The organism is Pseudomonas sp. PSB18, from assembly GCF_014596565.1.
Classification (GTDB): domain Bacteria; phylum Pseudomonadota; class Gammaproteobacteria; order Pseudomonadales; family Pseudomonadaceae; genus Aquipseudomonas.
This window is the reverse complement of the sequence record NZ_NOIN01000007.1, coordinates 56,784-287,469: the sequence shown is the minus strand read 5'-3', so window position 1 is coordinate 287,469 and position 230,686 is coordinate 56,784. Positions and strand designations below refer to the sequence as shown.

Genomic DNA, 230,686 nt, shown 5'->3' with positions numbered 1-230,686 from the left:
CTCTACGACAGCCACAAGCAGGGCGACACGCTGCACGAAGACTTTTTCGTCGAGGAGTATGCCCTCGACCTGACGATTCACCATTACCGCAAACCCATTCTCGCCCTGATGGACGGTTTCGTCCTGGGCGGCGGCATGGGGCTGGCCCAGGGCGCGGACCTGCGAGTGGTGACCGAACGCAGCCGCCTGGGCATGCCCGAGGTCGGCATCGGCTACTTTCCGGATGTCGGTGGCAGTTATTTCCTGCCGCGCATCCCCGGCGAGCTGGGCATCTACCTGGGGGTCAGCGGTACCCAGATAAAGGCGGCCGACGCGTTGTACTGCGGGCTGGCCGACTGGTACCTGGAAAGCCGCAAGCTCTCTCAACTCGACGAGCGTCTCGACCGGTTGGAATGGAGCGACATGCCGCTCAAGGACCTGCAAAGCCTGCTGGCGAAACTCGCCGTGCAGCAACTGCCATCCCCGCCCCTCGACGACTTGCGCCCGGCCATCGATCACTTCTTCGCCCTGCCCGATGTACCAAGCATGGTCGAGCAATTGCGTCAGGTCACGGTTGCCAACAGCCACGAATGGGCGCTGCAAACTGCGGAGCTGCTGGAAACCCGCTCGCCCCTGGCCATGGCGGTTACCCTGGAGATGCTGCGACGTGGCCGCCACCTGAGCCTGGAAGACTGTTTTGCCCTGGAGCTGCACCTGGACCGGCAATGGTTCGAGCGCGGCGACCTGATCGAAGGCGTGCGCGCCCTGCTGATCGACAAAGACAAGAAGCCACGCTGGAACCCGCCAACCCTGGACGCGCTGGACGCGAACCGGGTGGCGAGTTTCTTCGACGGCCTCGATCACCTCGGGAACTGAGTCCATGCACGACCTCGAACTGACTGAAGAACAAGTAATGATCCGCGACATGGCCCGGGACTTTGCCCGCGGCGAGATCGCGCCCCATGCCCAGGCGTGGGAAAAGGCCGGGTGGATCGACGATGGCCTGGTGGCGAAGATGGGTGAACTGGGCCTGCTGGGCATGGTGGTGCCCGAGGAATGGGGTGGCACCTATGTCGATTACGTCGCCTACGCCCTGGCGGTGGAGGAAATCTCCGCCGGTGATGGCGCCACCGGGGCTCTGATGAGCATCCACAACTCGGTGGGTTGCGGGCCAGTCCTCAATTTCGGCACCGATGAACAGAAACAGACCTGGCTGGCGGACCTGGCGAGCGGACAGGCCATTGGCTGCTTCTGCCTGACTGAGCCCCAGGCCGGCTCCGAGGCCCACAACCTGCGCACCCGCGCCGAACTGCGAGACGGCCACTGGGTCATCAATGGCGCCAAGCAGTTCGTCAGCAACGGCAAGCGGGCAAAACTGGCGATCGTGTTCGCGGTGACAGACCCGGACCTGGGCAAGAAAGGCATCTCGGCCTTCCTGGTGCCGACCGATACGCCGGGCTTCATCGTCGATCGCACCGAGCACAAGATGGGCATCCGCGCTTCGGACACTTGCGCCGTCACCTTGAACAACTGCAGCGTTCCCGAGGCCAACCTGCTGGGTGCCCGTGGCAAAGGCCTGGCGATCGCCCTCTCCAACCTTGAAGGCGGCCGGATCGGCATCGCCGCCCAGGCCCTGGGCATTGCCCGGGCGGCATTCGAGGCGGCCCTGGCCTACTCGCGGGATCGGGTGCAGTTCGACAAACCGATCATCGAGCACCAGAGCATCGCCAACCTGCTGGCCGACATGCACACCCGCCTGAATGCCGCTCGCCTGCTCATCCTCCACGCCGCCCGCTTGCGCAGCGCAGGCAAACCGTGCCTTTCAGAAGCCTCCCAGGCGAAGCTGTTCGCCTCGGAAATGGCCGAAAAGGTCTGCTCCTCGGCGATGCAGATTCATGGCGGCTACGGCTATCTGGAAGACTATCCGGTGGAGCGCTACTACCGCGATGCGCGGATTACCCAGATCTATGAAGGGTCGAGCGAGATCCAGCGGATGGTCATCGCCCGGGAATTGAAGAACTACCTGGTGTAAAAGCATCGCGAGCAGGCTCGCTCCCACATTGGATCTATGGAGTACGCAATATTTGCGTACACCACGGACCTTGTGGGAGCGAGCCTGCTCCGGGCGGCGATCCGACGATAGCGGTGTATCTTTACAGCGCGATCAATCGTAGAACGGCTCGACCAACGTCCGGCTGCCGACAAAAAAGCTGTCCGCCACCAGCCGCAACGGTTGCAAGTCCAGATCGCTGGCCTTGTCGGCGATCAGCTGCTGGAAGTGTCGATACACCGCCGCGTACTCGCCCTCCTCCGAAACCGCCTGGCGCACGCCATCGATGCTCAACAGGGCGCCGCCGTTGTCCAGCCGCAAGGTGCCTTCGGCGCAACGGATCTCGATGCTCCAGAGTTCATCATGGCCATGATCGAAATCGAACTCCGCGCGGATGTCCAGGTGGCGGGCGTCCGACATTTTGATGCTCGCGGCGATAGGCGACTGGCAGTTATCAGGAACCCGCAGCTGCGCCGACTCGACAAACAGTGGTCGTGGCAACAGATGGGTCGCGATCGACAAGGCATTGATGCCGGGATCGAACACCCCCAGGCCACCCGGTTGCCAGATCCACGCCTGGCCGGGATGCCATTTGCGCACGTCTTCCTTCCAATCGATCCGCACGCTCTGCAAGGTGCGGCTGGCCAGCCAGTCCCGGGCCGCTTCGATCCCGGGTGCATAGCGCGAGTGCCAGGCAAACAAGGCACTGACGCCCTGCTCTTCAGCCTGGCCGACCAACGCCATTGCTTCGCCGAGGGTGGCGCAGGGTGGTTTTTCCACCAGCACGTGTTTGCCGGCGGCCAAGGCTTGCTCCACCAGCGCGAATCGACCCTGCGGCGGCGTGCAAAACGCTATTGCATCGACCTGGGGACCGCTGGCGAGCAGCTCGCCCAGGGACTCGAAATTCTCTACCCCGGCACAGGGCTGCCCCTGCGTGGCAACCGCCACCAATTGGAACGCAGGATTGGCGTGGATGGCGGGTACATGTTGATCCTGGGCAATCTTGCCGTAGCCCACCAGACCGAGACGAATCGGTTGCATCTAGGACTCCTGATTTTTTTGTATTTGTGATCGGCCAGCAAACTAGACGTAAATCGCCTGGCAGACAATGGGGCAGCCGAATTTCCTGCCTGTCAGCGCGCCATCGCGGCCGTACTCGCAGTGATAGTGATGCGCGTCACAGATCAAATGGGCGCTTGAGTCGCCGAAGGGGCTTTTTCCTCCATAAACGCTTATAAAGCGCTCAGGAATTCGCGGAAGAAAGTTTTACCACTACATGGACCATCAGGAGCCGTAAAAATGAGCACCACCGAACAAGTGCAAGGTACTGGCAAATACAGCGCCAAATGGCAGGAACGCTTTAACTTCTTTGATACCTATGGCGCGCCGAACGACCCGCGCCACAAGGAAGCCTTCAAGGCGCTGCCAGGCTTCAAGAAGAAGATCCTGATCAACGCCAACGTGATTGCCTTCTTCTTCGGCCCGATCTACCTGTTCGTCCTGGGGCTCTGGAAGAAGAACCTGGCCATGATCGGCATTATGATCGGGCTCAGTATCGCCGTGAGCGTGATTTTCGGACTGATGGGCATGGAATCTCCGAGGGCGCTGGATACGGGCATGAGCGCCGCTTTTTCGGTGATGTACGCGATCATGACCAACTACGCGTACTACCTGAAAGAAGTCAAAGGCGAGCAAAGCTGGAACCCGTTCGAAGGCATGCGTTTCTGATCGCAGCTTCCGGCCGTTAAAGAGCCCGCACCTCGTCATGAGTGTGCGGGCTTTTTGTTTCCGGGCCAAAGCGTCGCGGATGAATCCACGTCGAACTTCCGCGACGAGCGCTTGTTCAAAAGGATAGACCGCTGAAGATCAGGCGAGCTCATCGTCCTTGCTTTTCCAGGCTGATAACCCTGATGACTAGGTGGTCTTTGTAAGCCTATGGCATGATGCCCTAGTACTTTCCCTGATGAGAGGCTGGTTGTGTCAGAGATTCCCCTAGTGGTGTGTGATGACTCCAACATGGCCCGTAAGCAAGTGTTACGGGCATTGCCGGCGGACTGGTCGGTTTCCATTACCGAGGCCAGTAACGGTCGCCAGGCCATGGAGGCCATACGCAAGGGGCTGGGCCAAGTGGTGTTGCTCGACCTGACCATGCCGGAGATGGATGGTTATCAGGTATTGAGCGCCCTGCGCACTGAAGGCTTGAAATCTCAAGTCATCGTGATTTCCGGTGACGTCCAGGAGGAAGCAGTACGCCGCGTCAGCGAACTGGGCGCCCTGGCGTTCCTGAAGAAGCCTTTCGACGAAAGCGAACTGCGCCAGACCCTCAGCCGCCTCGGCCTGCTGACGAAAGCCACGCAGGCGCCCCTGCAGCATCGTCCGACAAGCAACACCGCCATCCATTTTCACGACGCATTCCGCGAAACGGTCAACGTCGCCATCGGCCGGGCCGCCGCGCTGATCGCCAAGGTCCTGGGCGTCTTCGTGCAGTTGCCGGTCCCCAACGTGAACGTCCTCGAAGTCGGCGAATTGCACATGGCGCTCACCGATGCCGGCAGCTCCCAGCAGCTCACCGCCATCTGCCAGGGCTTCATCGGCAGTGGCATCGCCGGTGAAGCCCTGCTGATGTTCCATGACTCGGAAGTTTCCGATATCGCGCAATTGATGCAGCGCCAGAGCGCTGATTATTCGGACCTGGAAATGGTACTCGATCTTTCCAGCGTGCTGATCGGCGCGTGCCTGAGCAGTATTGCCGAGCAGATCGACGTGGTGTTTTCCCAGGGGCATCCGCAGGTGCTCGGCCAGCATGCGGCGATCGACGAGCTGATCCGGGTCAACCAGACCCGCTGGAAAAAGACCCTCGCCGTGGAAATCAGCTACAGCCTGGAGGGCCACGACATTCGCTTCGACCTGTTATTGCTGTTCACGGAAGACTCAATCGAGCGGTTGACCCACAAACTCGCCTACTTGATGAGCTGAGCCATGAACAATCCTGTTGATCTGAACGAATTCCACTGGTTGCTGGCGATTGTCCAGAGCATCGACGTCGGTGTGGTGGTGCTTGACCGCGACTATCGGGTGCAGGTCTGGAACACGTTCATGGAGAACCGTTCCGGGGTCCAGCCGAAGGACGCCCATAACCAGCACTTTTTCAGTCTGTTTCCCGAAGTCGACCACCAGTGGTTCAGCCGCAAGGTGGAAAGCGTCGCCGCCCTGGGCACGCCCGCCTTCACGGTCTGGGAGCAGCGTCCCTACCTGGTGCGCTTCAAGAACTATCAGCCGATCACCGGCCACGAAGAATTCATGTTTCAGAACACCACCCTGCTGCCCCTGCGCTCCCCTGACAGCAAGATCAACCATATCTGTCTGGTGATCTATGACGTCACCGACGTCGCCACCAACCGGCATCAACTGCAGGCCGCCAACGCACAGTTGCAGCAGTTGTCCAGCACCGATCGGCTGACCGGTCTGTATAACCGTGGGCATTGGGAAGAGAACCTCAAGGCCACCTACGCCCGGCACCAGCGCTATGGCAATAACTCCAGCCTGGTCATGTTCGACATCGACCACTTCAAGCGAGTCAATGACACCTATGGTCACCAGGCAGGCGACAAGGTCATCGAGCAGGTCGCTCACTTGGTCCGCGAGCATGTGCGTGACTCCGACGTGGCCGGACGCTATGGCGGTGAAGAGTTCGGCGTGGTGCTTTCGGATACCGACAAGGCCGGTGCACGGATGTTTGCCGAGCGCCTGCGCAAGGCCGTCGAAGAAATGGACGTGCCGTACGGCGACGTGGTCATCCGTTTCACCATCAGCCTGGGGGTGGCCGACCTGAGCCAGCCGTCCAATAGCCACGCCGACCTGATCGCCTGGGCGGACGAGGCGCTGTACACCTCCAAGAAAACCGGGCGCAATCGGGTGACGGTGCACGAGTAGGACCCTATGTAGCCTGCTGGCTCCTCAACGCACCGATGATGAAGGCGTGAAGGCTGTTAACAGCCTTCGAACCGCGAGAAGCCCGACTGCGAAAAACCGACACCTCCATTGGTTCTATGCCGCCCAGATCATGTTCGTTGCCGAGCACTTGCAATGAGGCTGGGACACTGCATCGGGTAATGGCGGCGATGGCAATCCCACCTTCCACCGCCGCGACTTGGCCTGCGAGGCTGGAACTGTTGTAGACCACTTTATACCGACGGCCCTGCAGCGTTAACGAATTGACCGCGTTGCGCCGGGCCAGGCTGGCACTTTCGTAGACCGCGATCGGGATGGGGTCGCGCCGCCAAAGCTCGAACTGAGGCGAACCCACCCACACCATGGGCTCCTTGAACAGAAATGTACCCCGCTGGGGGGAGTCCCTGGAAACCAGCGCCAGGTCCAGGTCGCCATTCACCACCCGTGGAATCAGAGTCGTCGATTGCTCGCAATCCAGTTCTATTTCAACGCCCCCATAGCGGGGGGCGAAGCGCTTGAGCACGGGTGTCAGGTACTTCGCCGCATAATCCTCGGCAACGCCCAGCCGTATGCGCCCGGTCAACTCCTCGCCATGGAAAGCCGCCTGCGTTTCAGCATGCAGCGCCACCATGCGCCGCGCATAACCCAGAAGGGTCTGGCCATCGAGGGTCAGTTGCAGGTGCCGCGGGCCGCGACTCAACAACTGCCGCCCAAGCGCCGTTTCCAGTTTTTTCATCTGCATGCTCACAGCGGACTGTGACCGATGCACCTCAAGAGCCGCGCCGGAAAGCGAACCGGCGTCCACCACCGCGACAAAGCACTTGAGCCAGTCCATTTGCAAATCGCCGGAAGGCATGTCCACGACCCCTATTCGATAATCGAATGTCTAAGCCATGAATTATGCGCTTCTGTTGAGCGGGTTTCACCAGCAGGATGCTGGAGAGGACGTTGCTTTTCACTGGAGAACATCATGCCCTTCGAGACCTGGCTGCTCTATCTGGTTACCTGTTGCGGCATCGCAGTGGTGCCTGGGCCCAATGCATTGCTGGTGCTGACCCACGGCGCGATCCATGGCAACCGCAAGACGCTTTTCACCATCAGTGGCGGTGTGTCGGGCTTCGTCGTGATGCTCTCGTTGTGTGCCCTCGGGCTGGGTGCATTGATCCAGGCCTCCGTGACCGGGTTCATGGTGTTGAAGATAGCCGGCGGGCTTTATCTCATCTGGCTGGGACTGGGATTGTGGCGGTCGGCGCCGGTTTCCCTGGACGTGGAGGCCGTGTCAGGGGCCGGCCCCTGGTCACTTTTCCGGCAGGGCCTGTTGTCGGCGGTCTCGAATCCCAAGGCACTGTTGCTGTTCACCGCGTTTATTCCGCCCTTTCTTGACCCGCACAGGAACCTGTTCGCCCAGACCGCCGCCATCGCGCTGACCTACGCGGTCGTGGAGTTCATCGTCGAGTACATCGTGGCCACGGCGGCGTATCGGGTCCGGCCGTGGCTGGCCCGTACTGGGCGTCGGTTCAACAAGGTCTGCGGCGGTTTTTTCGTGGCGTTTGGTCTGGTGCTGCCCATCCATTCCTGATCCAGGGCACAACCTCAGGCTGGACGGGCTGCACGACACATCAAAGACGCCGACTTCATGGCTGCGATTACTGCTCAGTAATCCCAGAAAGCCGCCACCCAGCGAAACGCATCCCCCTCCACCGCCACCCTTCCCACTGACGGAAACGGCAAATGCGTGGCGACCAGCAGCTCACCGCTCGCCGCCGCTTCCTGCATGAGCCGGACCCGAACGCGAACGGCTTCCTCGGGATCATGTTCAAAACCGTTGTGCCAGTCGGGATGGTCGAAGGCGACCGGGAACAGTGCGTCACCGGCAAAGGTCAGCCGCTCACCGGCGGACGCCACATGAACCACGCTGTGCCCCGGAGTGTGTCCCCCCGTTAGCCTGGCGACCACACCCGGTGCTACCTCATGCTCATGTTCGAACGTGCGCAGCTTGTCGCCGTACACCTTCATGAACTCATCGGCAGTGGCCCGCAGGACATCCGGCACCGGCGACGGCATGGCCGTATGGGAAAAATCGGGGGCCGCCCAGAATTCAACCTCGGTGGCCGCGACGTGGATCCGCACGTCCGGGCGCAGCCGGTTCTTTACCTCGTCGACCAGCAGCCCGCCGATATGGTCCATATGCATATGAGTGATGACCACGTCGGTCACCGATCCCAGGTCGATACCGGCGGCGGCCAGTCGCTTTGGGAACTGCCCCGCGCGCGGAAAGCCGGGGAACTGCCCGCCCAACCCGGCATCGACGAGTATGGTTTGCCCGCCACTGCGCACCACCAGCACGTTCAATGCCCAGTCGAACGCATCCGGGCCCAGGAACATCTCCTTGAACCAGGCTGCGCGAGCCGCCGGATCAGCGTTGGTGGACATTGTCGTGGTCGGCAACGGCAGTACGCCATCGCTGACCACCAGCACGTCAATCTCACCGACCCGCAGGGCATAGCGTGAAGGAACCAACTCTTCGACGTTCAATCCTGTTGGGGCCGGATGCATGCCCGACGCCAATTGACCGTTGCTTTTCTCTTCCTCGCGAGTGCGGTAGTCCAGATGCGTTGTCATGGTCACTCTCCATAAGTTCAGGGGGCAGGAATCCGCTGTTCCCGGCGCGAGAACGGCGAAATGCCTGGGGAGTGAGTGTGTGATGCGGCGTGCAGTGTCCGATACCGTACATGGGTATGGCTCCCCTGTACCTTAGGGTGATCGATCCAAACAGAAAGATAGGAGGACAGGGCCAATTCGCAGGATCGGGCAATCATCAGCCTGAATTGTGCAATGTGCCTTGCAGATTCCTTCCTATAGTTGATCGGAGCCAAACCTTGCGGAGCAGGTCCTACCATGAGCGCCCTCAACATCAATGGCCGTGAATACACGGTCGACGTCGATCCTGGCACCCCGATTCTCTGGACATTGCGTGATACGTTGGGCATGACCGGCACCAAGTTCGGCTGCGGCGCAGCCCTGTGTGGCGCGTGCACGGTTCACTTGGACGGCCAGGCCATCCGCTCCTGCGTGACGCCGATCGCAGCCGCCGAAGGCAAGAAGATCACCACCATCGAAGCCGCCACCGACGGCAGCGATCCAGTCGGCACGGCGGTGCATGAGGCCTGGGTCAAGCATGACGTCGCGCAGTGTGGCTACTGCCAGAGCGGCCAGATCATGAGCGCGACCGCTTTCCTCAAGGCCCAACCCAAGGGCAAGCAACCCACCGCCGCCGAAATCGACTCGGCCATGGCCGGCAATATCTGCCGCTGCGGTACCTACGTCCGTATCCGTGCTGCCGTGGCCGATGCCGCCAAAGCCCTCGCCTGACCGGAGTGCGCCATGCTGAACGACATTTTCCCTGACGAACTCCCCCGCGCCCTGCAATCGATCTTCACCGACGACGACCTGGGCAGCCTCACCACACTCCCCCGGCGCAGTTTTCTCAAGATCGTCGGCATCGGCGGGCTGGCCTTGGGTGCATTCCCGCACCTGGCCCTGGCACAACAAGCCGGCGACAACGGGCAAGCGCTCAAGCCGACCCAGCAGCCGTCGGCGTTCGTGCAGATCGCGCCCAACGGCGAGGTAACGGTCACCCTCAACCGTCTTGAGTTTGGCCAGGGTGTACAGACCGGGTTGCCCATGATTCTGGCCGAAGAACTCGACGCCGACTGGAGCCTGGTGCGTACCCGCAATGGCAGCAACGACGCGGCTTATCAGGACCCGAGTTTCGGCATGCACATCACCGGCGGCTCCAACTCGATCAAGAACAGCTACACCCAATACCGCGAACTGGGCGCCCGCGCTCGCGCCATGTTGCTCGCGGCGGCGGCCGCGCGCTGGAACGTGGATGCGGCGAGCCTGAGCACCCAGGCGGGCATGGTGCTAGGCCCGGGAGGCCGAAAAGCGAGTTACGGGGAGCTCGCCGAAGCGGCGATGGCAATGCCCGTGCCCGAAGCTATCACCCTCAAGGATCCCAAGGACTTTCGCATCATCGGCCAGGCCACGACGCGTATCGATGCCAAGGCCAAGAGCAGCGGCCGACAGGATTTCGGCATCGACATGCACCTGCCCGGGCAGCTCACCGCCGTGGTGGCGCGCCCTCCTGTATTTGGGGCCCGTATCGCTTCGCTGGATGACAGCGCAGCCCGTGCCACCCAAGGGGTAAAAGCCGTCCTGCGAGTGCCGCTGGACGGAGGGGCCGAAGGTGTGGCGGTGGTCGCGGACGGCTATTGGCAGGCAAAAACCGGCCGCGATGCGCTCAAGCTGCAATGGGATACCTCCGCGGTCGAGAAGGTCGACAGCGAAAAACAACTGGCCCAGTACCGGGACCTGGCCAGCCAGCCCGGCCCCCTTCATTTCGATGCCGACATGACGCCGCTTGCCAGCGCCCCACATCAATTGGAAGCCGAGTTCCTGTTCCCCTACCTCGCCCACGCGCCCATGGAACCGTTGAACTGCACCGTCCAGGTTACCGGCGACCGCGCCCAGCTATGGGTCGGTACGCAGTTCCCCGGTGGCGACGGTGTCGCGGCGGCACGGGTGTTGAATCTCAAGCCTGAACAAGTCCAGGTCAATGTGCAGACGGCAGGCGGCGGCTTTGGCCGCCGTGGTGTACCTTCCGGCGACTTCGTCGTGCTCGCCTGCGAAGTCGCCAAGGCCGCGCGCACCGCCGGGCTCGATGCGCCTGTTCGTACCCTGTGGAGCCGTGAAGACGACATCAAGGGCGGTTACTACCGCCCCATGCACCTGCACCGTGCGCGGATCGGTTTCGATGACAACGGCAACGTCCTGGCCTGGGATCACGTCCTGGTCGGGCAATCGATCCTCGCCGACACGATGTTCGACGCCCGCGTGAAGAACGGCATCGACCCCACGGCCACGGAAGGTTTGCGCAATCCTTATCCGCTACCGATGCGTCTGACGGTACATCACCCCAAGTTCAACGTGCCGGTGTTGTGGTGGCGCAGCGTGGGCTCCACGCATACGGCGTTTGTGATGGAGACGTTGATCGATGAAATCGCCCGGACAACCCGGCAGGACCCTGTGGCCTATCGGATGAAGCTGTTTGCCGATCAAAGCCCACGCCATCGCGCCGCACTGCAACTGGCGGTGGACAAGAGTGGCTACGGCAAGGCTCAACTGCCCGAAGGGCGAGCCTGGGGCGTGGCGGTGCACGAGTCGTTCAGCTCGGTGGTGGCCTACGTGGTTCAGGCCTCGGTACAGAATGGCCGTCCGGTGCTGCATCAGGTGACCGCGGGCGTCCACTGCAACCTGGCCGTCAACCCGCGCAGCGTCGAGGCGCAGGTACAGGGTGCGGCGCTCATGGGTTTGTCCATGTGCCTGCCGGGCGGCGCTGTCACGTTGAAGGACGGCGTCGTGCAGCAAAGCAACTTCGCCGATTTCAGCGTGCCACGCATCACCGATACGCCGGAATTCTCGATTCACATCGTGCCCAGCGCCGACCCACCCACAGGCATGGGTGAACCCGGCCTGCCGGCGCTGGCACCGGCCTTTGCGAATGCGGTGGCGAGCCTGACGGGCAAGCCGCTGCGTCAGTTGCCGTTCAAGCTGGCGTGAACGGGTTATCATGGCCGTCATCTCAATTCTCTGACCTGATGGAACCGCCATGACTTTCGATTTCGACCCAGTGTTCGAGCGCCACGGTACCGGCAGCACCAAGTGGAGTCGCTACCCGGCCGAGGTGTTGCCGATGTGGGTGGCTGATATGGACTTCGCTGCCCCGCCCGTGGTCATCGATGCGCTGCGCAAGCGTCTTGAGCATCCGATGCTTGGCTACAGCGTGGCCCAGGACACCCTGCGTGCGGCCATCGTGGCTGACCTCTGGAACAAATACGCCTGGCGCGTCGAGCCCCAGCAGATCGTGTTCCTGCCGGGTGTGGAGCCAGGTTTCAACATGGCCCTGCATGGGCTGGTGGAGCCGCAGCAGACTGTTGTGGTGCAGGTGCCCAACTACCCGCCGCTGCGCAATGCGCCGGGCCACTGGCAGTTGAACAAGGTGGAGTTGCCTTTCAATCCGGTCAATGGTGAATTCCACACACCCCTCGCATCGTTGCGCGAAGCACTACACGGTGGTGGCGCCCTGTTGTTGAGCAATCCCCACAACCCCCTGGGCAAGGTATTCGGCCGGGAAGAGCTCAAGGCCGTGGCGGACATCTGCCTGGAGCAGGATGCCTGGATCATCTCCGACGAGATCCATGCCGAGCTGTGCTTCGACGGCCGGGTGCACATTCCCACCGCCACCCTGAGCCTGGAAATCGCCGAGCGCACCATCACCCTGATGTCCGCCAGCAAGGCCTACAACATCGCTGGGCTGAAGACTTCGTTCGCCATCATCCAGAACGCCAAGGTGCGCGAACGGGTCAACAACGCCCGGGCCGGTATGGTCGACAGCGTCAATGCCCTGGGCCTCGAAGCGACCCGGGCGGCCTACAGCGAGGCCGGTCCGTGGCTCGAAGCGTTGAAGGCGTATCTGCAAGCCAATCGCGACTATCTGGTGAATGCGGTGCAGACCCGTCTGCCCGGCATCAGCATGACCGTGCCTCAAGGTACCTACCTGGCGTGGCTGGATTGCTCGGGATTGGGCTTGGACGACCCGCAGGCCTTCTTCCTCCATGAAGCCAAGGTCGGGCTCAGCGCCGGGCTGGACTTTGGCGACGACGCCCAACAGTTTGTGCGCCTGAACTTCGGCTGCCCGCGGGCGCTGCTGGAGGAAGGGATTGCGCGGATGGAGAAGAGCTTGAAGGCTCGGCGCTGACTGTTGGAATAAGGTGGTATGGGATTTATCTGTGGCAGAAGGATTTATCTGTGGCGAGGGGATTTATCCCCGCTCGAGTGCGAAGCGCTCGCCCAGGGATTCTCAGTGCTGGAAAATCGGGGGTTGCTACGCAACCCAACGGGGATAAATCCCCTCGCCACAATAAGTCCGTTAGCCACAATCACCCCAAAGCAGCGATCCCTCTTGCCACAGTCGGATCAGTGGTTATTCATGCAGATCCGGCGCATACACAAAACACAGCTTGTTCCCTTCCGGATCCCGGCAATAGGCTCCGAAGTAACCTTCCGAGTACTGTGGCCTCGGGCCCGGCGGGCCTTCGTCGTAGCCACCCATGGCAATGGCCAGGTCCCAGGCAGCGCGCACGGTTTGCGGCGAATCGGCGGCGAAGCTGACCTGCATGCCATTGCCCCACGTCGCGGGCAAACCGTTAAAGGGTTGTTGCACGAATACCAGGGGCCAGCGCTTGCCGGGTTGATGCCAGCCTTCCCCGGGCGGTCCCGAATCGTTTTCGCTGTCCATGCGTACCAGTCCCAGGCAACCCAGGACGGCATCATAAAAAGCGATCATCCTCGGCAAGTCTCGTGCGCCAATCTGTATATGACTGAACAATCTCATCTCCTTGATGAATGACCTGTAGCTATTGGAGAAGTCCTGTTCTCCAACGTTCGCTACGGGTTGACTATTGACCGACGAAACGCCCCGCACAACGCTCATCGACTGGCTGAATGATCCAACCGAACTCTGCGGAAAAAGCCGGGGTCCACCCTCCATTGCATTCACACCTGCCTGGAGAACGACATGGTCGACTACCCAACCCCACCTTTCCCGAAACAGAGCCAACCGGTGCCCGGCACCCAGCGGAAAATGGACCCATATCCCGATTGCGGCGAACAGAGTTACACCGGTTCCGGGCGTCTGGCGGGCAAAGTCGCCTTGATCACCGGTGCCGACAGTGGCATTGGTCGCGCCGTGGCGATCGCGTTTGCCCGTGAAGGCGCGGACGTGGCCATCTCTTATCTGGATGAACACGAAGACGCCCGGGAAACCGCCCGCTGGGTCGAACAGGCCGGCCGCCAGTGCCTCTTGTTGCCGGGCGACCTGGCGGACAAGGCCCAGTGCCGCAAGATCGTCGACGAGACCGTCGCCCGCTTCGGACGCATCGATGTCCTGGTCAACAATGCCGCGTTCCAGATGACCCACGAGCGTCTGGAGGACATTCCAGACGAAGAATGGGTGCGCACGTTCGATATCAACATCACGTCGATGTTCAGGATCTGCCAGGCCGCCGTGCCACACATGAAGGCCGGCGGCTCGATCATCAACACCAGTTCGGTCAACTCCGACATGCCCAAGCCGACCCTGCTGGCCTATGCCACCACCAAGGGCGCCATCGCCAACTTCACCGGCGGCCTCGCGCAGATGCTCGGGCCCAAGGGGATCCGGGTGAACAGCGTGGCACCGGGGCCGATCTGGACACCGCTGATTGTCGCGACCATGCCTGAGGAAGAGGTCCAGAACTTCGGTTCCCAGACGCCCCTGGGACGCCCGGGCCAACCGGTGGAAGTGGCGCCGATCTACGTGCTGCTGGCGTCGGATGAGTCGAGCTATATCTCGGGATCAAGGTATGGGATCACGGGGGGCAAGCCGATCCTCTAGACCCTGGGGAGTTCTTTTGTGGCGAGGGGATTTATCCCCGCTGGGCTGCGCAGCAGGCCCAAGATCTTGGGGCCGCTTCGCGCCCCAGCGGGGATAAATCCCCTCGCCACAAAAAGCTCCGCGCATTATGGTTGCTGCTCAGGACGACTCCTTGGCAATCACCGAAATCTTCCCATTACGCTCGATAATCGCAAACTTGATCTGCTCCAGGGTCTCGATGCCCTGACTCGAGCGCGCCGCCTCCATGATGTCGGCTTCCACGAGCCGGGCAAGGCGCATGCGGCCCCTGAGGATCCGGCCGTCCTCGACAATGACGGTCGGACCGCCGTCGATCAATCGTGAAACCCACTGCGAGCGCTGTTTGAGCAGGGACAGGCCGACATCGATGGCAATCAAGGTCACGATCACCATCAGCGCATTGGTCAGCGAAAAATCGTCTCCCAACAGGGCCTGCTGGGTGGCCTCGCCGATGATCATCAGCAGCACGAAGTCAAACGTGGTCAGGTCCGCCAGGGAGCGGCGGCCGGCGATCTTGAACAGCACCATCAATGCCAGGTACATCGCGGCGGCGCGCAGTACGGAGTCCATAGGTCACCTAAGGGAAAATGAATTGATCGAAACTGACCGCACTGCCGGACATGGCGATACGGCTGTGATAAATCCCCAGGCCCGCACTGACCAATGAGAGGTACAAGCTCGCCTTGCCCTCGGCGTCCGCCTGAACCCACACCGTCATCCCCTGCCCCACGCTGGCCGAACGCACGGGCTGGGGCTGCAGCGCCTGCACGTCGAAGCCCTCCAGCCAGTCGCCACCCAACTCCACCTCCAGTACCGCGCCGGGCTGGCCCTTGAGATGAATGATCATGGCGTTATTGGAGCCATTGCGATGGAACAACTCGTACTTGACTCCCAGGCGACCATCGAGGCTCTGTACGTCACGGGAGCTCAAGGGGCCACGGGAAAACAGCCCCAGCAAGGTCAGGATCACCAACAGCACCAACCCATACCAGCCGACTCGCTCGAACCGCCAGACCTTGAGCTGATACGCCATGTCTTCGCGGACTGGAAACTCACGACTGCGAAAATCTTCCGGTTCGGTGTGGTTGCCCATGAGGATGCCCTATCGGTACTCACCCGTCAGGGCACGCTGATGAAAGTGGCGCAGTTGCAGGAGCGCGTGTTCGGCGGCCCACAACTGCACCTGCCCGCGCGTGCCGAAAAAGCGTTCCTGGCGGCTGAACAGCGCCCGCTTGCCATGGAGCTGGAAGGCCCAGGCGAAGCACACAGTGCCGGCGGGAATGCCATCCATGTCGTCGGGGCCGAGGATTCCGGTGGTGGCCACCGCCACGTTGGCATCGGCATCGTGCAACGCGCCGAGGGCCATTTCTTGTGCCACTTCGCGACTGGTGAGGTTGAAGGTTTCGATGGTGCGCGGGCTCACACCCAGCAACCGTTGTTTCGCTTCGGGGGAATACACCACGTAACCGCTTTCGATCAGTGAACCGCTGCCCGGCACTTCGGCCAGCAGCGTGACGATCTGGCCGGCGGTACAGGATTCGGCCGTGGTCAGGCGCAAGTCATGGTCTCGCAGGTAATCAACCAGGGTATGGGCGACAGTCATGGTGCGAAAGTCCTTCTGGGATGCTGATGGGTTGACCCCTGCCGCTTGGATTCATTCCCTCTGACCGCCTCCCGGCGCACCGCGACAAATAAATGAAACCGTCCTCCAATCCTACGCCTCAAATCCATAAGGGCCTCACGCTGAGGCTGACTCGATCAGGAGGTCGTCATGTCCGCACCTTTCGTCAAACTGTTCACCCATCCCGAATTCGCCTGGCAGGACATCCGCGAAGAAGAACAGGCCCATCCACGCCATTACCTCGGCCACTTGCTGTTGCTGGCCCTGATCCCGGCGGCATGCCTGTTCATCGGCACCACCTGGACCGGTTGGAGCCTGGCCGAGAACGAAACGGTACGGCTCACGGCCCCCAGCGCGCTGCAACTGTGCGTGCTGCTGTACCTGACCATCGTCGCCGGCGTGGCACTCATGGGCCTGTTCATTCGCTGGATGTCACGCACCTTCGAGGCGCGTCCGACCGTCAACCAGTGCATCGGCTTTGCCGCCTATACCGCCACACCGTACTTCCTGGCCGGGCTTTCCGGGCTGTACCCCAGCCGTTGGCTGGCGGTGGCCGTGCTGCTAATGGCCTCTGCCTATTCGACCTACCTGCTGTTTATCGGCCTGCCCAGGTTCATGAGTCTCAAGAAGGAACAGGGGCTGTTGTACTCGGCGAGTGTCTGGGGTGTCGGGTTGCTGGTCCTGGTGACCATGCTGGTGGAGATGATCCTGCTGTGGTTCAACGTGTTGCAGCCGGAATACCTGCGGTTTCCGGTGGGTTGATCAGCCGATGGGATCCTGCGCCGGACGCTTCTGTGGCGAGGGGATTTATCCCCGCTGGGGCGCGAAGCGGCCCTAAGATTCTAGGGCCGCTGCGCAGCCCAGCGGGGATAAATCCCCTCGCCACAGAAGCCCGATCCCCTATCCCCAGTTCATTTATCGGTTTTCTTCATCCCGATCCGCCGACGCATGTCGGCCGTGATGCTCTGGCGGGTTTTCTTCAGGTCGGCCCAAGGCTCGTGACCCACTTCCGCCAGACGCTCGTGAACGTTGTGTACATTCCACAGGTTCGCCCCCTTGAGCTCCGCCACTTCCTCCCGAAAGATCGGCACCGACACCGGCAGTCCTTCACGGGTCCGGACGGCGTAGGCGCAGATGGTGGTAGCGCCAAGGCCGTTGCGCAGGTAGTCGATGAAAATGCGCCCTACCCGGTTCTTCGGCCCGGACACCGCAGAGAAGCGATCCGGCAGCAGCTTCGCCATATGGCTGACAATGGCGTGGCTGAACCCCTTGACCTCGTCCCAGCCGAGTTTGCGCGTCAACGGCACCACCACATGGATGCCTTTGCCACCGCTGGTCTTGAGAAATGCCTTCAGACCCAGCTCATCCAGCACCGACAAGGTCAGTTGGGTGGCTTCCACCATGCTTTTCCAGGGCAGTGCCGGGTCCGGGTCGAGGTCGAGGACGAAACGATCCGGCTTGTCCAGGTCCACGGCAGTGGCATTCCAGGTGTGCAGTTCCACCGTACTCATCTGCACCGCGCCGATCAGGGCCTCGGCGTTGTTGATGATCATCACCGGCTGCCCGGTCAGTGCCTTGTCCAGGCTGGTAATCCCGGGAATCGCCAGGCGCTCGGGGTTCTTCTGGAAGAACAGCTCGCCGGCGATCCCGTCCGGCGCCCGCACCAGCGCCACCGGACGGTCGGCCAGTTCCGGCAGAATGAACTCGGCGACGCTGGCGTAATATTCGGCCAGCTGCAGTTTGGTGGTGCCGCTGTTGGCGTCGATGACCCGCTCGGGGTGGGTGATCCGGACCTTGCCGTCCATCGCCGGAGCCTGGGTGGCCTTGCCCCTGGTCTTGGTCGCGGATCTGGCCGGTTTTTTTGCGGTTTCTGCCGGTTTGTCCACGGTTTTCGCGCGCTCCTGGGTAATCTCCTTGGCCGGTTTGTCGCTGCGCAAGCCATGGAACACCGCGTGGCGCACCGAACCTTCCTTGGTCATTTCGGCATACGCCACTTCGGCCAATAACGTCGGCTTGAGCCAGTGCACGCCCTTGGCCTCGTAGCCGGTGGGCGGATTGACCACTGCCGCTTTTTTCGTCTCCAGGGGCAGCAATTGCTGATAGATGCTTTTAAGGGTGGTTTCGTTGAAACCGGTGCCGACCTTGCCGGCATAGCGCAGTTCGCCGCTGTCGGCATCATGCAACCCTAACAACAACGCGCCGAAAGCACTCCGAGCGCCCTTGGGCTCGCTGAAGCCGACCACCACGAACTCCTGGCGGTTCTTGCATTTGAGCTTGATCCAGTCGCTGCTGCGCCGGGACACATAGGCACTGCCCGCGCGCTTGCCGATCAGCCCTTCCATCTGCATCTGGCAGGCGCTGTTGAGCAACGCATCCGGGGTTTCTTCGAAGGTATCGGAGAAACGCAGCAACGGATCCTCGTTACGCTCCAACACTGCCGCCAGTGCCGCCCGACGCTGCTCCACCGGCACTTTGCGCAAGTCCATGCCATTGAGATAAGGCAGGTCGAACAGGTAATAAGCGATCTTGCCGCTGCTGCCGGCGTCGAAAGCGTTTTGCAGGGCCTGGAAATCCGGCACGCCCTGTTCGTTGGCCACCACCATTTCGCCATCGAGCCAAGCCGACTCAAGCCCGAGCCCGGCCAGGGCCTCGGCCTGCCTGGGCAACTTGTGGGTCCAGTCGTGGCCGTTGCGGGTGATCAGGCGTACATCGCCATTTTCGATACGGGCCATGACCCGATAACCGTCGAATTTGATTTCATAGAGCCATTCGCCATCGGGGGCGCTTTCCACCAAGGTCGCCAGCTCCGGCTTGAGGGTTTCGGGAATCGGCGCGGCTTCGGCGCCGCTCAGGGTGGTTGTCGAGGTTTTCTTCGATGACCTGGGTTTGGCGGCTTTATCCGGCTGCTTCACCGCTTTGGCAGCAGCGGCTTTGCCCCGGCGCTTGGGCACGATGGTGCGGTCGCTGAGCACGCTGTCCGGCTCGGCCTGCACCACGTCGTATTCACTTTCAGGCCGGGCAGCGTCGTCCTGGTGCTTGATCAGGAACCACTGCTCCTGCTTGCCCGGCATATGCGTGCGCACCAGGTTCCACAGGCCGGCCAGCTTCTCGCCTTGCAGCTCGAACTTGAGCCGGCCCTTCTCGTAGGCCTCATGGGGATCGCCCTGGGGAATCCACACACCCCGATCCCAGACAATCACATCGCCGGCGCCGTAATGACCTTCGGGGATGCTGCCTTCGAAGGTCGCGTAATCCAGCGGGTGGTCTTCGACATGCACGGCTAGACGCTTGGACTTGGGGTCCAGGCTCGGTCCCTTGGGCACCGCCCAGCTCTTCAGCGCGCCGTCCAATTCCAGGCGAAAGTCGTAGTGCAGGCGCGAGGCATCGTGTTTCTGGATGCAGAACTGCAAGGCGTGGGCGGTTTTCTTCGATTTACGCGAGCGCTTCGCCGCCGGCTCCGGAGTGGCGGCGAAATCACGCATGCGGTTGTAGTCATCGAGGTTCTTGCTGCTCATCGGCCACCTGCGACTTGCTGTAGCGTGGGACCGGTCACCGGCAGCCCGGCGGTTTCCGATACCAGTTGATCGACGACCCGGCCCAGGGCCTGCACAGGCGTATCCCCCAGCAGCAACCCTTGCTCGTAGAGGACCACTTGCCGGTCGGCACTGGTGCCTTCCTGCACAATCCGTCGCGCCTGCTTGAACACGTCGTTAACGCCAAGGGCGGCGGCCGTTTCCCCAAAGGTCTGTTCGGCCAGGTTCAGCCATTCACCGATGAGCATCGGCTGCTCCTGCCCCTCGATGATGAACTCCGCCAGGATCCCGTGGCGTTTGGCCCGCCAGCGGTTTTCCTTGAGAATCCACTGGGACGTCTGGCTGTAGCGTGCCCCGGGCGCGGGTTGAGCAATCGCATGGGCCACCATCAGGCGAAACAGCGAGACGAGACAAAGGACATCATCGATCCGTGGACAGGCATCGCAGATGCGCATTTCCAGAGTAGGAAAATGCGAAGAAGGTCGAATCACCCACCAGCAATCGCTGGCCTGGCGAATCGAGCCGGTGCGCATGAGCAAGTCGACGTAGCTGGCAAACGCCGATTCGTCTTCGAAGAACTCCGGGACGCCCATGCGTGGCCACTCATCGCAGGCGACCTGCCGGTAGCTGCTGAAGCCGCTGTACGCGCCATTCCAGAACGGTGACGAAGCACTCAGTGCGAGAAACATCGGCAGCCAGGGCAAGACCTCGTTCATCACCCGCACCCGATCCCGGTCGGCCGGGACCTCGACGTGCACATGCAGGCCCGACAGCACACTGCGCCGGGCCACCCGCTGGTAATCATCGAACAGTTGCTGGAAATGCAATTCATCGGTGGGCTGCAATCCCTGGGCAGCCATGGGGTGAGAGCCGGCGCTGAGCAGTCCCAGACCATGGGGGGCCAGACGTCGCGTCAGTCCCGCGCGCACCTCGGCCAGGTAGTCGGCGGCTTCGGGCAGGCTGCGAAAGATGGGCGACGCCACCTCGACCTGGCTTTGGAACATTTCATGGGCGAAATGCTTGCCCAGCTCGATCCGGCATTCGGCCACCGCGGCCTCAGACGGTTGACCGGGCATGCAGCGGGTTTGCAGATCGGTGATGAAATATTCTTCTTCAATGCCGAACTTCAGACGCCTGTTCATCGATAATCCCTCCGATTCCCGCGCCGATGCGGGTTACCACCAACGCCACCACGGCGATCCTTTCCACGTTCTGATAACCCGGCGTCAGCAACTCTTCACCAAAGACGTCCGGGTCCAGTTCCTTGTAGGTCCAGCCAAATTCCGGCGAATCGCGCCAAGCCCCCAGCGCTTCCAGGAACGGGTCACGGCCATCGACCATCGCCACACCGGTATAGAGCACCAACGAGCCGCCCGGCGTAAGGCGGGGCAACGCCTGCTCGACAATGCGCAACGACAGCCCGGCACCGAGGACGCCACCACCGTCGCGATAGGCACGCTCTGCCGGATCGGCCATGTACGGCGGATTGGCGACGATCAGATCGAATTGGCCGTCCACGTTCTGCAGCAGGTCGCTGTGGACGATCTCGAGGTTGCCCACTTCGGCCAACGCGGCGTTGACCGCACTCAGGCGCAAGGCCAGCGGGTTGATGTCCAGGGCCAGCACCTGGGCTTCGCGACGGGCCCGGGCAATCACAATCGCCCCGACACCGGCGCCACAGCCGATGTCCACGGCCCGATGCACCGCCGTAAAGTTCTGTTGCAGGTGGGTGTGGATCAGTTGCGCGAAGCGGTAGCTGTCCGGGCCGAAAAACACTGCATCAGTGGACTGGGTAGGGAATGCCGAATGGGCAAACAGCAACCCGTCCAGGCTCGACCAGCGCACCCGGCTGTGAAGCAGACCCTGGCGTTCTTCCAGCACCTCGGCTTCTTGCAGTTGACGCTGTTCATCGGCGGAGATCAGTCCCGGTGCGAATGGCCGCGACCAGCCGAACACATCGCGCAACGTTCTGGAACGCTCGTTTCCGGGCCGCTGATTGACCCGTTCGTGGGTCAGCGGCGTTGGCGTGGTGAAGCGATAACCGTCGGCTTGCAGGCGACGGCCCAGCTGCAACAGCGCCAGGTCGGGTTCGGACAGGCGTTCTTCCTGATTCATGCAGGGCTCCTAGCGAAGTACGGATTTGAGTTCGATGAATCGACGGGTCGCCAGCAACCCGGCCGGATGGCTATGGCAACGGGGCGAGAGCCAGGGCATCAAGGTCTGCATCTGCTGGTCGGGCGTCTGGCCATGCAGCGCCTGCCGCAGACTTTGCACATCGGGATCTTCCGCCGGCGCTGGCAACTCGCTGGCGGCGCCGTGGGTGCGCCGTGGCGCCGCACGAGTACCCTCGCTCAGCCAGTCGCCGGCGATCCAATCGTGCAATAGCTGTTTTTCGTAGGGGCTGAACACCCCGAACATTGCTGCGCCAGCCCCTTCGATCAGGGTCCAGAACCGGCTGTTCTGCGGGTCCTCATGACGCCGGATCCAACCTTTGCCTTGCAGCGCGTCGAGGAAGCCTTCCAGTTGGCCCGGCGCCGCCAGCCACTGATTGACAGTCTTGCCCTCGAACTTGCAGTAGTCGGAATGCATATGTTGGCCGAACGGACGCTTGCGTTCGAGCATGTCCAGGACTTCGCGATACAGGTCGAACGACTCGATGATCGCCCGGCTGCCCTGCCCCAGGTCATTGAGGCGATAACCCAGAGTGACCCGGCGCCAGAAAGCGTCGCGGTCGGCTTCCATCGGCATCAGTTGCAACAGCGACTGCACGGCTTTGTGGGCGTGGCCGGTACTGGCGTTGTCGATGGTCACGTGGAGGGTGAAGTAATACGGATCGATGTGCAGCTCGCTCAGCTCATAGGCGCTGATCAACAGATGCAAGGGCAGTTGCTCGTAGCCCAGGTTGTAGCCGATGACTTCAGGCAGGTATTCATCGCCGGCATACCCCAGGGCCAGTTGCACCGCGCCTTGCAAGTAGCGCTCATCGTCGATGTCCGGAGCGTCTGCCAGGCCGTGTTCGGCGAGCAGCTTGCGGTAGATCACCACATGGTTCTGCGCCGGGACGCCATCGCCCAACTCTTCCAGGTAAGTACACAGCAGTCCTTCGAAGCGGTGGTCGTGCCAGTGCTTGAGTACGCCATACAGCCAGGCACCGTCCACCAGTTTGGTCGGTGCGACCGCCTGGAGGAAGTACAAGGCGTGGGCCTTGCTGGTGAAAAACTCCCGCGCCCCTCCGTGCTTGCGCCGCTCCAGATAATCACCGTATTGCCGAGCCACGCCGGCACTGTGTTGTTCGACCCAGGCCTGCAGGGCCATCGGATCGTCGGGCATCTCCTGGGGCAGCGCCGCGGCCTTATCCAGGCATGACTGGAGAAAGGCCTGGGCCACGGCTTGCCTGTCGGCATCGTCAGGGCCCTGGAGCAGCCGCTCGTAGCATTGGCGCACGTTTCCGGCAGCGGTAAACGGATCTGTAAACGGTCGCTCGGTGGCGGGCCGGTGAAGGGTCAGCGCAGTCATAAGGGCCTCGTAGATGCTTGGCAGGACGCTGAATCAGCACGTCTCTTCCAGTGCAGAGCCTTGGACGCGGCGAAAAATTCCCTCGGAGTGAAAGGCAGCCGGATAAACGGGGCGCGCCGTTGTAATGGGAACCCTCGCTTCGTTCGAGCTCTCGAATGAAAGAACCAGGGGTGACAGCTCTGTGAAAACCAAGGGTGTGGCAATTCTGTGGCGAGGGAGCTTGCTCCCGCTGGGTCGCGAAGCGGTCCCAAAAGCTCGCGAGCGCTGCGCACTCGAACGGGAGCAAGCTCCCTCGCCACAGTAGCGCTCTGCGCCACAAGGGGTGGCATCCAAATGAGTGATACAAGGAGCACCAATGATTTTCACAGCGTGGGTTGCGGTGCTCGGTACCGTATTGCTGACCCTGGCCCTGACTTCTTCCTACCTGCGCTGGATGCCGGTGACCACTTCGGCGATGTGCCTGGCGTTGGGCGTCGCCATCGGTCCGGCGGGGCTAGGGTTGTTGAAGCTGGACGTTCGCGACTCCACGACCTGGATGGAGCACCTCACTGAAATCGCCGTGGTGTTTTCGCTGTTCGTCAGCGGCCTCAAGTTGCGCCTGCCCTTCAAGGACCGCACGTGGCGCGTGGCCTACGGACTGGCCGGGCCGGTGATGATCCTGAGTATCGCCGGCCTGTGCCTGGCGCTGCACTATCTGTTCGGCCTCGGTTGGGGGGTGTCGCTGTTGATCGGCGCGATGCTTGCCCCGACCGACCCGGTATTGGCGGCGCTGGTGCAGGTCAACGATGCCCGGGATGATGATCGGGTGCGTTTCGGGCTGTCCGGCGAGGCCGGGTTGAACGACGGTACGGCGTTTCCATTCGTGATCCTTGGCCTGTTGATGCTGCGCGACGGCGATGGCGGCTTTCTCACCGAATGGGCCTTGCGCAACGTCTTGTGGGCCGTACCGGCAGGTCTGCTGATTGGCTATGCGATGGGGCGCGGCATCGGCCGCCTGACCTTGTCGATGCGCATCAAGAATGCCGACAGCACCCTCTCGCCCAACGACTACCTGGCCCTGGCATTGATCGCACTGGCCTATGTCGCCGCCGAATCGGTCCAGGGCTACGGCTTTCTCTCGGTGTTCGCCGCCGGGTTGGGGTTGCGCCAGGCCGAGGTGGCCTCCACCGACAAGGACTCACCGCCAGCCGAACATCTGGTGCAACCGGTGGTGGGCCACGAAACCGTCGCCCCTCGGCAAGCCGTGCTGGGCGACACCGAGTCCCTGGATGACGGCCAGGTGGCCGCCGGCGTGATGATGGGCGACATGCTTGCCTTTGGCAGCCTGGTGGAACGCGCCATGGAAGTGTTCCTGGTGACCCTGCTCGGGGTGGTGCTGGCCACCCATTGGGATTACCGCGCCCTGGCCATCGGCGCCCTGCTGTTCGCTGTCATTCGTCCATTGTGTGTGCTGGCGATGCCCTGGGGGCGGTTGCTGGACCGCTCGCAACGGTTGCTGATCGGCTGGTTCGGCATACGCGGTATCGGCAGTCTGTTTTACCTGTTCTTCGCCTTGAATCATCACTTGCCAGCCGACGTGGCGAACCTGTGCATCAACCTCACCCTGTCGGTGGTCGCCCTGAGTATCCTGGTCCACGGCTTGAGCACCCAGCCGACCCTGGCCTGGTATGAACGCCACAAGCGATCCGATTAGGCCAGTGGCTTCAACCCCCCGGGTCGGTCACCTGGATGTAGACCGAATACACCCCCAGCAACACCCAGAACACCGCGAAGATCCACGGCGTACGCACTGAAAACAACAGCGACTTGCGGTAACCCTTGTGGGTCGATTCCCGCTCGCTGAACAGCGGCGACTCATCATAGACCAGGCCCATCATCGGTTCGGAGCGCAGCAACTCACTTTGTTTGAAGTGCCAATGGTCGATGATCTCGTAGGCGGCACGAATGCCCGGCCAGGCATTGAGGGAACTCAGGAAACCCAGCAGCGCGAGGAACGGTGGCACGAGCAAGGTAAACAACTTGCCCCATTCCGGGTTCAGGTTGGCCATGCAGGAGGCGAAGGCGATCACCAGGAACGACTGGGCGGCCAGGTACGCATCGGTTCGATTGGCCAGGATAGTGGTTTCGTACTGGATCTCCCGGCGATAGAAATCCAGCCGCTCCTTGGGCGAGCCGAACAGCTTGGCCTGGTGTTCCGTCAGTTCTTCTTCCGGGGTCTGGCTGGTCAGGATTCGGGGCATTGCGCGGGCTATTCCTCGGTGATGATTCGAACCTGTTAGAAGACCGTACCGTCAGGCAAGTTCAAGCCAATGGACCGCAGGTTCAACGAAACGTCGTCCCGCTGCGAGGGTCTTTAGATCATCGACGGCTTCGAGGAAAGTGGTGTGGATTATCTTGGATGGGTGCAGTGGCCGGCGATGGTGGTGACGGTGCTCGCCGCCTGGCTGATCGGCTCACGCCAGCCCCGGCGACGGGTAATGGGCTTCAGTTGCTTCATGGCAAGCAACATACTGTGGGTCGTCTGGGGGCTGCATTCGGATGCGTATGCGTTGATTGTGTTGCAGTTCTGCTTGTGTGCGATGAACCTGCGGGGGTTCAGGAAAAACACCACTGGATAGTCAAGAGACGCGCCCCTGTGGCGAGGGGATTTATCCCCTCGCCACAGGAGATCACCACAAGTCTGGTCACTTCATCGTCTGCCCAATCGCCTGCACCAGGTCAATCTGCTTGAACGGCTTGGTCAGCCGTGGCAGTTGCGTGGCGAAGCCTTCCAGGCGCTCGGCGTAACCGGTGGCAAGAATGACGGGCAAGGTGGGCTGTCGGTCTCGCAACAACTTTGCCAGTTGCGCCCCGTCCATCTGCGGCATGGCCATGTCGGTGATCACCAGGTCGATGTCCGGATTGCGCTCGTATAATTCCAGCGCCTGCACCCCCGACGGGGCGCAGAGCACCCGGTGCCCCAGGTCTTCGATCAGCAGGCGGGTGCTGGTCAGCACCAGGGTGTCGTCATCGACCACCAGCACCAGCAACTCCTGGGTCGACAACGGCACCGGTTCCTGGGCCGGTACCGTCTCCGGCGCCGAGTGATCAGCCACCGGTAACCACAACTCGGCGGTGGTGCCGACCCCCTTCTGACTCTTGAGGATCAACCGTCCCCCCAACTGTTCGGCCAGGCCATGCACCATGGACAAGCCCAGGCCCGTGCCCTTGCCGACCCCCTTGGTGGTGAAGAACGGATCCACGGCCGAGGCCAGTGTCGCTTCATCCATGCCCTCGCCTTCATCGGTGATCGACAGACAAACGTACCGCCCGGGCTTCATGGGCCTGTCCGGTGTCGCGGTCACCTGCCGCTCATCGGCCGCAATCAGGATGCGCCCCCCGTGGGGCATGGCATCCCGGGCGTTGGTCGCCAGGTTGAGGATGGCCAGTTCCAGCTGGTTGACGTCCGCCAGGACCGGCGACAGCGCTTCGGCGAAACCGGTCTGGATGTGGATCGATGGGCCCATGGAGCTTTGCAGCAAGCCGCTGATGCCCTGCACCAAGGCCGCCAATTCGACCGATTCGGACGTCAGCTTCTGGCGGCGGGCAAAGGCCAGCATCCGTTGGGTCAGCGACACACCGCGCAGCGCGCCCTGGGTCGCGTTGTCCAGCAGTTGGGTGAGTTTCGGGTCGCCGGGCATGCGCTTGCGCACGATCTCCAGGTTGCCGAGGATCACCGTGAGCAAATTGTTGAAATCATGGGCGATGCCGCCCGTGAGCTGACCGATGGCCTGCAGCTTCTGGGACTGGAACAACGCCTCACGGGCCTGCTCAAGGGCCAGCTGCGCCTGGGTGGCATCGGTGATGTCGCGGGTAATCTTGGCAAACCCCAGCAACGTGCCGGTGTCGCTACGGATCGCATCAATGACCACGTGGGCCATGAACCGGGTACCGTCCTTGCGCACCCGCCACCCCTTCTTCTCGAAGCGCCCATCGCTGGCGGCAATGCTCAGCGCCCGCTGTGGCTCGCCGTTTTCACGGTCTTCAGGGGTGTAGAACATCGAAAAATGCTGGCCAATGGCTTCTGCCGGCAGGTAGCCCTTGATCCGCTGTGCCCCCTGGTTCCAGTTGGTCACCTGCCCCTCAGGATCAAGCATGTAGATGGCGTAGTCGGTGACGCTCTGCACCAGCAGACGGAACTGCTGCTCGCTTTGCTTGAGGGTTTCCTCGGCCATTTTGCGATCGGTCAGATCGCGGGTGATCTTGGCAAAACCGAGCAAGGCGCCGCTCTGGCTGTCGATGATCGGGTCGATGACCACGTGGGACCAGAACAGCGTACCGTCCTTGCGCACCCGCCAGCCCTCGCCTTCGAAACGGCCCTCGCGCAAGGCAGTGTCCAGTGCCCGTTGCGGCAAGCCGGCGGCGCGGTCCTGGTCGGTGTAGAAACGGGAAAAATGCTGGCCGAGGATCTCGGACTCCTCATAGCCCTTGAAGCGCCGGGCACCGGAGTTCCAACTGGTGATGATGCCCGTGGGGTCGGTCATGTAGATGGCATAGTCGACCACGGCGTCGATCAGCAGCCGAAAACGCTGTTCCTCGTTGATGCGGGCAGTCTTCTGATTGTTCTCAAGCATTTTTGGCCGGGGCGTCCGTGTAGATTCTTCGCGAAGTATGGTGCAGGTCCTGCCTCGGGAAAATTATTAACCGACAGGAGAAAAAAGGGAAATCGACGCAAATCCCCTTGTGGGAGCGAGCCTGCTCGCGATTGCGGTCGTTCAGTCAGCCCTAAGTGACTGAAACGCCGCAATCGCGAGCAGGCTCGCTCCCACAGGATTTAGCAGGATGTTCTCGACTGACAGACCACCAACTCGGCAATAAGTGCTGCACCCGGGCTTCGCCGAATCGGTCGTCGATCAGCATCACCACCCCTTGGTCCTGTTGGGTACGGATGACGCGCCCCGCGGCTTGAACGACTTTCTGCAGCCCGGGATACAGGTAGGTGTAGTCGTAGCCGTCGCCGAAAATCGCGGCCATGCGCTGCTTGATCTGTTCATTGACCGGATTGAGCTGCGCCAGGCCCAGGGTGGCGATAAACGCACCGATCAGCCGCGCGCCCGGCAAGTCGATGCCCTCGCCGAATGCACCGCCCAGCACCGCGAAGCCGATGCCCTGGCTGTGTTCCATGAAGCGTTCGAGAAAGTCCTGTCGGGACGCTTCGCCCATGCCCCGGGACTGTGTCCAGATGGCAATGTCCGGGTGCCGTTCGGCGAACAGCCCGGCCACCTGTTGCAAGTAATCGAAGCTGCTGAAAAAGGCCAGGTAGTTGCCGGGACGCTCGCCGAACTGGCGCGCCATCAACCCGACAATCGGTTCCAGCGAAGCCTGGCGGTGGGCAAAACGGGTGGAAATCCGACTGACGACCTGAACGTCCAGTTGCCCGGCATGGAACGGTGACTCCACATCGATCCATACCGTGTCCGCCGGCGTGCCCAACAGATCGGCGTAATAGTGCCGCGGGCTCAAGGTGGCGGAGAACAGCACGCTGCTGCGGGCCGCGGTGAGTCTTGGCCGCAAGAAACCGGCCGGCACCACATTGCGCAGGCACAAGGTGGAAAGGCTGCGTTGGCGGCCGAGTTCACGCTTATGGATGTCGAACAGGAAATGCTCATTGAACGATTCGGCCACCCGACCGAACTGCAAGGCCTCGAAATAGAACGCCTGCAAGTCGCTGTCCAGGCCCTGGGGATGGTCATTGAGGTAATCGCCGATGGCCGTGGTGCACAGGGAGAGTGCTTGGAGCAGTTTTTCCGGCGGTTTTTCATAGGCCTGGTAGGCGGCCACCTGGGGAGCGTGCAAGGCGTTCCATTGTCGATTGACCCGCTGCAAGGCTTTCTTCAGATCTTCGGGAGCGGTTTTGCCCACGGCGGCCAGCGTGGACTGGTCGAGGGTCGCGCTGTACATCTGCCGCCCCCGTTCCACCAGGTTATGCGCCTCGTCCACCAGGGTCGCGACGTTCAAGCCATCGGCCTGGGCCAAGGCGAACAGCAACGCGCTGAAGTCGAAATAATAGTTGTAGTCGGCGACGACCACGTCGGCCCAACGGGCCATTTCCTGGCTGAGGTAGTACGGGCACACCTCATGGGCCAGCGCAATCTCGCGCAACGCGGCCTGATCGAGCAAGGTGAGCCTGCTGGCGGCCTCGCGGGCGCCGGGCAGGCGATCATAGAAGCCACGGGCCAGCGGACAGGATTCGCCGTGGCAGGCCTTGTCCGGATGCTCGCAGGCTTTGTCCCGGGCGATCATCTCCAGGACCCGCAACGGCATCGACGGTGCGCTTCGGGTAATCACTCGGGCGGCGTCCAGCGCCAACTTGCGTCCCGGCGTCTTGGCCGTGAGAAAGAACACCTTGTCCAGCTGCTGGGGCGCCAGGGCCTTGAGCATCGGAAACAACGTGCCGACGGTCTTACCGATGCCGGTGGGCGCCTGGGCCATCAGGCAGCGCCCGGTACTGACTGCCTTGAACACCGACTCGGCCAGGTGTCTTTGCCCTGGCCTGAAGCCGGCATGGGGGAAGGCCAGCGCTTGTGCGCCGGCGTTGCGCGCCTGGCGGTGAGCCATTTCCTGTTCGGCCCAGGCCAGGAACAACGCACACTGCTGTTCGAAGAAGGCCTCGAGCTGCGTCGCCTCGAAACCTTGCGTCAGGCAGGTTTCCTTCTCACTGACGATGTCGAAATACACCAGCGCCACGTCGATGCGCGACAGTTGCAGCTTCTGGCACATCAGCCAGCCGTAGATCTTCGCCTGGGCCCAGTGCAACTGGCGATGATTGCCCGGTTGCCTGGACAGGTCGCCACGATAGGTCTTCACCTCCTCGACGCAGTTGCGGACCGGGTCGTAGCCGTCGGCCCGCCCCTTGACCCGCATGCTTCGGTAGCGGCCTTCGAGGCCGATTTCGGCCTGGTACGTCTCGTTGCGCCGGGACGCCACGGTGCGGTGGCCAACGATGCCTTCCAATGCCGTGGGGGACGGGGTAAAGCGCAGGTCCAGGTCACCGGTCTTCGCAGTGAACTCACATAGCGCCCGCACGGCGATGCTGTAGGTCGGCTCCGGGGTCATGCGCCCTGCTCCATCCATTGCACATGGCAAACCGCGACGGGCATCCGGTGCTCGTGACAGAACGCCAACCAGCGCAATTGATTGTCTTGCAGGCGATCGCCGGGCCCTTTGACTTCGATCATGCGATAAGTCTTGTCCTGCGGCCAGAACTGGATCAGGTCCGGCATGCCGGCACGGTTGGCCTTGATGTCCAGCAGCAGGCGATTGAACCAGTGCTTGAGGTGTTCGGCCGGCAGGCAATCGAGTGCCTGATGCAACAACTCTTCGGACATCGCGCCCCAGAACACGAAAGGCGACTGGACGCCCCATTTCTCCGCATAGCGCCCGACAATGGTGTCCCGATAGCGCCCGTCGTCGAGTTCCGCGAAGCAGGCCGCGAACAGCTTGGCGCGACGGACAGGAAAATCTTCGTTGAGCAGGTCCACCGGACCGCGCTGGAACGGATGGAAAAACGCTCCCGGCAACGGTGCGAAAATCGCCGGCCAGCACAACAGACCGAACAATGAGTTGATCAGGCTGTTCTCGACGTAATGCACCGGGGCGGTCACGTCGTGCAAATGCGCCTGGACGTGATACTCCACCGACAAAGCCGGGTCGACACGGGGCAGGTGCAGGTCCAGCCGCTCCACCTCCCGGACCATGGCACGGGGTACCGGTGGCCCGCCCAGTTTGCGCTGCAAACGCGGTACGACCCTGAGCAATGCCTGGGTTTCCGCGGCATTTTCCGGCGCTCGGGCAGCCAATTCCCCCAGTTCCAGGGCCAAAGCGTACTCGCCGATGCGCTCCAGCACGCGGATCATCCGCAACCGTGCGCCGGGGTAGGTGCAATCGCGATAGATGCACAGGGCCTGGGCAAAATCGGCGCTGCGCTCGGCGTGCTGGCCGATCTGGAACAGCAACTTGCCCCGGCGCCGCTCCAGCCAGGGGTTGTCCAGGGTCAGCCCGTTGACTTGAGCGACGACGTCCTCCGGCGGCTCGCCTGCTTCGAAGCGCTGCTGGCACTCGTGCAGGAACAGGCAGGCATCGACGTCGCCGCGATTGCGCAAACCGCGGGATTCGGCGCTGAACGCCACGGTTTCGTAGGTGAAGATGCCCAGATCCGCCAGCACGAATTCCGACCAGTCCTGATAGAGGTTGCCAAAGAACATCAACCGCAGCCGGTCGCAGGTGTCCATGATCGTCAGGCTGTACAACCGGTCCTCGAGTTGCGGGCACCATTGATTGAATGGCCGTGTTTCGCCCAAGCGATCCTCCAAGGCCTGGAGCCATTCGGTCTTTTTCGCCTTGGGGCGTTCGATCAGATGACCCAGGCACAGGATGATTTCCGGCTTGAGCAGCACCTCGAACAGTTCGGCAAGGTTCAGGGGCCATTGGTCCTGCACCCAGCCCAGGGCCAGCAGTGGCTCGGCCGCCGCGCCAATGTCGCCGATTTCCGGGTAATGCAATTTGCTGTGCCGAAAGCGCAACCCCTTGCGCATCACCATGCGTACCAGCAAACCCTGGGATGAGCGAGGCAGCGACGCGAAATCGTCGATGAACCGCTGCTCCTCGATGCTGAGCACGTCGGCATAGCGTTGCGTCAGCCAGGCAAGCACCTGCTGGAAATTGTTCAGATAATAAAAGGGATCGTCGAGAGGGTTGGCTGTCACGGGAAGAAGCGCCACGGGTGCTGGAGTACTGGTTATGCGTACAGATACCAGCTACGGACGGCTCGGGCAACTGCAAAGGATGAGTGGTCCCTTCAATTATTAAGGTGAAATCCTGTGGTCGGCGATGAACTTTCCTACAGTAAGCGGGACCAATGGCGGTTGATTACAGTGATGGCGCGGTCGGATGAGCCGCGTCCTTGATCGAGAGGTATGGATATGAACATCAGATTTCTGGGCCTGCCTTTGGCAGCTGCAGCGTTCCTGGCGCTGGCCGGTTGCTCGACGCCGACCGTCGTGACCTTGCAGAACGGTACCCAGTATTTGACCAAGGACACCCCTAACACCCGCACGTCCGACGGTTTCTACGAGTTCGAAGACATTGCCGGCAAGAAAGTCCGGGTGCGTGCCGACGACGTGGCGACGATTCGCAAGGAAGACTGAACCCTCTGTGGGGCAAGTGTTAGCCGACACCCTTTTGCGACCGCACGGCCGCCATCGCGAGCAGGCTCGCTCCCACAGGGGATCTGTGGTGTACGTCGAATCTGTATAAACCGGGGAAACTGTGGGAGCTGAGCTTGCTCGCGATGGCGACTTCGCAGTCAACATCACTTCAAGCTGATCCACCGCTATCGCGAGCAAGCTCGGTTCCCACAGAAGCAGGGTTCAGTACAGGAATCAGGCGAACACGATGTGTTCTCCAACCTGCCCCAGCCCTACCCCCACCAACGTCACAGAGCTGTCGCCAACCGTGAGCAACGTATCGGCGCCCACCTGCGACAAGTGCTGGCTGTAGTCATAACCCGTCCCGGCCCCCTGTACGCCAATGAACACCAACTTGTCTCCCCCGTCATAGCCGCTGATCCGGTCCTGGCCAAACACACCGTTGAAGATGAAGGTGTCGTTGCCGCCACCCGATTGCATCACGTCATTGCCTGAACCGCCGACGAAGGTGTCATTCCCCGCACCGCCCGCCAGCTTGTCGTTACCGTCCAGGCCGAACAGCCAGTCACCCGTCGCCCGCGCCACCAGGGCATCGTCAGCCGCGCTGCCGTTGGCCGATGACGCATACGCCGTCAGATTGCCCCCGGCGACCAGACCGTTGGCGGTGACGCTGTGGCTTACCTCATTCTTGAGCATTCCCCAGAGCGAGCCGGGCTCCTGGCTGACCAGCGTACCGATGTCGCGGGTGATGCTGATCGCGCCGTGAGCATCACGCACATACAGCGTTCCGGCCCCGTCATGGGCGAAACTGAAATCCTTCACCGATTGCTGCAGGTGCAGGCTGTTGTTGCCCTGCCCGCCCAGGATCACGTTATAGCCACCGCCGTCGCGGAACGTATCGTTGCCAGCGCGGCCTTCCAGGTAATCGTTGCCCTGGCCACCCTGGATCAGATCGGCCTGGTCGCTGCCAATGATGAAAGTGCTGCCGGTGTGGGCCTCGGCATTGCGATTGAGGTCTTGCACCCAGGTACTGCCCCGTGCCGGGTCCGACAGGTTGGCAACGATGACAGTGGAGTCCTTTTCGGTCAGGTCGTAGAACGCCGAACCCATGATCCGCCCCATGCCATCGCCGTAACCGGTGGGCAGGTGGGAAATCCACGTGGGGATGTTGAGGATAGAAAACGGCAATACGTTCCAGGCCGTCGAAGCGTAGTGGTCGTTGAAGCTGACGATGTTGTTGGTGGCCGTTTCCTGTTGCGCATCGTGCACACCTACCGACGACAGGTTGAACGTCGTGCCATCCAGCGCCCGGAAGACCGGGTCGTTTTCATAGCCGATGTTCAGCACTTTGTCGGTGCCACTCTGGGTCGGTGAGGCATAGGCGATGTAGTTGGCGTCGTTGTAGAAACCCGACCACTTGCCCGCGCTCAAGTCCGCCATGCTATTGACCGCCAACCCGCCCAGGCTGTGGCCGCTGACCAGTACGTCCTTACCAGTCAAACCGTGGGCCTGGGCAAACTTCGCGACATCCCCGAGCAGGTTGCCGAAAGCTTCACCGGCGTAGTTTTTCGCATAGTCCTTGGGGCCCAGGGCGGCCATCAGGTCGTTGATCACATCACCGATGGAGTCGCCTATCAGGTTTTCCCGGGGGCCGCTGGTGCCACGAAACGACACGCCGATTTCCTGCAAGAGACCCTCGGCGTCGTACTTGCCGAGGATCTCCACTTGCGCGGTGGTATAGCCGGCCTTCTCGCCAAAGAACGTTCCGCGACCATCCACCTTGCCGGCATAGCCCAGTTGCGAGGCGCTGATAGGGGTCCATCCGGCCTTCTGCACCGCTTCGAGCGCAAGCTTTTCCGAGTCGGGGTTCCACGGCACGCCGGGAATTACCCCTTGGGAATCGGTGCCACCCAGCAACGCCGTGACCAGGGTTGCCGGTAGCCCGGCACCGAAGCCATTGTGCTGATAGCCGACGGCAAAGCCGTTGTCGAGGTTATGGTAGGAATACAGCATGATCGCCATCGCATCGCTGACCAATGCCTTGGACTCGGTGGTGCCGAGATTCTTGTAGTCGTAGATACCCATGTGTTGCTGCCTCTCTTTTTGTTGTTGGAATAGGTGCAAAGTGAAGGGTCCAGCCGGTCGTTTCTCCCCGGCTCAGAACTGCCAGTCCAGGGTCAGCCCGACGCCATGGCTTTTATCCCGGGCACCGAGCAGGCCGTTGTAGTCCAGGTTGACGCGTACGTCCTTGGCCACCGCGAGGCCGGCCCGAGCGCCGATCACTGCGGCATTGCGGTCCATCGACACGCTCTGCACGGCGAAGGTGTTCGTACTGCCGGTAAACGCCAGGTCCTGTTCGGAACGGGTGTTGCTCAAGTTGTGCTGCCAGCCGAGGGAGCCGGAGAGTTGCAGTTGCTGGGTCCGCGACAGCGCCAGGGTGTGGCTGGCCCGCATGCCCAGCGTCGACAGCAGCGCATCGCGACGGTCATCGCCACCGTGCAGGGCTGCGTTGTCGCCTTTCTCATGGAAGCTGTCGTTGTCCAGGTGCACGTAAGCCAGGTTGGCGAACGGTTCCAAGGCCACGGGTTGCAGGTCGAGGCGATACGCCGCTTCGGTGAAGAGCTGGCCGGTACGGGCATCGCGCTTGGTTTTCTCCCGGCCACTGACCTCGGCCCACTGCAGATCGCGTTTGACGTCGATACGATGCCAGCTGTAGGCGCCACCGACGGTCAGGCGCAGCGCGTCGATCTCATGCCCCAGGTAGGCCCCAAGGTGATAGCTGTCCGCCTTGGCCGACGAATGCGTGCCATCCCCCATGCTCAATGAGCTGTCGCTGTAGCCGGTGACGAAGCCCAGTCGTGTCCGTTCGCTGATCAGGCCGTCGCCCCCGATCAGCAGCCCGCCGATGGAACTGTTGGAACTGGCATTGTCATGGCCCCCATCGCTTTTGCCCCAGGCGCCGAGCACCTTGACCCAGAGGTTGCTGTCGACATCGGTTGGCGTATTGGCGTCGTACAGCGCGTCCTGGCGCAGGCGATCACCCACGGCGTCTCGCAGGTAGCGGCTGTGGTTGATCAACAGCGTGCCGACGGCCGGATGGATCTCGCCGGACAATTGCTGGAACGCCTGTTGGGCCACGGCGGTACTGGGTGACAGCAACAAGGTTTCGTAGAGGCCGTTGCCAGCGCCCAATTGCTCCGCCGCGGATGCTACGGAACGCTGGTTGGGGGTCAGGCCAAGGCTGCTGAACGATGCCGCGTTGCGCGCCACCGTCAGTTGAACAGCGCTGGCGGAGTACGCCAGGTTTCCTCCCAGAAACGCGTAATTGGGCAGTACCTGGCCAAAACGCCCTTCGATACCGTCGGCCGCCTGCAGGATGTCGAGCTGGCGCCCCAACAAACTAGTCACTCCGCTGGCGGCCAGCAGCGTCGGGCTGTTTTCCAAGGATAACGACACTGTCGCGCCGTCGACCGTGGCCTTGCCGCCGGCAATGATCAGGTCGCTGGAGGTCGGCGATACCTCCACCGCGTAGGTCGAGCCCGGTTGGAAGGTCACATCCCCGGCCACCTGCAACGTGCCAATGGAATTGCCCGGCGTCACGCTGCCGCCCTGGTTGGCCATCAGGCTGGCGATACGTCCGGTCCCGCCCAGTACCCCGCCGTCATTTACAGTCACGGCCGACGCCAGCGAACCGTTGATTGCCAGGCGCCCCTCGTTGACCAGGGTCGGCCCGCTGTAGGTATTGTCACCGGTGAGTACCAGGGTGCCGATACCTTCCTTGGTCAGGCCACCGTGACCGGCTATGTCGTTGCGCCACACATCCAGCCCGCACTGGATTCCGCTGCACACCCGTTGCGTGGGTTTGCCGGCATCGACGATCGCACCGACGCCCGGCAGGTCCGCCACGAATTGCCCGCTGCCGTAGGCGCCGTCCACGCGGAACTCCACGGGAATGTCCTGCTCGGTCACCAGCATCGATGGACCGTCGATGGCCTTGCCCAGGTTGATCATGCCCCAGCCGTACAGCGAATCGACGCCAGGGGCGCCCATGTCGGTGGCCGTGGTACGCAGCACGCTGGCGACCTGGGCGCCGGTCATGTAGGGGAAGCGCTCCATCAATACCGCTACACTGCCGGCGACATGGGGTGCCGCCATGGAGGTACCGCTCTTGTTGCCGTAGCCCACCGTCAGGTTATCGGCGCCGGTGCCGCCGATCACGGCGCTGTAGACCCGGGTGCCTGGCGCCGATACGCAGAAACTGGCGGTATAGCCGCAACGCGACGAGAAGGTGCTGATGGTGTAGGGATCCGGGCTGCTGGTGTCGGGATTGACCTGCAGGGCGGCGACCGTGAGCCAGTTCGGCGCGATGTCCGGCACGAAATACGCCAGGCCCGCGATGGCATCGGGGTTGTTGAGGTTGTAGTCGTTGCCGGCGGCGAAAATGGTCACGATTCCACTGCGGGCAGCCGCGATGGCACCTTCGTATGCGCCGCCCGGCCGGGTCCCCAGCAGTGGCTGGATCTGGTCGAACTGCAGTTGTGCGTCCTGCACGGTGAAGTGCGGGAATGCCGGGTCCCGGCCGCCCTGGTCGAAGCGGTCGGTGATGCCGATGCCCCAACTGTTGTTGATGATCCGTGCGCCACTGGCGATCAGCGCATCCCAACCGGCCTTGTACACCGCACCGTCGTTGCCGAGGATGATGCCGTCCTCGGGGCCGGGGTCGCCGTTGTCGGCGCTGATGATCTGCGCATCGAACGCCACGCCGTGCATCGGGCTGCCATCACGACTGCCGGCGGCGATCCCGCCGACGTGGGTGCCGTGGGAGCCCAACTTGCCATCGGAGCCCACCGTGGGTGAACCGTCGTAGCGGAATGGGTCACCGGCCCTCACCGGAATGTACGGGTCGGTGTATTCACGGATGCCGCTGGTGATCAGGGTCACGACTTTGTCGGTACCGGAAAACTCCGGATGTGCGGCATAGACCGGTTGGTCGAAGATCCCCAGCTTGACGCCCTTGCCGGTGTAGCCGGCAGCATAGGCCTGCTGTGCATTGATCGCGCCCAATCCCCATTCAGCGTTGAATTCGGCGCTGCGCCAACTGTCCGGGTCCCCGGACCTGCCGCCCTCGACATAAGGCGCCGCCTGGGCCGTGCCCAGGGTTGCCACCGCGCAGAGTACGGCGTGATTCAAGCTCTTGAGCAGGAACAGACCGCGTGTTTTTTCGGGTTGCTTGTTGTTATCGATTGTCATGAACCATCCTTAGTTGTTGCAAAAGTCCTGTGGCTATCCCGTCCCTTGGGGCTTGCCCGACCAATGGATCAGCGGCTTACAAACGCCTCATCCACCTTCGCCAGGTCCTGTTCCCCCAACGTGCCGGCGTAGTAATGCAATTTGACCCAGGCCATGAGGTAGTCGTAGCGGGCCTGGGCGAGGTCGCGGCGGGTGGTGTAGAGCTGTTGCTCGGCGTTGAGTGCGTCGAGGTTGACCCGCTCACCCCCCAGAATGTTTTGCCGGGTCGACACCACCAGCGCTTCAGCGGAGGCCAGGGCTTTCTGGTAGGCCCGCAGCTTGTTCACCCCCGACACGCAGGCGCTGAACTGCCGGCGCAGTTCGATCAGGGTTTCCCGGGTCTTGGCGTCCAGCTCGTATTCGGCCTGTTCCATGGTGCGGCTGGCCTGGCGGGTCGAAGCCGACACCCCGCCGCCGGCATACAAGGGCACGCTGACTTCCAGGCCAATGGTGTTGGTGTCGTAGCGCTGGTTGTAGGTGTTACCGCTTTCCGACTCGTTCTGGCGCATCGTCGCGTAGGCGCTGACCTTGGGCAGATGCCCGGCGCGGTTGCGCTCTACCTCGTAGCGCGCCACGTCCACGGCCTGGCGCTGGGAGGCCAGGTTGGGGTTGTTGCTCACGGCCAGTTCGTGCCAGGTATCGAACCCGGCGGGTTGCAAGGCGAAGGTCTGAAAGGTTTCGTTCAACGGCGCCAGGTCGCCGATAGCCAGGGTGGGCACGCCGATCAGCGAACCCAGCTCACGCAGGGAGGCATCCTGTTCGTTGTGCGCTTCGATTTCTTCGGCGGTGGCCAGCTCGTAGCGCGACTCGGCCTCGAGGATATCGGTGCGGGTGCCTTCGCCTTGGCGAAACAGATGCTCGTTCTGGCGGAACTGCTGTTCGAAAGCCTTCTTCTTGGCCTGGGCAATGTCGATCTGGTCCTGGGCGAACAGCGCCTGGGTGTAATGGCTCAGCACCCGCACCAGCAACTCCTGGCTCTTGCCGCGGAAGTTTTCATCGGCGAACAGCGCCTGCGCCACGCCTTTGCGATAGGCCGCGTAGGCCTCGTAGTCCAGCAGTGGCTGTTGCAGGGTCAGGCTGGAGCCGTAACTGCTGTAGTTGCGATCGTCATGCTGGCTGGCGCCACGGTCATTGAGGTAAGTGACCTTGGACTGGTTGCGGCCCTTGTTGTAGCTGTAGCCCAGGTGCGGCAGCAGCCCGGCGCGGCCGATGGCGCGGTTTTCCAGGCCCGCGTCGCGCTCCTTGATCGCCCCGAGATAGACCGGATCGTTGCGCAGGGCCTGTTCGTAGAATTCGAACGGGCCCATGGCCCAGGCAGAGTTGCAGGTAGAAACGGCCAGCAGTGCCAACCCGTAGAAACACTTCATACACCGGACATCCTTATTCCTCGGTCAACGCAGAGCCGGCCCGGTCGAGCAGCGGTTTGAACAGGTAGTTGAGCAGCGAGCGCTCGCCAGTGCGCACGAACATTTCCGCCGGCATCCCGGGCTTGATCACCAGGCCATTGAGTTTTTCCAGTGCCGCATCGCCCACGCTGCTGCGCAGCACGTAGTACGGCGTACCGGTTTTTTCATCGATCATCTGGTCGGCGGACACCAGGCTGACCTCCCCCGCCACCCTCGGCGTGCGGCTCTGGTTGAAGGCGGTAAACAGAATGTCCACCGGCAGATGGATACCGACCTTGTCGATCAGGTTCACCGGCAGGCGCCCTTCCACCTCCAGCCGCGTGCCTTGGGGCACGATCTCCAGCAAGGTGTCGCCCTGGCGTACCACTGCGCCTTCGGTGTGCACCCCCAGGTTGACGGCGATGCCATCGGCGGTGGCGAGGATCTCGCTGTGTTGCAGTTCGAACCCAGCCGACGCGAGCTGCTGTTGCAGGGTTTCGCTCTTGAGCTGGGCCTCGGCCAATTGGCTGCGGACCTCCTTCTGATACTCCTCGCTGTGTTGCTGCAGCTTCAGCCGGGATTCGATGATCCCCTGTTCTACCCGGCCGCTTTCGCCGCTGTTCTGCGCCAGTTCCTGCTGCACCTGGGATAATTGCCGTTGGTAGTCCAGCAGGCGGTTGCGCGGGATATAGCCGTTATCCGCCAAGGGTTGCAGGTCGCTCAGTTGCAGGCGCAGGGACTCGGCCTGGGCGGTCAGGTCGCCGCGGGCCCGGCGCATCCCCGCCAATTGCGCGGTGGCGCCGTCGATGCTGGCGCGCAACGCGGCTTGCTCCCGGGCAAAGGCTTCGCGGCGGCTGCTGAACAGTTGTCGCTGGCCTTCGAGCACCAATGCCAGGCGTGGGTCCGGGTCCTGGCTCAACGCGCTCGGAAAACTCACTTGTGCCAGGTTGTCCCGCTCGCTTTGCCAGCGCGCCAGGCTGGCCCAGGCCATCCGGTACTGGGCTTGCAGCGATTGCACATCCGCCGCGGCCTGGGTCTGGTCCAGGCGAAACAACGGTTGCCCTTGCTTGACCGCTTCGCCTTCACGCACCAGGATCCGACTGACCATGCCGCTGCTCATCGATTGCACGGCCTTGCGCTTGCCGGAAACCACCACCGTGCCCTGCACGGGAATGCCCTGATCCAACGGCGCCAGACTGGCCCAGGTGAAAAAGCTGCCAGCGCCAAGGATCGCCAGGGCCCAACCCATGCGCATGAAGAAACGAGCGTCACGTTCGGGGCGCTCGGGGTTTCCAGTGTGTTCGAGGTTCATGTCGCGATCCTTGCTCATGCGTTGCCGGGTTTGCCGGCGGCCTAGTACTGACGACTCATGCTCAATCCGTTGGGCGTCGCCTGGGGCTTGTCCCGCGGGGGTTCAGATTGGCCGGACAGCGCCCGCAGCACTTCCTGGCTCGGTCCGAACGCTTGCAACCGACCGTCGTTGAGCACCAGCAATTTATCGGCCTGGGCCAGTGCCGAGGAGCGATGAGTCACCAGCACGACGCTGGTGCCTTGTGCCTTCAACTGCGCGATGGCACTGGCCAGCGCCGCTTCGCCGACGGTGTCCAGGTTGGAGTTGGGCTCGTCGAGCACCACCAGGCTCGGCCGGTCGTACAGGGCCCGGGCCAGGGCCACCCGCTGTTTCTGCCCACCGGACAGACCGCAACCGTCCTCCCCCAGTACGGTGTCGTAGCCCTGGGGCATGCGCAGGATCAGCTCATGCACGCCGGCCTGCTGGGCGGCGGCGACGACTTTCTGTGGGTCGGCCTCGCGGAAGCGGGCGATGTTCTCGGCGATGCTGCCGCTGAACAGCTCGATATCCTGGGGCAAATAGCCGATGTACGGGCCGAGTTGGTCACGGTTCCAGCGATGGATATCGGCGCCGTCCAGGCGCACCGCGCCACCGAGGATCGGCCACACGCCCACCAGCACACGGGCCAGGGTGGACTTGCCGGAACCCGAAGCTCCCAGGACGCCAAGCACCTCGCCGGCAGCGAGACTGAAACTGACTTGATGCAAGGTCGCCTGGCGCTGCCCCGGCGGTCCGGCGCTGACCTGCTCGAAGCTCACCTGGCCCTTGGGCGGTGGCAACGGCATCGCATCGTCCTGGGGTGGATAGGCCTGCAACAGGGCATCGAGACGGCGGTAGGCCAGCTTCGCGCCGCTCCACTGCTTCCACACGGCAATCAATTGATCGATAGGGCTTAATACCCGGCCCATCAGGATCGAACCGGCAATCATCATCCCGGCAGTCATGTCGCCCTTGATCACCAGCAACGCCCCCAGCCCCAGCACGAGCGATTGCAGGCACAGGCGCAAGGTCTTGCTGAACGCGCCGATGACCGCGCCAGTGTCGCTGGCCTGGTTCTGCAGGCCGAGAAAGCGCGAGTGCACGCTAAACCAGCGGTTACGCAGCGCATCGAGCATGCCCATGGCCTGGATCGATTCGGCGTTGTGCAAGTGGCTGGTAGCCAGTTGACTGGACTGTTGCGAGTAGCCGCTGGCCTGTGCCAATGGTTTGCGGGTCATGGCCTCGTTCAGGCATGCCAGCCCAATGAGCAACAGCGTGCCGACGCTGGCGAACACCCCCAGCCAGACGTTGAACAGATAGATCACCAGCAGATAGACCGGGAACCAGGGGGCATCGAAAAAGGCGAACAGCGCCGGTCCGGTGACGAACTGGCGCAGATGGGTCAAATCGCCCAGGGACTGCCCGGCGTTGCCTTCGCCCTGGAGCAGGTTGCGCTCGAATGCGGCTTTATAGACCTGAAGGTTGAAACGCTTTTCCAATTGGCTGCCAATGCGGATGACGATGAAGCTGCGCACCATTTCCAAAAGCCCGATGAAGACAAAGAACCCCACCACCATCAACGACAGCATCACCAGGGTGGTTTCGTTTTGCGAGGACAATCCCCGGTCATAGACCTGGAGCATGTAAATTGAAGGCGCAAGCATCAGGACATTAATCAGCGCGGTAAAACAACCGACACTGAGCAGGATATTTTTATAATCGCCCAATGCCTTGAACAGCGACATCGCGGCGGCGGTCTTTGCCCTCTTCATCATTCTTCCCTGCTATTGGCTTCGCCACAGAATTGGCAAACATCTGAACTTGCCAATCTTTTTAATAATTGAGCCTGACCACACCAAAGTGCACGCTTGATCGAACAAGCGCGCTTGGTTATTGGTAAACAGGTTCAGGCCGTGCAAATACGTTAACGAGCGTTCTCCTGGATATTACGCTCGAGCGTAACGCTCAATCCTGACTTCAAATTGACTTGATAAACGTAGCCCTGGCGTAGCCCCAGATGAACTCTGGCCTCTTGCTTGCCAAGCAGCGAAAGACCATCGGGTTCCGGAAACCAATGAACCGGTTCATCCCCGAGCCAGTGGCCCAGGCAATCGGTTTGCCCACCCACGGTCTGGTCCGCCTTGAGTTCGATGACACAGATATTGGACGGTTTGTCCTGCATCGCCTGGGTTTGTGCGTTGTCCTGGGGACCTGCCAAAACGGCCCGCCATTGACCGGCCAACTGCGAGGGTTCTGCTAATAACAGGCTGCGCGCCATGGCGACTTCTCCAGAAAACAGCATCAACGTAGCGAGTAACCAGACGGTTGCCGGAAAACTGCGGGGCATGATCTTTACTCGCTGAAAAAGGGTTGGAATACGTCTGTGGCGAGGGAGCTTGCTCCCGCTGGGCTGCGAAGCAGTCCCCTTGTCGATGGGAACAACCCCCTCACCTCAGTGAGTCATACGGACATCAAGCCACGATGTCCGAAACCGCTGCCTGGCCGACGGTACTGACCAGGAAATCGGCCACGCCATGCCCGGAGAAGTCCACCGACAGCAGGCTGTTACCACCGGATGTCGACAGCACCGCATCGCCCGCCGCACCGGTGAACGCATTCACGAAGTGCAGGCCCGCGCCCTTGGTGATACCGGTCAGGTCGATCTTGTCCAGGCCGCTGACGAAATCGAGGATCTGGTCCGTGGCGCCCGGCCGCGAGTCGGAGCTTGCGGCGAACACAAACGTGTCGGCACCCGAACCGCCCGACAATTTGTCCGCGCCACCGCCGCCCCAGAGGATGTCATTACCGGCGCCGCCCTTGAGCTCGTTGGCTACTTCGTTGCCGATCAGCAAGTCGCTGCCCGACCCGCCGATGGCATTTTCGATGGTAGCCCCCTGGGCAATGGACACGTTGCCCACCATGCCGCCAACGTCTGAGAACGAGGCGTCATTGAGGTTTATCTTCTGGTTCTGGGTGAAACCGGAGAAGTCCAGGGTATCGCGACCGCCCGCGTCCCATACCGAGAACACCACCTTGTCCGACGAGGAAGAGGCACCTAGGAAGTCGCGGCCGGCGTTGGAATTGAAGCCGTAGGTGGTGTCACCGGTACGGGTGCTCATGTTGGCACCGTAGAGCTTCTGGATCGCCGCGATGTCATCCATCAACGGGCCCGAGGAATAGGCTTCCACCCCGCCCTTGCTGAAGTTCTGGTTGGTGTTGCTTTCACTCCAGTAGCTCATCACGCTGTAGCCACGGGTGTCCTGGCCGTACGTGGCGTCATCGTAGGTCGGGCTGCCTTCGCCGGCGTTGTAGTCGCCAGGGTGCGCCAGGCCCAGAGTGTGGCCGATTTCGTGGGTCAGGGTCTGCCGGCCATAATTGTTCAGGTCCGGGTTCTTGTTCTGGGTGTAGCTGCTGTTGATCAGGTACCAGGATGTCCCGTCATATCCGGCGCCGGTCCCCGGCAGGTAGGCGAATGCCGCCGCGCCATCCTGGCCGCCGCTGTAGTTGCCGAAGGTCATGTGCCCGTCGCCACCGCTGCTCTTCTCGGCAAAGGTGACATTGGCCACGTCCGCCCACGACTGCATGGCCAGCACTGCCTGCCCCTTCTGCTGGGCGTTGAACTGACTGAAACCGCTGATCCCGTGCTTGTTCATGGTGCTCGAGGACGCAGAGGTGAGGAAGGTATAGGTCAGCTCGATCTTGCCGCTGCCGTCCCTGTCCTGATAGGCCGCGCCGTCGCGCAGCAATTGAGTCGCCGCTTCGTCCACCGAATACGATGGTTTGCCATTGACGGTGAGATTGCCGCCACGGTCGTATTGATGGCTGAAACTGTTGATCTGGTTGAACGCATTACTCGGCGCGGCCAATGCTTGCGGTGCCCAGAGGAGTTGTTCGGCAGAATCAATAGTGCTGGTTTTGACTTTCGACATAAACACACTTCCTTGTTTGCAATGGAACAGTTTTTGTCAGATAGACAATCTCTGGCGAGATCGTCCTATCACTCGCCCAATTGAGGACGCAGGAAAACTGACACAATTCGAAATCAAACGTCTAGCAATTTTTTCGGCTCATATGAACAGCAACTCCGATGACACGCATAGCACTAGGCGCTCGCCCCGTTAATGCAGGCAGCACAGCGCCACAGACAAAAATTGTCGGACAAAATCCTATTTAAATATTAAATAGCGCCGTATGTCGACCCGGACACTTTCAGAAACTAAGTGCCAGTGAAGTGCTATTAATTAATATGAACTAGTGGCCTCTTCGCTCTCCGTTTTACGCGCGCAAACCTCCCGCAAACATCCTCGCAGCCAGCGATGCACCGGATCGGCATCCATTCTTGGATGCCAGAGCATGGCAATCGTGAATACCGGCACCGGGAACGGCAACGCAAAGCTGTGCAGCCCGGTGCGCAGGCGGGTGGTGTAACGTTCGGGCACACTGGCGATCAGGTCACTGGACCGCGCGAGCCCCAGCGCCGTGGAAAACCCCGGGACCGTGGTGATGATCTCTCGCGTCAGGTTCAAGGGCTCCAATGCCCGGTCGATGGGGCCGTGGTCGAGGTCGCGCAAGACCACTTCGATGTGCCCGCCCGCAGCATAAGCGGCGGCGCTCATCTCGGCCTGGCCCAGCGGATGCCCCAGGCGTACCACGCCGATGAAACGATCGACGAACAACGCCTGGGTGCGCAGCTCCGGCCGGGTGTCCTTGTCCACGACAGCGGTTTCCAAGTCCACGCTCCCATCGCGCAGTGCCGTATTGCTCTTGTCAGTCTTGTCCACGAAACGCATCCGGATACCCGGGGCCTGTTCACCGACGCGGGCAATCAGGTCGACCCCGAAGTTTTCCACGAACCCTTCGCGGGTGCGTAGCGTAAAGGTCCGGCTCAACCGCCGCAGGTCCGGGGCCTGGACCGGGCGTAGCACTGCCTGGGCGTCCTGCACCAGTTGACTGACCTGTTCGCGCAATTCAAGGGCGCGGGGAGTGGGAACCAGCCCTCGCCCGGCCCGAACCAACAGCGGATCACCGATGGTGTCGCGCAATCGTGCCAACGCCCGGCTCATCGCTGAAGGACTTAGCCGCAGCCGTTGAGCCGCCCGGGCGACGCTGCCTTCCGCCAACAGCACGTCAAGGGTGATCAACAGGTTGAGATCGGGAATCGACATACTCAGGCCTCAGGCTAATAGGTGGCGTCAGATGCAGCTATAAAGTGCAAATGCTGCGTCTTCCGCCATGTTAAGCCTGAGCGTACTGTTCTGACAGCCCAGTTTTTGCGAGCTGTAAAACGGAGAACAGAATGAAACCAGCCAATACGCAACCCTGCTCGCCGGAGATGACCGGCGCTTCCCAAACCTCGACACGCTGGGCGTTGACCAGTCTTGCCCTGGCAACCTTGCTGGCCTCGCTGGGCACCAGCGTCGCCACAGTTGGCCTGCCCGCCTTGGCCGAAGCGTTCGGCGCTTCCTTCCAGGCGGTCCAATGGGTGGTGCTGGCTTATCTGCTGGCGATCTCCACGCTGATTGTCAGCGTCGGGCGCCTGGGTGATCTGCTGGGACGTCGGCAACTACTGCTGGCCGGGATTCTGCTGTTCACCCTGGCGTCCGTCCTCTGCGGACTCGCCCCTTCCCTTGGGCTATTGATCGCAGGCCGGACGCTGCAAGGCCTCGGAGCCGCCGTCATGATGACCCTGACCCTGGCCCTGGTCGGTGAAACGGTTGGCAAGGACCGAACCGGTCGCGCCATGGGCTTGCTGGCCACGCTGTCAGCGGTGGGCACTGCCCTTGGGCCCTCGCTCGGCGGTACGCTGGTCAGCGTCTTTGGCTGGCAGGCCATCTTCCTTATCAATGTGCCTCTCGGGCTCCTGACGTGGCTGCTGGCCTGGCGCTCCTTGCCCACCCATCGCCCGCAGACGAATGCCGAACGAACGGGCTTCGATATCATCGGCACGGTGCTGCTGGCAATGGCACTGGGCGCTTATGCGCTGGCCATGACCTTGGGACGCGGTCATTTTGACGGGCTCAATATCGCCTTGCTGCTGGTGGCGATCCTAGGCGGTGGGCTGTTTGTCCTGACCCAGCGCCGGGTGAAGTCGCCGCTGATCCCTCTGGCATTGTTCCGCGACCGGCTGCTGGTTTCAGGCCTGGCAACAAGTGCATTGGTCGCGACAGTCATGATGGCGACGCTGCTGGTAGGGCCTTTCTACCTGTCCATCACCCTGGGACTGCCGACCGCACTGGTGGGGTTGGTGTTGGCCGTCGGCCCCTGCGTCGCTGCGTTGACCGGCGTGCCTGCCGGGCGCCTCACGGATCGATTCGGCGTGCGGCCCATGCGGCTTGTCGGGTTGGCGACCATGGGGCTGGGCTGCTTGATGTTGACGCTGGTGCCTCCCGCGTTGGGCATGAGCGGCTATGTCATGGCCATCGTGGTCACCACCTTGGGCTACGCCCTGTTCCAGCCTGCCAACAACACGGCAGTAATGACGGATATTCCTGCGCAAAAGCGCGGCGTCATTGCCGGGTTGCTCAACCTGTCGCGCAACCTGGGCTTCTTCACCGGCGCCTCGGTGCTCGGCGCGGTATTCGCCTCAGCGTTACCGACAAACGGCGTCTCCGCTGCCAGCCCTGAGGAGGTTGCAAACGGCCTGCATATTACCTTCGCCGCCGCTTTATCGATGGTGGTTCTGGCACTGCTCATCGCCCTGCAATACCGTGCGCCAGAGCCGCTGAGCGCCCCTCAACCTTCGCCGGACAAAGGGTGATGGCATTCTGGGCCCTGACCTTTAATTCATGATGCAGATCAAAAAAAGTGAACCAATCGCAAAACGGACTGAAAAAAGACACATGGATTTCATTATCAAGTGCTATTTTTAGCTCTCACTGGTAGGGCCATGATGGCTCTTCCTTCCTGACAAGAGCAAACGGAAGCGCTTGATGAAGAAGGTGGGCAACAGATGAATAAAGGATCGTTCAGCAAGGTTACGTTTCCCAACGCTTGCCAGCTGATGCGCTGGCATTTCCATCCCATGGGCTTCGAAGCCAGTATGGATGCACCGGGCAGCATGGTCGCTCGGCTGTTCGATCGCGCCAGCGGTGAAACCATGATCGCGATTGCAGGCATCCCCTGCGCGACCGTGATGAACGCTCCTGACGTGGAACGAATTATCGAAGCGGTGGAAGCCGAGCTGGAAGCCTTCGTACCACCGGTTGGTTTGAGGCGGTTCGCGTCCTGAGTAAAAAAGCCCACATTGGTGGGCTTTTTTGTGGGCGCTGTTTGGGGTATTTGGGTGGTCGTCGCGCCGCCATCGCGAGCAGGCTCGCTCCCACAGGAGTTTGGGTGAACACACTTGCTGAGCCACCCCGGGACCTTGTGGGAGCGAGCCTGCTCGCGATGGCGATCTTCCAGGCAACTACCAGTCCAGCGCCTTCAACTGCGAGCGCGGCGATGGTCAACGAAGAACGGTTTGCCCTTGTCGATACGGTCCGAAGCCCTGGGCGCGTTGGCGGCCTGGCTGTCCGGTTCATCGACGTACCAGTAGCAATGCCGTACCGCACGGGTGATGCCCACGTAGGCCAGGCGCAGGATCTCGTCCCTTTGCGCCGTATCGTACGGCTCGGCGTCACCGTCCTGACCCAGTCCGGCCATTCGATAGACCTGATTCTTGTAGGGTGAGCGGGTCAGGTGCTGGCAGTCGCCCAACAGGAACACAGCATCGGCCTGGAGCCCCTTGGCGCTGTGATAGGTCATCTGCCTCAGGCGCCTCGCCTCATAAGGCAAGCTAGAATCCACATTAACTGTCGGCTGAATATACTTTTCTATCAAGGACTTATCGCTACTTTTTCGATACAACATTAATATCGAGTCGCCCTTGCGATAGTGCTCATCCAGCCGCCGGGCCAAGCCTTCATCGTCCCGATCCAGCACATTGACCGGGCTCAACAATGTGGACTGGCCGCTGGCCTTGGCCTTTTTACCGGGGATGGCAGCCGCCGCGCGGACGATATGCTCCGCTGCGTCGATGATGTGCTGATGACTGCGATAGTTGTCAGTGAGCATTACCCGGGTATTGGCCGGCGACGGAAATTGCTGGGTGAACCCCATGAAATAGCTCGGTGAGCTGCCGCGCCAGCCATAGATCGACTGCCAATCGTCGCCGACACACAACAAGGAGGAATGCTGGGCGCCGCGCCCCACGTGCATCGCGGGGCCCCGGCGGCGCACTTCTCGAAGGCTTGCGCGAAGCCAGGAGACAATCTGCGGGGAAACGTCCTGGAACTCATCGATCATCAGGTGCGACATAGGCCTGAGAAGCGCATCGCCCAGCAACTTGAAGTTTTCCGGCGAGTGCTCGCTGAACAGCGCAAACATCCGGTTGTAGGTCATGACGGGAGGCGACTGGTCGAGCAGATGGTCCTCGAACGCCCGCCAATAGCGGCTCAGCGCCTCGAAAAAATACCGATCAGGGTCATCCTGGGCGAAACTCATCCGGCCTACGGCATCCGGGACATCCAGGCCCAGGTTCTCGATAAAACCGGCTGCCGCGACGAAACAATCCAGCAGCGGCGCCGACCCCAGCTCTCCCTTGACCTTGTAATCGAATCCCGGTCCGGCGCTGGCGTCTCCGGCCAGTGAGGCGAGCAAACGTTTCGATCCTTCGTAGCTTTCTATCCATATCAATGGTTTACGGCAGAAAGCTTGAAACAGAGTGCGCTTGACCGCCCATTCCGCGCGCAGACTCAGTCGTGCGCCTGGACGACTGAGCCGGGCATCCTCCCGCGAATCGAACCCCAGCATCACCCAAGCGTCCAGGGAGGGGATGTAGCCATGACAATGAAATTTCGAGCCATTGATCTCGAATGCCTGACGCTTGGGCTCGACGCCCTTGATGGGCCACGCACCGGCGCGAAACCACAGATCCTCGATGGCGTCGCACAGTTCTTCGTCGCGCTGGGCGGCCAGCTCGGTCACGGCTATGCGCTTTTGTACGTCAGGGTGATCGCGCTCCAGCTCCTTGAGCTGGAAAGCGTGCCGGGACAGCGGCTTGATCAGCTCGCGGAAACGCTCGTCGCGCTGATAAAGACGGTGATAACAGGCGTTGAGTTGCTGGCGTTGGGCGTCGTTGATGCGCAAGTCGAAGGGATTTCCGTCGGCATCGTCATCGCCGGCCCCCGTGCGATGGCTCAGGGTTTCGAAGGCCTGGAGGCGCTCGAATCCCGGCAAACTGCGCACCATGGGCAAGATGCGCGAATGGAAGGTCCGCACCAGGTCGCGAGCTTCCTTGGCGCTGACCGCTCGTCCCCACAGGGCAAAGACCTCGATCAACTTCTGGATGAAGTCCTTGCGTGACTCCCGGGTAAACGTCACCACGGTCATCGAGTCCAGCTCGAAGCCCAGGTATTGGGACAGCAGCACGATGCGCAGCACCAGGGTCGTGGACTTACCTGCGCCCGCTCCGGCAACCACCGAGGTAGACGGTGTATCGCTGAAAATCATCTTCCATTGCGCAGCACTGGGCTGTGCATGGGCCGGCAGCAAACGGGCAACATCCGCCTTTACGCGCTTCTTCAGCTCGGAGGTCAGGGGCAAGCGCCAATCGTCGAACAGCAAGTCATCGACCTTGGGAGCCGGATGTTCCGTATTGCGGTAATCGCGGATCAACAAGACCTGGCGTCCCTCTTCCAAGCCCTCGGCCTTCCCCTCTTTAAAGCCGTAATCGAACCCGGCGGTATGGCCGCTGCGGAATCCATCGGCCTGGCCATGCAACCAGGAAGCCCTGTGCTGAGCGCGCAGGCGTGTCAGGCCATGGCCGAAAAAACGGGCAGCCAGACGTTTGAGCAGCGGCATTTGCGCCAAGGGAAGCAGTTCGGGAGGCAGATCGGGAGAGTGTTGCGGCACGCTTTGGGACTCCGGTGTTCAGAACCATGCCCTATGGTGTCTGTATTTGCCGAGGAGTGCCACCCAAAAGCTTTTAAGTCATGGGGTTAGGCGATGAACTGAAAGTGGTGTCGCATCGACATGATTGTGGTCTGAACCACCACTATCGCGAGCAGGCTCGCTCCCACAGGTGTGTATTGTGGGAGCCGAGCTTGCTCGCGATGACGTCGGCACATCCAACATCGATGCAACCTGACCCACTGCTATCGCGAGCAAGCTCACTCCCACACACACACATCACTTGCCGCTGATAGCGCCATCCACCAGCGTCTGCGCCTCGCTCACCAACTTCTTGAGGTGCTCGTCGCCAATGAAGCTTTCAGCGTAGATCTTGTAGATGTCCTCGGTGCCGGATGGACGCGCCGCGAACCAGCCGTTTTCGGTCATCACCTTCAGGCCACCGATGGCCTGATCGTTCCCCGGTGCGTGGCTGAGAATGCTTTGGATCGCCTCGCCGGCCAACTGGGTAGACGCGACCTGATCCGGCGAGAGCTTGCTCAACAGGGCCTTCTGCTGGGGCGTAGCCTTGGCATCGACGCGTACCGAGAACGGCTCGCCCAGTTCGTCCGTCAGGGCACGGTAGGCCTGGCTTGGGTCGCGACCGGTGCGAGCGGTCATTTCAGCCGCCAGCAACGCCGGGATCAGGCCATCCTTGTCGGTACTCCATACTCCACCGTCCTTGCGCAGGAACGAAGCACCGGCGCTTTCCTCGCCGCCGAAGCCCAGAGAACCGTCGAACAGCCCATCGGCGAACCACTTGAAACCTACCGGTACTTCATAAAGACGACGTCCCAGGCGCTTGGCCACGCGGTCGATCAGCCCGCTGCTCACCACCGTCTTGCCGACGCCGGCATCGGCGCGCCATTGCGGACGGTTCTGGAACAGGTAATCGATGGAGACCGCCAGGTAGTTGTTCGGTGCCAGCAGACCGCCGGAGGGTGTCACGATGCCGTGGCGGTCGTGATCCGGGTCACAGGCGAAGGCCACGTCGAAACGCTCCTTCAGGCCGATCAGCCCCTGCATGGCATGGCTGGAAGAAGGATCCATGCGGATCTGCCCGTCCCAGTCGACCGTCATGAAGCGGAACGTCGAATCCACCTGGGTATTCACCACGTCCAGGTCGAGACGGTAATGTTCGGCAATGGCCGGCCAGTAGCGCACCCCTGCTCCACCCAGCGGGTCGACACCCAGACGCAACCCGGCGGCGCGGATGGCATCGAAATCGATGACATTGACCAGGTCCGCCACGTAGGTGTTGAGGTAGTCGTGACGGTGCGTGGTCTCGGCCTTCAGGGCCTGCTCGTAACTGATGCGCTTGACGCCGGCCAGCTGGTTGACCAGCAGTTCGTTGGCCTTGGCCTCGATCCACTTGGTGATATGGGTATCGGCCGGGCCACCGTTGGTGGGGTTGTACTTGTAGCCGCCACTCTGCGGCGGGTTATGGGACGGCGTGATGACAATACCGTCCGCCAGGCCCGTGGTGCGCCCCCGGTTGTAACAGATGATCGCGTGGGAAACCGCCGGCGTCGGGGTGTACTCATCGCCTTCGGCAATCATCACGGTCACGCCGTTGGCGGCCAGCACCTCCAGTGCACTGGCACCGGCAGGGGTAGACAGCGCATGGGTGTCGATGCCGACGAACAAGGGGCCATCGATGCCCTGGGCTTCACGGTACAGGCAGATGGCCTGACTGATAGCCAGCACGTGCCATTCGTTGAACCCCAGGTCGAAGGAACTGCCACGGTGACCCGAGGTGCCGAAAGCCACACGCTGGGTCGCGATCGAGGCATCGGGCCGGCCGGTGTAATAGGCCGTCACCAGTCGCGGGATATCGATCAACAACTCTGCCGGTGCCGGCTTGCCCGCAAATGGACTGACTGTCATGCAAAACCTCTGGGTGGAGTGGCTTGGGAAATGGGATGCAGTTTACTGACAGTTCGACCGTGGCGCGATGGGTTCGATCCCTTGCCCCTCTCACGATTGCTCAAGCCGCAACGCATCGGCCAACGCGCAGAGCGTCGTATCCAGGTCGATTGCACCACTCAAGGCATGCGTCAGGCGCAAATGCTGGGTATAGAGCCCCTGGATACTGAACAGTTCGCCAGGGGCGATAACGATGCGCTGGGCCAGCAAACGCTGGAAAACCTGCCGCAGGTCCACCCGGCGCGACGATCGAATCCAGATTGTCGCGCCGCCCTGGGCTTCAACCCACTGCAAACTGTCCCCTAGCCGCTCCCGCAGCAATTGCATCGTCGAGATCGCGCTTTCACGCAACAACCGCCGCAACACCAGCAGATGCTGGTCGATCCGACCGTTGCTGTACAAGCGGGCGATGGCCTTCTGCCGAATGGGCGACAGGCGAAACGCGCGCAGCAGGAAATGCCGCTGCAGTTGCAGGGTCAATTGACGCGACAGCACATAACCATACGGCGCCTCCGGGCCGATGGTTTTCTCGAAAGTGGAATAGACGATCAGCCGGTCAGGGTCGAGCAGGTCGCGAAAAGGCACGACCCCGGCTTCGAATATCAGGTCCGTGTAGCTGTCGTTCTCCAGCACCCAGGTACCGTGCTCCTCCAGCAAACCCGCCACAGCCCGGCGGTTGTCCTCAGGAACAGGCGTCCCTCTCGGCATGCTCAACACCGAAGACAGCACCACCAGGCGCACGGTTTCATTCTGCAGGAGTTGCTCCAGTTGCTCGAGACTGATGCCGCCGTCCGCCAACAACGGCAGCTCGATCACCTTGACGTCGGCCGCCTGCAGCAAGCGCAGGATCGTCCAGTCGCAGGGCGATTCGACCAGCACCGTGGCGCCCCTGAGCGCCAGCACGGCGATCAGGATCTCCAGCACGCCACGCAGATCGGCACCGATATACACATCATCGGCCTTCCAACAGCGCGCCGGCGAGGAGGTGTAACGGGCCGCCAAGGCAGCGCGCAGTTCCAGCTCGCCCCAGGGTTGCGAAGGCATCTGGGAGGCGCGCGGGTACTGGCGCAGCAGCTCGCGTTCGAGTAGCAACAGCGGGCTGTCCAGGGGTTGCATCGACGCCGGTTCGTCCGCGCTGAGCACCAGCATGCCCGGTCGCCGCGCATTGACATAGAGCGTCTCGAGCAGATCGTCACCGCCGCCCAGGGCGACCACACTGGGCACTGGCAGCGCGTAGTAGCCGGACTTGGCTATCGAGTAGACCCGCCCTTCCTTTTCCAATAGCGAATAGGCGTACTGGATAGTAGAGATCGACACGTTCAACCGGTCGGCCAGTTGCCGTAACGACGGCAATCGAACCCGGGCCTCGCTACCCAGCTCGCTGATCAGGGCCGTCAGGTAGCGATAGACCGCCTGGTAGGCAAAATCCGTTTCCCGCGAGCCCTTCATGGCTTCGGACCCATTGGAGGGGCCGCGACCGGCCGCGGCGGAACCCCAGCAGCGGTGGCCGGATACGAGGTGGGTGAAGCCGTCAAACCGCCCCCCTCAATATCTGCCCGAGCCTTCGCGCAGGCCATCGCTGTCCAACCCGGGCGCTTCGGTATCGGCGTTGTCGACAGCCTGTTGCGGGTCGGTTCCCAAGGTGTTTTCGTATTCCGGTAACGCTACGCTCGCCCCATAGAGCCTGCCGAGCATGTCGATCGACAGGCCGCTGACATCCACCATCCATTGCGCCACCTGATCGGCGACTGTCGCGCCCTGCATGGCCTTGTGCAGGTCCGGCATCGCCACCAGCATGCCGGGGTGACAACAACGCAGGAAATGCTCCAGCCCCGCGCCCCTCTCGACAAAGGGGGCGAACAGCATGCACACCAATTGCGCCTCGTTGAGTCCCAGGGTCGTTTGCGCTTCGGCGGCGGCCTGGGCTCGGCGCTCCGCAATGGCCGAAGGCGGGCCGAACAGCTCCCGGGCCTGTTCGCAGACGTGTTCCGGCAGTTGCTTGCGATGCATGATCATGATTGCCCGCTGCACATAGTCACCGTAGCCCGCTTCGTAACTGCGTCCCTGCAGGCAAGCCGCCTGCAGGCCATGCAAATGGGCCGACAGCAACGGACTGAGGTATTCGTTTTCCGGTGCCGAAGCGATGAGGTCGTCGGTCCGTACCCTCAGGAACTCACTGAACAGCAGCCAGTTCATTTCTTCGCAGCGATCGACGATCAGGTCATCGATGCCGATGTGCCCTACCCGCCGGCATGCTTCGAAATGGCCCTCGGGTTTCCACGTGCCGAAGCGGTGCGGCCCATAGAAATGCCGATAGAGATCGTCGCCCAGGGTATCGAGCTGCGTAAAGAGGTTGTCGAAGGTGGTGGTCGTTTCGATACCCAAGCCGATCTTGCGGGTCGCACGTCGCAGGCCCGCCATGAACTGTCTCTGCTGGCGCGGCGTATCGCTGCTGACCAGGGAGTCCACCCCCGACTCCCAGCGAGCCATGTGACGGTAGAACTCCGCCATGGCCAGGTAGCCGTCATCACCAATCTCCAAAGGGCTGTCGACCGAGCGAAGGTGACCCAGGACCAACATGTCCATGCGGTTGGACTCGTGTCCGGCCACCGACAATGGTTGCCTGTGGTTGAACGGCACCACTTCGCGGTTATCCGCCATCAGCAGCTCTACCCGGGGATCGTCATAGACGAACAGCGCGCTATAGCAACGATGGATGTTTTCCAGGGTCGCCTGGGTGGTCTCGCTCAGCCGTGGCGTGGCGACCCGCAGGTCGAAGGTCACGGGATTCCTGCCGGCGATGCTCAGTTGCGCGGCCCGCAGGGCCGTCAGCACGTAAAAGCTGTCCCGGCTCCCGTTCAGGACCGTCAGTACACGGTAATCACCGATCCGCTCAATGCCACCAGCGGCGACGATCAGACGCTGGATCAAAAGCTGCAACGCCGTACGCTCCGCACGGGAATAAAAACCCAACAGCCGCTGCAGTATCTGTTGATACACGTGAATCATTGCCTGCTCATGAATTGCGCTCATAACCATTTACCTGGAAGTTCAAATATCAGTGCCGCACCCACCCACGTGATCGCGCGACGTGTTCGGATGAAAGACTTATTTCACTACTGCGAAGAGTATTAGCAATACGCTCGAGCTTTGCTCGTCGTAATTATTTGATACATACATAGGAGATCGGCCGCCGACTTTTTCGATCAAGCCTGAAAGCCGCGAAATCACTGGGCCTTGTGAATCCTACGATGCGTCCTAGGAGAATTCCGACAGCGTCCCACAGACAATGAGCACGAGAAATAACGAACTTGCCGAACTTTAATTGGCCGCTTACCTCGCACTGTTTTTCCGATAATCGATAAAAGGCCCTGCCTCCATTAACGTCCGAAGCTTCTTGAACAGACAATGGAGGATCAAGCCTTTCCGGAAACATGTATTGAGCCATGACTTCTTCCTTGAGCTGAAAACCAGCATTCAATTATCAGGACTTCAATAATGATTAGAAGATACAGATTGAGGGCAAAAACCAGTTCAGTTGCCCGCCAGGTAAACGGGCTCGTTGTGGACGGACAGCCGGACACCCACGCATTGTCGTTGGGAGGGGCTGAAGCAGGAAGGAAGAAAGGCGGCCCGATCGGGCCAGAGGCAGCGCAAGAGCCAGGGACAATGACTCTTGCGCGAGACGGGAATCAGGCGGGATCGACAACCTGAAGGGCAACGCGCTCACGGCAAGGACATTCGTCCATGTAACGATGAGCCTCGACAAACTCGGCGAACGGAAAGACCCGGGTCTTGAGTGGCAACAGGACGCGGTCGGCAGTCAATTGATTGATATCGCGCAGTGCCCGCTGCACCGCCGCCTGGTCCTGGATGATGCCCAGTTCCGGCTTGCCGGTGAAATTGCCGATACAATGCACGAAGAACTGAATGTTCTTCTGGAACGCCGCGCAGGCCGGGAACGGTGTCTGGTTTCCTCCTTGCAGGCCATACAACACCAGGCTGCCTCGTGGGGCCAGGACATCGCCGAGCAGCGACATCTGCGGCCCGCCCAGGCCGTCGAACACCACGTCGACGCCACGATTGTCGGTGAGCTTGTTGATCTGCATCAGCAAGTCCTGCTCTTCCGTGACGATGACTTTCTCGGCCCCCAGGGACAACAGGTACTCGCGCTCGTCAGCGGTCTTGGTGGCCGCGATCACCCGTACACCCAGCGCCTTGCCGAGCTGTACGAAGGAAGGGCCCGCGCAGTGGCTGGCATCGGTGACCAGGGCGAACTGCCCGGGTTTGACCCGCGCCAGGTCGACGTAGGCAAAATAGGCGACCAACAGCGGCGTGTAGTGCACCGCGGCTTCGATCGGGCTCAAGACATCCGGGTATCGGGTCAGCGCGGTGCGCGGCAGCACGATGATCTCACCGTACACCGGATAATCGTTCGCACTTTGCGCGGGGAAGCTGGCGACCTTGTCGCCCACGGCCAGATCGTCGACACCGTCCCCGACCGCCGTTACCACGCCGGCCATTTCATGACCCAGGCCGGAAGGCAGGCGAGCCTGGGACGGCGCCAGGTTCTGGCGCCACAGGGTGTCATGCCAACTGATGCCGATCGCTTCGACACGGACCTGCACTTCTCCTGGCGCAGGAAGAGCCGCCGGCTGCTCTTCGCATTTGAGCACCTCGGCACCACCAAACTTGTGAAAACGGATCGTGCGGGACATCGCAAACCTCGTCAAAGTAACCTCTAATGCCATGAACTCTATCCGGGCTTTGTACCCAAGACCATCAGTGGCTATTAATAGTCGACATGCCTGTCATTGATTCCGCAGCAAGAAAATCAATCAGCCCCCTAGGGCAAATCCTACAAAAATTCATTTAGCCAGTGCAGAGTACCAGTCTTTCCCCGTAAGATTCATGCCGGTCATTGTTCGCATATGACCGCTCACGTCAAGCTCGCCGAATCTGCCAGGACCCCAGATGAATCGCAATGACCTGCGTCGTGTCGACCTGAACCTGTTGATCGTATTCGAAACACTGATGCATGAACGCAGCGTGACCCGCGCCGCCGAGAAACTGTTCCTCGGCCAGCCGGCCATCAGCGCCGCGCTGTCGCGCCTGCGTAGCCTGTTCGATGACCCGTTGTTCGTGCGCACCGGGCGCAGCATGGAACCCTCGGCCCGGGCGGTGGAAATCTTCGCCCTGCTCTCCCCGGCCCTGGATTCGATTTCCACGGCGGTCAGCCGCGCGGCGGAATTCGACCCGGCCACCAGCACCTCGGTGTTTCGCATCGGCCTGTCGGACGACGCCGAATTCGCCTTGCTGCCGATGCTGCTCAAGCGCCTGCGTGCCGAAGCCCCTGGCATCGTGCTGGTGGTGCGTCGCGTCAACTACATCCTGATGCCGAGCCTGCTGGCGTCCGGCGAAATATCCATCGGCGTCAGCTACACCGACGACCTGCCGGCCAACGCCAAGCGCAAGGTCCTGCGCCGCAGCTCGCCCAAGGTGTTGCGGGCCGACACAGCGCCGGGGCAACTGACCCTGGACGAATTCTGCGCACGTCCTCACGCCCTGGTGTCCTTCGCCGGTGATCTGAGCGGGTTCATCGATGAAGAGCTGGAAAAACTCGGTCGCAAGCGCCATGTGGTACTGGCTGTGCCGCAATTCAATGGGCTGAGCACCTTGCTGGCAGGCACGGACATCGTCGCCACCGTCCCCGACTACACCGCTGACGCGCTGACCGCCGCCGGCGGCGTGCGCGCCGAAGACCCACCGATCCCGGTGCGCAGCTTTGAACTGCACATGGCTTGGCGTGGGTCCCAGGACAATGACCCGGGGGAGCGCTGGCTGCGGTCGCGGATTCAGATGTTCTTTGGCGACCCTGAGAGTCTATAGAAGCCATCTGGCGGGCTGTTTATCTGATCATTTCTGCCTTTTCATAGACCATGGAGATCCATCCACCTCCAGTGGATTGCTACATTGGGGGCATATCTGAGGGCATGCTTTGGATGGTTTGAAAAGGATGCCCCCAATCTAATTTCTAGCAGCCCAAATCTCGAAAAATCACACGCTGATGACGGGATTGGCAGGGGCAAACTCGGCGTAGGACTACAGGAAGTTGGCGATGGAAAACATCCCATTGAGCGCGATCCAGTCCCATGAGATGAGAATCAAATAAGCCAGAAAATTCAGCTAAAGAACCCAATGACGAATAGCTTATGAACACTTAAGCTGCGAGCTATTACAAGCAGCTCGAGGGTCGACTGATGTCATTTGATTTCCACCACCTTCTACTCGTTTTTACCGCCTACATTGTTGGAGCGGCAAGCCCGGGGCCCAGCAATATGCGGATCATGGGCGTTGCCATGCACCAAGGCAGAAAACCTGCGCTGATGCTTGCAGCCGGAGTGATCAGTGGTTCTTTTTTCTGGGGATCGATGGCCGCCACAAGCGTCTCGGCCATTCTGCTTCAGTTCGCAGAGGCACTCTTCGTGTTCAAGATCGTCGGCGGAGCATACTTGCTGTTCCTAGCCCTGAAAGCGGGACGTTCTGCCCTGACACCTGACGAGAAAATCGAGAAAGCGCTGGGCGCAGCACCGCCTATCTCGGGTTTTGGCCTCTACCGGCGGGGCTTGCTTATGCACCTGACCAACCCAAAGGCTTTACTGGGCTGGATCGCCACGATGACGCTGGGTCTGGGACCACAAGCGACACCTGAAACAGTTATGATCATCCTGGCTGGCTGTGCGGTGTTGAGCATTTCTATTTTCTGCGGTTATGCGATCGTGTTCTCCACGGCACCGATGATTCGGGGTTATCGCAGGGCGCGCCGATGGATTGAAGGCACCCTTGCGTTGGTCTTTGGGGCAGCAGGTTTTAAGCTGCTGTTCTCGCGCGCGTGATTCAATGCCTGCTCTTGTAGGAATGGCCTAAGTTCGAAAGCCATCCACCAGCTGCTTGAGTCGTGTGGCTTGTCGTTCAAGATCGTCACAAGCAAGCAGTGTGGCCTGCAGGTTTTCCACCCCTTCCTGGTTGAGGGTTTTGATCTCGGTGATGTCGATGTTCAGTGAATCGATGACTGAAGTTTGCTGTTCAGTTGCTGTCGCCACCGACTGGTTGATTCCGTCAATCTCGCCGATGCGCTGACTGACGCTGCCCAGCCGCTCACCGGCCTGGTTGGCGATAATCACGCCGTCCTTACTGTAGCGCTCGCTTTCGTTCATGGTGAGTACCGCCTCACGTGCGCCCATCTGAAGCTCTGCAATCATTGTATGGATCTCTTGGGCTGACGTCTGCGTGCGGTAAGCCAGGCTGCGAACTTCGTCAGCTACAACAGCAAACCCACGCCCGGCTTCACCCGCCCGTGCGGCCTCGATCGCGGCATTGAGTGCCAGCAGGTTGGTCTGTTCGGAAATGCCCTTGATGACTTCAAGAATTCGACCGATATTTTCGGTCTTACCATTCAGCGCCTCTATGTTGCTGCATGACGTGCGGATTTTCCCAGAGAGCGCGCCCATGGCATTTATCGTTTGGGTCACCACCTCGCGGCCATCTTCAGCCTGGCACCGGGCATCCGACGCCTGAAGGGAAGCGTCACCCGCGTTACGTGCGATTTCCTGGGCCGCCGCGCCGAGTTCGTTAATCGCGGCCGCAATACTGTTGGTGCGATTGGCCAGATCGTCCGAGTTTGACATTGACGCACTAGAGGTCTGCGTTACACGCCTGGCCACTTCATTGACATGCTCGGTAGCAGAAGACACTTCACGTATTGAGTGCTGAATACGTTCCACAAAAAGGTTGAAGTCTGCAGCCAGTTCTCCGAACTCATCTTTCGAATGCGCACTCAAGCGGCGGGTAAGGTCGCCCTCTCCCTGGGCGATATCCCGCATGGTTGTAGCTATCAATCTCAGGGGCCGCATCAGTACGCGAATAAGCAAGCCCAGCAAAAGCAGCGTGGTCGCCACGGCAATAACCATCGACAAAATGGCGGAAGTGCGAAAATCATCAAGTGCCGCATAAGCTTTGCTTTTGTCGATAGACAAACCGATATACCAGTTCACCGAAGGCAGTCCCTTGATCGGCGAGAACATCAAAATTTGAGGTTTTCCGTCCTGCTCCGTCTCGCCGATATGGGAGCTAAGTGATGGCGTGTTCAGGGGGTAAATATCGCTCAATTGCTTCATCACCCGTTCTTTTTCTGGATGAACCAACACCCTGCCATCTGCGTTGACCAAAAAGGCATAGCCAATTCCACCTAGGTCGAGCGAGCTGACAATGGTCGCCAACGTCTCCAGTGTAAGATCCCCGCCTACCACTCCAAGCGGCTTGCCGTCCTGACTGACCGGCGTTGCAATGGTCATCATCAGTTGCCCTGTCGTCACATCGAGGTAAGGCTCAGTCAGCGTTGTCCCTCCTGCAGCCATTGCGTCGGTATACCAAGGCCGCGTGCGAGGATCGTAATTAGCAGGTAGATCGTCCTTTGGCCGGATGACGAAACTACCGTTACGACTGCCTAGATAAGTGAAGGTAAACGTCGATAACAACGACCTCTGCTCCAGCAGCCGCGTGATGTTTTGCGACGCGGGATCATTGGCAACCGTCTGGGCAACATGATCTATTAGAAGTACCCGTCCAGAGAGCCAGGACTGAACGCTTGCAGCCGTGATCTTGCTCATTTCCTCTAGGTGGCTTTCAAGGTTCGAGCGAATGGTTTTGCGCTGAATCGAGTCGTTGTAAAGCGTAAAAAGCGAAAACGCTGCGACAACAACGAATGATGCCGCAAGCAATACCTTATGACTGAACTTCAGGTTCGCAATCATCATGGTTTATCTCTAGGCGTGAAGTGTTGTAATTGTTATTCGATACCAAGGTGCGTCGATAAAGGCTTGATGACGGCCAGCTGTGGATAGGCCACCAGTTTCTCGAGGTGCAGTTCAGTGCTCTCCAGCCATGATTCAGTGACTGATCGGAAATGCTCCATATCCCGGCAGCGTATTCGGAGGCAGTAATCAAGCGCACCACTCACCAGGTGACACTTAATGACTTGCGGGCAAGCACTGACAAGCGCCTCAAATACCTTTTGCGTGCTGCATCCCCTGCCCTCAGCCAGGGTCATTAGAACCACCAGTGATAAACAGGGTAATAGCTTGCGCTCGTCAATAAATGCCCCGTAACCGCGGATGACGCCCAGCCTCTCCAGCTTGCGAACGCGTTGCTGACAAGGGCTCTCGCTCAAGTGCACCAGTGAGGCGAGTTTTTTATAGGTGATGCGCCCATTGCGGCGCAGTACGTCGACGATGGCCGCGTCGATGCGTCCCAACCCCTCATGGGCCGCGTGGTTCTTTGTTCCGCTGGTCATAGCCAAGGCATTTCACTTAAGCCCGTTGGACAGAAACTGCTGCAGGCGCTCGCTTCTGGGGTTATCCAGAATTTCAGGTCCGCCCTGCTCTTCAACCAGTCCTTGATGAAGGAACAGCAGTTGGTTCGACACTTTGCGTGCAAACCCCATTTCATGGGTCACCATGATCATGGTGCGCCCCTCTTCAGCAAGCCCCTGGATGACTTTGAGCACCTCACCCACCACCTCAGGGTCAAGCGCCGAGGTGGGTTCGTCGAACAGCATGACTTCGGGCTCCATGGCGAGGGCGCGGGCGATCGCTACCCGCTGCTGTTGACCACCGGAAAGAAACGCAGGGAACTGATCGGCAACACGGGCAGGCAAGCCGACTTTATCCAAGTACCGCCGCGCACGGTCTTCTGCGTCTTTTTTGCTGACGCCTAGCACCCGACGCGGGGCAATGGTGATGTTTTCCAACACGGTCATGTGTCCCCACAGGTTGAAATGCTGGAAGACCATGGCCAAGCGGGTACGGAGTCGTTGCAGCTCGCGGTCATCCGCCACACGTAATCCAGCATGATTTTTAACCATACAAATTGGTTTGCCATCCAAACTCATGGCACCGTCGTTGGGTGTTTCGAGAAAATTGATACAGCGCAGGAACGTACTCTTTCCCGAACCGCTCGCGCCGATAAGGCTTATGACATCGCCCGTTTTGGCCTGCAGGGAAACACCCTTGAGTACTTCATGGGTACCGTAACTCTTGTGTAGTCCGTCAACCGTCAATTTGTACATGTTCGCAATCATCCTCTAAGCGGGTTGGGAGCGGCCCTGTCAGATACAGGGCTCAGTGAGTCGGCCCTAAAAAGGCCAGCCAATGACGTTCGGCAATTCGGAACACTCCGACCAACGCAAAGGTGACCGTCAGGTAAATCAGTGCCGCAATCCCAAACGATTGAAAGGTTAAAAAGGTCGCTGAGTTCGCGTCACGGGCAACTTTGAGAATGTCCGGCACCGTGGCGGTGAATGCCACCGTGGTTGAGTGCAGCATCAAGATCACTTCGTTGCTGTAATACGGCAGCGAGCGACGCAAGGCTGACGGCATGATCACAAACGCATAGAGTTTCCATCCCGAGAGGCCATACGCTTTTGCCGCCTCGACTTCGCCATGAGCGATGTTGCGAATGGCCCCGGCAAATATCTCGGTGGTGTAAGCGCACGTGTTCAGAGCGAAGGCAAGAATGGTGCAGTTCATTGCATCGCGAAAGAATGCATCCAACACAGGCTGAGCGCGTATTGCGGCGAGGCTGTAGATTCCGGTGTAGCAGATCAGCAGTTGGATGTAGAGCGGTGTCCCCCTGAACAGGTAGGTATAAAACTGCACCGGCCAGCGCACGTAAAACCTGGGGGACACGCGTGCGATGGACAATGGAATAGATACGATAAAGCCGATGAAAAGCGATGCGCTGAGCAACCATAATGTCATGGCCAGACCAGTGATTTGCTGGCCATCGCTGTAGACGAATGACCTCCAGTACTCCTGCAGTAGTTCGATCATCGCACCGCCTCCCGTAAACCCGCGGCGTAGTGTTTTTCCAGACAGCGCAGGACGAAGTTGGAGATGCTGGTGATGATCAGGTAGGTCAGTGCAGCCAGTACTAGGAAAAAGAACAATTGATAGGTGCTTTTTCCTGCGTCCTGGGCAGCCTTTACCAAATCAGCCAGGCCGATGATCGACACCAATGCGGTGGCTTTAAGAATTACCATCCAGTTATTGCCCAGCCCCGGGAGGGCAAACCGCATCATTTGCGGGAATACCACAAAGCGAAAACGCTGGGCGCGACTTAACCCATAGGCAGTAGCGGCTTCGACCTGACCACGGGGTACGGCCAGCATGGCGCCGCGGAAAGTTTCGGTGAAATAGGCGCCGTAGATAAAACCAAGGGTGATGATTCCTGCGACGAAGGGATTGATTTCGATGTACTGCCAGCCCAATGCCACTGTGATGACCGTCAGCCAGGTTTGCAGACTGTAGAAAATCAACAGCATTAGCACCAGATCCGGCACCCCACGAATCAGTGTGGTGTAGAGCTGCGCGGGCATACGCAGCAGCTTGAGACTGGACAGTTTAGCGCTGGCGCCCATCAACCCGAGCAATACGCTAAGTAAAAGAGAGCACAGGGACAGCTTGACGGTCATCCAGGTGCCTTCGAGCAGCAGCGGGCCGAAGCCTTGCAAGCTGAATGCAGAGAGCCCCAATGCGCCTAATAATGTTTCAAACATGATCAACAACCTATAGCGAAAACGCCCATCCAGCGGACGAGCGCCGGGTGGTTATTTGCCGCTGTAAAGATTCAGATCGCCAAAATGCTGCTTCTGGATCGAATCATAGGTGCCATCGTCGTGAAGAGCCTGGATCGCTTTATCCAGCAAGGCCTTGAGCTCTGTATTGCCCTTGGCGATGCCGATGGCTGTTTTGGAGGGAAGATAAGGGCTCTCGACCGACGGGCTCATTTCGTAGTCAGCGCCGTGGGGGGAGTTGATAAAACCCAGTTGGGCTTGAAGCGCATCCTGAAGGGATGCATCCAGCCGACCCGCTACCAGGTCGTAATACACCTGATCCTGGTTCTGATAGGACTGGATTTTTACCCCGGCTTTGTCCAGCACGGCCTTGGCGTAAGCTTCCTGGATACTGCCTTGAAAATAGCCAACCGTTTTGCCTTTGAGTGATGCCACATCCGTGCTCAGGTCTGACCCCTTCTTGAACACATAGGACGTGAATCCAGAGAAAAGTTCGCTTGAAAAATCAATGGCTTTTTCACGAGTGGCCGTCACGGTCATGGATGACAGGATACCGTCGAACTTGCCGGCCCTGAGGCCTGGAATCAGGCCATCAAAATCGCTTTCCACCCAGATGCATTTGACTGAAAGCTTGGCGCAAATCGCGTTGCCCAAGTCAATATCAAATCCCTTGAGGCTGCCATCGGCGGCCTTGGACTCAAACGGCGCGTAATTGGCATCTACGCCGAAACGCAAGGTGGAGTATTCTTTGGCAGACACTGCACTTGTGCACAACGCCAAGCCCATTACTAAACATAGCTTCTTTAGCGAAATCATAATTACATCCCTAGATATTGTAGTTGGATTAAGGGCAGTAAACATCCGACAGCATTAACCATGACGCTCGTTATTATTTAGCGAGACCTGCATCTCGACTTGAACGTTACCTGAGTACGGCGACTTTACGAATATGGCAAATTGAACGTTATCACGAGCAAAATGCTCGCCTTTTCAAGCAGACACCAATTTCATCATTAACAATCCACTGACAATCAATACGGCGGCCACGATACGCAACAGCGTGGCGGGTTCACCCATGAAGAAAATACCCGCAGCAAAAGCCCCCACAGCGCCGATCCCCGTCCAGATGGTGTATGCCGTACCCAGCGGCAAGCTCTTCATCGAGAAGGATAAAAGCGCGAAACTAGCAACCACGGTGACAAATGTAATGACCGTGGGCACCAATCGCGTAAACCCTTCAGATTGTTTCATCGAAAAAGCCCACACAACTTCAAATATCCCCGCAACTATCAAACTCACCCAAGCCATGAGCAACTCCCAATCGTTAAAAAACACAAAGACTGTTTGCGCCAGGCGCAATCAACACGTCAACGTTATTAAAAAGCCCCCCGCGAGGACGGGGGTAAAGACGGGTTGACCAAACCCTGGTTACATAGCGCCCGTATTCAAATCACTTGAATGTTGCGTCCAGCGCGAACGCAACATCCTTGATCAAGTCTTCTGGGTCTTCCAGCCCTACAGAAAAACGCAAATGACCGTACTGGCGGAACTCTTCGGGGTACTTGTCAAATCCACCTCGACCCTCTGCACCTACGTGCACGATCAGTGATTCGTCATGCCCTAATGAAACGGCCGACGTGATGATGCGCAGGTTCGAGACAAAGCGATTCTGGGTATCAGGATCACCCTCTACGGCAAACGCCATCACTGCACCATAGCCCTTGCCCGCAAATTGCCGGCGCGCCAACTCATGCTGCGGGTGGGAGGGCAAACCGGGGTAGTAGACGTAGGCAATCCGATCATCGCTATCCAGAAACTGAGCCAACTTTTCGGCCGAGTTCAACAATTGCTTCAAGCGCAGAGGCAACGTGACCGAGCCGCGCATGATCATCCACGCGTTGAACGGCGAAATGGTCGCGCCGAGGTCAACCAAGGCATCATTCTTGATCTTGTTGATCAACTGGTTGGAGCCGATCACTACCCCGCCCATGGCATCACCATGGCCATTGATGTACTTGGTCAATGAGTGAATGACGAAGTCGACACCGTGTTGACTTGCACGAAAAAATGGAGGCGGCGTGAATGTGGCATCCACAGAGATCAGCGCGCCATGAGCATGTGCAATCTCAGCCAATGCCGCAATGTCTGCAACTTTCGTGGTGGGGTTGGCGATCGTTTCAGTGTGGATCAGCTTGGTATTGGGGCGAATGGCGTTACGTACCGATTCCAGGTCACCTACGTCTACGAAGGTTGCCTCAATGCCGTAACGTTCAGGCAGTAGTTCGGCGAAAAGCCGCCAGACTGCCTGGTAGGTGATGTCACTGACGATGACGTGATCACCACTTTTCAAGAATGAAAAAAATACCGAGTGCAAGGCAGCAACACCGGTCGCGAATACCACCGCATCTTCACAACCCTCAAGGGCTGCGAGTTTTTTCTCAAGGCAAACCTGGTTGTGGCCTTGATTGCGTGTGTACACCAGCCCGTCCGGGCTCGACCAGTCCATGGTCGCCGGATCTTCCGGCAAGAGATAGGAGTTTGCCATGACCAATGGTGTACGGACGGCGCCACTGGTGACATCCGCGACATTGCCGCCATGAACAGCAAGTGTCGCTGCAGATAATGTCGAAAGGTTGTGCTTATCGGGGCGCATGTCGTTTCCTCTTTATTGTTGTGTGTTTCATTCTTGAGTTGAGAGAGTTGCTTAGCTTCCACTCACACCGTTAATGCAAACGACCTTGGGTTGCGTCATGTCTTCGTAAGCGAAACGTACGCCCTCACGACCCATGCTCCCGTACTTGAAGCCGCCGAAAGGCATTGCATCAAAACGGTAGTCGGAAGAGTCGTTGATCATCACCCCGCCCGCCTCCAGTCGTTTAGCGGCGGTCATTGCAACCTTTAGATTGCTGGTGAAGATCCCAGCATGCAGGCTGTATTCAGGTTCGTTAGCCAGCGCCAATGCCTCATCCAGGGAGGCGACGCTCTGAAGGATGACTACCGGACTGAACACCTCTTCGCACCACAACTTGCATTGGCGGTCGACGCCTTCCAGCACGGTAGGTGAATAGAGCGAGCCGTTACATGTGTTGCCAAACAACAACGTGGCGCCTTTGGCAATGGCGTCATTGACCACTTCCTCGGTACGCTTGGCTGACGCCTCGGTAATCATCGGCCCTACATCCGTCTGCTCATCTGCAGGGTTACCGACGATCAACTTAGAGGTCTGTTCAATAAAGCGCGTTTTGAAGGCTTCATAGAGTGAGGCCTCGATGAGGATCCGTTGGGTACCGATGCAGTTTTGTCCGGCCGCCCAGAAAGCCCCCGACACGCATGAATCAACGGTTTCATCCAAATCACAATCAGCCATCACGATGACCGGCGCATTACCGCCAAGGTCCATCGCTAGCTTCTTGAGGCCAGCTATACGAGCGATCTGCTCACCCGTGACAAAGCCGCCGGTGAAAGACACCATGCGCACCGCACGGTGGGCCACAAGAGCCTTGCCCAGGGCGGCGCCGCCTGTTGCAACGGTGACAACAACCGGAGGCAGACCCGCGTCGATCAAGCACTCCACCAGCTTGATCGCTGATAGCGGTGTGAGCTCAGACGGCTTGAGAACAACTGCATTTCCTCCTGCAATGGCAGGCCCCAATTTATGCGCGACCAGGTTAAGCGGGTCGTTGTAAGGGGTGATGGCAACGATGACGCCCAACGGTTCACGGGTGAACCAGCCCTGACGGGATTCAGACCCGACATAGGCGTCAAAAGGAATGACTTCACCGGCATTGCGCTTGGCTTCTTCGGCAGACAACTTCAAGGTATTGACGCATCGCAACACCTCCTTTCGCGCCTGCTTCAGCGTTTTTCCTGACTCCGCGACGATCAGTTTGGCAAAGGAGTCCTTGTCACGCTCGACTGAGCTTGCGGCCTTTTCCAAGATACGCGCACGCTCATGGCGTGGCAGATCCTTGGCAATCAAGGCACCTAAAATGGCGGTGTCAACTATCGTGGTAGCGGATGATGCGGGTATGTCTGCCACTTCACCCACTTTGCTGCCGTCAAACGGGCTGAGCACCGTAATGGCCTTATAATCAGCAGCGAGCGAGAGACTCAAGCTATTCATGATTACTTACCTGACGTGGTTTTGTGGTTGTGGATGCTTACGATGTCGGCGAGCAAGGCAAATGCGGTTTCAAAACGACCTGCCCCCGCACCCACTACAGTGACGGGACCGAGAATGGCCGTGTTGAAGGTAATTGCGTTGGTGGCTCCGCTCACGGCTGAGAGCGCGTCGCTCGCCGGCAAGAGCTTCGGACTCACTGATGCTGAAATCGAACCATCGCTCCGTTTCTCTGCGCTGCCAATCAGCTTCCAGCGGGCATTTGCTTTCGTCGCCTCGGCAATATCCTTGGCCGTGATTTCAGAAATCCCTTTGCACAGGACGTCGCTTGGTTTGAGTTTTGCGCCTAGCAGTTCATTGGCGAGGATGACAACCTTCAAGCGCACATCGTGCCCTTCTACATCCGCTGTTGGGTCAGCTTCGGCATACCCCAATTCCTGCGCTTTTGCGACAGCACTGGAGAAGTCCAACCCCGTCTCCATGCTGGAGAGGACAAAGTTTGAAGTACCGTTGAGGATCCCCTTGAAGCCGGTGATTTCCGAGCCTGCCAGTGACTCCTTGGCCAAACGGATAACCGGGGTCCCGCTCATGACAGAACCTTCAAATTCAAAGCGGGCGCCGGTGCTATCGGCCAGCGTCTTCAAGCTTTGTGCATGCAGCGCCACGGGCCCTTTGTTGGTGGTCACCACACTGACGCCCTTTTCCAGAGCCCAGCGGCAGAAGGTCGTAGCCGGTTCACCATCCACAGGATTGGTGAACGTTGCCTCAGCGACAATATCGGCGCCAGAGAAGCGGATAACGGTTTCGTTTGCCGGCTCAGCAGTCCCGCCGGCCAGGGTCCTGAAACTGCCTTTAGCAGCAGGCACTGCTGCCAATTCACGAGCGTCCAGGCCGTCTTTGTTAATGATCGAACCGAGGTAAAGGTCACTGACACCGACAATCTTCAAGGTAAAACCTAATTCATCGGCCCAACGCGAATTCTTATCGGCAATAAGCTGGGTCAGCGCGCGGTTAACGCCACCAAATCCAAGCAATGCAATTTTGTATTCAGTCACGACAGGGTTCTCATTGTTATGTTGTGGTGCTGAGATAGTAAGCCGCCAACTTAACTTTACGAATATGGCAAACAGAACGTTGTTGCGAGCAAAATGCTCGTACAACAGCGCAACTTGCTATTTTGTGCTCGACAGAACAAAAGACGTTACGGTATTCAGGACTCCCGGCAGCGTCGAGATCTCACTCCATACCCTGTGGATACGATCTGCATTCATCGCCTGAACCGTCAGTACAATATCGAGGTCGCCACTCATCACATTGCAGGAAATAACTTCAGGCATTGCACCAACGGAGCGAACAACTTCTGAATCTCGCATACGATCTTTACGATAAACGAAGATTAATGCATTAATGGGTCCTGCATCAGCTGAAGGCATACCTTTAATAATTGTGTAGCCTCGGACATACCCATCGCGCTCCAATCGCTCAATCCGCAGCCTGACTGCGTTCCTGGATAAATTCACTTTTAGGGCAATATCGTTGTGGGCCAACCGTGCATTGCGAGTTAGCTCCTCCAAAATCTTTTCATCAACTTTATCTAAAACACGCTTCATCTCTGGCTCCGGACTTATAACGAGTGAGACTCCGTGTCTTTTGATAATGCCCTGACCAGTGAGATCAGCGACCTGACGTCGTTGGGAATTGAAGTACAGTCTTGTTCAGCAACTACAGGAACACCAATTGTATTTAGGTAGCCAACAATCTCTGACTTTTGGGTTGCAGTGCCAACTTTCGACGGATGTGTGGTTGCCAGGCAAATCATGGGGATCATCAAGCTGCGTCTGCTTACACGTGCAGCGCGCAAGCCGATAGCGGTATTGGGACTGACCAGATATCCACTCTCTGCAAAGACCTCATGAATACAACTGAATGCGTCTGCATCGTCCACAGCCAGTGAGTCAAACAGTTTGCGTGCATCCAACCATTCATCCTGCGCTAACTGAATAGTTCCCTCACCTTCTAGCAACTGCATATTACGAGCTACTTTTTCTCCGCATCGATTTAAAATGCTCCACTGTAGGCGCTCAAAATTAGAGGCTAATGAAACATTCATAGTGGGAATTTTGGTAGCACGAATTTCATTTCGACTGTACAGATTTGATTGGAGAAAGTTATGCAGTCCGGCGTTAGCATTCGTGGCAACGATAAGCTGTCGAATCGGCAGTCCCATTTGCTTGGCAATATAACCAGCGTACAGGGCGCCAAAATTTCCAGTCGGGACACTGAAAGCAATCTCTCTTTTAGGCGCACCGAGCTGAAGAGCAGAATAGAAATAGAAGGAGAGGTGCGCAAGTACGCGAACCCAGTGCACTGAGTTAAACGAAATAAGATGCTGCCGTGCATTACTACTTTGTTTCAGGAACTGCTCACACAAACGATGACAATCAGAATAGTCTCCGTCGACCGCAACATTCACAACATTATCTTCGTGCGTACCCAGTAAGCGTAGGCGATCCTCCGCCGTTAACCCCATGGAAGGATGCAATACCAACAACGTAACGCCCTTCATTCCCGAAAATGCTTTTATTGCTGCGGCGCCAGTATCTCCACCTGTACAACCTATAATCAGCGCCTTCTTACCAGACCTGAGTAAATCATGATCGATAAAGCGAGACATCAACTGAAGGCCAACGTCTTGGTAGACGCCTGACGGCCCATGAAACAATTCGAGTATCCACTCGTTACTTGCGGTCTGGTACAGCGGTGTCACTGCGTTGCTTTTAAAACAATCAAAAATCTCCTCAAGCATCCGAGACAACAGATCCTGCTCGATCCATCCCCCCAGAAAGGGCTCGATTACGTAGCGAGCCAATTCATGGAAGGGCAACCATTCGAGCTTTGAGAGCTCCTCCTTTTTGAAGCGGGGAACCTTGTGCGGCACGTACAAGCCACCGTCAGGCGCGTACGCCCCCATCAGCACCTCGCTGAATTCGTACGTTCTACCTGGGGTCCGTGTGCTGACGTATTTCATGATCCAAGACACCCTCAAGCCATTTCCGAGCCGGCCACCTGCAAGCTGGGGCTTCTCCGGAATTCAATGCGGTAGCGTTAATCGCCTTTGATCCAGCTTCATACCAATGACCATAAAAGTCAATATATCGACCATCATACCTCGCTAACGGTACTCCGTTCCCGTTACACGAACCCCCCTTTTGTCCAAGCCCATGGGATGTGCGAGGGCCGACAATGCTTAGAAATGGGAGAACACCATGTGTGCCAAGAATCTGCTGCACTCGCTTTATCAGTACAAGGCATGGTCTGAGGATGTGTTATTCAGGTGCTTGAAAGCGCCCATTTCGCAGTCGTTTCCTGGGGAAATGGAAGAAGGCCTGTTATTGGCTCAGGCACATCAATATTGTGGACCAACTATTCATCGCCAGACTGCAGGGAAAACCGGAGGAATTTGACGACGTCGTCACTGAGCAGCGGCAAGACATTCGTCAGTTGGAAGAGGCTTTCACAACGGCAAATCAATGGTTTGTCGATTACACGAACTCAGTCACTGCAAAGGAGCTGTCTGAACCGGTGGAATTTATTTTCAAGGATGGCAAACCCGGCAACATGACCAAAGAACAAATCCTTGCTCACGTGCTTTCTCATGGCCTGCAGCATCGAGGAAGTGTTAGCACGATCCTTCCCAGGGAAATCCTGGAGGGACACCAAGATCATTTCCCAACGTTTTTGAAACTGTAGGCAGTTGGATTTCTGCCTCCGCAACTGTGATGAGGCAGAGTGTTCACCGCAGTGCTCAGCTCAATTCGAGCGCGTCTATCACCGCTGCAATTTGCTTGCGTCCTTCCCCTTCGATGGTTCTAAGCGGCAAAGGCACGCTCGGAGAGTGAGTAATACCGCGTAGCTCCGCTGCAGTGGCTATCACGCGAAAGCTACCGCCGAATTGGCTGAACAATGCCCAAAGCGGCTTCAAGGATTCGGAGAGGCGCATAGCCTCAAAGGCGTCACCTGACAATGCTGCTCGTGTGATGGCGAGCGCCGTATTGGGGAACAAACCGCCCATGACCGAATACCAGGCATCGCAGCCGGCATTCATTCCAACAGCGGCAAACGCATCGCCGCTTATTCCAATAGTCACGTGACTCGGAATCAATTTCCGCAGGCGCACCACACGCTCCCTGGCCAGATGCGGCGCCTCGGGGACGCCAGGGATTTTGATTGAGCTGACATTGGGTAGCTCTGCAATACGCCCGTGTAACTCATCGGTAAATTCGAAATGAGTGGTACCAGGATTGTCATAGATACATAGCGGGATTGAGACGTTGGCCGAAACCATTTCGTACATCGAGAACACATCGTCCTGAGTCAGTTTTTGATATGACACGGGTGGCAGCAGCAAGGCTTTGACCCCCACGGCTTGCGCATCCTCAGCCAGCAGCAAAACGTCGCGTGTACGCAGCGCGCCGATGCTCACCATCACAGGCACGTCCTCCGCAGCCTCTACTGCCAACTGAGCAACTCGAGAACGTTCGGCTCGAGAAAGATACGCATAGCTTCCGGTGGATCCTAGAGCCCCGATGGAATCTACTTTAGCTGCCACCAATTGCTGCACAAGACAAGTAAAAGCATTTTCGTCCACACCCTGCTCATCCATAGGGGTCAGAGGAAATGCACTAAGACCGGTAAACATCGTCATCACTCCTTGCAGTGGTCTATCGACTATTTGGCCCCAGGACCAATCAGTGAGCTTTCGATCTGGACGCCTGGCATCATTTGCTGCAACCCTTCGATGAGTTTGTCCCCCGCTTCCGTCAAGGCTTCAAGCGGCATCGCCGGCAGACTCTCCAGAATGAACCACATGCTCCTCGCGTCAGCACCGAGACGGGTCCTGACACCTTGCCGCCAATTCCAGCGACGGCAGGTCACGCCTTTGTCATCGCGCCAGACAACCTCGCCGGCATCCGGATACTCGAAGGCAGCAGCACCCTCTTTCATCGTGTCAAAAGGCTCAGTGCCATCAGCGACTACCAGCCGTGGAGAGCCCACATAGGCTTCAATGTTTTCCCCGCCAACCGGGATGGCGTACTCAATGCTGATTGCGTTGTAGAGATCGACGATGGGATCCAGGCTAGGCAAGCTGCCGTCACGTAAAACTCGTTTACGCAGCGCTTCAGCTGAACAAGGTGTGCGCTGCGGCTTGGCCCCAAACTTTCGAAAGGTCTCAGCCCATGCAGCCAGATGGCCTTCTCCCCAGCTTGGCCCACCTTCCTGCACAGCCTTGCAAGCACGGTCCAGCGCAGCCTGGGCCACCTCAGGATGAGCCAGTGGTGCAGCTTCCACCACGATACTCAGGGCCCTGAACTCCGGCGCCAGCTCGGCAACGGCTTGATCGATTAACGGCAGTACGGACAGCATCAAAGACCTCCAGGAACCTAAATGTCATTTCATGCTAGTCAGCGACGACCAATAAAGTCAATATAATGACCATTATCATCTGCTATAACGGCTGAGCCGATTGACGGAGCTACTTATAAAGGCCGAGAATCCCAGCACTTTTTTCTCATGACCTTCATCAATGACCACCAATACCAGTCTGTCGACTACCCCTGGCGCTGATGCTCATGCCGTCAGCCTGGCCGTTGCGCGCACACTTAAACAGGCACGCAAAACACAGAAGATCACGTTGGATGAACTTTCCCGCCGTGCTGGCGTGAGCAAAGGAATGGTTGTTGAAATAGAGAAATGTACGGCGAACCCCAGTATCGGCATCCTTTGCAAAATCGCCGCCGCGCTGGGCCTGTCCGTTGCAGACATCGTCAATGTGAGCGAGGCCCCATCCGCCCATATCATCGACAGCCAAGATATCCCCACGCTCTGGACCGGGGACCTGGGAGGAACGGCGCGCCTTCTGGCTGGAACGTCCGGACCTAATATGATCGAACTGTGGCGTTGGGAAATGCACCCAGGCGAATCCTTCTCTTCACAGGGGCATCCTCAGGGCACGCTTGAGCTGTTTCATGTGGAAAAAGGCGCGCTGAAATGTGTGGTAGGGGAAACAGAGTTGGTCATTCCTGCGGGGAGTTCGGCAGTGGCCAAAACCGATGTCCCCCATTCCTATTCCAACGCTGGCAGATCGAAGTTGGTATTCACTATGTCCGTGACGGAGATGCATCAGTAGATAGCAGCAGGCTGGCAGTCAGTAAGCATCTGCAAAGTGGACGAACCTGCCAATTTCAAAGGGGTTGTACCACTGAAGCCGATCAATTACTGCGGTGGATCACCGCCAAGGCGCGCATTCACAATTGCTCGAGCAGCGCATGTGACTGGGGGCAAAATTGGGGGCACATTTAGCGTTTTTCAGCCTTAAAATACCGTTCTAGAGCCCTGTTAAAATGTTCTTCGGGGACCCCGATAGCTTGTAAATGGAGTTCCAGTGAGTTCCATAAAAGCAGCTGTTTTAACAAGGCGTTATTGTTAATTTCGGTCCTGGCTAACCATACCGCTCTGCTCAAGACCAAGACCGCCTGAATCGAGGCGCATCTCCTCAAGGAGGCGCGCGCATTCGCGTATGTCGACGAGCAATGGTTGGCGTTCAAGTCTGCCGAGCTGGCAAGCTTTGCGCACGAGATCATGTGGGCTCCTGGTGATAGACAGACCGTCGGGAGCCGACAGCCTACTATCCAGAAAACTGCGGTTTACTTGCCCAGAATGTTCTTCAACGCAGCGGTATGGCCAGCCGGGTCGTTTTCGCTGGACATCACTTCGATGATGGTGATCTTCTGATCGCTCATCGTCATCAACGAGGCCATCAGCAGTTTCAGGCCGTTGAAATCGTCGGTGCCGTCCAGGCGGTACATCCTCAAGCCGTTCACCTGAATGGTCTTCTCGCTGGTCATGCGAAAGTTGGGTGACGCGGCCTGCCGCTTATCCTTCAAGGTATCCACGGCAATGCGAAACGCAGCGTCCGGGGTGGTGCCCGCAGTCGGTGCCGGACCTTCGGTAACGATGATGGCCCGCTCGCTTTTCGGATCGAAGTACATCGTGCCGCCGTTCTCGCTGTTCAAGGTACGGGCCTCGACGCCTTCCAGCTCGAAGTTCAGCTTGCCGCCCGCCAGGGACACCGATTGCATGTCCGATGCCGCCGTAGCGTTAGGCGGGGCGGCAACTGCCATGGTGGCCGAGCCGCTCAAGGCAGCAAGCACGCACAAGGAAAGGGTCCAGCCCAACAGCAAATGCTTCGACATTGATAGCGCCTTTATTTTCAGGCCGTCGAACACCGATGGCCTGTCGTGCGAACAGGCTAGCCTACTTGCCTGCTCACTTGTCCAGGATGTTGTTCACAGCCGCAGCGTGTCGCTTATATTTGCGGCCAATATGGGGGTTGATACCCTTCGCGAGGAGCCCGGGCTGGAAACCGTGCGGGTTAATCAGCCCGGGCGAATGACCATCAGCGCGAAGCGGTCAAGCCGTCGAAGAATCGCGCGGCGTTTTCATCGAGAGTGGCGATGTCATAACCGCCTTCCTGCACCACTACGCACGGCAGACCCAGCGCCTTGATTCGCTGCCCCAGCCTCCGGAAACCTTCATCGCTAACGGCGACCTTGGACTGCGGATCGTTTTCGTAGATATCAAAGCCCAGCGACAGCACCAGTACGTCCGGGGCGAAGGTGCGTAAGGCAGCCTCTGCCTGGTCCATGCAAGCGAAGAAATCCGCCTCGCTGGAGCCGTGGGCCATCGGCAGGTTCAAGTTGAAACCCTTACCTCGGCCCGTGCCGGTTTCGTCGTCGAAGCCGGCCACTACCGGGTAAAAGTTGGTGGGGTCGCCATGGATCGACACGTAGAGCACGTCATCGCGGTCGTAGAAAATCTCCTGAATGCCCTGACCGTGGTGCATGTCAGTATCCAGCACCGCGACTTTGGCGAAGTTGCCTCGCAACACCTGGGCGGCAATCGCCGCATTATTCAGAAAACAGAAGCCGCCAGCGCCTTCGGCACGGGCATGGTGTCCCGGTGGACGGCACAGTGCGTATGCGGCGTCATCGCCTTCGATAATCGCCTGGGCGGCGGCTACCGCACTTTGCGCTGACCAGTACGCGGCCTGCCAGGTGTATTGGCCAATCGGGCAACTGCCGTCGGCCAGGTAGCGCGCGGTCTTGCCCAGGATTCCGCGCAGCGGATTGCCCTCGCGGATGAAAATGTTCGACATCACCTCATCGCCCCAGTCCTCAGGCACCTCGTGCCACTGCTGGTAAGCGCTGCTCAGGTATTTCAGATAGGCCGGGCTGTGCACCGCGGCCAGTGGCGCCAGACCGGAATCGGCGGGCTCCAGCAGCGGGTAGCCGAGCTTCTTGATCACCGTCAGCAGCGGGTCGATACGCCCGGGGACCTCTAGCGGCTCGCGCATTTGCCCACGCGACAGGTAGGAGCGTGGATGGTGCAGACGCTGTGCCGGATGGAAAAATGTTTTCATGGATGACCTCATGCCAAGACAATTCAGAATGCACACGCCTCGCGCCGACAACGCAGCACGCAACGCTCAGTGATTAGTTCTCTGTCCGCTCAATAACCCTGTATGGGATCGACCAGATTCTTCAATGCCAGTCCCGCTGTCAGCCGCAAGACGTTGTCGGCGACCTGTTGGGCGATGCATTGATCCGAGGCGGCAGACGCCATGTGCGGTGTCACCCATACCCCAGGGGTGTGCCATAGCGGCGAATCCGCAGGCAGCGGTTCCTGTTCAAACACATCAAGCAAGGCGCCACGCAGTTGCCCGCTGGCCAGGGCCTGTTGCAGGTCCAACTGATTGAGGTGCTGGCCACGCCCGCAATTGATCAAGGCACTGCCTCGCGCCATGTACCGGAACACCTCACAGTCCAGTACACCTTGTGTGGCGGCGGTCAGCGGCAGCAAGTTGACGAGCACATCCAGCTCCGCAAGAAACCCCTGCAGCGCGGACGCTCCGCTGAAGGTGCTCACGCCGTCGATTACTCGAGGCGTGCGAGCCCAACCGCGCACGTCGTAGCCGGCCTCGGCCAGCCGCGTGGCCACCGGTGCCCCGATCGCTCCGAGGCCCATCACCCCGACCTTGAAGCCTTGCGCACGGCGCTGCAGCGGACGCTGCCAGCGTTGCGTAGCGTTTCCGGTTATGACCTGGTCGAAGCCGCGGTGAAAGTGCAGCACCCCCCAATGCACGTACTCGCTCATACCCTGGGTGTGATCGGGGTCGACGACCCGACATACCGGCAGCGCGGGGTCACGCGAAGGGTCCTGGGCCAAATGATCGACCCCCGAGCCAATCGAGTACACCAGGCGCAAGTTCGGTAAGGCACCGAAGCTGCCCGCTGGCGGGAACCAGCACACCGCGATCTCGGCCTGCCGTGCGCCTGGATCTTCAGGGCGCAGCACCTGCAAGTGCGGTGCATGGCTGGCGAGCAGCCCGGCCAGCCAATCGGTCAACGCCGGGTTCTGGCACAACAACACGAGGCTGGCCATGGTCAACTGCACCAATCGGCGCGCTGCTCGTCGATCAGACTGAGCGCGGCCTGCCAGGCCAGATCGATGATCCCGTCGATCCCGTCACGGCTGAACTGCGCAGCAGTGTGGAGGCATACGGCTTCGTCCGGGACGTTCAGCGCCACCCCGGCGGACATCGCCTGGATCTGCGCCTGGCAGGCGCGCTCCAGGAAGTAGATCTCGTGGAACGCCGCCGCCACGCTGCCACCGGCCGCGAGCAGGCCGTGGTTACGCAGGATCATCGCTTTGTGCGAGCCCAGATCGGCGATCAGCCGCTCGCGTTCCTCCAGCGATAACGCGATGCCTTCGTACGTGTGATAAGCCAAGTTGCCGTAGAATTTCAAGGCATGCTGGGTCAGCGGCAGCAGGCCGTCGCGCTGGGCCGCCACTGCCATACCGCTCGCGGTGTGGGTGTGGATGATGCAGTGCAGGTCCGGGCGCGCTTCATGGATGGCAGAGTGAATGACGAATCCGGCGGCGTTAACCTTGCCACCGTTGTAGCTGCTTTCGACCAAGTTGCCTTCCAGATCGATCAACACTAGATCGCTGGCGCGCATTTTTTCGAACGCCACGCCGTAACGGTTGATCAGAAAATATCGCTCCACCCCCGGTACACGCAGGGTGATATGAGTATCGATCAGGTCAGTCATACGGTAGTAAGCGATCACCCGATACAGCGCTGCCAACTCGCAGCGCGATTGCCATTCGATCTCTGACATGGCGAGGGGTTTGCCCATTATGCAACTCCTTGGCTAGTGGACAGGCTGACCGGGTTGGCGTTAACGCTGCGCAAATGTGCCAGCCCCAACACCCCAGTCAGCGACATCAGGGCCAATACGCTGAAGAACAGTGCCAAAGGCACCCACTGCCCCGTAAACTGAGCGGCGATGAAGGTGCCTATCATCGGTGTCAGGCCGCCGGTCAAGCCGCTGCCGAGTTGATAGGCGATCGAAATGCCCGAATACCGCACCCGCGCCGGGAAGGCTTCAGCCATGTAGCCGGCAATCACGGCATACAACGCCGCCAGCAGGATCACGGCCAGGGCAATACCTGCGGTCATGTAGAACAGGTTGCCGGTCTGTACCAACAAGAACATCGGATACGGCACCACGATACACAGCGACGCCACCCACCTGAGGAACCGTCCTTCACCCAGCCGCTCGGCCAGCAGTGCCGAACAGGGTTGCGAAAGGAACTGCAGGATGGTGACCACAAACAGGCAGTCCAGGATCGTGGTCTTGGCGATGCCCTGATACTGGGTGACGTAGCTGATCATGAAGGTGTTGGTGAAGAAGAAACCGCCCGAACCGATGGTGACGGCCAGTGCAGCGAAAAGAATGTTCTTCCAGCCCGTGCGCAGCACTTCCATTACCGGGCTGTCAGAGGTCTGGGCGCTCTCCTTGACCTCGGCGAACTCTGGCGATTCAGGCACACCGAAGCGAATCGCCAGGCCGACTATCATCAGCACGCCGCTCATCAGAAACGGAATGCGCCAGCCCCAACTCATCAGGGTTTCCTGCTCCATTTCACTGATCAAGCGAAATGCAATCAGCGCCAGCAACAGGCCGGCAGGGCTGCCCCATTGGGCGAACGAAGCAAAAAACACTTTACGTCCCTTGGGCGCGTGCTCGCTGGCCATGAGTACCGCACCGCCCCATTCGCCACCGACAGAAATACCTTGCAGAAGCCGTAGCAACACCAGGCCGACAGGCGCCCAGATGCCCGCCTGGGCGTAAGTGGGCAACACGCCTATACCGGTCGTCGCAACGCCCATCAGCACGATGGTCACCAGCAGCATTTTCTTGCGGCCCAGGCGGTCACCCAGATGGCCGAATACCATCCCTGCGAACGGCCGAGCGATGAAGCCGACAGCGAAGCTGCCGAACGCGGCCATGGTGCTGAGCATCGGGTTTTCACTGGGAAAGAACAGCTGTCCCAACACCAATGCCGCAGCGAAGGCATAGATGTAGTAGTCATAGAACTCGATGGTGGTGCCGATAAATGCGGCGGCTGCGGCACGCCGTGGCGTGGAGGTTTTGCTAGTCATCCGAGGGCTCCCGAGAATCATTGTTATAGGCAGGAGATAGGTCATGCGTCAGCATGAAAGTGGCACTCTCACGGTGCATTGCTGGATGGTGCGCCAAGCCCTATGCTTAGGAAAAGCTTCTAATCTAAATACTTGAGTATAAGCCTGGGCAATAATGACTCTCTCATCGTCTGGTTTTCAGCGGGACCCCGAAGCAAAGCGTTTTCTCAACGATCGCCTGGACTGGAACCTGTTACGCACCTTCCTTGTTATCGGCCAGGAGGGCAGCATTAGTCGGGCCGCCGCCCGCCTGCACCTGAGTCAACCGGCAGTCAGTCAGGCGCTCAAAAGACTGGAGGAGCAACTTTCAAGTGAGTTGGTCGTGCGGCGCGGGCCTCGCATCACGCTGTCCAAGGCCGGCGAGGAAGTCATGCAGATCGCTGCAGAGATTTACGGCACGATCTCCCGTTTAGGCCCGGCGCTGGATGCGCCTGCCGAGTTGGTCACGGGTAAAATCAGGCTGCTGACCATCAGCCGTATCCAGTCTCGCAGCTACGATGAATTCCTGGCGCAGTTCCACAATGAGTTTCCTCAAGTGGAACTGGAAGTTGATGTACTGCGCAGCTCGGATGTGATCAGCGCGCTGCTTCAAAAGACCGCGTCTTTCGGTTTGAGCCTGTGCCGAACACCGCAGCCCCGCCTCGAACAGCGGGTGATGCTGGAACAGCGATATGCGTTTTTCTGTGGGAAGCGCCATCGGCTGTTTGGTCGCAAGAACCTGACCTTGTCAGACCTGCAAGGCGAAAATTTTGTGAGTTTCACCAGTGACCAAATCGGCGGCAATTTATCGCCGCTGACAGTGTTCAGGGATCAACAAGGCTTCACTGGGCGCATTGTTGCGTCCTCACCCAGCCTGGATGAAATACTGCGTCTGGTCGCTGCCGGATATGGCATTGGCTGCTTGCCCGAGCACATTGTCGCCGCTGATGTGCAAGCCGATGAAATCTGGCGCCTGCCGCCCTGGGAGGGCGTCAGCGATGTGAACGTCTATTTGCTCTGGAATCGCGAACAAAAGATGACCCGCGCCGAGTCGGTCTTTCTGGAGCGCTTCCAGCAGATGCTTATGACGACGGACGTGGCGGGAAGGTTTTAGCGCCTTGTCAGCCCAGAACGTCCGAAATTCAATCCTTGCTCAATTTGGGTATGGCCATACGGCTACCCGCTTTGATTTCGCGCAAGGCCAGACTCGACTGAATAGACGCGATACCGACCTGGCGCCTCAGCACTTGCTCGATAAAGTCGCTATAGCTATCAAGATCCTCTGCCAACACTTGAAGCACGTAGTCGGCGTCTCCAGTGATCTTGTGGCAGGCCAATACCTCTGGCAACTGCGCAATCACTGCCTCGAAGGCATCCGGAGCGTGATCGGCATGGGTAGAAAAGCGAATGTGCACGAATGCCATGATATCCAGCCCGAGCATTCGCCGATCTAGGTTGGCTTGATAGCCCTTGATGACACCCGCCTCCTCCATTCGCTTGCGCCGCCGCCAGCACGGAGTAAGGCTCAACGACAGCCGCTCACTGAGTTCGGCATTGGAAATGTTCGCGTCCTCCTGCAACAACTCCAGAATGGCCAGATCGGTTTCATCGAGACTGATACGCTTGGATATTTTTTTCTGCATGACGCCACTCCTGAGTAAAAACGCCCGAATAATCCCCCAAGCCACGAAAACAAAGCAAAGAAAGTGCAGCCCGGCCGGAACAGAATATTTGCACTGGCTCACATTAACGGATGCGCAGAATGTTTACAGTTTTCAGTGATTCCCACCGGTTGCACCACGGCACCGAATTGAAAGACGGCGTGCTCAAACCGTCTTTCGAACAGCCAAGTCGGGCCGACACTGTGCACAACCGCGTCAAGCAGGTTGGCCTTGGTCAGATCATCGAACCGCGCGCTTTTGACCGCTCGTGTTACGTCAACGCGCACAGCGAGCGCTACGTCAGTTTTCTGGAAAATGCCTGGAGCGAATGGTGCGCAACCGGTCGCACTCACGACGCCTTGCCGCTGGTATGGCCGGTGCGCGATCTGGCCGGCGAAGAGGTGCCAACGTTCATCGACGGCAAGCTCGGCTTCTATGCCATGGACGCCGGCTCACCCATTACCGCGACGACCTGGCAAGCCGTGAAAACCAGCGCCGATATCGCCCTCACCGGCCTGGCCCTGCTCGATGAAGGCCACGACAGTACCTTCGCCCTGTGCCGCCCGCCTGGCCATCACGCCGCGCGCGAATACATGGGCGGTTACTGTTACCTCAACAACGCCGCCATTGCCGCGCAACAGGCCATCACCCGGGGCGCCAAACGTGTCGCGGTGCTGGACGTCGACTTCCATCACGGCAACGGCACGCAGAACATTTTTTATCAGCGCAGCGACGTCATGTTCGTGTCGCTGCACGGCGAACCGGCGGTGTCCTACCCGTATTTCTCGGGTTACAGCCACGAAGTCGGCGCGGGTGTCGGCGAGGGTTACAACCTCAACTATCCCCTGCCGAAAAACACCACCTGGGAGAGCTACCGCAACGCCCTGCTCCACGCCTGCAAAAAACTCCAGCAGTTCTCGCCTGAAGTGCTGGTGATTTCCTTGGGAGTCGACACGTTCAAGGACGACCCCATCAGTCACTTCCTGCTGGAAAGTGATGACTTCATCGGCATCGGTGAACTGATCGCGAGCGTCGGCTGCCCGACCCTGTTCGTAATGGAGGGCGGCTACATGGTCGATGAAATCGGCATCAATGCCGTCAACGTACTGCACGGCTTCGAGAGCAAACGCAGCTGAGCCGCCCCACGCTCTACAGCCTTTCAATGTCTGGATCGGAGAATAAGAACATGACGCTTTTCATAGATGTCGATGATGCTGCACGCCTGTTCACCCAAGTCGGTATCCGCCGCGCCATCCGCGAAATGGCAGGCTACATCGAAGCCGACTACGCACGCTGGGCGCAGTTTGATAAATCACCGCGCACGGCTAACCACTCAACAGACGGCGTAATCGAGTTGATGCCGACCGACGATGGCCAGCAGTACTCGTTCAAATACGTCAACGGCCACCCCAACAACGGCCAGCAGAATTTACTGACGGTGATGGCCTTCGGGCTTCTGGCGGATGTGCAGAGTGGCTATCCCACCCTGCTCAGCGAACTCACCCTGACCACCGCCGTGCGCACCGCAGCCACCTCCGCGTTGGTCGCGCAATCGCTGGCTCGCCCCGGTGCGACCTCGATGGCCCTGATCGGCAACGGTGCCCAAAGTGAATTTCAGGCGCTGGCGTTTCATGAAATGTTGGGCATCAACGAAATCCGCATTTTCGATATCGATCAAGAAGCGTCCTTCAAACTGAAACACAACCTCGCGGCGTTCCCGGACATTGAAGTGATTCTGGCCAGCTCGGTGAAGGACGCGGTCAAGGGCGCGGACATCGTCACCACAGTCACCGCCGACAAAGCCTACGCAACCATTTTGACGCCCGAGATGATCGAGCCCGGCATGCACATCAATGCGGTCGGTGGTGATTGCCCGGGTAAAACCGAACTGCACGCCGACATCCTGCGCAACGCCCGGGTCATCGTCGAGTTCGAGCCGCAAACCCGCATTGAAGGCGACATTCAGCAACTGGAAGCCGATTCCCCAGTGGTCGAGTTTTTCCGGATTGTGCAGGGCGAAGTGGCCGGACGCGAAAACGATATGCAGGTGACGGTGTTTGATTCGGTGGGCTTTGCCTTGGAAGACTTTTCTTCATTGCGCTATCTCAACGACCTGGCTCGGGCACAGCAAATCGGCCAGCGCGTCCACCTGGTCCCGACGCCGGCCAACATCAAAAATCTCTTCCAACTGCTCGATCCGCCACCGGCCAAAGCCTCGCATCTACGCACCGTCGGTTGATCGGTGATGACCGCCCTTCGCCACTTGGCGAGGGGCCATTCACCCTCCAGGCATCGTTTTGATTAGCCGCTGCCTCTCTAACAAGAACGCTCGTCATCTACTTTCTGCCAAAACTCAAAAACATAAAATCAAGAGGTTTTGCAATGAAATCGAACCCTTCCGGGCTGCTTGAACAGCCCGCGCTGCAGCGCACGCTCAGCAATCGTCACATCCAGTTAATGGCCATGGGCGGTGCCATCGGGACCGGCCTGTTCATGGGCTCCGGGAAGATTATCGCCCTCTCCGGGACGTCGATCATCCTCATCTACATGATCATCGGTCTGTTCGTGTTTTTCGTCATGCGTGCCATGGGCGAAATGCTCCTGTCCAACCTCAACTTCAAAACCTTTGCCGACTTCGCCGGTGCCTACCTCGGCCCGCGCGCGGCGTTCTTTCTCGGCTGGTCGTACTGGCTGAGCTGGAGCGTAGCGGTGATCGGCGACGCCGTCGTGGTCGGCGGATTCTTCCAGTACTGGTTCCCTGATGTGCCGGCGTGGATACCCGCCGTCGGCATGCTGGCGACACTGTTCGCCTTGAACGTGCTCACGGTCAAGCTGTTCGGTGAGGTGGAGTTCTGGTTCGCGATCATCAAGATCATTGCCGTCGTTACCCTGATCGGCGTCAGCACCGTGCTGATTGCCAGCTCCTTCGTCTCCCCCAGTGGCGTCACCGCGTCCCTGAGTCACCTGGTGGACAAACAGGCGGCTTTCCCTAACGGCTTACTTGGCTTCTTCGCCGGATTTCAGATGGCGATCTTCTCCTTCGCCGGCACCGAGCTGATCGGCACCGCCGCCGCTGAAACCCGCTCGCCGGAGAAGACCCTGCCCAAAGCCATCAACTCCATTCCGCTGCGGATCATCCTGTTCTACGTCCTCGCGCTGAGCTGCATTATTGCCGTGACATCGTGGCAACAGGTTTCCCCCGTCAAAAGCCCTTTTGTCGAACTGTTCCTCGTCGCCGGGTTCCCCGCAGCGGCCGGTATCGTCAACTTCGTGGTGCTGACCTCGGCGGCCTCATCGGCCAACAGTGGCGTATTCTCTTCCAGCCGTATGCTGTTCGGGCTGGCGAATCAAGACAATGCTCCGGGTATTTTTCGGCGACTATCGGGCAACAGCGTGCCTCTGCTGAGCCTGGCCTTCACTACACTATTGATGCTGCTGGGTGTGCTCGTGCTGTTCATCGTTCCGGAAGTCATGACGGCATTCACCATCGTTTCCACCGTATCAGCGATTCTGGTGATCTTCACTTGGTCGACCATCCTCGCGTCTTACATTGCCTATCGCAAAAAGCGTCCTGAGCTTCATGCCAAATCTGCTTACAAGATGCCAGGCGGCGTCCCGATGGCATGGTTCTCAATGGCTTTTCTGGGCTTCGTTCTCTGCCTGCTGGCATTAAGACCTGACACCCGCGTTGCCCTGCTGGTCATGCCGGGGTGGTTCATATGGCTGGCAATTGCTTATCAGTTAACACGTAGGAGGAAGCCTGAAACCGCAGTTGAATCGGCAAGTCAATTCGGTTGAACTGCTCTAACGGGGCCTCTGCGCTGGAGGGCTGTCACAAAGAGACAGCCCTCTATTTGAATCGCTGAGCAGAGGTGTGCAGTGGCCATATCAACATTTTACTCAAGCTAAAAACACCGTCCCAGAGCCCTGACAAAAATGTTCTTCGGGGATCCGGATAGTCTCTGAACCCAAAGCAACGCAACACTTCATCTGGACGGCTGCGGATCCCTACCCGCCCTTCCCCAGAAATCTTCGGCTGCCTGACTGAGAGTCGCTTTTGGGCGGGTGAGGTGAATTTCCAGGGGTATATCCCAGCTTTCGTCGAGCGCTCTGACCAAGCGCCCATCCAGGATTTCCTGCTCGGTGAGGCTCTTGGGCAACCACGCCACACCTTTGCTTTCCAAGGCCATGGACATGAGCACCGCTGCAAGATGACTGCTGAAAAGTGGCTTGAGGTGAAGGTAGTCTTCCTTGCCACGCAGTCTGTGGGCAACGATGCGCCCCAGTCCGGACTCATGGGTGTAAGCGAGGTATGGCAACGCCGCAGGCGAGGTACCGAAATCAGCGGAAGCACTTGCGAGAGGCACGAGAACGTCCTCTCCGATCTTCTTGCTGATGAACTGATCAGGCGCCAGTAAAGGCGGAACGTCGGGATGGCGATGGCAGAGCAGAAACTGAACCTGACCATGTATCAGCATCTGCTCACAGGCAGCCATGCTGTCTGAATGCAGCTTCACGGCCTCAATTGGGGCGCCATTTTCCGAGCTTCGAAGCCACTTGGGGAAAAAGGTAAACGACAGCGAGTGAGTGGCCGCGAATTGCAGCGACCTGGCTGCCATTCCAGCGACCTCTTGCGCCTCGTTGCGCATTCGATACAGCTGCCTGGCCGCTTCCTGTGCACTGGGCAGAATCTGTCTGCCTGCGTCAGTCAGGGTGGCGCCTTGTGGTGTGCGCACGAACAACTCCACCCCCATCCAGTTCTCCAGTGAACGGACTCTGCGGCTAAAGGCCGGCTGAGTCACATGGCGTGCTTCAGCCGCGCGGACGAAGCTGCCGTACTCCGCCAGTGCTGAAAGATCTTCGAGCCAGACGAGTTCCAAGGGCCATGCCTCCTGTGCATAGGGTGCGGCATTAATAGCATTGGGCGGGTGATGTCGCAAAGCATAACGTGGCCTCACACATAACAAGAGGAACCCGTCATGCGTATCGTCGACATCCGTGAACAAACAGTGTCCATTGCCTCTCCGATTGCCAACGCCTACATCGACTTCTCGAAAATGACCTGCTCGGTCGTCGCTGTCATCACGGATGTGATTCGCGACGGCAAACCCGTCATCGGTTACGGCTTCAACTCCAACGGCCGCTACGGTCAAGGCGCACTGATGCGTGATCGCTTCCTGGCGCGTGTCACAGAAGCGGATCCCGACTCCCTCGTCGACCATGAAAACAACAACCTGGACCCGTTCGCCATCTGGAAAACCCTGATGACCAACGAAAAGCCAGGGGGGCACGGTGAGCGCTCCGTCGCCGTCGGCACCCTCGACATGGCGGTATGGGATGCGGTCGCCAAGATTGAAGGCAAACCGCTGTATCGCCTGCTGGCCGACCGTTACCGTGGCGGCGTGGCAGATGACAAGGTCTGGGTCTACGCAGCGGGCGGCTACTACTACCCAGGCAAGGATCAAACCAAACTCAAGGCAGAAATGCAGAGCTATCTGGACCGTGGCTACGACGTCGTCAAGATGAAGATTGGTGCGGTGCCGCTGGACGAAGATATTCGTCGCATCGAAGCAGTGCTTGAAGTGGTAGGCGACGGTCGTCGCCTGGCGGTCGATGCCAACGGTCGTTTCGATCTTCAGACCGGTATTGCGTACGCTGAAGCCATCAAGAAGTACAACCTCTTCTGGTACGAAGAGGTGGGCGATCCGCTGGACTATGCGCTGCAGGCCGAGCTTGCCAATCACTATGAACTGCCAATGGCGACCGGGGAGAACCTGTTCTCCCACCAGGATGCCCGCAATCTTCTGCGCCATGGCGGCATGCGCCCTGATCGCGACTACCTGCAGTTCGATTGCGCGCTGTCCTACGGGCTTGTGGAGTACATGCGCACCCTGAAGGTGATGGAGGAAATGGGCTGGTCCTCGCGCCGCGTGGTTCCTCACGGCGGTCACCAGATGTCCCTGAACATCGCCGCCGGCCTGCACCTGGGCGGCAACGAATCGTATCCGGATGTATTCCAGCCTTTCGGCGGCTTCGCTGACGGCATCCGCGTCGAGAATGGCTACGTTGGCCTGCCGGACATTCCAGGGGTTGGCTTCGAAGCCAAGTCTGCCTTGTATGCCGTCATGCGCGCGTTGGGCGAAGGCTGATCACCCTCGATCTGCGGCCTCGTTGGACGAGGCCGCGAATTCAGGCGTCCCCCACCGACGCTACACCACCTGCCCCATCACAACAATAAAATGAGGTGCTTCCGTGGAAATGTCCAAGTCCCGCTGGTATGGCCAGCTGTATGTGCAAGTGCTGATCGGCATCGTGATCGGTGCAGCAATCGGCTACTTCGTGCCTGATATCGGCGCCAAGCTCCAACCCTTTGCCGATGGCTTCATCAAACTGATCAAAATGCTCTTGGCCCCCATTATTTTCGGTACGGTCGTCGTGGGTATCGCGAAGATGGGCAGTATCAAAGAGGTCGGGCGCATTGGCGTAAAAGCGTTGATCTACTTCGAGATTCTTTCAACCATCGCCTTGGTCATCGGCCTGATCGTGGTCAACGTCGTCAAGCCTGGCGTAGGGATGAACATCAACGCCAACGCGCTTGATGCCAGTGCTATCAACAAGTACAGCCAGGCCGCCAATGAGCAAGGCGGCATCATCGAATTCTTTCTCAACATCATCCCCCAGACCTTCATTGGCGCATTCTCCAATGGCGTCATGCTTCAGGTCATCCTGCTTTCGGTTCTGATGGGTGTTGCCCTGGTTCAAATGGGCGAAACCAGCAAGCCGTTGATCAACACCATCGATCTGTTCCTGCAGGGCCTGTTCAAGGTCGTCGCAATGGTCATGCGCCTGGCCCCGATCGGTGCCGGCGCCGGCATGGCATTCACTATCGGCAAATACGGAATCGGCACCTTGCTGTCACTGGGCCAGTTGCTGCTGGCGCTCTACATCACCACCTTGATTTTCATCGTAGTCGTGCTGGGTGCAGTGGCCAGATGGTCGGGCATGCCGCTGATACAGTTCCTGCGCTATTTCAAGGATGAAATTTTCATCACGCTTGGCACCTGCTCAACCGAAGCTGTGCTGCCACGAATGATGGTGAAGCTGGAAAAGCTTGGCTGCAAAAAATCGGTGGTGGGCATGGTGCTGCCTACTGGATACACCTTCAATGCCGACGGCACCTGTATCTATCTCACCATGGCAGCCATTTTCATCGCCCAGGCAACCAACACGCCATTGACCTTCATGGATCAGATGATTCTGCTGGGCGTATTCCTGCTGACCTCAAAAGGCTCGGCTGGTGTGGCGGGTGCGGGGTTTGTGACGTTGGCTGCAACGCTCACGACCATCCACTCCATTCCTCTGGTGGGCCTGGTATTGCTCCTGGGCATCGACCGGTTCCTCAACGAAGCGCGGGCCGTGACCAACCTGATCGGCAATGGCATCGGCACCCTCGCCATTGCCAAGTGGGACAACTCGTTCGATGTCGAAGCCTGCGAACGTGAAATCGCCGCGATGAAGCACGAAAAGGCGGGAAGGAAGGCATCGCTGGCGGAAAAATAGTCCGCAAAGCGCCCGGTCATTCCGCTTCAAAACGGCTATGACCGGTGCTGCTGTCCAAGTCTCGTGCAATCAGGAAGTCGACCTACACCCCGGCAACCGCCTCGCGCACGAAGGCTTCATAAGTACGCAGGGGATGTCCAATGAGAGCCTGCAACCGCTCCACGGTGCCTTCGGCCGCTTGCATGCCAAGCGTCTGGATACCCTCCATCATCAGGCGCATGTCATACGCCAACCAGCTGGGACCGTACGCAGCCAATTGTGCCTCGAAGGCCGCTACATCATCACCGCCGTAGGCGATGTCACGCCCCAGGGTTGAACTCCAGATCTTCGCCACGGAGGCACCGGTCAATACCTGGGGCCCGACCAACTCCAGCGTCACCCGATCCAGGGCAGAAGGTGCCTTGTCGCGTCGCAGCAGCTCTGCGACGGCCACATCAGCGATATCACGGGCATCGATCATCGCAGCGCCCGCCGAGCCGATTGGCATCGGGTATACCGAGTAGTCCTGAATCGTCTGCAGGACCATGAGTTCGTTTTGCATGAAGTAAGCCGGACGCAGGATGGTCGCGGGGATGTCGAGGCTTTCGATCATGCGTTCAACCGTGTGCTTGCCGGTGAAGTGCGGAACATGGGTGAACGTGTCTGCATGAATCACCGACAGGTAGACGATGCGCTCGATGCCAGCCTCCCGAGCGAGGTTCAGCGTGATGAGCGCTTGGGTCACCTCATCGGGCGTCACGGCGTTGAGCAGAAACAGCGTACGCACCGACGCCAGCGCGGCGCGCATCGAGACGACGTCGGTGAGGTCAGCGACGACTTCAGTGACACCCGCCGGGAAGTCGCGCTTGCCCGGCTGGCGCACCAGGGCCTTGACTTCAGCGCCCGCGCTGGCAAGCCCTTGGGTAACGAGTGAACCAACAGTGCCAGTGGCACCAACAACGAGAATGCTCATTTTGAATCTCCTGCGTGAATATCTGGACGGGTCATTGAGATGACGACGAAGAGAAAGTATTCCGTTGCACTCAAGAAACAAAGACCACAAAATCCAGATACCTCGTTTCATATATGGAACACCATGAACCTGAACTCACTGACCGACTTCATCCTTGTCGCAACCAATGGGGGCCTGGGAAAGGCAAGCCGTGCGAGCGGCATTTCCAAAGCCACCTTGTCGCGACGCATCAGCGATCTTGAAGAGCAACTGGGTGTGAGGCTGATCGAGCGCAGTGCCCGCGGCCTGAAGCTGACCGAAGCCGGCGAGAGTCTGATGTCGCGAACGGAGGGCCTGCTGAACGAAGTCTCCGAAGCCATGACGGCGGCACGCGAAGGCGTTTCGACACCCCGAGGGCACTTGCGGGTAGCCGCCCCGGTCCTGTTCTCCCAGCTTGCAATGGGGCGCATTGGCGCCGAGTTCTGCGCGGCCTACCCGGAAATCGAGATTGAAGTCACGGCGGAAGACCGCGCAGTGGACCTTGTGGAAGAACAGTTCGACGTCGCCATCCGGATCAACCCGAGCCCGGACAGCAATCTGGTCGGACGGTGTTTCGCCAAGGACCGGCTGGTGGTCGTGGCTGCACCTGGAATCCCCAAGCCGGCGCCCGGCGCAATCAGATCCGTGCCCGGCATCGTCACGACGACTTTTCAGCCCACCCAGTGGAATCTCGACGCAGGACAACTGATCCTGGAGCCGATCCCGAAACTGCGCTTTTCGTCGTTCCTGATGGTCCGCGATGCAGCCATCGCCGGTGGCGGTGCGGCACTCATCCCACAGTCCATAGCATGGGGTCCGCTAGCGCGTGGCGAGTTGGTTCAATGGGGCACCGTATCGGGTGTGGAGCCAGCGCTGTGGATCTTGCATACCTCCAGGCGCCTTGCTGCGCCCAAGGTGCGCGCATTTGTCGATTTCCTGTGTGATAGATACCCGGACATGGCGCTGGTTCTGAATGGATAGAACCCCTTTGCCCTACTCGTACGCCCGCTTTGGCTCGGATTCTTCACTGGCGTTAGTGCCCTCAAGCGGGATATCGAGGATGAAGGTTGCGCCCTGACCGACGCCGTCGCTGTGCACGGTCAAGCTGCCGCCCATTTCCTGCGCCGCTAGCGCGCAGCTATGCAGGCCGAATCCGTGACCGTCTTTACGAGTCGTGAACCCATGGGTAAAGATCCGCTTCAGGTGCTCTGGCCCGATTCCATTGCCGTTGTCGGTCACCGTAATCCGCAGTACTGGCCCGTCTGCGAGGAAAGCGCCAAACGTGATGCACGGGCTGCGATCGCTCACGCCTTCCAACGCTTGCCTGGCATTGCGAATCAGGTTCACCAGAATCAGCAGTACCCGATGCCGGTCCAGTAACAGCAGGGGCAAGTCGGTAATGTCCTTGACCACTGTCACCTCCTGGCGCGCCAGTGATCCGGTACTCATGCGCAACGCATCGTCAATCAACTCAGGGACCGGAACCGCTTCGACGACACTGACGGCGATGGCATGGGACTGCTGGGCAGCGACAACGGTTTTGATGTGGTCAATCCCCTTGGTGAGCTGCCCGAGTTCTTCGATGATGCCCTGCTGCTCCGCTGTCACCACCTCCGCCAACTTGAGCAGGTAGCCGGGTAGCATCTTTCCTTTTTGGTCTCCGGTGAGAAAATCGCTCAGGTCATTGACGTGTTCGTTTAACAGTTGGGCCACCTTGCCCAGCCCTTGGGCTTTGGAGGCACGCATCTGGCGGCTGACCGTCTCTGCCGATACGTTCACGCTGTTGAGGATGTTGCCGACGTTATGCAGCACGGCAGTGGCAATTTCGGCCATGCCCGCCTGACGGGACTTTGCCTGCAGTTCCGTTTGCACGTGACTCATGCGTAGCGCCGCGCGAACGCGAGCCTTGAGCTCCAGCGGCGAGAAGGGTTTGGCGATATAGTCATCGGCGCCACTCTCCAGCCCGGAGACACACGCCTCGCTGCCGCCGCGGGCGGTCAACAGAATGACGGGCAAATGGGCGAAACCGGCGCTGGCCTTGATTCTGGCTGTCAGGCCAAAGCCATCGAGCTCCGGCATCATCACATCCGAGAGGATGACGTCGATTGGTCGTTGCTGCAGGACTGCCCACGCCTGTTCTCCATTAGTTGCAGTGGCGACGATGTAGTCGTCGTGCAAAAGTTCGCTGAGGTAGCTCAGCATTTCCGGGCTGTCGTCTACCACCAGTACCCTGGATTGCGCGACGTGTTCCGAGGGTTGCTCGTCGTTTGCGCCTTGGGCCGTAGCTCGGTCGTTGTGACTGCCATGGCGGCCATCATCGAACCGCAGGTGACGCTGTTCGGTGGTGATCGTTGTGCCCGGTGATGATCGCTCGCGCCCATCGCTGACTTCAGTCGGTACGGTGTTTGGCTCATCCCCCAGCGGTAGCCGGACAAAGAAGCACGACCCCCGCCCGAGCTCGCTGTTGACGCCGACTTCACCCCCCATCAGTTCGGCCAGATCCTTGACCAGGGCCAGACCGATGCCTGTGCCGCTGTATTGGCGCGTGGCGGAGTTATCGATCTGGGAAAAACGCTGGAACAGCAACGGCAGTTTGTCCGGCGCAATGCCAATGCCAGAGTCGTGCACGGCGAGTTCAAATCGCTCGCCGTCAAGCGCAGTGACTGCCAGGTGCACGGTGCCGCCAGAGGGCGTGAACTTGATGGCATTGCTCACCAGGTTGAGCAGAATTTTTTCGAAGTGCCGGGGGTCTACGAACACCGTACCGAGCGCGGGATCGATGCTGCAGGTCAAGGTGCAGCCTTTGCTCTCGGCCACCATGGCGGCATCTTCAGCAAGCACGCCAACCGCCTTGTTCAAATCAACTGGCGCCGGGCATAACTCAAACTTGCCCGCTTCGGCCTTGGAGAAGTCGAGGATGTCGTTCACCCGGTTCATCAGCCGCAGCGCGTTGCGTTGGGCGCGGTCGATTTGCACACGCCAGTCCGCCGGCGGGCTGGTCGCCGCCGAGAGCTGCTCCAGGGGGGCGAGAATGAGGGTCAGGGGTGTACGCAGTTCGTGGCTGACCGTGGCGACGAAGTCGCTCTTTGCCTGGTTCGCCGCCTCGGCCTGGTTGCGCGCCTGAATGAGTTCGACGGCCTGCACTTCAAGGATTTCGGTCTGCTGGTGCAGCGTGTCGGTCCGTTCGGCGACCATTCTTTCCAAAGAGGCCTGGACTTGCTGTCGTTCGGCTTCGGCCTCGGCCTCCAGCACCCGAATGCGCTGGGCATTCTCCTGGAACACCCGCACGGCGCGGGTCATGATCCCAATCTCGTCGCCGCGTCCGGCGCTGGCGATCTCGGCGTTCAGGTCGCCGGCCGCAAGCCGGCGCATGACGGTGGCCAAGGCCACGATGGGCTGCGCGACAAATCGCGACGTGCTCCAGGCGATGGCGCCGGCCAGCAAGATGGCGACGGCACCCGCCATCACTGTCGCCAGCATGCCGCGATCCTTGTGCACCAGGGCGTCGACGCGCGCTTCGCCAGCGAAGCGCGCAACCAGCAGGCCGGCGCTCCGTGCCTCGTTGCGCACCTGGTCGCGCGCGTCGCTCAAGGCGTTGCTCGCCTGATGGAACCTGGCGAATGCCGCCCGGTAGCCGGCAATCTGATCACTGACCGTCAGGGGTGTAGCTTCGGCTTGCAGCCCTACGGCCGACGGAAGCACACGAGAAAGACGCGAAAGCTCGTCCAGGATCTCGCCGACAGCGCCGGCGACCTCGGCCGACGGCGCCAGGCGAAACGACAACGTCTGCGCCTCCAGGGTGGCAACACGCTCGGCGAAACGCTTGGATAATGCGGCGGCGTTGTGCAGCAAACCGGTTGCCGCCTGAATGTCGTTTGCGTCATGACTAAGGTGTTCGTCCAGTTCACTCAATATGGCGTCTAGGCCCTCGACCAGATCCCCGACGGCGGCGAGCTGCCGCAAAGCCTCGGTTCCCCGAAGCTTGGGTGCCTCATCAAGGTGCTCGACCGCCAGGCTGGCGGCGGCGACCGCCGTCGCCAACCGGTCCAGGATCTCTCCCTCCTGCGGCGTCTCCATCACCTCGCGCAACTGCTCGATCACGGGCGGGAGTGCCGCGCAGGCATTGCGCGCTGCGGTAACGGCCGTCCCATCACCGGACACCAGGCTCTTGGCCACATTGGCGATGATGATCCCTTCACTGTTGCGCAGGATATCCAGGATACGGTGGGCGCTTTCGATGTTGCCCACCCGCGCCCCATGCTCATCGGCGCGGGCATCAAGCCCTTTCAATCCATCGGCGACGCCCTGCTCGATGAGCGTCGTGGCCTCTCGCATCCGGCCATAGTGGGCGGTCATGTTCTCCGTTTCGCCATCCATGGTCAGGGTCGCCGCCCGCAAGGCCGTGATCGCCGCGGCGAGCCTCTCCAGGCTCCCCTTGAGCGATTGCGCCTCTGCCGCCGGAATGGCCGCGAGTCCGGCAATCGCCGTCGCCACCAGGCCCTCGGCCTGAAGCAGGCTTTCCTGGTCGCGGGTGGCGATGAAGTTTTCCACCCGTCCGGTGGCACCGTTGACCGAAGCCAGGATTTCCGCGGAATGGCTGGCGGAGTCCACCGCACGGACCATGCCTCGCAGGCCGTAGAAGTTCACGACCGACACCGCCAGCATCAGGAATACCAGCGCGGCGACCGCCAGGCCGATCCTGACGGCAATGGGTCTGTCCCTGACGGATTTGAATATCGGCATGACGTCTCGCCTCCTCGCGCGCCGCTACTGCTTCGTAACGTCCGGCTGAGGCACCGGTGGCGCCGTCTTGCTGCTGGCCGCGTCGATCATTGCCGCAACGGACGCCTGGCTATAGGAAGGATTGGCGGCGCCGCCTACTGGCATGGTGGCGAGCCAGGTATCCAGGTCTTTCGCCTCGATGCGTACCAGTGGCACCTCGACGAACTTCGGCACCTGCTTGCCCGCCAGAATTTGTTGGGCCACCCAGAAACCTACCTGGGAGACGCTCGGGGAGGCAGAAACCGAGACGGTCTCGTAGCCATTGGCATCGCGTTCCTGTTTCCACAGGGCGAGTTCGTCCTGGCGGTTGCCCATGACGATAATCGGTAACGGGCGCCCCGCCGCCTTGAACGCCATGGCAGCACCATAACCATCGCCACCCTGGGTCGCGACGGCATCAATGCTTGGCAGCGACGGCAGCGCCAGTGCCACTTCCTTGCGTGCGACGGAAGTAGTCCAGTTGCCGTACACCGTCTTGGCAAACTTCAGCCCCGGATAGTCGCTGGCGGCCTTGTGAATACCGTCACTGATATTCTTATCGGTGGCATCGCCGGCAATGCCGCGAATCTCCAGCAGCGTTCCTTTTCCCTTGAGGCGCCCGGCGATGTAATCCATTTCCACGCGGCCCATAGCGGACCAGTTGTAGTCCACGGTATAGACGCAGCGTTCGGTGACCAGGCTGGCCATAACGACCACCACGATGCCGGCATTGCAGGCGTCCCGGATCACGCCATTGAGGGCCGTGTCGGACGCGGCCAGGATGACAATAGCGTTGACGCCCTTGACGATCATCTCCTGGATATGGGCCGCCTGTTCCGACGCGGAGTTATTGGCGCTGACCACCGGAGCCTCCCGGATCAAGCCATCCTTTTGCGCCTGGGCGGCAATCTCTTGCCAGTTGCGCACCATCACCTTGCGGAAATCACTGCCTGCGTAGGAATTGCTGAAGGCAATGCTATGGCTTGCGGTGGCGCCGCGGGCGATGCCGTCGTCGGCCGCTTGGGCTGGATGAGCGGCTATCAGCGCCAGTCCGGTCATACAGCCGGCGAAGCACCAATAATGCAATCGGGCATTAAAAACTGTACGCATAGGAACTCCTTTCCTCGACCGCCGATAGTTGAAACCCGTAGATTTTCCTGCAGTAGCGGTGAGCATAGTCCCGATTCAGATTGCTTCCTGCTGAAAGCCTACCGCCACTCGCTCACGCTTCAGGAGCGTCACTCCCTTGCAGCCAGGTTCATGCGCCCCGTGCTCTGTTACTTGCAACAAACACGTCAATCACACCGAACCCCTGCCCTGCAAAACCCTCCAAGCACACGTAAACTGGGAAAATCTTCTCAACTCGCCTTTTTTTCGGAGATCGCAATGCTTCGTGTGTTTGAACGAAGACTCGACCCCTTCCCGCCCGACGAGGCTCCACCGCCACCGGTTGGCCTGACGCGATTCCTATGGGCCTGCACCCGGGGCGCTCGGGGCTATATCCTGGTGTTTGCGCTGCTCAGTGCCGGCGTGTCGATCTACGAGGCCTGGCTGTTTTCTTTTCTTGGGCAGGTCGTGGACTTGCTCTCGACCTGGCAGGCCGGCGGTGATGCGCAGGGGCAGGAAAGCCGGGTGCTGTGGGGGATCGGCATCGTCCTGATCACCAGCATTGGATTGGTGGCGCTGCGGACCATGGTCCAGCACCAGGTCCTGGCGATCAATTTGCCGTTGCGACTGCGCTGGGATTTCCATCGCCTGATGCTGCGGCAAAGCCTTTCGTTCTTTTCCGACGAATTCTCCGGCCGCGTCACGACCAAGGTCATGCAGACGGCACTGGCCGTGCGCGAAGTCTTGTTCACCGTGATCGAAATCGCACCCGGCATCGGGGTGTACTTCATCGCGATCATCGCGCTGGCCGGCGGCTTCGCCTTGAAACTGATGCTGCCTTTTATTGCCTGGATCGTGCTGTTCGGGCTGGCCATGCTGTATTTCGTGCCACGCCTGGGGCAGGTTGGCCAGGAACAGGCCCATGCCCGATCGTCGATGACCGGGCGTATTTCGGATGCGTACACCAACATCACCACCGTAAAGCTGTTCTCGCACTCCAAGCGAGAAGCGCACTTCGCGCGCGCGGCGATGGAGGATTTCAAGCAGACCGGCTTTCGCCAGATGCGCCTGGTCAGCCAGTTCGAGATCGTCAATCAGGCGCTGGTGGTGGCCCTGATCCTTGGCGCAGGTGGCTATGCCTTGTGGCTCTGGCACCAGGGTGAAGTCGGCACCGGCGCGGTGGCGGCGATCACGGCCATGGCGTTGCGTATCAACGGCATGTCCCATTGGATCATGTGGCAGATGACCTCGTTGTTCGAAAGCATCGGCACCGTGCAGGATGGCATGGACACCTTGACCCGTGGCCCCAAGGTGCAGGATGCGCCGGATGCCGGCGTGCTGGTGCCCTCCGGCGGTGCGGTGACGTTCGACAACGTGAGCTTCAACTACAGCGGTGAGCGCCAGGTGCTCGATGGGCTTAGCCTGACGATCCGCCCGGGCGAAAAGATCGGCCTGGTGGGGCGTTCCGGTGCTGGCAAATCCACGCTGATCAACCTGCTGTTGCGTTTCTACGACGTGGACAGCGGTGAGATTCGCATCGACGGGCAAAACATCGCCCACGTCACCCAAGACAGCCTGCGCAGCGCCATCGGCATGGTCACCCAGGACACCTCCCTGCTCCACCGGTCCATCCGCGACAACATCGCCTACGGCCGTCCGGAGGCGACCGAAGCACAGATCCGCAGGGCTGCGGCCAATGCTCAAGCCGACGGGTTCATCAGCCAATTGAGCGACCGGCAAGGCCACACCGGCTATGACACCTTGGTGGGTGAGCGCGGTATCAAGCTATCCGGCGGCCAGCGCCAACGCATTGCCATTGCCCGGGTGATGCTCAAGAACGCGCCGATCCTGTTGCTGGACGAGGCCACCAGCGCCCTGGACTCGGAAGTCGAAGTCGCCATCCAGGAAAGCCTCGATGAAATGATGCAGGGCAAGACGGTCATCGCCATTGCCCACCGGCTGTCCACGATCGCGGCGATGGATCGGCTGATTGTCATGGATGACGGACGCATCATCGAACAAGGCACCCACGCCGAACTGCTGGCGAAAAACGGCACCTATGCGCGGCTGTGGCAGCATCAGAGCGGTGGGTTTCTGGGTGAGGATCAGGGGGTCGCCGAGGCCATGGTGTAAAAATGGCCTGCCCCAAGGCGGATACCATTCATTGTGGCGAGGGAGCTTGCTCCCGCTGGGCCGCGCAGCGGCCCCATCCCTTGGCTCGATCAGCCTGACACACCGAACCACTGGATTCCGGGCCTGCTGTGCAGGCCAACGGGAGCAAGCTCCCTCGCCACAGGAATGCCGATGGCCTAGAACCACGTCTCCATCTGAATCCCGTACTGCCACACACCACCGGCATTGAAATCCGTCTTGCCGAACGAATCCGAGGCGCTGTAACGATCCAGATCCGAAGACCAGTTCATGACGCTCGCGAACACCCGCAGTTCAGGACGCGTAAGCAGGTCGCCCAAGTCCGGCTTGAAGGTCGGCGCAACGGTGAATTTCCAGAAGTTGCCGTCCACCGCGTTACGTTGCATGTAGCCCTTGGGATCCAGGTCCATGGTCTGCCAGCTCATCTCGTAGGCCATTTCGAAATTGCTGTTGATCTCGTTGGCCAGTCGCACGTTCAGGGTCATCCAGCGATAGTCGTCGCCCTTGACGTAGCGGTCCTTGCTCTGTTCGGCCAGCAGGCTCGGGCCGATGCGCCAGCCGGGCGCAATCGGGGTTTCACCGTAGAGCGCCAGGCGCAGGGCCCGGGCTTCGTCGATCAGTTCGCCGTCCGCACCAATGTTCTTGACCTCCGCCCCCAGACCTTGTCCGTAGAGCAGCGCCGTCTTGAAGAAGCCTTCACGACCAAAAAAGCTGCGCTGATGATTCGCGATCATGCTGTGCAAGCCGGAATCCGCCGGAGCCAGGCCGGCTTGATTGGTGCGGGTGCTGAAATCGTTTTTCTTCGAGCCGATGCCGTTGAACATCCATTGCCACTGTCCGTTGGCAAAAAACTGGTTGGAGGTCAGCACATAGCTCTCCACGTCCGCATTGACTCCGCCTTCACTGAAATCCCCGTAGTTGCGTCCGATCAAGGAATAGTTCGAGCGCCAGTCCTTGCTCATCTGCACGTCGTAGATGCCACCGCCGGTACCGGCCAGATAAACGACGTCCGAATCCAGCCAATGGATATCGAAGTTGTCCCGGTCGAATCGCTTGCCTGCCCACAGGGTGGCCTTCTCGAACATCGGGTTGCCCTTGAACGCGGCGAGATGGTCGAGTTCGGTAAACACCTGGCGCACGTTCAGGTTGCTTTCTTCGGCGGTCCAGTCATTGGAGCTTTCCACTCCATCGGCAATGGAAACGGTGAATTTGGAACGGGTGCCGTTCTGCGCATACAGCTCTTTCGACAGGTCGATGCGCATGTAGGTGTCGTCCTCGTTGCCGAGTCGTCCGACCGCGCCCCCCACGGAACCGGCCGGCGTCGTATAGGGACCGCCGCGCCCTCCCCCCAGCCCATCGTTGATCAGCAATCCGGAGCGGGCGTAGCCCTTGAAGCTGAACCCGTCAGTGAGGTGCCCGCCGCTGCCGGCTTTTTCCAGGCTTTGCTGACTGGCTTCGAGTTTTGCCAGCCGTGCGTCCAAGGTAGGTACCACGGGGGTGGTCGCAACGGCGGCGGTCGGTTGCAAGCCGGGATGGGTGAGTTTGAGTTGCTGCAGCTCCCTGGCGAGTGCCTGGGCCTGTTGTTCGGCAGCGACGGCGCGCTTTTCCGCGGCGCTGGTGCGAGCCTCGAAGGCAGCCATGCGCTCTTCCAGCGTCGCGGCCTGGACAGTGGCCGCCGAGGTACCGAGCACGCCTGCAATGAGCCAGCTTGATGCTTTCTGCATGTGGATTTCCCTGTTTTGTTTTTATTGTTCTGTCTCGCGACCGACCTTTTTTCCATGGAGGGTCAATTGTCACATTCCACGAAAAAAAGGATGCCTCATCGCAAATACGCTGCTACATTTGGCGATGTTAACGTTAACTTTTATAAAAACAAAAATAAAGAGGGCTTTATGAAACGACTCAAATCGCTCCTTCCGGCAGCGCTGTTCAGCGTTTTTGCCGGGCTTCCCTGCCTTTCCAGCGCAGCCGATCTGACGATCTCCTGCGGTGCGGTGGGTGCGGAATTGCAACTGTGCAAGGAGGCTGTCGAGGCCTGGTCGAAACAGACCGGCCACAGCGTCGACGTGGTCTCCACACCTAACTCGGCAACCGAGCGGTTGTCGTTCTACCAGCAGATCCTCAGTGCGCAATCCAGCGACATCGACATCATCCAGATCGACATGGTCTGGCCGGGAATGCTGGCCAACCATTTGCTGGACCTGCGCGAGGTACTCCCTGCCAACGCGACCCAAGGCTACTTCCAGGCCCAGGTGGATAACGCCACCGTGAGTGGGCGGCTGGTCACGATGCCGTGGTTCACCGACTCGGGACTGTTGTATTACCGCAAGGATTTGCTCGATAAGTACAACAAGCAGGTCCCGCAGACCTGGGAGGAAATGACCGCTACCGCCAGGGCTGTGCAGCAGGCGGAGCGCAACGCCGGGAATGCCAACGCATGGGGCTACGTCTTCCAGGGTCGGGCCTATGAAGGCCTGACGTGCAACGCACTGGAGTGGATCAGCAGTCAACCGGACGGCGGCCTGGTCAATCCGCAAGGCGACATCGTGGTCAACAACCAGGCCGCACGAACTGCGTTGACGCTGGCGAAAAGCTGGATAGGCGATATCTCCCCCCGTGGCGTGCTCAACTACACCGAAGAAGAAGGACGTGGGGTATTCCAGTCGGGAAATGCCCTGTTCATGCGCAACTGGCCGTATGCCTGGGCCCTGGTGCAAAGTCCGGACAGTTCGGTGAAAGACAAGGTCGGGGTCGCGCCCCTGCCCCGTGGCGGCGCGACCGGCAGCCATGCCTCCACCCTCGGTGGCTGGGGCCTGGCAGTATCGCGCTACAGCGCCAGGCCCAAGCTGGCCGCTGAACTGGTGAGCTACCTGACCAGCGCTCAACAACAGAAGCATCGTGCGCTGGTGGGCGCCTACAACCCGGTTATCGAGTCGCTCTATCAAGACCCTGAACTGCTCGCGGCCATGCCGTATTACAGCCAACTGCACAGCATCCTCAACGATGGGGTCATGCGCCCCGCCGCTATCACTGCCGCCCGTTATCCCCGGGTCTCCAATGCGTTCTTCGACCAGGTCCACGGGGTACTGGCCGGAGAGTTGCCGGTCGATCAGGCGCTGGTCGACCTGGAAAGTGAACTCACGCGCATCAAACGCCGGAACTGGTAAGCCACAAGGAAGGAAATCACCATGTCTGTCTCTTCTGCCCACGCGCCCTGCGCCGAGCACCTGCCCGCCCGGGAAACGCCGGTACAACGTCGCCGAGTACGCGCCGCCTGGCTGTTCCTGGCGCCGATGCTGCTGTGCCTGACCTTGGTGGCGGCCTGGCCGCTACTGCGTACGTTCTGGTTCAGCCTGACCGATGCCAGCCTCGCGGGCACCACGGGCGGCACCTTTGTCGGCTTGAGCAATTATCTGTTCTACAGCGGCTCCGGCTGGTCCGGCGTGCTGGTGGATCCGCAATGGTGGAACGCGGTGCGCAACACCCTGCACTTCACCGTGGTGTCGGTGGGACTGGAAATGGTGCTGGGACTGCTGGTGGCGCTGTTGCTGAACGTTAACTTCACCGGGCGCGCCCTGGTGCGGGCGTTGATCCTGATTCCCTGGGCGATTCCGACCATCGTCTCGGCGAAGATCTGGTCATGGATGCTCAACGACCAGTTCGGCATCATCAATCACCTGATGCTGGGCCTCGGGCTGATTGACGCGCCCCTGGCCTGGACCGCAGATGCGCAGCTGTCGATGTGGGCGGTGATTATCGTCGACGTCTGGAAGACCGTCCCCTTTGTCACGCTGTTGATGCTGGCCGCCTTGCAGATGTTGCCGGGCGATTGCTACGAAGCCGCACGGGTCGACGGTATCCACCCGTTGAAAGTGTTCTGGCGGGTCACCCTGCCACTGCTGCTGCCGGCGCTGCTGGTGGCGGCGATCTTCCGCATTCTCGATGCCTTGCGGGTGTTCGACGTCATCTATGTGCTGACTTCGAATTCTTCGAGCACCATGAGCATGTCGGTCTACGCCCGCCAGCACCTGGTGGAATTCCAGGACGTCGGTTACGGCAGCGCCGCCTCGAGCCTGCTGTTCCTGGTGGTTGCGGTGATCGCCATCGTCTATCTGTACCTCGGGCGCCGCCAGATGGAGGTCCGCTCATGAACCGGCGACTGCTGAAAAAAGCGCTGTTGCGCCTCGGGTTCTGGTGCCTGATCGGGGTCCTGCTGCTGTATGCGGTCTTCCCGTTCTACTACGCCATCGTCACGTCGCTGAAGTCATCCACGGCCCTGTTCCAGGTGAGTTACTGGATCGACAACCCGGACTTTTCCAACTATGCCGCAGTGCTCCAGCAAGCCTCGTTCCTGCGGGCCATCGGCAATTCGCTGGTGGTTTCGCTGTGCGTGGTGGCCCTGGCGCTGTTCCTCAGCCTGACGGCTGCCTATGCGCTGGGCAGGGTCAAGTTTCGGGGCCGTGGCACGGTATTGATGCTGGTCCTTGGGGTCTCGATGTTCCCTCAGGTTGCCGTGCTGTCGGGGCTGTTCGAGGTGATACGGGCCCTGGGCCTCTACAACACGTCCTGGGCGCTGATCCTGAGCTACACGATTTTCACCCTGCCCTTCACCGTCTGGGTGCTGACGACCTTCATGGGACAACTGCCCCACGAACTGGAGGAAGCGGCAATCATGGACGGCGCTTCGCCGTGGGTCACGCTGACCCGTGTGCTGCTGCCCCTGCTCTGGCCGGCACTGGTCACCACCGGCCTGCTGGCCTTCATTGCGGCCTGGAACGAATTCCTGTTCGCCCTGACCTTCACCCTGACCGACACCCAACGCACGGTCCCGGTCGCCATCGCGCTGATTTCCGGCGGCAGCTCCCATGAACTGCCTTGGGGGTTGTTGATGGCGGCGTCAGTGCTGGTCACCGTCCCGCTGGTCATCCTGGTGCTGATCTTCCAACGCCGGATCGTTTCCGGACTCACCGCCGGCGCGTTGAAGGGCTGAGGCCCATAAAGACAAGGAACCTTATCGTGAGCAAATTGAAACTGCACAGCGTGAACAAACAACTGGGTGGCGCGCGCATTCTGCGCGACGTCAGCCTGGACATCGCCGCAGGTGAGTTCGTGGTGTTTGTCGGCCCTTCCGGTTGCGGAAAATCGACCTTGCTACGCCTGATTGCCGGACTGGACTCGATCTGTGCCGGCGACCTGCTGATCGATGGACGCCGGGTCAACGACCTGGAACCCCGCGAGCGTGGCGTTGGCATGGTGTTCCAGTCGTATGCGCTGTACCCGCACATGACCGTCTACGACAACATCAGTTTCGGGCTCAAACTGGCCAAGACCGAGAAGACCAGCCTGCGCGAGCGCGTGCTGAAAACCGCGCAGATCCTGCAACTGGACAAGCTCCTGCAACGCAAACCAAAGGAATTGTCGGGGGGCCAGCGTCAGCGGGTGGCCATGGGCAGGGCCATGGCGAGGGAACCGGACATCCTGTTGTTCGATGAGCCGCTGTCCAACCTGGATGCCTCCCTGCGCGTGCAGATGCGCAACGAAATCGCCCGGTTGCACGCCCGGCTGGGTTCGACCGTGATCTACGTCACCCACGATCAGGTCGAGGCGATGACCCTGGCCGACAAGATTGTCGTGCTCAACGGTGGTCGCATCGAGCAGGTCGGCTCGCCGCGTGAACTTTACGAGCGCCCGGCCAGCCGCTTTGTCGCCGGTTTCCTCGGCTCGCCCAGGATGAATTTTCTTGCAGCGTTTCTGCATGCGCCAGGGGAAACCAGCCTGGTGGAAAGCTTCGTGCTGGGCAAGACATCTCTGCCTTTCGACAGCTCCGGCCTTGCGGCGGGCACCCAGCTGACTCTGGGGATCCGTCCGGAACACGTGACACTGGAGTCCGCGCCCGGATCCTCCGGCGTGGTCGTGACCGGGGTCGAATACCTCGGTAGCGAAACCTATGTACACGTCGATACCGGCCAGGACGAGCCGTTGATCTGTCGTTGCGAGGTGAATGCCGGCTGGCAGGTAGGCGACCGGGTCAAATTGCGCCTGGAAACCGACAATCTGCACCTGTTCGATGCCGACGGGCTGGCCTTGAAGCGCCACGCCCTTGAAACATTGCCCGATGGCGTGCCACTGCGCCCGGCCCCCGCAGGCGCCCTATGACCTTGTCTTTGAATACCATGAACGCACCTATGCCCCCTGCAACCCTGTCCCCGGCCCTCGAACATGCGCAGCAGGCGCTGAGCGACGGCCTGTCCCGCGTCATCCAGGATTATCGCCCCGCCTATCATCTTGCCCCCGTGGCGGGTTGGATGAACGACCCCAACGGGGTGGTGTACTTTCGTGGCGAATACCATGTCTTCTATCAACACCACCCCTTCGAAGCGAAATGGGGACCGATGTATTGGGGCCATGCCAAGAGCGCCGACCTGGTTCATTGGCAGCACCTGCCCATCGCCCTGGCACCAGGCGATGACTTCGACCGCGACGGGTGTTTTTCCGGCAGTGCGGTGGTGTGCGGGGATACCCTGGCGCTGATCTACACCGGGCATGCCTGGCTGGGAGATGTGGGTGACGAAGGTCTGATCCGGCAAGTCCAGTGCCTGGCCACCAGTACCGACGGTATTCACTTCGTCAAGCATGGCGCGGTGATCGAACGCCCGCCCGAGGACACGATCATGCATTTTCGTGATCCCAAGGTCTGGAAGCAGGATGACCATTGGTACCTGATTGCCGGCGCACGTCTGGGCGACAGGCCGCTGCTGCCGTTGTACCGCTCAGCCGATCTGCACACCTGGGAGTTCCTCGATTATGCCGATCAAGGCGAGGAAGGCGATGGTTATATGTGGGAGTGCCCGGACCTGTTTCGACTGAACGGGCGCGATGTGCTGCTGTATTCCCCCCAGGGCATGCATCCCCAGGGTTACGAACGGCTCAACAAATACCAGACCGGTTACCGGGTAGGCCGGCTCGACAGCGAATGGCACTTCACCGGCGGCCCCTTCATCGAACTGGATAATGGCCATGACTTCTACGCCGCGCAGACACTGGAGGCCGCCGACGGTCGACGCCTGGTGTGGGCGTGGCTCGACATGTGGGAGAGCCCGATGCCGAGCCAGGCGCATCACTGGTGCGGCATGCTCGGCCTGCCCCGCGAGCTTGAACTGCATACCGACCGGCTGCGGGTATTCCCGGTGCGGGAACTGACCGACCTGCGCCAGGCGCCGCTTCCCGGCACGCCGCCGTGGGCTGGCACGGGCACCCAATGGCTGTCACACATCAGCGGCGACCGGCTTGAAATCCTCGTGCACTTGGACCTGCTCGGCTGCACCGACGGTCACCTGGGCGTCGCCTTGCGCTGCAGCACCGATGACGAAAATGCCGAACAAACCCTGCTCTACTACGATGGGGCCTTGCAGCGCCTGGTGCTGGATCGCAGCCGTTCGGGGGCGCAAGTCGACGGTCAGCGCAGCGTGCCGATAGACCCGACACTCGAACAGCTGGAGTTGCGCGTGTTCCTGGATCGGTCATCCATCGAGGTGTTCGACCAGAACGGACGCTTCAGCCTCAGCAGCCGCATCTATCCCCGAGCCGACAGCCTGGGGGTGAAGTTGCTGGCCAGCGGGAACGGCGGGCACGTCTCCATTCCCAGGGCATGGCCCCTGGGATCAGGCTGGCTATGAACGGTCGCGAGAAGCCCGGGCCCTGTGTCATGATTGCCCGTCAACCTGACGGGCCCCACTTCGCATGACTTCAGTGAAAGACGTTGCACAGCTGGCCGGCGTGTCCCTGATGACGGTTTCCAGAGCGCTCAACAATCCGGAAAAACTGAGCGCCGAAACCCTTCAGCGGGTACGGCGCGCCATTGATGAGTTGCAATTCGTACCGAGCCTGTCGGCGCGCAGAATGCGCGGCGACAACCTCCAGGCACGGACCATCGGTGTGTTCGCCCTGGACACTGCGACCACACCGTTCGCCGTCGAGCTGCTGCTGTCCATCGAACAGACCGCGCAGCAGGCAGGCTGGAACGTCTTTATCCTCAACCTGTTGAACAACCCACCCACCGACCAGGACATCGACCTGATGCTCTCGCACCGTCCCGACGGGCTGATCTTCAGTGCCATGGGGTTGCGCCAGGTGAGCATTCCCGAGCGCCTGAAAAGCAAACCACTGGTGCTCGCCAACTGCCTGGAGGATGACGGTCGCCTGGTCAGTTATGTACCGGATGACGAGAGCGGCCAGCACCGCGCCGTGCATCACGCCTTGAGCCTGGGCTATCGGCGTCCCCTGTGCATCAATCTGCCAAAACGCAGCGTTGCCTGGGGCCTGCGACAGGCCGGCCTGCAGCGTGCCTGCCAGGCATTCGGGCTGCCCCCGGAAGCACTGCTGCAATATGACCTTTCCGATCACGATGCCTATGGTGAAACGGCCGCCATCCTTGACCGGCACATACGCGACGGTCGCCCCGAGTTCGACATCCTGATCTGCGGCAACGACCGCATTGCCTTTTGTGCCTATCAATTGCTGTTGGGCCGTGGCCTGAAGATTCCCGGCGATGTGGCCGTGCTCGGCTACGACAACATGATCGGCATCGCCGAGCTGTTCATCCCGCCACTGACCACGGTGCAACTGCCGTACTACGAAATTGGCCGCCAGGCCGCCCGGCACCTGATCGAAACGCTGGAGGTCACGGGCACCCAGCCGGTGGATTGCCCGTTGGTGATCAGGGCGTCGCTCTAGACCGACGCCCCGCTCGCCCCCCCCTACTTCGCACCTTCGCAGTTGACCATCCAGGCAATCCCGAAACGGTCTTCGAACATGGCGAAGCGTTCCGCCCAGAAAGTCTTCGCCAATGGCATGTGCACACTGCCACCCGCGCTCAAGCCATTGAACAGTCGCTCGGCCTCGGCCACGCTGTCGACATTGAGGGATACCGAAACGCCCTGCGGCTTGCGGTATGGCTGGCCCGGCGGGCAATCGGAAGCCATCAGGCTGAAATCGCCCACGGTCAGGCAAGTATGCAGGATCAGGTTGTTGTCCTTGGGCATGCCCGTTTCTTCAGGCGCTTCGGCAAAGCTCATGGAGAACTGCTCGCCGCCCAGCACGTCCTTGTACAGTGCGAAGGCTTCCTTGCAGTTACCGTTGAAGGTCAGGTAAGGAATGATTCTCATGGTCGGATCTCCTGGTGTCAGGTTTACGATTGATCAGACATCTGCGCCCGCAGGCGTGCTTCCTGCTCGCGTAGATCGGAGGTAAAGGTCTCGCCGAAATCCTCCATTTCGAAGATCTGCCGGATTTCGATCTCGCTGTCGCTGACCATCGGGTTCGGACAACGCTTGACCCAATCGATGGCCTCCTGCAGCGACTGGACCTGGAAGATCCAGAAGCCGGCGATCAGCTCCTTGGTTTCAGCAAAGGGGCCGTCGACGACGGTCCGGTTCTTGCCGGAAAACTGCACGCGCACGCCCTTGGAACTGGGGTGCAGCCCCTCACCCGCGAGCATCACCCCGGCCTTGACCAATTCTTCATTGTAGGCGCCCATGGCGGTCAACAACTCCTCACTGGGCATTTCCCCGGCTTCCGATTCCGGGCTGGCTTTGACGATCACCAAAAATCGCATGGTCTTATCTCCTGATGTTGAGTAAGCCGCCGTTGCAGCGGTTCCACGGATAATCGAATGACGATAGGAGAAATCGACAGGTTGGCCGAAATATTTTCCGACCACATACGAAACGCCGCCCAATAAGCGCGACGCTGTTCACTTGCTCGGAAACATGTGACGAGGGCGCTTGCTCCCGCTTGGGTGCGAAGCGCCCTCAAAAGAAGGGGCCGCTATGCAGCCCGGCGGGAGCAAGCTCCCTCGCCACGAATCGGTGTTCTCAGAGAAGCCTGAATCAACCGTCAGGCAATCAGATCGCTGGCACTGAAGGTGTTGACACCCACCAGCTGGATTTCGAAGTCCGCTCCCAGATTGCCGTCGATATTGCCGGAAAGCACATGATCGACGAAGCGCAATTGCCCTGCACCGCTGAAGTCAGCCGAATCGATGAAGCTGAATTGGTTGATTCCTGCAGCGAGGATATTGGCATCGAGCTTCGACAGGTCAAGCTTATCGCCTTGGAGTTGACTGAAATCCAGGATGATGTCGCGAGCATTGCCGATACCCAACTCATTCAACGCGCCGAACATGAAGCTGTCGGCTCCGGCACCGCCCGTCAGGGTGTCAGTGCCAACGCCGCCGATCAGCACGTCATTACCCGCGCCGCCGTCAAGCTGATCGTTGCCTGCGCCGCCATCCAGAGTGTCCGCACCGTCCAGGCCGTTGAGCACGTTGGCGGCGCTGTTGCCGAGCAGGCTGTTGTCCAGCGCATTGCCAGCGAGGTTGATGGCCGAGACGCCGACCAGTTGACCGTCCTCGACATTGGCCGACAGGGTATAGCTGACCGACGTGCGTATCAGGTCATGGCCTTCGCCTGAGAGTTCGGTGACCGTGTCGCCGATATTGTCGAGGACATAAAGGTCATCCCCCACACCGCCAATCAGCGTGTCCTGCCCGGCGCCACCGACCAGCACGTTGTTGCCCGCGTTGCCGGTCACTACGTTGTCAAGGGCGTTACCGAGGCCGTTGATGTTGTCATTTCCGGTCAGCGTGAGGTTTTCCAGGTTGGCGCCCAGCCCCCAGCTCACCGAAGAGCGCACGATGTCGATCTCGCCGACCAGGGTGCTCTCTTCGCTGATCACATCACCGACGTTGTCGACCACATAGGTGTCGTTGCCGGCGCCGCCGATCAGGGTGTCGGCTCCAAGACCGCCATTCAGCAGGTTGGCCTCCACGTTACCGGTGAGGCGGTTGTCCAAGGCGTTGCCAGTGAGATTAATGGCAGAGAGGCCGACCAGTTGACCATCCTCGACATTGGCCGACAGGGTATAGCTGACCGACGTGCGTACCAGGTCATGGCCTTCGTCGGCGAGTTCGGTGACCGCGTCACCGATATTGTCGAGGACATAAAGGTCATCCCCTGCACCGCCAATCAGCGTGTCCTGCCCGGCACCACCGACCAGCACGTTGTTGCCAGCGTTGCCGGTCACTACGTTGTCAAGGGCGTTACCGAGGCCGTTGATGTTGTCATTTCCGGTCAGCGTGAGGTTTTCCAGGTTGGCGCCCAGCCCCCAGCTCACCGAAGAGCGCACGATGTCGATCTCGCCGACCAGGGTGCTCTCTTCGCTGATCACATCACCGACGTTGTCAACCACATAGGTGTCGTTGCCGGCGCCGCCGATCAGCGTGTCCTGCCCGGCACCACCGACCAGCACGTTGTTGCCCGCGTTGCCGGTCACTACGTTGTCAAGGGCATTACCGAGGCCGTTGATGTTGTCATTTCCGGTCAGCGTGAGGTTTTCCAGGTTGGCGCCCAGCCCCCAGCTCACCGAAGAGCGCACGGTGTCGATCTCGCCGGCCAGGGTGCTTTCTTCGCTGATCACATCACCGATGTTGTCGACCACATAGGTGTCGTTGCCGGCGCCGCCAATCAGGGTGTCGGCTCCAAGACCGCCATTCAGCAGGTTGGCCCCCACGTTACCGGTGAGGCGGTTGTCCAAGGCGTTGCCAGTGAGATTGATGGCCGAGACGCCGACCAGTTGACCGTCCTCGACATTGGCCGACAGGGTATAGCTGACCGACGTGCGTATCAGGTCATGGCCTTCGCCAGTGAGTTCGGTGACCGTGTCGCCGATATTGTCGAGGACATAAAGGTCATCCCCCACACCGCCAATCAGCGTGTCCTGCCCGGCGCCACCGACCAGCACGTTGTTGCCCGCGTTGCCGGTCACTACGTTGTCGAGGGCGTTACCGAGGCCGTTGAGATTGTCATTTCCGATCAGCGTGAGGTTTTCCAGGTTGGCGCCCAGCCCCCAGCTCACCGAAGAGCGCACGGTGTCGATCTCGCCGGCCAGGGTGCTGTCTTCGCTGATCACGTCACCAACGTTGTCGACCACATAGGTGTCGTTGCCGGCGCCGCCGATCAGGGTGTCGGCTCCGAGACCGCCATTCAGCAGGTTGGCCCCCACGTTACCGGTGAGGCGGTTGTCCAAGGCGTTGCCGGTACCGTCGAGGTTATCGGTGCCGACCAGCTTCAAGACCTCTAGGTTGCTGCCCAGGATGTAGCTGACCGAGGAAAAAATGCTATCGATTTCGCTGAGCGAGGTCCCTTGCTCGATCACCGTGTCGCCGATATTGTCGACCACATAGGAGTCGTTGCCGGCACCACCCTCCATTGTGTCCGCGCCACCCAGGCCATTGAGCACGTTGTCGGCGCTGTTGCCGACCAGGCTGTTGGCTGCGGCATTACCGACCAGGTTGATGGCGGAAATGCCGATCAGTTGACCATCCTCGACGTTGGCCGACAGGGTATAGGTGACCGCTGTGCGCACCAGGTCATGGCCTTCGTCGGCGAGCTCGGTGACGGTGTCGCCGATGTTGTCGAGGACATAAAGGTCATCCCCTGCACCGCCAATCAGCGTGTCCTGCCCGGCACCACCGACCAGCACGTTGTTGCCCGCGTTGCCGGTCAGTACGTTGGCAAGGGCATTACCGATGCCGTTGAGGTTGTCATTTCCGGTCAGCGTGAGGTTTTCCAGGTTGGCGCCCAGCCCCCAGCTCACCGAAGAGCGCACGGTGTCGATCTCGCCGGCCAGGGTGCTGTCTTCGCTGATCACATCACCGACGTTGTCGACCACATAGGTGTCGTTGCCGGCGCCGCCAATCAGCGTGTCCGCCCCGACGCCACCGACCAGCACGTTATTACCCGCATTGCCGGTCAGTACGTTGTCAAGGGCGTTACCGAGGCCGTTGATGTTGTCATTTCCGATCAGCGTGAGGTTTTCCAGGTTGGCGCCCAGCCCCCAGCTCACCGAAGAGCGCACGGTGTCGATCTCGCCGGCCAGGGTGCTGTCTTCGTTGATCACATCACCGACGTTGTCAACCACATAGGTGTCGTTGCCGGCGCCGCCAATCAGCGTGTCCGCCCCGGCGCCACCGACCAGCACGTTGTTGCCCGCGTTGCCGGTCACTACGTTGTCAAGGGCATTACCGAGGCCGTTGATGTTGTCATTCCCGATCAGCGTGAGGTTTTCCAGGTTGGCGCCCAGCCCCCAGCTCACCGAAGAGCGCACGATGTCGATCTCGCCGGCCTGGGTGCTCTCTTCGCTGATCACGTCACCGACGTTGTCGACCACATAGGTGTCGTTGCCGGCGCCGCCAATCAGCGTGTCCTGCCCGGCACCACCGACCAGCACGTTGTCACCCGCGTTGCCGGTCAGTACGTTGGCAAGGGCGTTACCGAGACCGTTGACGTTGTCATTTCCGGTCAGCGTGAGGTTTTCCAGGTTGGCGCCCAGCCCCCAACTCACCGAAGAGCGCACGGTGTCGATCTCGCCAGCCAGGGTGCTGTCTTCGCTGATCACATCACCGATGTTGTCAACCACATAGGTGTCGTTGCCGGCGCCGCCGATCAGGGTGTCTTTACCGGCAAGGCCATTCAGAACGTTACCCAGTGCATTACCTATCAGGGTATCGTCATTGGCCGAGCCCACAGCGTTTTCGATCTTGGCGCCATAGGCTATCGCCAGTCCTTCATTAAAGGCGGTATTGGTGTCTGTGTTCAGGAACGCCTGGCCGATCTTGCTGAACTGCCCCTCATTCAGATTGATGCGGACTGCCGACAGCTGATTACTGGCATCGATCGTGTCATTGCCACCGGCGTCCCAGATGGTCTCGAATACCGACTGGTCAGCCGCCCAGCTATAGGTGTTGTTACCGGTCTGCCAAAGGGTATTGGCACCATAAAGACTCTGGATGGCGGCGATATCCAGCAGCATGGGGGTGGTCGGCTCATAAGAGTACGAGTTGTGGTAACTCATGACCGTATAACGGACATCATCGTACTGGGCAGCAAGCACCGTGGGGTTGCTCGGACCTGGGGTAAACGGATGCTTGAGACCCAGCGCGTGGCCAATTTCATGCACGAAAGTCAGATAATCGTAACTACCCTGAACGGGGCTTGGGTCGCTCGTCGCCGGCCCGATCCAGACGTCACCGGCGCTGGCGCTCAGTCCGGGGAAATAACCCCAGGCGGCGGTGTCTTCGTCCATGTCCCCATAACCACCGAATCGCAAGTCGCCGACGCTGGTGGAAGACTCGCTCACCTGGGTGAACTTGATATCGGCCACTGAACTCCATTTGCCCAGGGCGCTGACAATGGCGCTTTGTTGCGCTGAAGACAGGACGTAGCCAGACGTGAATTCATTTACGTCGCTATAGGAGCGGGCGAAATATGAATCGGTGGTCATGAAACTGTATGTCAAGGCCGTGGAGAACGTGCCGTTGCTCAATGTGTCCATCCAGTAAGTGCCGTAAATCAGGCTGTCGACTTGGGCATTTCCGGTCAGGCTTGCCGGCAGAGCAAATGTAAAACCAGCGGGACTTGGCATACGAACTTCCTGTGTGTAGATCTGCGGCCCTTCCTAGGATGCGGCCGTTACAAGGGATCATGATATTAGAAATGGCGGCATTAATATCATCTGGCCACTACTTTTTCAATTCTGACGCTATTTTTTTGGCGCAACCAGCCATTCATTCGCCTTGCGAATATCTCCATCCCCCAGCCTTCCGCTCCAGCGATGCAGTACAAGCAAACTGGTGACGAAGCGGTACTGGGACTGATAGAAGTCACGCCGCGCGCGAAATTCTTCCTTGATGCTGTCCAGGACATCCACGGCATTCTTGACGCCATATCCGAAGGCCTTCTCCGTGGCCATCCGTGACTTTTCAGCAGATTCCAGTGCGTGGCGTGTTGCCTTGATCCGGCTGAGTTCGGCCGACATCCCGAGATAGGCGGTGCGAGTCTCCTTGATCACCTGGCGCCGCAAGGCTTCCAGCTCTTGCTGGGCGACTTCCTTGTCGCTTTCAGACGTCGATACCCGGGCGCTGGTGGATCCACCGCTGTAGAGCGGCACCTGCAGATCAAGGGAGGCGACGAGATTGTCCGAGCGCGGCGTCACCGCCCCTTCATAACCGATATCGCTGCGTTGCGCCGTGAGGTTCAGGCCCAGACGGGGCAGATGGCCCGCCCTGGCTTCACCGATAGCCGCCTCGGCGGCACGGATACTGTGTTCGCGGGCATGCAGCGCCGGGTTGCTGTCGAGTGCCGTTTGCACCCAATAGTCCGGGGTCTGCGCCGGCAGACTGAAGGCCGGGTTGTCGCCGATGCGCTTGAAAGGTTCCTGGACATCTCGCCCCACCAGTTCGGAAATGGCTTCCCGACTGACCTGGACCTTGTTGCCGGCTTCGATCTCATCCGCCTTGAGCGCGTCCACTCGCGCTTCGAGGTCAAGCGTATCGGTCACCATCGCCATCTGCCGCGCATACAGCGCATTGACGCGCTTGAGGTTGCGCTCGGTGGCGTCCAGCTCGCTGCGCACCAGGGACAGCTCATCCTCCGCCGCGAGCACGGCGAAGTAGCGCTCGGACAGGTCGATGCTGGACTGCACCTGGGTGTCGTCGGATTCGTATTCACTCTGCCGGGCCAGTTCTACGTACTTCTGGTAACTGCGCCAGACCTGCGGGTCGTAGATCACCTGACTGAGCGCCACGGCCATGCGCTTGCCGTTGTACTGGATACGGCTCAGGTCGTCGTCACGCCGACCGCGATTGACGCTGCCGCTGGCGTTGAGTTGTGGCAGCAGTTGGCCAAGGGCCGCTCGCTCGTTGCCCTCTCCGCTGTGGATCCGGGCTTGCGCACGCAGAATGCGCGGATCGGAACCCTGCGCCTCCTGATGCAGTTGCCACAGGTCTATGTAAGTGTCGTCAGCAACAGCGCCAAGTGGGATGAGGAGCAGACAGATCGCGATCAGGGACTTCATGTCAGTCCTCGATCAACGAACGGGCGAAAGCATTGCTCGCTGGCTGCATCAGATATTGCAACAGTGTCCGCTCACCGGTATTGATCAGCACTTCGACTGGCATGCCCGGCACCAGGGTCAGGCCGCCCAACACCTGTTGCCCCTTGTCAGTCATGGCTACCCGGGCCAGGTAATACGGCGCGCCGGTGTCCTTGTTGATCAGGCGATCAGCGGATACTTGCACCAGTTGCCCTTCGACAACCGGCGTAGCGCGGTTCTTGAACGCACTGAAACGAATGTTCGCCAACTTTCCCACTGCGATGCGATCGATGTCCATCGGTGAAACCTGGGCTTCGACGATCAACTCCTCGTTGGCCGGGACGATGTCGAGCAGCGCCGTGCCTGGACTGACCACCGCGCCCAGGGTATGGACGGTCATGCCCATCACCATTCCCGACTCGGGTGCCAGGATGTCAGTGCGTTGGTCACGATCCTGCAGGGTCGCCAGCCGCTCGCGCAGTTCGAACACCTTGGTTCGGGCATCACCCAACAGACCGGCGACTTCGCTGGCGAAGGTCTTTTTCAATTGCAGTATCTTCAGCGTCGCCTCGTCGACATTGACCCGCGCCTGGGCGATCTGGGATTGACTTTCGGCTATTTCAGTCTGCAGGCGAGAGAGACTGCGCTCCTGCTCACGCAGACGCTGCTTGTCCACGTAACCTTCGGCAAGCAATGCCCGCAAATCGACGATCTCGTCCTGGTAGGACGCCGCCAGTGTTTGCTTGCTGGCGATGATGGTCTTGAACCCGCGAATCTGCTCTTCGATTTGTCCGATGGTCTTTTCCTGCAGGCCGATTTCCCCCAGCAAGGCGTTTCGCCGGGCCTGAAAGATCCGTGCTTCACTGTCGCGAGCTTCACGCACTCGCGGATCAGCCAGATCCAGGGTCGGCACGGCAGCGGGCTCGGGCAGTGCGTCCCGCTCGGCCTCCAGCCGGGCCTGCAACTCGAGGGCTGCGATCAACTGGCTGCGCATGGCTTCCATTTCCGAGCGCGCCTGGGTGTTGTCGAGCACCAGCAACACATCGCCGGCGTTCACCCGGTCGCCGTCATGAACGCGCAATTCGCGCACAATGCCGCCTTCAAGGTGTTGTACGGTCTTGCGGTAGCTTTTGACCGTGACCACGCCCGGCGCCAGTGCGGCACTGTCAAGCGGCGCCAGACTGGCCCAGCCGCCGAACAGGCCGAAGGTCACTAACAATATGAGGTAGCCGATGCGCCGTGCCGGTCCATCATCGATCGGCAGCGCGGGCATATGGGCGGATGAAAGCTGACTGTTCTGCATGAAAGGTTTTTATCCGCTGCTTACGATTGAATCGCGGTGGCTGGGTGGACCGCGGGCGCAGCGCTCTGCAATCGCGCCAGGACCTTGTCCCGCGGGCCGAACAGACTCAGCTCGCCCTGATTAAGCACCAACAGTTTGTCCACCTGAGCCAGCACCCCGGAGCGATGGGTGATGACAAACACCGTGGCCCGACTCTGCCTGAGTTTCTGCAGGGCCTCGGCGAGCATTTTTTCGCCGGCGTCATCCAGGTTCGAGTTGGGTTCGTCGAGGACCACCAGACGCGGTTCGCCGTACAAGGCACGGGCCAGACCAACACGTTGACGCTGGCCGCCGGACAACCCGCCGCCATTGGCGCCGATCACGGTGTCGTAGCCTTCGGGCAACTGCAGCACCAGCTCGTGCACGCCGGCCATGCGCGCAGCGGCGACCACCGCAGGCGCGTTGGCCGGGCCGAAGCGCGAGATATTCTGGCTGATGGTGCCCTCGAACAGTTCGATGTCCTGGGGCAGATAACCGATGTACTGACCCAGTTCATCACGGCGCCATTGGCTGATGTCCGCATCGTCCAGGCGCACGGTACCGGCCTGGGTTGGCCAGATTCCCAGCAGTGCCCGGGCCAGCGTCGATTTCCCGGCACCGCTGGGACCAATGATGCCCACCACCTCCCCCGCGGCAACCTGGAAGCCCAGGCCGCGAATGATCGGCTTGCGAGCGTCAGGGGCGCCGACCGACAAACCCTCGACGCGAATCGCCCCCTTCGGCGCAGGCAACGACATGCGTTCGGGCTCTGCAGCCACCTTGACCAGCAATTCGTGGAGCCGGGCATATTGTGAGCGCGCCCCGAGGAAGCCTTTCCATACGCCAATCAACTGGTCGATGGGCGCTAGCGCTCGTCCCAGCAAAATGGAACCGGCAATCATCAGCCCGGGCGAAATCTGATGGGTGATCGTCAAATAGGCGCCCAGGCCCAACACCAGGGACTGGACAATCTGACGGAATGTCCTGGATACCGCAGCAATGGTTGCACCGCGATCACTGGCCAGGCTTTGCAGGATCAGGACCCCGTGGACCCGCCGGATCCAATGCTCACGCAGGCTTGCCAGCATGCCCATGGATTCGACCACTTCGGCATTGCGCAAACTCTTGTTGATGAAAGTGGTGGCCGTCATCTGCTCGCGGTTCGCGGCCTGCAACGGTGCGCGCGTGAGTTTTTCGTTGACGAAGGCCAACGCCCCCAACAACAACGCGCTCAATACCCCCATCCAGCCGTACCAGGGATGGAACATGAACATGACGCCCAGGTAGATCGGAATCCAGGGCGCATCGAAAAAAGCAAACAGGCCGTTACCGGTCAGGAACTGACGCAAGGCGCTCAGATCGCTCAACGGCTGGGCCGAGGCGTTCATGCCACAGGTATTGAGTGCCTGCTTGAAACTGGCGTCGAACAGGCGCTGTCCCAGCAACGAGTCCAGGCGCGTACTGACTCGCACCATGATCCGCGAACGCACCCACTCCAGGCCGCCCATCGTCGTCATCAACAGCAACATGATCAAGGTCAGCATCAACAGCGTCGACAGGCTGGCGCTGCCTACCGCGCGGTCATACACCTGCAGCATGTAGAACGATGGAACCAGCATCAGCAGATTGACGAAGAAACTGAAAAAACCAACGGAAAGAAAACTGCCCTTGCAGAGCGCAAGGGCACTTTCCAGCTCGGTCTTGGAGTGGGGTGACATGGTTCATTACCTGAGGTCGACTTGGGGCCAACCTGCGAAAATCGTAGTGGACGCTGACGCATGAACGCCTTGAGGAGCGTCGGCAGACGCCTCTGAAGCGCCCGCGCGGTTTGAGCTGCCTGCGCTGTATCGGCAAGTGGGTGAAGTTCTGAAGGAAAAGTTGCAACTGCGCAGATGATCCGCCAACGCAACAGCGTCATTAGCCGTTCGCCAACCTGGAAGCAAAACGCAAGGCCTTCGTTAGCCAGATGATCTATACCTTCAGAACAACCAATAAGGTCAGGGCAACAGCAACAGAATCTCCAGATGAAACGATCAACTGCGGGTTTGCTTCCGGGAACGCCGCGTCAACTGATTCGTATAACCTGCGAGGTGTTGTTTCAGGGCCGGCGACCACACGTAGAATGCGGCACCCTTCTTTCAATGCCTGAAGTATCGATCATGAGCCGGATCACATGCGTATTGAATGCTCGCTCCAAAGCGCTTCCCCGGCTTTGTCTGTTGCTATCGCTGCTGTTCGTTCACACCGCGCGCAGCGAGCCCAGGCCAATTGAACTGCACATCCTGGACGCTCCGCCGCTGACATTCGTCAACGACCCCAGGGGCTATGGCATCGTTGGTGATATCGCCGTGCAGGCCATGATCAAGGCGGGTTACGCAGTGAAAATCCATGTGTTGCCTTGGGCCAGGGCACAAAAGCACGTCAGCGAGGAGCGAGATCACTTGATCACGCCGCTGTCGCGCATTCCCGGTCGTGAAGACCACTTCACCTGGATCGCCAATATCATGCCGATGGAGCGGGCCTTCTTCAGCCTCGACCGGCAAGTGAGCAATTTTGCGGAGGCCAAGGAAGCCTACCGCAAGATCGGTGTCGGCCTGGGCAGTGCCCAGGAAGAAATCCTGCGTACAGAGGGGTTCAGCAACGATCAGATCTACCCGTTGGCCATTGGTGACAACCCTGCCCAGATGCTCCTGATGGGGCGCATCGACGCCTGGTTCAACGGCGTACCGGAAAGCCGATACATCTGGCCGAAGGTGTCCAGGCGCAAACTGCTCATGAGCCCGGTCAACAGCCATGCCGACCTCTACCTGGCCTGTTCCAGGCAATGTTCTCCAAAAATGGTCGAGGCCTTGCGCGAGGCCGTCGAGGCGCTACGCAAGGACGGCACCATCGACCGCGTGCATGATCTCTATCTGCCGCAATGACCCAGTGGCAAGGGCGCCTGTCCGTCACTACGTTCAATAGACAGGCGGGCGGCGCTTATATCATTCCGAATGATAGTTACCTTTGCTTCATTCGATTCGTTCCTCCGCATGCCGCCACGCATTATCCGCCCATCTCAATACACTTGGCGGATGCTATCCATGGACCATTCACTTTCAAAACTACGTTTTCCCCTCGCACTGTTGGCGGTGCTGGTGATAAGCGCCTGTGGCAAGACACCTGACACGGCAGCGTCCATGCCGGCCGCCAAAGTCAGTGTGGCCAAGGTACTGGAACAGCCGGTCAACGAATGGGATGAGTTCACCGGACGCCTCGAAGCGCCGGAAACCGTCGAGATTCGTCCACGGGTTTCGGGGCAGATCGACGAAGTAGCCTTCACCGAGGGTGCGCTGGTCAAGAAAGGCGACCTGCTGTTCCAGATCGACCCTCGCCCCTTCCAGGCTGAAGTGCGTCGTCTCGAAGCCCAACTGGCCCAGGCCCGCGCCACGGCCACCCGCAGCGAGAACGAAGCCCAGCGCGGCGAACGCCTGCGCCAGAGCAACGCCATTTCCGCTGAACTGGCGGATTCGCGTACCAGTGCCGCCCAGGAAGCCCGTGCCGCCGCCGCGGCGATCCAGGCGCAACTGGACCTGGCCAAACTGAACCTGAGCTTCACCCGCGTCACTTCGCCCATCAACGGTCGCGTCAGCCGCGCGGAAATCACCGCCGGCAACCTGGTGACCGCCGACGTCACCGCGCTCACCAGCGTGGTGTCCACCGACAAGGTCTACGCCTACTTCGACGCCGACGAGCGAGTCTTCCTCAAATACACCCAACTCGCCCGCCAGGGCCAGCGCGGCCAGGCCACGCCGGTTTACATGGGCCTGTCCAACGAGGACGGCAACCCGCACCAGGGCCAGATGAACTTCATTGACAACCAGGTCAACCCGCAGACCGGCACCATCCGCGGTCGCGCCGTGTTCGACAACAAGGACGGCGCCTACACCCCTGGACTGTATGCCCGGCTGAAGCTGGTGGGCAGCGGCACCTACTCCGCCGTACTGATCAACGATGAAGCCGTGGGCACCGACCTGGGCAAGAAATTCGTGCTGGTGATGGACGCCGACAACAAGCCTGCGTATCGCCCCGTCGAGTTGGGGCCGAAGATCGAAGGCCTGCGTATCGTGCGTAGCGGCCTGACCAAAGACGACACCATCATCGTCAAGGGGCTGCAACGGGCTCGCCCAGGGGCACCGGTCACGCCTGAAGTCGTACCAATGGCCAGCGAACAGACCCTCGCCGCCCTGGCTCAACAACGCAAAGCGCTCGAAGCCAGCAACCTGCCCCAGGTCGCGCCGTCCAAGGCGACGTCGACGACGGCGGGAAAACTGGCCGCTGCGACCCCACGCGGTTAAGGAACTGAACCCAAGATGAAATTTTCCCAGTTCTTCATTTCACGGCCGATCTTCGCAGCGGTGCTTTCGCTGCTGATCCTGATCGCCGGCGCCATCTCGCTGTTCCAGTTGCCGATCAGCGAATACCCCGAAGTCGTGCCACCTACCGTGGTCGTGCGGGCCAACTTCCCAGGCGCCAACCCCAAGGTCATCGGTGAAACCGTGGCCGCGCCCCTGGAACAGGCCATCACCGGTATCGAGAACATGCTGTACATGTCCTCGCAATCCACCGCCGATGGCAAGATCACCCTGACCATCACCTTTGCCCTGGGCACCGACCTGGACAACGCTCAGGTACAGGTGCAGAACCGCGTCACCCGGACCGAGCCCAAGCTCCCGGAAGAAGTGACCCGGATCGGCATCACGGTGGACAAGGCCTCGCCCGACCTGACCATGGTCGTGCACTTGACCTCGCCGGACAAACGCTACGACATGCTTTACCTGTCCAACTACGCCCTGCTCAACATCAAGGATGAGCTGGCGCGCCTGGGTGGTGTGGGTGATGTGCAACTGTTCGGCATGGGCGATTATTCCCTGCGGGTCTGGCTGGATCCGAACAAGACCGCTTCGCGCAACTTGACCGCCACCGACGTGGTCACCGCCATTCGCGAGCAGAACCGTCAGGTCGCCGCCGGTGCCCTGGGTGCACCGCCGGCGCCGAATGCCCAAGCGTTCCAACTCTCGATCAATACCCAGGGTCGCCTGGTGAATGAGGAAGAGTTCGAGAACATCATCATCCGTTCCGGCGCCAATGGTGAAATCACTCGCCTGAAAGACATTGCCCGGGTGGAGTTGGGTTCCAGCCAATACGCGCTGCGTTCGTTGCTCGATAACCAACCGGCGGTGGCGATCCCGATCTTCCAGCGCCCAGGTTCCAACGCCATCCAGATCTCCAACGACGTCCATGCCAAGATGGACGAACTGAAGAAGAACTTCCCGGCGGGAATGGACTACAGCATCGTTTATGACCCAACGATTTTCGTGCGCGGTTCCATCGAGGCAGTGGTCCACACCCTGTTCGAAGCGCTGATCCTCGTGGTGCTGGTAGTGATCCTGTTCCTGCAGACCTGGCGTGCCTCGATCATCCCGCTGGTGGCCGTACCGGTGTCATTGATCGGTACGTTCGCGGTGATGCACCTGTTCGGCTTCTCATTGAACGCGCTGTCGCTCTTCGGGTTGGTGTTGGCCATCGGTATCGTGGTGGACGACGCCATCGTCGTGGTGGAAAACGTCGAACGGAACATCGGCCTCGGCCTCACCCCGGTGGAAGCGACCAAGCGTGCCATGGGCGAAGTGACCGGCCCGATCATCGCCACCGCACTGGTGCTCTGCGCGGTCTTCGTTCCGGCGGCTTTCATCAGCGGCTTGACCGGGCAGTTCTATAAGCAGTTCGCATTGACCATTGCCATTTCCACCGTGATCTCGGCATTCAACTCCCTGACCCTGTCGCCGGCCCTGGCCGCGGTATTGCTCAAGGGGCACGATGCGCCCAAGGACCGTTTCTCCAAGTTCCTCGATGCACTGCTGGGCAGCTGGCTGTTCCGCCCGTTCAACCGCTTCTTCGACCGCGCCAGCCACAGCTACGTGGGCGCCGTAGGCCGCGTGATCCGCAGCAGCGGCATCGCCCTCTTCGTCTACGCGGGCCTGATGGTGTTGACGTTCTTCGGCTTCTCCAACACCCCGACCGGTTTCGTGCCCGGCCAGGACAAGCAATACCTGGTGGCCTTCGCCCAATTGCCGGATGCCGCAAGCCTGGACCGCACCGAAGACGTGATCAAGCGCATGTCCGACCTGGCGCTCAAGCAACCGGGCGTTCAGAGCGCGGTGGCGTTCCCCGGCCTGTCGATCAACGGTTTCACCAACAGCCCGAACGCCGGCATCGTGTTCGTGACCCTCAAGCCCTTCGACGAGCGCAAGGACCCGAGCCAGTCGGCCGGCGCCATCGCCGGTGCCTTGAACGGCCAGTTCGCGGGTATCCAGGAAGCCTACATGGCGATCTTCCCACCGCCGCCCGTACAGGGCCTGGGCACGATCGGTGGTTTCCGCCTGCAGATCGAAGACCGGGGCAACCTGGGCTACGACGAGCTGTACAAGGAAACCATGAACATCATCACCAAGAGCCGCAGCGTGCCTGAACTGGCCGGGCTGTTCACCAGCTACACGGTGAACGTGCCCCAGGTCGATGCCGCCATCGACCGGGAAAAAGCCAAGACCCACGGCGTGGCCGTCAGCGACATCTTCGACACCCTGCAGATCTACCTGGGTTCGCTGTATGCCAACGACTTCAACCGCTTCGGCCGTACTTACCAGGTCAACGTCCAGGCCGAGCAGCAATTCCGCCTCGAATCGGACCAGATCGGCCAGCTCAAGGTACGCAACAACCGTGGCGAGATGATCCCGCTGGCGACCTTCATCAAGGTCAGCGATTCCTCGGGACCGGATCGCGTGATGCACTACAACGGCTTCATCACCGCTGAAATCAACGGTGCCGCCGCCCCGGGCTACAGCTCCGGCCAGGCCGAGAAAGCTATTGAAAAACTGCTCAAGGACGAATTGCCCAACGGCATGACCTACGAGTGGACCGACCTGACGTACCAGCAAATCCTGTCGGGCAACACCGCGCTGTTCGTGTTCCCGCTCTGCGTCCTGCTGGCGTTCCTGGTGCTCGCGGCGCAGTACGAAAGCTGGAGCCTGCCGCTGGCAGTGATCCTGATCGTGCCGATGACCCTGTTGTCCGCCATTACCGGGGTGATCCTGTCCGGCGGCGACAACAACATCTTTACCCAGATCGGCCTGATCGTACTGGTGGGACTTGCTTGCAAGAACGCGATTCTGATCGTCGAGTTCGCCAAGGATAAACAGCTGGAGGGCATGAACCCGCTGGCAGCGGTCCTGGAAGCCTGCCGTCTGCGTCTGCGGCCGATCCTGATGACCTCCGTGGCCTTCATCATGGGCGTGGTGCCCCTGGTGTTCTCCAGCGGTGCCGGTGCGGAAATGCGCCACGCCATGGGTGTCGCGGTGTTCTCGGGGATGCTGGGCGTGACCTTCTTCGGCCTGCTGCTTACCCCTGTGTTCTATGTACTGATCCGTAACTTCGTCGAGCGCAGCGAGGCCCGCAAGGCGGCCCGAGCCTTGAAACTGGAGACGCAACAATGAGCTTGGCAACAATGAGCTTGAAAGTGTTCGTGCCGAGCTTGCTGGTCCTGGCCCTGGGCGCCTGCGCCGTGGGGCCGGACTACAAGGCACCGCAAACCGAGGCGGCGAATATCACCACCGCCACCGACGGCGCCGCCGGCCAGAAGAACTTCGACCGGGCCCGCTTCGAAGGCGTCTGGTGGCAGCAGTTCGATGACCCGACCCTCAATGCGTTGGTGACCCGTTCCCTGGAAGGCAACCGCGAGTTGCGCGTAGCCTTCGCCCGTCTGCGGGCGGCCCGGGCCATTCGCGATGACGCCAGCAATGACGCCATGCCGACCATCACCAGTCGCGCCAGCAGCAACCTGGGCAAAGGCCAGATTCCGGGACAGACCACCGACCGGGTCAATACCGAGCGCTACGACCTGGGCCTGGACATGGCCTGGGAGGTGGATCTGTTCGGACGCATCCAGCGCAACCTGGAAGCCACCGACGCCGATCAGCAGGCAGCCGAAGCCGATCTCTACCAGCTGCAGGTGACCATGATCGCCGAGCTGGTGGATGCCTACGGCCAACTGCGCGGAGCCCAACTGCGGGAAAAAATCGCCCTGGCGAACCTCCAGAACCAGCAGGCGTCGCGCAAGATCACCGAAAGCCTGCGCGATGCCGGCGTAGGCGATCAACTGGACGTGGTCCGCGCCGACGCCCGCCTGGCCTCGGTAGAAGCCAGCGTGCCGCAGTTGCAAGCCGAGCAGGTGCGCCAGCGCAACCGCATCGCCACCCTGCTGGGGGAGCGTCCGGACAAATTAAGCGTAGACCTGAGCCCCAAGGACCTGCCGGCCATCGCCAAGGCCTTGCCAATCGGCGACCCGGGCCAGTTGCTGCAACGTCGCCCGGACATTCTCAGCGCCGAACGCCAGTTGGCCGCGGCCACTGCGCGCATTGGCGTGGCGAAGGCCGACCTGTTTCCACGGGTCAGCCTGAGCGGCTTCCTTGGCTTTACCGCAGGGCGTGGTTCGCAGATCGGCTCTTCGGCGGCCAACGCCTGGGCACTGGGCCCGAGCATTACCTGGGCGGCCTTTGACCTTGGCAGCGTGCGGGCTCGTCTGCGCGGTGCCAATGCCGAGGCCGATGGCGCCCTGGCGACTTACGAGCAGCAAGTGCTGCTGGCTCTGGAAGAGTCGGAGAACGCCTTCAGCGATTACGGCAAACGCCAGCAACGCCTGATCTCGCTGATCCGTCAGAGCGAATCCAGCCGTGCCGCTGCCGACCTGGCCGAAATCCGCTACCGCGAAGGCACCGTGGACTTCCTCGTGCTGCTCGACGCCCAGCGCGAACGCCTCGCCGCCGAAGACACCCAGGCCCAGGCCGAAGTCGACCTGTATCGCGGCATCGTCGCGATCTACAAGGCCCTGGGCGGTGGCTGGCAGCCGGAAACCGTTGCCAGTAACTGACCGACCTTTGCACCGAGCCCCTTTGGTTGACCGCAATCAGCCAAATCCTTGCCCCGCTCCACCCTGGACGCGGGGCTTTTTTTATCGATCATCCGAGTGCCCCTGTGGGAGCGAGCCTGCTCGCGATGGCTCTCTGTCAAACCAGCATCCCTGTTGACTGACACATCGCCATCGCGAGCAGGCTCGCTCCCACAAGGATTTGCTACCCGCCAGCAAGCAACCTTTACCCACAGGCCCTGCATACCTCACACAAGGTTTGACTCAGCCCCCCACCTGACCGAAGCTTGCGGCATTTCAAGTTTCCCGGTTATGGATTACCTGCATGCCTTCGTCTCGCCGCTATCTTCTGCTCAGCCTTGGGGTCGTCCTGATGATCGGCCTGGTTGCGTTGTGGCGGCACAGCAGCACGCCGCAAATTCCCGAGGCCATCAAGCGCGGCTACAGTGAAGCCCTGGCGCAGGCGCGCAACGGGCTCCCGGGCGCGGCGAGAATGCTCTATCAGCAACTCGGGCGTCCGGACCTATCGCCCAAGCGGCGCGTGTGGCTGCACGCCGAACTACCCAATTACCCAAGTCCCCAGGCCTTGAAACTGGCGGATGCGGACCTGCACAGCGAATCGGCGGATGTACGTCGGGCGGCCATCGGCAGCATTGTCGGGCTGGTGCCGACAGGGCAGCGCAGCCTGTTGCTGGGGCCGCTGCTCGACGACAATGACCCCAGCGTGCGATTTGCCGCCGTGAACGCACTGCTGGGCCTGTCGCCGGATGACCTTGGCTTGTACTTCGGCGCCATGCAACTGGCCATCGACACCTGGGAACAGCAGCTTCAAGACGGCCCGCAAACCACCGATTCCTTCTATCAACTCGCCCGCCTGCACCTGCATAACGCCGAGCTGAAGAAGGCCCAGCAAGCCCTGGAGCAAGCCCTGCGCCTGAAGCCGGACAACCTGCCGGCAGTAGTCATGCAGATCGAAGTGCTCGACAAACAGGGACAGGGCGAAGCCGCGCGACAATTACTCGCAAGACAGTTGCAAACCCAGCCGCAGTCAGCTTACCTGCAACATGCGCTGGGCATGTGGTTGCTGCAACATGGTCAGAGCGAATACGCGGTGCTCGGCCTGGCAAAAGCCGTGGAACTGGAGCCCGACAATCGTCATTACCGTTACGACTTGGCTACCACCCTGCATGCCGAGCAGGAGCTGGAAGCCGCGCAGAAACAGTTGCAGGAAATTGTCCAGCGCTACCCCGCCGACCGCAAGGCACGGGTGTTGCTGATCAACTACTGGAAGGAAAGCGGGCAGTTGCAGAATGTGCAGATTCTGTTGGCGAAACTGGAACAGTTGAACCCGGACGATCCGGTGTTGCAACAGGGCTTGTAGAGGGCCTTGGTCACCCCGCAACTTGTACAAGTTCACCTGTTATGTAGCAGGAAGCGGAACCGCCATCATCGCCAAAGGTCAAGTATTCAGACACTTCAACCTGCTGTACTTCCCTGGCCATGAGGGGGCTATTTTTGTCTACATTGAACGAGTTGATCGACGCCAAAGCCGCCACCGGTATCGAAGGACTGGACAATATTCTCTCCGGTGGCCTGTCCCGCGGCCACGTGTTCCTGCTGGAAGGGGAACCCGGTACCGGCAAGACCACAGTCGCGTTGCATTTCCTGTTGGCCGGCGCCAAGGCCGGCGAGCGCTCGTTGTACATCACGCTGTCGGAAACCGAGCGTGAACTGCGCCAAGGCGCGACCTCCCACGGATGGACGCTGGACGAAAACATTCACATTTTCGAACTGACGCCGCCTGAAAGCCTGCTCAATGCCGAGCATCAGCAAAGCCTGCTGTATTCATCGGACCTGGAGCTTGGGGAAGCGACGCGGCAAATCTTCGAGGTGGTCGAGCAGGTCAAGCCGACCCGGGTCGTACTCGACAGCCTGTCGGAGATCCGGCTGCTGGCGCAGAGCTCCCTGCGCTATCGCCGGCAGATCCTGGCGATCAAGCACTACTTCGTGCGCTACGACGCCACCGTCCTGTTGCTCGATGACCTGACCACCGAATCCCTGGACAAGACCGTGCACAGCGTCGCCCACGGGGTGATCCGCCTCGAAGAGTTGACCCCCAATTACGGCGCCGAACGGCGACGGATCCGGGTGGTCAAGTATCGCGGGCAGAAATACCGCGGCGGTTTCCATGACTTCACCATCATGGGGGACGGTCTTCATGTCTTCCCACGCCTGGTGGCGGCCGAACATCGCGGGCAATACCTGCGTCAACAGCTGTCCAGTGGCATCAAGGAAATGGATGCCCTGCTGGGTGGCGGTATCGAGACGGGTTCAAGCACCCTGATCCTCGGGCCGGCCGGTACAGGGAAGTCGCTGATTTCGATGATCTTCGCTGCGGCGGCCGTGCAGCGGGGCGAAAAGGCTGCCCTGTTCATTTTTGACGAAGAGCTGGGCCTGCTGTTCGAACGCATGAAAAACATCGGCATCGACCTGCTGGCGCTGCAAAAAACCGGCAACCTGCTGATCGAACAGGTGGATGCCGCCGAGTTGTCCCCCGGAGAGTTCTCCCACCGGGTACGACGCTGCGTCGATGAGGGTGACATCAAGACCGTCGTGATCGACAGCATCAACGGCTACCAGGCTGCCATGCCCGAAGAAAACGCTCTGGTGCTGCACATGCACGAGCTGTTGCTCTACCTCAATCGCAAGGGCGCAGCCACCTTCATGACCGTCGCGCAACATGGCCTGGTAGGCGACATGCAGGCGCCGGTGGACATTACTTATCTGGCCGACACGGTGATTCTATTGCGTTATTTCGAGGCACTGGGCAAGGTCCGCCGAGCGATTTCCATCATCAAGAAACGCACCGGCAGCCACGAATCGACGATCCGCGAGTACCGCATCAGCGGGCAAGGCATGACGATCGGTGAGCCACTCGAAGCCTTTCAGGGTGTTTTGCGTGGGGTACCGACCTATATGGGAGCGGACCACCCGCTGCTCAGGGATGAGCTCCAGTGATGTTGGTCGAGCCCCTGTCGGAGCGGGCGCTGATCCTCGCGCCGCTGGGACGGGACAGCCAGATCGCCATGATGATCCTCAATGAGGCCGGGTTCACCGGCCTCATCTGTCGCCATCTGGGGGAACTGTGTGAGGAACTCGAGCATGGCGCCGGCCTGTTGGTCATCTCGTCGGAAGCCTTGGTGGGCCCAGACCTGGAAACGTTATTCCAGCAGATTGAACAACAGCCCGCCTGGTCCGACCTGCCCATCGTCCTGCTGACCCATCATGGTGGCCCGGAACAGAACCCGGCGGCACGCATTGGCATGCAGTTGGGCAACGTAACGTTCCTGGAGCGTCCTTTTCATCCAGTGACCCTGGTCAGCCTGGTCACCACCGCCTTGCGCGGTCGACGAAGGCAATACGAGGCCCGGGAACGCCTGATCGATCTCAGTAGAAGTGAGCTACGCCTGCAAAATACCCTCGAAACCCTTGAGCAGCAGGTAGAAGAACGCACCGCGCAATTGCGCCACAACGAAGAAGCCTTGCGCCAATCCCAGAAAATGGAAGCGGTGGGCCAACTGACCGGCGGCATCGCCCACGACTTCAACAACATGCTGACCGGGATCATCGGCAGCCTCGAACTGTTGCGCAGGCGCCTGGCACGGGGCCGCACCGAAGACCTGAACAGCCTGATCGACCTGGGTGTGACCTCGGCCAACCGCGCAGCCGGCCTGACCCATCGCTTGCTGGCTTTCTCCCGGCGCCAGTCGCTGGACTCCAAGGCCGTGCAGATGAACACCCTGGTGCTGTCCATGGGGGAGCTGTTGCAGCGCAGCCTCAATGAAAGCATCCGGCTGGACATGCAACTGGATGATCAGCTCTGGATCGCCGAGGCCGATCCCAATCAACTGGAAAGCGCCCTGCTCAACCTCGTACTCAATGCGCGGGATGCCATGCCGGAAGGCGGAATGCTGGTGGTGCGCACGTTCAACACACATCTGGATACCGGTTTCACCGATGCGTACACCAACCTGGAGCCCGGCGACTATGTGGTGTTGAGCGTACAGGACAGCGGATGCGGCATGCCCGAATCAGTCGTCAATCGCGCCTTCGATCCATTTTTCACCACCAAGCCTATCGGCCAGGGCACCGGGCTGGGCCTGTCGATGATCTATGGATTCAGTAAGCAATCACGTGGCCATGTGGCAATCGACAGTAATGTCGGCAAAGGCACCACCGTCAATCTTTATCTGCCACGCTTCCTGGGCGAGGCAATATCCGAATCGTCAGCCGACACCCAGCACGCGGCCCCCGCACAGGCCGGTGAGACCGTGCTGATCGTCGAAGACGATCCGGCAGTACGGGTACTGGTCAGCTCGGTATTGGGCGAACTGGGCTATACCTTCCTCGAAGCCGGCGATGCCAACGGTGCGTTGCCGATTCTCCAGTCAGGCCAGCGCATCGATCTGTTGATCAGCGACGTGGGGTTACCGGGCATGAATGGCCGACAACTGGCGGAAGTCGGCCGGCAGATCCGCCCGGACCTGCGCGTGCTGTTCATCACCGGCTACGCCGAACATGCGGCAGTACGAGGGGGCTTTCTTGACCAGGGCATGCAGATGATCACGAAACCATTCACATTTGACCTGTTGACGGCCAAGGTCCGGGAAATGATCGGGGCCTGAGACACACCCGGATCCCCCGTGGGAGCGAGCCTGCTCGCGATAGCGGCATGTCTACCACAGAAATGTTGAATGTGCCGCCGTCATCGCGAGCAGGCTCGCTCCCACAGGGTTTTGGGGCGTACACGAAGCTGCATACGCCGCAGGACCCAGTGTGGGAGCGAGCCTGCTCGCGATAGCGGTATGTCTACCGCAGAAATGTTGAATGTGCCGCCGTCATCGCGAGCAGGCTCGCTCCCACAGCGGCCGGGGTGAACTCAACAGCCTCAGGACAACATCGAACGCATGATGCCCTGTAGCTCATCCAGGTCGAACGGCTTGTCCAGGATCGGCGCCTGTCGGGTGATGGGGCTATCGGTGTCGCGCACTTCCTGGGCGTACCCGCTGATGAAGATCACTTTCAGGTCAGGACGCACCTTGACCGCGGGCTCGGCGATCTGCACCCCGGAAATACCGCCCGGCAGGCGGAAGTCGGTAATCATCATGTCCAGGTGGGGCTTGCTCGCCAGGATTTCGAACGCCTTATCACCATTTTCGGCCCGCAGCACCCTATACCCGATCTCTGACAGGTAGGCGGACAATACCATCATGATCGACGGGTCATCCTCGACGACCAGTACCACATCTTGCGCATCTTCACTCATGAGAAGCCTTCGTTCGATCAATAGCTGCTGATACGACCGTAGGAGCATTCAGAGGTTGCGTCAATGCAACGTTTTTCGGAAGAACGGAGGCCTGCAAGGGCAGACAAACGCGGAACAGCGCGCCTTCGTTGATGCGACTATTGACGGTGATGATCCCTCCATGGGCGGCCACGATCTGCTCGGAAATGAACAAGCCCAACCCCAAGCCGGCGGCGACCGCCTTGGAAGTTACCCGCTCGAACTGCTGGAAGATGCGTTTCTGGTTCTCCTCGCTGATACCGATGCCACGGTCCTGGACCTCGATACAGGCATGCTCGGGTGCCTTGTACACGCGCACATCGATCGGGCTCTTGCCCCCGTAGCGCAACGCGTTGGTCAACAAATTGGATACCACCTGCTCGATCCGAAACTCATCCCAGAGCCCTTCCACCGAAGGCTCGGCGGTGTAGTTCAACGTGCATTCGGCGTCCAGGATCTGCGGTTGGAAATTGCGTAGAAGGTTTTCCACCAACGCAGAGAGATTGAAACGGGTGGGTCGGATGGACAACTTGCCGGTACGAATGCGTGATACATCAAGCATGTCCTCTATCAGTCGGATCAGGCTCTTGATCTGCCGCTCGTCGCGCTCGACCATCGCCTTCACCTTATCCAGGCTGAACGCGGCGGCGTTATCCCGGGCCAGGTGCATCTTGCGCAGCTGTGTCTCGAGAATCAGGCCATTGAGAGGCGTTCGCACTTCATGGGCGACGATCGACATGAAGTCGTCGCGCATACGCACGGCCTGCTCGAGTTCGCTGCGGGTGGCCTGCAACTGTTGAAGCAGCACTTCCTGCTCCCGGCGACTCTGCTCCAGGGCGACGACCTGTTCCTTCACCGCCCTCTTCTGGCGATAGAGCTCCACGAACACATTGACCTTGCTCTTGACCGCATGGGTGTCCAGTGGCTTGTGCAGAAAGTCCACCGCGCCGTTTTCATAGCCGGTAAAGGCATAGTTGCGTTCCCGGCCGGCGGCGCTGACAAAAATGATCGGGATGCTACGGGTCTTCTCCGTGCCCCGCATCAGCTCGGCCAGCTCGAAACCGTTCATGTCCGGCATCTGTACGTCGATGATGGCCAGGGCAAAGTCATGTTGCAGTAACAACGACAACGCCTGGTCAGCCGACTGAGCCTTGTAGACCTTGCGGTCGTCACCCTTGATCAGGGCCTCCAGCGCCAACAGATTCTCCGGCAGATCATCGACGATCAGCAGTTTGGCTTGAATATCTCTTGGCATGTGGTTCATTCCAGCCCCGCCAACAATTGGCCGATGCCTTGTAAAGTGAGGATATGGTCGGGTTCGTGCAGGGCCAGCGCGGCTTCCGGCATGGTCGAAACCTGGGCTTCGGCGGGGTCTTGGACGACGGTGATTCCGCCCAGTTCCTTGACCCTGGCCAGGCCTTTGGCGCCGTCGTCGTTGGCCCCGGTCAGCACGATGGCCAACAGGTTCGAGCCGTAGACGTCGGCGGCCGATTCGAACAGGACATCGATGGACGGCCGCGAATGGTGCACCGGTTCCTCCAGGCTCAACGACAGGCTGCGATCGGCCTCGACCGACAAATGATAACCAGGCGTGGCGACATACAGGGTGCCTGCTTGAATATCCTGTTTGTCCCGAGCCTCTTCCACCGGTATCGCCAGACGATGACCAAGGACGTGTGCCAACTGACTGTAGCGCTCGTTGGGCAGATGCAGCACCACCAGGACAGGCAAACGGAAGCTCTTGCGCAGTTGCCCGAACAGTCTGAGCAGCGCCTCCACGCCGCCGGCGGATGCACCGACGGCGATGGCCTCTATTCCGGATCCAGGTCTGTCCATTGTCTGGCTCATAGCTTGCGATAGATCCGTTCCTGTTTGACCAACGGCTCGAATTGCTTGCCGAACGTTGAAAAGTCCAGCGTCTCCTTGCTGCCCAGCACAAGAAACCCCCGGTGGCACAGGGACTCATGAAACAGTCCGAATGCGCGATCTTGCAATTTTTTATTGAAATATATCAATACATTACGACAAGAAATTAACTGAGTTTCTGAGAAGACGCTATCCGTCGCCAGACTGTGATCGGCAAAGGTCACGTTCTCACGCAGGGTCTTGTCGAACTTCGCGTAATCGTAGGCAGCGGTGTAGTAATCGGCAAACGAGCGCCGTCCTCCGGCCTGCTGATAGTTCTGGGTATAGGCCCGCACATTCTCCAGGGCGAAAATGCCCTGCTTGGCCTTCTCCAGCGACCTGGGGTTGATGTCGGTGGCATAGATGAGCGTGCGATCCAACAAGCCCTCTTCACGCAACAGAATCGCCATGGAATAGACTTCCTCCCCCGTGCTGCAACCAGCGATCCAGATCTTGAGCGAAGGATAGGTCTTGAGCAGCGGCACCACTTCCTGGCGAATCGCCAGGAAGTGCGAGGGGTCGCGGAACATCTCGCTGACGGGAATCGTCAGAAGTTGCAACAGCTGCATGAACATGCCCGGGTCGTGCAGCACACGCTCCTGGAGCGCCGAGATGGTCCGGCACTCGAACTGGCTCAGCGCATGGTGGACCCGGCGCTTGATAGAGGCGCCGGAGTAATCCCTGAAGTCGTAGCTGTATTTGAGGTAGATCGCCTCGATCAACAAACGCAGTTCAATGTCGGTGTCTCTTTCCACTAAATTCTTTCCATATTCGGCAACCACACGCGAATCAGCGAAAACAGGCGATCCAGGTCGATCGGTTTAGCCAGGTAGTCGTTGGAGCCGGCCGCGATGCAACGCTCCTGATCATCCTTCATCGCCTTGGCCGTCACGGCGATAATGGGCAGCTTGCGCCAGCGCGGGTCCTTGCGGATTCGCGCGGTGGCTTCGAAACCGTCCATTTCCGGCATCATCACGTCCATCAACACCAGGTCGATGTCTTCCACTTCATTGAGGCGCTCGATCGCTTCGTAACCGTTACGGCCGATGATCACGACCGCGCCTTTTGCCTCCAGGGCGCTGGTCAGTGCGAAGATGTTGCGCACATCGTCGTCCACCAGTAGCACCTTGCGGCCTTCGAACACCTTGTCCCGGCTGCGGGCCGTCTGAAGCATCCGCTGCCGTTCATGGGACAACCGGGATTCGACTTTGTGCAAAAAGAGTGTCACCTCGTCCAGCAGACGTTCTGGCGAACGGGCGCCCTTGATGATGATCGAGCGCGAATACTTGCGCAGTTCGGCCTCTTCATCGCGGGTCAGGTTGCGCCCGGTGTAGACAATCACCGGCGGGAACGAACAGATCTCTTCGGTGGACATACGCTTGAGCAGGTCATTGCCCAACATATCCGGCAGCTTCAGGTCGATGACCATGCAGTCGTAAACATTGGTCCGCAGCAGATCCAAGGCCTCCTGGGCCAGGCCAACGGCAGTGATCTCGATGTCCTCGTCGCCGATCAGGCGGGTAATACTGTCGCGCTGCAGATCGTCGTCTTCCACCAGCAACACCCGCTTGACCTTCTGGGTCAGCTTCGCTTCCAGGCGGGCGAACACGTCCTTGAGCTCTTCACGGGTGGTCGGCTTGACCGCATAGCCGATGGCGCCCATGTGCATCGCGGCTTCGACACGGTCCTCGACGGAAATCACATGCACCGGGATATGCCGGGTCTCGGCCCGCTCCTTGAGCCGCTGCAACACCGTCAGCCCGGAATGATCAGGCAGGCGCATGTCCAGCAGGATGGCATCGGGACTCAGTTGCGAGGCCAGGTCAAAGCCTTCGTCGGCACCGTGGGCCACCAGGCATTGGTAACCCAATTCATGGGCGAGGTCGAAAAGGATCCGGGCGAACTTGGGCTCGTCTTCGATCACCAGGATGCAACGGTCGTCGAACGGCGCCTTGTCCCGGTCGTCGGCGAATCTGGCGATGGCGGGTTCCACCTGGGCAACCAGCGGTGCCGGCATGGGGGCAGGCACATCGGTTACCGAGGCCGGCACAGTGGCCGTTGGTGTGAAGGTCCGCGGCTCCACCGGTGTGTCCCCAGGCTCGACATAACGCTCAGGCAACACCAGCGTGAACACACTGCCCTGCCCCGGCGCGCTGGAAACGGAGATCGAGCCGCCCAGCAACGCCGCCAGGTCACGGGAGATCGACAGCCCCAGGCCAGTACCGCCGTAACGGCGATTGGTGGTGCCATCGGCCTGGCGGAATGCCTCGAAGATGCTCTGCTGCTGCTCGGGGGAAATGCCGATGCCCGAATCCCGAACCATGAAGGCGATGCCTGAGCCCGGCTGGCCGGCCACGGACAGGCTAACGGTGCCTTGCTCGGTGAACTTCACCGCGTTGGACAGCAGGTTCTTGAGCACCTGTTCCAGACGCTGGCGGTCGGTGTACAGCATCGCGGGTGCGTCGGGCAGTACCTGGATGTCGAAACCCAGGCCCTTGTCGGCCGCCAGCGGCTTGAACATGTCGCGCAGGCCTTCCACCAGGCGCGACACGCCAGTGTTTTCCGGGCGAACCTCCAGCTTGCCGGCTTCGACCTTGGAAATGTCGAGAATGTCGTTGATCAGGTTCAGCAGATCATTACCGGCGGAGTAGATCGACTCGGCGAACTTGACTTGTTCCTCGCTCAGATTATTCTGCGGATTCTCCGCCAACAACTTGGACAGGATCAGCGAGCTGTTGAGCGGCGTCCGTAGTTCGTGGGACATATTGGCGAGGAACTCGGACTTGTACTTGCTCGAACGCTGCAACTCTTCGGCGCGCTCCTGCAACTGGAGCTGGGCCAGGTTCAGTTCGTTGTTCTTCTGATCCATGGCGTCGCGTTGTTCGGCCAGTTGCTCGTTGGTCTGCTCCAGCTCCTGCTGCTGGGCCTCCAGGTGGACCTGGGACTCCTTGAGGATGCGCGACTGCTCCTCAAGCTCTTCATTGGCGGTCTTGAGCTCCTCCTGCTGGACCTGCAGTTCTTCGTTCAACTGCTGGGTTTCCGCCAGCACTTCCTGCAAGCGCTGCCGGTAGCGGGCGGCTTCGATGGAGGTACCGATGTTACCGGCAATCAGTTCCAACAGTTCGATATCACGCTCGGTCAAGGGACGCAGGAAGCCCAATTCGATGACGCCGTTGATCCGGTCGTCATCGCTGGTCGGCACCACCACCACGCTGTTGGGCAAGCCCTGCCCGAGCCCGGAGCTGACCTTCAGGTAATCGTCGGGTACAGGCTCCAAACGAATAAGACGACCCTGCTGCACGGCCTGGCCCACAATCCCTTCGCCGGCAACGATCAACTGCTGCAGCTCGTCATCCTCCCGGGAAAGGCCGTAGGTGGCGACTCGCTTGAGCACGCCGTTTTCCTCGCGCGCATAAAGTGCGGCTACGGCGGTATCGAGGTACTTGGCGCAGAATTGCAGAATGTTGCGGCCCAGCAGGTTCAGGGTCAGTTGCCCCAGCACCTGTTCGGCCAGTTGGGTCTGGCCATTGCGCAGCCAAGCCTGTTTCTCCAGATGCAAGGCACTCTCTTGCTGTATCCGGAGGCTGGCGCTGTAACTCTTGGACAGGTTCAACAGATCTCGCCGTCCGACATAGGCCAGCAATCCGCTGACAGCGGCAACGAACAGCAGATAGAGGGTAATGCTCCAGATCGTGGTGGAACGTACCTCGTCGTTGCGCGCGGTACGCAATTGCTGCTCGGTTTCAACGATGTCTTCAAAGGTCTTGCGGATTTCGTCCGTCAAGCGCTTACCGCGCCCGGCCTTCACCGCACCCCGGTAATCGCCACTGCTGCGTTGCAGGTCGATCATCCCCTGGGCGTAACTGGCCCATTCCCCCTGGAGCGCTTGCACCTTGCGCAGGCGCTCGGTCTGGGTCGGGTTGTCGGCTGTCAATTCCAGCAATGTCTCAAGCGCGACGGCAATACGCGGCTTGGCGATCTCATAGGGGTCGAGAAAGTGCTCGTCCCCACTCAGGAGATAACCGCGCATGCCGGTCTCCAGGTCCACACTCAGCTTGATGGCTTCGTTGGCATTACTGATCACCCGATCGCTGTGCCCGACCCATTGGATGACCGACAACAGATAGGTGATCAGCACAATGAAAAACACCGCGCTGAGGGCGCCCATGCCCAGCGGCAGGCTGATATTGCGGCTCAGGAGCTTGCGAAAACTTTGCTCGTCAACCGAAGACGAAGGAGTCATGGAAAAGGCCTTGGCGAACAGTTGGAAACCATGGAGTTTGCCCGAAAGACACGGACTGGATCCACATTTCTGACAAAGTCAAAGGCACAATTCCTACAACGGCCACCCCCCGTAGCAAGGAAGCGACTATCCTTGTCAGCTCTTGTACTATAGATCCTTTCTTGTACAAGCTCGGGAACTTGTGTCGCCTCGTTACTTACTCATGCATGAGGCTTTTTTTCGCCTTTCCCGATTTCATCTTCTGAGAATAACCACTATGTCCACCGCCGCCCCAGTCACTGCCGCCAACGTTCTGGTAGTCGAAGACGACGATATCGTCCGCATGTTGATCGTCGATGTACTGGAAGAACTGGAATATAAGGTGCTCGAGGCGGACGGTTGTGAGCAGGCGCTGGACTATCTGCGCAACCTGGATCAACCGATCGACCTGATGATGACGGACATAGGCCTGCCGGTGATGGACGGCCGCGAGCTGGCGAGGCAAGCCCGCCTGGTACGGCCTGGGCTGCCGGTCCTGTTCGCCAGTGGCTATGCCGAAAGCATCGACGTGCCGGACAGCATGGCGGTGATCGGCAAGCCTTTTTCCATTGATCAGCTACGCGACAAGGTCAGAAGCATTCTTTCTTGAGCCCAAGCGGATTCTTGGTCACTATCGGCGCCCCCGCGCACCGACTGCGCCTGATCCATCCCAAGGAAATGCCTGCTCATGTCTCATCCCTCCGCCCTCAAGGTCCTGGTCATCGGTTATGTCTGGCCCGAGCCGCGCTCATCGGCGGCGGGCGGACACATCATGCAGATCCTGGAAGCCTTCCTCGGGCAAGGCTGGGACATCACGTTCAGCAGCCCGGCGAGGCCTGGGGAGAACCGCGCGGACCTGGTCGAACTGGGCATCCGCGAAGTGCCCATCGAACTCAATAACAGCAGTTTCGATGTGTTCGTCAGTGAGCTGGCGCCGGACGTCGTCCTGTTCGACCAGTTCATGATGGAAGAGCAATTCGGCTGGCGGGTCGAGACACAATGCCCCGACGCCCTGCGTGTGCTGGAAACCTCCGATTTGCAAAGCCTGCGGCACGCCCGGCATCAGCGCCTTAAGGACCGCTTGAAAGCTGACGACACCTCCCAGGACTTCAGCGACCTTTTCGCGCCAGACCTGCCCGAGGAGTTCCAGCGGATGGCCGACACCGATATGGCCAAGCGCGAGATCGCCGCCTTGTACCGCAGCGACCTGAACCTGATGGTGTCCGAGGTGGAGATCGAGCTGTTGGTGGAACAATTCAAGGTGCCCCGCAACTTGCTGCTCTGGTGTCCGTTGATGATCGACCTGCCGGCCACTCCACCGGTGCCATTCGAAGAGCGGGCGCATTTCCTGAGTATCGGCAACTTCCGCCATGCGCCGAACTGGGATGCCGTGCTCTGGATGAAGAACGCCATCTGGCCGCTGATCCGCCAGCAACTGCCGGGCGCGCAGCTGCACCTGTACGGCGCCTACACCCCGCCGAAAGCTGCCGCGCTGCACAATCCGGCCCAGGGATTCCATATCATGAACTGGGCCGAGGACGCCCTGCAGGTGATGTCGTCGGCCCGCATCTGCCTGGCGCCGTTGCGTTTCGGCGCCGGCATCAAGGGCAAGCTGATCGAGGCCATGCTCTGTGGCACACCAAGCGTCACGACCCCCATCGGCGCCGAAGCCATGTCGGGGGAGATGCCGTGGCCTGGGGATATCAGACAGAGCGCCGAAGATATCGCCCGCGCCGCCGTGCAGCTGTACAGCGACCCCGCTCGCTGGAACCAGGCCCGGGATGCCGGGCTGACGCTGCTGGCGGAGCGTTACCGCAAAGAGATTCATGCTCCGGCGCTGATTGAAAGTATCCAGGCGTGCCGCGCCAACCTGGCGCAACGACGTCGTGACAATTTCACCGGCAGCATGCTGCGCCACCACCAGCACAAGAGCACTCAATACATGGCCCAGTGGATTGAAGAAAAGCACCGCAACAACGCGGCGGTGTAGCGGCCAGCATCACTGATGGCACCACACCGGACGATCATCGGACGACTATTCGGGGTTGGCACCTGCCCGGCGAAGGGGGCATTATCCAGCGGCGATAACAATAAAAGTGCAGGCCCATGACCCGAACAGCAAGAGTCACCGACCCTTCCTACGAGTTGATGGATGACCATGACGGACTGTCCATCATCTATCGCCAGCATGGCTTTCCTTGCCCGCTGGTGCGCTGGCATTTCCATAAGGAATACGAGCTGCACCTGATCGTCGCCAGTTCTGGCAAGGTGTTCATTGGCGATTACATCGGCAACTTCTACCCCCAGACCCTGTTCCTCACCGGCCCCAACCTGCCCCACAACTGGATCAGCCAGGTGGCCGAGGACGAGGTGGTACCCAAGCGCGACATGCTGGTGAATTTCACCGACGAGTTGTTCGACAGCGGACACCAGGTATTTGCCGAACTCAAGACCATCGCGCCGCTGCTCGAACGGGCCCGCTACGGCATCGAATTCCGCTGCAAGCGCACCATCCGCCAGGCAATGATCCTGATGCAGCGCATTGCCGACTCTCAGGGCATGAGCCGCCTGGGGTATTTTTTCATCCTGATGGAGTTGCTGGCGACCACGGATGATTACCAGGTGCTCTCCGGCGGCGCGTCTTCGCAGATGACCGATGAGCACAGCATCGACCGTACCAACCGGGCCGTGGACTACATTTTCGCCCATTACGCCCGGGAGCTGCCCCTGGAGGAAGTCGCCGAGCACCTGGGCATGAAACCCACCTACTTCAGCCGGGTGTTCAAACAGGCCACCGGTCGTTGCTTCATCGAATTCGTCAACCGCCTGCGCATCAGCAAATCCTGCGAACTGCTGGCCGACGGCGACAAACCGGTTACGGATGTCTGTTTCGAGTCGGGCTTCAATAACATTTCGAACTTCAACCGGCGCTTCCAGCAACTCAAGGGCATGACCCCTTCCCATTACCGACGGCTGGCGGTGCAGCGGTTGACCGAGCAGAACCAGGGCTGACACTTTGCTCCCCTGTGGCGAGGGGATTTATCCCCGCTGGGTCGCGAAGCGGCCCCTTGCGTTCTAATTGATACACCGCGGTGGCAGAGATATTTGGGGCCGCTTCGCAGCCCAGCGGGGATAAATCCCCTCGCCACAGGTAATACTTTCACCAACCATCTTCGTCCAGTGCAAAAAAGTATCAGCACCAGTGCGACGGATGATTTGTCACGCCGGCCATTGAAGGCTGTAATCAGCGCACATTCTTCCCTTCATCCGGAAGACAAAAAACAATAACTGTCCTTCCGCCGCCTTCCGGCACGGAAAAGGAGTGCGCGATGAAACCTTCGGTAAAAGCTCTGCTTGTCTCCACCTGCATGACCCTCAGCAGCGTCAGTTTCGGCGCACAAACCCTTACCATTGCCACTGTCAACAACAGCGACATGATCCGCATGCAGAAGCTCTCGAAAACCTTCGAGTCGGAGCATCCGGACATCAAGCTGAATTGGGTGGTGCTCGAAGAAAACGTCCTGCGCCAACGCTTGACCACCGACATCGCCACCCAGGGTGGACAGTTCGATGTGCTGACCATTGGCATGTACGAAGCTGCACTCTGGGGTGCCAAGGGTTGGCTGGAGCCGATGAAGGACCTGCCGGCCTCCTACGACCTGGACGACGTATTCCCTTCCGTGCGTGACGGCCTGTCCGTCAAGGGCTCGCTGTATGCCCTGCCGTTCTATGCCGAAAGCTCGATCACTTATTACCGCACCGACTTGTTCAAGGACGCCGGGCTGACCATGCCCGAACACCCGACCTGGACCCAGATCGGTGAGTTTGCGGAAAAACTCACCGACAAGAGCAAGGAACAATATGGCCTTTGCCTGCGGGGCAAAGCCGGTTGGGGCGAGAACATGGCGCTGATCACCACCCTGGCCAACGGCTACGGTGCGCGCTGGTTCGATGAGAAGTGGCAACCGCAATTCAATGGTCCCGAGTGGAAAGACGCACTGACCTTCTACGTCGACAACATGAAGAAGTCCGGTCCTCCAGGTGCGTCGAGCAACGGCTTCAACGAGAACCTGGCCCTGTTCAACAGCGGCAAGTGCGCGATCTGGGTCGATGCCAGCGTCGCCGGCTCGTTCGTGACCGATAAGACCCAGAGCAAGGTGTCCGATCACGTCGGCTTCACCTTCGCTCCCCACGAAAAAACCGATAAGGGCACCTCTTGGCTGTACTCCTGGTCACTGGCAATCCCGACCAGCTCCAAGGCCAAGGATGCCGCCAAGGTCTTTACCAGTTGGGCGACCTCCAAGGAATACAGCCAACTGGTCGCCAAGACCGATGGCATCGCCAACGTACCGCCAGGCACCCGCACCTCGACCTACAGCGACGAATACATGAAAGCCGCGCCGTTCGCCAAGGTCACGCTGGAGTCGCTGAAAGTCGCGGACCCGAAAGCGCCGACCCTCAAGCCGGTGCCTTATATCGGTATCCAGTTGGTGACCATTCCCGAGTTCCAGGCCATCGGCACCCAGGTGGGCAAGTTCTTCTCGGGCGCGCTGACCGGTCAGCAGAGCGTGGACCAGGCGTTGACCGCCGCGCAGTCCACCACCGAGCGCGAAATGAAGCGCGCCGGGTATCCCAAGTAACCGCGCCGCTTCCATTTCTGTAGGAGATCCAGTGTGGGAGCGAGCCTGCTCGCGATGACGGTGTGACAGCCACTTCGATGTCGACGGTCAGGACGCTATCGCGAGCAGGCTCGCTCCCACAAGGAATTGCTCCCGAATTCCGGGTTCTTCATAGGCCCGCACAAAACGGTTCAATGCCATGAATACTTCAACGACAACTGCCAAAGCGCCGCTCGAACTTGCCGCACCGACGCGCAAGCTCCGCCTGGCGAACCCCGGCTGGTTTCTGGTCAGTCCATCGGTAGCCTTGTTGCTGTTGTGGATGATCGTGCCCCTGGGCATGACCGTCTACTTCTCGATGATCCGCTACAACCTGCTCTACCCCGGTGAGAACGAGTTCGTCGGGCTGGAGAACTTCACGTATTTCCTCACCGATTCTGGCTTCATGCCCGGTGCCACCAATACTTTGTTGCTGGTGGGCAGCGTGCTGCTCATCAGTATCGTGTTCGGGGTGTTGATCAGCGCATTGCTGGAGGCCAGCGAGTTCTTTGGCCGCGGCATCGTCCGGGTTCTGTTGATCTCGCCGTTCTTCATCATGCCTACCGTGGGCGCACTGATCTGGAAGAACCTGATTTTCCACCCGGTCTCGGGGATCCTCGCTTCGGTGTGGAAACTGTTTGGCGCGCAACCGGTGGACTGGCTGGCCCACTACCCGCTGCTGTCGATCATCATCATTGTCAGCTGGCAGTGGCTGCCCTTCGCGATTCTGATCCTGATGACGGCCATGCAGTCCCTCGACCAGGAGCAGAAAGAAGCCGCCCGCCTGGACGGCGCCGGCCCGATCGCGATTTTCTGGCACTTGACCCTGCCGCACCTGGCCCGGCCGATTGCCGTCGTGGTGATGATCGAAACCATTTTCCTGTTGTCGGTGTTCGCCGAGATCTTCACCACCACCAACGGCGGCCCCGGCTACGCCTCGACCAACCTCGCCTACCTGATCTACAACCAGGCGCTGGTGCAGTTCGACGTCGGCATGGCTTCGGCCGGTGGCCTGATAGCTGTAGTGATTGCCAACATCGCCGCCATCCTCCTGGTGCGGATGATCGGCAAAAACCTCACTGACAAGAACTGAGGCCGCCGCCATGACACTTCAACAATCCCGTCGGCTGCAAAGCCTGTTGCTGGGCACGCTGGCCTGGGCCATCGCGATCCTGATCTTCTTCCCGATCTTCTGGATGGTGCTGACCAGCTTCAAGACCGAAATCGACGCATTCGCCACGCCGCCGCAATTCATTTTCACGCCGACGCTGGAGAACTACCTGCACATCAACGAACGCAGCGACTACTTCACTTTCGCCTGGAACTCCGTGGTGATTTCCTTCAGCGCCACTGCCCTGTGCCTGCTGATCGCGGTACCGGCGGCCTACTCCATGGCGTTCTATGAAACCCAGCGCACCAAGGGCACCTTGCTGTGGATGCTCTCCACCAAGATGCTGCCGCCGGTGGGCGTACTGATGCCGATCTACCTGCTGGCCAAGAGCTTTGGCCTGCTGGATACCCGCATTGCGTTGATCATCATCTACACACTGATCAACCTGCCGATCGTGGTCTGGATGATTTACACCTACTTCAAGGACATTCCCCGGGACATCCTTGAAGCCGCGCGCCTGGACGGTGCCACCCTGTGGCAGGAGATGGTTCGCGTGCTGCTGCCGATTGCCAAGGGCGGCCTGGCCTCCACTGTGCTGCTGTCGCTGATCCTGTGCTGGAACGAAGCCTTCTGGTCGCTGAACCTCACCTCGTCCAAAGCCGCGCCGCTGACAGCCCTGATCGCTTCCTACTCAAGCCCCGAAGGTCTGTTCTGGGCCAAATTGTCCGCTGTCTCGACCCTGGCCTGTGCGCCGATCCTGATCTTCGGCTGGATCAGCCAGAAGCAATTGGTCCGCGGCTTGTCCTTTGGCGCCGTGAAGTAACGCGCCCTACACCCTAATCAGACGTGGAGGCCCATCATCATGGCCAACCTGAAAATCAAGAATCTGCAAAAAGGCTTCGAGGGTTTTTCCATCATCAAGGGCATCGACCTTGAGGTGAACGACCGCGAGTTCGTGGTCTTCGTCGGCCCGTCGGGCTGCGGCAAATCCACCCTGTTGCGGCTGATCGCCGGCCTGGAGGAAGTCAGCGACGGCACCATCGAGCTGGACGGACGGGACATCACCGAAGTCAGCCCGGCCAAGCGCGACCTGGCGATGGTGTTCCAGACCTACGCCCTGTACCCCCACATGAGCGTGCGCAAGAACATGTCCTTCGCCCTGGATCTGGCGGGCGTGCCCAAGGCCGACGTCGAGAAGAAGGTCAACGAAGCCGCGCGCATCCTCGAACTGGGACCGATGCTCGAACGCAAGCCCAAGCAACTGTCCGGCGGCCAGCGCCAGCGGGTAGCAATCGGCCGGGCCATCGTGCGCAACCCGAAAATCTTCCTGTTCGACGAACCGCTGTCCAACCTCGACGCCGCCTTGCGGGTACAGATGCGCCTGGAGCTGGCGCGGCTGCACAAGGAACTTCAGGCGACCATGATCTACGTGACCCACGATCAGGTCGAGGCCATGACCCTGGCCGACAAGGTGGTGGTGCTCAATGGCGGGCGCATCGAGCAGGTCGGCTCGCCGCTGGAGCTGTACCACCAGCCGGCCAACCTGTTTGTCGCCGGGTTCCTCGGTACGCCGAAAATGGGTTTTCTCAAGGGCAAGGTCAGCGCACTCAACGGCCAGGGCTGCGAAGTTCAGCTGGACGCCGGTACACGTATCCAGCTGCCGGTGAACGGCACCAACCTCAGCGTCGGCAGCCCGGTCACCCTGGGCATCCGTCCGGAGCACCTGAACCTGGCACAGCCCGGCGAATGCACGCTGCAAGTGACCGCCGACGTGAGTGAGCGACTGGGCAGTGACACCTTCTGTCACGTCAACACCACGTCCGGGGAGGCCTTGACCATGCGGGTTCGTGGCGACCTGGCGAGCCGTTTCGGCGAGCAGTTGAACCTGCACCTGGACGCCCAACACTGCCATTTATTCGATGCCAATGGCGTAGCGGTCACCCGTGCGCTGCGCGCCGCCGCCTGATTACCGAGACCCGTGATGAAACTCAACCGCCAAAACCTGCATAACCTCAAGCCGGAAGTCGCCCTGCCCGCCTATCCCCTGGGCGATATCCGCCAGGGCATCGCCCACATCGGCGTCGGTGGCTTCCACCGGGCTCACCAGGCTTACTACACCGATGCGCTGATGAACACCGGCGCCGACCTGGACTGGGCCATCTGCGGTGTGGGGCTACGGGCCGAAGACCGCCGCGCCCGGGATGACCTGGCCGGCCAGGATTATCTGTTCACCTTGTACGAACTGGGCGACAACGACGACACCGAAGTCCGCGTGATTGGCGCCATCAACGACATGTTGCTGGCCGAAGACGGCGCCCAGGTACTGATCGACAAACTGGCGGACCCGCAGATCCGCATCGTTTCGCTGACGGTTACCGAGGGCGGCTATTGCATCGACGACAGCAACGGCGAGTTCATGGCCCATCTGCCGCAGATCCAGCACGACCTGGCCCACCCGGACACCCCGACCACCGTGTTCGGCTTCCTCTGCGCCGCACTGGCCAAGCGCCGCGCCGCCGGGACGCCGGCGTTTACGCTGATGTCCTGCGATAACCTGCCGCACAACGGCGCAGTAACCCGCAAGGCGCTGCTGGCCTTCGCCACGCTGCATGACGCCGAACTGGCGCAGTGGATCGACCGCAACGTGAGCTTTCCCAATGCCATGGTCGACCGCATCACCCCCATGACCAGCGTCGCCCATCGCCTGCAATTGCACGACGAACATGGGATCGACGATGCCTGGCCGGTGGTCTGCGAGCCGTTCGTGCAATGGGTACTGGAAGACAAATTCGTCAACGGCCGCCCGGCCTGGGAAAAGGTCGGCGTGCAGTTCACCGATGACGTTTCTCCCTACGAAGAAATGAAGATCAAGCTGCTCAACGGCAGTCATCTGGCCTTGACCTACCTGGGTTTCCTCAAGGGCTATCGCTTCGTCCATGAAACCATGAACGACCCGTTGTTCGTGCGTTACATCCGTGCCTATATGGACCTGGACGTGACGCCGCAACTGGCCCCCGTGCCGGGCATCGACCTGGGCGACTACAAGAACACCCTGGTGAAGCGCTTTTCCAACCAGGCCATCGCCGATCAGTTGGAACGGGTATGCTCGGACGGTTCGTCGAAGTTTCCGAAATTCACCGTACCGACCATCAACCGCCTGATCGCCGACGGCGGCGAAACCCGGCGCGCGGCGCTGGTGGTCGCGGCCTGGGCCGTGTACCTCAAGGGAGTGGACGAGAACGGCGTGAGCTACGCGATTCCAGATCCGCGGGCGGCATTCTGCCAGGCACTGGTGGCCGACGATGCGCTGGTGACCCAGCGGATGCTGGAGGTCGAGGAGATTTTCGGCACGGCAATCCCGCGCTCGGCGGAGTTCGTCGCGGCCTTCGAATGGTGCTGCAACAGCTTGCGTGAGCACGGGGTGACCCGGACACTTGAGCGGGTGCTGGAGGGTTAGGTTCGCATTGATCGTTCCCACGCTCTGCGTGGGAACGCAGCCAGGGACGCTCCGCGCCCCAAAAGCCGAACGCGGAGCGTCCGTTTAGGCATCCCCACGCAGAGCGTGGGAACGATCTGTCACACGAGGGTTTCTATGGCAAATCAACAGTTGTTCCTGGGCATCGACTGCGGCACCCAAGGCACCAAGGCCTTGATCCTGGATGCGAACAGCGGCCAGGTCCTGGGCCAGGGCGCCGCGGCCCACACCATGATCAGCGGTGCCAATGGCCGGCGAGAACAAGACACCGGCCAATGGATCGATGCATTCACCCAGGCCACTCACCAGGCCTTGGCCGACGCCGGTGTCGATGGCCAGGCGATTCTGGGTATTGGCGTCTCCGGCCAGCAACATGGTCTGGTGTTGCTCGATGACCAGGATCAGGTGCTGCGCCCTGCCAAGCTCTGGTGCGACACCGAAAGCGCTCCGCAAAACGAACAGTTGCTGATGCACCTGGGCGGCGAAAGTGGCGCCCTGGAGCGTCTCGGTGTGGTCATCGCCCCCGGCTACACGGTTTCCAAGCTGTTATGGACCCGGGAACACCATCCGCAGATTTTCGCTCGCATCGCTCATATCCTGTTGCCCCACGACTTCCTGAACCACTGGCTCACCGGCCGTCACTGCAGCGAATACGGCGATGCCTCGGGCACCGGCTATTTCAACGTGCGTACCCGTCAATGGGACCTGCAGCTGCTGCAACACATCGACCCCAGCGGCCGATTGCAATCGGCGTTGCCGGAACTGATCGAGGCCCATCAGCCGGTCGGACGGGTCCTGCCGGCCATTGCCGCGCGCCTGGGCATCAACCCCGCCGCCATCGTGGCAAGCGGCGGCGGCGACAACATGATGGGCGCCATCGGCACCGGCAATATCCAGCCCGGCGTGATCACCATGAGCCTCGGTTCCTCCGGCACGGTCTATGCCTATGCCAGTGAGCCCGCGATCAGCCCCGAGGCCTCGGTGGCGACTTTTTGCTCATCCAGTGGTGGCTGGCTGCCGCTGATCTGCACCATGAACCTGACCAATGCCACCAGTGCGATACGCGAGCTGTTCGAGCTGGACATCGAGACCTTCAACACCCTGGTGGCCCAGGCCCCGATCGGTGCCGAAGGGGTCTGCATGCTGCCGTTCCTCAACGGGGAGCGGGTCCCCGCCCTGCCCCATGCCACCGCCAGCCTGCTGGGCCTGACAACCACTAACCTGAACCGGGCCAACCTGTGCCGGGCTGTGGTCGAAGGCACCACCTTCGGCTTGCGCTATGGCCTCGACCTGCTGCGTGCCACAGGGCTTGAGGCGCGGAGCATCCGCCTGATCGGCGGCGGCTCGAAGAGCCCGGTATGGCGGCAGATCGTTGCGGACATCATGAACACCACGGTCATCTGCACTGAACAGAGCGAAGCGGCTGCCCTGGGCGCGGCGATCCAGGCGGCATGGTGTCATTCGGGATCGCAACAAAGCCTGGCCGAACTCTGCGAGCGTTGCGTCAAGCTCGACCCGGCCAGCGAAACCCGGCCGGTCGCCGAACACGTCGCGGCCGCCCAACAAGCCTATGAAACTTATCGACAACACGTCGCAACCCTTTGAGAGCGGACATCCATGTATCTGGTGTGTGGTGAAGCACTGTTTGATTTCTTCAGTGATAAAGAAGACCGCGGCCCGGCCTCGCAGGTTGATTTCAAGGCCATCGCTGGCGGTTCGCCGTTCAACGTGGCGGTGGGGCTGCGTCGCTTGGGCGTGGAGTCGGCGCTGTTTGCCGGACTGTCCACCGACTTCCTTGGCCGGCGCTTGCAGCAGGTACTGCTCAATGAAGGTGTCAGCCTAAAATACCTGCAGGACTTCGATGCACCGACCACCCTGGCGATGGTCGCCGTGGGCGCAAACGGCTCGCCCCACTACAGTTTTCGCGGCGAAGGTTGCGCCGACCGACAACTGAGCCTGCAACACCTACCCGAATTGGGCCCTGAAGTGAGTGGCCTGCATTTCGGCTCGTTCTGCCTGGTGGTGCAACCGATTGGCGACACCCTGCTGGCATTGGCGCAACGGGAGAGTGGCAAGCGCCTGATCAGCCTGGACCCGAACGTGCGACTCAACCCGCAGCCGGACATCGAACTGTGGCGCTCACGGATTGCAACGCTGGTGGAGTATGCCGACCTGATCAAGGTCAGCGACGAAGACTTGAGCCTGCTCTATCCCGAACGGGATCCTCAGGTGGTGATCGAGGGCTGGCTGGAACATCGTTGCCAATTGGTGTTCCTGACCCGTGGCGGCCAGGGCGCAACCGTGTTCAGCCGTCGCCATGGAACATGGTCGATGCCGGCCTGCTCGGTGACAATCGCCGACACTGTAGGCGCAGGGGATACCTTCCAGGCCGCATTGATTACCTGGTTGATCGAACAGCAATTGGATTCAGTCGAGGGTCTACTGACGCTGACCCGGGATCAGATCAGCGCCATGCTCGACTTTGCCATGCGTGCAGCCGCGCTGACCTGCGGCAAGACCGGGCCGGACCTGCCCTATCGCCAGCAGTTGAACTGACAACACGCCCCAGCGACTGCCGCTTCGTTCAAACATTGCGGCAGCCTGGGAGCATCAAAAGCCAGGCGCCTGGCTTAACCCCCTTTTAATCCTGCGCTCCGACACTGACCCGGACCGCGCCCTCCCCGCAAAGGCCCCGCGCGGCAGACCTTGATGCAGGGCATCAGGTCGAGGCCTCTCTGCTGCGGAATTCGGATCATGAACACTTCTGCGTTACTAGCGGCCGCGTCCTTGTTGGGCTTGGCCGGCATCACCGGTCTGGCTCAGGCCGACAATACCTCACAGCCCACGCCTTATCGCTATGGCATGCCATTGGAGATCAAGAAAGTGCTGTCACTGACGGAACCGTCCACACCTTATTGCGAAGTGATCACTGCACAAATGGTGTATGTCGACAAGATGGGAAAAACCCGGGATGTTTCCTATCGGAAACTGGCGGACGCCTGTACGAAGGGAAATTGAGTAGCATCTTCAACTGCAACTGGACGCCGGGTTCGGCTATTGGCCGGACCCGGGCGTCAGATGACCAAGACAAGGCCGCGATCAGCGCCCGGTCATACGATGGTGTTGTTGATGAAAGTAGTTCCCACTGCCGTGGTTGTGGTCGAGTTCGGTGCGCAACTCGGCAATCAGGTCGTTGATTGCCCGACAGCCCGTGAGTCTGTTTGCATCGATATTGGACTTGATCAAGGCCACACGATCAGTTTCATGATCGTCGAAAATCTTGATCGTCATTGTCAGATCGGGTGACAAGGTGCATTGCGAGCGCTTGGGCAGCAAACTGCTTTCAATGATATTGCGCATTTCGAGGGCAGATAAAAACATGGCAACTCTCTCCTGTTGAGGCGGCCAATTTATGTTTACAACGACGGCATTTCGTCCGTTTCTTCCCTGCGGACTGAGACTACGAATACCGCGCCGTATGTTCATTTCTTGGCGTTCTGATCATTGAGTCCGGGAAACGAACTCCTGAACCATCCCGCAAAAAATATGCCTGCATTTGCCACATTTTGGATTGATATAAATCAACCACTTAGCGTACCGGCGCGCCGAACGTTCCGTGCAAAATGCAAGAGAACGGCGCTTTCCTTCTTGCAAACTGCATACAGACTGCAATCACTTTATTGCTGTCGATGGCTAGATTAGACGCAATTTGCAAAGGCGTGGCCGGGCATCCGTCGGGTAGTGAAAAAAAGCGATGACAGGTCATGGTTACACCGTTTCGACGGCGGCACGCTCGGCCACATGGCGCAAACTGTCGAAATTGATGTTGGCCCCCGAGTCGATGGCGATCAAGGTCTGGCCCCGTGCACCGGTGCGAGCGACATACTGTTTGATGCCTGCCACCGCCAGGGCACCGGATGGCTCGGTGATGGAACGGGTGTCGTCATAGATGTCCTTGATCGCGGCGCATAGCTGGTCGTCGCTGACCGTCACCACTTCATCGACGCAAAAGCGGCAGATATCGAAGCCATGAGCACCGATTTGCGCCACGGCGACACCATCAGCGAAGGTTCCCACAGCTGGCAGGATGACTCGTTCTCCAGCGCTCAGCGCCGCCTGCAGGCAGGCAGAATGCTGCGACTCCACCCCGATGATGCGGACGTCCGGGCGCAGGTACTTGACGTAGGCCGCGACCCCGGCAATCAGTCCGCCACCGCCGACCGGGACGAAGATGGCGTCCAGCGCACCGGCGTGCTGGCGCAGTATCTCCATGGCCACCGTGCCCTGGCCAGCGATGACATCCGGGTCATCGAAAGGTGAAACGAACTCTCTACCGGTCTGCCGGGCCAGATCCAGCGCATGCTCCAGGGCAAACGGAAAACTCTCGCCATGCAGCAGCGCCTCGGCGCCTCGGTTACGCACGCCCAGCACCTTCAATTGCGGCGTGGTCATGGGCATAACAATGCAGGCCGAGATCCCCAACTCTCGTGCCGCCAGTGCCACCCCCTGGGCATGGTTGCCGGCCGAAGCGGTGATGACGCCACGGGCCCGTTGCTCAGGCGTCAATTGCACGAGTTTGTTGTAGGCACCACGGATCTTGAAAGAAAACGTCGGTTGCAAGTCTTCGCGCTTGAGCAGGATCCGGTTTCCCAGAGCTTCAGACAGCGCAGGCGCCGCTTGCAGCGGCGTGCGCACGGCCAGTTCGTACACCGGCGCGGCGAAAATCTTCTTAACGTAATGCTCCAGCAACGTTTGCTCGGGGCGGGAAGCGGTCATGGCGGTCTCCTGGTTTGAATCGGGCCCAGGAGACAGAAAGAAAAAACCCGCCTCAAGGGCGGGTTGGGTGCAGCCGTCAGCTAGCCCGCCAGATAAGGAATGGCGGTAATAATGCTTGGCTGGCTGCGCAGTACGGTAGAAGTCATGGCTGGAAATTAGCTGGAGGCTGGTGGCAAGTCAATGGTGAGTTGTCCTTGCCTGGTAATATCCCTGTGGGAGCGAGCCTGCTCGCGAAAGCGGTGTATCAGGCAACACCCTGATCGCCAGAGACGCCGTCATCACCAATGGGCCGGGCCAATGCGCCCAGCGTATCGCGAAGTGCCTCCTGTCTTTCACCGGGGATCTGACAGGTCGCTCTAATCTTGCCGGTGACCGCCCAGAGCGCTTCGCGCAACGCTTCCCCGGCGTCGGTCAGGGCAACCAGCACCCGACGCTCATCATCCCGGGCGCGGGTCCGTGTCACCTTGCCCAATGCCTCCAGACGTTTGACCAAGGGTGTAATAGTCCCGGTATCCATGGCGAGCCTGGCCCCCAGGTCACCCACGCTCCTGGGCGCATCATTGAGCAGCTCCAGCATGACCAGATACTGCGGGAACGTCAGTCCCAGCGGATCCAGCAAGGGCTTATGCAAGCGAATCATACGATTGGATGCACTGTACAAGGCAAAGGACAACTGATTCCCCGCCTGAGGCGCTACGTCCTGTAGCGCGTCACTATCTAGCGCGCTAGACAATAGCATCTCCGACCGCGGGGATTCAGCTACGTCCAGCGATACAGGCATTGCCGCCCCCTGCCGCCCTGCGCTCCTACCGTGCCTATCGGGTTCGAGCAACCCGTCCCGTGCCGCTCGCAGGATTCGGTCGGACAATGGCTGATCGTCCACAGCCCGGGCCAGCACCATTGCACCCACCATCGTCGCGACGAAGCTGATGGCCTGATCTTCACGAGAGCGGCCACGCTGCCAGGGCAGACTGGATCTGAACGAGGCGATCATCTCGACAACCCGCCGGGTAAAGGCGCGTCGCATCCCCGGCTCGCGCGCCACCTCGACGGCCAGCGCAGGCATTGCACAACCTGCTTCCGGATGATCGCGGTGCTGCTTACTGAGGTACAAGGCCAGGACCGCCTCCTTCGGGGCATCACTGCCGGCGATGGTCTGCTCAAGCTTGAGCGCCAACTCGTCCATCGCACGCCCAATACTGGCGCAAGCCAGCGCATCCTTGGAATCGAAATGCGCATAGAAAGCCCCGTGGGTGAGGCCCGCAGCCTTCATCACCTCGGCAATGCTTGCCCCGGCGATCCCCTTGGCACGAAAGAGCCGGGATGCCTCTTCCAGGATGGTCTGGTAGCGCGCTGCGGTCAGGCCTGGGGAGTATCTCATGGCAAATCCTGAATGTTTGAGCTTGACGAATTGCATGATGATCATCATGCTTGATCGCAAATATGACAAGCATCATATATTACGACAAAAATATCTGTCGCCTTTTCATCGACGACAGATCTGCGACACCTCCACCAGAAAGAGTGCTACGCCATGACGACCGCTCTCGCGAATGACGCTACACAAACCCTGAGGCCGCTGACCGGTCGAATCGTGGCACTGCTGGCAGGCCTGGCGGCCATCGGCATGCTGTCCACGAACATCATTCTCCCGGCGTTTCCGATCATCGGCGAAGACCTCGGTGTGAGTGCGCGGGAGCTGGGCCTGACCCTGTCGAGCTTCTTCATCACTTTCGCGCTGGGCCAACTCATCGTCGGCCCCTTGGCCGATCGCTACGGGCGCCAGAAACTGGTGCTGGGCGGACTGCTGGTTTTCGTGGTCGGCACCGTTATCGGGGGCCTTGCCACCGACCTTGACGTACTGATTGCCGGACGCGTTGTCCAGGCGCTGGGCGTCTGCGCGGCCTCGGTGTTGTCGCGGGCCATTGCACGGGATCTGTTCGAGGGCGAAGCCCTTGCCCGTGCCTTGTCCCTGACCATGATCGCCACCGCCGCAGCGCCAGGTTTTTCACCCCTGGCGGGTAGCGTGCTATCGGCCGCACTCGGATGGCGCGCCATCTTCATCCTCGTGGGACTGGCCGCCGTTGCCCTCGCACTCTTCTACATTCGCGGCCTGGGGGAAACCCACCCAGCCGATCGCAGGGCGCCGCTCTCGGCCATGCGCGTGATTGGCGGCTATCGCCGGTTGGCGCTGGATAAGCGGTTCATCCTGCCAGCCGTTTCAATGAGCCTCCTGATGAGCGGTTTGTTTGCCTCATTTGCCGCGGCCCCGGCCATTCTGATGAAAGAGATCGGCCTGACGTCATTGCAGACGGGCCTTTACTTCGCCGCCACGGTATTCGTCGTGTTCGCCGCCGGCATGGCGGCCCCACGCCTCGCCCATCGCCACGGTCCCCGCATCGTCACCCTCCTGGGCATTGCCTGCGCCATGGCCGGCGGCGGCTTGCTTCTTGCGGGGCCTGCCGATCCAGGCCTTGGGCGCTACGCCCTCTCGATGGTGACATTCCTCTGGGGCATGGGACTCGCCAATCCGCTGGGTACCGCCATCACCATGGGGCCTTTCGGCAAAGAGGCCGGAATGGCCTCCGCACTGTTCGGCTTCATCTCCATGGGCGCTGCCGCGCTGAGCACCTGGCTGGCCTCGGTCTTGCCCTTTGCGCCGGTCACGGCCCTGGGCGGCATCCAGGCCGTGGCCTGCATGATTGCGCTGGTCCTGTTCATTCTGCGAGGCAGTCTCGCCAGATAAACCGCCAAGGCGCCCGTGCGCCGCTTTGTTCCTTTTCGTCAACAACTGGAGATTCAACATGCAAATCAAAGGCAGCGTGGCGCTGGTAACCGGCGCCAACCGTGGTTTGGGCAAGGCTTTCGTGCAAGCACTCCTGACGGCCGGCGCCGCCAAGGTCTACGCCGCGGCACGTGACCCAGCGACAATCGACGCCCACCCCAACGTAATCCCCATCAGACTCGACGTCACCCGCCCCGAAGACATCGCCGCGGCCGTCGCTCAAGCGCCGGATCTGACGCTATTGATCAACAACGCAGGCGTGAGCGGAATGGAAGGCCAGGAACGAGGCAACATCAGCCTGGAAACCCTGCGCCATGAATTCGAGATCAATGCCATTGCCCCCCTGGCGACCAGCCAGGCCTTCTCACCGATCCTGGCGGCGAACGGCGGCGGCGCCATCGTCAACATGCACTCGGCCCTGAGCTGGGTCAATCTCCCCGGCACCGTAACCTATTCGGCCAGTAAAGCGGCCGCCTGGTCGCTGACCAACGGCCTGCGCCTGCATCTGGCCGCCCAGGGCACATTGGTGGTGGGCGTGCACGTCGCATTCGTGGACACCGACATGACACGAGGCATCGAAGGCGTTCCAAAGGCATCCCCGCACGATGTGGTCCAACGCGTGCTTGAGGGGCTGATCAATGATCAGCCGGAAGTGCTGGCTGACGACACGAGCCACCATCTCAAGCAGAACCTGAGCAACGGCGTGTATCTGCGGCCGATTTCTTAAAACCTGGGAAACGCGACCTTGTGGGAGCGAGCCTGCTCGCGATGACGATGTGTCAGTCAATCGAAATGTTGACTGACACACCCTCATCGCGAGCAGGCTCGCTCCCACAATTTTTCCGGGTGCCTACAGGTTTCGATCCGGATCATTTAAGCCCGACTTTATATAGCGCACCGTCGTCTTCATCCGACAGGACATACAGATAACCATCCGGCCCCTGGCGCACGTCGCGGATCCGCTCCTGGAGTTCGCCCAGCAGACGCTCCTCGTGCACGACCTGGTCGCCTTCCATCTGCAAGCGAATCAGATTCCGGGACACCAACGCACCGATGAAGACATTGTGCTGCCAAGGCTTGAAGCGCTCGTTGTCATAGAACGCCATGCCGCTGAGGCCCGGCGACACTTGCCAGACATGGTGCGGGCCAAGCGCGCCCTCGACGTCCTTGCCCTTGGCTTCGGGAATTGGCGCACCGGAGTAGTTGATGCCATGGGTCGCCAGCGGCCAGCCGTAATTCTTGCCGCGCTCGATGATATTCAGTTCATCGCCGCCCTTTGGGCCGTGCTCGTTCTCCCACAATGTGCCGCTCCAGGGGTTGAGCGCGGCCCCTTGGGGATTGCGAAGGCCATAGGACCAGATCTCGGGACGGACATTCTTCTGGCCGACGAAGGGGTTGTCATCCGGCACCTTGCCGTCCGGGTAGATGCGTACGACCTTGCCTTGCAGCTTGTCCAGGTCCTGGGCTGTCGGGCGGTCGTTGTTCTCCCCCAAGGTGATGAACAGGTACCCTTCCCGGTCGAAGACCAGCCGCGAGCCGAAGTGATTCCCCGTGGAAAGCTTGGGCTGCTGACGGAAAATCACATCGAAGTTCTCCAGGCGCTTCGAATCTTCGGAGAGCTGCCCGCGTCCCACGGCGGTACCGGCCTTGCCGTCTTTGCCAGCCTCGGAGTAGGACAGGTATACGGTGCGATCCTGCTTGAAGTCCGGCGACAACACCACGTCCAGCAAACCGCCCTGGCCGTTGGCCCATACCTCAGGTACACCGCTCAATGGCGCCGACAGCCGACCATCGGGGCTCACCAGGCGCAGATTGCCCGGTCGCTCCGTGACCAGCATGCCCCGCTGCCCCGGCAGGAATGCCACGGACCAGGGGTGGTCCAGGCCCCTGACCACGGTGGTCACCTCCACGGTGCCCTCCTCGCTCTTCAATACCTGGGCTTGCGCGGCCCAGGCCGGCGCGGAAAGGGTGAGGACGGCACTGGCGCAAAGCGCGGCCTGCAATGTCTTACGCAACATGCACACTTCCTTCTGTGATGGAAAACAAGACGACTAGCGATTGCTGTCGTTCGAGTTTCTGGGTGGAGTACCGGATTCGATGGTGGGCCTGGGCGACCCCACCGGTGGCCCCGAACGCGGATAGCCATTGCCGATACCGCCGTTTTCCAGGGTCGGCCGAGGGGGCATCGGCACCGTCGGGTTGTTGTGGATCGTCGGTACGTTGGGCTGAGTGCCCTGCATGCTGTTGGGATTGGCACGACGTATGGGATTGTTATAGGGGTTGTTGTTGCCCGGCAGGTTCTGGGCCACGATCGCAGGGCCCTGGCCGGGTGTCGCGGCCTGAACGACGGCGCTCAGCAACAGCGTGGTGATCGCGAGTACTAGCCTGTTCATCGGTACCTCCTGCTTCGCGGAAATTGCTCAGCCATATCGAAAACACGCTACCGCGCAGGTTCACGGTTGTTAAGCGAAATGTCTGGTTGAAGATGTAACGAGGCTTCTCTGAGAGCAATCCTGAGGGAGCGAGCCTGCTCGCGATGGCTATGTTGACTGACACACCGCCATCGCGAGCAGGCTCGCTCCCACAGGGGCACCTTCCGGGTCGGTATTCATCGAAGAGGCGCCGCCCTGCCACACCGCCAGCCGGCGCCCAACGGAAACTTTTTCAAAGGCAGGAAGGTCACCAGAGAGAACCCTTCACGGCAAGGAAACCGCACCATGGCACGGGCAATCTGGAAAGGCGCAATCAGTTTCGGGCTGGTCCACATTCCCGTGGCACTGGTCTCGGCGACGTCGTCCCAAGGTGTGGATTTCGACTGGCTGGACAAGCGCAGCATGGATCCGGTGGGTTACAAGCGGGTCAACAAGGTCACGGGCAAGGAAGTGACCAAGGAAGACATCGTCAAGGGCGTGGAGTACCAGAAAGGCCAATACGTGCTGCTGAGCGAGGAGGAAATCCGCTCCGCCCACCCCAAGTCCACCCAGACCATCGATATTTTCTCCTTCGTCGACAGCGAGAAAATCCCGCTGCAGAACATCGACACGCCCTACTTCCTCGCCCCCGACAAGCGTGGCGGCAAAGTCTACGCCTTGCTTCGCGAAACCCTGGTCAAGACCAACAAGGTGGCCCTGGCCCATGTCGTGCTGCATACCCGCCAGCACCTCGCAGCGCTGATGCCGCTGGAGTCGGCCCTGGTATTGGTGATGTTGCGCTGGCCGGCGGAGGTGCGTGAGCTGGACATCCTCGAACTGGGTGACGAGGTCACCAAGCCGAACCTGGTCAAAGGCGAGCTGGAAATGGCCAAGCGCCTGGTGCAAGACATGAGCGCCGACTGGGAACCCCAGAACTATCGGGACAGCTTCCAGGACAAGATCATGGAATTGGTGGAGAAGAAGGCCAACGAAGGCCGACTCGAAGCGGTGGAAACCGACCCGGGTGAAGAACAGCGCAAGACCGCGGACGTCATCGACCTCACCGAACTGCTCAAGCGCAGCCTCGGCGGCAAGGGCAAGGCGGCCGACAAACCCGCCGCGAAAGCGCCTGCAAAAGCTGCGAAGACCAGCAAATCCGCTCCCGCAAAAAAAGCCACCAAGGCCTCCCGGGGCTAAACCACGGACGTCAGCGATACAAGGGAACCTGTCATGGCCAAGGCCGATCGTGAATCTGCCCGTATACCCAAAAAAACCGAGACCAGCCGCACCCAACAGGGCAGAACGCGTCACGAAACGCGCCTCCCCGAACGACTGATGCCGCAACTGGCAACGCCCGTGGAGCAGCCACCCACTGGCGAATGGCGCTATGAAGTCAAATTCGACGGCTATCGGCTACTGACCCGCATCGAGGATGGCGAAGTCCGCCTGTTCAGCCGCGATCATCAGGACTGGACCGAACGCCTCAAACTGCACGCCGAGGCCCTGGCCGGACTGAATCTGGGGGACAGCTGGCTGGACGGCGATCTGGTTCTGCTCGACGAAACCGGCCAATCCGACCTGAGCGCCCTGCGAGACGCCTTCGAGATCGGTCGCACCGTGGACATGGTCTACGTGCTGTTCGACGCTCCGTTTCTCAATGGTAAGGACCTGCGACAGACGCCCGTGGAGGAGCGGCGCGCAGCGTTGAAAAAAGTCCTCAAGCATCATGGCAGCAAGCGATTGCGCTTCTCCGAAGCCTTTTCCGCCAGTGAGGATGAGATCCTGGAAAGCGCCAGCGCGCTCTCGCTGGATCGAGTGGTCGGCAAGCGTCAGGGAAGTCCTTATGTGTCAAGGCGCAGCAGCGATTGGGTCAACCTGAAGTGCCGGCTGCGCCAGGCCTTCGTGATCGTCGGCTTCACCCGTTCGCAAGGCCGACGCAACGGCTTCGGCGCCCTGCTGCTCGCGGTCAACGACCCTTCGGGGCTGGTCTACGCCGGCCGGGTCAGCACCGGACTCAGCCAGGATGAAATCCAACGGTTGCACGCGCGACTCTCCACACAGGAGCGCGATGCTTCGCCCCTGGCCAAACCGCTTAGCGCAACGCAGGGTCGCGGCGTGCAGTGGGTCGAACCTGAGCAGGTCTGTGAGATCGAGTTCACCGAATGGACCGCCAGCGGCCTCGTACGCCAGGCCGCTTTCGTGGAAATGCTCGACGATATGCCGGCGGACAAGATTGTCCGCGAGCACCCGCTGCCGAAGAAAGCCAGGACGCCTGAAGCCAAGCGCGGCGGCAAGAAACGCGAGGTGGAAGTCGCCGGCGTGAAGATCACTCATCCCGAGCGCGTCATCGACAGCCTCAGTGGCGTGCAGAAAGTCGAACTGGCGCAATATTACGCGGACATCGCACCGTGGCTCCTGCCCCATCTGAAACAGCGGCCCGTCGCGTTGCTGCGGGCACCGGACGGAATCGGCGAAGAACAGTTTTTCCAGAAGCACGCCGATCGCCTGGAGATTCCGCATATCCGGCAGCTGAACCCGGGGCTGGACCCGGGTCATGCCGCCCTGATGGAAATCGATAGCCTCCAGGCCCTCATCAGCGCGGCGCAGATGGGCACGGTGGAACTGCACACCTGGACCGCCACCCACGACCGCATCGAGACGCCGGACCTGTTCGTCCTGGACCTGGACCCCGACCCGTCGCTGCCTTGGAGCGCCATGCTCGAAGCCACTCGCCTGACCCTGTCGTTGCTCGATGAGCTGGGCCTGCAGGCCTTCCTCAAGACGAGCGGCGGCAAAGGCATGCACATCGTCGTGCCACTGGCGCGCGGCGAAAGCTGGGACGCCACCAAGGCCTTCGCGAAAGCCATCTCACAATTCATGACCCGGCAGATGCCAAAACGGATCACCGCGACCATGGGGCCCAAGAACCGGGTCGGGAAGGTATTCGTCGATTACTTGCGCAACGCCCGAGGCGCCAGCACCGTGGCAGCCTACTCAGTTCGCGCCCGGCCGGGCCTGCCGGTATCGGTGCCAATCGCCAGGGCCGAGCTCGACGGTCTGCGCAACGCCCAGCAATGGGATATCCAGACGGTCCTTGAACGGGTCAGGGGTCTGGGCGCCGATCCATGGGATGGCTACAGCCATCGCCAACGGATCACCGCCAGGATGTGGGAGCAACTGGATGCAGAAAAGCCCGGGGAGTGAACACTGACCGGGACAGGCAAGACTTCAGATCCAGATGAACACAGCCAGCAGGACGCCAAAGAACGCCCACTTCTGGAGGTAGTACAGCTTTCGGTTGCGCTTCTTGAGCGCCTTGCCCTGCAAGCGAATCTTGTAGAGCCTGGAGAACGCCCGATTCAACCCGCCTGTCTTGTCACCGGCATCATTCGGTGCACCCGCGGCGGCCATTACAGTACGGCTGAACCAGCGATTGAACGCGGTCGCCCAGCGGAACCTCATCGGACGCTCCACGTCGCAAAATAAAATGATGCGGTTGTGAGCGGTGGTGTTTTCGGCGTAATGAATGAAGGTTTCGTCGAAGATCACCGCCTCGCCATCGCGCCAATGGTAAGGCTCGCCATCGACATTGATATAGCAACCGGCATCGTTGGGGGTTTCCAGGCCCAGGTGATACCGATAGGAGCCGGCATACGGATCGCGGTGGCGAACCAGTCTGGAACCTGGCGGCAGCTCGGCAAACATTGCCGCCTTGATCGAACCGATGCTCTGCACCAGTTCGGTGGTGCGTGGACACAGTTTCATGGCCGAGGGGTGGCTGTCGCCGTACCATTTCAGGTAAAAACGCTTCCAACCGGTCTTGAAGAACGAATTGAAACCCACGTCGTCGTACTGATTTGAGCGCTTGATCGCCCCCGCTTGCAACAGGCTCTGGCCCTCGGCGCGGATTTCTTCCCAGTGGGCCTGCAGCGGGCTCAGGTCAGGGAAGTCCATCGGACTCAGGTACGGCTTGTTGGGCAGCTTCGAACAGAGGTAAAGCAGGCAGTTGATGGGCGCCAGGAAGGACGAATGGTCGCTTAGCTGGCGTCCGAGCTTGTGCCGTACGCGTCCGCGCAGGTGCACATAGCCGATGGACAGGATATAGATCGCGGCAATGATGAGTTTCACGGAGTCCGTCACACAACAAAAGTGAACAGGTCGCGTCCCTTGGCCAACCAAGCGGCAAAAGGGATGACATCTGGAAAATGGCATTTTAGCCACATGTTGTAACTGAAAGTTATCCTCATTTGTGAAAAACTGTCTTGCCCGGGTAATACCCTATCGTTAACGCGGCCAGATCAGTACAATCGCCGCCAAATATTATGCGCCCCCCTTTTGGCCGACACCGTTGAACCGGTTTCGCGCACATCCACTCGGGCTCGGCGCTTCGTATGCTGCTGTCCTCTTATGCCGGATGGACCCTTGCGCCTGCAACCGCGCCGCCTTTGCATGGTTACGGAGCGGCGCAGACAGGTACTGAACAGGTACTGCCGCACCCTTAGCTACTCTGAATGTTCCGCAGGATAAACCTTTGATCTCTACAGCTAACATCACGATGCAGTTCGGCGCCAAGCCGCTGTTCGAAAACGTCTCTGTCAAATTCGGCGCGGGCAACCGCTACGGCCTGATCGGCGCCAACGGTTGCGGCAAGTCGACCTTCATGAAGATCCTCGGCGGCGACCTCGAGCCGTCCGGCGGCCAGGTCATGCTCGAGCCGAACGTGCGCCTGGGTAAACTGCGCCAGGACCAGTTCGCCTATGAGCAATTCACCGTCATCGACACCGTGATCATGGGTCACGAAGAGCTGTGGAAGGTCAAGGCCGAGCGCGACCGCATCTATTCGCTGCCGGAAATGACCGAAGAAGACGGCATGGCCGTGGCCGAGCTGGAAACCGAGTTCGCCGAAATGGACGGCTACACCGCCGAATCCCGCGCCGGTGAGCTGTTGCTGGGCCTGGGTATTCCGCTGGAGCAGCATTTCGGCCCGATGACCGAAGTCGCACCAGGCTGGAAACTGCGGGTATTGCTCGCCCAGGCGCTGTTCTCCGATCCGGAAGTGCTGTTGCTCGACGAACCGACCAACCACCTGGACATCAATACCATCCGCTGGCTGGAAAACATTCTCACGGCGCGTAACAGCACCATGATCATCATTTCCCACGACCGGCACTTCCTGAACAGCGTCTGCACCCACATGGCCGACCTGGACTACGGCGAGCTGCGCCTGTTCCCGGGCAACTACGACGAATACATGATCGCGGCGACCCAGTCCCGCGAGCAGTTGCTGTCGGACAACGCCAAAAAGAAAGCCCAGATCGCCGAACTGCAGACCTTCGTCAGCCGCTTCTCGGCCAACGCCTCGAAAGCCAAGCAGGCGACTTCCCGCGCCAAGCAGATCGACAAGATCCAGCTCGCCGAGGTCAAGCCATCGAGCCGCGTAAGCCCGTTCATCCGCTTCGAGCAGAACAAGAAGCTGCACCGCCAGGCGGTCACCATCGAACGCATGTCCAAGGGCTTCGATGGCAAGACCCTGTTCAAGAACTTCAGCTTCACCGTCGAAGCCGGCGAGCGCGTGGCGATCATCGGCCCCAACGGTATCGGCAAGACCACCTTGTTGCGCACCCTGATGGGTGAGCTGGCACCGGACGCCGGCTCGGTGAAGTGGACCGAGAGCGCGGAACTGGGTTACTACGCCCAGGACCATGCCCACGACTTCGCCGACGATGTCAGCCTGTTCGACTGGATGGGCCAGTGGACCCAGGGCGAACAGATGATCCGTGGCACGTTGGGCCGCATGCTGTTTTCCAATGACGAGATCCTCAAGTCGGTCAAGGTCATCTCCGGTGGTGAGCAAGGCCGCATGCTGTTCGGCAAGCTGATCCTGCAGAAGCCGAACGTACTGGTGATGGACGAACCCACCAACCACTTGGACATGGAATCCATCGAAGCGCTGAACCTGGCGCTGGAGAACTACCCGGGCACGCTGATTTTCGTCAGCCACGACCGTGAGTTCGTCTCGTCCCTGGCCACTCGCATCATCGAGCTGAGCGCTGATGGCGTGGTCGACTTCAGCGGTACTTATGACGACTACCTGCGCAGCCAGGGTGTGATGTTCTAAGGGCAGCTCTGAGCTGCAAGCTGCAAGTAAAAAAGCCCTGTCCAATGTGACAGGGCTTTTTTCATTTCAAGGGCACAGAGCCCCTGTGGGAGCGAGCCTGCTCGCGATGGGCCCTGCCAGTCACCTCTTCATCATCTGATCCACCGCCATCGCGAGCAGGCTCGCTCCCACAAGGGGATCTGCGGTGAACTTCAACCCACACATTTAGTTAGCCAGCTTTCTTTTCTTCTCACCCCAGGCCATGATGAAGCTTCTCCTGCCGCCGCCCGCGAACGAGCCATGCCTACGCCGCAAGCCACCCCCAGTTCCCTGTCGATCACCCTGCAGATCGTCTCCATCGTTTTCTACACCTTTATTGCCTTCCTCTGCATCGGCCTGCCCATTGCCGTGTTGCCGGGGTATGTCCATGAGCAGTTGGGCTTCAGTGCCGTGGTGGCCGGGCTGACCATCGGTTCGCAGTACCTGGCGACTCTGCTCAGCCGCCCCATGGCCGGACGGATTTCGGACAGCGTCGGGACCAAGCGGGCGATCGTCTACGGCTTGTCGGGCATTGTGCTCAGCGGTGTGCTGACGTTGATTTCCACCTTGCTGCAAAGCCTGCCGCTACCGAGCCTGGTGATCCTGATTGCCGGACGCTTGTTGCTCGGCGTGGCCCAAGGCTTGATCGGGGTTGGCACCATCAGTTGGTGCATGGGCCAGGTCGGCGTGGAGCACACCGCCCGTTCGATCTCCTGGAATGGCATTGCCTCCTACGGCGCCATTGCTATCGGCGCCCCTTTGGGGGTGGTGATGGTGGGCAACCTGGGCTTCAGCAGCCTGGGGATAGCGCTGTCACTGTTGGCCGGCGTGGCGCTGTTGCTGATCCGCAACAAGCCTTCGGTACCGGTGGTCCGTGGTGAACGCCTGCCCTTCCGGGCCGTATTCGGACGCATTGCGCCATACGGCGCCAGCCTGAGCCTCGCCTCGATCGGCTACGGCACGCTCACCACATTCATTACGCTGTTTTATGTGAGCCGTGGCTGGATCGGCGCAGCGTGGTGCCTGACGGTATTCGGCATTTGCTTCATTCTTTCGCGATTGCTGTTTATTTCCAGCATTGCCCGTTTCGGTGGCTTCAACTCGGCCATCGCCTGCATGAGCATCGAAACCCTGGGGCTGGTGCTGCTCTGGCTGGCGCCTTCCCCCGCGTTCGCCTTGGTCGGTGCGGGGTTGGCCGGTTTCGGGCTGTCGCTGGTGTATCCGGCGCTTGGGGTGGAAGCCATCAAGCAAGTGCCAAACACCAGCCGTGGCGCGGGGTTGAGTGCCTATGCCGTATTCTTCGACCTGGCCTTGGCGATTGCCGGGCCATTGATGGGTGCGGTGGCGTTGAACCTGGGCTACTCGTCGATCTTTTTCTGCGCCGCACTGCTGTCGATCACGGGGCTGGGATTGACCCTGCTGCTGCGTCGACGCGCCGAAAAAACCGCTTACTGATCGGCCGTGCGCATACCGGCCCGGGTCGGTTTGCCCAGGGCCTGGCTGAAGAAACGCCCGGCTTCGGAAATCATGGTGCGGTGGATGTCCTTGCGGTCGACACCATCGGCATCAGTGCACAGTGCAGGCATCGCGGCAATCTGCTCCTCCGTGCATGGCGCCAGGAAGACAAAGTGCCCTGCCCCGGCCAAGGTCTTGAAATCCGGCGCGGTGGGCAGTTTGCGAGCCAGTGCGGCAGCATTCTTGTCGAAGGCCACCAGTTTGTCACCGTCGCCGCTGTACAGCAGCACCGGTACATGGACATCGGCCAAGGTATGACGACCGAACTTCAGGCTCAGTGGCGCCATCAACAGCAGTGCCCGCACCCTGGGATCGGCCATTGGTTGCAGATCGTCGCGATCGGCAATCAGCTCGCCCTGGGTGTTGCAGGCGTCGCGGTCGTCCGGCCGTTCCTGACAGTAACGGCGCAGGCGATTGAGATCAGGCGTGGCGCCGGACAGGATCAATGCGGTTTCCCCACCGGCGGAATAGCCGATCACCCCCACCTGCCCGGCATTGACGAACGGCGACAGCATCGGATCGTTAAGCGTCGCGGTGATTGCCTCGGAAATCTGGATCGGCCGCCCGTAGAGGTTGCTCAGGGTCCCCAGCCGGCTATGGTCCTGGGCGTTGTCGCCAGGGTGGATCACCGCGACCACGACGAACCCCTGACGTGCCAGTGAGGTCGCCAGGTCGTGCAGGGCCAGCGGTGTACCCGTGTTGCCGTGGGACAGCATCAACATTGGAAAGCGGCCGATGGCGATTTGGGCATCCGGTGCAGCATCGATCTGATAGCCACCCAGTTGGCTGGTTTGCTCCCTGGCGGGGGACGGATAGAACGCGATGGCGTGCATCGGCTGGTGATCCAGTGGGTCGAGAAAGCTCAACTCATGAAAGCCGGCACTCCAATGAGGGTGCAACGCCGGTGCGGCCTGCACCGTAACCAGGCTGCCGAGCAGACAAAGCAATATCCCTGCACCAAGACGTGTCATCGAATCATCCACCTTCACCAGCGGACAGGAAGGCCCTGTCGCTCGCTGCCTGGACTTGCACGACCTGCGCCAAAAGCCCGGTGAACAGAATACAGCGTTTTACGAAGGTTTCGATATTCATCAATGTGAAAGGCGGGGACGCAACTCTCACCACCACCGAAAAACCAGTGTGGGAGCGAGCCTGCTCGCGAAAGCGGTGGGCCAGTCAGCAATGATCTGACTGATACACCGTCATCGCGAGCAGGCTCGCTCCCACAGGGATTTCAGGGCTTGATGAATCTGCGCGGGCCTTACGCGGCGGCGAACTGTTCGCCGATCTGTGCCTTGGCGTCGCTCATGGCCTTGTTGCGCATGTCATCACCGTAGGCCAGGCCCTCGGCACGGACGATCTCGATGTCGGTGATACCCAGGAAACCGAACAGCAGTTTCAAGTAATCTTCATGACCCACACCGCTCGGCTGACCGGCATGCAGGCCGCCGGCAGTGGAAACGATCACCAGCTTCTTACCGCCACACAGGCCCTGCGGACCGGCTTCGGTGTAGCTGAACGTCTGCCCGGCCACGGCAATGCGGTCGATCCAGGCCTTGAGCTGGGTTGGAACGGTGAAGTTGTACATCGGCGCAGCGATCACGACTGCATCCGCCGCGAGGAACTCAGCCAGCGCGGCAGCACTGAGGTCGGCTTCATGCTGCAACGCGGCGTCACGCAATTCGGCGCTGGTGCCGGCCGCAACCAGTGTCTGCGCGGAAAAGTGACTGATCGCATCGGCGGCCAGGTCGCGATAAGTCACGACCACGTCCGCTTCGGCGGCTTTCCAGGCTTCGACCACGTCACGGCTCAGTTGGCGGGAAGCGGAGTTGTCGCCGAGGATGCTCGAATCAATGTGCAGAAGTTTCATATGAGTGCTCTCCAATGAGGATCGCTACCGGGCGATCGAATGGGGACCATCCTACCGATGAAACCAATAGCCGATTAGCCGCCTATGATGCGATAGTTCGTTCTACTGACAGGACAATCGAGCCCGCCATGCAAGACCTCAACGATCTCTACTATTTCGCCAAAGTGGTCGAAGCCGGTGGCTTCGCCGCAGCCGGAAGGACCCTTGGCATCCCCAAGTCGCGACTGTCCCGGCGTATTGCCGAACTGGAAGACCGCCTCGGCGCCCGCCTGCTGCAACGCACCACCCGCCGATTGAAACTGACGGCGGTGGGCGAACGTTACCTGCGCCATTGCCAGGCCATCTTGCTGGAGGCGGAAATGGCCGATGAAGCGGTGGCGAGCATGTCCAGTGCGCCCCGCGGCCGGCTTCGGGTTTCGAGCCCGGTGGGACTGGCCCACGAAATCCTGGCCGGGGTGGTGGCCGATTTCCTGGAAAAATATCCTCAGGTCCAGTTGGAGATGATTCTGGTCAATCGCCGCGTCGACCTGGTGAGCGAGGGCATCGACGTCGCGTTGCGCGTGCGTGACCTGGGTGACGAAGACCCATTGCTGATGACCCGCCGCTTGCGTCAGGCACGGTTGATCATGGTCGCCAGCCCGGCGTTCGTCGAAGGGCGACGGATAGAAACCCCGGAGGACCTCAAGCAGGTTCCGGTACTCGGGGCGCTTGAGAGTGATCGCCTGGTGCATCTGCGCCTGCACAGCACCGACGGACAGGTCGCCGAACTGGCCCTGGAAGCACGCCTGGGCATCGACGATTTCATTGTGCGTCGCGCCTGCGTTCTCGCCGGCCTGGGTTTTACCTTATTGCCGAGCATGTATTGCGAGCAGGAGTTGACGGACGGCACACTGGTGGAATTGTTACCGGGATGGTCCCTGCCCGATGGCTGGCTGCAGGCGGTCTATCCCCATCGACGCGGCATGTTGCCGGCGGTACGCGCATGGCTCGACCATCTGGTGGAAGCCTTCAATCTTTGTGGAGAAAGGACGTTATGAGTTTGAGCGAAGAGGATGTCGCACGGTTTTGCCTGAGCCTGCCTGGCGCCAGGGAAGATTACAAATGGGGCGGCGTGCGAGTGTTTTCCATCGCCGGGAACAAGATGTTCGCCCTGCAGGGGCTACGCAGCGATTCATTGGCGTTCAAGGTCGACAAGGACCTGTTCCTGGGGCATTGCGATCGACCGGGCATCCATCCTGCCCCGTACCTGGCGCGGGCCCAGTGGATCATCATGCACACGCCCTACCCCTTGGGGGCCGAAGAACTGCATGGCCTGCTGCGGCGTTCCCACCAGCTGGTGGTCAGCAAGCTGCCCAAGCGCACGCAGGTCGGGTTGCTATTGCCGTGATATTAAACCCAGGCCAACAGATGACCGCCCAGGAACAACTGGTCGACCCAGAACGCCTGGTGCAGCAGCACGATGAACCAGAACACCACCTGAAACGACACCTTGCGGGTCTTGTGCCGAAAGACCTGCTGGGCCAGTAACGCCCCGGGCCAGCCGCCGGCCAGCTCCACGGCGTGCAGCACGTTCTCGGGGGTGCGCCAGGCGTCGGAACGCGCCTTGCGCTTGTCACTCCAGTACAGCAGGAACGCCACGACGCTGACAATACCGTAGGCCGTCAGAGGCACCCATGATGCCTCCTGCAGCCCGAGCAGCAGCGAGCCCGTCAGCGGTAGCGCGCACAGCACCGCCAATACGATCAACTTGAGCCGAAGGTTCTGCACGACGCCGCCCGCATTGCGGGCCGCGTGCCTGCGAGTGCCGGAATCATTCATGGCCGGGCGCTTGTCCAGTCGACCCAGCCGAATTGCCAGGTTGCCAGGATCAACAAGCCGAACACGATCCGATACCAGGCGAACACCGCATAGCTGTGGTTGGCGATGAACCGCAGCAACCCCTTGACGGCGATCATGGCGAAGATGAACGCGGTGACGAAACCGATGGCGAACACCGGGAAGTCCGCCGGCACGAAAAGCGCGCGGTATTTGTAGCCCGAGTAGACAGCCGCGCCGACCATGGTCGGCATGGCCAGGAAGAAGGAGAACTCGGTCGCGGTCTTGCGCGAAAGGCCGAACAGCAACCCGCCGATGATGGTCGAGCCGGAACGGGAGGTGCCGGGAATCATCGCCAGGCACTGGGCCAGACCGACCTTGATTGCATCTTTCCAGGTGATGTCGTCCACCGTGTCGGCGTGTACTTCGTGCTGGCGCTGCTCGGCCCACAGCATGATGAAACCACCCACCACCAGCGCGGCGGCCACGGTAATCGGGTTGAATAGGTATTCATGGATCAGATCGGCAAACAGCACACCCAGCACCACCGCGGGCAGGAAGGCGATCAACAGGTTGGCGGTAAAGCGCCGGGCACTGGGCTGGGTAGGCAAACCCAACACCACGTCGAAGATCTTGCGACGGAATTCCCAGACCACTGCCAGGATCGCCCCCAACTGGATGATGATGTTGAACGCCATAGCCCGTTCCCCACCGAACCCGAGCAAGTCGGCGACAACGATCTGGTGCCCCGTGCTGGAAATCGGCAGGAATTCCGTCAGACCTTCTACAATGCCAAGAATCAGTGCCTGAAAGGCAGTCCACAAATCCATTCATCCCCCAAGAAGGGCCCTGTCAGTAGGGCCTCATCGATAATCAAATGTCATGCCCATACGAGCAGCGGGTGCACGATAACTGCGCCCTTGCCCAAAAAACCAATGAAAAATCAAAGGCAGGCTCAGGTTTTGCGCCGCGAGGCCGAAATCCTATCAGACAAGCCCTCATAACGCCGATGCGTTATGGCCCAGGGGGCAATCCACCGGCCGTGGATGACAAGAACAAGAAACTGGAGTGACAGCGTATGAATAGCTTGCGCAATGTGTCGATCAGCCGACGCTTGTGGCTCATCCTCGTCGTGGCCATCTTGATGGTATTCACGCTGGGCGCCTTGATGCTGAAGCAGATCCACAGCGATCTCTATCAGGCCAAGGTGCAGAAAACCCAACATGTGGTCCAGACCGCCAGTGGCGTGCTGAGCTATTACCATGGCCTGGAAACCGCCGGTACCCTGACCCGCGAAGCCGCCCAGAAGCAGGCCCTCAGCGCCGTGCGTGGCCTGCGCTATAACGAGACTGACTATTTCTGGATCAATGACCTGACACCGGTCATGATCATGCACCCCACCAACCCGAAGCTCGAAGGCCAGAACCTCTCGGCGATCCGCGACCCGAACGGTTTCGCGCTGTTCAACGAAATGGTCACCATCGCCAAGGCCAAGGGCGCCGGGATGGTGAACTATCTGTGGCCGAAACCGGGTGCCGAGGCGCCGGTCGGCAAGACGTCCTACGTCAAACTGTTCGAGCCCTGGGGCTGGATCATCGGTTCGGGTGTGTACGTGGATGACGTACAGGCCGAGTTCCAGGCCCAACTGATCAAGGCCTCGCTGGTCGGCCTGACAATCGCACTGATCATGAGCCTGCTGTTGACCTTGATCGTGCGCAGCATCGTGCGGCCTCTGCAAGAGACGGTGAACGCAATGGCCAACATTGCCAGCGGTGAAAGCGACCTGACCCGTACCCTCGACACCCATGGCCAGGATGAAGTCACCCAACTGGCGCGACATTTCAACGCTTTTACTACCAAACTGCGCGAGGTGGTGAGCCAGTTGCAGGTTTCGGCCAGCGCTCTGGGGCAATCGTCCAGCGAATTGGGCAGCGACGCCGCCCAGGCCCAGGAGCGCAGCCAGCAGCAATCGCAGCAAATGGAACTGGTGGCCACGGCGATCAACGAAGTGACCTATGGCGTGCAGGATGTGGCCAAGAACGCCGAACACGCCGCCAGTGAAATGCGCGATGCCGAGTCCCAGGCCCAGCAGGGTCAGGTCAACATCGATGGCAGCTTGCAGCAGATCGACCGTCTTTCCCAGACCATCGATCAAGCGGTGGAAGTGATTCGGACCCTGGCCAGCGAAAGCACCCAGATCGGCAGCGTGCTGGAGGTCATCCGTTCCATCGCCGAACAGACCAACCTGTTGGCCCTCAACGCCGCGATCGAGGCCGCTCGTGCCGGGGAGCAAGGCCGGGGGTTTGCGGTGGTGGCCGATGAGGTGAGGTTGCTGGCCCAGCGCACGCAGAAGTCCACCGCCGAGATCCAGGGGATGATCGAGCGCTTGCAAACTCACTCCGAAGCCGCGGTGAAAGTCATCAGTGACAGCAGCCGCGCCTCGCAACTGACCATCGAACAGGCCGGACTGGCGGGCGCCAGCCTCAACGCCATCGGCCAGGCCCTGCGCAATCTCAACAGCCTGAACGCCTCCATCGCCAGTGCCACCCTGCAACAGGCCCACGTGGTAGAGGACATCAACCAGAACGTCACCCAGGCCGCCGGTCTCTCCCACAGCACCGCCCTGGCGGCGGAACAGTCCAGCCTGGCAAGCACACGCCTCAAGGCATTGAGCGAACAACTGAACGGCCTGCTCAAACAGTTCCGGGTTTAAGAGCAAAGCTTGCATCCAGCATGGGTGCAAGCTGATCCACCGCTATCGCGAGCAGGCTCGCTCCCACAGGACCTGCTGGCGACCACAGATCTCGCACTCAACCTGAAACCCATGTGGGAGCGAGCCTGCTCGCGATAACGCCGGCACATCCAACATTGATGTTGGAGCTGCCCCCGCCATAACGTTTACAATCGCCCCCCTTTTCCATTCCCCAAGGAACCGCCATGTCCGGGCTTGAACTGTTTGCCGCAGCCCTCGGCGTGATCGCTGTCTGGTTGACCGTCAAGCAGAACCCCTGGTGCTGGCCGATCGGCCTGGTCATGGTGGTGCTGTACAGCTGGATTTTCTACGACGTGAAGTTGTACTCGGACATGCTGTTGCAAGTGGTCTATGCCGCGCTTCAACTGTATGGCTGGTGGCAATGGACCCGTGCCGGCCAACATCATGACGGACGCCAGGTCACACGACTGGGCGGACCGTCGGTGCTGCTTGGCCTGACCGCCGGGGCCGCGGGCAGTCTGGTGCTGGGCGCCGCCATGGCGCACTGGACCGATGCCGCCCAACCCTGGCTCGATGCGGCACTCACCGGCTTCAGCCTGGTAGCCCAGTGGTGGATGGCACAGAAGCGCGTGCAATGCTGGCCTTTGTGGATTGCCCTGGATGTGATCTTCGTTGGCCTGTTTACCTACAAAGGGCTGTACCTGACCGCAGCACTCTATGCCCTGTTCACCCTGCTGGCCGTGCAAGGCTGGCGGGAATGGCGCACCGACCCGGCCCTGCGCGCATGAAGGTGGTGGTGCTGACCGGCCCCGAATCTGCCGGCAAAAGCTGGCTGGCCAGGCAACTGCAAGAACACTTCGGTGGCTTGCGGGTAGATGAGTACGTTCGCCACTTCATGGAACAGCACCCCCGCGACACCTGCCTGGACGACATTCCCGATATCGCCATCGGACAACTGGCCTGGGAAGACGCAGCCAGGGCCCGGCAACCGACGCTGCTGATCCTCGATACCCATCTGTTGAGCAATATCCTCTGGAGCCGGACCCTGTTCGGCGACTGCCCGGACTGGCTGGAGCCAGCCTTGCTGGGACGTCATTACGACCTGCATCTGCTGCTGAGCCCCGAGCAGGTCGAATGGACCAGCGACGGCCTGCGCTGCCAGCCTGAACTGGCGCAACGCCTGCAATTCTTCGCAGCCATCAGAAACTGGCTGATTCAACATCAGCAACCGTTCCAAGTGATCGAAGGTGACTGGGCACAACGCCAGGCCCAGGTGTTCGCAGCCGTCACCCAACTGCTCCAGGCCTGACTGCCGTTGGTTAGGCAGCATATGGCCATCCTGTTCCACTCTTGAAACATCCCCGTCGCGGCAAACCCGGATCCAAGGCTGTTTCAACGGTTTTTCACCCTGACTGTCAAGTCACTGAAACACCCCTTCAAGAGCCTGGATCCAGAGCCACTGGCCAGCTGATGGCCTATTGACCGTCATGAGTCTTGTCTCAACCATGAAACAGATCCCGCATCAGCCGTTACGCCCTAACGATCAACCCATTGAATTAAAAGACCTTTAGAAAACCGGCACGACATCTGCTCTCCCCACTTCGCAACGCTGGATCCGAGCCAGCCCACCGAAGAAGGAATCGATGCCGTGGGGACTTTCGATAGAAGTTTGACCGTCCTGCTGTTGATCAGCTGCGCCGCCGGCGCGACGTTCAGCCTATCGGTACAGGCCGAGGGCAACGGCGTCATCGTCCTCAACCGTGACGTACAGCCCGTCCATATTGGTCGCAACGGTGGCAAGGACCCCTACCCGACCACCGTCAATGCCAACCCTTCCGATCGAATCAGCCAAGCGACCGCCAGCACCGAACTGAGCGACGGCGAATTTGCCAGCGTCGCCAGCGGCTCGTCGATCCGCAGCACCATCAACACAAACACCGGTGTGCAAGGCCTGAACGTCGTGACCAACCCCAACGGCATGCCCGGTATGAGCGCCGGCCACGGTGGCGGCGGCGGTGGTGCGATCTCCGGCACCATCAACCGCTCGCTGAGTTCCGGCCTGGCCCCGCTGGGTCGCCTGGCGGGAGGGCAATGACATGAAGTCAGCCCTGTTGCTGCTCGCCCTGCTCGCTTCATCCACCGTATTCGCCGATCCAGGCGTGGCGGTCGTCAGTAGCGCCAACCTGCAGGATTCCGGCAGCCGTTATACCGGCAACTTCAACGTCAACCAGGCGGCAGGCAACCAGACCCAGCAGACCAACACCCGGGCCATTGCTATCGGCACCGAGGCCCAGGTCACCACCCATGTGCGCCAACGGCTGGATACACCCGCCGATCCCGCCATGAACGCGACCGCCCGCATTGGCGGCAGCTCTTTCAGCAACGGCAACGGTGTGCTGGGCGTCAACCAGTCCGCCGGGGCCAACAACCAGATGGCCAATGTCATGCGGGTGGGCATCAGCGCCCAACCGCAGAGCATTGACGACAGCGCGCTTTCTCAACAGAACGTGGCGTTGTTACCAAACTCAGGAGCAACTGGCGCCCCAACCGGCAGTCGCCAGGTCGTCACCAGCGACCAGGCCTTCACCGGCAGCCGTGGGGTCATCCAGGTGAACCAGAGTGCCGGGGTGGGGAACCGAATGGCCAACACCCTGAGCATCCGGGTCGCAGACTGACCCGGGCAGTAAAACCATAAGAAAGTACCGACACACTTAACCAACGACACGCAAGGAGAAACACCATGAAACCAACAATGGCACTCAAACCATTGGTTTTCGCTCTCGCCGCTGTCATGGCAATGGCCGCACAGGCCGGTGGAAACGACAACAACCACGGCAACGGGCACGGCCATGGCAACCATGGCCACCAAGGTCCGACGCTGGATCAACTGCTCTCCATCAGCGCCGGTGCTGGGGCTACGGTGCTGGATGAGCAGAACAGCGACGGCAACGTGGTGACCAACCAGGCGACCAAGAACACCGCTGAAGCCAAGGACTCGCTCAATGGCAGCAACGGTAACATGGGCGCCAACGTCGCTGGCGGCGACGGCAACCAGCAAGACAACGCCGCCGCCCTGGCCACTGCGGACGAAAGCTTCATCTTCGGTTCGGCTGTCTCCATGTCCAGTGCCACCCAAGTCAATAACAACAACTACGTCAAAAACAACTCGACTCAAAACAACGCCTCGCTCACCAACGCAGGCAACAATGGCTCCGGCAACATCGGCATCAACGTGACCGCCGGCAACTTCAACCAACAGAAAAACAACCTGGCCATCGCCGTATCGGGTGGCCGTGTGGCACAAGCCTCGGCCGCAGCCGACCAGACCTCCACCGGCCTGGTGGTGGACAACAAAGGCGTGAAAACCTACAAGACCGATACCCTCACCAGCACCTATGAAGCCTCCGGCACGTTCAAGGCCAAGGGTACCGGTACCGCCGAAGACAACGACCATGGCGGCTGGGGCAACAAAGGTGGCTATGGCGGCGGTCATGATGACGACAAGTTCAAGTTCTCCGCCGTGGGCACTTTCGAACTGGCCGGCAGCAATACCCAGCAAGTGTTGACCCGTGATGGCTGGAAAAACCCTGTGATCAACAACGCCACCATGAACAACTCCATGAACGGCTTCTCCGGCAACGGCGGCGCCAACGTGTCGGCAGGTGTGGGCAATCAGCAGAGCAACTCGCTGTCCATCGCTGCCGGCTGCAAAGCCTGCATGTAACCACGGGTGAAATGGGGCCCCGGCAACGGGGCTTCTTTTCCAAGGTTTCCACAAGGCGTACCGATCATGCGTGCGACTGCCCTTTCCTTGCTGCTTTGCATGGCGTGCGTCACTGAAGCCGCGCAAATGCCGGTCGCCGCCCTGCCTGGCGGCATGCTGATCTACAAACCGGTGCAAAGCGTGCGCGAGCGCAAGTTCAGCGACATCGTCGAGCAGAAAACCGATTTCAGCTGCGGTGCCGCCGCACTGGCCACGGTGCTGCGCCAAGCCTATTGGCTGGATGTCGATGAAGAGCATGTCATCAAGGGCATGCTGGTCAATGCCGACCAGGACCTCGTGCGCACCCAGGGTTTTTCCATGCTGGACATGAAGCGCTACGTGGAAGGCATCGGCATGCGCGCCCGAGGCTACCGGATACCGGCAGAGAAGCTCGAAGCCGTGACGATCCCGGTGGTGGTCCTGATGGAAATACGTGGCTACAAGCACTTCGTGGTATTGCAGCGCGCCGACAAGCAATGGGTCTACATCGGCGACCCGGTGCTGGGGCACAAGCGCTACGCCCACGATGATTTCGTCAAAGGCTGGAACGGCATAGTCTTCGCCATCGTCGGTCCCGGCTACGACAAGACCAACGCCCTGCGCAGCCCTCCGCAACCGTTGACGGCGCGTAACAAGCTGGACGGGTTCAACCCGGTCAAGGATGCGGAGTTGATGGATTTCGGTTTCATACAGAGCGACTTCTTTTAAATCGCCGACCAACTGCCAACGATAAATACAAAAAAGGAGCAGGATGCTCCGGGAGCGGTACATGAAAATTTCACACTGGCTGTCGCTGGCCTGCCTGGCCGCGACCGCGTCGGGCTATGCCCATGCCGGATTCAAACCCATCGAGATCAAGGACCAGGAGCTCGCCGAGCTGCGCGGTCGTTATGTCATGCCCGGACGGGTCATCAGCTTCGGCATCGTCATGAGCAGTACCTGGCGCAACGCCAGCGGCGACCTGATCGGCGCCACCAGCTCCATGCAGATCCAGGCCTCCACCGTCAAACCCGAGTTCTACGTCTCTACCATCAAACAGACCGGCAATGGCAGCGTTCCAGAACAGGGCAGCGGCAACATTACCGGTGGCGCAGGCCTTGGGACGAGCCAGGGCGTGACCCAGAGCGTACGCGCTGCCGGCGACGGCAATACCGCCTACAACAACGTCAACATCAACGTGAAAGAAAGCAACCATCCCCCCGCTCTCGCCCCTTCCCAAGGCCAGTTGCTGACCCGTGGCCAGACCATCAGCGGGAGCAACGCAGCCGGCAGCGTCGCGGTAACAGCCACCGGCAGCGGCGTACAGATGGCGATCCAGGCCAGTCACAACCAGGGCAGCACCTTGCAACAAGTGGCCCAGGGTGGCCTATTGCAGAATACCCGCCTGCTGGGCAACAGCAACCTGGTCAACAACATGACCCAGCTCAATGTCGTGCTGAACAACAACGGCCCCAGTGCCGGGGCGCTGGACTGCAACCTGACGCAGCTACGCGGCCTGCGCAACCTAGGGTATTGAACTACGCTGCTTTCGACCACTGGGCAAATAGGGACGGCATTTTCATGTATCGATCCGTATCGTTGCGCGCTGTAATGTGTCTGAGCACGTTGTTCCCGGCGACCCTGCTGCAAGCGGCACCGGATGCGGACATCGAGGCATTGAAGCAGGAGCTGCTCGAGCTCAAGCAACGATACGAGGTCCAGCAGAAAGCCCTGGCGGTACTCGAACAGCGGGTACGCCAGGTGGAAGACCAGCCCGCCGCTCCACAGCCCAAGCGTCTGGTGAAATCCCCGGCCGACATGAAGGGCAACCAGAATGTGGCCGGCAGCGGCGCGACAACGGCCGGCGGCAGCGGCTACGGGCAGTCCCTCGCCGACGACTCGCAACCGGCCCAGAGCGTCTCCAACCTCTATGACGAGGCCAGCGGCTTCTTTGGTGGCGGCAAGTTCAGCTTCGAGACCGGCGTGACCTATTCGCGCTACGACACCCGGCAACTGATCCTCAACGGTTTCCTGGCCCTGGATTCGATATTCCTGGGCAACATCAACCTGGACCGGATCAAGGCCGACACCTGGACGCTTGACCTCACCGGCCGCTACAACTTCGACAATCGCTGGCAGTTCGACCTCAATGTACCGGTGGTCTACCGCGAATCCACGTACCAGTCCGGCGGTGCCAACAACGGCGCGGCCGGTGTCACCAGTGAGGAAACCGTCACCCGCGATCCCACCATTGGCGATGTCAATTTCGGCATTGCCTACAAGTTCATGGACGAATCGATCAATACCCCCGACGCAGTGGTGACCTTGCGCGTCAAAGCCCCTACCGGCAAGGATCCCTTCGGCATCAAGCTGCGCCAGTCCCCGAGCAACACCAATCTGTTCGTGCCTGAAGATCTACCCACCGGCAACGGCGTCTGGTCGGTCACCCCCGGGCTTTCCCTGGTCAAGACTTTCGACCCGGCCGTGCTGTTCGGCACCCTGGCCTATACCCATAACTTCGAAGAATCGTTCGACGACATCAGCTCCACCGTCAACCAGAAAGTGCCGGGCAAGGTGCGGATCGGCGACAGCTTCCAGATCGGTGCAGGGCTGGCCTTCGCATTGAACGAGAAGATGAGCATGTCGTTCTCGGTATCGGACCTGATCCAGAAGAAAAGCAAGCTCAAGCAGGACGGCGGGGATTGGGAATCAGTGGTCTCCAGTGATGCCAATGCCGGCTACTTCAACATCGGCATGACCATCGCCGCCTCCGACAACCTGACCATCGTGCCCAACCTGTCCATCGGGTTGACCGACGATGCGCCGGACTTCAGCTTCAGCCTCAAATTTCCGTATTACTTCTAGCGCAGGACGAGCACCTGTGTGAGCGAGCCTGCTCGCGATGACGGTAGCGCAGGCACCTCTTTAGTGACTGATCCACCGCTATCGCGAGCAGGCTCGCTCCCACAGGTTTCTCTGGTGACCTTGCTTCAGGAATGATTCAGCGGATCTGATGCTTGTGCAGCAGACGATAGAACGTTGGCCGGGACACGCCCAGCACCCGGGCCGCGACGCTCAGGTTGTCGCTGTGACGGTTGAGCACATCGCTCAGTGCCTGGCGCTCGGCGCGGGTCTTGTAGTCTTCAAGGGTGCCCATCGGTGCGACGATCCCATGATGGCTGGCCAGGCCAAGGTCCCGGGCTTCGATCTGCCGCCCCTCGGCCAGCACCAGGCCGCGGCGGACACGGTTGGCCAATTCCCGGATATTGCCCGGCCAGTCATGCATGCCCATCGCCACCAGCGCATCTTCGCTGAAGCTGCGGGGCCGGCGGCCGGTTTCCTGGCTGTAGAGATGGGAAAAGTGACTGGCGAGCATCGACAAGTCGCCGTGGCGTTCACGCAGGGGCGCCATCACCACTTGCAACACGTTCAGGCGATAGTACAGGTCTTCGCGAAACAGCCGGTGCTCGATGGCCGACTCCAGATCCACGTGGGTGGCCGCCAGTACCCGGACATCGACTGCAATCGGTTGGCTGCCACCGACCCTTTCGATGTGCTTTTCCTGCAGGAATCGCAGCAGATTGGCCTGCAGCTCCAGCGGCAGGTCGCCAATCTCATCCAGAAACAGCGTCCCGCCGTGGGCCGCTTCGATGCGGCCGATCTTGCGCTGGTGGGCGCCGGTGAACGCCCCTTTTTCGTGGCCGAACAATTCGGACTGGATCAGATGTTCGGGAATCGCGCCACAGTTGATGGCAATGAACGGTTTATTGCGACGCAGGGACTGCGAATGCAACGTACGCGCCACCAGTTCCTTGCCGGTACCGCTCTCGCCACGGATCAATACGGGCGACTCGGTGGGCGCCAGTTTGCTCAACAACTTGCGCAATTCGCGAATCGGCTTGCTGTCGCCCAGCAACTCATGCTCGGGGAGTTGGACATGGACCGAGCCCTGCCCGCGCAGACGCGCCATGCCAAACGCCCGACCCAGTGTCACCTGGACCCGTGAGACATCGAAGGGCAAGGTATGGAAATCAAAAAACCATTCGCAGACAAAATCACCCACATTCTTCAGCCGCAGCACTTCCTGGTTGAGCACGGCGATCCACTCGGTACCGCTGCGGCTGATCAATTCCTTGACCGCTTCCGGGCGGTCCAGGTGAAAAGGCTGCAACCTCAACAGCCCCACGTCGCACGTTCGATCGCTGGCATGCTCGAGAGAGCAGCTCTCCACCTGCCAACCAACGGTGCGTAGACCCGGCAACAGACGATGGCAATCATCGCAGGGATCAACCACGAGCAGACGACGTGACGTACTGGCTTCGATCATGACTGATCCTTGGCGCCAAAAATAAGAAATATGAGTAGAAACAGTCGTTTGGCGAACCTGCATGTAACAGTAGCAAGAAGTTGACACACCCTTGTATCAATTGATTATAGAAAACACTTCAAAGTGGTTATAAGCGCGCATTTCGTTAGTTACCCTGTCGCAAATCTTTCATGGCGCTTTCAAACAAAAGGCTTGTTACCGGGTCTGAAAGAAAATCGAAATTTATTCAAAGATTGTGTGACCTGAACCACGGTTCGGAACATCAGTACAAGTAACCCGCCGCACGGTCCGCCCAACCGACGGCACATCATCTGATTGGGCACTTTTATGAGAGAACGCCATGAACGCCCCGCTCCGTATCAACGAAGCTCTTTTGATTGCCGACCGCGCATTTAAACCTTTCCAATGCGTGGCCTGGGCTCCACAGGATGGCAACGGCGAATTGAGCCTGACCGTCGTTGACCGCACCAATACCCATATTGGCCGCACCCAGATTCCAAGCAGTGCCTATACCGATCCAGCCCAACTGGCCAAACTGTTGAAACAGGCCCGCGCCGAATTGAGCCAGGAAGGTTACAAGTTGCAGTCCTGGTCCATGCCGGAATAAGCACCTCTTTTTCGTTTGCCGTCCGAGCCTGTATCGATAGCAGGCTTGGCACTGGGTCGAAAAGCCATTGCTCTGGCACGATTCGCAGCTATTTGTGCAAGGTTTGACAGTTGTGCACTGTCACATTCAGGGATTGAATGTTGCCCTCATGCAGTCATCGCCCCTCCGGGCCGGTCGACGCGAAAGGAGAGGCATGCATGCTCAATCAATTCGCGCCTGAGCTTCCAATGGCGGCGGTCAACGCCGGTCAACTGGATGCAGGCTTTGCCAACAACGGCAAGGCATTGGTCCATTTTTCCGGCAGCACCTCCAGCCTGACCACCGGGTTGACCCTCGACCGCACCGGAAGAATTCTGGTGGCGGCCAAGATCGAGACACCCCGCGGCAGCCGGTTCGGGCTCACACGGCTCAACCATGACGGTTCGACCGATTCAGGCTTTGGAAGCGGTGGCTGTGTCATCGGTTCTTTTGAGCCCGGCTTCGAAGCAACGGCAGGCAAAGTGACCGAATTGCCCGACGGAAAGATTCTGTTATCCGGCCTGCATTACGAAAGCGCTGACCGCACCCTCCCCGCCCTGGCACTGTTCGATCAACAAGGCCGTGCCGTTCCCGGTTTCGGCAACACCGGACAACAAGTGATCCGGATCGAGGGCAATCTTTCCCAAGGCCTGCGCGATCCCTGGCTGCCACCGGGCATACCGGGACTGGAAGCTTGCGACATGCGCGTGCAGGCCGATGGCCGGATTCTGTTACTGGCCAACCATCATTATCAATTCTCCGACCATGTCGGCATCCTGATCCGACTGCTGCCGGACGGCGCACTGGACACCTCATTCAACAGAGGCGGTTTTGTCATGGTCCGGCGCCTGTTGAAAAACACCTGGCTGAGTTGTCTCGCGCTCCAGGCCGATGGCAACATCGTGGTGGGTGGCGCCATCGATCTGCCCCAACAAGGCTTGATGGTCCGTTACGATCCCAGCGGTAAACTCGATGACAGCTTCGGCGAGAACGGCTTCCTGTCCATCGCCAACAACGAGCGCAGCGTGACGATCAACCAGATCGTTCAACATCAGAGCGGTGATCTGCAGGCGTTCGGTAGCAGTCGCGACCCTATGCATTGCCTGTCCCTGAAAGTGCACAGGGACGGTAGGCCGGATCACGAGTGGAACCAGGGTCAGTGCCGGCTCCTGGAGGTCGGACGCAGCGCCAGCCTGTGGACCGCCGCGCAGGTTCAACCCGATGGAAAACTGGTGACCGCCGGAGCCACGCTCGGGGGTATCGAGGCCGACTTCGTCCTGGCCCGGCATCTGCCGGACGCCAACCTCGATCCGCTGTTCGGCCACGGCAAAGGCTGGGTTCGCACGCGACTCGGCTACAGCCTGGACACCGCCACCTCGCTCGCGATACAGGCCAACGGAAAAGTCCTGGTGGGAGGCCACTCCCTCCACGGTACCTACCGAGCCGTGGTGACCCGGTATTGGGCCTGACCCGGAAAGTACCGATCGAAGATGAAGCGGTATGAATTCCTACGCTTGATATTCCTCATTGCTTACGGCAAGTTGCGCGCTTCTAAATAAAAGGAGCAGCCGATGTCCGGTTCCATGGCTCAGGCTTTCGCCCACAACTTCCTTGGGCACTCACCACGCTGGTACAAGGCGTGCATCGTCACCTTCCTGATCATCAATGCCCTGGTGCTGTGGACCCTCGGTCCGGTCGTGGCGGGCTGGATACTGGTGGTGGAGTTCATTTTCACCCTCGCCATGGCCCTCAAATGCTATCCATTGATGCCCGGCGGCCTGTTGATGATCGAAGCCCTGGCATTGGGCATGACGACCCCCAAGGCGCTGTACGACGAGTTGCTGCACAACTTCCCGGTGATCCTGCTGCTGATGTTCATGGTGGCCGGGATCTACTTCATGAAGGACCTGCTGCTCTTCCTGTTCTCCCGTCTACTGCTGGGCGTGCGCTCCAAGGCGCTGCTGGCCCTGATGTTCTGTTTCCTCTCGGCCTTCCTGTCGGCCTTTCTCGATGCGTTGACCGTCACCGCAGTCATCATCAGCGCCGCGGTGGGTTTCTACTCGGTTTATCACCGCGTCGCTTCGGGGAATGATCCCCGCCAGGACAGCAGCGTCGATGAAGACCAGGATCTACCCGTCTTGCACCATGGAGATCTGGACCAGTTCCGGGCATTTTTGCGCAGTCTGTTGATGCATGGCGTCGTCGGCACCGCGCTGGGTGGCGTCTGCACCCTGGTAGGCGAGCCGCAGAACCTGCTGATCGGCCATGAAATGGGCTGGCATTTCGTGGACTTCTTCGTGAAGGTCGCGCCCGTATCGCTGCCGGTACTGGCCGCCGGGCTGGTGACCTGCATGGCATTGGAAAAGCTGCGGTGGTTCGGTTACGGCACCCTGCTGCCGGATAACGTTCGTGCCGTGTTGGCCGACTATGCGGAGCAGGACAACCGCGAGCGCAACTCACGACAACGCGCGGCCCTGATCGTCCAGGGTATCGCCGCGCTGTTCCTGATCGCGGCCCTGGCCCTGCATATTGCAGAAGTCGGCCTGATCGGCCTGACAGTCATCGTGCTGATCACCACGTTCACTGGCATCACCGATGAGCACCGACTGGGCAATGCGTTCAAGGACGCGATGCCGTTCACCTCGCTGCTGGTGGTGTTTTTTGCGGTGGTGGCGGTGATTCACGATCAGCAGTTGTTCACGCCACTGATCCAATGGGTACTGGCCCTCCCCGCCAATCAGCAGCCTGGCATGCTGTTTATCGCCAACGGCCTGCTGTCGGCCATCAGCGACAATGTGTTCGTGGCAACCATCTACATCACCGAGGTGAAACAAGCCTTTGTCTCCGGCCACATGAGCCGCGAACAGTTCGAGACCCTGGCGGTGGCCATCAACACCGGCACCAACCTGCCCAGCGTTGCCACGCCTAACGGCCAGGCCGCCTTCCTGTTCCTGCTGACCTCGGCCATTGCGCCGCTGATTCGCCTGTCCTATGGCCGGATGGTGTGGATGGCGTTGCCGTATACCGTGGTCATGGGGGGGCTGGGGTGGTTTGCGGTGACTTACTGGTTGTAGGGCATGCATCTCACAGCCAGTGCGAAACCCTTGTGGGAGCGAGCCTGCTCGCGAAGGCGGCGCATCAGTCGACTCAATGCTGACTGACCCACCGCTTTCGCGAGCAGGCTCGCTCCCACAGGGTTATCGAGGCAGGATGTACCGCTCGATTGCCAACGCGGCGCCATCCTCGGTAACGGATGCGGTAATCACATCAGCCTGGCGCTTGATCGCCTCCTCGGCCTGCCCCATGGCAATCGACAGACCCGCGCGGTGGAACATCGCCGGGTCATTGCCGCCGTCCCCCATCGCTGCCGTCTGCTCCAGCGGCACGTCCAGGAATGCCGCCAGGGTCGACAGCGCCTCGCCCTTGTTGGCTTGTATCGCCGTAACGTCCAGGTAGATCGGTTGCGAACGCGACACCTGGGCCTGGCCCTTGAGCAACGGATGCAAGCGGGCCTCCAGTTCGACCAGCAGGTCCGTATTGGCGCTGGTGGCGACGATCTTGTCGATGCGCTCCAGGTAGGGTTCGAAACTCGCCACTTCCACCGGCGGATAACCCAGACCACGGGTTTCCACCGGCACCATCGGCCCGTGGGCGTCACGCACCAGCCAATGGCCATCGGCAAACACCCAGACCTCGATGCCGGGCTGATCGGCGTACAGCGCCAAGGTCGTCAACGCCACCTCGGGTGGCAGGTAGTGCACGGCGAGGAAACTGCCGTCCGGATGAACCAGCGTACCGCCGTTGAATGCCGCCGTGGGCAGGTCGACCCCCAGGGCTTCGATCTGCTGCAACATCGCCCGGGGCGGCCGTCCGGTGGCGAGGCTGAACAACACACCGGCCTCGCGCAGGGATCGAACGGCTTCGATGGTGCGCTGGTTGAGGCTGTGATCGGGTAGAAGCAGCGTGCCGTCCATATCGCTGAGCAGAAAACGGATGGGGTGTTTCACTTGATCACTCATCCGAGGTCATGCCAGGCGCGACCATCGCGTGCCAGCAGGTCATCGGCGGCGGCCGGGCCATCTTCTCCGGCCTTGTAGGGCTGGAGGGTCGCGTCCTGCTGCCAGGCATCGAGAAACGGCTGAACGGCACGCCAGCCATTCTCGATGTTGTCGGCACGCTGGAACAGGGTCTGGTCGCCGGTCAGGCAATCGTAGATCAGGGTTTCGTAACCCGTGGATGGCTGCATTTCGAAGAAATCCTTGTAAGCGAAGCCCAACTCTATATTCGCCATGTCGAGCGTCGGCCCCGGCCGCTTGGCCAGCAGATCGAACCACATGCCTTCATTGGGCTGGATTTGTATCTTCAGGTAGGTAGGTTGCAATTCATCGACTTCAGTATCGCGAAACTGCGCATACGGCGCTGGCTTGAAACAGATGACGATTTCCGTGTCCCGCACGCTCATGCGCTTGCCGGTACGCAGATAAAACGGCACGCCCACCCACCGCCAGTTGTCGATCATGACTTTCAGCGCGACATAGGTTTCGGTGTTGCTGTCGGCCGCCACATTGGCTTCCTGACGATACCCGCTCACCGGCTTGCCATCGATGGCGCCAGCGATGTACTGGCCGCGCACCGAGTTGGCGCGAGCCTGCTCCACCGACCAGGGTCGAATGGCGCCGACCACCTTGGCCTTCTCCCCTCGAACCGCGTCGGCACCGAAGGCGGCCGGCGGCTCCATGGCCACCATCGCCAGCAGCTGGAACAGATGGTTGGGCACCATGTCCCGCAGGGCGCCGGTATGCTCGTAAAAACTGCCACGGGTTTCCACCCCCACCGTTTCGGCGGCGGTGATTTGCACGTGGTCGATGTAATGATTGTTCCAGAACGCTTCGAACAAGCTGTTGGAGAAACGGCTGACCAGGATGTTCTGTACGGTTTCCTTGCCCAGGTAATGGTCGATCCGATAGATCTGCTTCTCGCTCATGACCTTGAGCAAGCAGGCATTGAGCGCTTCAGCGGTGTGCAGATCAGAGCCGAACGGCTTTTCGATCACCACCCGCCGAAAGGCGTCGGCCCGTTCCTCAAGCAACCCGGCCGCACCGAGGCGGCGGACCACCTCACTGAAAAAACGCGGCGCGGTCGCCAGGTAGAACACCGCATTGCCGGTACCGCTGGCGGCGATCTTCGTCGCCAGCGCCGCATAGGTGCTGTCGTCGAGGAAATCACCCTGCACGTAGCTGATGCCTTTGGCCAAGCGAGCCCACAGCACCGGGTCGAGCGCACGGCCGGCATCGCCGCCCTTGCTCGCTGCTTCGTGGCGGATGAAGTCCTCGAGTTTCCTGGCAAAGTCCAAGTCGCTGATGGCGTTGTGATCAACGCCAATGATCTGCAGTCCATCCCCCAGCAACCCGTCACGACTGAGGTGGTACAACGCCGGCATCAGCAGGCGCTTGACCAGATCACCATGGGCACCGAACAAAAACAACGTGGTCGGCGGCGCGGGTTCTGCCTTGGATTTCCTGCCGATCGAGGTCATTTTTTCGGCGTCTCCACATGGCCGCCGAAGCCGAAACGCATGGCGGACAGCATTTTGTCGCCGTAGGTGCTCTGCTGGCGGGAACGGAAACGGGCGAACAGCGAACTGGACAGCACCGGCACTGGCACTGCCTGCTCGATGGCCGCCTCGATGGTCCAGCGCCCTTCGCCACTGTCGGCCACCTCACCGGAAAAGCCGTCCAGCTTCGGATCGCTGGCCAGGGCATCCGCGGTCAGGTCCAGCAACCAGGACGAAACCACGCTTCCGCGTCGCCAGACTTCGGCGATATCGGCCAGGTTGAGGTCGAAACGCTGCTCCGGCGGCAGGCTTTCGCTGGACTTGGTCTTGAGAATATCGAAGCCCTCGGCGAAGGCTTGCATCATGCCGTACTCGATGCCGTTATGGATCATCTTCACGAAATGCCCGGAACCCGCCGGGCCGGCATGGATATAGCCGCGCTCGGCGCGATCGTCGTCGGACTTGCGGTCACGGGTGCGGGGAATATCGCCCATGCCCGGCGCCAGACTGGCGAACAGCGGGTCCAGGCGCGTCACCACGTCGGCATCGCCGCCGATCATCATGCAATAACCGCGCTCCAGGCCCCAGACGCCGCCGGAAGTGCCCACATCCATGTAGCTCAGGCCCTTTTCCGACAGCGCTTGGGCGCGACGGATGTCGTCCTTGTAATACGTGTTACCGCCATCGATGATCACATCACCTGGCTCCAGCAGCGCGCTGAGCGCGTTGATGGTGTCTTCCGTGGGCGCGCCGGCCGGCAGCATGACCCAGACCGCTCGCGGTTTTTCCAGCCCGGCCACCAGTGCTGGCAAATCCGCCACGCCCGTGGCGCCTTCCCGGACCAGATTTTCGACGAACGCGGCATTGCGGTCATAGACCACCGTGGCATGCCCATTGAGCATCAGGCGCCGCGCAATATTGCCGCCCATGCGGCCCAGTCCAATAATCCCGAGTTGCATGTGCTGATGCTCCCTACTACAAATAAAGGTAAGTCAAAGGTTTAGCTTCAATATGATTTGGCTGCGACAAATGGAGGTTAGTCCAGAGCCTTGCTGCATAGTTTCCGGTTAATTCGTGCGATCACAAGGGGGTATCGCTTCAAACTCGGTTGAAGGCACGACGACCATGAAAAATAAAAAAGTTCCATTCACGAGCAAAAGAAATCAGAATCGGCGCCGATAGTAGGGTGTCGACCAAAAAAGCTGGCGACATCTCTATAGTTGATGTAGCCATTTGCGAGGTGAGCAATGGACCCAGTCGTTACCGCACGTCCTCCCCAAACCCTTTACGTGACCATTCGTCGCGACGAATTGCGCCTTCTCAAGGAAGAACGCGATCTGCTGCTCGATGAAGTGACTCAGTTGCGCATGCAGTTACAGCACGCCCAACTGTCCCATCAGGGCCAGGCCCTGGCTCGATAATCGCTCCACGGATGCAACACAAGGAAGTGACATTGGTAAACCGGTGTCGCTTCCTACAGACCCTGAACAGGTGCCTGTGGGAAATCTCCTCACCTAAAGTGCATTCGCACCCGGGCTATCGTTCCATATCGAAAAACTCACAAAGTTTTCACAACGATTTCGGGATACTCCCGGCGTTCAGGGTGGTCGGCGCATGCCTGCGGTTACCAATCCGGTGCCGACAGCTTCGTCGGTGTAGATAAAAAGGCTGGAGCGCTTGATGAGTCTGTTCAAACGCAGCAAAACGACTGCGAAAGGTTTCGATTGGGCCGGGTTCGGCTGGCTTTTTCTTTTCTTCTGGTATTTCTCGGGCATTACTCAACTGCTTATCCTGTTGAGCGATACCTCCGGCTTCTCCGGGTTTCGCCAGGCATTCACCGTGAGTGCGGTGTGGCTGGCACCCATGCTGCTTTTCCCTGCCCGCACCCGCCTGCTCGCCGCACTGATCGGTATCGTGCTGTGGGCCTGCTCCATGGCCAGCCTGGGTTATTTTTTCATCTATCAGCAGGAATTCTCCCAAAGCGTCATCTTCATCATGTTCGAATCGAACGTGGCTGAAGCCGGCGAATACATGACACAGTATTTTGCCTGGTGGATGGTGCCGGCGTTCCTCGCACATACCGCAGTGGCCTACTTCCTCTGGACGCGCTTGCGCCCGGTGTACCTGCCCCGCGGCCAGGCCTGGGTGGCGGCCGTCGTGATCCTGGGCGCCGTGGTCGGTTACCCGCTGGTCAAGCAAACCCAGCGCGCTGGCAGCCTGGCCGGCGGCCTGGAAAAATTCGAAGACCGCATCGAGCCGGCCGTTCCTTGGCAGATGCTGGTGGCCTACCGTCGTTACGGCGAGCAGTTGGCTAGCATGCAAGGCATGTTGCAGAGCGCCAGCAAGATCGAGCCATTGCGCAACCTCAAGGACACCATGGCCAACCAACCGGCTACCCTGGTGCTGGTGATCGGCGAGTCCACCAATCGCCAACGCATGAGCCTGTATGGCTACCCGAGGGAAACCACGCCGGAGCTGGACAAACTCAAGGACCAACTGGCGGTCTTCGACAATGTGATTACGCCACGTCCGTACACCATCGAAGCACTGCAACAGGTCCTGACATTCGCCGACGAGCAGAACCCGGACCTGTACCTGACGACCCCTTCGCTGGTCAGCATGATGAAACAGGCGGGCTACAAGACCTTCTGGATCACCAACCAACAGACCATGACCAAGCGCAACACCATGCTCACGACGTTCTCCCAGCAGGCCGACGAGCAGGTGTACCTGAACAACAACCGCAACCAGAACGCCGCGCAATACGATGGCGACGTAATTGCACCGTTCAACAAAGCCCTGGCCGATACCGCGCCACGCAAGCTGATCGTCGTGCACCTGCTCGGTACTCACATGAGCTACCAGTACCGGTATCCACCGACCTTCAACAAGTTCACCGACCGTCAGGGCGCACCAGCGGGCCTGCGCGACGATCAGGTGCCTACCTACAACAGTTACGACAACGCGGTGCTGTACAACGACTTCGTGGTTTCCAGCCTGATCAAGGACTACGCCAAGAGCGACCCCAACGGCTTTCTGTTGTACCTGTCGGACCACGGTGAAGACGTGTTCGACTCAGCGGACCACACCACCCTTGGCCGCAACGAAGGCAAGCCCACCGCGCCGATGTACACCATTCCATTCATGGCCTGGGCTTCGCCCAAGTGGCGCGAAAGCCATGACTGGAACTTTGCCGGCGACCTGTCCCGGCCTTACAGCAGCTCTCAGTTGATCCATACCTGGGCAGATTTGGCGGGATTGAGTTTCGATGAGCTGGACCGCAGCAAGAGCCTGGTCAGCAGCGACTTCCAGGCCCGACCGCTGTTGATCGGCAACCCGTATCAACGCCAGCACAAGGCGCTGATCGACTTCAGCCTGATGCAGCCCAAGGCGCCGGTGGCCAAGGTGGTTCAGCAGTAACTGCAAAAGTGTCGGCACAGCCGGCACTGTCATCACTGCCCCAGCGCTTTCGCGAGCAGGCTCGCTCCCACAGGGAACGTCGGTGAATATGGATTTGTGTCCACCGAGATCAATGTGGGAGCGAGCCTGCTCGCGAAGGCATCGCTCCATTCAGCCTATGCATAGGGCACCTGTCACAGGGGCTTGGTCCAGAACAGCATGCGGCCGTGGGCCGGGTCGAACATGCCGGCGGCAAAGCCGAACTTCGAATAGCTGGCCTGGGCCACGGCATTGCCCTCAAGCACTTCCAGGGTGATCTTGCAGCAGCCGCGCTGGCGAGCGATGTCTTCGACTTTCTGCAACATCTTCTGGCTCAGACCCAGCCCGCGAAACGCCTTCATGACGGCGACATCATGAATATTCACCAGCGGTCGGCAGGCAAAGGTCGAAAAACCTTCGAAACAATTGACCAGCCCCGCCGGCTCGCCGTTGACGAAGGCCAACACGCTGAACGCATGGGGGCGCTTGGCCAGTTCTTCCGGCAGATGCAGCAGGACTTCGGCCGACAGCGACTGGCCACCGCCCATGGGGTCCTCCGCATAGCCATTGAGCACGTGGCAGATCGCTTCGGCGTGAACCGGATTGGTGTAGCTGGCTTGCAGTACGAGAACGTCCTTGGCTTCTTCCATGACCTTGCATCTCTCTTCGCGGGTACGGCGGGTAGTACCGACGGATGGGGTCGTCGGCGGGTACAGGTCAGGCGGGCTGACCGAAACGTTGCAGCTGCATCTCTTGGAGGCGACTGAGAGTACGGCGAAACGGGAATTGCAGATAGCCCTCGGTGTACAACTGATCCATCGGCACCTGGGCCGACAGGTAGAGCGGCACCTTGCGATCGTAGCATTCGTCGATGAGGGCAATGAAACGTCGCACGCCGTCATCGTGGACCGACAATTGCGGTAGTTCGCGATCCCCCGCCTCGACCCGCTCGACGCCGTCCTCCGTACCACGGGCAATACGCCCTTCGCGCTGCTCTGCACTCAGGCAGGGCACATCGCTGAGCAGGATGGCCTTGTAGCGGTCGCACAGCCCCATGAAATCCAGGGCCGAGAACGGTTGCTCGCACAGATCCCGGTAGCGGCTCCAGAGCACCGTGTCACTGGCCTTGACCGGCTCCAGCAGACGATGGCCGACTTGCACCGGATCACTGCTGGACAGTTGCCCCGCACTCAATCGTTCGAAAACCTCCCCCAACGGATCCGGTTGCCCGGCGCCCCGTAGCCAATAACGCTGCTGCAGCGCGCCCGGGTGCTGGCGATGATCCTGCCAGCCGTTCACCGGCACGACTTGCATGTGCTGCTTGATCGCCGTGATGGTCGGCAGGAACCGTTCACGGTTGTGGCCGTTGGCATAGAGTTCTTCGGGCGGCAGGTTCGAGGTACTCACCACCACCATGCCCAACTCGAACATGACCTGGAACAGCCGTCCGAGGATGATGGCATCGCCAATGTCGGTGACGAACAGCTCATCGAAACACAGCACCCGCACTTCCCGGCTCAGCTCCCTGGCCAGGGCCTGCAACGGGTCCGGCGTACCCGTGAGCTGGAACGAGCGTTGGTGCACCCAGGCCATGAAGTGATGAAAATGCTGGCGACGGGCCGGAACCTGGAGACTTTCATGGAAGCGATCCATCAACCAGGTCTTGCCACGCCCCACCGGGCCCCAGAGATACACCCCCTTGATCGACTTGCGTCCCTCGTGCAACGCCTTGTGGCATTGCTCCAGGGTCATGATCGCCAACTCCTGGGCCTCATCCTGGACAAAACCGTGGTGTTCGATGGCGTGCTGCCAGGCACTCAAGGGGGAGTCGAAAGTCATGCGGCCCGGGTCCGGAAGAGGAAGGGGCTGAGTATGCCATGCTGGACAATGAACGATCACGCGAACCGAGCATGGGACTTGTGGCGAGGGGATTTATCCCCTCGCCACAGGAGCTCGCTCCTTTTAAATCGAGATATCCAGCCGGCTGATCTTGCCCTGCTCATCGAGCCGGAAGGTGTACCGCAACTCCAGCGGACTGCCGGGGAACGTGCCCGAGATCAGGTTGTGAACCAGCACCTTGCCCGTGCGTTGCTGCACGTTGAGCACCTCAACCCGCGGTTGGAAGCGACGGGAAGTGTCTTCCATCCATTGGATGATGGCCTGGGTGCCGGCCCGGTGCTGGCCCTCATCGAACACGTTGGCATCCTCGGCAAAAAAACGCGTCACCGCCGAGCTGTCACGGGCATTGGCGGCCGCGATGTAGCCGGCGATGGCCGGGGCCAGGGAAGAGACGGGATTGGACATGGTAGGCTCCTTTTTTTTATCGAACTGGCACCATGCTAGAACACCCTCATGTCAGTTCTTGTCAGGAGTGAAGCGCCCGGTGTCGTCCAGTTTCATCGACTTCATCCAGGCCCGCAGCAAGTCGCTGCGCCTGCCGGGATAGCGTTCGCCCTGCTCGGTGGCCGACGCAATCCGGTCGGTGCGAAAGGTCCGGTAGGCACCACGCAATTCGCACCAGGCCACCACCACCCGCGCCTCGTTGAAAAAACCCAGGGCCAGCGGCCAGATCAGCCGCTGGCTCGGCGTGTTGTTCACGTCGGCGTAATCAATGTGCAACTTCGCCTGAGTACGGATGGCCTGGCGATACACGTTCAGTTCCACCGTATTCTGCGGATACCCATACCCCGGCGGACCGGGCAACACCGTAGGATTGCGCAAGGCGTCCCGTACATCCGGGGCCAACACCGCGGCGACCTTCGCCAAGGCGTCGGCGGCCGCCTTGCCCAACACCTCATCGCCGCGCTGATCCACGTAGCGCAAGCCCAGTACAATGGCTTCTATTTCATCGGCGGTGAACATCAGTGGCGGCAGGAACAGGCCGCTGCGCAATACGTAGCCGATGCCCGCCTCGCCCTGGATCGGCGCCCCAAGGGCGGTCAGCTCGGCAATGTCGCGGTAGAGCGTGCGCTCGGACACCTTCAACTCTGCCGCCAATGTCGCTGCAGTGGCCGGGCAGCGCTTGCCGCGCAAGACTTGCAACAAGGTGAGCAGCCGAGAAGTACGGGACACGATGGGCGATCCGGAGGAAAAAGTTGCTGCAGATTAGCAGAGGCTGTTGTCAGAAACTGTCAGGAGCCCAGCGCCTATCTGGATTTGGAGTACTTTGTGGCAGGGTTCTTCGCTTGCCTTTGGGTGTGAGTTATCGTGACCAAAATTTATCGTGAGAGTACGCCCATGCGCAGAATCCCCGGCCTGTTCCTTTTACTGACACTGCTCAGCCTCAGTGCCTGCGCCCTCTTCCCGCACCGCGACCCGCTGAACATCAACGTGGTCGGCATCGAACCCTTGCCCAGCCAGGACCTGGAGATGCGTTTTGCCGTGAAGCTGCGCCTGCAGAACCCCAACGAAACTGCCATCGAATACAACGGCGTGGCGCTGGACCTGGAGGTCAACGACCGCACGCTGGCGACCGGGGTCAGCGACCAGAGCGGCTCCATTCCACGCTATTCCGAAGCGATCTTGAGCGTCCCTGTGAGCATTTCGGCCTTTTCGGTGCTGCGCCAGACCCTCGGCCTGAGCCAGGCCCAGGGTCTGGATAACCTGCCCTATGTGCTCAAGGGCAAGCTCTCCGGGGGCCTGTTCGGCACCATGAGCTTCGTCGACCGTGGAACCCTGGACTTGCCGGGATCCGCGGCGACCTGGTGATTCACGCGGTGAACCGCACGCCGGGCCGGGCCCGCTCATCCACCACCAGTTCGAACACGTCCGGCCTGGCGTAATGACCGACCACGTCATAGTCATAACGCGCCCGCACCAAGTCATCGGTATCGATTTCGGCGGTCAATAGACCCGCCGTGTCCTTCAGCGGCCCGGCCAGCACATCCCCCATGGGTCCGACGATCACGCTGCCGCCAGCGATCAATGGACGCTCCGCCGGCCAGTGCTCGACATCGATGCCCAGCGCCTGAGGCGAGGCCTGGACCTGGCAGGCGCTGACCACAAAGCATCGCCCCTCGTGGGCAATGTGACGCATGGTCACCTGCCACATCTCCCGTTCATCCACCGTCGGCGCGCACCAGACCTCCACACCCTTGGCATACATCGCAGTGCGCAGCAGCGGCATCATGTTTTCCCAGCACACCGCCGCGCCGAGCCGCCCGACCTGGCTGTCGAGCACCGGCAATGTCGAACCATCGCCCTTGCCCCAGATCAGCCGCTCGGTGCCGGTGGGCATCAATTTGCGATGCTTGGCCACCAGCCCCGCATCAGGTTCGAAGTACAGCGCCGTGCAATACAGCGTACTGCCGGCCCGTTCGATGACGCCCAACACCAGACTGGCTCCCGTGCGCGCCGAAAGCCCGGCCAACGCCTCGGTTTCTACGCCCGGTACGTCGATGGCATTGGCAAAGTAGCGGGCGAATGCCTCACGCCCCTCCGGCAGCCGGTAACCCAGTCGGGTCCCGAACCCTTCGCCCTTGGGGTATCCACCCAACAGGGCTTCGGGCATGACCACCAGGCGGGCGCCGGCCTGTCGTATGGCATCTTCGTAGGAAAGGATCTGCGCCAGTGTCTCGTCCTTGCCGCCAGGCAAGGAACCGATCTGCAGGGCAGCCACAATGGATTTGGGCATGGGTGTTCAACTCCTTGGTCATCAGGTGTTGCTGATTCTCAGCCGTCGGCCGATCATGAATAAAGCCCCATACATTGCTAAACGATATGAACAACATGAATATCGACAAGCTCGATCTCAACCTGCTCAAGACCTTCGAAGCCCTGCACGACGAATCCAGTGCCAGCCGCGCCGCCCTGCGCCTGGGCGTAACCCAGTCGGCCATCAGTGCGGCGCTGCGCAGATTGCGAAAGGTGTATGACGATCAACTGTTCGTGCGCACCGGCCGTGGCCTGGCGCCGACGCTGCGGGCCAATCAACTGAAGCCCGTGATCAGCGAGGCCCTGGACAAGTGCCGCCAGAGCCTGGCGATGATCGATCCGGATACCAATCATTACGACGGCCGTTCGGTCATCGTCGGCCTGTCCGACGACTTCGAGCTGGCCTATGGCCGCCGGCTGATCGAGGAAGTGGCGCGACGGGCGCCGGGGTTGCGCTTGATTTTTCGCCAGACCCACAGCCAGATCGTCGGTCGCAACCTGATGGAGCGAAATTTCGACCTGGCGATCACGGCGGGTGGTTTCACGGAACGGCTACTCAGCCGCCTGGTATTGGGCGAAGGCGACTATGCCTGCCTGGTCGACCCGGCGAGCCTGGAAGAGGACCAGCAGAGTCTCAGCCTGGAGGCGTTCGTGGGCCGCGAACATCTGCTGGTGTCATCGGGCGGTTTCATCGGCATCACCGACGAAGGTCTGGCCGGGCTCGGTCTGAGCCGCAAGGTGTGTGCCTCGACCACGCATTTTGCCGCGTTGCCGTTCCTGCTCAAGGGCAGCCGGGCCGTGGCGACCATTCCGGGCCACGCCGCGCGGGCCATCGCAGCGTTCGGTGACCTGGCGTTGCTGCCCTGCCCCCTCGCCTTGCCCCGTTACCCCATCGAACTGGGATGGCGAACCCACACCCAGATGGACCCGGCGGTGGTCAAGGTTCGCGAAGCCATTGTCACGACCTTTGCGTGAGGTTTACTTGTTGGCGGCCATCAGGCGATTGACCTCACTGCGCACCATGTTGGCGTATTCCGGAGGGGACATGCCGTCCAGCTCGGCACGTACCCACTCGGCCCATTTGCCTTTGCGCTTGGAGCGCTCGCCAAACAGCCGGGCGGCGTCGCCCTTTGCCTTACCCAGGTTGTTCTGCCATAGCTCGAACAGTCGGGATTTTTCATCTTCCAGCGCGGCGCGCTCGGCCAGCGGCTTGTCAGCCAGATTGAAACTCATGGACATTACCTGTTGCGTAAATAGGCGACATCTTACACCTTGCGGAGAAACGTCTTAACCATCATTTAGGCTTGGCCATGCTGGCAACACCAGCCACTGCAACTTTTGCACAAGCGCAACACTCCACTGTTCACGGTAATCATCAGCAAGGAGTAATTCGATGGCTCGTAGACCTACCGCGCAAGCGAACGGAGAGCAAATCAAGGATCAAGTGTTCAGTGAACTGAAGGCTTTGATCGAAGAGTCGGAGAAACTGCTCAAGAGCAGCGACTCACTGGTCGGTGAGGATGCCGAAGACCTGCGGGGCCAGATTTCCCAGAAACTGCAGCAGGCCCTGGACTCGGTCGCCAGCGCACGGGAGCGTACCCGGCCCATGGTCGATGCCACTGAAATCTACATCGGCGGCCATCCATGGCAGACCGTAGCGATTTCCGCCGGCTTCGGGCTGGTGGTGGGCTTGTTGCTCGGACGGCGTTGAACGACAAACCCGTGGGAGCAAAGCTTGCTCGCGATAGCGGCGGACCGGCCAATCCAGTTCGACTGACTGACCCAATCGCGAGCAAGCTTTGCTGCCACAGGCTTGTGGCTTAAAACCGACTGTTATCAGGCAACCATTGCTTTGGATTACAACCCTGCCAATTCCCGCAACTGGGTCAGGGTCTGCTCATCCAGCGAAATCCCATGCTGATCGGAATGGCTGCGCTCCCTATGCCGGCGATCCCCCGGCAACCGCCGCAATCCCACACCCTGCATTTGCCTGACGAGCTCCTGGCTGCGCTCGGCAAAGTTCTGCCCGGCGGCCTTGCTAGGGTCGATCACGATCAGCAACTGCCCGGTCCACGGCGTCTTGGCCCCTGGATGGTTGTTCCAATCGAATTCGAAGGAGAAGTTGCCCCCGGTCAGGGCCGCCGCCAGCAGCTCGACCATCATCGACAACGCCGATCCCTTGTGTCCGCCAAACGGCAGCAGCGCGCCGCCCTGGAGAATCGCCTTTGGGTCGCAGGTCGGTTGGCCGAGGCTGTCCACTCCCATGCCTGGTGGTAACGACTCGCCCTTGCGGGCGGCAATCTGTACGTCGCCATGGGCGATGGCGCTGGTGGCCAGGTCAAATACAATCGGCTCGCCGCCGGCCCGTGGCGCGGCGAAGGCAATGGGATTGGTGCCGAACAACGGACGGTCCGCGCCATGGGGTACCACGCACGTCATGCTGTTGACCACGCTCAACGCCACCAAGCCTTCGTAGGCAAACGGCTCGACGTCCGGCCAGAGGGCGGCGAAGTGATGGGAATTGCGGATAGCCAACACCGCGATACCGGCACTGCGCGCCTTCTCCACCAATAACGGTCGGGCAGCGGCGAGGGCTGGCTGGGCAAAACCGTTTCCGGCATCCACCCGGACGAAGCCCGACGCGACGTCTTCGACCACCGGTACGGCCTGACCGTTGACCCAACCGCTGTTCAGTGTCGAGACATAGCCAGGCATACGAAACACCCCATGGCTGTGGGCACCGTCGCGCTCCGCGCGGGCGCAGTTTTCGGCCAGGGTGCGGGCGACCTCGGCCGAGGTGCCATGTCGCAGGAATATCTTCTCCAGCAGTCCCACCAGGGCGTCAAGAGACAAAGGGCCGGAACCGGCGTGATCGGATAGCGCAGACATCTGAAGCTCCAGAATGATTGTTGGAGGTAGCCGCAGTGAGGAGGGAACAAAGCCGGATTAAACACCGCTTCAGGCGCGTGCTGTCAATCTTTTCACCGTGGGCATGCCTCGTGCTCCGCAGCCGGACAGGTCTGAAGCTTCGCGTGCGGTAACTATGTACCACCCTTGCCCTTCCCTCGTTCTCTAGGCTGGCCGCTTCATCCACGTATGGGCTGCCTCATGGCGCCTTGAACGAGAAGCAACGATGCCCCGTGAGAACACGCCACTGCTATTCCCCGACGTCCTGGACGCCAACCGCCTGGACGAATTGAGCGCAACCCATGGGCTGACGCAAACCGACCTCCAATGGTTGCGCCACGCAGCCCTGCCCAACCACACGCTGCGTGTCGCGCAGACTCCGTCGATGTCTGCCGAAACCATTCTGCTCCAGGCCGAAGGGCAGCCCCCGATTTCGCTTGCCGGCTGCTTTGCGCTGACAACTTTGCCAGACGCCGGCACCTCGTCCCCCAAGCCTGCATTCCTCTATACGCCCCAGGGTGGAATCGAGAAATTTGACAGTCCACAGGCGCTCGAAACTCGGATCGACCAAATGCTCGCAACCCCTGTCGAGCGTGACGGCCTGTTCCAGCTACTGTCCATTTCCCAACGCGCCGAACTGAACACCAGCACCGTTATCAGCCAGGCCCGACGGCCCCTGCACGGAGATGTGTTCAAGACCCAGATCGAATCCATCGAGCACGCTCAAAGCCTCAACGCGCTGACCATGGTCAATGAGCTGATCAAACTGCCCTCGCTGACCTCGATGCTTGACCACGTATTGAAAGAAGTACTGGCCAACCTCGACCATCAACAGACCCGAGTCGCAATCACCGCCGATGCGGGACTCGGTGATCCGACCATGGGCAAAGTGACCAACGACCTGTCATTGTCGGAAGCGGTCCTGGTGTACTTCCACCATCAGGGCCGGCCAGCCCGGCATGACGTCGATTTCATCCATCCGGAAATCACGGTATCGACCCATAATGCGCAGCAGTGGGAAAGCCTGTTGCGGGTGACGGCTAAAAACCTGATTCCCAAGCTTATCGATTGCATCAAAGCCTATTGGGATGCCACCGGCCCATTCCATACCTCACGCCGGGAGCTGTTGTCGCGGGTTCTCAGCGATGCCCTGCGTGCAACCGTCCTGAGCAAACGGGAGCAACGGCAACTGACCGATGCACAAAGCCAGGAGCTGCTCCGCTTGTTCGGACCCTCCCGACAGGACGAGACGCCTCTGTTCATCGAAACGGTTCGCCTCTGGGAATATGAGCCGCTCTATGTGGAGCTTGCCGGCTCGCTGATGATCAGCGGCAAGGATCATTACCTCTACAGGCCCAGTCATGACCTGCAAAAAGTGGACAATTACCGGGGGTTCAAGGACGCGCTGTTGGCTACGCCGACCAGTCCCGCACACAAGGAGCAACTCTATAGCCTGTTGAGCCTGGAAGAACGCAACCGCTTTCTGCGCCTTGACCAGCCGCAGGTTTCTGGAGGTTCAGTGGCGTTGCCGGTATTCGAATCCCTGGCGGAGGCCATCATCGGCAAGCAGATCAATAACCTTCACTACGCACTGGAGATGTCTCGCCAGGGCACCGTGAACATCCACGCCCTGGTCGACAAGGCGCTGGATATCCGCTCCTTGATCAACAAGAATTTGCTGGAGCATGGAACCGACGGGCACTGGGGCAGCCTGCCGGCTTTCTATGGCGACTCGCGGCCGTCCAACTTCATGGCCGATCAACTGACGAGAAAGATCAAGAGCTATACCTCCGTCGAAGACGCTTTCAACGCCCTGTTCACCCAACTGCCACTCTCCAATGAAATATCACTGCATAACCAACTGAGAGGCCTGCTGCCTGAACTCAGCAATGTGTTTTCACTTGGGATACGTGCCGAAGCCGAGCTTAGAAAACTCGACGGAACACTGCCGCCCGCCGCAGACGACCTCATCAACAGTGTTTTTGCCTACGATGCCGACTACCCCAATCGCGAGCAGCGCATTGGGCTCAAAGGCTTTCGGCCCGATGCCTATTCGTTGAGGCTTGCATACACCAACGAGGGCGACGCGGCCTCCTTTCCCCTCGCCAACTGTTTTTTCCTGACCGAGCGCGGGGGGCTGGACACGCCTTACTCAGGCCTGGGAGTTCTCTGGACACCAACCGACGGCCTACAGGTTTTCCCCTCTGTCGAGGTCGCGACGACACAATTGAACCGAAACCTGCTCGACTCCCGCAAACGCTTTGGCCTGCTCGCGAACCTGCCCTGCGCCCAACGCAAGCCTCACGGGCGTTATCAGCTCGAGGCCTTTGAGTTGATCGAAGACAACGTATTGCTGAATCGGATGAATTCGTTCATCAGGTTGTTCGAGATCGAACACGGCTATCTGAAGACCTTGAAAACCCGGAACTGGCAATTGACCGGAACGGGCTTGGCCAAAAGCCTTGAAGCGTTACTGAACAAGGGAGCCCCCACCAATCTGACCCGTGCCAAACGCATCGCCCAGGCGGACAGGTGGCAACAGAAACTGCCTGCCTGGCTCGGCATGGCCTCTCTTGAAGATCAGCGCCTGCATATCAATCTGCTTGAGCAATATCGAAACAGCGTGATCGACGGCAAGGACTACCTGGACGGTATTGAACCCTTGCAGGCCTACACGCATAAAAAACTGAAAGCGCTGTTGGATGCGCGCTTCACCGAAAAAGACCTGGACCCTGCGACCATTCAGATCACACCGAACCTCGCACTGGCGGGGCCACCCAGTTCCCTGACCGAATTCGCCCTGAATCATATCGATGTCACTCAAAAAACCGGATTCAAGGTGTCCTCGACGTCCAGACGCAAGCTGCCTGACAGCTTGAACGAGACGGCGGTCAAGCAGCTGCTGCTGTCACTGGATGTCGCCACCTCGTATAAACAACATGTGCTGGACAAGCTGTCCGGCACGACGGAGGACGTTCAACAGAGAAAGCAGCGCTTCCGCCAACAACTACCCTGGCAACTGCTGCAATACGCTCACGCACGGTGCCTGCAACAGTACCTCTCCCCTTCGGCCTTCGATTTGATTCACCAAGTGCTGGACATGCCGGACGCCCTTGCTCGCCAAGCGGTGAGAGGTGCCAGCGCGCTGATTCGTCCATTGGAACTGATCAAAACCGAAGGCGCCGCGGCGATCAAGGCACTGGGGCTTTACCTGATCGGGTCGGGTACCGATGCGAAAGCGCCCCACGTCCTGTACGCCCCCTACCATACGGGCCCGGGCTTCACCGAGTTCAAGGACGAAGCGAGTGTCGTGGCCGCCTTCAACCGGCCAGGGCCACTGCAGGACCTGTTGATCAGTCGGCTGCCCGCCAACCAGCAAAGCATATTCAAAAACCTGTTTACCGCCACCATCGGGCAGCTATCGGAAATTACCCTGGCCTCGAATCCAGTCCAGACGAACCTCATTGATACATTGTTCAACGACAATACCCGTCTGTTATCGGACTTGCTGACCACCCAAACGGATAGGAAACGTCAGTTCGACTGGGAAACCGTGCGGCATCTGCTCAGCGTCGGTGCCAGGTTCGTGGGCAGACAGCTACCGGGCAAACTGACTTTTTTCGAGACATTGTGGGAAAGCTATCAGGACTTCAAGTCTTCCTCCGAAGCGCTGCAGCAGCATGACTGGAAAAGCGGCCTGCATGATTTCATTGCCGGGGCCGCGGAAATGGTGTCACTCGGTTTCATGAATCGGGAGGATACGTTCGGGCTGCTCGCTCCCATCGGCCCGGCCTCGCAAAACGCCCCTGCGGCCCCGATCAATTGGAAGGACGTCGCGTCCACCGCCCCGATCCGTACCAACCTGCAAGCTTTCGAGGCCGCGGGCATAAGCCTCCACGATCTGCAAAAGAACCCCGCTGATGGGACCTACAAGGACACAGGCTCCGGCAAGCTCTATGTCAGTGTTGTTGGCAAAGTCTTTCAGGTGGCGAAGGCCAATCAGGTCTGGCGCGTTGTCCATGACAAGGAAATGGGGCCGATACTCAAAAGATTGCCTGAAAGCCAGGAGTGGGTCATTGACCCGCAACGACAGACCATTCGCTACGGCAAGGTGTTGTCGACCCTCGCGAATGCGTACAGCGACTACAAGGCTTCAGACACACTGAATATCGAAGCCCGAGGCATGGCTGAGATACGCAGGAAATACCCTCACCATGCAAACGTCATTGTGCAGGCACTGGAGACAGCCAGGCATTACTCCCTCAATGCGCTTCATAATCTCGATCAAGCCCGGCAGCAGGTTTCAAAGGGCTCCCGGCTGGAGACTTACCTCAAGACATTTTTTGGCGTCGACCAGGTCGATGCCCGTTTGATCGCAAAGATTCATGCCGCTGTTGCGCCGATATGCCAGGTATTGGCCGATCCATCCTGGGAAGCGCAAAACCAGAAACGCATCGTGATCGGCAATCTCAAGAACGCCAACGACACGGCGACGGCATTCGTGCTCGAACCCAACGCAGGCGGGAAAATCTACCTCACCCAATTTTTCTTCGACGTAGGGCTGGACCCGTACAAGATCATCGTCCCCGAGTCCTTCAATGTCGACGCTCATGCCCAGGGAGCCACCCTCATCCACGAACTGAGCCACCAGTTGATCGATACGCACGACATTGTTTATCTGGACGCTCTGTTGCCATTCCTCGACCTGATCTCGCAAGTCACGCATGACGGACGAGCCCGGTACGACAGCCTGGACGACCAGCAACACAATGGGCTCTCGCTGACCACGCCACGTTCAAGGTTGTTCATGGGGTGGGATAGCGCAGCCAGTACGTTCAAGAGCCTGGAGTTGCTTCCCGAGTTCAAGGCCACCGCCAAGGAAATCCTCAAAGTCACCGGCGCCAGGACCATGAACGAGGCGCGAGATATCTTTCTGAACCCTGGCTCGGCGGACAAGCGCGTCGACGTCATCCTTCGAAACGCCGACTCGCTGACCCTGCTCATCTGTGAGTTGGGGCGCCAGCTCGACCCGCCCTCATGAACGGGTTCGCCCCCCGACCGGATGCAAAAAAACATCGCCTGTACTCGACCAATCACAAGGGTTTAACGACATCCCGGCGAATTTTTCACATCACGGCCCGCATGATTGGCCGTTCCTCTTGAGGGAGCACGTGTGACTATTTCTGATCAGGCTGGTAAGGACCTTTTGCATGCAAAACGCGCAACTGCCTACGGAGAATAAGCCGGGGTCGAACGGCGTCCCGATGACGACCACCAATAACGTGCTCGCCAAAACGACGGAGCGAGGCAGCAACGAGCGCATCAAGCGCCTGCTCAAGAGCTTCGGACTCAGGACCAGCCTGATCCGCCTCAAGGTCATCGACATGTTGCTCACGACCACCATGGAGAACCGTTGCCTGGGCGCACGGGGCGTGCACAGCCAGCTATTGGCGCTGGACATTCCCTTGTCCTTTCTCAGCGTTCGCGAGGTGTTGAAGCGCCTGTGCAGCGAGGGCGTGGTGACGCTCAACCCCGACAAGAGCTACAGCCTGCACCACAGGGCCATGGCCGTGCTCGCGGCCGGGGAATCATGCGAGTGACCTGTACGGTTAATCTGAGTAGACGAATTAGCCACACAGGCCACTAGGGCTTGACCTTGCGCCGCATCACGCCGTTGATCACCACCACGATCACCGCCACGGCAATGGCGATGTATTGAAACAACTGTTCGCTGATCATGCCTTTGTTCTGCATCCACGACAGTCCCAGCATGATCGCCAGGACCACGAGGACAATCAGAATCGAGTATTTCAAACGTTGCGAATGAGTCATTGCCAGTTCCTGAATGTATCTGTTCTGTATCCGCTCGCTTGCCAGGTGCCTACCCGGTTTCAGGGGCAAGCGGCAGCCGACGGGGTCCCATGGTACAGCCGAAGGAGCGCCGTCGCGCAACCACGGTGCTCGACCATGAGGATTTTATTTATGTTTCGTCGCATGTCACTGCTGCTGCCGCTGTTATCAATCCTGACGCTGAGCGACTGCCTCCTTTTTCCACCAGGCCACGGTCATTGAAAAGGACCGGGACATCCGGGTGGTCCGGGTTTCGACCAGCACCGCTAGGACCTTCCCCGTGAGTTCTGGTTGAATCGTCTGTAGCGAGTCTCCAATGCTACGACCCCTCCTACTAATCAAGCTGTAAGTTACTGACTTAATTAGGAAATAAATGTCCGCTGCTGGCGGACATTTTCTTACGCCCGCCAAGCACATTTCCTCCGCTAACACCGGGGAATTCTGTCTTTCAAGCCTTATCACCCCCCACGTATTCTCGAATAAGAGGCGCTCACCTCTTTACTCAAAATAAACGTTGGGAATGCCAAACTTGCTGACAACTTTCTCGCCTGAACGACTGACAGGGTTCTGCCTGGCTATCGCACTCTTTGAATTATTAACGTACATGGCCAGCGACCTGGTCATGCCCGCCATGCTCGCCGTTACCGAAGAACTCGGAGCGGCGTCGGATCAGATTCCCTACGCGTTCAACCTCTATCTGCTGGGTGGCGTCCTGCTGCCTTGGTTGATCGGGCCGCTGTCGGATCGCCACGGACGTCGACCGTTCATGCTGGTCGGTTGCGCCGGGTTCGTGCTGGCTTGCGCGGCGACCACCCAGGTCACCCAGATGCACGGGTTCAATGGCCTTCGCCTGATCCAGGGCATGGGCCTGGGTTTCGTGATCGCTGTCAGCTATCCCGCCATACAGGACATGTTCAACGAGTCGGATGCCGTGAAAATCATGGCGCTGTTGGGCAACCTGGCCCTCCTGTCCCCCTTGCTGGGGCCCTTGCTGGGTGGGTTGCTGCTGCAATGGCTGTCCTGGCGCGAACTGTTTCTGCTGCTGGCCGGCCTCGGTGCAGTGAGCTGGCTGGCGCTCTGGGGCTTCATGCCCCGCCTTCCCAAGCCGGTTCCACCAGGCCGCCGACAGCCGTCACCTGTTCCTTTCGAACTGCGTGCGCTGATCAAGCGGTATGGCGCCTTGCTCAGTCATCCCCGATTCATGGCGGCCAGCGTTGCGTTGGGGCTGATGAGCCTGCCACTGATCGCCTGGATCGGCCTGTCGCCCCTACTGCTGCTAGAGGGACAAGGGGTTTCACCACTGGTGTATGGGCTGTGGCAGATCCCGGTGTTCGCCGCCGTGATCCTCGGCAATCTCCTGCTCAACGCCTGGGTGGAACGGGTCGGCGTAGGCGGCGCGCTTCGTTGCAGCCTCTGGCCCCTGTGCGCCGGCCTGGCGGCCTTGGTCATTGCCAGTCGGTTCGCCCTTTCCCTACCTGTGCTGGTCAGTGGACTTTCGTTGTACGCCCTCGGCCTCGGCATGGGCAACGCGGCGCTGTATCGACTGGCGTTGTTTACCAGTGACGACAGCAAAGGGTTGGTCTCGGCCATGGTCGGGATGATCTCCATCGCCGTGATGAGCGTTGCCGGTTCGTTGCTGGCGTCATTGGGCGCCGGCGACAGCCTGGAATCCTTTGCCTTGATGGCCGGTATCGCCGGGCTCAGTTGTCCTGTCGCGTTGCGCCTGTTCATGTCGCGACCGGTCGCTCACGTTTGAGTTGCTCCGCTTCTAAGGAAAGTTATCCGATGATTCATTTTCCCCACGCCGATGCGCTGTGCGCATTGCCCCGCCCCTACAGTCCCGATTCGATACCCTCCGGGCTGTTCGATCGAGCCATGGCCGAGATCAGCCTGTTCCATAGCCACCATACCCCGGGCTACGAAGACTGGCTCAACGCCAACGGGCTCGCCGTCGAGGACCTGGAGCATCTGACGGACTGGTCGCGCCTGCCGCCCATCTACGCCAACTACTTCAAGCAGCGCTTGCTGGTCAGCCCTACGGGCGAGGAGGCCCTGGAACTCACGTCCTCCGGTACCGGCGGCCAGAAAAGTCGCATGCGCTACGACGAACGTAGCATGGCGGCGGCCCAGGCGATGGTAGCGCGCATTTTCGATCACTACGGTTGGTCCACGCCGGATGCGCCCTGCAACTACCTGTTGCTCAGCCATGAACCCGAACCGGACAATCGCCTCGGTACGGCCTATACCGACCAGTTCCTGTGTCGCTTCGCCCCGGTCAATAGCCTTGTCTATGCCTTGCGCCGTACCGGCAATGGCCATGAGTTCGACGTTTTTGGTGTTATCCGTGCCCTGCAGGCCTTCGCCGAGCAAGGGCTGCCCGTGAGGATCCTCGGCTTTCCGGCGCTGCTTTGGCACGTACTCGAACGCATGCGCGAGAGCGGTGTACCGAACCTGACACTCGCGCCTGATTCCCTGGTGTTCCTCGGCGGCGGCTGGAAGAAACAGGCTGCCCAGGAAATGCCCCGCCATCAGGTCTATGCGCGCATCGCCCGGCAACTGGGCATCGAGGCCCATCGCTGCCGCGACGGTTATGGTGCGGTCGAGCACGCCGTGCCCTACATCGAATGTGCCCATCATCGGTTTCATGTGCCGGTCTATTCCAAAGTCTTTGTCCGTCACCCCTCGAACTTCGACGTGCAGCCGTTCGGCGAAGCCGGATTGCTGTCGTTCGTTTCGCCCTATATCTCCTCCAGCCCCGCCCACGCCGTGGTGATGAGCGACCTGGCGACCCTGCACCCCGCCAACTGCGAATGCGGTTCGAGCACCCAGTGGTTCGAACTGCACGGCCGTGCCGGCACCAGCGCCAGCCGAAGCTGCGCCATGGCTGCCGCTGAACTGATCAAGGAGCATTGAGATGTACCTCATCAACGGTCAACTGCATGGGAGCCTGACACTCGACCAGGCCCTCGACCACCTGCAAGCGCAACTGCCCGCCCGCCTGGCCTCGGCGCCCTCGAGCGACAGCGTGCTCGACTGCGCCGAGGCGTTCGCCCAACGACTGCGCGCAGGACAGGAAGCGTTCCTCGACGAGGACCACCGCCAGGCACTGATCACCTTCTGCAGCCGCGAGCACCTGAGCTTGAAACTTGCGCGGGAGCTGGGACCGGATCCCCGCTCGCTGCGGCGCATCGACTATAGCGATGGACCCTTTGAAAGCTGGCAGCCCTTGGGCCTGGTGGTGCATGTCACGCCGAGCAACGCACCACTGCTGGCGTTCTGCGCGGCCCTGGAAAGCCTGCTGGCGGGCAATATCAACTGGATACGCCCGAGCACACGGGACGGGGATTTGACGGCGCGCCTGTTGGCGGCTTTTCTGGCGTGCGACAGCAGTGGCCGGCTCTGCGATTACCTGGCGGTGTTGCCGGTTCCCCACCATGACAGCCAACGTCTTTTCGCCCTGGCACAAGGTGTCAGCGCCTGGGGCGGCGAAGCGGCGCTCAAGGCCCTGCGCGAACAGGTCCCAAGCGGATGCCGCTGGATCGACTGGGGGCATCGCGTCAGCTTCGCCTATATCACGCCTCACGCCGCCAGCCCCCAGGCATTGGATAACCTGGTGGATGAAATCTGCCGCCTCGACCAGCAAGCCTGCTCCAGCCCGCAATGGCTGCTGGTCGACACTGACGACCCCATCGTGATGGAGCGAGTGGGTAGCGCCCTGGCCGCCGCATTCGAGCGGAGGGCCGGACGCTGGCCGGCGCTGGCGCTGACCACGGCCGAAGCGTGTGAGATCACCACCCGAACGGCACTCGCCCGACTGGACCACAGCTTCGCCGGCCATGCGGGCCAGGTCTGGACCGGTGAGGGTTGGCGCGTCCTCTGGGAACATCATCGCGACCTGTCGCCGTCGCCGCTGTTTCGCACGCTGCTGCTGCGGCCCGTCCCCCAAGCGCGGGTGATCGAGACACTGCTGCCTTGGCGAAACGTCTTGCAGAGCTGCGCACTCATCTGTGAAGCGGAACAGGCGCCAGGGCTGACACGTCGCCTGATAGCCGCTGGCGTATCCCGCCTCTCGACAACCCGTGAGATTCAGCAGGGCTACGACGGCGAGCCCCACGACGGCGTCTACGCACTGCAACGCTTGAGCAGGCGGGTGTCGGTCGGCCTTGACCCCCACGTCGCGAGTCATCGTGTCACCCTGGACACTTCTCCAGCGCCGATATCGGTGAGTCCTTCTACGCCGATCATGGACAAGGCAGCCTTCATGGCCCTTCCCATCCCCCCTCAGGCGCAACTGTTCTTCCGTTCTGGCGGCAGCAGCGGCGAGCCCGTGCTGTCGTGCTATAGCTATCGCGACTTCGATCGTCACATGCAGGCCGCCGCCGACGGACTGCGTGCGGCCGGCCTGGACCCGGCGCATGACCGGGTGATGAACCTGTTCTACGGGGGCAACCTCTACGGCGGCTTCTTCAGCTTCTCGAAAATTCTCGAACAGATGAGCGTCGTGCATTACCCCATGGGAGCACCGGCGGACGATGCATTCGACGAAATCGCCCGGATGATCGTCGCCCATGGCATCAACACGCTGATCGGCATGCCGAGCACACTGCACCGCCTGTTCTCCAGCCAACGGCAAATCCTTCAAAGCTACGGCGGTGTGCGCAAGGTCCTGTTGGGCGGCGAGCACCTGGGGCAAGCCAGCCGGCAATTGTTCCTGGACTGCGGCGTCACCCGGATTCGCTCGGCCCTGTACGGCAGCGTGGACGCAGGCCCGCTCGGCCATGCCTGCGCCGCCAGCGACGACGGCGTGTTCCACTTGATGGACGCCATTCAACACCTGGACATCATCGAGTTGAAGCGGGATGCTCCGGTCACGCCGGGGGAAATCGGGCGCTTGCTGTTCACTTCCCGACAGCGCCAGGCGCAACCTCTCCAGCGCTACGACGTCGGCGATTGCGGGCGCTGGTTGCCAGGCCCCTGCCCTTGTGGTCTGGAATCACCCAGGTTCGAGTTGCGTCAGCGGCACGGCCGCGTGCTGCGTGTCGCCACGGAGTCCATCAACACTCGGGCGCTTGCCGAGCTGGCCCAGGTGGCGATTCAAATCGTCCTCGATCACGACAGCGGCGGCTGTGAGCGCATGCTGATCCGCGCCGACGGCGAAGCCGAAACGGTACGACGCAGGGTCCTGGCATTGCAGCCGCTGCGCGCATCCGTCGATGCCGCACTGTTGGTACTGGAAGTCCAACGCTGTGCACCCGAATGTTTTGAACAGAACAGACACAGCGGCAAAGTCCCGCTGGTGATGGATAACAGAAGCCCCGGTTGATAGCCCTTCACCCACGCCTTATCCAGCGTACTTCATAGCCCGAGAGCCCCTGATGAGCCCTTCCTTCCCATTTGAACAATGGCTGGCCCACATTCGCCTGCATTCAAAGTATTACCAGCAACACTGGAAGCATTTACCCGCGCAAGGCTGCGCTTTTGAGGACCTGCCGATTGTCGATGCCAGGGATTATTGGCGCGGCAGTCATGACCTGGACACCTGGGATGTATTGACCGGACCAGTCACGGACGCACTGGTCTATAAAACCGGAGGCACGACCAGCCAGGGAAAGCTGTCGGTGTTCACCCACGGGGAATGGCAGCGGATGCTCGATGGCTTCGCAGACGGCCTGTCCGCCCAGCTTGAAACAGGCGATCGAGTCGCCAATCTGTTCTTTTCAGGGGACCTGTATGCGAGTTTCCTGTTCATTCATGGAGCCCTCTGCCACGTGGACCTCCCGATCACCGAGTTTCCCTTTACCGGATCGGTCGATCCCGAGGTACTGGCCGATGCCGTCACTGCGCACCGTATCAATGTGCTGGCGGGCGTCCCGGCACATCTGCTGGCCATTGCCAGCCATCTGAGCCGACAGGGGCGAACGCTGCCCGGTATCACCGCCGTGCTGTTCGGCGGGGAGCACCTGTTCGAGCGCCAACTTCCGATGTTGAGACAAGCCTTTCCCCAGGCGCGCTTCGCGTCCATCGGTTATGCCAGTGTGGACGCCGGATTGGTGGGGGCCAGCGCCCCTGATTGCGGACTCGGCGAACACCGCGTATTCGATGAGCAGACCCGGATAGAAATCATCGATGAAGTGAGCGGCGAGGTCATCGAGATCTGCGACCGTCCCGGCAACCTGGTGGTGACCAACTTCACCCGGACCCTGATGCCGATGGTGCGCTATCCAGTGGGCGATCGGGCCTGTTGGCGCGAGCCTGTCGGCACTCCGCGGCGCAAGTTCGAATTGGCCGGACGTAGCGCGCAGAGCCAGCGGGTGCGGGTCGGCGTGGCGTCGCTGTTCCCACAACACATTGGCGAGATCATCCACAGCATTGGCGGCGAACTTCAATGGCAACTGATCATCGAGTCCGTCGAAAACAATGATCGCGTGGTGCTCAAATGGGTACCCGACAACCCGTCGAACCGCAGCGAGTCACTGTCCCAGGCGCTGAAATTCGCTTTGATCGAGCAACATCCGGGCATCGATCAACTCAACCTGCAGGTCCATGTCTGCCAGGCGCAGGACCTGGAACGTCACCCACGCTCCGGCAAACACCTGCCGGTCATCGACCGTCGGGTCTATGGCCCGATGGCAGCGAGGCACGCCAGATGAGCGCCTTGGTCATCAGGACGTTCAGCCCCACGGATGCCATCGGAACCAGCGAACTGTTCCGCCGGGTATATGGCGATCACTACGTCTCGCCGGACGTCTACGTACCCCACATGATTTGCCAGCACAACCAGCATCGACATTGGTTTTCCATGGTTGCCGTGATGGAGGACCGGGTGGTGGGCCACGCCGCGTTGTGCCGACCTGCCGCGAACCGGGAGGATGCAGAACTGGCGCTAGTGGCAGTGGATCCGGCGCTACAAGGCCGTCAGATTGCCACCCGCCTGGGCCGGCAACTGCTGGACCGCTGTGAAGACCTCGGCCTCGCCAGGCTGTCCATCAAACAGGTCACCAGCCACCCCTACAGCCAAAGATTGGCGCTACGACTCGGTTTCCATGATATCGGGCTGATGCCCGACCATGTGCCTTCGCCGTTCGCCGCAGCCCAGGCCGAGACCATTGTGGTCGGTTGTCAGGTGATGGGCGACCATCAGCGACCGTTGCCGCACGTGAATTGGCCTGCTCCATGCCAATGGCTGATGACCCCGTTGGTTTCGCACTTCGGCACCACGTTCGACGACGCACCTACCTCGATGCAGCCGTTGCAGATCAGCTCATTACCCGGGCGTATCGACGTCGTCGCCGGGCACATGAGCCGGCATCTGGCCAGGCAGCTGCAACGCTTGCCGGCCCACTGGTCGATCGCGGTACGACTCGGACTGCGGCGACAGTTCCCCGAGGATTATCGGCAGCTGATGGCTGCCGGATTCATTTTTACCGGACTGATGCCCGCCGAAGGCGAGCTGAACTGGCAGGCGCTGTTTCACCGTAGCGCGTTGGCTCGCCAGCTGGACCTGCGTGCCGGGCCGATGCAACGGCTGCACGATGAGCTACAGGCCCATACGCAGAACTGGAGAGGTGCGCAGTCCAACTCGGCGGCGTGACAAGGCAACATTGGCGACGAACGGTACCCCTTGCCAAGCGTGCGGCATTCAAGCGCCATGGCGAGGGGCCGATATAACAACGTCTACCGTCCCGAAAGATGCCTTCGAGCAAGGAACTCTCCAATGCCCTCATTCCGCACCATTCAGGCTCGCTACACGCTGTTCCTGGTCTTATTCATCCTGGTGTTGTCCATCCTGACCGTCGTGGGCATCAGCTATCTGGTCGCACCCAAGCTGCGCCAGACCGAAGAGCAAGTGGTGCTCAATCGCATTGGCGAAGTCGCGGAACAGATCCAGGGCGAGCTGAACAAAGTGCAGGCTCAACAGCGCAGCATCACCCAGACCATTCCGTTGCTCGACAGCGATGCCATCGACAAGGTACTCCCGGGCCTGGTGGACCAATATGGCGAACCGAAGGTCTTCGGTGGCGGGATCTGGCCGCTGCCCAACCAGCGCGCCGAAGGACGCAACAAGTTCAGCACGTTCTGGCACCGCGACAGCTCCGGCAAACTGGTGGTCAATACGTTCTGGAACAGCGACGCCGCGCCGAACTACTACGAGCAACCCTGGCACAAGGGCGGCATGGCCACCCCGCCCGGCAAATGCGCCTGGGCCGCCGCCTATAAAGATGACGCCAGCGCCGAACCACGCACCAACTGCGCCATGGCCATCCAGAAAAACGGCGCGCCTTATGGCGTCTCTACCATCGACGTGACCCTGGGGTTCTTCAATGACCTGGTGGCGCGCAAGGAAGCCGACCTGAACGCTGAAATGCTGATTGTCGAAGGCGACGGCAAGATCATCAGCAACAGCTCGCGCATCAGCGGTCCGATCGTCCTCAAGAACATCAGCGAACTGGCGGCCACTTCGCCGTTTGCCGCTCAGGTGAAGGCGGGCCTGGCTCAGCGCGACCAGCCGTTGCAGCGGGTCGAGTTCGACAACAAGGGCGAAGCCAGCACGTTCTTCATGCGTCCCATCGAAGGCACGCCCTGGTTCCTCGCCACCGCCTTGCCAACCCGCCTGATCACTGCCCAGCGCGATGACGTGCTGAACACCCTCAGCCTGCTGCAGATTCCGATGGTCATCCTGCTGGTGCTGATGCAGTTGTATGCAATCCGCCAGTTGACCGGCCGCATGAAGATACTCAAGGGCAACATCGATGCGCTGTCCACCGGCGACGCCGATCTGACCCGACGCATCACCATCCGTGCCGAGGACGAGCTGGGAGCGATTGGTCATTCGGTCAACCGCTTCATTGTTTACCTGCAAGACATGATCAGTGAGGTTACCCAGGCAACCGGCGCCATGGCGTCGAGCCTGGACAACCTGCAACGGACGTCGGCCCATACCAGCGAAATCCTGATGCGCCACGCCTCGGAAACCGACCAGACCGTGACCGCCATTACCCAGATGAGCTCCACGGCCGAGAGCGTGGCCAATAACGCCGCCGAAACGGCCGCGTTCACCCAACGCGCCAACGAACACGCCGACCGCTCTCGTGTCGTGGTGGGTGAAGCCTCCAACAGCGTGGTGGCCTTGATCGATGAGGTCGCCAGCGCCACCCGCAAGGTCGAGAGCATGCAGCAGGACGCGCAACGCATCACCGAGATTCTCGGCGTGATCGGTGCCATTGCTGGACAGACCAATCTGCTGGCACTCAACGCTGCCATCGAAGCCGCCCGGGCCGGCGAGCAGGGTCGCGGTTTTGCAGTGGTGGCCGACGAGGTCCGTGCTCTCGCCGCCCGCACCCAGGCCAGCACCTCGGAAATCAACGAAATGCTCACCCGCCTGACCCAGGGTGTGAGTTCGTCGGTTTCGGCGATGGAAAATACCCAGGCCAGTTGCCAATCGGCCGCCGACGCGACTTCCCGGGTCAACGCCGGCCTGGATGAAATGGCCGGCTCCGTCGGTCAGATCAACAGCCTGAGCACCCAGATCGCCACCGCCGCCGAACAACAGAGCGCCGTGACCGAAGAGATCAACCGCAGCATGGTGCAGATCCGCCATATGGTGGAGGAACTGGTGGAAGGCGGCTTGGCCAGCGAAAACAACACCCGGCAACTGCTGGAAGCCAACGGTCGAGTCAATGCAATCATGGGGCGGTTCAAGCTTCGCTGAGAACGGCTGCTCCCATGCAGCCCTGAGGGGCTCATGGGAGCATTGCTCACCACCACTCCCCTGTGGGAGCGAGCCTGCTCGCGATGGCGGTGGGTCAGCTTGCATTGATGTCGAATATCAAACCGCTATCGCGAGCAGGCTCGCTCCCACACTGGATCTTCAGTCGGCGAGCTTGCGAGCGGCGGCGACTATTCATTCCATCCACCTGACAATTCTGTCATCCGCCCCTCAGCACCCTGTCAGCTCGTAACCGCTACTCTGGTATCCTCCCGCCAACCCGCTCCACACGAGACCGCTTCCATGGCCAATCCCCTGCATCTGCTCGCCCTGAGCGTCCTGTTCATGACCACCCTGGCCCAGGCCGCCACACCGACCACCATTGATGTGCACCGCGATGCCAACTGCGGCTGCTGCAAGAAATGGATCGCTCACTTGCAAGAGAACGGCTTCAAGGTCAACGACCATGTCGAAACCGATATGAGTTCAGTCAAGCAACGCCTGGGCGTGGCACCCAACATGCGTTCCTGCCATACCGCCGAGATCAACGGCAAATTCGTCGAGGGCCACGTCCCTGCCGATCAGGTACGGGCGTTGAGCCAGCGTGATGACTTGCTCGGCGTGGCCGCGCCCGGTATGCCCATGGGCTCGCCCGGCATGGAAATGGACGGCATGAGCGATGCCTATCAGGTGATCGGCCTGAAAAAAGACGGGACGCAAACCGTGGTAGCGGATTACCCGGCCCACTGACGGGACATCGCCGCACCCTGTCATGGCGCATTTTCCCCTGGGTGGGTTGAACATTCCGGCCTGTCGATTGCCTGTGGTTAATGTCGCCATAACCGGGCCGCTCCAGGATCGGCCGGCTGCCACAAGGAGACTGACCATGCCACGCCCCATCCTTCGCTGGTTACCCAGCCTGTTCCTGACCGCCACCCTGCCATTGCTCGCCCATGCCGAAAGCGCGCAAGGGCCAGCCTACGGGCCGGAACTCCAGGGTTTCGATTACCCCTATACCCTCAAGCACTTCGCCTTCCAGTCCCAGGGCAAATCCCTGCAGATGGGCTACATGGACGTACCGGCCCAGGGCAAGGTCAATGGCCGCAGCATTGTGCTGATGCATGGCAAGAATTTCTGCGCCGCCACCTGGGGCGACTCGATCAAGACCCTCAGCGAGGCCGGTTACCGGGTGATTGCAGCGGACCAGATCGGTTTCTGCACGTCCAGCAAGCCCGATTACTACCAGTACAGCTTTCAACAACTGGCCACCAATACCCAGGCCTTGCTCAAGGCCCTTGGCATACAGAAAGCAATCATCCTGGGACACTCCACCGGCGGTATGCTCGCCACCCGCTATGCCTTGCAGTATCCCGATCAGGTAGAGCGCCTGGCGATGGTCAACCCCATCGGCCTGGAGGATTGGAAGGCCCTCGGCGTGCCCTACCGCACCGTGGATCAATGGTACGAGCGAGAGCTGAAGCTCAACGCCGACGGTATTCGCAATTATGAGCGCACGACCTACTATGGCGGCCGCTGGAAACCGGAGTTCGAGCGCTGGGTGGACATGCTCGCCGGCTTGAACAAGGGACCCGGACACACCCAGGTCGCGTGGAACTCGGCGCTGATCTACGACATGATCTTCACCCAGCCGGTCTACTACGAATTCAAGGACCTGAAGATGCCGACCCTGCTGCTGATCGGCACTGCCGATACCACGGCCATCGGCAGCGATATCGCCCCGCCGGCGGTGAAAGCCAAGCTCGGCCGCTACGAGGTACTGGGCAAACAAGCCGCCCAACTCATCCCGCAGTCGACCCTGGTGGAATTCCCTCATCTGGGGCACGCTCCGCAGATGGAAGAGCCGGACCGGTTCCATGAAGCGTTGCTGAACTGGCTGAACAAACCCACTCCCTGACGAGGTGCTCCATGGCGGTGCAGATAGCGGTCATCGACGATTGGCAAGATGTGGCACGGGACGTGGTGGACTGGTCGGGCCTGGAGAGCATCGGCCAGGTCACATTCATTCATGACTACCCTGCCGACCGCGACACCCTCGCCGAACGCCTGGCGCCCTTCGACGTGATTTGCGTGATGCGCGAACGCACGTCATTCGACGAAGGCCTGCTGCGTCGCCTGCCGAATCTCAAACTGCTGCTCACCGGTGGCATGCGCAATGCTGCCCTCGACCTCAAGACCGCTGCCGAGCTGGGAATCCAGGTGTGCGGCACCGAAAGCTACAAGCACGCGGCCCCCGAACTGACCTGGGCACTGGTGATGGCCTTGAGCCGCAACCTCGTCCAGGAAGCCAATGCCCTGCGCGCAGGTTTGTGGCAGCAGGGCCTGGGTGGCGACTTGCATGGCAAGACCCTGGCCATCCTCGGCCTGGGCAGCATCGGCAAGCGCGTGGCACAGTTCGGTCAGGTGTTCGGCATGCGGGTAATCGCCTGGAGCCAGAACCTCACCGCCGAACAGGCCGCCGAGGCGGGCGTAACCTACGTGAGTAAACAGCAGTTGTTCGAGCAGGCGGACATTCTCTCGATCCATCTGGTGCTCGGCGAACGCACCCGAGGGCTGGTGGACGCCCAGGCGCTGGGCTGGATGAAACCCGAGGCACTGCTGGTCAACACCGCACGGGGACCGATTGTCGATGAAGGCGCGCTGATCGATGCCCTCCGGCACAAACGCCTGGCCGGCGCCGCCCTGGATGTATTCGCCCAGGAACCCCTCCCTGCCGACCACCCGTTCCGAACCCTGGAAAACGTACTGGCGACGCCGCACGTGGGTTACGTCAGCCGACAGAACTACCGGCAATTCTATTCGCAGATGATCGAGGACCTGCAGGCCTGGGCCGCCGGAGCACCGATCCGCTTGCTGACCGCGACTGGCTGACAGATCGTCATCGCGAGCAGGCTCGCTCCCACATGGGTTCTTTGGCAGTAGTGAAATCAGGGATCACCGTTGCGCTTCCTGTGGGAGCGAGCCTGCTCGCGATAGCGGTGGATCTGCCGAGAGCTGTATAGCTGGCATACCGCCATCGCGAGCAAGCTCGCTCCCACAGAAGCGGTCTTTTCCTTGATCGGCAGAGCCATCAAAACGCCTCCATTTTCCACGCACCCCAATGGTGCATCCCGTCATCCGATCGCGCACGGCGATGAAACCACCCCTGCCCCCTACCGCATTTCTGTTTCAGATAAGTGCACTTCGTCGGCGCGTATCTCCCATCGTCATGTAAGACATTGCCGACAAAAAACGTGATTGTCCGACAAATCGACGAAGCGCACCGCACCGCTCTAGGTTCTGACCTAGACTGCCGATCCGGGGGGAAAACCGACCGGTCATCCCGAGGAAAAAAAGTCGAAACTTTTCGCAACGGCGACGGGTCAGGTTATAGGCAGGGCAACAGCGGCTGGTGCAGTCCTTGCACAGCCCCATTACCTGATTCGCTTCGCCGCATTGGGCAGCGCTTTGCTCTTCTTGCGTAGCGCTTGTGCGCCTGGCTGCAGGATTCGGCCAATGAAACAACAGCTCTGGCGCTTGCCGGAAACAGATCGAGATACAGGAGATACTTATGATCAGTGCTGCCTTGGAACCCCAGCAAGTCCGTTCACAATTACCGCCGGCGGCCGAATCGCCGACGGCACCGGTGCTGTCCACCGGAGGCAAGGCACTGCTCCCCGTCGTCCGCCAGAACCCCAACCGCAAGAAGGTCCTGTTCGTCACCTCGGAAATCGCCGACCTGGTGAAGACCGGTGGCCTGGGCGACGTCTCGTCCGCACTGCCCCGGGCGATGGCCGGCCTGCATGATGTCCGGGTACTGATCCCCGGTTATCCGCAAGTGATGAACAGCGGCAACCCGATCCACATCATCGGCGAACTCGGCGGCCATGCGGCACTGCCACCCTGCAAGATCGGACGCATGGACATGGCTGACGGCCTGGTGATCTACGTGCTGATCTGCCCCGAACTCTTTGCCCGCGAAGGCTCGCCCTACGGCGCCAACAATGGTCGCGACTGGCCGGACAATCACATCCGCTTCGCGCGCCTGGGCCTGGCCGCCGCGGACATTGCCGCCAACCTGGCGCAGATCCACTGGTGCCCCGACCTGGTCCATGCCCATGACTGGCCGGCCGGCCTGGCCCCCGCCTACATGCACTGGCGCGGGCAGCGCACCCCGACCCTGTTCACCATCCATAACCTGGCGTACCAGGGCGTGGTGAGCCTGGCCTCCTGCCCTGAGCTGGGGATTCCCGAACACGCGTTGCAGCAGGAAGGCATGGAGTTCTACGGCAAGTTGTCGTTTCTCAAGGCAGGCATGGCCTATTCCAGCCACATCACCACGGTCAGCGCAACCTATGCCCAGGAAATCACCACCCCGGCGTTCGGCTGCGGGCTCGACGGTTTCCTCGCGGCCAAGACCCAACAGGGCTTGCTCAGCGGGATTCCCAACGGCATCGACGAAAGCTGGGACTCGGCCACCGATACGCATCTGTTCCGCCAATTCGCCATCGGCGATTGGGAGGGCAAGACAGTGAACGCCGACCACGTGCGCGAACTGTTCGGCCTCGATGCATCCAAGGGGCCGTTGTTCGCCGTGGTATCGCGTCTGGTGTATCAGAAAGGCCTGGACCTGACCGAAGCCGTGGCCGAATTCATCGTCGAATCCGGCGGCCAGATCGCCATCATCGGCCGTGGCGAACCGGAAGAGGAACAGGCCATGCGTGAGCTGGCGCTGCGCTTTCCCGGTCGGATCGGCGTGCGCATCGGCTTCAACGAAACCGACGCGCGTCGGATGTTCGCCGGTAGCGACTTCCTGCTGATGCCATCGCGCTATGAGCCCTGCGGCTTGAGCCAGATGTACGCCCAGCGCTTCGGCTCGCTGCCGGTGGCGCGCAATACCGGCGGCCTGGCGGACACCATTGAAGACGGCATTACCGGCTTTCTGTTCGCCGAGTCCACCGTGGACAGCTACAAGCAGGCATTGAGCCGCGCCTTCAAGGTATTCGCCTTCCCTGAGCTGCTCAACGCCATGCGCTGCCGGGCGATGTCGGCGCCTTTCAACTGGAGCAAGGCGGTCGAACCCTACGCCGAACTCTACGAACAACTGGTGGCTCAATCCCTGGGTAAATCGGCCAGACAATGAGGTGATCGATGCCGTCAAGGACGCCTGACACCTGGACCCATGGCGCGACCATGCTTGATGCCGAGCACACTCGTTTCGCCCTGTGGGCCCCGGATGCGTTTTACGTCAGTGTCGAACTCGACACTGGCGATTCAATACCGCTACTGCCCCAAGCCAATGGCTGGTTCATGATCCAGACCCGCTGCCCCGCCGGCACCGGCTATCGCTACAACATCGACGGAGAAATGGAAGTCCCCGACCCCGCTTCCCGTGCCCAGGCCGGAGACATCGACCGCCCCAGCGTGGTAGTCGATCCCCATGCTTATCAATGGCGACATACCCAATGGTCCGGCCGCCCCTGGTACGAAGCCGTGATCTACGAATTGCATGTCGGCACCCTTGGTGGATTCGAAGGGGTCGAGCAGCAGTTGGCTCGCTTGGCCGGGCTGGGTGTCACCGCCATCGAACTCATGCCATTGGCCCAGTTTCCCGGTGATCGCAATTGGGGCTACGACGGTGTCCTGCCCTATGCGCCCCAGGCGTCCTATGGCACGCCGGAACAGCTCAAGCACCTGATCGACAGCGCCCATGGTCACGGCCTGGCGGTGATTCTGGACGTGGTCTACAACCACTTCGGCCCCGATGGCAATTACCTGCATCGCTACGCCAAGGGGTTCTTTCGCGAAGACAAGCACACGCCCTGGGGCGCGGCGATCGATTTCCGGCGCCGCGAGGTGCGGGATTTCTTCATCGACAATGCGCTCATGTGGCTGCTGGAGTACCGCTTCGACGGCCTGCGCCTGGATGCCGTGCACGCGATTGAAGACCCGGACTTTCTCCAGGAACTGGCCGCCAGGGTGCGCCAGCAGGTCGACCCGGCGCGGCATGTCTGGCTGACCGTGGAAAACGAACACAATCAGGCCAGCCTGCTCGAGCAGGGTTACGACGCCCAGTGGAACGACGACGGCCATAACGCCCTGCATGTGTTGCTTACCGGGGAAACCGACGCCTATTACGCCGACTATGCCGAACAGCCGACGGAAAAACTGGCGCGCTGCCTCAGCCAGGGTTTCGTGTTCCAGGGTCATATCAATCGCCACGGCGAGCCCCGGGGCGAACCCAGCGGCCATCTGCCCGCCAATGCTTTCGTGCTGTTCCTGCAGAATCATGACCAGATCGGCAACCGGGCCCTGGGCGAGCGCCTGCACCAGTTGGCCCCGCCCCAGGCCCTGCAGGCGGCGACGGTGTTGTTGCTGTTGTGTCCAATGATTCCGTTGCTGTTCATGGGTGACGAAGTGCTCGCCGAACAGCCGTTCCTGTTTTTCACCAGCCACCATGGTGAGTTGGCAGAACTGGTTCGTGAGGGACGGCGTAACGAGTTCAAGGCCTTCAGTGACTTTGCCGACCCCGAGAAACGCAAGCGGATTCCCGATCCCAACGCAGCCGCCACGTTCGATGCCTCACGGCCGAACATGGAGCCCCGTCGACCGGAGCAGCAAGCCAGCGAGGCGCTATACCGCCAGCTGTTGAAGATCCGCCGCGAAGAGATCGTTCCGCGCCTGCCCGCCATCCAGGCTTTGGGGGCCGACGTGCTGGGCCACGGCGCGATCAGCGCACGCTGGCGGATGGAGGATGGCAGCGTGCTGCGCATCGACCTGAACCTCAGCGAACAGCCGGTTGAACATAGCGCCCCGGAGCAAGCGCGCATTCTTTTCGAACATCCGCAGCAAGCCATGGGTCTGTTGGAACAGGGTGCTCTTGCGCCCTACAGCGCGCTGGTCACTCTGACGCAAGCGGCAACGTTGCCCAACATTACTGGAGAGCGCCCATGAGCGATGCGCAACTGGAAATCCTCGCCGGCCGCGCGGGCCTGGCGGTGGACTGGATCGACGCCAATGGCCAGGCCCAGAAAGTCTCGCCGGCGGTATTGCGCTCGGTCCTGACGGGCCTGGGCCATCCGGCCGGCAGTGCCCAGGAAATCGACGCCAGTCTTCTGCAATTGCAGGAAGATCAGCAGAACCATCGTCTACCCCCGTTGATCACCGCCGACGTCGGAACCAGCGTCGACCTGAGCCGCTATTTCGAAGGCTCGGTGCCCTGTGAAATCCAGCTCGAGGACGGCGCGACCCTGAACCTGAAACTCGACGCCGACGCCAAGCTGCCGGGAATGGTCCCGGTGGGCTACCAGCAGGTCCGCATCCAGGACCAGCATTTCACCCTGGCCGTCGCACCCGCCCGCTGCTACAGCGTGGCCGAGGCCGTCGACGACCCGACGCCCAGGGCCTGGGGCCTGAGCGCACAGCTGTATGCGCTGCGCCGTCCCGGCGACGGCGGCTTCGGCGACACCCAGGCGCTGGAAGAACTGGCACGGGTGGCCGGCGAACGCGGTGCCGACGCCTTGGCGATCAGTCCGATACACGCGATGTTCAGCAGCGATACCGGGCGCTATAGCCCGTATTCGCCATCGAGCCGCCTGTTCCTCAACAGCCTGTACGCCGCACCGGGCACGATCCTGGGCGAACGGGCCTTACGCACGGCAATCGACGCCACGGGCCTGGTCAATCAACTGCGCCACTTGGAAGAACAACCCCTGGTCGACTGGCCGGTAGCGGCCGAGGCCAAGCAGAAAATCCTGCGTGCCCTGTACGACGGCTTCAGTCAGGGCGAACATCCGCTGCATGAAGACTTCAGCAGCTTCCGTCATACCAGCGGCGAAGCCCTGGAAAACCATTGCCGCTTCGAAGCCCTGCAAGCGGAACGCGCAGCCCGGGGTGAAAGCCTCGATTGGCGCCAATGGCCCGAAGAATGGCGCAATCCGCGCAGTTCGGCGCTGGCACGTTTCGCCGAGGAAAACGCCGGCGAAATCGGCTACTACGCTTTTTGCCAGTGGCTGATTGCCCGATGCCTGGAACGGGCCCAGAGCGCCGCCAGATCCAGCGGCATGGGCATCGGCCTGATCGCCGACCTGGCAGTGGGTGCCGACGGCGCCGGCAGCCAGGCCTGGAGCCGCCAGGATGAACTGCTGGCTTCGCTGACCGTGGGGGCGCCACCGGACATCCTCAATCGTTCCGGTCAAGGCTGGGGCATCTCGGCATTTTCGCCGGAAGGCCTGGTCCGTAATGGTTTTCGCGCCTTCATTGAAATGTTGCGGGCCAACTTTGCCCATGCCGGCGGCCTGCGGATCGACCATGTCATGGGCCTGCAACGGCTGTGGGTGATCCCCAACGATGCGCCGCCCTCCGATGGCGCCTATCTCTATTACCCGGTGGACGATTTGCTGCGCCTGCTGGCCCTTGAATCCCATCGTCATCAGGCCATCGTTCTCGGCGAAGACCTCGGCACGGTGCCCGACGGCCTGCGGGAGAAGCTCAGTGCCCGCGCGATCCTGGGCATGCGAGTGCTGTTGTTCGAACAGGACAACACCCGTTTCAAGCCCATTCTCGATTGGCCGGACAATGCCCTGGCGACCACCAGCACCCATGACCTGCCGACCCTCAATGGTTGGTGGCACGGTCATGACATCGACTGGAACGCCCGTCTGGACCTGATCGACTCCCACACCGAAATAGACTGGCGTCGCCATCGCGAGCGCGAGCGCGAGGGGCTGCGCGACGTGTTGAACCAGGACCCACAGAACTTTCGCGAAGAACATCGTGAAACCGATCAAGTGCTGGACGCCAGCGTCCGCTTCCTTGGCCATACCCGTGCGCCATTGGTACTGCTGCCGCTCGAAGACGCCCTGGGCATCGACGAGCAGGCCAACTTGCCCGGCACCACCGACACCCATCCCAATTGGCGCAGGCGCCTGCCTGGCGAGAGCCAGGCGCTGCTGGATGACCCGGACGCCGCACGGCGTGTGGAAATACTCGCCTGTGCGAGACTTCAGGCGAACGAGCGTGACCAATGAAACAGACGTCGACCCAACCCCTGCGGGCCACCTTGCGCCTGCAGTTCCATAAAGACTTCACCCTGGACGATGCGGTCCCGCAGGTGCCGTACTTCGCCTCGCTGGGCATCAGCCACGTGTATGCCTCGCCCCTGCTCAAGGCCCGGGCCGGCTCGATGCATGGCTACGACGTGGTCGACCCGACCCTGGTCAATCCAGAACTGGGGGGCGAAGCCGCGCTCCAGCGCCTGGTGGCGGCCCTGCGCGAGCACCGGATGGGCCTGATCCTCGACATCGTCTCCAATCACATGGCCGTCGGTGGCAACGACAACCCCTGGTGGCTGGACCTGCTGGAATGGGGACGCCTGAGCCCCTACGGCCAGTTCTTCGATATCCAGTGGCACTCTCCCGATCCGCTGATGGAGGGCCAGTTGCTGTTGCCATTCCTGGGCAGCGACTACGGCGTGGCGTTGCAGGAAGGTACGCTGAAGCTGCGTTTCGACGCTGCCCTGGGCCGCTTCTACGTCGAACATTACGAGCACCACTTCCCCATTTGCCCGATGCAGTACGGCGAACTGCTCAGGCCCGCCGACACCCTGCCGCCCGAACAGGCCGACGCCCTCAAGGCCCTGGCGGAGCGTTTCACCACGCTGAACTACCAGACCGACGCCCATAGCCTCGCCCGCCCACTCCAGCAGGAACTGTGCGAATTGGCCAAGCAAGCCGGCATCCTGACCGCCATCGAGGACAACCTGCGCGGTTACGACTCCGAGGACCCCGAAGGCTTCGAGCGCCTGCATCAACTGCTGGAGCGCCAGAGCTATCGACTCGCCAGCTGGCGCACCGCCGCGGACGACATCAACTGGCGACGTTTCTTCGATGTCAACGAGCTGGGTGGCCTGCGGGTCGAACGCCCGGCGGTGTTCGAAGCTACTCATGCAAAGATTTTCGAGTTGATCGGCAAAGGGCTGGTGGATGGCCTGCGGATCGATCACATCGACGGTTTGGCCGATCCTCGCGGTTACTGTCGGAAATTGCGCAGGCGTGTCGATGCGCTGTCACCGTCACGACATCTGCCGATCTTCGTCGAAAAAATCCTCGGCGATGGCGAGACGTTGCGCCGGGACTGGAACGTCGATGGCAGCACCGGTTACGAATTCATGAATCAGGTTTCACTGCTGCAGCATGATCCGAGCGGTGCCGCCCCTCTCGCCGAGTTCTGGAGCCGACACAGCGAACGACCCGCGCACTTCATCGAAGAAGCGCGCCTGGCCCGCCAGCAGATTCTCAACGGCTCCCTGGCCGGGGACTTCGAAAGCGTTGCCCAGGCCCTGCTGCAGGTCGCCCGGGACGACGTGATGACTCGCGACCTGACCCTCGGTGCAATTCGCCGGGCGTTACAGGAACTCATTGTGCACTTCCCGGTGTACCGCACCTACATCAGCCCTTTGGGTCGCAGCGCCGAAGACGAGCGGTTTTTCCGCCAGGCCCTGGAAGGCGCAAGGCAAACCCTCAGCGAAGCCGACTGGCCGGTGCTCGATTGCCTGGCCGACTGGCTCGGCGGAATGCCCTGGCGGCAACGCCCTCGGGGGAGCCAGCGCAAGCGGCTGCGCCACGCCTGTGTGCGCTTCCAGCAACTGACCTCACCCGCTGCCGCCAAGGCCGTGGAGGACACCGCCCTGTATCGCTCGGCGGTATTGCTGTCGCGCAACGACGTGGGCTACAACACCGAACGCTTCAGCGCCCCACCACAGGCGTTCCATGACGCCTGCCTGGAGCGACTGGAACACTTTCCCGACAACCTGATCACCACCGCCACCCACGACCACAAGCGCGGCGAAGACACCCGGGCGCGACTGGCCGTACTCAGCGAACGGGCAGACTGGTACACCGCGTGCGTCGAACAATGGCGGATTCTCGCGCCGTCGCTGCATAGCGATCCCGCCGCGCCCTCGGCCGGCGATGAGCTGATCATGTATCAGGCATTGCTCGGGAGCTGGCCACTGGACCTTGATCTCAATGATCACAAGGCACTCTCGGACTACAACGAACGCCTGTGGCAATGGCAGCGCAAAGCGTTGCGTGAAGCCAAGCTGCAGAGCAGTTGGGCGGCGGTCAACGACGCCTATGAACAGGCGACCCAGATGTTCCTGGAACGGCTGTTGCTGTGCGATGAAGGATTGCCATTGCGTAACGCCATCGCCGAGGCCGTCCACTCCATCGCTCCGGCGGGCGCCCTCAACAGCCTGGCACAAACGTTGCTCCGCATGACCGTACCCGGCGTACCGGACCTGTACCAAGGCGCCGAATTCTGGGATTTCAGCCTTGTGGATCCGGACAACCGTCGCCCGGTCGACTTCGACGCACGTCGTCAGGCACTACAGGCCGACACCCCTCCCGCCGAACTGCTACGCGACTGGCGTGATGGTCGGGTCAAGCAGGCCCTGATCGCCAAGACCCTGGCCTTGCGGGCCGAATACCCGCAACTGTTCCAACAGGGCAGTTATGAGCCTCTGCCCGTGATCGGCGTGCACGCGGACCGGGTCCTGGCCTTCATGCGCGAGCATGAGCAACAGCGGGCAATCGTGGTGGTACCCATCCACGCCGCCAACCTGCTGGAGAACGGCTCCGAACCCTGGGTGACGGCTGCGAACTGGGGCGATACCCGCGTTTCGATACCGTTCGCCGTTGAGGATGGAAAACTAAAGGGACTTTTTAAACGTGCAGCAGTCACACCACAAGGGGAGTTGATGGTCAGCACCGCACTGGGGGATTTCCCGGTCAACGTCTTTATCCCGTCTTGAGTCATGTCAGGAGCATTGCGATGAGTACCGACGATAAACGCATTCGTGAATTCGCCTATCAGATCTGGGAATCCGAAGGTAAGCCTGCGGGGCAGGAAGAACGTCATTGGGAGATGGCGCGCAAACTGGCCGAGGCTGAGGCCCTGGCACCGAGCAAGCCAGCCAAGGCCGCCGGCAAACCAGCCGCCGTCAAGGCCGACGGCATCAAGCCTGTGGCGGCCAAGAGCACCACGGCCAAGGCGCCCCCCAAAAGCACTGCGCCCAAGGCCAAACCTGCGGCTAAACCCGCTGCGGCGGCCCCAGCGGCTGGCAAGCCGGCCGACAAGAAACCACGAGCGGCCCGCAAGCCTCCGGCGGTTTGATCCTCGGGCTCAAGCAGACCGCATTTGTGGCGAGGGGATTCGCTAAATCCCCTCGCCACAGGGTTCTGTGTCAGCTCTAGTCACCCTGGAACCAATGATCTCTGAACCACCCGCTTTGTAGTATCTGTCTGTCTTTTGCAGGAGCAATCCATGACCCGTCCAAAGAAAACCACCCCGCCGCCTGTTATCGAGGCCTCGCGGATTCGTGAAGGGCTGCCGTTCCCGCTCGGCGCGACCTGGGATGGCCTGGGGGTCAATTTCGCGTTGTTCTCAGCCAACGCCACCAAGGTCGAACTGTGCATTTTCGATGACACCGGCGAGGTCGAAGTCGAACGCATCGAGTTGCCGGAGTACACCGACGAGATCTACCACGGCTACTTGCCCGATGCCCATCCGGGGTTGATCTACGGCTACCGGGTCTACGGTCCCTACGACCCGGAGAACGGCCATCGCTTCAATCCCAACAAGCTGCTGATCGACCCCTACGCCAAGCAACTGGTGGGCCAATTGAAATGGTCCGAGGCGCTGTTCGGCTACACCATCGGTCATCCCGATGGCGACCTCAGCTTCGATGAACGCGACAGCGCCCCGTTCGTGCCCAAGTGCAAAGTCATTGACCCTGCCCACACCTGGGGCCATGACCACCGCGTCAGCGTGCCTTGGGACAAGACCATCCTGTACGAAACCCATGTGCGCGGCATCAGCATGCGCCACCCCGCCGTACCCGAGAACCTGCGCGGGACCTTCGCCGGGCTGATGGTCGACGACGTGCTCGAACACATTCGCAAGCTGGGTGTGTCATCGGTCGAGCTCTTGCCCATCCATGCGTTCGTCAACGACCAACACCTGCTGCATAAGGGCATGACCAACTACTGGGGCTACAACAGCATTGCGTTCTTTGCTCCCGACCCGCGTTACCTGGCCAGCGGCAAGATCGCCGAGTTCAAGGAAATGGTCGCGCACCTGCACGATGCCAATCTGGAGGTCATTCTCGACGTGGTCTACAACCACACCGCCGAAGGCAACGAGCAAGGCCCGACCCTGTCCATGCGCGGTATCGACAATGCCTCCTACTACCGGCTGATGCCCGACGACAAACGCTATTACATCAACGATTCGGGCACCGGCAATACCCTCGACCTGAGCCATCCATGCGTGTTGCAGATGGTCACCGATTCCCTGCGCTACTGGGCCACGGAGATGCATGTCGACGGGTTCCGCTTCGACCTAGCGACCATTCTCGGCCGGTATCACGATGGTTTCGACGAGCGCCACAGTTTCCTCGTTGCCTGCCGCCAAGACCCGGTGCTGCGCCAGGTGAAAATGATCGCCGAACCCTGGGACTGTGGCCCCGGTGGTTATCAGGTGGGCCGCTTCCCACCGGGCTGGGTCGAGTGGAACGACAAGTTTCGCGATACCGTGCGCGCGTTCTGGAAAGGCGACGACGGCCAGCTTGCCGACTTTGCCAGCCGCATGACCGCCTCGGGGGAGATGTTCAATCAGCGCGGGCGCCGTCCCTATGCCTCGGTGAACTTCATCACCGCTCATGACGGCTTTACCCTGAATGACCTGGTGTCCTACAACGACAAGCACAACGAAGCCAACGATGAAAACAATCAGGACGGCAGCAATAACAACCTGTCCTGGAATCACGGAGCCGAAGGCCCGACCGACGATCCGCAGATCAACGCCCTGCGCCATCGGCAGATGCGCAATTTCTTCGCGACCCTGCTGTTGGCCCAAGGCACGCCGATGATCGTCGCCGGGGACGAGTTCGCCCGCACCCAGCATGGCAACAACAACGCCTATTGCCAGGACAGCGAGATCGGCTGGGTCAACTGGGACCTGAGCGAGGATGGCGCCGCGCTGCTCGCATTCGTCAAACGGCTGATCAAGTTGCGCCTGGCCTATCCGATCCTGCGGCGTGGGCGGTTCCTGGTGGGTAACTACAACGAGGATATCGGCGTCAAGGACGTGACCTGGCTGGCACCGGACGGTAGTGAGATGACCATTGAACAGTGGCAGGACAGCCACGGTCGTTGCCTGGGAATGCTGATGGACGGCCGCGCCCAGGAGACGGGAATACGCCGCAAGGGCGGTGACGCGACGTTGCTGCTGGTGGTCAACGCGCATCATGACGTCGTCAATTTCCGCCTGCCGGAGGTCCCCGAAGGGAGTTTCTGGACCTGCATGGTAGACACCAACCAGCCGACGGTACGGGGCCAGGAGCGTTTCGATTTCGATTCCGAATATTCCGTCACGGGCCGCTCTTTGCTGTTGTTCGAGTTGCAGCGCGAAGACGAAAAATAGACTCGGTGATATAAGGTTACAGACCATCCAGAGCCGCAAGGACGCGCCCCTGGTGGCGTTTCACCAGGCTTGAACAGCCCAGTTCGAGTGAAAAACTGCAGTTCAGATACACAAGTGACGCGACGAATCGCGCGTCATGGTCAATACTTCGCAGGCGGTATTCCAGGATTCGGAGCACTGCAGATCGCAGCCAGTCCCTTCGGGGCACCCGGGCAGTCGGCCCGATGCGTGGCTGAAAGATTGAATATAACAAGGACGTAACCCATGAAACTTGCCTCTCGCTTGCAAGGCCGGCAGCACCCGCAAATCTGGAACAGTGCGCCGCAGTTGGCCGACATTCCCATCATCAGCACCCAGACACTCATCCCTGCCGGCGCCCGTGCCGTTATTCTCTCCCCGCACCCTGGCGATGAGATCGGAGCCTGTGGCGGGTTGCTACAATTGCTCAGCAACCTGGACTATCCCATGTTGCTGCTCTCGGTCACCGACGGTGACCTCAACCACCCCGCTTCACCATTGTGGACCGATGAACGCCTGCGCATCTATCGCCCCCATCCCCAGGAAAGCGTGGATGCCCTGCATCGCCTGGGCGTACCTACCCACGGTTTGCAGTGGGTGCGCGGCGGCTTCCCGGAAAAGGCCCTGGCCGAACATGAGGCGCAACTGACCGCCTTCATCGGCCATTACCTGCGCCCCGGCGACGTGGTGTTCGGCACCTGGCGCAAGGACGGTGACAGCGACCACGAGACCGTCGGCCGTGCCGGAGCCCTGGCGGCCGAAAGTGTCGGGGCGACCTTCAACGAACTGCCGGTATGGGCCTGGCACTGGCCGGTTCGCGAGCAGAACAAGATCCCCTGGCACCGCGCGCGAAAACTGCGCCTGGACGTCTGGACCACCGCCCGCAAACGCCACGCGATGCACGCCTATGCCAGCCAGCTCAACGGCGAACCCGCCAGCGGCATCGCCCCGCTGGTTCCGCGGGTTATCCTGGATCGCATGGGGTTGCCGTATGAGATCGTGTTCATCTGAAGCACCACGAAAGCGTTGCGTCAGGTAGGGCCTCTTCGCGAGCAGGCTCGCTCCCACATTGGCTTCGGATGGTCACACAATACAGTGTCGCTACAAATCCCCTGTGGGAGCGAGCCTGCTCGCGAAATCGGTGATGGGATCAACATGAAAGCTGGCTGAAACAGTAAATATCCGGAACTGCCGATGCTCCCCATCAGTCGCATGAACAGATACGTCTGATTCAGGAGTGAATGTGACTCGCGATCCCGACTGGCGGGCTGTCGAATCGGTGCCATTGGACTCGCCTGTGGCGGTCCATCGGCTGCAGGTGCTGACGGTCAATACCCATAAGGGTTTTACCGCCCTCAACCGCCGCTTCATCCTGCCGGAACTTCGTGAAGCGGTGCGCAGTACCGGCGCCGACCTGGTGTTCCTGCAGGAAGTCCTGGGCGAGCATGACCGCCATGCCTCCCGCTACGACAACTGGCCCCAGACATCCCAATACGAGTTCCTTGCCGACAGCATGTGGAGCGACTTCGCCTACGGCCGCAACGCGGTGTACCCCGATGGCCATCACGGCAACGCGCTGCTGTCCAAATACCCGATCCGCCAGTTCCGCAACCTCGACGTTTCAATCACCGGCCCGGAGCGGCGTGGCTTGCTGCATTGCGTGCTGGACGTGCCGGGCCATGCCGAAGTCCACGGCATCTGCGTGCACCTGAGCCTGTTGGAAAGCCATCGCCAACTGCAGCTCAAATTGCTCTGCCAACTGCTCGAATCCCTGCCCGAGGACGCCCCGGTGATCATCGCCGGCGACTTCAACGACTGGCAACTGCGCGGCAACATTACCCTCGCCCAGCGTCAGTATCTGCACGAAGCCTTCGAGCACCACCACGGCCGTCCCGCCAGGACCTACCCGGCTCGTTTCCCCCTGCTGCGCCTGGATCGCATCTACTTGCGCAACGCCACCAGCCATGCCCCGAAAATCCTCGGCAGCAAGCCCTGGACACACCTGAGCGATCACCTGCCGCTGTCGGTTGAAGTGCATCTGTGAACCCTGCGACGGGTCGCTGATGACAACGTGCCACCTGTAAGTTCTGACAGTAGCGACACCTTTCTTTCATTGTTACGGTGCCATCCCATACAGCGAGCGTTGCCAGGCCCTGTGTGCCAGCTGTTGTGCAGCCGATGCTGAAACCGGCGTTCCCCGAATGCCGATGCAGAGGGATAGCACATGAGCTCGCACAATCATGCTTTCAAGCGGCTGTTCAATGCCTTATGGATATCGACCCCCTTCCTGTTACCCGTTCCCACCACCATGGCAGCTTGCACGCTGACACCAACCGCAGGTGATGACACCTATGTCTGCGACAGCGGCACCAGCCCCGGGCTGACGGACCTTTCAGGCAACAACAGCCTGACGATGCCCGCCAACGGCAGTGGCGTCATTCAGGGCGACGTCACGTTTGACGAAGGTGCCGATCACATCGAAATCCATGCCAACGGCGTGATTGACGGTGACGTGAGCCAAGGCTCGGAGGCCGACGACTTTCTCATGACCGGTGGCCGCATCCTGTCTCTGTCCCAGGGGGATGGCCTCGATAGGTTCACGATGTCCGGCGGCACCATTGTCGATGCGTTCGAAGACGGCGATATCGCACACATGAGCGGAGGCACGATCGGCCGGGTCGATATGAAGCTCGACGACAACCTCTTCGACATGTCGGGCGGTCAGATCATCGGTAACCTGGTGACCGGTTTCGGCCAGGACACCATCATCCTGTCTGCGGGACGCATCGGTGGCAACGTCAGTGTCAGTGGCGGCAATGACAGCATTACCGTCAGCGGTGGCGAAATCATCGGCGAGGTCCGTACCAGTGCCGGCAATGACCAACTGCAGTGGAGCGGTGGGCTGATCCACTCTGCGATTCTGATGGGTGACGGCAATGACACGGCGTTGTTGCGCGGCCTCGATGAAACAACGCTCGCCATCACCCCGAGCCTGAACGGCGGGTTGGGCCAGGACGTCCTGACCCTTGAAGGCAGCTCCTCCAGCACGGGTGCCCGTTACGTCAACTGGGAGAACGTCAACCTCAGCCAGGGTTCGCGCCTGGACCTGAATGACGCGCTGGTCCTGGGTGACAGCGCCACGGCCACGGGCACCCTCACCCTCGACAGCAGCAGCGTGTTGACCTCGACCCAGGGCAGCGTTACCCCCTTCACCGCCGGTCAGTTGGCAACGCTCAACAACGGCGGAACGGTGGACCTTACCCAGGGCAATAACCGCACCAACGACACCCTCACCGTGCAGGGTAACTACGTCGGTAACAACGGCCAGCTACGCCTGCAATCGGTCCTGGGGGCCGATGACTCCCCTAGCGACAAGCTGGTGGTCAACGGTGGAACGCTCACGGGGACCACCGCCATCACTGTCACGAATGTGGGCGGCGCGGGGGCGCTGACGACGCAGAACGGCATCGAACTGGTTCAGGCCCAGGGCGGCGCGATCAGCGACAGCGGCGCGTTTTCGCTGGCCAATGCGGTATCGGCCGGCGCCTTCGATTACCGCTTGTTCAAGGGCGGCGTGAACGGCAATGAAAATAACTGGTACCTGCGCTCGACCGTGGTCGCCGGACCGGTGGCGGCGCCCAGCCCGAGTTTACCGGCGTTGCCGGCTGCGGTGCCGGGTGCCGCGCCCATTCCCTTGTATCGCCCGGAAGTGCCCACCTGGTCGGTGTTGCCTCCTGCCGCGGCGCAACTGACCCTGATGGCCTTGGGCACCTTCCATGATCGCCAGGGCGACCAGCGCCTGCTCACCGAAACCGGCGCGTTCGGCGCAGGGTGGGGTCGGGTCTATGGCAAGGATCTGGACCAGAGCTGGGCCGGTACGGTTTCGCCTCGATTCGACGGTTCCATCAAAGGCTTCCAGGTGGGCAACGATCTGTACAGCTCGCCGATGTCCGGCGGCCAGACCCAGCGCATCGGCTTCTTCGTCGGCCACACCGAGCTGAACGGTCACGTCGACGGCTTCAACCTGGGCTTCCAGGGCCGACGAGCCGGCAAGATAGAACTCGACGGCGACAGCTACGGGCTCTACTGGACGCTCACCGATCCTACCGGTGGTTATGTCGATGCGGTCGTGATGGGTACCCGGCTGGACGGTGACAATCGCTCCGACCGCGGTCTCAAGATCGACAACCGCGGGCACGCCCTGACCCTCTCCGCGGAAGCCGGCTATCCGTTCGCCGTGGCCACTGACTGGGTTCTCGAACCCCAGGTCCAGGTCATCCACCAGAAAATCTCCCTGGATACCCAGGACGACGGGATCTCCAGGGTCGAATTCGATTCCGACGGTGCCTGGACCGGCCGCCTCGGCGCCCGGCTCAAGGGCCGCTATCAAGTCAGTGGCATGCCCGTCGAGCCGTATCTGCGGGCGAATCTGTGGCACACCTTCTCCGGCACCGACACGGTGACATTCGACAACACCGACCGGGTCAAGACCCAACAGCGCGCTTCCACCGGCGACCTGGGCGTCGGCATGATCGTAAGCCTGGCCCCCTCGGTCAGCGTCTATGCCAGCGCGGACTACAGCAACAACCTGGACAGTAACCAGCAACGCAGCGTGGCGGGCAATCTCGGCGTGCGGGTCAGCTGGTGACGCGCTACCGACGGTGATTTGACGCCAACCAGGCCCATGGATAACTGAAAAAAATCAGTTATTTATTGGGTCTGATTTCATATCGCCATTCATCGCCCAGTTTCTTGACGCGATGACATCGGTCTTCTTGACTACACCGTACTACCCCCGGAAATACAGTCAGGGGCAGGCCTCGGGAACCCGTTGCGGCGGGCCGCCCGAGACTTGCCTCAATCCATTCGGTCGCCCCTCATTCGGGGTAGGAGAGACGCCCTAAGCGAGAGACGCATGCGATTGCAAGGCAGACCCCCATGAGAACTTCCCTCCGCCCACAAGAAATCACGACCACCTTCTACACCGTGTCGACGTCGTTACTGCTGTGCTCATCCATGGAGGTCATGGCCTGGCCCGTCGAGCATTCATCGCAACCCTGGTATGGCCGAACACCCGCCGACAACCCGAACGCCACCCTCATCAATCCCGACCCCGCATCCGACAAGGGGCCCGCACTGTTCACGCTTCGCAACGACAACGGCCATACCCAGCGCATGGGCCTGATCGGTGGCCAGAGCCAGATCATCGCCAATGTCGGCGGCGTGCTGGTCAGTCCGGCCATGGCCGAGCCGGGCAAAGATGCGCTGAACCTGCAGGGGACGAACCTGGGCGCCTACTGGAGCCTCACCGGCCCGGCTGGCTGGCATGTGGACCTCAGCGCCAGTGGCGGCCGGGTCAACGGCTACAGCCGTACCGAACAAGGCCAGCGCCAGGCGACCGAAGGCAGCGCCGTCACGCTGTCGGTCGAAGGCGGCTTCCCCATCGGCATCAGTGACAACTGGGTGGTCGAACCTCAGGCGCAACTGATCAACCAACGCGTGACCCTCGACACCGGTAACGCCGAGGATGGCAGCAGCAGTGCACTGAGTACCTGGAGCGGGCGTGTGGGGGCGCGACTCAAAGGCACTTACGAGGTCAATGGCCTGGGCGTGGAGCCCTACGTGCGGACCAACCTGTGGCACACCGTCCAGAGCGCCGACACCCTTTCCCTGGACAAGGTCGACAAGATCAGCAGCAGCCGCAAGTCCTCTACCGTCGAGCTGGGCCTGGGCCTGGTCGCCCGGGTCACGCCCGTGGTGAGCCTGTATGTCAGTGCCGATTACAGCAGCGACGTCGACGACAACGACCTCAATGGCGTGATTGCCAGTATGGGTGTACGGATGCGTTGGTAAATACCGAACTGTGGCAAGTCTCAAGTGAGCAGCATTGCGCATCCGGGCCGGCAAAAACGCAGCTGCCGGCCCATGCCACTTAAAAACTCCCCCCATTAAGGCGTATAACCCTGGAAGCGAAGACGACGGTGAGTCGTCAGGGTTCATTTCTTTGAGGGAGTAACGACATGACCACAGCCAACCTTCTCGCCAATCTGTTTCCCAGTGCCGCCGATATCCCCCAGGCCTATCGCCTCGAAGAGCGGATCGAGCAGCGTGAATACCTGGTCGATGGCGTCCTGAAAACCTGGCCGGGACCGCTGGCCGTCGTGCGTAGCCCGGTGTACCTGGCCGGTGAACAAGGCGATGAACAAGTGGTACTCGGCAGTACGCCGCTGCTGGATGCCGAAACCGCCCTCACCGCCCTGGACGCCGCCGTCCGGGCTTACGATCGCGGCCAGGGCCTGTGGCCGACAATGCGGGTGGCCGAGCGTATCCGCCACGTGGAAACCTTCCTGGCGCGCATGCGCGAGCAGCGCGAAGCCGTCGTCAAGCTGCTGATGTGGGAAATCGGCAAGAACCTCAAGGATTCCCAGAAGGAGTTCGACCGTACCTGCGACTACATCGTCGACACCATCAATGCCCTCAAGGAGCTCGACCGGCGCTCCAGCCGTTTCGAGCTGGAACAGGACACCCTCGGGCAGATCCGTCGCGTGCCCCTGGGCGTGGCCCTGTGCATGGGGCCCTACAACTATCCGCTGAACGAGACCTTCACCACCCTGATCCCCGCCTTGATCATGGGCAACACC

The 230,686-nt window shown here is 60.5% G+C and carries 183 protein-coding genes and 4 pseudogenes (2 of these 187 only partly in view); 98 read left to right on the top strand and 89 right to left on the bottom strand.

The window, feature by feature from the left end:
* On the top strand, window positions 1-855 hold the 3' portion of the coding sequence (locus tag CGA22_RS18470) for an enoyl-CoA hydratase/isomerase family protein (RefSeq protein WP_041024419.1). Its footprint begins 252 nt before the window's first position; the window shows 855 of its 1,107 coding nt (coding positions 253-1,107); its start codon lies beyond the left edge, outside the window; the stop codon is at window positions 853-855.
* 4 nt (window positions 856-859) lie between these two features.
* Entirely contained in the window at window positions 860-2,011 is a 1,152-nt protein-coding gene (locus CGA22_RS18465; protein WP_041024418.1) for an acyl-CoA dehydrogenase family protein, read from the top strand.
* A gap of 132 nt (window positions 2,012-2,143) precedes the next feature.
* Here CGA22_RS18465 and CGA22_RS18460 read toward each other — a convergent pair whose 3' ends face one another.
* Window positions 2,144-3,070 (bottom strand): Gfo/Idh/MocA family protein, encoded by a 927-nt coding sequence (locus tag CGA22_RS18460; RefSeq protein ID WP_188258671.1) that lies wholly within the window; start codon window positions 3,068-3,070, stop codon window positions 2,144-2,146.
* Between the two features lie 258 nt (window positions 3,071-3,328).
* Between CGA22_RS18460 and CGA22_RS18455 the strand changes: the two genes are divergently transcribed.
* The 3 genes from CGA22_RS18455 to CGA22_RS18445 all read left to right on the top strand — a co-directional run bounded on the left by CGA22_RS18455 (window position 3,329) and on the right by CGA22_RS18445 (window position 5,962).
* Window positions 3,329-3,757: a DUF2628 domain-containing protein gene (locus CGA22_RS18455; protein ID WP_041020921.1), complete on the top strand. Its 429-nt coding sequence runs from the start codon at window positions 3,329-3,331 to the stop codon at window positions 3,755-3,757.
* Window positions 3,758-4,006: 249 nt separating this feature from the next.
* Complete coding sequence (locus tag CGA22_RS18450) at window positions 4,007-5,005, top strand: response regulator (protein WP_041020920.1); 999 nt, start codon at window positions 4,007-4,009, stop codon at window positions 5,003-5,005.
* A 3-nt stretch (window positions 5,006-5,008) separates the two neighbouring features.
* The gene (locus tag CGA22_RS18445) at window positions 5,009-5,962 is read left to right on the top strand and encodes a GGDEF domain-containing protein (protein ID WP_041020919.1); all 954 of its coding nucleotides are present in this window, start codon (window positions 5,009-5,011) and stop codon (window positions 5,960-5,962) included.
* A 4-nt stretch (window positions 5,963-5,966) separates the two neighbouring features.
* On the opposite strand, the gene CGA22_RS18440 is transcribed toward CGA22_RS18445, so the two are convergent.
* Window positions 5,967-6,836 (bottom strand): LysR family transcriptional regulator, encoded by an 870-nt coding sequence (locus CGA22_RS18440; protein ID WP_041020923.1) that lies wholly within the window; start codon window positions 6,834-6,836, stop codon window positions 5,967-5,969.
* Window positions 6,837-6,950: 114 nt separating this feature from the next.
* Here CGA22_RS18440 and CGA22_RS18435 point away from each other — a divergent pair, with 114 nt between their 5' ends.
* Window positions 6,951-7,559, top strand: a complete 609-nt coding sequence (locus CGA22_RS18435; RefSeq protein ID WP_041020918.1) for a LysE family translocator — start codon at window positions 6,951-6,953, stop codon at window positions 7,557-7,559.
* Between the two features lie 74 nt (window positions 7,560-7,633).
* Here the strand turns inward: CGA22_RS18435 and CGA22_RS18430 are convergent, their stop codons facing one another.
* Window positions 7,634-8,602 carry an MBL fold metallo-hydrolase gene (locus CGA22_RS18430; protein WP_041020917.1) on the bottom strand — a complete coding sequence of 323 codons (969 nt, stop codon included), beginning with the start codon at window positions 8,600-8,602 and terminating at the stop codon, window positions 7,634-7,636.
* 276 nt (window positions 8,603-8,878) lie between these two features.
* On the opposite strand from CGA22_RS18430, the gene CGA22_RS18425 reads away from it, so the two are divergent.
* The 3 genes from CGA22_RS18425 to CGA22_RS18415 are packed head-to-tail and all read left to right on the top strand — an operon-like array spanning window position 8,879 to window position 12,800.
* The gene (locus CGA22_RS18425) at window positions 8,879-9,352 is read left to right on the top strand and encodes a (2Fe-2S)-binding protein (protein WP_041020916.1); all 474 of its coding nucleotides are present in this window, start codon (window positions 8,879-8,881) and stop codon (window positions 9,350-9,352) included.
* Between the two features lie 12 nt (window positions 9,353-9,364).
* Complete coding sequence (locus CGA22_RS18420) at window positions 9,365-11,602, top strand: xanthine dehydrogenase family protein molybdopterin-binding subunit (RefSeq protein ID WP_041020915.1); 2,238 nt, start codon at window positions 9,365-9,367, stop codon at window positions 11,600-11,602.
* 49 nt (window positions 11,603-11,651) lie between these two features.
* A complete protein-coding gene (locus CGA22_RS18415; protein ID WP_041020914.1) occupies window positions 11,652-12,800 on the top strand; it encodes a MalY/PatB family protein in 1,149 nt (382 codons plus the stop codon).
* Window positions 12,801-13,025: 225 nt separating this feature from the next.
* On the opposite strand, the gene CGA22_RS18410 is transcribed toward CGA22_RS18415, so the two are convergent.
* Window positions 13,026-13,430 (bottom strand): VOC family protein, encoded by a 405-nt coding sequence (locus tag CGA22_RS18410; RefSeq protein WP_041020913.1) that lies wholly within the window; start codon window positions 13,428-13,430, stop codon window positions 13,026-13,028.
* 189 nt (window positions 13,431-13,619) lie between these two features.
* Between CGA22_RS18410 and CGA22_RS18405 the strand changes: the two genes are divergently transcribed.
* The gene (locus CGA22_RS18405) at window positions 13,620-14,477 is read left to right on the top strand and encodes an SDR family oxidoreductase (RefSeq protein ID WP_041020912.1); all 858 of its coding nucleotides are present in this window, start codon (window positions 13,620-13,622) and stop codon (window positions 14,475-14,477) included.
* Between the two features lie 138 nt (window positions 14,478-14,615).
* On the opposite strand, the gene CGA22_RS18400 is transcribed toward CGA22_RS18405, so the two are convergent.
* From CGA22_RS18400 to CGA22_RS18390, 3 genes are read right to left on the bottom strand one after another with little or no spacing between them, the layout of a single operon-like run.
* On the bottom strand, window positions 14,616-15,065 hold the full coding sequence (locus CGA22_RS18400) for a DUF421 domain-containing protein (RefSeq protein WP_041020911.1): 450 nt from the start codon (window positions 15,063-15,065) through the stop codon (window positions 14,616-14,618).
* Between the two features lie 7 nt (window positions 15,066-15,072).
* A complete protein-coding gene (locus CGA22_RS18395) occupies window positions 15,073-15,588 on the bottom strand; it encodes a hypothetical protein (protein WP_041020910.1) in 516 nt (171 codons plus the stop codon).
* A gap of 9 nt (window positions 15,589-15,597) precedes the next feature.
* A complete protein-coding gene (locus CGA22_RS18390) occupies window positions 15,598-16,098 on the bottom strand; it encodes a CinA family protein (RefSeq protein WP_041020909.1) in 501 nt (166 codons plus the stop codon).
* 168 nt (window positions 16,099-16,266) lie between these two features.
* On the opposite strand from CGA22_RS18390, the gene CGA22_RS18385 reads away from it, so the two are divergent.
* Window positions 16,267-16,878, top strand: coding sequence for a Yip1 family protein (locus CGA22_RS18385; RefSeq protein ID WP_041020908.1), 612 nt, complete (start codon window positions 16,267-16,269; stop codon window positions 16,876-16,878).
* 149 nt (window positions 16,879-17,027) lie between these two features.
* On the opposite strand, the gene ligD (CGA22_RS18380) is transcribed toward CGA22_RS18385, so the two are convergent.
* Genes ligD (CGA22_RS18380) through CGA22_RS18365 form a run of 4 tightly spaced genes read right to left on the bottom strand, consistent with a single transcriptional unit; the run spans window position 17,028 to window position 23,165 of the window.
* Window positions 17,028-19,631, bottom strand: a complete 2,604-nt coding sequence (ligD, locus tag CGA22_RS18380; RefSeq protein ID WP_041021288.1) for a DNA ligase D — start codon at window positions 19,629-19,631, stop codon at window positions 17,028-17,030.
* Window positions 19,628-20,791: a carboxylate-amine ligase gene (locus tag CGA22_RS18375; protein ID WP_041021287.1), complete on the bottom strand. Its 1,164-nt coding sequence runs from the start codon at window positions 20,789-20,791 to the stop codon at window positions 19,628-19,630. Before CGA22_RS18375 ends, ligD (CGA22_RS18380) begins: the two co-directional genes overlap by 4 nt.
* Window positions 20,763-21,764, bottom strand: coding sequence for a methyltransferase (locus CGA22_RS18370; RefSeq protein ID WP_041021286.1), 1,002 nt, complete (start codon window positions 21,762-21,764; stop codon window positions 20,763-20,765). Before CGA22_RS18370 ends, CGA22_RS18375 begins: the two co-directional genes overlap by 29 nt.
* Before the next feature lie 9 nt (window positions 21,765-21,773).
* The gene (locus tag CGA22_RS18365; RefSeq protein ID WP_041021285.1) at window positions 21,774-23,165 is read right to left on the bottom strand and encodes an iron-containing redox enzyme family protein; all 1,392 of its coding nucleotides are present in this window, start codon (window positions 23,163-23,165) and stop codon (window positions 21,774-21,776) included.
* 355 nt (window positions 23,166-23,520) lie between these two features.
* Between CGA22_RS18365 and CGA22_RS18360 the strand changes: the two genes are divergently transcribed.
* Window positions 23,521-24,858, top strand: coding sequence for a cation:proton antiporter (locus CGA22_RS18360; protein WP_041021284.1), 1,338 nt, complete (start codon window positions 23,521-23,523; stop codon window positions 24,856-24,858).
* Window positions 24,859-24,868: 10 nt separating this feature from the next.
* Here the strand turns inward: CGA22_RS18360 and CGA22_RS18355 are convergent, their stop codons facing one another.
* The 4 genes from CGA22_RS18355 to CGA22_RS18340 form a co-directional block, all read right to left on the bottom strand.
* Window positions 24,869-25,405, bottom strand: a complete 537-nt coding sequence (locus tag CGA22_RS18355; protein ID WP_041021283.1) for a hypothetical protein — start codon at window positions 25,403-25,405, stop codon at window positions 24,869-24,871.
* A gap of 444 nt (window positions 25,406-25,849) precedes the next feature.
* Window positions 25,850-27,778, bottom strand: a complete 1,929-nt coding sequence (locus CGA22_RS18350; RefSeq protein ID WP_041021281.1) for a PAS domain-containing sensor histidine kinase — start codon at window positions 27,776-27,778, stop codon at window positions 25,850-25,852.
* Window positions 27,779-27,929: 151 nt separating this feature from the next.
* On the bottom strand, window positions 27,930-30,260 hold the full coding sequence (locus CGA22_RS18345; RefSeq protein ID WP_041021280.1) for an ATP-dependent DNA helicase: 2,331 nt from the start codon (window positions 30,258-30,260) through the stop codon (window positions 27,930-27,932).
* Window positions 30,257-31,909 (bottom strand): VRR-NUC domain-containing protein, encoded by a 1,653-nt coding sequence (locus CGA22_RS18340; protein WP_041021279.1) that lies wholly within the window; start codon window positions 31,907-31,909, stop codon window positions 30,257-30,259. Before CGA22_RS18340 ends, CGA22_RS18345 begins: the two co-directional genes overlap by 4 nt.
* Before the next feature lie 216 nt (window positions 31,910-32,125).
* Here CGA22_RS18340 and CGA22_RS18335 point away from each other — a divergent pair, with 216 nt between their 5' ends.
* Window positions 32,126-32,350, top strand: a complete 225-nt coding sequence (locus CGA22_RS18335; protein ID WP_024776392.1) for a YgdI/YgdR family lipoprotein — start codon at window positions 32,126-32,128, stop codon at window positions 32,348-32,350.
* Between the two features lie 234 nt (window positions 32,351-32,584).
* Here CGA22_RS18335 and CGA22_RS18330 read toward each other — a convergent pair whose 3' ends face one another.
* From CGA22_RS18330 to CGA22_RS18295, 8 genes are all read right to left on the bottom strand, one after another.
* Window positions 32,585-34,435 carry a polyurethanase gene (locus CGA22_RS18330; RefSeq protein ID WP_041021278.1) on the bottom strand — a complete coding sequence of 617 codons (1,851 nt, stop codon included), beginning with the start codon at window positions 34,433-34,435 and terminating at the stop codon, window positions 32,585-32,587.
* A 72-nt stretch (window positions 34,436-34,507) separates the two neighbouring features.
* Complete coding sequence (locus CGA22_RS18325) at window positions 34,508-37,600, bottom strand: autotransporter serine protease (RefSeq protein ID WP_084213718.1); 3,093 nt, start codon at window positions 37,598-37,600, stop codon at window positions 34,508-34,510.
* Window positions 37,601-37,668: 68 nt separating this feature from the next.
* The gene (locus CGA22_RS18320) at window positions 37,669-39,006 is read right to left on the bottom strand and encodes a TolC family outer membrane protein (RefSeq protein ID WP_188258670.1); all 1,338 of its coding nucleotides are present in this window, start codon (window positions 39,004-39,006) and stop codon (window positions 37,669-37,671) included.
* Between the two features lie 13 nt (window positions 39,007-39,019).
* Complete coding sequence (locus CGA22_RS18315; protein WP_041021276.1) at window positions 39,020-40,354, bottom strand: HlyD family type I secretion periplasmic adaptor subunit; 1,335 nt, start codon at window positions 40,352-40,354, stop codon at window positions 39,020-39,022.
* Window positions 40,355-40,377: 23 nt separating this feature from the next.
* Complete coding sequence (locus CGA22_RS18310; protein WP_041021275.1) at window positions 40,378-42,126, bottom strand: type I secretion system permease/ATPase; 1,749 nt, start codon at window positions 42,124-42,126, stop codon at window positions 40,378-40,380.
* A 152-nt stretch (window positions 42,127-42,278) separates the two neighbouring features.
* Window positions 42,279-42,701 (bottom strand): AprI/Inh family metalloprotease inhibitor, encoded by a 423-nt coding sequence (locus CGA22_RS18305; protein WP_041021289.1) that lies wholly within the window; start codon window positions 42,699-42,701, stop codon window positions 42,279-42,281.
* Between the two features lie 124 nt (window positions 42,702-42,825).
* Complete coding sequence (locus CGA22_RS18300) at window positions 42,826-44,283, bottom strand: serralysin family metalloprotease (protein ID WP_041021182.1); 1,458 nt, start codon at window positions 44,281-44,283, stop codon at window positions 42,826-42,828.
* 312 nt (window positions 44,284-44,595) lie between these two features.
* On the bottom strand, window positions 44,596-45,519 hold the full coding sequence (locus CGA22_RS18295) for a LysR family transcriptional regulator (protein ID WP_041021181.1): 924 nt from the start codon (window positions 45,517-45,519) through the stop codon (window positions 44,596-44,598).
* A 131-nt stretch (window positions 45,520-45,650) separates the two neighbouring features.
* On the opposite strand from CGA22_RS18295, the gene CGA22_RS18290 reads away from it, so the two are divergent.
* A complete protein-coding gene (locus CGA22_RS18290; protein ID WP_041021180.1) occupies window positions 45,651-47,111 on the top strand; it encodes an MFS transporter in 1,461 nt (486 codons plus the stop codon).
* Window positions 47,112-47,303: 192 nt separating this feature from the next.
* The gene (locus tag CGA22_RS18285) at window positions 47,304-47,582 is read left to right on the top strand and encodes a DUF1652 domain-containing protein (protein WP_003201764.1); all 279 of its coding nucleotides are present in this window, start codon (window positions 47,304-47,306) and stop codon (window positions 47,580-47,582) included.
* A 194-nt stretch (window positions 47,583-47,776) separates the two neighbouring features.
* Here the strand turns inward: CGA22_RS18285 and CGA22_RS18280 are convergent, their stop codons facing one another.
* From CGA22_RS18280 to CGA22_RS18260, 5 genes are all read right to left on the bottom strand, one after another.
* The gene (locus CGA22_RS18280; RefSeq protein WP_041021179.1) at window positions 47,777-50,245 is read right to left on the bottom strand and encodes a UvrD-helicase domain-containing protein; all 2,469 of its coding nucleotides are present in this window, start codon (window positions 50,243-50,245) and stop codon (window positions 47,777-47,779) included.
* Between the two features lie 276 nt (window positions 50,246-50,521).
* Window positions 50,522-52,168 carry a phosphoglucomutase (alpha-D-glucose-1,6-bisphosphate-dependent) gene (gene pgm / locus CGA22_RS18275; RefSeq protein WP_188258669.1) on the bottom strand — a complete coding sequence of 549 codons (1,647 nt, stop codon included), beginning with the start codon at window positions 52,166-52,168 and terminating at the stop codon, window positions 50,522-50,524.
* A 90-nt stretch (window positions 52,169-52,258) separates the two neighbouring features.
* Complete coding sequence (locus CGA22_RS18270) at window positions 52,259-53,656, bottom strand: PLP-dependent aminotransferase family protein (RefSeq protein ID WP_041021178.1); 1,398 nt, start codon at window positions 53,654-53,656, stop codon at window positions 52,259-52,261.
* Between the two features lie 96 nt (window positions 53,657-53,752).
* Window positions 53,753-55,240, bottom strand: a complete 1,488-nt coding sequence (locus tag CGA22_RS18265) for a hypothetical protein (protein WP_041021177.1) — start codon at window positions 55,238-55,240, stop codon at window positions 53,753-53,755.
* Between the two features lie 659 nt (window positions 55,241-55,899).
* Entirely contained in the window at window positions 55,900-56,925 is a 1,026-nt protein-coding gene (locus CGA22_RS18260) for a zinc-dependent alcohol dehydrogenase family protein (protein ID WP_041021176.1), read from the bottom strand.
* Between the two features lie 256 nt (window positions 56,926-57,181).
* Between CGA22_RS18260 and CGA22_RS18255 the strand changes: the two genes are divergently transcribed.
* Together CGA22_RS18255 and CGA22_RS18250 are read left to right on the top strand one after the other, a co-directional pair.
* Window positions 57,182-58,096 carry a LysR family transcriptional regulator gene (locus tag CGA22_RS18255; RefSeq protein ID WP_041021175.1) on the top strand — a complete coding sequence of 305 codons (915 nt, stop codon included), beginning with the start codon at window positions 57,182-57,184 and terminating at the stop codon, window positions 58,094-58,096.
* Between the two features lie 371 nt (window positions 58,097-58,467).
* Window positions 58,468-59,103, top strand: a complete 636-nt coding sequence (locus tag CGA22_RS18250) for a LysE family translocator (protein WP_041021174.1) — start codon at window positions 58,468-58,470, stop codon at window positions 59,101-59,103.
* A gap of 27 nt (window positions 59,104-59,130) precedes the next feature.
* Here the strand turns inward: CGA22_RS18250 and CGA22_RS27550 are convergent, their stop codons facing one another.
* The 13 genes and pseudogenes from CGA22_RS27550 to thrC all read right to left on the bottom strand — a co-directional run bounded on the left by CGA22_RS27550 (window position 59,131) and on the right by thrC (window position 70,987).
* Window positions 59,131-59,895, bottom strand: a complete 765-nt coding sequence (locus tag CGA22_RS27550; protein ID WP_370444486.1) for a methyl-accepting chemotaxis protein — start codon at window positions 59,893-59,895, stop codon at window positions 59,131-59,133.
* A 93-nt stretch (window positions 59,896-59,988) separates the two neighbouring features.
* A pseudogene (locus CGA22_RS27545) lies at window positions 59,989-61,020 on the bottom strand (cache domain-containing protein); the annotation flags it as partial.
* A 35-nt stretch (window positions 61,021-61,055) separates the two neighbouring features.
* Window positions 61,056-61,559, bottom strand: a complete 504-nt coding sequence (locus CGA22_RS18240; protein ID WP_052435088.1) for an Lrp/AsnC family transcriptional regulator — start codon at window positions 61,557-61,559, stop codon at window positions 61,056-61,058.
* A 12-nt stretch (window positions 61,560-61,571) separates the two neighbouring features.
* The gene (locus CGA22_RS18235) at window positions 61,572-62,333 is read right to left on the bottom strand and encodes an ABC transporter ATP-binding protein (protein WP_041021173.1); all 762 of its coding nucleotides are present in this window, start codon (window positions 62,331-62,333) and stop codon (window positions 61,572-61,574) included.
* A gap of 52 nt (window positions 62,334-62,385) precedes the next feature.
* On the bottom strand, window positions 62,386-63,096 hold the full coding sequence (locus CGA22_RS18230; protein WP_041021172.1) for an ABC transporter permease: 711 nt from the start codon (window positions 63,094-63,096) through the stop codon (window positions 62,386-62,388).
* Window positions 63,093-63,821, bottom strand: coding sequence for an ABC transporter permease (locus CGA22_RS18225; RefSeq protein WP_188258668.1), 729 nt, complete (start codon window positions 63,819-63,821; stop codon window positions 63,093-63,095). Before CGA22_RS18225 ends, CGA22_RS18230 begins: the two co-directional genes overlap by 4 nt.
* Before the next feature lie 51 nt (window positions 63,822-63,872).
* A complete protein-coding gene (locus CGA22_RS18220) occupies window positions 63,873-64,655 on the bottom strand; it encodes a transporter substrate-binding domain-containing protein (RefSeq protein WP_041021440.1) in 783 nt (260 codons plus the stop codon).
* A gap of 174 nt (window positions 64,656-64,829) precedes the next feature.
* Entirely contained in the window at window positions 64,830-65,147 is a 318-nt protein-coding gene (locus tag CGA22_RS18215) for a DMT family transporter (protein WP_041021439.1), read from the bottom strand.
* A gap of 142 nt (window positions 65,148-65,289) precedes the next feature.
* Window positions 65,290-66,492, bottom strand: coding sequence for a trans-sulfuration enzyme family protein (locus CGA22_RS18210; RefSeq protein WP_041021438.1), 1,203 nt, complete (start codon window positions 66,490-66,492; stop codon window positions 65,290-65,292).
* A gap of 51 nt (window positions 66,493-66,543) precedes the next feature.
* The gene (locus tag CGA22_RS18205) at window positions 66,544-67,962 is read right to left on the bottom strand and encodes an aldehyde dehydrogenase family protein (RefSeq protein WP_188258667.1); all 1,419 of its coding nucleotides are present in this window, start codon (window positions 67,960-67,962) and stop codon (window positions 66,544-66,546) included.
* A gap of 2 nt (window positions 67,963-67,964) precedes the next feature.
* A complete protein-coding gene (locus CGA22_RS18200) occupies window positions 67,965-69,014 on the bottom strand; it encodes a homoserine dehydrogenase (protein ID WP_041021436.1) in 1,050 nt (349 codons plus the stop codon).
* 117 nt (window positions 69,015-69,131) lie between these two features.
* Window positions 69,132-69,569, bottom strand: coding sequence for an Lrp/AsnC family transcriptional regulator (locus CGA22_RS18195; protein WP_027606629.1), 438 nt, complete (start codon window positions 69,567-69,569; stop codon window positions 69,132-69,134).
* A 14-nt stretch (window positions 69,570-69,583) separates the two neighbouring features.
* Window positions 69,584-70,987 (bottom strand): threonine synthase, encoded by a 1,404-nt coding sequence (thrC, locus tag CGA22_RS18190; protein WP_041021435.1) that lies wholly within the window; start codon window positions 70,985-70,987, stop codon window positions 69,584-69,586.
* A gap of 338 nt (window positions 70,988-71,325) precedes the next feature.
* Here thrC and CGA22_RS18185 point away from each other — a divergent pair, with 338 nt between their 5' ends.
* On the top strand, window positions 71,326-71,709 hold the full coding sequence (locus CGA22_RS18185; RefSeq protein ID WP_223194834.1) for a DinB family protein: 384 nt from the start codon (window positions 71,326-71,328) through the stop codon (window positions 71,707-71,709).
* Window positions 71,710-71,764: 55 nt separating this feature from the next.
* Here the strand turns inward: CGA22_RS18185 and CGA22_RS18180 are convergent, their stop codons facing one another.
* Both CGA22_RS18180 and CGA22_RS18175 read right to left on the bottom strand, forming a co-directional pair.
* Window positions 71,765-72,658 (bottom strand): dihydrodipicolinate synthase family protein, encoded by an 894-nt coding sequence (locus tag CGA22_RS18180; protein ID WP_041021434.1) that lies wholly within the window; start codon window positions 72,656-72,658, stop codon window positions 71,765-71,767.
* 29 nt (window positions 72,659-72,687) lie between these two features.
* The gene (locus CGA22_RS18175; protein ID WP_041021433.1) at window positions 72,688-73,383 is read right to left on the bottom strand and encodes a B3/4 domain-containing protein; all 696 of its coding nucleotides are present in this window, start codon (window positions 73,381-73,383) and stop codon (window positions 72,688-72,690) included.
* A gap of 160 nt (window positions 73,384-73,543) precedes the next feature.
* Between CGA22_RS18175 and CGA22_RS18170 the strand changes: the two genes are divergently transcribed.
* On the top strand, window positions 73,544-74,146 hold the full coding sequence (locus CGA22_RS18170; protein WP_041021432.1) for an XRE family transcriptional regulator: 603 nt from the start codon (window positions 73,544-73,546) through the stop codon (window positions 74,144-74,146).
* A gap of 517 nt (window positions 74,147-74,663) precedes the next feature.
* Here CGA22_RS18170 and CGA22_RS18165 read toward each other — a convergent pair.
* The 5 genes from CGA22_RS18165 to CGA22_RS18145 all read right to left on the bottom strand — a co-directional run bounded on the left by CGA22_RS18165 (window position 74,664) and on the right by CGA22_RS18145 (window position 79,528).
* The gene (locus CGA22_RS18165) at window positions 74,664-75,212 is read right to left on the bottom strand and encodes a hypothetical protein (RefSeq protein WP_041021430.1); all 549 of its coding nucleotides are present in this window, start codon (window positions 75,210-75,212) and stop codon (window positions 74,664-74,666) included.
* A 203-nt stretch (window positions 75,213-75,415) separates the two neighbouring features.
* Window positions 75,416-76,438 carry a histone deacetylase family protein gene (locus CGA22_RS18160; protein WP_041021429.1) on the bottom strand — a complete coding sequence of 341 codons (1,023 nt, stop codon included), beginning with the start codon at window positions 76,436-76,438 and terminating at the stop codon, window positions 75,416-75,418.
* Between the two features lie 89 nt (window positions 76,439-76,527).
* Window positions 76,528-77,460 carry a 2-hydroxyacid dehydrogenase gene (locus CGA22_RS18155; protein ID WP_041021428.1) on the bottom strand — a complete coding sequence of 311 codons (933 nt, stop codon included), beginning with the start codon at window positions 77,458-77,460 and terminating at the stop codon, window positions 76,528-76,530.
* Window positions 77,461-77,462: 2 nt separating this feature from the next.
* Complete coding sequence (locus tag CGA22_RS18150; RefSeq protein ID WP_041021427.1) at window positions 77,463-78,218, bottom strand: class II aldolase/adducin family protein; 756 nt, start codon at window positions 78,216-78,218, stop codon at window positions 77,463-77,465.
* Window positions 78,218-79,528, bottom strand: a complete 1,311-nt coding sequence (locus CGA22_RS18145) for an MFS transporter (RefSeq protein ID WP_041021426.1) — start codon at window positions 79,526-79,528, stop codon at window positions 78,218-78,220. The genes CGA22_RS18150 and CGA22_RS18145 overlap by 1 nt, the downstream gene beginning before the upstream one ends.
* Window positions 79,529-79,682: 154 nt before the next feature.
* Here CGA22_RS18145 and CGA22_RS18140 point away from each other — a divergent pair, with 154 nt between their 5' ends.
* Entirely contained in the window at window positions 79,683-80,660 is a 978-nt protein-coding gene (locus tag CGA22_RS18140) for a LysR family transcriptional regulator (RefSeq protein WP_041021425.1), read from the top strand.
* A 28-nt stretch (window positions 80,661-80,688) separates the two neighbouring features.
* On the opposite strand, the gene CGA22_RS18135 is transcribed toward CGA22_RS18140, so the two are convergent.
* Window positions 80,689-81,189, bottom strand: a complete 501-nt coding sequence (locus CGA22_RS18135; protein WP_024778535.1) for an Lrp/AsnC family transcriptional regulator — start codon at window positions 81,187-81,189, stop codon at window positions 80,689-80,691.
* A gap of 119 nt (window positions 81,190-81,308) precedes the next feature.
* On the opposite strand from CGA22_RS18135, the gene CGA22_RS18130 reads away from it, so the two are divergent.
* From CGA22_RS18130 to CGA22_RS18120, 3 genes are all read left to right on the top strand, one after another.
* Entirely contained in the window at window positions 81,309-82,343 is a 1,035-nt protein-coding gene (locus tag CGA22_RS18130) for a histone deacetylase family protein (protein WP_041021424.1), read from the top strand.
* Between the two features lie 50 nt (window positions 82,344-82,393).
* Window positions 82,394-83,446 carry an ornithine cyclodeaminase gene (locus CGA22_RS18125; RefSeq protein WP_041021423.1) on the top strand — a complete coding sequence of 351 codons (1,053 nt, stop codon included), beginning with the start codon at window positions 82,394-82,396 and terminating at the stop codon, window positions 83,444-83,446.
* Window positions 83,447-83,589: 143 nt separating this feature from the next.
* Window positions 83,590-85,005, top strand: coding sequence for an amino acid permease (locus CGA22_RS18120; RefSeq protein WP_041021422.1), 1,416 nt, complete (start codon window positions 83,590-83,592; stop codon window positions 85,003-85,005).
* A 188-nt stretch (window positions 85,006-85,193) separates the two neighbouring features.
* Here the strand turns inward: CGA22_RS18120 and CGA22_RS18115 are convergent, their stop codons facing one another.
* On the bottom strand, window positions 85,194-86,087 hold the full coding sequence (locus tag CGA22_RS18115; protein ID WP_041021421.1) for a LysR family transcriptional regulator: 894 nt from the start codon (window positions 86,085-86,087) through the stop codon (window positions 85,194-85,196).
* A 99-nt stretch (window positions 86,088-86,186) separates the two neighbouring features.
* Between CGA22_RS18115 and CGA22_RS18110 the strand changes: the two genes are divergently transcribed.
* Window positions 86,187-87,356: a mandelate racemase/muconate lactonizing enzyme family protein gene (locus CGA22_RS18110; protein WP_041021420.1), complete on the top strand. Its 1,170-nt coding sequence runs from the start codon at window positions 86,187-86,189 to the stop codon at window positions 87,354-87,356.
* Between the two features lie 103 nt (window positions 87,357-87,459).
* Window positions 87,460-88,767 (top strand): C4-dicarboxylate transporter DctA, encoded by a 1,308-nt coding sequence (gene dctA, locus CGA22_RS18105; RefSeq protein WP_041021419.1) that lies wholly within the window; start codon window positions 87,460-87,462, stop codon window positions 88,765-88,767.
* A gap of 82 nt (window positions 88,768-88,849) precedes the next feature.
* Here dctA and CGA22_RS18100 read toward each other — a convergent pair whose 3' ends face one another.
* Complete coding sequence (locus CGA22_RS18100) at window positions 88,850-89,719, bottom strand: NmrA/HSCARG family protein (RefSeq protein WP_188258666.1); 870 nt, start codon at window positions 89,717-89,719, stop codon at window positions 88,850-88,852.
* A gap of 123 nt (window positions 89,720-89,842) precedes the next feature.
* Here CGA22_RS18100 and CGA22_RS18095 point away from each other — a divergent pair, with 123 nt between their 5' ends.
* Window positions 89,843-90,718 (top strand): LysR family transcriptional regulator, encoded by an 876-nt coding sequence (locus tag CGA22_RS18095; protein WP_041020381.1) that lies wholly within the window; start codon window positions 89,843-89,845, stop codon window positions 90,716-90,718.
* Window positions 90,719-90,730: 12 nt separating this feature from the next.
* Here CGA22_RS18095 and CGA22_RS27540 read toward each other — a convergent pair.
* From CGA22_RS27540 to CGA22_RS18085, 4 genes and pseudogenes are all read right to left on the bottom strand, one after another.
* Window positions 90,731-91,099, bottom strand: a pseudogene (locus CGA22_RS27540) (ATP-binding protein); the annotation flags it as partial.
* 519 nt (window positions 91,100-91,618) lie between these two features.
* Window positions 91,619-91,954 (bottom strand): annotated as a pseudogene (locus CGA22_RS27535) (response regulator transcription factor); the annotation flags it as partial.
* A 213-nt stretch (window positions 91,955-92,167) separates the two neighbouring features.
* A pseudogene (locus tag CGA22_RS27530) lies at window positions 92,168-93,202 on the bottom strand (sensor histidine kinase); the annotation flags it as partial.
* Window positions 93,203-94,504: 1,302 nt separating this feature from the next.
* Entirely contained in the window at window positions 94,505-95,608 is a 1,104-nt protein-coding gene (locus CGA22_RS18085; RefSeq protein WP_041024880.1) for an ABC transporter substrate-binding protein, read from the bottom strand.
* Between the two features lie 276 nt (window positions 95,609-95,884).
* On the opposite strand from CGA22_RS18085, the gene CGA22_RS18080 reads away from it, so the two are divergent.
* Window positions 95,885-97,738, top strand: a complete 1,854-nt coding sequence (locus CGA22_RS18080) for an ABC transporter ATP-binding protein (protein ID WP_041024879.1) — start codon at window positions 95,885-95,887, stop codon at window positions 97,736-97,738.
* A gap of 176 nt (window positions 97,739-97,914) precedes the next feature.
* Here the strand turns inward: CGA22_RS18080 and CGA22_RS18075 are convergent, their stop codons facing one another.
* Window positions 97,915-99,480, bottom strand: coding sequence for a carbohydrate porin (locus tag CGA22_RS18075; RefSeq protein ID WP_041024878.1), 1,566 nt, complete (start codon window positions 99,478-99,480; stop codon window positions 97,915-97,917).
* 168 nt (window positions 99,481-99,648) lie between these two features.
* Here CGA22_RS18075 and CGA22_RS18070 point away from each other — a divergent pair, with 168 nt between their 5' ends.
* The 6 genes from CGA22_RS18070 to CGA22_RS18045 all read left to right on the top strand — a co-directional run bounded on the left by CGA22_RS18070 (window position 99,649) and on the right by CGA22_RS18045 (window position 106,489).
* A complete protein-coding gene (locus CGA22_RS18070; protein ID WP_188258664.1) occupies window positions 99,649-100,923 on the top strand; it encodes an ABC transporter substrate-binding protein in 1,275 nt (424 codons plus the stop codon).
* A gap of 21 nt (window positions 100,924-100,944) precedes the next feature.
* Window positions 100,945-101,907: a carbohydrate ABC transporter permease gene (locus tag CGA22_RS18065; protein WP_041022348.1), complete on the top strand. Its 963-nt coding sequence runs from the start codon at window positions 100,945-100,947 to the stop codon at window positions 101,905-101,907.
* Window positions 101,904-102,746, top strand: coding sequence for a carbohydrate ABC transporter permease (locus CGA22_RS18060; protein ID WP_041022347.1), 843 nt, complete (start codon window positions 101,904-101,906; stop codon window positions 102,744-102,746). Before CGA22_RS18065 ends, CGA22_RS18060 begins: the two co-directional genes overlap by 4 nt.
* A gap of 26 nt (window positions 102,747-102,772) precedes the next feature.
* Window positions 102,773-103,912, top strand: coding sequence for an ABC transporter ATP-binding protein (locus tag CGA22_RS18055; RefSeq protein WP_041022346.1), 1,140 nt, complete (start codon window positions 102,773-102,775; stop codon window positions 103,910-103,912).
* The gene (locus CGA22_RS18050) at window positions 103,909-105,432 is read left to right on the top strand and encodes a glycoside hydrolase family 32 protein (protein WP_052435115.1); all 1,524 of its coding nucleotides are present in this window, start codon (window positions 103,909-103,911) and stop codon (window positions 105,430-105,432) included. The genes CGA22_RS18055 and CGA22_RS18050 overlap by 4 nt, the downstream gene beginning before the upstream one ends.
* A 64-nt stretch (window positions 105,433-105,496) precedes the next feature.
* Window positions 105,497-106,489 carry a LacI family DNA-binding transcriptional regulator gene (locus CGA22_RS18045; RefSeq protein WP_041022345.1) on the top strand — a complete coding sequence of 331 codons (993 nt, stop codon included), beginning with the start codon at window positions 105,497-105,499 and terminating at the stop codon, window positions 106,487-106,489.
* Between the two features lie 23 nt (window positions 106,490-106,512).
* Here CGA22_RS18045 and CGA22_RS18040 read toward each other — a convergent pair whose 3' ends face one another.
* The 6 genes from CGA22_RS18040 to CGA22_RS18015 form a co-directional block, all read right to left on the bottom strand.
* Window positions 106,513-106,920 (bottom strand): VOC family protein, encoded by a 408-nt coding sequence (locus CGA22_RS18040; RefSeq protein WP_041022344.1) that lies wholly within the window; start codon window positions 106,918-106,920, stop codon window positions 106,513-106,515.
* Window positions 106,921-106,943: 23 nt separating this feature from the next.
* Window positions 106,944-107,369, bottom strand: coding sequence for a YciI family protein (locus tag CGA22_RS18035; protein ID WP_041022343.1), 426 nt, complete (start codon window positions 107,367-107,369; stop codon window positions 106,944-106,946).
* A 281-nt stretch (window positions 107,370-107,650) separates the two neighbouring features.
* Entirely contained in the window at window positions 107,651-112,237 is a 4,587-nt protein-coding gene (locus CGA22_RS18030) for a M10 family metallopeptidase C-terminal domain-containing protein (RefSeq protein ID WP_188258663.1), read from the bottom strand.
* Between the two features lie 117 nt (window positions 112,238-112,354).
* Entirely contained in the window at window positions 112,355-113,668 is a 1,314-nt protein-coding gene (locus CGA22_RS18025) for a TolC family outer membrane protein (RefSeq protein WP_041023243.1), read from the bottom strand.
* Between the two features lies 1 nt (window position 113,669).
* Window positions 113,670-114,989 carry an HlyD family type I secretion periplasmic adaptor subunit gene (locus tag CGA22_RS18020; RefSeq protein ID WP_041023242.1) on the bottom strand — a complete coding sequence of 440 codons (1,320 nt, stop codon included), beginning with the start codon at window positions 114,987-114,989 and terminating at the stop codon, window positions 113,670-113,672.
* A gap of 20 nt (window positions 114,990-115,009) precedes the next feature.
* Window positions 115,010-116,725 carry a type I secretion system permease/ATPase gene (locus tag CGA22_RS18015; RefSeq protein ID WP_041023241.1) on the bottom strand — a complete coding sequence of 572 codons (1,716 nt, stop codon included), beginning with the start codon at window positions 116,723-116,725 and terminating at the stop codon, window positions 115,010-115,012.
* A gap of 441 nt (window positions 116,726-117,166) precedes the next feature.
* Here CGA22_RS18015 and CGA22_RS18010 point away from each other — a divergent pair, with 441 nt between their 5' ends.
* The 7 genes from CGA22_RS18010 (at window position 117,167) to CGA22_RS17980 (ending at window position 128,654) form a co-directional block, all read left to right on the top strand.
* A complete protein-coding gene (locus CGA22_RS18010; RefSeq protein ID WP_041023240.1) occupies window positions 117,167-117,931 on the top strand; it encodes a substrate-binding periplasmic protein in 765 nt (254 codons plus the stop codon).
* A gap of 159 nt (window positions 117,932-118,090) precedes the next feature.
* Window positions 118,091-119,344 carry a multidrug efflux RND transporter periplasmic adaptor subunit MexE gene (gene mexE / locus CGA22_RS18005; RefSeq protein ID WP_041023239.1) on the top strand — a complete coding sequence of 418 codons (1,254 nt, stop codon included), beginning with the start codon at window positions 118,091-118,093 and terminating at the stop codon, window positions 119,342-119,344.
* A gap of 15 nt (window positions 119,345-119,359) precedes the next feature.
* Entirely contained in the window at window positions 119,360-122,539 is a 3,180-nt protein-coding gene (locus tag CGA22_RS18000) for an efflux RND transporter permease subunit (protein ID WP_188258662.1), read from the top strand.
* 11 nt (window positions 122,540-122,550) lie between these two features.
* Complete coding sequence (locus CGA22_RS17995) at window positions 122,551-123,972, top strand: efflux transporter outer membrane subunit (RefSeq protein ID WP_041023237.1); 1,422 nt, start codon at window positions 122,551-122,553, stop codon at window positions 123,970-123,972.
* Between the two features lie 322 nt (window positions 123,973-124,294).
* Window positions 124,295-125,350, top strand: a complete 1,056-nt coding sequence (locus CGA22_RS17990; RefSeq protein ID WP_041023236.1) for a tetratricopeptide repeat protein — start codon at window positions 124,295-124,297, stop codon at window positions 125,348-125,350.
* A 134-nt stretch (window positions 125,351-125,484) separates the two neighbouring features.
* On the top strand, window positions 125,485-126,987 hold the full coding sequence (locus CGA22_RS17985; protein WP_041023235.1) for an ATPase domain-containing protein: 1,503 nt from the start codon (window positions 125,485-125,487) through the stop codon (window positions 126,985-126,987).
* The gene (locus tag CGA22_RS17980; RefSeq protein WP_223194822.1) at window positions 126,987-128,654 is read left to right on the top strand and encodes a response regulator; all 1,668 of its coding nucleotides are present in this window, start codon (window positions 126,987-126,989) and stop codon (window positions 128,652-128,654) included. Before CGA22_RS17985 ends, CGA22_RS17980 begins: the two co-directional genes overlap by 1 nt.
* A gap of 263 nt (window positions 128,655-128,917) precedes the next feature.
* On the opposite strand, the gene CGA22_RS17975 is transcribed toward CGA22_RS17980, so the two are convergent.
* Genes CGA22_RS17975 through CGA22_RS17955 form a run of 5 tightly spaced genes read right to left on the bottom strand, consistent with a single transcriptional unit; the run spans window position 128,918 to window position 135,461 of the window.
* The gene (locus CGA22_RS17975) at window positions 128,918-129,295 is read right to left on the bottom strand and encodes a response regulator (RefSeq protein WP_041023233.1); all 378 of its coding nucleotides are present in this window, start codon (window positions 129,293-129,295) and stop codon (window positions 128,918-128,920) included.
* Window positions 129,288-130,568: a hybrid sensor histidine kinase/response regulator gene (locus CGA22_RS17970; protein ID WP_041023232.1), complete on the bottom strand. Its 1,281-nt coding sequence runs from the start codon at window positions 130,566-130,568 to the stop codon at window positions 129,288-129,290. The genes CGA22_RS17975 and CGA22_RS17970 overlap by 8 nt, the downstream gene beginning before the upstream one ends.
* A gap of 5 nt (window positions 130,569-130,573) precedes the next feature.
* Window positions 130,574-131,161, bottom strand: coding sequence for a chemotaxis protein CheB (locus CGA22_RS17965; RefSeq protein WP_041023231.1), 588 nt, complete (start codon window positions 131,159-131,161; stop codon window positions 130,574-130,576).
* Entirely contained in the window at window positions 131,158-131,973 is an 816-nt protein-coding gene (locus CGA22_RS17960) for a CheR family methyltransferase (RefSeq protein WP_041023230.1), read from the bottom strand. The genes CGA22_RS17965 and CGA22_RS17960 overlap by 4 nt, the downstream gene beginning before the upstream one ends.
* Window positions 131,973-135,461: a response regulator gene (locus CGA22_RS17955; protein ID WP_041023229.1), complete on the bottom strand. Its 3,489-nt coding sequence runs from the start codon at window positions 135,459-135,461 to the stop codon at window positions 131,973-131,975. Before CGA22_RS17955 ends, CGA22_RS17960 begins: the two co-directional genes overlap by 1 nt.
* A gap of 256 nt (window positions 135,462-135,717) precedes the next feature.
* Between CGA22_RS17955 and CGA22_RS17950 the strand changes: the two genes are divergently transcribed.
* The 11 genes from CGA22_RS17950 (at window position 135,718) to CGA22_RS17900 (ending at window position 147,741) form a co-directional block, all read left to right on the top strand.
* Window positions 135,718-136,089 carry a response regulator gene (locus CGA22_RS17950; RefSeq protein WP_041023228.1) on the top strand — a complete coding sequence of 124 codons (372 nt, stop codon included), beginning with the start codon at window positions 135,718-135,720 and terminating at the stop codon, window positions 136,087-136,089.
* A gap of 78 nt (window positions 136,090-136,167) precedes the next feature.
* Window positions 136,168-137,469 (top strand): glycosyltransferase, encoded by a 1,302-nt coding sequence (locus CGA22_RS17945; RefSeq protein ID WP_041023227.1) that lies wholly within the window; start codon window positions 136,168-136,170, stop codon window positions 137,467-137,469.
* Window positions 137,470-137,585: 116 nt separating this feature from the next.
* Window positions 137,586-138,491, top strand: a complete 906-nt coding sequence (locus CGA22_RS17940) for an AraC family transcriptional regulator (RefSeq protein ID WP_041023226.1) — start codon at window positions 137,586-137,588, stop codon at window positions 138,489-138,491.
* Between the two features lie 317 nt (window positions 138,492-138,808).
* Window positions 138,809-140,119: an ABC transporter substrate-binding protein gene (locus CGA22_RS17935; RefSeq protein WP_024781056.1), complete on the top strand. Its 1,311-nt coding sequence runs from the start codon at window positions 138,809-138,811 to the stop codon at window positions 140,117-140,119.
* Window positions 140,120-140,297: 178 nt separating this feature from the next.
* Window positions 140,298-141,230, top strand: a complete 933-nt coding sequence (locus CGA22_RS17930) for a carbohydrate ABC transporter permease (protein ID WP_041023225.1) — start codon at window positions 140,298-140,300, stop codon at window positions 141,228-141,230.
* Between the two features lie 10 nt (window positions 141,231-141,240).
* Window positions 141,241-142,071: a carbohydrate ABC transporter permease gene (locus tag CGA22_RS17925; RefSeq protein ID WP_041023224.1), complete on the top strand. Its 831-nt coding sequence runs from the start codon at window positions 141,241-141,243 to the stop codon at window positions 142,069-142,071.
* Between the two features lie 39 nt (window positions 142,072-142,110).
* Complete coding sequence (locus tag CGA22_RS17920; protein WP_041023223.1) at window positions 142,111-143,214, top strand: ABC transporter ATP-binding protein; 1,104 nt, start codon at window positions 142,111-142,113, stop codon at window positions 143,212-143,214.
* 15 nt (window positions 143,215-143,229) lie between these two features.
* Window positions 143,230-144,705 carry a mannitol dehydrogenase family protein gene (locus tag CGA22_RS17915; RefSeq protein ID WP_041023222.1) on the top strand — a complete coding sequence of 492 codons (1,476 nt, stop codon included), beginning with the start codon at window positions 143,230-143,232 and terminating at the stop codon, window positions 144,703-144,705.
* Window positions 144,706-144,840: 135 nt separating this feature from the next.
* Window positions 144,841-146,328, top strand: a complete 1,488-nt coding sequence (gene xylB, locus CGA22_RS17910; RefSeq protein WP_041023221.1) for a xylulokinase — start codon at window positions 144,841-144,843, stop codon at window positions 146,326-146,328.
* Between the two features lie 12 nt (window positions 146,329-146,340).
* On the top strand, window positions 146,341-147,279 hold the full coding sequence (locus tag CGA22_RS17905) for a carbohydrate kinase family protein (RefSeq protein ID WP_041023220.1): 939 nt from the start codon (window positions 146,341-146,343) through the stop codon (window positions 147,277-147,279).
* A 198-nt stretch (window positions 147,280-147,477) separates the two neighbouring features.
* On the top strand, window positions 147,478-147,741 hold the full coding sequence (locus CGA22_RS17900) for a DUF2790 domain-containing protein (protein WP_041023219.1): 264 nt from the start codon (window positions 147,478-147,480) through the stop codon (window positions 147,739-147,741).
* Between the two features lie 81 nt (window positions 147,742-147,822).
* On the opposite strand, the gene CGA22_RS17895 is transcribed toward CGA22_RS17900, so the two are convergent.
* From CGA22_RS17895 to CGA22_RS27160, 3 genes are all read right to left on the bottom strand, one after another.
* On the bottom strand, window positions 147,823-148,104 hold the full coding sequence (locus CGA22_RS17895) for a DUF1652 domain-containing protein (RefSeq protein WP_041023218.1): 282 nt from the start codon (window positions 148,102-148,104) through the stop codon (window positions 147,823-147,825).
* A gap of 387 nt (window positions 148,105-148,491) precedes the next feature.
* Window positions 148,492-149,499, bottom strand: a complete 1,008-nt coding sequence (ilvA, locus tag CGA22_RS17890) for a threonine ammonia-lyase, biosynthetic (protein ID WP_084213781.1) — start codon at window positions 149,497-149,499, stop codon at window positions 148,492-148,494.
* 244 nt (window positions 149,500-149,743) lie between these two features.
* The gene (locus CGA22_RS27160) at window positions 149,744-150,916 is read right to left on the bottom strand and encodes a TetR family transcriptional regulator (RefSeq protein WP_223194821.1); all 1,173 of its coding nucleotides are present in this window, start codon (window positions 150,914-150,916) and stop codon (window positions 149,744-149,746) included.
* A gap of 117 nt (window positions 150,917-151,033) precedes the next feature.
* Here CGA22_RS27160 and CGA22_RS17875 point away from each other — a divergent pair, with 117 nt between their 5' ends.
* Together CGA22_RS17875 and CGA22_RS17870 are read left to right on the top strand one after the other, a co-directional pair.
* Window positions 151,034-152,245, top strand: coding sequence for a multidrug effflux MFS transporter (locus tag CGA22_RS17875; RefSeq protein ID WP_041023217.1), 1,212 nt, complete (start codon window positions 151,034-151,036; stop codon window positions 152,243-152,245).
* Window positions 152,246-152,303: 58 nt separating this feature from the next.
* The gene (locus tag CGA22_RS17870) at window positions 152,304-153,011 is read left to right on the top strand and encodes an SDR family oxidoreductase (protein ID WP_041023216.1); all 708 of its coding nucleotides are present in this window, start codon (window positions 152,304-152,306) and stop codon (window positions 153,009-153,011) included.
* 142 nt (window positions 153,012-153,153) lie between these two features.
* Here the strand turns inward: CGA22_RS17870 and CGA22_RS17865 are convergent, their stop codons facing one another.
* Together CGA22_RS17865 and CGA22_RS17860 are read right to left on the bottom strand one after the other, a co-directional pair.
* Complete coding sequence (locus CGA22_RS17865) at window positions 153,154-154,302, bottom strand: PQQ-dependent sugar dehydrogenase (protein WP_041023215.1); 1,149 nt, start codon at window positions 154,300-154,302, stop codon at window positions 153,154-153,156.
* A gap of 33 nt (window positions 154,303-154,335) precedes the next feature.
* On the bottom strand, window positions 154,336-154,677 hold the full coding sequence (locus tag CGA22_RS17860; protein WP_041023214.1) for a hypothetical protein: 342 nt from the start codon (window positions 154,675-154,677) through the stop codon (window positions 154,336-154,338).
* A gap of 324 nt (window positions 154,678-155,001) precedes the next feature.
* Here CGA22_RS17860 and CGA22_RS17855 point away from each other — a divergent pair, with 324 nt between their 5' ends.
* Window positions 155,002-155,892, top strand: a complete 891-nt coding sequence (locus CGA22_RS17855) for a Ku protein (RefSeq protein ID WP_041023213.1) — start codon at window positions 155,002-155,004, stop codon at window positions 155,890-155,892.
* Window positions 155,893-155,925: 33 nt separating this feature from the next.
* Window positions 155,926-157,899 (top strand): DNA ligase D, encoded by a 1,974-nt coding sequence (gene ligD, locus CGA22_RS17850; protein ID WP_052435148.1) that lies wholly within the window; start codon window positions 155,926-155,928, stop codon window positions 157,897-157,899.
* Between the two features lie 24 nt (window positions 157,900-157,923).
* Here the strand turns inward: ligD (CGA22_RS17850) and lpxO are convergent, their stop codons facing one another.
* Window positions 157,924-158,823: a lipid A hydroxylase LpxO gene (gene lpxO, locus CGA22_RS17845; RefSeq protein ID WP_041023212.1), complete on the bottom strand. Its 900-nt coding sequence runs from the start codon at window positions 158,821-158,823 to the stop codon at window positions 157,924-157,926.
* Window positions 158,824-159,226: 403 nt separating this feature from the next.
* Between lpxO and CGA22_RS17840 the strand changes: the two genes are divergently transcribed.
* Together CGA22_RS17840 and CGA22_RS17835 are read left to right on the top strand one after the other, a co-directional pair.
* Window positions 159,227-160,813 (top strand): ABC-F family ATPase, encoded by a 1,587-nt coding sequence (locus tag CGA22_RS17840; RefSeq protein ID WP_024781069.1) that lies wholly within the window; start codon window positions 159,227-159,229, stop codon window positions 160,811-160,813.
* Between the two features lie 279 nt (window positions 160,814-161,092).
* Window positions 161,093-162,286: an MFS transporter gene (locus CGA22_RS17835; RefSeq protein WP_041023211.1), complete on the top strand. Its 1,194-nt coding sequence runs from the start codon at window positions 161,093-161,095 to the stop codon at window positions 162,284-162,286.
* Here the strand turns inward: CGA22_RS17835 and CGA22_RS17830 are convergent.
* Both CGA22_RS17830 and CGA22_RS17825 read right to left on the bottom strand, forming a co-directional pair.
* Window positions 162,280-163,317: an alpha/beta hydrolase family protein gene (locus tag CGA22_RS17830; protein ID WP_041023210.1), complete on the bottom strand. Its 1,038-nt coding sequence runs from the start codon at window positions 163,315-163,317 to the stop codon at window positions 162,280-162,282. The genes CGA22_RS17835 and CGA22_RS17830 overlap by 7 nt on opposite strands.
* A 290-nt stretch (window positions 163,318-163,607) precedes the next feature.
* The gene (locus CGA22_RS17825; protein WP_041023209.1) at window positions 163,608-164,216 is read right to left on the bottom strand and encodes an FMN-dependent NADH-azoreductase; all 609 of its coding nucleotides are present in this window, start codon (window positions 164,214-164,216) and stop codon (window positions 163,608-163,610) included.
* A 128-nt stretch (window positions 164,217-164,344) separates the two neighbouring features.
* Here CGA22_RS17825 and CGA22_RS17820 point away from each other — a divergent pair, with 128 nt between their 5' ends.
* Window positions 164,345-165,253: a LysR substrate-binding domain-containing protein gene (locus tag CGA22_RS17820; RefSeq protein ID WP_041023208.1), complete on the top strand. Its 909-nt coding sequence runs from the start codon at window positions 164,345-164,347 to the stop codon at window positions 165,251-165,253.
* On the top strand, window positions 165,250-165,603 hold the full coding sequence (locus tag CGA22_RS17815; RefSeq protein ID WP_041023207.1) for an MmcQ/YjbR family DNA-binding protein: 354 nt from the start codon (window positions 165,250-165,252) through the stop codon (window positions 165,601-165,603). Before CGA22_RS17820 ends, CGA22_RS17815 begins: the two co-directional genes overlap by 4 nt.
* A gap of 2 nt (window positions 165,604-165,605) precedes the next feature.
* Here the strand turns inward: CGA22_RS17815 and CGA22_RS17810 are convergent, their stop codons facing one another.
* Complete coding sequence (locus tag CGA22_RS17810; RefSeq protein WP_041023206.1) at window positions 165,606-166,034, bottom strand: DUF1294 domain-containing protein; 429 nt, start codon at window positions 166,032-166,034, stop codon at window positions 165,606-165,608.
* The gene (locus tag CGA22_RS17805; RefSeq protein WP_041023205.1) at window positions 166,031-166,861 is read right to left on the bottom strand and encodes an undecaprenyl-diphosphate phosphatase; all 831 of its coding nucleotides are present in this window, start codon (window positions 166,859-166,861) and stop codon (window positions 166,031-166,033) included. The genes CGA22_RS17810 and CGA22_RS17805 overlap by 4 nt, the downstream gene beginning before the upstream one ends.
* 248 nt (window positions 166,862-167,109) lie before the next feature.
* Here CGA22_RS17805 and CGA22_RS17800 point away from each other — a divergent pair, with 248 nt between their 5' ends.
* The 9 genes from CGA22_RS17800 (at window position 167,110) to CGA22_RS17760 (ending at window position 175,351) form a co-directional block, all read left to right on the top strand.
* Window positions 167,110-168,744 carry a methyl-accepting chemotaxis protein gene (locus CGA22_RS17800; protein ID WP_041023204.1) on the top strand — a complete coding sequence of 545 codons (1,635 nt, stop codon included), beginning with the start codon at window positions 167,110-167,112 and terminating at the stop codon, window positions 168,742-168,744.
* A gap of 224 nt (window positions 168,745-168,968) precedes the next feature.
* Entirely contained in the window at window positions 168,969-169,532 is a 564-nt protein-coding gene (gene pnuC, locus CGA22_RS17795) for a nicotinamide riboside transporter PnuC (RefSeq protein WP_041023203.1), read from the top strand.
* Window positions 169,529-170,053 carry an AAA family ATPase gene (locus CGA22_RS17790; RefSeq protein ID WP_041023202.1) on the top strand — a complete coding sequence of 175 codons (525 nt, stop codon included), beginning with the start codon at window positions 169,529-169,531 and terminating at the stop codon, window positions 170,051-170,053. The genes pnuC and CGA22_RS17790 overlap by 4 nt, the downstream gene beginning before the upstream one ends.
* Before the next feature lie 339 nt (window positions 170,054-170,392).
* Complete coding sequence (locus tag CGA22_RS17785) at window positions 170,393-170,839, top strand: hypothetical protein (RefSeq protein WP_188258661.1); 447 nt, start codon at window positions 170,393-170,395, stop codon at window positions 170,837-170,839.
* Window position 170,840: 1 nt separating this feature from the next.
* Window positions 170,841-171,419, top strand: coding sequence for a hypothetical protein (locus CGA22_RS17780; RefSeq protein ID WP_041023200.1), 579 nt, complete (start codon window positions 170,841-170,843; stop codon window positions 171,417-171,419).
* Between the two features lie 65 nt (window positions 171,420-171,484).
* Window positions 171,485-172,468 carry a hypothetical protein gene (locus CGA22_RS17775; protein WP_041023199.1) on the top strand — a complete coding sequence of 328 codons (984 nt, stop codon included), beginning with the start codon at window positions 171,485-171,487 and terminating at the stop codon, window positions 172,466-172,468.
* Window positions 172,469-172,534: 66 nt separating this feature from the next.
* Window positions 172,535-173,215: a C39 family peptidase gene (locus CGA22_RS17770; protein WP_041023198.1), complete on the top strand. Its 681-nt coding sequence runs from the start codon at window positions 172,535-172,537 to the stop codon at window positions 173,213-173,215.
* Between the two features lie 61 nt (window positions 173,216-173,276).
* Complete coding sequence (locus tag CGA22_RS17765; protein WP_041023197.1) at window positions 173,277-174,023, top strand: hypothetical protein; 747 nt, start codon at window positions 173,277-173,279, stop codon at window positions 174,021-174,023.
* 44 nt (window positions 174,024-174,067) lie between these two features.
* Window positions 174,068-175,351 (top strand): transporter, encoded by a 1,284-nt coding sequence (locus tag CGA22_RS17760; protein ID WP_041023196.1) that lies wholly within the window; start codon window positions 174,068-174,070, stop codon window positions 175,349-175,351.
* 136 nt (window positions 175,352-175,487) lie between these two features.
* Here the strand turns inward: CGA22_RS17760 and CGA22_RS17755 are convergent, their stop codons facing one another.
* A complete protein-coding gene (locus CGA22_RS17755) occupies window positions 175,488-176,813 on the bottom strand; it encodes a sigma-54 dependent transcriptional regulator (protein WP_041023195.1) in 1,326 nt (441 codons plus the stop codon).
* Window positions 176,814-177,153: 340 nt separating this feature from the next.
* On the opposite strand from CGA22_RS17755, the gene CGA22_RS17750 reads away from it, so the two are divergent.
* The 3 genes from CGA22_RS17750 to nhaB all read left to right on the top strand — a co-directional run bounded on the left by CGA22_RS17750 (window position 177,154) and on the right by nhaB (window position 180,512).
* A complete protein-coding gene (locus CGA22_RS17750) occupies window positions 177,154-177,420 on the top strand; it encodes a hypothetical protein (RefSeq protein WP_041023194.1) in 267 nt (88 codons plus the stop codon).
* 197 nt (window positions 177,421-177,617) lie between these two features.
* Complete coding sequence (locus tag CGA22_RS17745; RefSeq protein ID WP_041023193.1) at window positions 177,618-178,907, top strand: hypothetical protein; 1,290 nt, start codon at window positions 177,618-177,620, stop codon at window positions 178,905-178,907.
* A gap of 102 nt (window positions 178,908-179,009) precedes the next feature.
* Window positions 179,010-180,512 (top strand): sodium/proton antiporter NhaB, encoded by a 1,503-nt coding sequence (nhaB, locus tag CGA22_RS17740; RefSeq protein WP_041023192.1) that lies wholly within the window; start codon window positions 179,010-179,012, stop codon window positions 180,510-180,512.
* A 123-nt stretch (window positions 180,513-180,635) separates the two neighbouring features.
* Here nhaB and CGA22_RS17735 read toward each other — a convergent pair whose 3' ends face one another.
* From CGA22_RS17735 to gnd, 3 genes are read right to left on the bottom strand one after another with little or no spacing between them, the layout of a single operon-like run.
* The gene (locus CGA22_RS17735) at window positions 180,636-181,457 is read right to left on the bottom strand and encodes a Cof-type HAD-IIB family hydrolase (protein WP_041023191.1); all 822 of its coding nucleotides are present in this window, start codon (window positions 181,455-181,457) and stop codon (window positions 180,636-180,638) included.
* Window positions 181,454-182,974: a glucose-6-phosphate dehydrogenase gene (gene zwf, locus CGA22_RS17730; RefSeq protein WP_041023190.1), complete on the bottom strand. Its 1,521-nt coding sequence runs from the start codon at window positions 182,972-182,974 to the stop codon at window positions 181,454-181,456. The genes CGA22_RS17735 and zwf overlap by 4 nt, the downstream gene beginning before the upstream one ends.
* Window positions 182,971-183,975, bottom strand: a complete 1,005-nt coding sequence (gnd, locus tag CGA22_RS17725; RefSeq protein WP_256223164.1) for a phosphogluconate dehydrogenase (NAD(+)-dependent, decarboxylating) — start codon at window positions 183,973-183,975, stop codon at window positions 182,971-182,973. Before gnd ends, zwf begins: the two co-directional genes overlap by 4 nt.
* 264 nt (window positions 183,976-184,239) lie before the next feature.
* Between gnd and CGA22_RS17720 the strand changes: the two genes are divergently transcribed.
* Window positions 184,240-184,413, top strand: a complete 174-nt coding sequence (locus CGA22_RS17720) for a DUF6026 family protein (protein WP_162843604.1) — start codon at window positions 184,240-184,242, stop codon at window positions 184,411-184,413.
* A gap of 259 nt (window positions 184,414-184,672) precedes the next feature.
* The gene (locus CGA22_RS17715; protein ID WP_041023188.1) at window positions 184,673-186,412 is read left to right on the top strand and encodes a phosphoethanolamine transferase CptA; all 1,740 of its coding nucleotides are present in this window, start codon (window positions 184,673-184,675) and stop codon (window positions 186,410-186,412) included.
* A 173-nt stretch (window positions 186,413-186,585) separates the two neighbouring features.
* Here CGA22_RS17715 and CGA22_RS17710 read toward each other — a convergent pair whose 3' ends face one another.
* From CGA22_RS17710 to CGA22_RS17695, 4 genes are all read right to left on the bottom strand, one after another.
* Window positions 186,586-187,080, bottom strand: coding sequence for a GNAT family N-acetyltransferase (locus CGA22_RS17710; RefSeq protein ID WP_041023187.1), 495 nt, complete (start codon window positions 187,078-187,080; stop codon window positions 186,586-186,588).
* A 67-nt stretch (window positions 187,081-187,147) separates the two neighbouring features.
* A complete protein-coding gene (gene zapE / locus CGA22_RS17705) occupies window positions 187,148-188,269 on the bottom strand; it encodes a cell division protein ZapE (RefSeq protein ID WP_041023186.1) in 1,122 nt (373 codons plus the stop codon).
* Window positions 188,270-188,392: 123 nt separating this feature from the next.
* Window positions 188,393-188,734, bottom strand: coding sequence for a nuclear transport factor 2 family protein (locus CGA22_RS17700; protein ID WP_041023185.1), 342 nt, complete (start codon window positions 188,732-188,734; stop codon window positions 188,393-188,395).
* Window positions 188,735-188,785: 51 nt separating this feature from the next.
* Window positions 188,786-189,502 carry a helix-turn-helix transcriptional regulator gene (locus CGA22_RS17695; RefSeq protein ID WP_041023184.1) on the bottom strand — a complete coding sequence of 239 codons (717 nt, stop codon included), beginning with the start codon at window positions 189,500-189,502 and terminating at the stop codon, window positions 188,786-188,788.
* Between the two features lie 165 nt (window positions 189,503-189,667).
* Here CGA22_RS17695 and CGA22_RS17690 point away from each other — a divergent pair, with 165 nt between their 5' ends.
* On the top strand, window positions 189,668-190,138 hold the full coding sequence (locus tag CGA22_RS17690) for an LEA type 2 family protein (RefSeq protein ID WP_041023183.1): 471 nt from the start codon (window positions 189,668-189,670) through the stop codon (window positions 190,136-190,138).
* A gap of 1 nt (window position 190,139) precedes the next feature.
* Here the strand turns inward: CGA22_RS17690 and CGA22_RS17685 are convergent, their stop codons facing one another.
* A complete protein-coding gene (locus CGA22_RS17685; RefSeq protein WP_041023182.1) occupies window positions 190,140-191,063 on the bottom strand; it encodes a carbon-nitrogen hydrolase family protein in 924 nt (307 codons plus the stop codon).
* An 86-nt stretch (window positions 191,064-191,149) separates the two neighbouring features.
* On the opposite strand from CGA22_RS17685, the gene CGA22_RS17680 reads away from it, so the two are divergent.
* On the top strand, window positions 191,150-192,058 hold the full coding sequence (locus tag CGA22_RS17680; RefSeq protein ID WP_041023181.1) for a LysR substrate-binding domain-containing protein: 909 nt from the start codon (window positions 191,150-191,152) through the stop codon (window positions 192,056-192,058).
* Window positions 192,059-192,061: 3 nt separating this feature from the next.
* Here CGA22_RS17680 and CGA22_RS17675 read toward each other — a convergent pair whose 3' ends face one another.
* Complete coding sequence (locus tag CGA22_RS17675; RefSeq protein WP_003181187.1) at window positions 192,062-192,316, bottom strand: hypothetical protein; 255 nt, start codon at window positions 192,314-192,316, stop codon at window positions 192,062-192,064.
* 160 nt (window positions 192,317-192,476) lie between these two features.
* Between CGA22_RS17675 and CGA22_RS17670 the strand changes: the two genes are divergently transcribed.
* Window positions 192,477-192,794 (top strand): YqjD family protein, encoded by a 318-nt coding sequence (locus CGA22_RS17670; RefSeq protein ID WP_041023180.1) that lies wholly within the window; start codon window positions 192,477-192,479, stop codon window positions 192,792-192,794.
* 146 nt (window positions 192,795-192,940) lie between these two features.
* Here CGA22_RS17670 and CGA22_RS17665 read toward each other — a convergent pair whose 3' ends face one another.
* The gene (locus tag CGA22_RS17665; RefSeq protein ID WP_041023179.1) at window positions 192,941-193,972 is read right to left on the bottom strand and encodes an Ldh family oxidoreductase; all 1,032 of its coding nucleotides are present in this window, start codon (window positions 193,970-193,972) and stop codon (window positions 192,941-192,943) included.
* A 244-nt stretch (window positions 193,973-194,216) separates the two neighbouring features.
* Here CGA22_RS17665 and CGA22_RS17660 point away from each other — a divergent pair, with 244 nt between their 5' ends.
* Window positions 194,217-199,031: a dermonecrotic toxin domain-containing protein gene (locus CGA22_RS17660; RefSeq protein ID WP_041023178.1), complete on the top strand. Its 4,815-nt coding sequence runs from the start codon at window positions 194,217-194,219 to the stop codon at window positions 199,029-199,031.
* Window positions 199,032-199,200: 169 nt separating this feature from the next.
* Window positions 199,201-199,590, top strand: coding sequence for a fe2+ zn2+ uptake regulation protein (locus CGA22_RS17655; protein WP_041023177.1), 390 nt, complete (start codon window positions 199,201-199,203; stop codon window positions 199,588-199,590).
* A 43-nt stretch (window positions 199,591-199,633) separates the two neighbouring features.
* On the opposite strand, the gene CGA22_RS17650 is transcribed toward CGA22_RS17655, so the two are convergent.
* Complete coding sequence (locus CGA22_RS17650; protein WP_024780171.1) at window positions 199,634-199,822, bottom strand: hypothetical protein; 189 nt, start codon at window positions 199,820-199,822, stop codon at window positions 199,634-199,636.
* Between the two features lie 538 nt (window positions 199,823-200,360).
* On the opposite strand from CGA22_RS17650, the gene CGA22_RS17645 reads away from it, so the two are divergent.
* The 20 genes from CGA22_RS17645 to CGA22_RS17550 form a co-directional block, all read left to right on the top strand.
* The gene (locus CGA22_RS17645; protein WP_188258660.1) at window positions 200,361-201,596 is read left to right on the top strand and encodes an MFS transporter; all 1,236 of its coding nucleotides are present in this window, start codon (window positions 200,361-200,363) and stop codon (window positions 201,594-201,596) included.
* A gap of 29 nt (window positions 201,597-201,625) precedes the next feature.
* Window positions 201,626-202,753, top strand: a complete 1,128-nt coding sequence (locus tag CGA22_RS17640; protein ID WP_041022730.1) for an acyl-protein synthase — start codon at window positions 201,626-201,628, stop codon at window positions 202,751-202,753.
* 1 nt (window position 202,754) lies between these two features.
* A complete protein-coding gene (locus CGA22_RS17635) occupies window positions 202,755-205,163 on the top strand; it encodes an acyl-CoA reductase (protein ID WP_188258659.1) in 2,409 nt (802 codons plus the stop codon).
* Between the two features lie 52 nt (window positions 205,164-205,215).
* Window positions 205,216-206,490, top strand: coding sequence for a phenylacetate--CoA ligase family protein (locus CGA22_RS17630; RefSeq protein WP_041024035.1), 1,275 nt, complete (start codon window positions 205,216-205,218; stop codon window positions 206,488-206,490).
* Window positions 206,487-207,431 (top strand): GNAT family N-acetyltransferase, encoded by a 945-nt coding sequence (locus CGA22_RS17625; protein ID WP_041024034.1) that lies wholly within the window; start codon window positions 206,487-206,489, stop codon window positions 207,429-207,431. The genes CGA22_RS17630 and CGA22_RS17625 overlap by 4 nt, the downstream gene beginning before the upstream one ends.
* 123 nt (window positions 207,432-207,554) lie before the next feature.
* Window positions 207,555-209,549 (top strand): methyl-accepting chemotaxis protein, encoded by a 1,995-nt coding sequence (locus CGA22_RS17620; protein WP_041024033.1) that lies wholly within the window; start codon window positions 207,555-207,557, stop codon window positions 209,547-209,549.
* Window positions 209,550-209,849: 300 nt separating this feature from the next.
* Window positions 209,850-210,296, top strand: a complete 447-nt coding sequence (locus CGA22_RS17615; RefSeq protein ID WP_041021142.1) for a DUF411 domain-containing protein — start codon at window positions 209,850-209,852, stop codon at window positions 210,294-210,296.
* Window positions 210,297-210,432: 136 nt separating this feature from the next.
* The gene (locus tag CGA22_RS17610; RefSeq protein WP_041021141.1) at window positions 210,433-211,461 is read left to right on the top strand and encodes an alpha/beta fold hydrolase; all 1,029 of its coding nucleotides are present in this window, start codon (window positions 210,433-210,435) and stop codon (window positions 211,459-211,461) included.
* An 11-nt stretch (window positions 211,462-211,472) separates the two neighbouring features.
* Window positions 211,473-212,435 carry a D-2-hydroxyacid dehydrogenase family protein gene (locus CGA22_RS17605; RefSeq protein ID WP_041021140.1) on the top strand — a complete coding sequence of 321 codons (963 nt, stop codon included), beginning with the start codon at window positions 211,473-211,475 and terminating at the stop codon, window positions 212,433-212,435.
* A 679-nt stretch (window positions 212,436-213,114) separates the two neighbouring features.
* The gene (glgA, locus tag CGA22_RS17600; RefSeq protein ID WP_041021139.1) at window positions 213,115-214,686 is read left to right on the top strand and encodes a glycogen synthase GlgA; all 1,572 of its coding nucleotides are present in this window, start codon (window positions 213,115-213,117) and stop codon (window positions 214,684-214,686) included.
* 8 nt (window positions 214,687-214,694) lie between these two features.
* Window positions 214,695-216,497, top strand: a complete 1,803-nt coding sequence (gene treZ / locus CGA22_RS17595) for a malto-oligosyltrehalose trehalohydrolase (protein ID WP_188258658.1) — start codon at window positions 214,695-214,697, stop codon at window positions 216,495-216,497.
* Window positions 216,494-218,572: a 4-alpha-glucanotransferase gene (gene malQ / locus CGA22_RS17590; protein ID WP_041021137.1), complete on the top strand. Its 2,079-nt coding sequence runs from the start codon at window positions 216,494-216,496 to the stop codon at window positions 218,570-218,572. Before treZ ends, malQ begins: the two co-directional genes overlap by 4 nt.
* A complete protein-coding gene (locus tag CGA22_RS17585; RefSeq protein WP_041021136.1) occupies window positions 218,569-221,355 on the top strand; it encodes a malto-oligosyltrehalose synthase in 2,787 nt (928 codons plus the stop codon). Before malQ ends, CGA22_RS17585 begins: the two co-directional genes overlap by 4 nt.
* 20 nt (window positions 221,356-221,375) lie before the next feature.
* Window positions 221,376-221,717 carry a DUF2934 domain-containing protein gene (locus CGA22_RS17580; protein WP_188258657.1) on the top strand — a complete coding sequence of 114 codons (342 nt, stop codon included), beginning with the start codon at window positions 221,376-221,378 and terminating at the stop codon, window positions 221,715-221,717.
* A gap of 150 nt (window positions 221,718-221,867) precedes the next feature.
* Window positions 221,868-224,027 carry a glycogen debranching protein GlgX gene (gene glgX / locus CGA22_RS17575; RefSeq protein ID WP_041022054.1) on the top strand — a complete coding sequence of 720 codons (2,160 nt, stop codon included), beginning with the start codon at window positions 221,868-221,870 and terminating at the stop codon, window positions 224,025-224,027.
* Window positions 224,028-224,291: 264 nt separating this feature from the next.
* Window positions 224,292-225,056, top strand: a complete 765-nt coding sequence (locus CGA22_RS17570; RefSeq protein ID WP_041022053.1) for a PIG-L deacetylase family protein — start codon at window positions 224,292-224,294, stop codon at window positions 225,054-225,056.
* Window positions 225,057-225,288: 232 nt separating this feature from the next.
* A complete protein-coding gene (locus CGA22_RS17565) occupies window positions 225,289-226,089 on the top strand; it encodes an endonuclease/exonuclease/phosphatase family protein (RefSeq protein ID WP_041022052.1) in 801 nt (266 codons plus the stop codon).
* Between the two features lie 180 nt (window positions 226,090-226,269).
* Window positions 226,270-228,693, top strand: a complete 2,424-nt coding sequence (locus tag CGA22_RS17560; protein ID WP_041022051.1) for an autotransporter outer membrane beta-barrel domain-containing protein — start codon at window positions 226,270-226,272, stop codon at window positions 228,691-228,693.
* A gap of 290 nt (window positions 228,694-228,983) precedes the next feature.
* A complete protein-coding gene (locus tag CGA22_RS17555; protein ID WP_041022050.1) occupies window positions 228,984-229,898 on the top strand; it encodes an autotransporter outer membrane beta-barrel domain-containing protein in 915 nt (304 codons plus the stop codon).
* 167 nt (window positions 229,899-230,065) lie between these two features.
* Window positions 230,066-230,686, top strand: partial view of an NADP-dependent glyceraldehyde-3-phosphate dehydrogenase gene (locus tag CGA22_RS17550; protein WP_041022049.1) — the start only. The gene runs 1,005 nt beyond the window's last position; 621 of the gene's 1,626 nt are visible here — the first part of the coding sequence; its start codon is at window positions 230,066-230,068; the stop codon falls past the right edge of the window.

Coding starts and splice junctions, on each gene's coding strand:
- CGA22_RS17700 (WP_041023185.1), bottom strand. CDS start 188,734: ATGTCCAATCCCGTCTCTTCCCTGGCCCCGGCCATCGCCGGCTACATC.
- CGA22_RS27160 (WP_223194821.1), bottom strand. CDS start 150,916: ATGCAATTCGTCAAGCTCAAACATTCAGGATTTGCCATGAGATACTCC.
- CGA22_RS18285 (WP_003201764.1), top strand. CDS start 47,304: ATGAATAAAGGATCGTTCAGCAAGGTTACGTTTCCCAACGCTTGCCAG.
- ligD (WP_052435148.1), top strand. CDS start 155,926: ATGGCCAAGGCCGATCGTGAATCTGCCCGTATACCCAAAAAAACCGAG.
- CGA22_RS18320 (WP_188258670.1), bottom strand. CDS start 39,006: ATGAAGTGTTTCTACGGGTTGGCACTGCTGGCCGTTTCTACCTGCAAC.
- CGA22_RS18310 (WP_041021275.1), bottom strand. CDS start 42,126: ATGAAGAGGGCAAAGACCGCCGCCGCGATGTCGCTGTTCAAGGCATTG.
- CGA22_RS18215 (WP_041021439.1), bottom strand. CDS start 65,147: ATGGCTTGGGTGAGTTTGATAGTTGCGGGGATATTTGAAGTTGTGTGG.
- nhaB (WP_041023192.1), top strand. CDS start 179,010: ATGTCCGGTTCCATGGCTCAGGCTTTCGCCCACAACTTCCTTGGGCAC.
- CGA22_RS17935 (WP_024781056.1), top strand. CDS start 138,809: ATGAAACCTTCGGTAAAAGCTCTGCTTGTCTCCACCTGCATGACCCTC.
- CGA22_RS17860 (WP_041023214.1), bottom strand. CDS start 154,677: ATGAACAGGCTAGTACTCGCGATCACCACGCTGTTGCTGAGCGCCGTC.
- CGA22_RS18295 (WP_041021181.1), bottom strand. CDS start 45,519: ATGTCGATTCCCGATCTCAACCTGTTGATCACCCTTGACGTGCTGTTG.
- CGA22_RS17765 (WP_041023197.1), top strand. CDS start 173,277: ATGAAAATTTCACACTGGCTGTCGCTGGCCTGCCTGGCCGCGACCGCG.
- CGA22_RS17685 (WP_041023182.1), bottom strand. CDS start 191,063: ATGCCCAAATCCATTGTGGCTGCCCTGCAGATCGGTTCCTTGCCTGGC.
- CGA22_RS17895 (WP_041023218.1), bottom strand. CDS start 148,104: ATGTTTTTATCTGCCCTCGAAATGCGCAATATCATTGAAAGCAGTTTG.
- CGA22_RS17810 (WP_041023206.1), bottom strand. CDS start 166,034: ATGAATGATTCCGGCACTCGCAGGCACGCGGCCCGCAATGCGGGCGGC.
- thrC (WP_041021435.1), bottom strand. CDS start 70,987: ATGAAATACGTCAGCACACGGACCCCAGGTAGAACGTACGAATTCAGC.
- CGA22_RS18020 (WP_041023242.1), bottom strand. CDS start 114,989: ATGCAGAACAGTCAGCTTTCATCCGCCCATATGCCCGCGCTGCCGATC.
- CGA22_RS18125 (WP_041021423.1), top strand. CDS start 82,394: ATGACGCTTTTCATAGATGTCGATGATGCTGCACGCCTGTTCACCCAA.
- CGA22_RS17805 (WP_041023205.1), bottom strand. CDS start 166,861: ATGGATTTGTGGACTGCCTTTCAGGCACTGATTCTTGGCATTGTAGAA.
- CGA22_RS18360 (WP_041021284.1), top strand. CDS start 23,521: ATGATTTTCACAGCGTGGGTTGCGGTGCTCGGTACCGTATTGCTGACC.
- CGA22_RS18040 (WP_041022344.1), bottom strand. CDS start 106,920: ATGAGAATCATTCCTTACCTGACCTTCAACGGTAACTGCAAGGAAGCC.
- CGA22_RS18145 (WP_041021426.1), bottom strand. CDS start 79,528: ATGACTAGCAAAACCTCCACGCCACGGCGTGCCGCAGCCGCCGCATTT.
- CGA22_RS17800 (WP_041023204.1), top strand. CDS start 167,110: ATGAATAGCTTGCGCAATGTGTCGATCAGCCGACGCTTGTGGCTCATC.
- CGA22_RS17955 (WP_041023229.1), bottom strand. CDS start 135,461: ATGACTCCTTCGTCTTCGGTTGACGAGCAAAGTTTTCGCAAGCTCCTG.
- CGA22_RS18110 (WP_041021420.1), top strand. CDS start 86,187: ATGCGTATCGTCGACATCCGTGAACAAACAGTGTCCATTGCCTCTCCG.
- CGA22_RS18065 (WP_041022348.1), top strand. CDS start 100,945: ATGTCTGTCTCTTCTGCCCACGCGCCCTGCGCCGAGCACCTGCCCGCC.
- CGA22_RS18070 (WP_188258664.1), top strand. CDS start 99,649: ATGAAACGACTCAAATCGCTCCTTCCGGCAGCGCTGTTCAGCGTTTTT.
- CGA22_RS17645 (WP_188258660.1), top strand. CDS start 200,361: ATGCCAAACTTGCTGACAACTTTCTCGCCTGAACGACTGACAGGGTTC.
- CGA22_RS18080 (WP_041024879.1), top strand. CDS start 95,885: ATGCTTCGTGTGTTTGAACGAAGACTCGACCCCTTCCCGCCCGACGAG.
- CGA22_RS17855 (WP_041023213.1), top strand. CDS start 155,002: ATGGCACGGGCAATCTGGAAAGGCGCAATCAGTTTCGGGCTGGTCCAC.
- CGA22_RS18290 (WP_041021180.1), top strand. CDS start 45,651: ATGAAACCAGCCAATACGCAACCCTGCTCGCCGGAGATGACCGGCGCT.
- CGA22_RS17835 (WP_041023211.1), top strand. CDS start 161,093: ATGCCTACGCCGCAAGCCACCCCCAGTTCCCTGTCGATCACCCTGCAG.
- mexE (WP_041023239.1), top strand. CDS start 118,091: ATGGACCATTCACTTTCAAAACTACGTTTTCCCCTCGCACTGTTGGCG.
- CGA22_RS18300 (WP_041021182.1), bottom strand. CDS start 44,283: ATGTCGAAAGTCAAAACCAGCACTATTGATTCTGCCGAACAACTCCTC.
- CGA22_RS18365 (WP_041021285.1), bottom strand. CDS start 23,165: ATGACTGCGCTGACCCTTCACCGGCCCGCCACCGAGCGACCGTTTACA.
- CGA22_RS18220 (WP_041021440.1), bottom strand. CDS start 64,655: ATGATTTCGCTAAAGAAGCTATGTTTAGTAATGGGCTTGGCGTTGTGC.
- CGA22_RS17720 (WP_162843604.1), top strand. CDS start 184,240: ATGGACCCAGTCGTTACCGCACGTCCTCCCCAAACCCTTTACGTGACC.
- CGA22_RS18160 (WP_041021429.1), bottom strand. CDS start 76,438: ATGAAAACATTTTTCCATCCGGCACAGCGTCTGCACCATCCACGCTCC.
- CGA22_RS18170 (WP_041021432.1), top strand. CDS start 73,544: ATGACCACCAATACCAGTCTGTCGACTACCCCTGGCGCTGATGCTCAT.
- CGA22_RS17660 (WP_041023178.1), top strand. CDS start 194,217: ATGCCCCGTGAGAACACGCCACTGCTATTCCCCGACGTCCTGGACGCC.
- CGA22_RS17865 (WP_041023215.1), bottom strand. CDS start 154,302: ATGTTGCGTAAGACATTGCAGGCCGCGCTTTGCGCCAGTGCCGTCCTC.
- CGA22_RS18000 (WP_188258662.1), top strand. CDS start 119,360: ATGAAATTTTCCCAGTTCTTCATTTCACGGCCGATCTTCGCAGCGGTG.
- CGA22_RS17615 (WP_041021142.1), top strand. CDS start 209,850: ATGGCCAATCCCCTGCATCTGCTCGCCCTGAGCGTCCTGTTCATGACC.
- CGA22_RS17975 (WP_041023233.1), bottom strand. CDS start 129,295: ATGAGTGAAGATGCGCAAGATGTGGTACTGGTCGTCGAGGATGACCCG.
- CGA22_RS18250 (WP_041021174.1), top strand. CDS start 58,468: ATGTCATTTGATTTCCACCACCTTCTACTCGTTTTTACCGCCTACATT.
- CGA22_RS17555 (WP_041022050.1), top strand. CDS start 228,984: ATGAGAACTTCCCTCCGCCCACAAGAAATCACGACCACCTTCTACACC.
- CGA22_RS18225 (WP_188258668.1), bottom strand. CDS start 63,821: ATGTTTGAAACATTATTAGGCGCATTGGGGCTCTCTGCATTCAGCTTG.
- CGA22_RS17980 (WP_223194822.1), top strand. CDS start 126,987: ATGTTGGTCGAGCCCCTGTCGGAGCGGGCGCTGATCCTCGCGCCGCTG.
- CGA22_RS18425 (WP_041020916.1), top strand. CDS start 8,879: ATGAGCGCCCTCAACATCAATGGCCGTGAATACACGGTCGACGTCGAT.
- CGA22_RS18455 (WP_041020921.1), top strand. CDS start 3,329: ATGAGCACCACCGAACAAGTGCAAGGTACTGGCAAATACAGCGCCAAA.
- CGA22_RS18045 (WP_041022345.1), top strand. CDS start 105,497: ATGACTTCAGTGAAAGACGTTGCACAGCTGGCCGGCGTGTCCCTGATG.
- CGA22_RS18350 (WP_041021281.1), bottom strand. CDS start 27,778: ATGCTTGAGAACAATCAGAAGACTGCCCGCATCAACGAGGAACAGCGT.
- CGA22_RS18345 (WP_041021280.1), bottom strand. CDS start 30,260: ATGACCCCGGAGCCGACCTACAGCATCGCCGTGCGGGCGCTATGTGAG.
- CGA22_RS18095 (WP_041020381.1), top strand. CDS start 89,843: ATGAACCTGAACTCACTGACCGACTTCATCCTTGTCGCAACCAATGGG.
- CGA22_RS17770 (WP_041023198.1), top strand. CDS start 172,535: ATGCGTGCGACTGCCCTTTCCTTGCTGCTTTGCATGGCGTGCGTCACT.
- CGA22_RS17775 (WP_041023199.1), top strand. CDS start 171,485: ATGAAACCAACAATGGCACTCAAACCATTGGTTTTCGCTCTCGCCGCT.
- CGA22_RS17915 (WP_041023222.1), top strand. CDS start 143,230: ATGAAACTCAACCGCCAAAACCTGCATAACCTCAAGCCGGAAGTCGCC.
- CGA22_RS18130 (WP_041021424.1), top strand. CDS start 81,309: ATGTTTACAGTTTTCAGTGATTCCCACCGGTTGCACCACGGCACCGAA.
- CGA22_RS17760 (WP_041023196.1), top strand. CDS start 174,068: ATGTATCGATCCGTATCGTTGCGCGCTGTAATGTGTCTGAGCACGTTG.
- CGA22_RS18445 (WP_041020919.1), top strand. CDS start 5,009: ATGAACAATCCTGTTGATCTGAACGAATTCCACTGGTTGCTGGCGATT.
- CGA22_RS17560 (WP_041022051.1), top strand. CDS start 226,270: ATGAGCTCGCACAATCATGCTTTCAAGCGGCTGTTCAATGCCTTATGG.
- CGA22_RS18430 (WP_041020917.1), bottom strand. CDS start 8,602: ATGACAACGCATCTGGACTACCGCACTCGCGAGGAAGAGAAAAGCAAC.
- CGA22_RS17710 (WP_041023187.1), bottom strand. CDS start 187,080: ATGGAAGAAGCCAAGGACGTTCTCGTACTGCAAGCCAGCTACACCAAT.
- CGA22_RS17755 (WP_041023195.1), bottom strand. CDS start 176,813: ATGATCGAAGCCAGTACGTCACGTCGTCTGCTCGTGGTTGATCCCTGC.
- CGA22_RS18415 (WP_041020914.1), top strand. CDS start 11,652: ATGACTTTCGATTTCGACCCAGTGTTCGAGCGCCACGGTACCGGCAGC.
- CGA22_RS18085 (WP_041024880.1), bottom strand. CDS start 95,608: ATGCGTACAGTTTTTAATGCCCGATTGCATTATTGGTGCTTCGCCGGC.
- CGA22_RS17680 (WP_041023181.1), top strand. CDS start 191,150: ATGAACAACATGAATATCGACAAGCTCGATCTCAACCTGCTCAAGACC.
- CGA22_RS18325 (WP_084213718.1), bottom strand. CDS start 37,600: ATGACAATCGATAACAACAAGCAACCCGAAAAAACACGCGGTCTGTTC.
- CGA22_RS18155 (WP_041021428.1), bottom strand. CDS start 77,460: ATGGCCAGCCTCGTGTTGTTGTGCCAGAACCCGGCGTTGACCGATTGG.
- CGA22_RS18075 (WP_041024878.1), bottom strand. CDS start 99,480: ATGCAGAAAGCATCAAGCTGGCTCATTGCAGGCGTGCTCGGTACCTCG.
- CGA22_RS18230 (WP_041021172.1), bottom strand. CDS start 63,096: ATGATCGAACTACTGCAGGAGTACTGGAGGTCATTCGTCTACAGCGAT.
- CGA22_RS18140 (WP_041021425.1), top strand. CDS start 79,683: ATGACTCTCTCATCGTCTGGTTTTCAGCGGGACCCCGAAGCAAAGCGT.
- CGA22_RS18120 (WP_041021422.1), top strand. CDS start 83,590: ATGAAATCGAACCCTTCCGGGCTGCTTGAACAGCCCGCGCTGCAGCGC.
- CGA22_RS17995 (WP_041023237.1), top strand. CDS start 122,551: ATGAGCTTGAAAGTGTTCGTGCCGAGCTTGCTGGTCCTGGCCCTGGGC.
- CGA22_RS18165 (WP_041021430.1), bottom strand. CDS start 75,212: ATGTCGAAGCATTTGCTGTTGGGCTGGACCCTTTCCTTGTGCGTGCTT.
- CGA22_RS17825 (WP_041023209.1), bottom strand. CDS start 164,216: ATGAAACTTCTGCACATTGATTCGAGCATCCTCGGCGACAACTCCGCT.
- CGA22_RS17675 (WP_003181187.1), bottom strand. CDS start 192,316: ATGAGTTTCAATCTGGCTGACAAGCCGCTGGCCGAGCGCGCCGCGCTG.
- CGA22_RS17635 (WP_188258659.1), top strand. CDS start 202,755: ATGTACCTCATCAACGGTCAACTGCATGGGAGCCTGACACTCGACCAG.
- CGA22_RS18060 (WP_041022347.1), top strand. CDS start 101,904: ATGAACCGGCGACTGCTGAAAAAAGCGCTGTTGCGCCTCGGGTTCTGG.
- CGA22_RS18135 (WP_024778535.1), bottom strand. CDS start 81,189: ATGCAGAAAAAAATATCCAAGCGTATCAGTCTCGATGAAACCGATCTG.
- CGA22_RS17905 (WP_041023220.1), top strand. CDS start 146,341: ATGTATCTGGTGTGTGGTGAAGCACTGTTTGATTTCTTCAGTGATAAA.
- CGA22_RS18465 (WP_041024418.1), top strand. CDS start 860: ATGCACGACCTCGAACTGACTGAAGAACAAGTAATGATCCGCGACATG.
- CGA22_RS18195 (WP_027606629.1), bottom strand. CDS start 69,569: ATGAAGCGTGTTTTAGATAAAGTTGATGAAAAGATTTTGGAGGAGCTA.
- glgA (WP_041021139.1), top strand. CDS start 213,115: ATGATCAGTGCTGCCTTGGAACCCCAGCAAGTCCGTTCACAATTACCG.
- CGA22_RS17870 (WP_041023216.1), top strand. CDS start 152,304: ATGCAAATCAAAGGCAGCGTGGCGCTGGTAACCGGCGCCAACCGTGGT.
- CGA22_RS18385 (WP_041020908.1), top strand. CDS start 16,267: ATGTCCGCACCTTTCGTCAAACTGTTCACCCATCCCGAATTCGCCTGG.
- CGA22_RS17715 (WP_041023188.1), top strand. CDS start 184,673: ATGAGTCTGTTCAAACGCAGCAAAACGACTGCGAAAGGTTTCGATTGG.
- CGA22_RS17875 (WP_041023217.1), top strand. CDS start 151,034: ATGACGACCGCTCTCGCGAATGACGCTACACAAACCCTGAGGCCGCTG.
- CGA22_RS17605 (WP_041021140.1), top strand. CDS start 211,473: ATGGCGGTGCAGATAGCGGTCATCGACGATTGGCAAGATGTGGCACGG.
- malQ (WP_041021137.1), top strand. CDS start 216,494: ATGAGCGATGCGCAACTGGAAATCCTCGCCGGCCGCGCGGGCCTGGCG.
- CGA22_RS18355 (WP_041021283.1), bottom strand. CDS start 25,405: ATGCCCCGAATCCTGACCAGCCAGACCCCGGAAGAAGAACTGACGGAA.
- CGA22_RS17930 (WP_041023225.1), top strand. CDS start 140,298: ATGAATACTTCAACGACAACTGCCAAAGCGCCGCTCGAACTTGCCGCA.
- CGA22_RS17745 (WP_041023193.1), top strand. CDS start 177,618: ATGCTCAATCAATTCGCGCCTGAGCTTCCAATGGCGGCGGTCAACGCC.
- CGA22_RS17990 (WP_041023236.1), top strand. CDS start 124,295: ATGCCTTCGTCTCGCCGCTATCTTCTGCTCAGCCTTGGGGTCGTCCTG.
- CGA22_RS18010 (WP_041023240.1), top strand. CDS start 117,167: ATGAGCCGGATCACATGCGTATTGAATGCTCGCTCCAAAGCGCTTCCC.
- ligD (WP_041021288.1), bottom strand. CDS start 19,631: ATGAGCAGCAAGAACCTCGATGACTACAACCGCATGCGTGATTTCGCC.
- zwf (WP_041023190.1), bottom strand. CDS start 182,974: ATGACCTCGATCGGCAGGAAATCCAAGGCAGAACCCGCGCCGCCGACC.
- CGA22_RS18420 (WP_041020915.1), top strand. CDS start 9,365: ATGCTGAACGACATTTTCCCTGACGAACTCCCCCGCGCCCTGCAATCG.
- CGA22_RS17970 (WP_041023232.1), bottom strand. CDS start 130,568: ATGCCAAGAGATATTCAAGCCAAACTGCTGATCGTCGATGATCTGCCG.
- pnuC (WP_041023203.1), top strand. CDS start 168,969: ATGTCCGGGCTTGAACTGTTTGCCGCAGCCCTCGGCGTGATCGCTGTC.
- CGA22_RS18180 (WP_041021434.1), bottom strand. CDS start 72,658: ATGTTTACCGGTCTTAGTGCATTTCCTCTGACCCCTATGGATGAGCAG.
- CGA22_RS17580 (WP_188258657.1), top strand. CDS start 221,376: ATGAGTACCGACGATAAACGCATTCGTGAATTCGCCTATCAGATCTGG.
- CGA22_RS17830 (WP_041023210.1), bottom strand. CDS start 163,317: ATGACACGTCTTGGTGCAGGGATATTGCTTTGTCTGCTCGGCAGCCTG.
- CGA22_RS18305 (WP_041021289.1), bottom strand. CDS start 42,701: ATGCCCCGCAGTTTTCCGGCAACCGTCTGGTTACTCGCTACGTTGATG.
- CGA22_RS17670 (WP_041023180.1), top strand. CDS start 192,477: ATGGCTCGTAGACCTACCGCGCAAGCGAACGGAGAGCAAATCAAGGAT.
- CGA22_RS17610 (WP_041021141.1), top strand. CDS start 210,433: ATGCCACGCCCCATCCTTCGCTGGTTACCCAGCCTGTTCCTGACCGCC.
- CGA22_RS17690 (WP_041023183.1), top strand. CDS start 189,668: ATGCGCAGAATCCCCGGCCTGTTCCTTTTACTGACACTGCTCAGCCTC.
- CGA22_RS17750 (WP_041023194.1), top strand. CDS start 177,154: ATGAACGCCCCGCTCCGTATCAACGAAGCTCTTTTGATTGCCGACCGC.
- CGA22_RS17780 (WP_041023200.1), top strand. CDS start 170,841: ATGAAGTCAGCCCTGTTGCTGCTCGCCCTGCTCGCTTCATCCACCGTA.
- CGA22_RS18335 (WP_024776392.1), top strand. CDS start 32,126: ATGAACATCAGATTTCTGGGCCTGCCTTTGGCAGCTGCAGCGTTCCTG.
- CGA22_RS18330 (WP_041021278.1), bottom strand. CDS start 34,435: ATGGGTATCTACGACTACAAGAATCTCGGCACCACCGAGTCCAAGGCA.
- CGA22_RS18395 (WP_041020910.1), bottom strand. CDS start 15,588: ATGGGCAACCACACCGAACCGGAAGATTTTCGCAGTCGTGAGTTTCCA.
- CGA22_RS18015 (WP_041023241.1), bottom strand. CDS start 116,725: ATGTCACCCCACTCCAAGACCGAGCTGGAAAGTGCCCTTGCGCTCTGC.
- CGA22_RS18370 (WP_041021286.1), bottom strand. CDS start 21,764: ATGAATCAGGAAGAACGCCTGTCCGAACCCGACCTGGCGCTGTTGCAG.
- CGA22_RS17570 (WP_041022053.1), top strand. CDS start 224,292: ATGAAACTTGCCTCTCGCTTGCAAGGCCGGCAGCACCCGCAAATCTGG.
- CGA22_RS17900 (WP_041023219.1), top strand. CDS start 147,478: ATGAACACTTCTGCGTTACTAGCGGCCGCGTCCTTGTTGGGCTTGGCC.
- CGA22_RS18025 (WP_041023243.1), bottom strand. CDS start 113,668: ATGAAGTCCCTGATCGCGATCTGTCTGCTCCTCATCCCACTTGGCGCT.
- CGA22_RS18255 (WP_041021175.1), top strand. CDS start 57,182: ATGAATCGCAATGACCTGCGTCGTGTCGACCTGAACCTGTTGATCGTA.
- CGA22_RS18440 (WP_041020923.1), bottom strand. CDS start 6,836: ATGCCTTCCGGCGATTTGCAAATGGACTGGCTCAAGTGCTTTGTCGCG.
- CGA22_RS17820 (WP_041023208.1), top strand. CDS start 164,345: ATGCAAGACCTCAACGATCTCTACTATTTCGCCAAAGTGGTCGAAGCC.
- CGA22_RS18405 (WP_041020912.1), top strand. CDS start 13,620: ATGGTCGACTACCCAACCCCACCTTTCCCGAAACAGAGCCAACCGGTG.
- CGA22_RS17920 (WP_041023223.1), top strand. CDS start 142,111: ATGGCCAACCTGAAAATCAAGAATCTGCAAAAAGGCTTCGAGGGTTTT.
- CGA22_RS18050 (WP_052435115.1), top strand. CDS start 103,909: ATGACCTTGTCTTTGAATACCATGAACGCACCTATGCCCCCTGCAACC.
- CGA22_RS18205 (WP_188258667.1), bottom strand. CDS start 67,962: ATGAATAGCTTGAGTCTCTCGCTCGCTGCTGATTATAAGGCCATTACG.
- CGA22_RS17940 (WP_041023226.1), top strand. CDS start 137,586: ATGACCCGAACAGCAAGAGTCACCGACCCTTCCTACGAGTTGATGGAT.
- CGA22_RS18375 (WP_041021287.1), bottom strand. CDS start 20,791: ATGAACAGGCGTCTGAAGTTCGGCATTGAAGAAGAATATTTCATCACC.
- pgm (WP_188258669.1), bottom strand. CDS start 52,168: ATGACAGTCAGTCCATTTGCGGGCAAGCCGGCACCGGCAGAGTTGTTG.
- CGA22_RS18265 (WP_041021177.1), bottom strand. CDS start 55,240: ATGAGCGCAATTCATGAGCAGGCAATGATTCACGTGTATCAACAGATA.
- treZ (WP_188258658.1), top strand. CDS start 214,695: ATGCCGTCAAGGACGCCTGACACCTGGACCCATGGCGCGACCATGCTT.
- CGA22_RS17735 (WP_041023191.1), bottom strand. CDS start 181,457: ATGAGTGATCAAGTGAAACACCCCATCCGTTTTCTGCTCAGCGATATG.
- glgX (WP_041022054.1), top strand. CDS start 221,868: ATGACCCGTCCAAAGAAAACCACCCCGCCGCCTGTTATCGAGGCCTCG.
- CGA22_RS18240 (WP_052435088.1), bottom strand. CDS start 61,559: ATGACCAGCGGAACAAAGAACCACGCGGCCCATGAGGGGTTGGGACGC.
- CGA22_RS17945 (WP_041023227.1), top strand. CDS start 136,168: ATGTCTCATCCCTCCGCCCTCAAGGTCCTGGTCATCGGTTATGTCTGG.
- CGA22_RS18435 (WP_041020918.1), top strand. CDS start 6,951: ATGCCCTTCGAGACCTGGCTGCTCTATCTGGTTACCTGTTGCGGCATC.
- CGA22_RS18035 (WP_041022343.1), bottom strand. CDS start 107,369: ATGCGATTTTTGGTGATCGTCAAAGCCAGCCCGGAATCGGAAGCCGGG.
- CGA22_RS27550 (WP_370444486.1), bottom strand. CDS start 59,895: ATGTCAAACTCGGACGATCTGGCCAATCGCACCAACAGTATTGCGGCC.
- CGA22_RS18460 (WP_188258671.1), bottom strand. CDS start 3,070: ATGCAACCGATTCGTCTCGGTCTGGTGGGCTACGGCAAGATTGCCCAG.
- CGA22_RS17640 (WP_041022730.1), top strand. CDS start 201,626: ATGATTCATTTTCCCCACGCCGATGCGCTGTGCGCATTGCCCCGCCCC.
- xylB (WP_041023221.1), top strand. CDS start 144,841: ATGGCAAATCAACAGTTGTTCCTGGGCATCGACTGCGGCACCCAAGGC.
- CGA22_RS17630 (WP_041024035.1), top strand. CDS start 205,216: ATGAGCCCTTCCTTCCCATTTGAACAATGGCTGGCCCACATTCGCCTG.
- CGA22_RS18315 (WP_041021276.1), bottom strand. CDS start 40,354: ATGAGCAAGGATCGCGACATGAACCTCGAACACACTGGAAACCCCGAG.
- CGA22_RS18390 (WP_041020909.1), bottom strand. CDS start 16,098: ATGACTGTCGCCCATACCCTGGTTGATTACCTGCGAGACCATGACTTG.
- CGA22_RS18260 (WP_041021176.1), bottom strand. CDS start 56,925: ATGTCCCGCACGATCCGTTTTCACAAGTTTGGTGGTGCCGAGGTGCTC.
- CGA22_RS17650 (WP_024780171.1), bottom strand. CDS start 199,822: ATGACTCATTCGCAACGTTTGAAATACTCGATTCTGATTGTCCTCGTG.
- CGA22_RS17965 (WP_041023231.1), bottom strand. CDS start 131,161: ATGAGCCAGACAATGGACAGACCTGGATCCGGAATAGAGGCCATCGCC.
- CGA22_RS17620 (WP_041024033.1), top strand. CDS start 207,555: ATGCCCTCATTCCGCACCATTCAGGCTCGCTACACGCTGTTCCTGGTC.
- ilvA (WP_084213781.1), bottom strand. CDS start 149,499: ATGACCGCTTCCCGCCCCGAGCAAACGTTGCTGGAGCATTACGTTAAG.
- CGA22_RS17925 (WP_041023224.1), top strand. CDS start 141,241: ATGACACTTCAACAATCCCGTCGGCTGCAAAGCCTGTTGCTGGGCACG.
- CGA22_RS18400 (WP_041020911.1), bottom strand. CDS start 15,065: ATGGACTCCGTACTGCGCGCCGCCGCGATGTACCTGGCATTGATGGTG.
- CGA22_RS18210 (WP_041021438.1), bottom strand. CDS start 66,492: ATGCGCCCCGATAAGCACAACCTTTCGACATTATCTGCAGCGACACTT.
- CGA22_RS18030 (WP_188258663.1), bottom strand. CDS start 112,237: ATGCCAAGTCCCGCTGGTTTTACATTTGCTCTGCCGGCAAGCCTGACC.
- CGA22_RS17585 (WP_041021136.1), top strand. CDS start 218,569: ATGAAACAGACGTCGACCCAACCCCTGCGGGCCACCTTGCGCCTGCAG.
- zapE (WP_041023186.1), bottom strand. CDS start 188,269: ATGACTTTCGACTCCCCCTTGAGTGCCTGGCAGCACGCCATCGAACAC.
- CGA22_RS18100 (WP_188258666.1), bottom strand. CDS start 89,719: ATGAGCATTCTCGTTGTTGGTGCCACTGGCACTGTTGGTTCACTCGTT.
- CGA22_RS18270 (WP_041021178.1), bottom strand. CDS start 53,656: ATGAAGGGCTCGCGGGAAACGGATTTTGCCTACCAGGCGGTCTATCGC.
- CGA22_RS18150 (WP_041021427.1), bottom strand. CDS start 78,218: ATGGGCAAACCCCTCGCCATGTCAGAGATCGAATGGCAATCGCGCTGC.
- CGA22_RS17655 (WP_041023177.1), top strand. CDS start 199,201: ATGCAAAACGCGCAACTGCCTACGGAGAATAAGCCGGGGTCGAACGGC.
- CGA22_RS17665 (WP_041023179.1), bottom strand. CDS start 193,972: ATGTCTGCGCTATCCGATCACGCCGGTTCCGGCCCTTTGTCTCTTGAC.
- CGA22_RS18235 (WP_041021173.1), bottom strand. CDS start 62,333: ATGTACAAATTGACGGTTGACGGACTACACAAGAGTTACGGTACCCAT.
- CGA22_RS17815 (WP_041023207.1), top strand. CDS start 165,250: ATGAGTTTGAGCGAAGAGGATGTCGCACGGTTTTGCCTGAGCCTGCCT.
- CGA22_RS18175 (WP_041021433.1), bottom strand. CDS start 73,383: ATGCTGTCCGTACTGCCGTTAATCGATCAAGCCGTTGCCGAGCTGGCG.
- CGA22_RS17625 (WP_041024034.1), top strand. CDS start 206,487: ATGAGCGCCTTGGTCATCAGGACGTTCAGCCCCACGGATGCCATCGGA.
- CGA22_RS17950 (WP_041023228.1), top strand. CDS start 135,718: ATGTCCACCGCCGCCCCAGTCACTGCCGCCAACGTTCTGGTAGTCGAA.
- CGA22_RS17790 (WP_041023202.1), top strand. CDS start 169,529: ATGAAGGTGGTGGTGCTGACCGGCCCCGAATCTGCCGGCAAAAGCTGG.